The sequence below is a fragment of the Pigmentiphaga sp. NML030171 genome, assembly GCF_002188635.1.
Taxonomy (GTDB): domain Bacteria; phylum Pseudomonadota; class Gammaproteobacteria; order Burkholderiales; family Burkholderiaceae_B; genus Pigmentiphaga; species Pigmentiphaga daeguensis.
On the sequence record NZ_NINX01000024.1, the window covers coordinates 168,769 to 355,164 of the forward strand.

Consider the following 186,396-nt stretch of genomic DNA (forward strand, 5'->3'; position numbering starts at 1 on the left):
CGCCGCGTCGGAGCCGGCCTGGGGCTCGGAGATCGAGATCGAGAAACGCAGGTCTCCCCGCATGAACGCGGGAAGATAGCGCTCTTTCTGCTCCGGGGTGCCGAACTTGACGATGTTCATGCCGGTGAACGTCGCGACCATGAAAGCCGTCGCGAAGTCGAAGCCATAGCGCGCCAGTCCCTCGCACATCAATGCGTAGTCGAAGATCGTGCCGCCGTCGCCGCCCTGCTCCTCGGGTATCAGCAGGCGCAGCCAGCCCAGCTTGGCCACCTTTTCATAGGCTTCGTAGGGATAGGCGCGGTCGATGTCGCACTTGCGCACATACTCGCGGCCGATCTCCTGCTCCATCACGCGCGCGACGGTGTCGCGCCACAAGACCTGCTCTTCGTTCAGGAAATCCATGTCGTTCTCTCGATGGAAAGATGGCAATGATCATTGGGCCGGCAGGCGCTGGCGCCGCACGAGCAGGCTGAACTCGCAACTCAGCACGGTTTCGTCGCGCTGGTTGACCGCGACGAGCTTCGTCGTCGCGATGCCGTGCCTCTCGCCTTTGTCGCGCAGGTTGATGATTTCGCTCTCGGCATGCAGGGTGTCGCCGATGAACGTAGGCTTGAGGAAACGCAGCTTGTCCACGCCGTAGAAGGCTTCGACGACGCTCGAATCGAAACCGAGCAACGCATTCACGACCACGAACACCAGGCCGCCCTGTACGACGCGCTGGCCGTAAAGAGATCGCTTGGAAAACTCCGCGTCCGCATGGATGGCCAGCCAGTTGCCGGTCAGGCCGCAGAAATTGACGACGTCCGTCTCGGTCATGGTGCGGCCACCGGAGCGGCGGCGCTGGCCCAGGGACAGTTCGTCGAAAGGCTGGGTAATCATCGAATCCGGGCCTCCATTCGAGCGGATGGCCGAATTCTAGATTCTTATTTCGTTTTTAAAAGTCTAATTTCATTTTAATTATTTGATCGGCAGGTGAAAAAGCGTCCGGAGCAAGCCAATTCCGGCCAGACATGAGGCGTGTCATCGATACCAAACCATTGATATTTCTGGGAAATTCTCCGGAGCATCTCGCTTCCGCCGCGTCGAATCCCGCTTCGCGAGCGACACGCTAGGACTTTCCCTAGGTCATGGGCATGACGATGTCCCTGTCCGTGAACCCGCGCCGTTGGACGCCCCCTTGTATCGCCGCCCCGGACGCGCCCGGGCACTTCTTCATGAGTTTTTCGCGCTTGACCCTGGTCTAAGCAGACAATTAATATTTTAGAACGGTCGGTCCAATATTTGGAATTTACGCGATGCCGGGCCGGCGGGCGCACTCGGTACACATGACAAGGACCACCCCACCATGACTCAACCCCTGCTTGGCAAGCTCCGCCACATCTCCCTTTCGGTGAAGGACATCGAAGAAACCGCACGCTTCTACGAACAGGCATTCGGCATGTTCCGCGTGCGCCAGTCCAACGTCGCCGTCATGATGTCCGACGGCGTGGTCAGCCTGGCCATCATCAGCTCGACCAAGAATCCCAACGCGGAAGAACGCGAGGGCCTTCATCACATGGGCTTCCTGATCGACGAGATGGAAAACGCCGCGGACCGGGTACTGGGCGCCGGCGCCCAGTACCACGGCCAGATCAACGGCGTGGGCAAGGGCCCGGCCACCGAGCGCAAGTACCGCGACCCGAACGGCATCGTGTTCGACATTGTCACGCGCGAGCACGCCGAGCGCGTCTGGTGCCTGCCGCAGATCGTGTAAGGAGAACCCATGCCGAATCATCCCTACACGCTCGAACAGTTCTGCGAGAACACCCGCGCGACCCTGCGCCAGGATCCCGGCCGCGCCGGCCAGGAGCGCGTCTGCGCCGATTTCGAACGGCTGCTGCAATCGCCGGCCTTCGTCGACAAGTACTGCGCGCCGGAGCTCGAACGCAAGCTGTACCGCGTCCATACCGACCCCGAACTCGGTTTCGAGGTCCTGGTCCACCTGAACAAGGCGGCGCGTAAGTCCCCGCCCCACGACCATGGCGAATCCTGGGCGATCTATGGCCAGGTCACCCGGTGGGTGGATATCACCAACTACCGGCGCGTCGACGACGGCCGGCAGCCCGGCCGCGCCGACCTGACGCCGACCGAGTCCTTCCGGCTGGAACCCGGGCAGGCCCGGCTGTTCCCGCAAGGCGCCATCCACGCGATCGACTACCCCGACCAGGCCGTGTTCGCGCGCGTCACCGGACGCGACCTGGACGCCTTCCATCGCGACATGTTCGATCTCGAGACGGGAACGGTCACCCGCATGACTCCGCAGCGGGCGAGCTGACGTGGCGCCCCGCACCATGGAACAACCGACATGAACATGCCAGGACAGGAACGGATCGTGACCCCCGCCGAATTGCGGGCGCGCCTGCGGCGCGACGGGGAACTCGCCCTGGTCGACGTTCGCGAAGAACTTCCCTTCTCCCGCGGACACCTGCTGCAAGCGCGCTGCATCGCGCTGTCCCGGCTGGAGGTGCTGATGCCGCAGCGCATACCCCGCCGATCGACGCCCATCGTGCTGTGCGCCGACGCGGCGCTGAACCAACGGGCGCGCGGGCGGCTGGCCAGCCTCGGCTATACGGACGTCTCCGCCCTGGAAGGCGGGATCGAGGGCTGGGCCCGGGCCAGCCTGCCGGTCTTCAGCGGCGTCAACGTACCCAGCAAGGCCTTCGGCGAATTCGTCGAGCATGCCTATCGCACGCCCTCGATAGACGCGAAGGAACTGCAGCGCCTGCTCGACGCCCGTGCCGACGTGAAGGTATTCGACTCGCGTCCCTATGACGACTACACCGCCGAGACCATCCCCACATCCACCAGCGCGCCGGGCGCGGAACTGGCATTCCGCGTTCCCGCAGCCATCGTGAACGACGACACGCTGGTGGTAGTCAACTGCGCCGGCCGCACCCGCAGCATCCTGGGGGCGCAATCCATCATCAACGCCGGCCTGCCGCAACGCGTCGTTGCCTTGCGCAACGGCACCATGGGGTGGCGCCTGGCGGGGCTGGCGGTGGAAACCGGCGCGGAACGCCGCCTGGCCGCGCCCTCGCCTCAAGCCGCGCAGGCCTCGCGCATGGCCGCGCAGCGCTTTGCCGACGCCGCCGGCGTACGCGAGGCCGACCTGCCCATGCTCCACCAATGGCTGGACGAGCGCGAGGCGCGCACGCTCTATGCGCTGGACGTACGCACGCCCGATGAAGCCGCGCGGGATCCGCTGCCCGGCACGCTGTCCGCCCCCGGCGGTCAACTGGTACAGGCAACCGATCTCTATGTCGGCACCCTGCAATCGCGCATTGTCCTGCTCGATCCGGAGCACACGCGGGCGCTGATGACGGGAGCCTGGCTGCGGTGCATGGGATGGCGCGACGTCTACGTGGCACCGCCGCACCGGGTCCGCGACATGGCCGCCCTGCTCGCGACGCGGCCGGCTCCGCTGCCGACGCCGGCCAGCCCGGGATTGGACGCCGCCGAGGCCCAGGCCTACATGCAGGCCATGGACGTGACGGTGCTGGACCTGTCCTGGAGCCGCCACTACAAGCGGCGCCACGTGCCGGGCGCCGTGTTCGCCTCGCGCAGCCACCTGGATGCGGCCCTGAATGCCCATGCCGGCAGCGCGGGCTACCTGCTGACCTGCGAGGACGGCCGCGTCTCGGGTTTCGCCCTGGCCGAGGCACAGGCCCTTACCAGAAAGCCTGTCCACTACCTGGCGGGCGGGATCGCGGCCTGGTCCGCGGCCGGCCTGCCGTTGACCAGCGACGAACAACACTGGTCGGTGGAACCCGAAGACGTCTGGCTGCGCCCCTTCGAAAGGTCGACCCAGACCCGCCAAGCCATGGACGAATACCTGTCGTGGGAAGTCGACCTGCTGGAACAGGCCCGCCTGGACGGCAGCCTGAACTTCCAGGCCTATGCGCCGCAGCGGCCCACCTGAGGCCGCGCGCCGTTCGCAAACGATAAGAAAACCGGAGACATCTCATGACACAGCAAAGACTCGGCAAGCCCGTCCTTGGCCTCGCGGCGCTCGCACTGTCCTGCGCCGGCGGCCTGCCCACCACCCTGGCCGCGGACGCCACGTGGAAACCGGCCAAGCCCATCAAACTCATCGTCGCCTACCCCGCGGGCGGTCCGGTCGACCAGATGGCGCGCGCCTTCTCGAACGAAATGGCGAACGAACTCGGCCAGCCCGTCATCGTCGACAACCGCGGCGGCGCCAGCGGCTCGCTGGGCGCCAACTTCGTCCGCCGGGCGGAGCCCGACGGCTACACCATCAGCCTGATCATGGACGCCCACACCATCGTGCCAAGTCTGATGAAGGATGCCGGCTATCGCCCGCTGGAAGACTTCACCCCCATCGGCCTGGTCACGCGCGCGCCCATGGCCATCGGCGTCAACGCGCAGCGGCCCTACCAGACCTTCCGCGACGTCGCCGAAGCCGCCAGGGCCAAGCCCCGAAGCGCCAGCTATGGCGTCTCGCAGGGTACGCTGGGCAGCCTGGTCATGCTCCAGCTCCAGCGCCTGGGCAATTTCGAACTGCTCAACGTGCCCTACAAAGGCGCCGCGCCCGCGCTGCAGGATGCGCTGGGCGGACAGATAGACATGGTGGTCGGCTTTCCCAGCAAGGTCATGCCCTACATCCAGAGCAAACAGATGCGCGTACTGGCCGTCACCTCGAAAGAACGCTCGAAAGACCTTCCCGACATTCCCACACTGGGCGAGCAAGGCTTCGGCGAGATCGACTGGTCGGGCTGGATGGGACTGGCGGGGCCCGCCGGCATGCCGCCGGCCATCGTCCAGCGCTACAGCAGCGTCTTGAAGAAGGTACTGTCGGAACCCGCCGTGATCGAACGCTTCAATGCCGCGGGCATGCCGGTGGACTTCAGCGATCCGCCCACCTTCGCGAAATTCATGGCGTCCGAAACCGCCTACTGGAACAAGGTCATCGTGGATGGCAAGCTCGCCGCGTCCAACTGACCCGGAAAGAAAAGGCTTTCCCGTTCAGCCGGAAAAGCCCAGCGTCGCCGATATCGCCCGCGCGTGCTCCTGCAGCAACGCGATGATCCGCTTGGGCGGCGCCTTGGCCAACCGCACGGCCAGGCCCGTCACCCCTATCGCCGCCACGCACTCGCCCCCGGCATCGCGAATCGGCACGGAAATACCCATCACCCCCTCGGCCCACTCTTCGTTGTTGACCGCGTAGCCGTCGCGCCGGACCTTCGCCATGATCTTCTCCAGCTCGGCCCGCGTGGTCGGCGTGTTGGGACCGAAGCGGGGATACGGCTCGGCCAGCGAATCCAGCACGGATCCGGACGAAAACGCCAGCAACACCTTGCCCGAAGCCGTCGCATGCATGGGCGCCTGCCCACCCGTCTTCGCATTCACCCGGATGCGATGCGTACCCTCGACCACGTCCAGATACACGATGCTGTCCCGGTCCAGGGCGGCCAGATACGAGGTCTCGCCCAACTCGTCGCGCAGGGCCACCAGGGCCGGCCGGGCCAGCGATGCCACGTTGTAGCGTTCCCGCACGCTGTTACCCAGAGTCCAGGTCTTGAGCGTGGGCATGTAGCTCGCATCCGGTGCCTGGCAGACATAGCCCAGGTGCATCAGCGTGTTGAGCAGGCGGTGGACGTTGCTTTTCTGAAGCCCGGTCTCGCGGGTCAGCTCGGACAGGCTCACCGGCCCGTCGTGCTGGCACAGGCGCTCGAACACCTGGAAGGCTTTGATGACTGTCTTATCCATTCGCGGTCTAGATTTTCGTGGGTACCGGCCTTGCGCGGCTGATCATAGCAAAGACACTCCGCTCGACCGCCGGCAGTGCGACAGGAAGTTGGCCACGGCGGCCGATGCTCCGCTACGCGGATGGACGACGTCGATACGCGTTTCCAGCAGCCGGCTGTTCCCCGCGATCGGCACCCGGACCACGCCGCGATGCCCGCTCGCCGCCGCCGACCCCGGAATCAGCGCGACGCCCAGGCGTCCGGCGACCAGCGCCATGATCGTGTAGATGTGCGCCGCCTCCTGGACGATGTTGGGCTGGAAGCCCGCTTCGATGCAGGCCCCGACGATCCGTTGATGGAAAGCGGGGACCCGGTCGGCGGAATAGGAGACGAACCGCTCGCGCGCCAGCGCCGATAACGGAATCGAACGCCGCGACGCGAGGGGATGGTCATCGGGCAGCACGGCGCACAGCCGGTCGACCAGGACGGTTTCGCCGTCCACCCCCGCGGCCAGCTCCACCGGCGGACTCAGCAGGCCGACGTCGGCGCGGCCGCTCGATACCAGGCCGGCCACGTCCACCGACACCCCCTCGACCAGGCGCAACCGGACGTCCGGATACTCCTCGGAAAAGCGGCCCAGCACCTCGGGCAGGAAACTCACCATCGCCGAGGTGATGAAGGCGACCCGTACCTCGCCCAGTTCGCCGCGGGCCGTCGCCTGGGTCAACTCGACGGACCGCCGCGCCTGGGCCAGCAGCAACGTTGCCTCCTTGAGCAGGACCGCTCCCGCCTCCGTCAAGCTGATCCCGACGGGAGAACGCTCGAACAACCGCACGTCCAGCTGGGCCTCCAGCTTGTGCATCGCCACGCTCAGAGGCGGCTGCGACATGTGGAGCATGTCGGCGGCACGCCGGAAGCTTCCGGACTCCGCCACCGCCACGAACTGGCGTAGCACCCGCAGATCGGGCAAGCCCGAGGGTATATCCATCGTGTATCACCATGCAGCTCAAAGATATTGGACGCATTACCCCCGGCATCTTACAGTCAACCCCACGTCACCGCCGTGCAACGAACCCGCCTGGAGAATTCATGGGCTCCCGATCTCTGCCCCCGGCATGGGGCCTGCTCTTGCTGAGCGCCCTTCCCTGCGCCGCCTCCGCGCAGACCTATCCCGACCGGCCCATCCGCCTGGTCGTCGCCACGCCTCCCGGCTCGACGCCGGACATCGGCGCGCGCCTGCTGGGACATTTCCTGGCGGAAGACCTCAAGCAGCCCGTGGTGGTCGAGAACAAACCCGGCGTGAACGGCATCCTGGCCGCGCGGGAAGTACTCAAGGCGCAGGCCGACGGCTACACCTTCCTGATCGCCCCGCAAAGCACCATGTCGGTCAGCCCGCACGTCTATCCCAGGCAGGCCGGCGCGTTTCCGACGTCGTTCGTCGCGGTGGGCCAGATCTATAGAACCGACTTCAGCCTGATCGTCAGCAACGCCTCGGGCCTGCGTTCGGTCAGCGACGTCATCGCCGCGGCCAGAAAGGCGCCCGGCAAGCTGACGGCGGCCTACGCCGCTCCCGGCAGCGCCTCCCATGTGTCGGCCGAACGCTTCAAGCAAGCCGCCGGCGTCGACATCTATACGGTCTCCTTCAACGGCAGCCCCGCCGCCGCACTGGCGGTAGCCTCCGGCGACGCGGACATGCTGTTCGAAACCATTCCATCCACCGAGTCGGTGGTTGCCACGGGCAGGGCGCGCCGAATCGCCATGACGGGACCCGCCAGGTTCGAACTCGCGCCGAACGTCCCCACGGTGGCCGAGTCCGGCCTTCCTGGATTCGTGGTGACGACCTGGGCCGGCCTCTTCGCCGCCAGGGACCTGCCCGCGGACAGGCTGGACCGGATCGCCGCGGCGGTGGCCAAGGCGCTGAAGAACCCCGAACTGGTGCGGAAGATCGCCGCCGCCGGCTTTTTGCCCGGCGAGGCATTGCCCGTGGAGTTCCAGAAATTGTGGATGGCCGAATCGGCCATGTGGAAAAAGACGGTGGATCACGCACCGGCATTGCAATTGGAGCGTTGAGCATGGATCTTGGAATCGCGGACAAAGTCGCTTTGGTCCTGGGTGGCGGAGGCGGCCTGGGAGGCGCCATCGCGCAGGCCTTGAGCCGCGAAGGCTGCCGCGTGGCGGTGGCCGATCTCAATCTGGAGGCGGCGCAGGCGGTGGCATCCGGCATCGCCGAACGAGGTGGAGAAGCCGTCGCGCTGCAATGGGATCTCGGCCGGCTCGACCAGCACGACGAGAAGCTCGCAAGGCTGGAATCGGCCCTCGGTCCCGTCGACATCCTGGTCAACAACTCCGGAGGGCCGAAGCCCTCCTCGACCCTGGAGGTTCCCGACGACGACTGGCGCCGCCATTTCGACGCCATGGTGCTGGCGCTGATGTCGCTGTCCCGGCGCATCGTGCCGGGCATGCGCGAACGCGGATGGGGCCGGGTCATTACCTCCACGTCGTCGGGCGTGGTCGCTCCCATCGCCAATCTGGCCGTCTCGAACGCGCTGCGCCTGAGCCTGGTCGGCTGGTCCAAGTCGCTGGCCAACGAAGTCGCTCGCGACGGCGTGACGGTCAACGTAACCGTCCCCGGACGCATCGCCACTTCTCGCGTGGCCGCTCTCGACCAGGCCCGGGCCGCCGCCTCGGGCCTCTCGACGGACCAGGTGTCGGCGGCCAGCCTCGCCAGCATCCCCGCCGGCCGCTATGGCGACCCTGGCGAATACGCGGACGCGGTCGCCTTCCTGGCCAGCGCGCGGGCCAGCTACATCACCGGCAGCGTCCTGCGCGTGGACGGCGGCCTGATTCCCAGCATCTAGACCAAGGAGCAGATTCATGACCATGACGAAAGAGCAACGCCGCACCCTGCGCGAGCGCTATGCCAAGGTCGACACGGCCAACGTGGCGGACGTGCTCGACGAACTGGGCCTGTTCGATCAGGGCCTGGCGCCGGAATTCCGCCAACTGAGCGGCACCGGCAAGCTGGCCGGCTGGGCCTTCACCATCCGCGGCCAGATGGTGCCCGGCCCCCAGGGGGGCGACGCGCAGAAAATGCGGGCGTGCCAGGAAATCTCGGACGACGAGGTCAGCGTCTGGAGCGGAGACGGCCGCGGCATCTGCTATTTCGGCGAACTCATCGCCATAGGCATGAAGGAACGCGGCTGCGTCGGCGCCCTGATCGACGGCGGCATCCGGGACCTGCACTGGCTCAACGCCATGCAATTCCCCATCTTCGCCACCTACCGCACGCCGGTCCAGTCCATCGGCCGCTGGCGCGTCACAGGCTGGCAGGAGAAGGTCTACCTGGCCGGGGCCACGGGCAACCTGGTCGCCGTGTCCCCCGGCGACTTCATCCTGGCCGATGCCGACGGCGCCATCGTCATCCCCGCGGCCCACGCCGAGAAGGTGCTGGTCGAGGCCGAGCGCCTGACCGAACAGGAGGCCCGCATCCGGCAGGAACTCGCCAACGGCCTGTCGCTGTCCGCCGCCCTGGAGAAGTATGGACACGTCTAGCGCGGACGAGGGCCGCATCCTGCCGGCGGACCGGCAAGCGCCCTTCGCGTTCCGGGTAAAGAAGATCTCCGCCTACGCCTGCCTCGCCCCCACGCCCGCCGTCGTCTCGTCTTTCGGCGCTCGCCGGGAGCGAGGCGCCCTGCTGGTCGCGCTCGAAGACGAGACCGGCCACGTCGGGTGGGGAGAAATCTGGTGCGGGATGCCGGCGGCCGGCGCCCTGCACCGCCTCGCGCTGCTGCGCGAATTCGTCGCCCCCTTTCTGGCGGGGCAGCTCGTGCGCGACATTCCGGCCTGCGTGCGGACACTGGCGACGCGGCTGGCACCCGTGGAGATCCTGGCGGGCGAACGCGGTCCCGTCTCGCAGGTCCTGGCCGGACTGGACAGCGCGCTCTGGGACTTGCGCGCAAGGGTGGCGGGCCTTCCGCTCCATGCGCTGCTGGGGACCGGCAGCCCCACCCTGCGCTGCTACGCCAGCGGCATCGCGCCCGACGCCTCCGAGGCGGTCCTGGACCGCCTGAGGTCCCAGGGGCACCGCGCCTTCAAATTCAAGGCGGGTTTCGACGATGCCCGTACCCTGCCCCTGCTGGCGGACCAGCGTTGCCGGCTCATGCCGTCCGAGCGCATGATGATCGACGCGAACTGCGGCTGGACCCCGCGGTCCGCCCTTGCCGCCGTGCGCGAACTCCGGGAGGTCGAACTGGAATGGATAGAAGAGCCAATCCGGCCAGACTGCGCCGACGACGACTGGATGCGGCTGCGCGAGGTTGCCGCGACAGCGCTGGCGGGCGGCGAGAACCTGTTCAGCGCAGCGGAGTTCTCGCGCGCGTCCGCCTGGCTCGGCGTGGTCCAGCCCGACGTGGCGAAGTGGGGCGGCGTCTCGCAGGCATTACGCCTCGGGCGGGAGGTGGAACGCCGCGGCGGCCTGTTCTGCCCCCATTCGTTCGGGACCCACATCGCCGCGATGACATCCGCCCACGTATTGGCCGCCGTGGGCGGACGGGGCTACCTGGAACTCGATGTGAACGACAACCCCTTGCGAGCCAGCGCCAGCTACGCGGGCTGGATCGCCCGGGGATCGATCACGCTGCCGGACGCGCCCGGCATAGGCGTCGGCCTGGACGTCGCCGGCATTTCCGCCCATGTCCGGGACAGCTTCAGCATCGCGGCAGCGGGTGTAGCGTTCACCTGAAGCGGTATCGGCCGATCAGGCCGCCTGCACCCGTTGCAGGAACCCCCGTATCAGCGCGACCACTTCGTCCAGATGCGTTTCCAGCAACCAATGGCCGCCGTCCAGCAGGTGGAGTTCGGCATCCGGCAAGTCGCGCAGATAGGCACGGGCGGAGGCTTCAGGCATGTAGTGGTCCTGCGGCCCCAAGACAATCAATGTGGGCGGCTGGTGGTCCGCCAGGTATTGCCGGGCGCCGAACCGATCCCAAATTGGCTGCATTGACGGAGTTGGACTATCTATTGGCGGTCGATGACTTCAGTCGCATCGGCGCGCTGCGCCTGCACGGCCCGGACGGGGCCTGGCATCGAACAGTGCCCGAAGGCCGACGCACTACCCCACCGTTGATCGAGCTCGAACACATCTATCAAGCCAGCCGCGCTGTCGAGCGCGGGCAGGAGACGGCCGAAGACTTGCGATCGTGACGGCGCCGATGGCCGTATTCCATACCAGTCAGCCGCATCGTTGTTGCAGGCTTCGCGTGAGGAAGATCGCAGCTACACGGAAATCGCGGATGCCATCCGTTCCCACGGTCATGAACCTGCCCGGGATTTGCGCCAGCTATGGCGTCGCCTTGTATTCAACTTGTTGATTACGAACGTAGACGACCACTTGCAGAACCATGGTTTCCTTCATGTAGCGCATGGACTGTGGCGTCTTGCGCCCGCCTTCGACGTCAACCCTTTTCCGGACAAGGAACGGGAATCCAAGACCTGGCTGTCTGAAACAGATGGATGCTACGGCTGCGCTGCTGGGGCATTGAAAAGGGAGATTCCTATGTCCTCGGTGCCGCATTGCAATTGCAGGACGATCCGATCCGCATCGACGTGCCCCGTGATCGGAAGGGCAGTGACGGCCTGAAAGACTGGAGCGGGTGAAGGGAACATCACGCCGCACTCAAATCATTGATTGATAACGGGTTTATTCCGTTGGCGCTACGGAACTAGGCCAGATTATGTACCGGACGTACCGCGTCGGCAACCAGATCCTATCCGCATTTGTCTGCTGACATTCACGGTCAGTCATCAACGCGCGCTCCAGGCAGACGTGTTTCATTCTATCGTTTGATGTATAAGATCAACGAAATCAAGGAACATCTTTGGGGCAATGGAAAGATCCTCACATGCCCAGCGCGCTCTTGCCCTGCTCCACAAGCAGGGCTTTCTGCGCACCAGCGACTTGGACACCATCGGCGCGCCGCGGGTGGTGCTGACACGTCTGTCCACTTCCGGGCAGTTGGAGCGTGTCGGGCGCGGCCTCTACCGTTTGCCAGGCAACCCCATGTCCGAGCAGGAGGACCTCGCCACGATTGCAGTCAAGGTTCCCAAAGCCGTGTTCTGCTTGCTGACGGCACTCCAGTTCCACGAACTGACCACGCAACTGCCTCGCCAAGTTTGGATTGCCATGCCTCGTGGCAGCCACACCCCACGTATCGAGCACCCGCCGATCAAGATGGTGCAGATGGCGGGTGATGCCTATGCCTTGGGCATTGATGAGCACGAACGCGATGGCGCCAGACTGCGGATCTACAGTGCCGCCAAAACCGTGGCGGACTGCTTCAAGCACCGCAACCAGATCGGCCTGGACGTGGCCATTGAGGCGCTGAAGGCTGCCTGGAAGACACGCAAGGCTTCAGCCGATGACCTATGGCGCCATGCCAAGGTCTGCCGGGTCGCAAATGTCATGCGTCCTTACCTGGAGGCGGTTTCGCATGAGTGACCACGCCGCCTTGATTCGCGCTTTCCGGGCAAGCCGATCCGTGCATTCGGATCGAGACGTCGTTGTCAACGAACGGCTCGGATAAGGCAGCCCATCATGGCACTCGACCACCTCACACTCACCACATACCGCGATCGGCATCCTGCATGGCGATTGCTGGCCTCGCCACATGCGCCATTGGTAGCAAGCTTCCTATACCGGGTGTTCGTTGCACCGAACGTGCGGCTGACGAGCGAAGCGGATCTGGCCGAAATGCTGGAAGATGAGCTGTTTGCCCTGCGCGAACAGCTCGGTGCAGAGGTGTATCCGAAAGCCGCAACTGAATACCTGAATGACTGGTGCGCGCCGGACAAGGGCTGGCTGCGCAAGTTCTACAAGCCCGGCACCGACGAAGCCCAGTTCGATCTCACCCCCGCCACCGAAAAAGCCATCGCCTGGCTGGTATCGCTGACCGAACGGCCTTTCGTCGGCACTGAATCTCGCCTGCTGACCTTGTTCGCGCTGCTGGAGCAGATCAGCACCGGAAGCGAGGCCGATCCAGCCAGGCGCCTGGAGGAACTGCGCCGCAAGCGCGACGAGATCGACGCCGAGATCGGCCGCGTCCTGTCCGGCGACGTGCCGCTCATGGATGACACGGCCATCAAGGATCGCTTCCTGCAATTCCAGCAGTTGGCGCGCGAACTGCTGAGCGACTTCCGCCAGGTGGAACACAACTTCCGCCAACTCGACCGCAGCGTCCGCGAGAAGATCGCGTTGTGGGACGGCAGCAAGGGGGCACTGCTCGACGAGGTCATGGGCGAGCGCGACGCCATCGGGGATTCCGACCAGGGCCGCAGCTTCCGTGCATTCTGGGATTTCCTGATGTCCAGCCGTCGCCAGGAAGAACTGTCCGCACGGCTCGACCAGATCCTCGGCTTGCCCGCCGTGGCTGCGCTCAAGCCGGAGCCGCGCACCCGCCGGGTGCACCACGATTGGCTGGAAGCGGGCGAACATACCCAGCGCACGGTAGCGCAGTTGTCGCAACAACTGCGCCGCTTCCTGGATGACCGGGCCTTCCAGGAAAACCGCCGCATCCTCGAACTCTTGCACGGCATCGAGACCCAGGCGCTGGCCTTGCGCGACATGCCGCCGGCCGGCGACGTGATGCGCCTCGACGAGATGGGCGCGGACATCGCCTTGCCGCAGGAACGCCCCCTGTTTGCGCTCCATGCCAAACCACGCCTGGCGGAACTGGTCCTTGAGGACGGTGACGACGACATCGACACCGCACGCCTGTTCGACCAGCACGTCGTGGACAAGACCCGCCTGCGTGAGGCCCTGCGGCAGGCATTGCGGCAGCAGTCGCAGATCAGCTTGCGCGCGTTGCTGGAGACCCAGCCGCTGCAACAGGGATTGGCCGAACTGGTCACCTGGCTGGAACTGGCCCACGCGGGCAGCCGCTGGCTGGATGGCCTCAGGGCCACGGTGGATGACGATGTGCAGGAGATCATCGAATGGGCCATGCAGGACAGCGATGGCTCCACGGTACGACGGCGGGCGCGAATGCCACGCGTGATTTTTGCGCGTTGATGCAAACTGCGACGGATAAAGCGAAGACCCATGAACGATATGCATCAGGATGATCCAGAAGGCAGTACCGAGTCGCTCCCGCCCGTTGTAGCGGAACTCTCGCAACTGATGGTGCATTTGCTCAAAGGCGTGTTGTACCGCCAGGACGACGAGCGCCTATGGGCCAGTCTGCTGAGCCTGCAGGCGCGTGTACGGGAGCAGGCGGCGGTGTTGTTGCTGGATCTGGTGCTGGACGAAGCCGAGGGCTACGCCTTCCTCAAAAGCCAGCCGGAGCCGGAGGATGTGGACGCCACACCCCGTCCGCCGCGCCTGATCGCGCGACGGCCGCTGTCCTACCCGGTCAGCCTGATGTTGGCCTTGCTGCGCAAGCGCCTGGCCGAATCCGACGCCAGCGGCGGCGATACCCGGCTGGTGCTGTCGCGCGAGGATATCGCCGAATTGATGCGCGTGTTCCTGCCGGACGGCACCAACGAGGCGCGCCTCGTCGACCAAGTGGATTCGACCATCACCAAGGTGGTGGAACTGGGGTATCTGCGCAAGCTCAAGCCCGTTGCCGGCGCAGCTCAGCAGGCACCTCGCTACGAGGTGCGGCGCATCCTCAAGGCGTTCGTCGATGCACAGTGGCTGGCCGACTTCGATGCGCGCCTGGAGGGCTATCGCACCGCATTATCAGGTGCCGATCGCGACAAGGAAGCTGGCCGATGAACGATTTTTCGCCACAGGAGCTCGATTTCGTGGCCGACGACAGCCGCGTCGGCTTTCGCCTGCAGCGGCTGGAAGTTCTGAACTGGGGCACATTCGACCGGCGCGTCTGGCGCTATGAACTCGATGGGCGTAACGGCCTGCTCACTGGCGACATCGGTTCGGGCAAATCCACCCTGGTCGATGCCGTCACCACGCTGCTGGTGCCAGCGCAACGCATCGCCTACAACAAGGCCGCAGGCGCCGAGACGCGTGAGCGATCACTGCGGTCCTACGTGCTGGGCCATTACAAGAGCGAGCGCAACGAAACCACCGGCAGCGCCCGCCCGGTGGCGTTACGCGACACCACTAGCTACAGCGTGATCCTGGGTGTCTTCCGTAACGAAGGCTACGGCCAGGCGGTCACGTTGGCGCAAGTCTTCTGGTTTCGCGAACCACAGGGCCAGCCCGCGCGCTTGTTCGTGACTGTAGAGCGGGAACTGTCCATCACCGAGCACTTTTCCGGATTCGGCAGCGACATTAACGGCCTGCGCAAGAAGCTGCGCGCGATGGGCTGCGAACTGAATGACAGCTTCCCGCCCTACGGCGCCTGGTTCCGCCGCCGCTTCGGCATCGAGCACGAGCAGGCGCTGGAGCTGTTCCATCAGACGGTTTCCATGAAATCGGTTGGCAATCTGACCGATTTCGTGCGCAGCCATATGCTCGAACCGTTCGACGTGGGGGGGCGCATCGAGGCACTGCTCGGCCATTTCGATGACCTCGACCGCGCCCACCAGTCGGTACTCAAGGCCAAGCGGCAGATCGAGTTGTTGACGCCGCTGGTGGAGGATGGCCTTCGCCACGGGCAAATCGCCGCCGAGATCCAGGCGCTGCGCGAAGGACGCGATGCATTACGCCCGTACTTCGCCGGCTTGAAGGCAGCACTGCTGGAGAGGCGCCTGGAATTGTTGACTCAGGATGCGACGCGCTGGGACGCCCGCATCAAGCAACTGGGAGAGCAACGAGACAACGCCCGAATCGAGCAGGGGAAGCTCGAAGGCGCACTGCGCGAGAACGGCGGCGACCGGCTGCAACAACTCGCTGCCGCCATTCAGCAGCAGGAGGCAGAGAAACAGCAACGGCAGGAGAAAGCGGACGCCTACACCACGCTATTGACGCGCATTGGAGAAGCAGCGCCGGGAGACGAAGCTGCTTTCATGACACAAAGATCCACCATCGGAGAACACGCCGAAGCGCTGCGCACAAGCATTGCGGACCACGATACGCAGATCAATGAAGACGGATATGCGCTGCGGCGGGGTCAGGAAGAACACAAAGCGCTCAGCGACGAGATCGACAGCCTTGCGCGTCGAAAAAGCAATATCGATGCGGCCCAGGTACGCATCCGCGACGCATTGTGCGCCGCCTTGTCCATCGCCGAGGAAGACCTGCCCTTTGCCGGTGAACTGATCCAGGTGCGCGAGGACGAACGCGACTGGGAGGGCGCGGCCGAACGCCTGCTGCATGGCTTCGGCCTGTCCCTGCTGGTGCCGGATGCGCACTACAAGGACGTGGCCGATTGGGTGGAACGCCAGCACCTGGGCACGCGGCTGGTGTACTTCCACGTGCGTGCGCGCAAGCCTACTCAGGCCATTAGCCTGCACCCCCAATCGCTGGTGCGCAAGCTGCTCATCAAGCCCGACACGCCGTACTACGACTGGCTTGAACGCGAACTGCACCACCGCTTCGACCTGGCCTGCTGCGACAACACCGAGCAGTTCCGCCGCGAGACCCGAGCCATCACCCGCGCCGGACAGATCAAGGACCCGAGCGGACGCCACGAAAAGGACGACCGCCGCCGCATCGACGACCGCAGTCGCTACGTGCTGGGCTGGAGCAACGCCGACAAGCTGCGGACCTTGCGTGACGAACGTGAAGGCCTGGAACAGCGACTGGGCGACATCGGTCTGCGCATTGCCAACACACAGCGATTGCGCGGGCAATGCCAGGCGCAACTGGAGGCCTTGGCCAAGCTCGAAGTCTTCACCCGCTACAGCGAGATCGACTGGCAGGCACCGGCACGCGAGATTGCCCGGCTGACCGAGGAACGCGACCGCCTCAAGGCGGCCTCCGATACCCTGCGGGAACTGGAAAGCCAACTGGCGCAGGTCGTTGATCGCCTGAAGGAGATCGAAGGCGATCTTGGCGAGGCACAAGGCAAACGCGGAGAAATTCGCAGCAAACACGAAACTGCCCAGGCACAGCATGCGCAGGCTCTCGAAATCCAGACGCAAGCCGCACTCGACGACATGTTGCTGCAATCTCTTGAGGGCTGGCGCGCCGAAGTCCTGGGCGACCACCAGCTCACGGTGGAATCCTGCGACAACCGCGAACAGGACGTGCGCAATGGCTTGCAGGCGCGCATCGATGCCGAAGACAAGCGTCTCTCACGCCTGACCGAACGCATCATCAACGCCATGCGCGGTTTTAAGGAGGCCTTCAAGGCAGAGACCGCCGAGATCGACATCAGCCTGGCCGCGCTGCCCGAGTTCGAGCGCTTGATGAAGGATTTGCAGCACGACGACCTGCCGCGCTTCGAAGCGCGTTTCAAGGAACTGCTCAACGTCAATACCATCAACGAGATCGCCAATTTCAACGCCCAGCTCGCGCGCGAGCGTGAAACGATCAAGGAGCGGGTCGATGTCATCAACCAATCCTTGCAGGTGATCGACTACAACCCCGGACGCTACATCCGGTTGCTGGCGCAACCCAGCCCCGATGCGGAGATCCGCGACTTCCTGCAGGATCTGCGTGCCTGCACCGAAGGAGCGCTGAGCGGCTCGGAAGACGAACAGTATTCCGAGACCAAATTTCTGCAGGTCAAAGCCATCATCGACCGCTTCCGGGGGCGCGAGGGACTGGCCGAGATCGACCGGCGCTGGATGCAGAAGGTGACCGACGTGCGCAACGGCTTCCTGTTTTCCGCCAGCGAGCGCTGGCGCGAGGACGATGCCGAGCACGAACACTACTCCGACTCCGGCGGCAAATCCGGCGGGCAGAAGGAGAAGCTGGCCTATACCGTGCTGGCCGCCAGCCTGGCCTACCAGTTCGGCCTGGAATGGGGGGCGGTGCGCTCGCGCTCGTTCCGTTTTGTCGTGATCGACGAAGCCTTCGGGCGCGGCTCGGATGAATCGGCCCAGTATGGGCTGGAACTGTTCCGCCAGCTCAACCTGCAACTGCTGATCATTACGCCGCTGCAAAAGATCCACATCATCGAGCCCTACGTGTCCAGCGTCGGCTTCGTGCACAACGAAGGCGGCCGCGAGTCGCGGCTGCGCAACCTGAGCATTGAAGAGTATCGTGCGCAGAAGGCTGCTGCCACGGGAGCCGCCCCATGACCTGGAGCCAGCCCACCGATCTGCGCACGCAGGTCGAACGGCTGTGGCAGCGCGGCGAACTGCTGCGTACCGTGGTCGGCGGTGACACACTGAATTGGCCATTGCGGCTGTCGCTGAAGTCGCCGTCCGCCGCCGATCTCAGCAACCGTTTCGATGCCGTGCGCGGCTGGGTGCGGGAGATCAGCGCCATGCCGCGCGTGCGCATCGAATGGCGCGAGTGGATGCACCGGGTGCAGGGCCGGCAGCGCCTGCCGGACACGCTGTGGATCGATACGTTGGACGATGCACTGGCGATGATCGGCAAGACCGGCGATGCCCGCCGGTTCCAGGCGCTCTGGCAGCAAACTGCCGAAGCGCAACCCACACTGCTGGCATGGCTGCAAAGATCGCCGTTGCAGACTTTGGCGCTGGCCGAACACTGGCCACGCCTGCTGGCCGTGGTGGCCTGGGTGCAAGCCCATCCGCGCCCAGGCGTCTATCTTCGGCAGGTTGACGCGCCGGGCGTGGACAGCAAATTCATCGAAGCCCATCGCGGTACGCTGGCTCAGTGGCTGGATCTGGCTTTGCCGACGGAAGCCATCGACCACGCTGCTACCGGGATGGCCGGGTTTGCCCGTCGCTACGGTTTTCTGGAGAAGCCCGTTCGCATCCGCCTGCGCTTGCTCGATCCGCAACTGCCCCAGCTTCCCGGCTGCACCGGACTGACCGACATCACCCTGGATGAGGATAGCTTCGCCACGCTCACCTTGCCTGCGCAGCGTGTGTTCATCACCGAAAACGAGGTGAACTTCCTAGCGTTCCCACCGGTCTCCAGTGCCATCGTCGTGTTCGGTGCCGGCTATGGCTGGGGAGCGCTCGCCCGAGCCAACTGGCTGCATCGCGCCTCTCTGCACTACTGGGGAGACATCGATACCCATGGCTTTGCCATTCTGGACAGCCTGCGCAAGTATTTCCCGCTAGCCGCTTCGTTCCTCATGGACCGCTCCACCCTGATGGCCCACGCACTTCAATGGGGTGACGAGCCCCTCGACAAACGCCATACGTTGCCCTTGTCCCGACTGGTCGATGAGGAGGCCGCTCTCTACGACGACTTGCGTCATGACCGAATCCGGCCACAGCTGCGGCTGGAACAGGAACGCATCAGCTATCGCTGGCTATGCGCGGCGTTGGCGACAACAGTCCAGGACGATTCTCGGCCGTAGCGGTATGTCCTGCCGATGTCGTCAGGGCGTGGTCGATTCGACGAACGCCGGCTCGAAATCCAGCAGGTCGGTACCGCGCATGCCCAATCCCCGGGCCACTGCACGCCAGCCCGCCACGGCCTGGGCCACTTCGTTCCAGATCGCCTGCGCTTGCGCAGCATCCAGCCTGAAATACGACGCGGCGGCCATCAGCATGTCACGGCTGTCGATGACGCCGGTGTCCTCGGTCAGCCAGGTCTTGCTCTCGCGACGGTCGCCCGGCATCGGGTTCAGGTCGAAGGCCGGCGACAGGCGCCAGCCGCGCCGGCGCGCGTCGTAGAGGAAGCCGGTGTTGCGCAGGTGGTCGTCGGTATTGCAGATCAGGAAATTGAGGACCAGCCGCCGCCACAGCTCATGGATGTCGGCGATCGGATCGGCGCCCGACTGAAGCAGCACATCCACCAGTTCGGTGTAGGCATGCGTCGCATCGCGGCCATCGGACTGGAGCATCGTCGCGGCCGACACGTAGGGGATGCGAGCGCCGTCGTCGGTGCGGTCGAAACGCCGGATGACGGCGACCGCCGTGCCGCCGATCATTTCCACGCGGGCCGGCGCCGCGCGGATGCCGGCCCTGGCCGCCAGTTGCATGGCCAGCACTTCGCCCCGGATCACGTCGCGCCGGTCCGCCTGGCTGGGAAACTTGCCGACCGCCAGGCGTCCGTCAGCGTCCCGCACCGTGGACTTCGGCCGGGCACCACCCAGCGACGTGCCTTGCCCCAGCAGGTAGCGCAGGTCCTGCGCACTTTCCGTTCCGTCTTCCAGGGCGCGGGCCGCGTGGAGCACCTTCTCCAGTTCCACCAGTGGCGGTACGTGCCGGTTCGCTCCTCCGGCGCGCAGGTAGGCGCCAGAGTGCGGATCGAACAGGCGCAGCGCGCCGATGCGCGCCTCGTCGTCCACCCACATCACGAAGTCCACCGGGTCCAATGCAGGCGTGTCGCGGTCCTCCTGCCGCAGCTTCGCATGGGCGCGCCGGATCACGCGCTCGCCCCAGGCGTCGGGCGCGGTGTCCTCCAGCGCGAGGAAGAACACCTGCCGGGGATGTTGCACGCCGGCCACCGGCTGGAGGTCGGGCGACAGCGTGAAGAACCGGGCATCCCGCAGCCAGCCTTCGTCATAGCTGAACGCGCTGCGCCGGCCGCTGCCAAGATGCAGGCGCCCCACGACCAAGCCGCTCGCCCCCAGGTGGACTTCGAGGTCCGGACGTCGTGCGGGCCGAGGCGTTGCCATCAGAAGCCCTCCAGGTCATCGGCAGGCGCGGGCGCATCGCCCTTGTCGACGACGGGCGCTGCCTGCCGCTTCCTGCCGGCAGAGGTGCGTACCCGCTGCGGCAACTGCGCCCGCACCAGTTCCATGCCGAGCGCATCGTTCTCCAGGGTCATCGCCTGGGCCAGGTCATCGAGCCGGCCCAGCACGTGCAGCGCGCGCAGGAAGGTGTGCAGCGCGGTGCCGGGATAGCCATCTTCCATGCGCCGGACGGTGCTCAGGGACGTGCCGATGCGCTGAGCAAGGTCTTCCTGGCTGAGGCGGCGCATGCGCCGCGCCGCCGAGATGTCCTGCCCCAGGCGGCGCAGCGCGCGCGCGACAGGCTGCGGCATCGCCACCTGCGCACCGGAGCGCTTTTGCTCGGAAGAAGACATCTTTTAGGGCCTCAAATATGAAGTTATTTTCGAAATAAGCATTCATATTTGAATGCAAAAATGGGGGTCAGTCAACCCAGTCCATGTCTGCCCTTGCAGTTCTGGTGACCGCGCTGCGCCATTGCCAGCCGTCCTGTTCGTGAGAGGTATCACCGGGCTGCCAACTCCCGATGAAATCCGGCAGGTGATCTCACCTCGTCACCGCTCGATTGTTCGCAGGAGCCACCAAACGGCTCCTACGCACGTGAGAGAAACGGGGCGTCATGCTTTGTCGATCTGGGGGAAGACCCCTCGCGTCTTGCCCCAAATCTCGCCGCACCCCGTCGAGGCGGCATCGCCACACCTGTTTCCGCCTGCACTGCGTCTGCTGATAGACCGTCGCTGTCTTGCACGCCGGTATCGCCCTGGCTCGAACGCGAGAAGACCGAATCCGTCTTTCGCCGCGATGGCGTCTGTAGCAAAACCTCGTTATCGAGCCATCCTGCCATGTGCAGTCAACCGCTTGAAGCATACCGCCACGCAGAGGCTCGGTGCTGGTGGACAAGCGCCATATCGACAGGCGGCTGCTCTGGTGAACATCCGTCATCCTGGCCTTTCCCACAAGCCAAGCCGCCACCGTCTCGCGCCGTGAAGGCGCGTCCCGGCAGCGATTCCAATCAACGAGAGGAAACAGATGTCCTGAATCCTGTTACCAGGGAGCAGCCATGCGAAAGCCTTCATCCGGCCCCCAAGCCAAGGTCTTCTACCGTCCGATCGAGGCAGCCATCCAGTGGGCGGGGCTGTCGCGTTTCGAACGCCGCATCCTCGATGTCGCCAAGGGGATGAACCGCTTGCCCGAGCACCCCGAACTGGCGCGCTGGCCACAGCTTCGCCTGAACGCGGAACGGATCTACGACGCACTGGTGCATCTCGACCTTCCCTACGGCAAGGATGGCCTCACGAGCAACGATCCCGCCTTGCTCGATGACCCTGGCCTCACGATCCGCCACGTCGATCTGAAGGCATGGATGATCCGTTTCTATCCCGACCAGCGACCGGCCTTCCTGTTCGATGCCTTCGAGCGTCACCTGCACCCGGCCGTCAGTGTCGATGCGGTGCAGGCACTGGTCATGGATCGCGAGGCGTTGAAGCTCCAGCTTGCCGACAGGGTGCAAGCCTGGGATGCGCTCTATGCCCAGTTCCAGGCGCTCAGCCAGGAGCACCAGGCGCGCACGGAGCGCGAGAAGCGTTCCGGGGTGCCGGGCGCCCGCAGTGAGTCCACCTACCTGAACATCGTTGGCGGTCTTCTGACCCTGCTGCTGGGCAAGTCGCCCAATGGCGTTCCCTATTCGTCCTTCGAGACGCTGGAATCGGTCATCAGTGCGCTGGTTGCCCATTACGGCGACAAGTCCGGGATCAGCGAGCGAACGCTGTGGGCGAAGTTTTCGGCAGCCAGGCGTCATCTCGCCACCCAGGACCGCTGACTGCAAGTGCAGACGCCGAGCCTGCACTTGCGGTGACTGCGCGGGAACCGCGCTATCGAATACGGGGCACGTCCATCACCGCCGCTACACAGCGCCAAGGAGTGCCCCTCGTGACTGCCCAGACCATCGCCACCGCGACGCCGAACGAACACCGCATCCTGCGCCGCGCGGAAGTCGAGGCCAAGACCGGCTTCAAGCGCGCCCACATTTACAACCTGATCAAGGAGGGCAAGTTTCCCAAGCCCCTGCGCCTCGGGGTACGCGCCATCGGCTGGGATTCGGTGGAGATCGATCAGTGGATCACCGATCGACTCAGGGAACGGGCGTGAGCCCGCGCTCCGTCGGAATCCCTTCCACGAGGAGTCGCGCCATGCAGGTGGTATCCATCATTTCGACCAAGGGTGGCGTCGGCAAGACGACCACCGCGGCGAACCTGGGCGGCTTCATCGCCGATGCAGGGCTGCGCGTGCTGCTGCTGGACCTGGACGTACAGCCCACCTTGTCGAGCTACTTCACGCTCGGCACGCATGCGCCTGCCGGTATCTACGAGATGCTGGCCTTCAACGAGCAGCGTATCGAGCAATTGGCTTCGCAGACCGCTGTGGCAGGTCTCGACCTGGTGGTGTCGAACGACCACCGCGGCGAACTGAACACACTGCTGCTGCATGCACCCGACGGGCGCCTGCGCCTGCGTCACCTGCTTCCCTCGCTGGCGTCGCACTACGACCTGCTGCTGATCGATACCCAGGGAGCGCGCAGTGTGCTGCTGGAGATGGCGGTACTGGCCTCCAGCCTGGCGCTGTCGCCGGTGACACCGGAAATCCTGGCGGCGCGTGAGCTGAGGCGCGGCACGCTGCAACTGATCGAGGACATCGCTCCGTATCGGCACCTCGGCATCGAGCCACCGCCGCTGCGCTTGCTCATCAACCGCGTGCATCCGGTTTCGTCGAACGCCCGACTGATCCAGCAGGCCCTGCGACAAGTGTTCCAGGCGCACGCTGGCATACAGGTCCTGAACACCGACATCCCGGCCATCGAAGCCTACCCACGTGCCGCAACACGAGGACTGCCGGTGCATCGCGTCGAGTACCGGCAACCAGTGGGCCGTACTGCGCCTGCGGCGTTGGAGACGATGCGTGCGCTGGCTGGCGAGTTGTTCCCGGCATGGCGGGAGCGCTTCGCGTGCGTTACCGGCAGAGGCCGCGCAGGGGGAACCAGTCATGCCGAACGCGCATGAACTGGCCCGCGGCCATGCGCGGCTGCGCGCGCTGATCGAGTTCGCGCTGGGCGAAGGCTGGCACGTGAAACGCACGCGCGGCGGGCACCTGATGTTCACCAAGCCCGGCTGCGCCGCGATCTACACCAGTTCGACTGCGAGCGATCACCGTGCCAGCCGCAACGCACGCGCGCAGCTTCGCCGCGCCGATCGACAGGCACCGGCGGCATCTCGGGAGAGCAGCGATGGCTGAGCCGACGCCGCAGGACATGGCCGTCAAGCTGCTGGCCAAGGGCTTCGAACGCAGCGGTCCTTCGGCCGCAGTCTTGACCGACCCCATTGCCGACACACCGATGGTGGTGACGCTGGACGAGTTGCGCCCCTATGAACATGACCCACGCGTGACGCGCAACCCGGCCTACGAGGAAATCAAGACCTCGATCCGCGAGCGCGGGCTGGATGCACCGCCCGCAATCACGCGCCGGCCGGGCGAGGCGCACTACATCATCAGGAACGGTGGCAATACGCGGCTGGCGATCCTGCGCGAACTGTGGAGCGAAACCAGGGAAGACCGCTTCTTCCGGATCGCGTGCCTGTTCCGCCCGTGGCCGGCGCGCGGCGAAATCGTGGCGCTGACCGGGCATCTGGCCGAGAACGAGCTGCGTGGCGGGCTGACCTTCATCGAGCGGGCGTTGGCCATCGAGAAGGCGCGCGAGTTCTACGAGCAGGAAAGCGGCCAGGCGCTGTCACAGAGCGAACTCGCGCGGCGGCTGACGGCCGACGGCTATCCGGTGCCGCAGTCACACATCAGCCGCATGAACGATGCGGTGCGCTACCTGCTGCCGGCGATACCGAACCTGCTCTACGGCGGCCTGGGACGACATCAGGTGGAACGGATCGCGGTACTGCGCAAGGCGTGCGAGCGCACCTGGGAGCGGCGTGCGCTGGGCCGCACGGTGGCCGTGGACTTCGCCACGCTGTTTCAGGATGTGCTGACGGGGTTCGACACGCAGCCGGATGACTTCTCGCCGCAGCGGGTGCAGGACGAACTGGCGGGCCAGATGGCCGAACTGCTGGAGGCGGACTACGACACGCTAGCGCTGGAGATCGACGACAGCGAAAGCCGCCAGCGTGCGCTGACCAGCGATCCGGCGGCGCTGACGCCTCCGGCAGCGCCTGTCGTGCCTGCTGCTACTTCCGCACCGGTCTCCGAGCCTCAGCAGCCACCCGGGTCGTCCGTACCGCGCGACACCACGCCAGTCGCGCCTTCAGCGCCAGCAGCGACACCGCCTGCATCGTCCGAAGCGCTGGAGGACCAGCACGGACCACGCGACGATCGCCTGCAAGGGCACATCGTGACACCGGCGCCGACCACCGAGCGCCTGCAATCCATCCAACGGATGGTCGCGGATCAGCTCGGAGACAATTTGCCCGACTTCGAGACCGACGCGCTGCGTGCGATCCCCGTGCAGGCCGGGGGGCTCTTTCCCATCTCGGACGTCTGGTACATCGAGCCGGGGCTGGACGTGCCGGATCGCCTGCGCGTGCACATTGCGCAGTTCGCGCGCGAGATCGCCGAGGAAGCGGCCGTCGCCGACCACATCGAGGCCAGCATCGGTGGCATCGGCTTCGTCTGCGCGGCGCCGGCCGTGGGCCACGCGAAGGCGCTGCCAGCATTCGCAAGGGCGGTGCTGACCCTGCTGGATGCGCTGAGTTCGGCGCCACCCACCGCGAACGGCTTGGACCGTGCACTGCTGGCCGACGAGTTGGCGGCGCTGCTGCATGGCCACGGCGGCTCGGCCACACGCCTGAGCGATGCTGCGCTGGTGAAGCTGTTCCGCCTGCTGCGCCTGGCGCGCCGGCTGCTGGATCTGGAAGCCGGCGTAGCGAGCCAGGATTCCTGAGCGCAGGAGGCTCCCGCATGTCGGCACCGCACCCACTCAACCAGGCCGTGATCGCCCAGGCCCTGCATGACCTGCGCAACGGCCAGTTGCGCCGCTGCAAGGCCATGGGCTTCGGCGAGGAGGAACTGGACGCGCTGAAGCACCCCGAACTCGTGAGCATGCTGGTGAATGCCACGGTGTCGTGGTGTTCGGTGTCGGTGAACCGGGAAGTGTTGAAGCGGCTGCTGAGCCAGGTGCACGACGTGGAGCGGGAGATCGCTACGGTGGACCGCATGCTGCGCCTGGGGGCGAGCACGGAGATGGTCAGCAAGTTCTACGGCCTCACGCATCAGGAAGTGGCGCTGCGCCGCGACATCCTCGGGCTGCCCAAGCGCAAGGGCCGGCATCCGGTGCTCGACGAGGCGCAGGACGTAGCTTTGTGGGAACGCTGGAAGGCCGGCATCACGGAGCGACACATCGCACTGAACGACGACATGGCGATGCTGGCGCTGACCATGGACTTGGCCGAGGCCATGAGCCTGCCGATGTCGGTGATCTGGTCGGCGATACGGAACTGGGTCGACCAGGGGCTGGTGTAGCCATGACCACGGGCGGCGCACCACGGCGCGAAGGCCCCGTTGCGCTGTCGGCGGTGTTCGACGAGGCGCTGCGGCACCTTGGGCCGCAGGAACCGGCACAGGGCACCGCGCCGGCCGCCGACGGATTCCTCTATAGCGGCAACCGCCATGAGAGCGTGCCGCGCAGGCTGCTTTTCGACCGGCGCCTGACACCGCTGGAGCGCAACGCCTGGCAGGTGTTCCGCCTGCAGATCAACGACGACGGCGTGACCGCCTTTCCCACCTACGACCAATTGCGCCCTTACTTGGCCTCGATGCCCTGCGTGGCACAAGCCTCGCACGAGACTGTGGCGCGCGCCCTGACGCTGCTGCGGCTGACGCGCTGGCTGAGCCTGGTGCGACGACGGCGCGACCCGAAGACCGGCCGCATCCAAGGCAACCTCTACGTGCTGCACGACGAACCGCTGTCGCCCTTCGAGGCGATGCAACTCGATGCCGACTACCTCGGACTGGTCAGCCAGGCGCTGACCCATGCCGCCAAGGCGGTACAGATCGTGGGCATGAACACACTCAAGGAGATTGCCGAAGACCCACTGCTCAGCGGCCGCACGCTGCCGACCCGATTGCAGGTGCTGGCGCAGCGCATGGCGCAGCATGGCTGGACGACGCCAGGTTATCCACAGGAGGGTGCGGACCACGAATCCGAAGAAGGCCAGGAAGCCCTTCTTCGGAATGCTGCGCGCCCGTCTTCGGAATCCGAAGCAGGGCCGAAACCCGCGCCGGATAGCTCTCTTCGGATTCCGAAGGAGGACCGTACAGTACGTAATGATCGTATAAATGAAGTACGTACAGTACCGCGCGCGAGGGCCTTGCAGAACCTGCGGCTGCCAGACCGCTTCCAGCGTTTGAAGCACGAGCAGCAGTCCGGCGCGCTGGTGGCCTTGCGGCAGGTGGACGAAGCCCAGCGGCAGGCGGTGCTGGACGAATGGGAGGCGCGCTGCTGCAACAGCTCGGTGCGCAACCCGGCTGGCTACCTGTTCGGCATCATCCAGAAGGCGATCCGTGGGGAGTTCAAGGCCTGGGCGGGCGACAGCGCCACGGTGCCGCCTGCTTCCCGTCCACCCGCGCCGGCACCGGCGCCATCGGCACCGCCGGTATCCCCCGAAGTGGCGCGCGCCCACCTGGCGCGGCTGCGGGCGGCCCTGCGCGACCCGTGACCGGCCGAGCTATCCCCAGGGGATAGCTGGGACAGGGAGCCTTCTGGCGGGTCAATCCGGCTACACCCTTGCCAAGGTCTCAATTGAGATACAAAATAGGGGCTAATGCATAACAGGAGAAGTAACGATGGCCGCACAGACTTCGATGCTGCACATCCGTGTGGACGATAAGCTCAAGGCCGATGCCGCCGAGAAGCTCGCCGGGGTCGGCCTCACCGTTTCGGACGCCGTGCGCATCCTGCTGACCCGTGTGGTCAAGGAAGGCGCGCTGCCGGCTGGCCTCACGGCCGACCCGGAGGCCTACGATGCCTGGTTCCGGGCGAAGGTTCAGGAGGCGCTGGCCGACACACGGCCGCCGGTGCCGCACCAGCAGGTCATGGACGAGGCGCAGGCCCTGATCGACAGGAAGCGGCGTGCGCGTACTTGAGTGGCGGCAAGCTGCCCGCGCCGACCTGCTGGCGATTGTTGACTACATCTCGGACGACAACCCCGATGCCGCGCAGCGGTTGAAGGACGACATCGAGGCCAAGGCCGCGAAGCTGCCGGAGCGCCCGAAGCTCTACCGGCCTGGCCGCGTGGCCGGCACGCGGGAGATGGTCGTGCGTGCGAACTACGTCGTGGTCTACATGGAGGACACCCGCGCGGTGTCCATCCTGCGCGTGTTGCACGCCGCGCAGCAGTGGCCGCCGGCACGGGAGTGAAGGCGGTTTTCCTCACTGGAGATTCACCATGAATGCCAAGGAGCCTGAAGCAGCCAAACTCAAGGCGCTGCAGGAAGCAGCTTGCATGGGCTGGGCCGACATCGCCGCCGGCCGCCATGCCGGTGTCGCCGACGGCCAACTCGAAGGTTTCATTGCACAGTTGGGACAGCAGACGGCGCTTGCCGTCGCTACCCGCCGCGAGGCTATCCCCAGGGGATAGCTGGGACAGCCAGCCTTCCCGGCACGGACAAACCAGGCGCACGCCGATTGCGGTTTGTTGACTGACGGCCTTCCGGTCGGTGCCGATGCTGGCGACTCGTTCCGTTAATGCGAGTCGTCACCCATGGCCAATGAACCCCTGCAATTGAATCTCGGGTCGCTGCGTAGCGCGATGTCGCTGACGCTGCACACTCATCACGCTTCGCGCATCTGGCACGGCCGTGCGCCGACCGAGGGACGCGCCGGCATCATCGGTCTCAACGGCTTCATCAGCGCCATGAACAAGATGAAGCGCGGCGCCGAGCAGGACGATCCGTACTCCGATTTCTGGATGCTGCGTATCGAAGACAAGCTGGAGCAGACCAAGAGCACGCTGCAGGCGCTGCGCGAGCAGGTGGACCAGGCGCTGGCTGATGTACCCCCGGCGCTGTCGTTGGGCGATAACATGAACGTGCAGCCGGTGAAGCTGCCGCTGTTCGTGAATGCCCAACTCGGCTTCATGGCGGTGTACCTGCTGGCCGACTACGACGACCTGGCGCGCAAACTCATCCTGGCGCACCACACGGCGCTGATCGACCGCAGCACCTTGGAGCGCTGGCTCAATGATGGTGCGCACGCGCTGCGCAGCCTGTTCTCGCTGGCCCAGCAGTACCGCTACTCGGGTACGACGCGCGACGACTTCGCGGCGAAGAACGCGGCGGCGCGAGCTGCGTTGGAGAAGTTCGGCGAGCTGCCGCAGGACGTGCTGGAAGGCACGCGGCGCTCGCGCTTTGCGCCACCCATCGCACGGCGGGCGAACCGGCCCGGTGCGCCGGCTGCGGCGCCTGCCGCCGATGCGGTGAAGCTGGCACCGAAAGATGGCGCAGCCGATGGGGCACCAGACGAGGATGCCGCGGCATGACGGCATTGCCCCCTTCCGCGCGCTTCGTTCCGCTGGAACAGACGGACTTCCGGCGGCTGGAACATGCGGCCTACCTAAAAGGCCTTTTACAGCCTTTTAAGGGTAAGGGGCGTCTGGAGACCTGGGCCAGCCAGTGCGCAGCGCTGCGCGACGACCTGATTGGCCTGGCGCAGCGGCGTGTGCTGCCCCAGGCACGCGCCTACCCCTTCAGCCTGCTCGACGTGCAACTGGCCCAGCAGGCCACTGGCGCAGGGACGACCTTCCTGCGTTGGCGCAACCTCGACCGTTCCTCCATGGGCGTGGCGTTGTGGGAGGCCCTGCTGGCCAACCCCGCAACGCCGGGCTCGCTGATCGACGAGCTGTACGCGATCGAACTGCAGCGCATCGTACTGAACATGCAGATCAGCCTGACCCACAGCATCGCTCGCCAAGCCCTGGAATGCGCCAACAAGGCCGCGCAGGCCGAAGCGGTTTACCTGCGGCGCGTCCACGGGCGTATCGCGTCCGTTCCACCCACCACCAAGGAGTCACCATGAGCACGCACTTCGTCGGCGAGGGCAACATCGGTTCTGCGCCGGACTACCGCGAATTCCCGAACGGCAACGACGAGCCGCGCCGGCTGCTTCGCCTGAACGTCTATTTCGACAACCCGATCCCGAAGAAGGACGGCGAGTACGAAGATCGCGGCGGCTTCTGGGCGCCGGTGGAGCTGTGGCACCGCGACGCCGATCATTGGAAGACGCTGTATCAGAAGGGTATGCGGGTGCTGGTCGAGGGCCGCACCGTGCGCGACGAATGGGAGGACGCCGACGAGAACGAACGGGTGACCTTCAAGGTTGAGGCCCGGCGCGTGGGCATCCTGCCGTACCGCATCGAGTCGGTGGCGCTCAGCGCCAAGCCGGCCGGCGGACAGTAGTTCGCCCATCGCCGTTCCCCCGAGGGCGGTTGTAGCAACCGTCATACGCCCGCGATGCACCAGCAGCTATCCCCAGGGGATAGCTCCAAGGTCGTCCACGGAGTTCCAGCCGCCCTCCCGAAACGACGCTCTTGCTGTGCCAGCACCTGCGGCTGCGCCAACGGACCGCCTGCCGATCACAAAGCGGTGTCTGCATCAATCGGCTTCCTTGCTGCCGGCATCTCCCGGTCCCGCCAAGCTGACGCCCATCCGATGACCCGCACATTTCCAAGGAGGCTTCATGCGCGTGTTCCTGTGCGAGAAGCCGTCCCAGGGCAAGGACATCGCCCGTGTGCTGGGTGCCGGTCAACGCGGCAACGGCTGCTACAGCGGCGCCGGTGTCGTCGTGACCTGGTGCATCGGTCATCTGGTGGAGGCGGTTCCGCCCGAAGGTTACGGCGAGCACTACAAGCGCTGGGCCATCGAGCAACTGCCCATTCTTCCTGAGCGTTGGCGTGTCGAGCCCAAGGCGGCGACCGCAGCGCAATTCAAGGTCGTGCAGCAGTTCGTCGCCAAGGCGAGCGAGTTGGTGATTGCGACCGACGCCGACCGCGAGGGCGAGATGATCGCCCGCGAGATCATCGACCTATGCGGCTACCGCGGGCCGATTCAGCGCCTGTGGCTGTCGGCGCTCAACGATGCGTCGATCCGCAAGGCGCTGGGCGCGCTCAAGCCGTCCGCCGAGACGCTGCCGCTGTATTTCTCCGCACTCGCCCGATCGCGCGCCGACTGGCTGATCGGGATGAACCTGAGCCGCCTGTTCACGCTGCTGGGCCGCCAGGCCGGCTACAACGGCGTGCTATCGGTCGGGCGCGTGCAGACGCCGACGCTCAAGCTGGTCGTGGACCGTGATCGCGAGATCGCGCGCTTCGTCTCGGTGCCGTTCTGGGCCATCGAGGTCGCACTGTCGCATGCTGGCCAGACCTTTGTCGCAAGCTGGACACCGCCGCAGGGTAGCACCGACGAAGCCGGCCGTTGCCTGCAGCAGCCGGTGGCGCAGCAGTCCGCCGAACGCCTGCGCGCGGCCGGCACCGCCCAGGTGCTGTCGGTGGAGACCGAGCGCGTGCGCGAAGGCCCGCCGCTGCCGTTCGACCTGGGCACCTTGCAGGAAGTGTGTTCCAAGCAGTTGGGCCTCGACGTGCAGGAGACGCTGGACATTGCACAGGCGCTGTACGAGACGCACAAGGCGACGACGTATCCGCGCTCGGATTCGGGCTACCTGCCCGAGAGCATGCTGGCCGGGGTGCCGGCCGTGCTCGACAGCCTGGTCAAGACCGATCCCAGCCTGCGGCCGTTGATCGACCGCCTGGACCGCCAGCAGCGTTCGCGAGCGTGGAACGACGGCAAGGTCACGGCGCATCACGGCATCATCCCCACGCTGGAGCCGGCCAATCTCTCGGCGATGAGCGACAAGGAGTTGGCCGTCTACCGGCTGATCCGCGCCCACTACCTCGCGCAGTTCCTGCCGCATCACGAGTTTGACCGGACGGTGGCGCAGCTCACGTGCGGCGGGCAGTCGCTGGTGGCGGTGGGCAAGCAGATCGCGACGGCCGGATGGCGCCAGGTGCTGGCGGCGCCGGCCCTTGACGACACGGACGGAGAGGATGCACGGTGCGGCCAAGTATTGCCAGCGTTGAAGGCTGGCGATGCCTGTCAAGTCGGTCAGGTCGAGCTGAAGGCATTGAAGACGCTGCCGCCCAAGCCCTACACGCAGGGCGAGCTGGTCAAGGCCATGAAGGGCGTCGCCAAGCTCGTGACCGACCCGCGCCTGAAGCAGAAGCTGAAGGACACCACGGGCATCGGCACCGAGGCGACGCGCGCCAACATCATCAGCGGGCTGCTGGCCCGCGGCTATCTCTTGAAGAAAGGCCGTGCCATCCGCGCGTCGGATGCGGCCTTCACGTTGATCGACGCCGTGCCGGCGGCCATCGCCGACCCGGGGACCACAGCGGCGTGGGAGCAGGCACTGGACATGATCGAGGCCGGCCAGATGACGCTGGACACCTTCATCGCCAAGCAATCGAGCTGGGTCGCCCAACTCGTGCAGCAGTACCGCGGCGCCACGCTAGACCTCAAGCTGCCGCCCGCGCCGGACTGCCCGCAGTGCGGCGCCCCGATGCGCCAGCGTAGCGGCAAGAGCGGCGCGTTCTGGTCGTGCAGCCGCTACCCGGACTGCAAGGGTACGCAGCCGGTCGAAGATGCCGCGGCAGGCAAGCACGGCGCACCCAGCCCGCGGCGTCGGCGCCCCAAGGCGAACTGACGCCCACGTCTCCCTCTGCCACGCCGGCTCTTGCGGACGGCGGGGCAAACCTCCCGCGCCCCGCGGGACTCCCCAGCGCGCGTTCCCTTCTGCAACGGTGTGCGCGTCCTGCACAGACCAATCACGGCTTGCAGGGCGAGAAGGTCATTGCTTCGTCGAATCGCGCTCGCCGCGATTCCGCTGATTGACGTGCTTCCGTCCATCCGCGAGCGGTCTCCTGACGCCTTGGCCCGCAAGGCTGCGAGGTGCCAGGAGACCGCTTGCGGTCGACGGTATTCGGTGCCGGTGCCCGCCGGCGGAACAACGGGTTCCCTTTGTGTGTGGATGCACGCCAGAGGATGCCGGCCCCAGCCACGAAACGGGCCGGGTGAGATTGCTGACGCAGCGAATGGCTTTGACGACGGCCTGGCCTGCTTGCAGCCCACAGGTGGATTGATTCTTCTCCAGCCGAAGCCCTACGGGGCTTCGGCGCCTTTGTCGTGGGCGGACAGATCGTGCACTGCTGCTGCCGGCAGTGCTCGGGCCAAACCGGACGGCGGGCGGTTCCGTTTGATCGGCGACGGTGCGCCGCCGCGCTTCCATCCTTCCCGCATGTGTCGCTGACGGTCGTCAGCACCATGCCCTGGCAGCTCCGGTCTTCAAGGCTGCAACGCGCCTCGCCGCGTTGACCGATCCAGTCCGCCTCGCACCGACCACCGCGGACGCGCGTCGCCACGACGCGGGTGTTTTCGATGTTCAACCTTTCGGGAGGTCTCCGCTCCCGACAGGGCGTGGTGCTCCCGGTCTTCAACCACCAGGAGAAACCATATGTCCCTCGCGTTCGCATCGGCACCTTTGAGTGCTGAACAGGCCCGCGCCGAATCCATCGGCTACCAGGCCCTGGCCTACGTTGGCAAGCGCCTGCCCCTGCAGGTGCTCTGCAGCGCAGCCGGCCACTACATCGGCACCGCCGATGCGGATGGTCCCGTCTCGCGCGAGTCGGTCAGCTTCTTCCGCTCGCACCACGCTGCCGAGCACGCCCTGCAAACGGGCCGCTGGCAGCAGCGCCTCCACCCGTGAATCCCATCATCAGGAGCCCCCGTCATGAACCGTGCTCTGCCTCAAGAGGTACTTGATCAGATCAAGCTGGAAAACCAGCACTTCGCCGCCGCGCCCCAAGCCTTCTTCGAGGCGTGGAAACGCGGCGTCAACATCGCCGGTGCCGAATGGTTCGGCGACGGCACACGCGAAGGTCTGCAGCGTGCCACCACCAAGTGGGACCTGCGGCCCAACATGCTGATGCTCAACGACGCCCTGGGCGTGCTGAGCAGCGGTCAACGCATGTTCCTCTCCGCGATGGTGAGCTTCTACAACGCCCGCGAGGGCGGCGCGATGCTCAAGCGTTGCGGCTTCGAGGGGCTGTCCGACTTCGGCGGCCTCGATCTGGAACGGCGCCAGGTCATCGCTGACCTCACGCTGCACTACAACGGCTGGTGAGCCGCGCCTGGCAACCCACCGTCTTTTCATCCCACCCCACGAGGGACATGCGTCCCCGTTCGGGGCCATGTCCCTCCTTCTTTTCGCAGGAGCGGCCATGTCCCGAGTCAGCATCTTCCACTGACCTGCACCGCCCGCCACCAAGGCGGCCCGACGCCGCGGCCGGCTGACCGGTTGCCACTTCATCCACTCGCTGGGGTTCAATCCCCGGCAGGGGATTGCCGCGGCCATCCTCTGCTGGAGGAATCCCATGTCCCATTCCAACAATCCCTTCGTCCGCGGCTACGATGGCCTGTCCGTGCAACGGCTGCTGGCGATTTCCTACGACGACGACTGCCCGCTGAGCTATCTGCCGCTGCACGTCTCGCAGTCGCACCTGCCGGACAGCCAGGTTGAGCGCCATGCCTGCGTCTTCTGCGACGACTTCGCGCTGATCACCGAGGGCCAGAACGTGCCGCCCGAGCTGGACGCGCAGTGCCCCAGCCACGGCATCGCCCGAAACCTCGTCTACGCCGTCATGGCCGAAGAAGCCGGCCAGCCGCTGCACGTCGGCGATACCTACTCCGAGGAAGCCGCGCGCGGGGTGTTACGCCGCCTGCGCTTCGAGACCGGGTTCTACAGCCGTGCCTGGGAAATCAGTTCGGCGCACATCACCGAGGAGGCCAGCCGCTATCTGGCCAACCTGGCCGACATCGCCACGCCGAGCGGCTTTCTGTTCGTCGCCTTCCGCATCCCGTACAGACCCGCGATCGGCGTGAAGTTGATTGCCACCCCCTGGACGGATGCGAACCTGCAGCATGTCGAGGGCATCACAGCCGAAGAACTGCGGCAGGAGCACCGGGCCAAGGGCATGCCGGAGTCCCTCGTGGAAGTGTTGCACCTGGCTGCGCTCGCCGACGTTCGCATGTTGGTGTTCGATGCCGACGCGCCCGTGCTGGACGGACTGACGCTCTACGACGACGAGTAACCCGCAACCCATTCGACCCCCATGTCGGGGCTCTTTCTTCTTCATCGAACTCGGTGGCGGCTGCCGTTTTCAGAAGACGATTTCCGGAGACATCCGACGCTCATGGCGCTTCCCTGATGCCCAGGCCAAACCATGACCTCTAGAGGGTGCTTCGACCCTTGAATGACGCCCCTTCTCATCGCAACAGTCTATTGCTGGATCAAACGCCGGGCTGCAGCTCCACACGCACCTCGCGCGACTTGCCATCCCGCTCCACCAATAAAACCACCACATCGCCAACCTGCTTGTCATCGAGCCGGGCCAACAACTCGGCCACATCGTCTATGGGCGCGCCATCGATGTTGACGATACGATCACCCGGGACAATGCCTTGCGGTGAGACCTCGATCCCGACAAGCCCCGCCTTCTGTGCGGCCGAGCCTGGGGTGACCCGCAACACGAACACGCCTCGGCTACCCGTCATGCCCTGCAGGCGCGCGTTGAGCTGTTCGTCCACCTCGATGCCCAGCGCCGGGCGGATGTACTTGCCGTTTTTGATGAGCTGCGGCACCACCCGCATGACGGTATCGACCGGCACGGAAAAACCGATGCCGGCCGATGCGCCGGATGGGCTGTAGATGGCGGTGTTGATGCCGATGAGTCGTCCGGCGGAATCGAGCAGCGGACCACCGGAGTTGCCCGGGTTGATGGCGGCGTCAGTCTGGATCAGGTGCTCGATGGCTGGGCCTCCCGCTTCGCCCGGCAGGCTTCGGTCGAGCGCGGACACGATGCCGGTGGTCAGCGTCCAGTCGAGCCCGAACGGATTGCCGATGGCGAACACCTTCTGCCCCACCTTGAGGTCAGCACTGGTACCCACTGGCACCGCCGGCGGGCGTTTGAAGCCGACACCGATCTTGAGCACCGCAATGTCGTGCGCCGGGCTGGCGCCGACGAGTGCGGCCTGGTAGTCGCGTCCGTCGGCCAGTTTGACCGTAGCAGAGGATGCCCCTTGGATGACATGGAAATTGGTCACGACATGACCCGCTTCGTCCCAGATGAAGCCTGACCCCGTTCCGCGTGGAACCGAAAAAACATTGCGCGACCAGACATCACGCACCAACTGCGCCGTGGAGATGAAGACGACCGATGCACGCGACTTCTCGAACAGCTCGATCGTGGCTTTTTCGTCCTGCGCCAGGTCACCGCGCGGCGTGACAGTGCGTTCGGCCGCCTGCTCAGGCGTGAACCACGCTTCGATGGCGGGGAGAAACTGCCACAACAGCATGAGCGCCGCGATGCAGGCAGTGATGACCAGCCAGCGTCGGACAAAATGGTCTGGTGCTGCGCGGTTATAGGGGTCGATGTAGGCCATAAATATCTCCGGTTGAAAATCAGCGCCACAGACCACCCGGCCGCCAACGCGGAGAGCGCGGCGAAACAGTGGAGTTTGGCAAGAAGTGAGGCGAATGAAGTGGCGTCGGATGAACCGGCGCCGACAGCTCCCGCAAACGTTCGATTCGCGCAGCGGTTGCAGGGTGTGTTCGCAGCCAAGAAGGCTCAGGATTGCCCCAGCCCGGCAGCAGCCAGGCACGCCAGGATCGGCTGACCCGCTCGATTCTCGCCAACGCAAGGGCGAGCCCCTGCGGATCGCCCGTCAGCTCGGCCGCCAGCCGATCGGCGTCGAACTCGCGCACCCACGATAAGCCGAGCTGGGCCAGCAGCGCCAGTTGCGGCGCGATCGCCAGCAACAGTAACGCGGGCCAATTGACATCCACCGCACCCAACAGCAACGCCGGCAAACTGAACAGGATGGCAACTTGTCCGAGCACAGCCATGAAATATGTCAGCCGGCTGATGGAGTCCGCCAGCCCCATCACGCGCAGGTCCTCGTTGGCGATGTGGGCCACCTCATGGGCAACGACGCCGGTGAGCTCGCGCGGCGTGAGGCTACGCAGTAGTCCATCGGTGAGCACGATGGCGGAGCGATGGGCCGAACCGGTGGCGAACGCATTGACCATGGCACTGGGGGCGTAGTGCGGCACCGGCACGGCAGGCAAACCGGCCCGTGCCGCCAGCTCGCGCACCAAGGCCCACAGATCGGGCGCTTCGCTCGGGTGCAAGGCACGCGCACGATAGAGTCGCAGGGTCAGACTCGACCCAGCGGTAGGCTCGACGAGCAGCGCAAGGCCCCCTGCTGCCAGTGCCAGCCATAGCCCCATATCGCCGAAAAGCAGGCTGCCGGCCATGGCGGCGATGCCGAGAAGGGTCACCACGAGTAGCGCTGTTTGCAAGCGGTTGAGCCAGTGATGCCGCGACCAGGCCTCTCCGGTGTCGCCAAATTCATGACGGTTCACGCGGGGCTTCCTCGGTCACTCTGTCATCGCGCTCGCGCAGCAGCCAGTAAGTAGCCCCCAGGGCCAGGGTCGCCCCCGCCAAGGCGGCCACTTTGCCCGGGCTGACATCAGGGTCGAGAATCACGAATTTGCGCGCCAGCGCGATCAGCGCGATCAGGATCACCGTCTTGACCTGGATGATGCTGTCATGGCGCAATGCCACGCGCACGATCGAGTGCTTGAACTCCATCGCGATCAACAGCGTCATGATCATGCCGAACACGCTCTGGAACACCTTGTGATCGAGCGGATTGAAGGCATTGATGATGAGCAGGGTGAAGACGATGGAGATCAGCTGAATCAGCGACACGACGACGATCACGGCAATCACCGCCGACAGGAGCAGCGCCACGACCTGCTCGAAGCGTTCATAGAAGCTCATGACGGCCCACTGGTCGCGAAAAAGCCGAAATGGGTTGAGACGTTCTGATTTCATAAGAAACTTGCACCCGTGTAGTTCATAAAGTAGTGGCATTGCGCATTGAGGACAGTGCGCCATTGGCAGCGGTGACTGGAATACCGCCGAGCTGCATCACTTGTTCTGCCAGCCCCAGCGCCGGGGCAATGGCTGCCTTGTACACGTGAACGTTCGGCAGTTCCTTCAAAACAAGGGCTTCGCTCTCACGCCAGCACACAACCACGACGGGCAAAGCCGGGTGGTGCTGACGCACCGCCCGCACAATGCGGGACGCCGATTGCGGATGGGGGAGCAGTGGCACGCTGGCCAGATCCTGAAACACCAGCACAGCAATGGCGCTGCGGCCATGTCGTGTCGTCAACTCGCCTTGATCGGCCAGTTTCCTGCTGACGAGTGCCGTGGACGACATCGCCGCAGCCGCGCCCAGCAGCGTAGCTGCGTTGGGCTCAAGCGGGAGGTGATCGAGCTGAAGACTGGCCACGATCCCATGGTCAGCATGCCGGACGAGCTGGCGCGGGCGCTGATGGCATAAAGGCCATCGAGCGGCAAGCGAGCGGGCACGAAGGCCGCAATCACGCATACCCGTTACACTCGTCCTTTGCCAATCTCACCAGCTCGTCACCATGATCGTCTCACGCTCCGTCTACGACGCAGTACTCCACATCCAGCAGGAGCCGGCCGACTTCGACCCGGCCAACCCCTTGCACCAGACTGCGCTCGACGCCGGCGTCGCCGAAGTGCATGGCGACCGCATCGAACTGACGCACAAAGGCGAGCTGGTGCTGGGCCTGTAGCAGGACACGACCGGACCGCACGAACACCCGGCCCCGCGCTACGCGTTCGAACGCGCTAAGCTTTCGCCCTCCCATTTCTCCCCCGGTGCGCCGAGAGCGCGGCCTTGCTGGAGGCGGCACGTTTGCCAGGATCGTGAAATATCACCAAAGATGATGATTTAGATGATAAAAAATTATTTGTTCTGATATTTGTCTCTTCATATACTCGACCTGTCATTCCGACGGCGGCCCCTTTTCAGCGCTGCCAGGCTTCCTGCGCTCGTGAAAGCCTCAGGCCTTGTGACGGGTGCCCCAACCACGTTACCAGAACAAGGAGACATGATGAAAACCGGCCTGCCAAAGACCACCCAGACTACCCGCCGTGCGCTGAGCAAGGGCATCGCAAGCATTGCCGTCGCAGCAAGCGTCGGCCTCCTGGGCGCTGCCGCGCCCCTCACCGCTTCCGCACAGGCGGTGAATTGGACCATCGGCTCATTCTCGGAAGGGTCGAGCTGGTATGTGTACTCGGTGAACCTGGGCGAAGTGCTGCGCGAGGCATTGCCGCCGGGCTCGACCGTCGACACCCCGCCCATCGCCGGCGGCATGGCCAACCCGCTGCTGGTAGCTGCCAACAAGGCCCAGATGGGTTTCGGTATGGCCGTGGTCAACAAGTGAGCCTACGAAGGCACCGCAGGCTTCAAGAAGCCGCAGAAGGAATTGCGCGCACTGGTCGGCGGCTGGGATGACTACTTCCTGGTTCCGCTGGCACGGGGCACCGGTTTCGCCAACGATCTGTCCGGCTTCTTCACGCAGGTACGTCCGAAGTCGCGCGTGACCCTGCTGCAGCGCGGCAGCGCCGGCGCCTTCGGCGGCCAGCAACTGCTGGATATCGCAGGCGCAGGCGAAAGCACGCTGGCCAAGCAGGGCGGCGCCTATGAATACGGCTCCTTCGACATGGTCAAGACGCGCTTTTCCGGCGGTACCGGCGACGTGTTCGTCCAGGTCGCCACGGCCGGCCATCCGGGCATCAGCGAAATCGCCCAGACCAACAAGGTCACCTTCCTGCAGCCCTCGAAGGCGGTCCTGGACGGCATGACCCAGCGCTATGGCTGGGGCACCAACGTCCTGCCGAAGGGCACCTTCCCCGGACAGGACCAGGACATCACGCTGCCGTCCACGACCACCGCGCTGTTTGCCAGCACCGCCATGTCGGACGATCACGCCTACCTGGTGGTAAAGACGATCTGCGAAAAGACCGACCGCCTGCGCTCCGCGCACAAGGCGCTGTCCCAGTTCGACTGCGCCAACGGCGTCTGGAAGGATGAGGTGAACGGATTGCCGCTGCATCCGGGCGCCGTGCGGTACTACAAAGAACGTGGCTGGATGAAGTGATCATGCAGGCGACCGCACAAACCCAAACCAACGACAGCGAAGCAACCGAATCGAGCGATCTGACGCTGCAACGCTGGTCCCAGTTGCTCGAACCGGCGCTGCTGATCGCGCTGGCATGGACGCTGGCCCAGATCGCCTTCGTGATCTGGCCCTCCATCGATACGCTCCAGCAGCGCTCGCTGCATGTGGGCTTCGCGGTCGCGCTCGCGTTCGCGATGTTCGGCCGCAAGGAACAAGGACTCGGCAAGCGGGTGGCCTATTACCTCGCCGCCGCGATCTCGTTCCTGCCGCCGCTCTACATCGCATTGAACGCAGATTTCCTGACGGCCGAGCGGATCCAGGGCCTGGACCCGGTCACGACCGTCGATTACGTGCTCGGCATCCTGCTGATCGTCGCGCTGCTGATCACCGGGCTCCGTCTGCTCGGCTGGGGTCTGACCCTGTTCGTGCTGATGTTCCTTGCGTACTTCTTCGTCGGCCCTTACCTGCCCGGCGAGCTGGCGCACCGCTACAGCGGCCTCGAACGTTTCATCGATACCGAGTTCCTGTCCATGCACGGCCTGTTCGGCGTGCCGGTCGCCGTCTCGGTCACCACCGTCTTCTACTTCGTCTTCTTCGCCGCCATCTACGACATCTATGGCGGCGGGCGCATGATCATCGATCTCGCGTTCGCGATGGCCGGCCGTTCCGTCGGCGGTCCGGCCAAGGCGGCGGTGGTCTCGTCCGGCATGCTGGGAAGCGTGTCGGGCAGCGCGGTGGCTAACGTGATGAGTACCGGCATTTTCACGATTCCGTTGATGCGCCGGGTCGGCTACTCGCCGGCCTTCGCCGGCGGCATCGAGGCGGCCGCCTCCACCGGCGGTCAGCTCGTGCCTCCGGTGATGGGCGCGGCCGCCTTCATCATGGCCGACTACCTGCAGGTGCCCTACCAGACGATCGCGCTGGCCGCCATCGTCCCGGCGATCCTGTACTACGTAGCCCTGATCTGGATGGTCGACCTGAAGGCACGTGCGTCCGGCTTCACGCGTCAGGAAGGCATGATCGGCAAATCGCTCGGCGAAGTCATGCGCACGCGCGGCCACATGATGCTCCCGCTGGGCTGGCTGGTGTATCGCATTGTCACCGGCTACCCGGTGCAGAACGCGGCACTGGAAGCTATCGTCGCCACCGTCGTGGTCGGCAGCCTGTTCCCGGGCACGCGCCGCACGCTGAAAACGGTGGTGGAATCGATGATCGTCTCGGCCGAACGCACGGTCACCGTGGCGCTGCCCTGTGCTCTCGCGGGTCTGGTGGTGGGCATCATTTCCTTCACCGGTCTCGGCACCAAGTTCTCGTCGCTGATGATCATGATCGCGGGCGGCTATGTTCCGCTGCTGCTGCTGACGATGTTCGCCAGCCTGGTGCTCGGCGCCGGCATGCCGACCACCTCGGCCTACATCATGGCTGCGGTGCTGCTCGGCCCGGCGCTGATCAGTGCAGGCGTGGAACCGCTGGTCGTGCACTTCTTCATCTTCTACTTCGCGATCCTGTCGATGGTCACCCCGCCGGTGGCGCTGGCAGCCTACGCGGCGGCATCGATCAGCGGCGGCTCGCCGAACCAGACGAGCATCTCGGCATTCATGCTGTCCGTGCCCGGCTTCCTGATCCCGTTCGCCGCCGTGCTGCATCCGGGACTGCTGCTGATCGGCGACTTCGGCGGCACCGCCTGGGGCATCGCGAACGTGCTGCTCGGCTTCCTCTCGCTCGGCGTGGCACTGGTCGGCTGGCTGTTCCGCCCACTGCCGGCGGGATGGCGGCTGTTCTTCGCCATCAGCGGGATGATGACCTTGCTGCCCGATCCGATGCTGACGGCAGTAAACGTGACGGTGCTGGCTGCGGCCATCGCCTGGCTCTGGCGCGGCGCACGGCTGCAGTGCGAGCGCGCCGCGGCACGCACGCCTGGATAGCGCACAATAGCGGCGACGCGGGTCCCGGAAGTCATGCCTGTGCGCAGGCATGACTTCCCGCAGTCTGCCCCCCGGTGTGAACAGGCGCTAAGATGACGTCTGCGATCCTCGCCGACACATCACGCCACCGGGTAGCCATGGAATTCCGCCAGATCCAGTACTTCATCTGCCTGTTCGAAGAAGGCACGGTCACGCGCGCTGCGCGCCGGCTGAATATCGTGCAGCCGGCGCTGAGCATGCAGATCGCCAAGCTGGAAGACGATCTGGGCCAGCAATTGTTCGAACGCACGAAACAGGGCATGGTGCCGACGGCTGCCGCGCGCAACATGTACCGGCTGTTCCTGCCGATCATGCGTGAGTTCCTGAATGCGCGCACGCAGTTACTCAGCAGTGACGGCGAGATCAGCGGCCACGTCAACATCGGCATGATCGCCTCGGTGACCGAAGGCGTACTGGCAGAGACGCTCAGCGTTTTTTCGGCGCGCTATCCCAAGGTCCAGGTGCGCGTCGCCGACGGCTATACCGCGACTCTGAGCGACTGGGTGGCCGGCGGCCAGATCGACGCGGCCATCATCAACAAGCCGCGGCGCCAGCTGGCACTCAACGTCGAGCACATCGCCGACGAGGAACTGCTGCTGGTGACGGGCACCATGGGACCGGTGCCGCTGCCGGCGCGCCTGACTTTGCACCAGATCGTCAACTCCAGCCTGAACCTGGTCCTGCCTACGCGCGAACATGGCCTGCGCGGCATTCTCGACAGCTTTGCGCAGCATGAAGACGTCGATCTGGCGCCGACCTTCGAGATCGATTCGCTGGCGACTTCGGTCAAACTGGTCGAACAGACGCCGAACCTGGGCACCATCTTGCCGCACATCGCCGTCTACGGCGGCCTGCTCGCTGGGCGACTACGCGCTCACGCGATCGTGTCGCCGCGCCTGATCCGGCAGGTGGTCGCGGTGTCGCACCCGCGCCGCCCCCTGAATTCGGCGACCAATGCGTTCATCGCGCTGCTCAAGGAGCAGATGCGCATACGGACGCACCAGCACGACGGCACCGGACCGGACGACGTGCTGGCCAACGTGTGAGGCGGTAACGGGGCGCCAGGCTGCGGCTGCTTCCAGCCGGAAGCAGCCTGGATCAGGCAGGAGAAGACAGGGGATGGGAACAAGTCTGGCAACTGCAGCTGGCGGCCCTCCTCACACGCAGGCCCGGGGACCACGGCGATCTGCTGCGGCACCTTCTCGAACACGATGACCCAGCCGAACACGCCGGCTGCGGCCACCAGGATCAGCACCACGCCGGTATTGATCGCCACGCGCATGAGCATGCCGCCGAAACGGTCTTGATTTCACCGTGCGCGAACCTTCCGACCACGATGGACATCAATGCGCCCACGGCGGCCGCCTCGGTCGGCGTCGTCAAACCGCCCAGAATGCCGCCGATCATCACGGCCGGCACCAGCAGCGAGGGAATCGCGGCAAGAATGTTGCGGATCTTCTGCTTGCCGCTCAAGCGCTCGCCCGGCGGGTAGTTGTAGCGCATGCCGAGCAGCGCGATCACCACGATGAAGGCGAAACCCATCAGAAGCCCGGGAATGATCCCGGCAATGAACATGTCGCCGATCGATACCTGCGCCAGCACGCCGAAGATCACGAACAGCATCGAGGGCGGGATGATCGGCGCCATCAGCGCCCCGGCGCAGGTGGTGGCCGTGGCGAATCCGCGCGAGAAGCCCTTCTTCTCCATCTCGGGCACCATCACCTGCGCCATCACCGCGGTCTGCGCATTGGCCGAACCGATGATGGATGCCAGGAACATGTTGGCCATGATGTTGATGTAGGCCAACCCTCCGCGCACATGGCCGACGAACACCGAGGCCAGCGCGATCAGGCGGCGCGTGATGCCGCCTTCGTTCATCAGCTCGCCCACCAGCATGAACAGCGGAATGGCGATCAGGCCGTAGTTTTCGAGACTGCCGTACAACTGCTGCGGAAACGACAGATACAGCACCGTATTGCCGCTCAGGTAGATATAGGCCAGGGCGGTCACTGCCAGCACCAGCGCGATCGGCAGGCCGACGGCGAGCAGGACGGCGAAAATGGCTGCGATGGACATCAGTCAAGCCCCCTCGCGCCCGAGGACGCGCTCAATTCTTTTAGTGTGCCGGCCGGTGTGGCGACGGTTTTCATCAGGTTCGATATGCCATGCACGCAAGTGGTGAGCGCAACGGTCGGCACGATCAGCCAGAACCAGAATTTCTTCATGCCCAGCGTGGCCGTGATGTCCTCGTACATGAAATTGAAGGTCTGGCCGGAAAACTCGTGCAGATCGAATCCGACCTGCACCAGCGTGACCGGATCGAACCAGCGGATGCACAGATAGAGCAGCGTGCCGGCGAAGCCGAGAATCATCAGATCGACGAGCACTTTCATGCCCTTCATCAGACCCGGCGGAACCGCGTCGACCAGCATCGTGACGGACACCGCGGCACGGGTTTTCAAGGTCAGCGACATGCCGATCATGGCAAGCCACACCATGCAATGAATGGCAAGTTCGTCCATCCAGTAGATGGGAGAACGGAATGCCCTGCCGACGGTGTTGGCGATGATCATCACGGGCAATGCGAACGCAAGCGCACGGAGGGCGGCGCGCTCGACACGCTCGATGCCATCGCTCAAGCAATGAATGACTTGAACCACGAAATCTCCAGGAGCGAGGAAATCGAATGTGAGCGTTCCGCTCGGGAACGCTCAACACACAAGGGAGTGGGCAGCCTTACTTCTTGATGGCGGCGGCTTCTTTGCGCAGATCGGCCAGGATCGGGGTGCGCTTGATCCAGATTTCTTCCCACTTCTGGGGCACATCGCCGAAGAATTCCGGTCCGGCCTTGACGACCTTGACCTTCTTCGTGTCTTCGATGTTCTTGAGCATCTCGCCTTCGACCGTGGCGTAGGTGGTGAACAGGCTGTTCAGGTGCTTGCGCGCGGTGGTGGCGATCAGCTCGCGGTCGGCCGGCGGCAGTTGCTGCCACACGCGACCCGACATCAGGCCCACGACCGGGAACATCATGTGGTTCGAGTGCACCAGCGTATTGCCGCGCTCGTAGAACTTCATCCGCCACACCAGCTCGAGGTCCGCATCCACGCCGTCGACCTGGCCGTTGGCCAGCGAGTCGTAGACGTCGGTCGGCATCGGGGTCGAAGCCGCGCCCAGCAACTGATAGAAGTCGCGCACCGGCGGGAACGGCGTGATGCGCATCTTGCGGCCCTTCAGGTCGGCGCCGCTGTTGGTCGGGAAGGCATTGAGCATCAGGCGCATCGCCGCCACGCCATAGCCGAGGCCGACGGCGCCGATTTCACGGGGCAGGCGTTGCAGCATCTTTTGCGCGGTCGGACCGTTGAGCAGGACTTCGGCCTGTTGCGGGCTGTTGACCAGGAACGGAGCGAACAGCGCGCTCATGTCCGGCACGCGGTTGGTCACTTCGGCGGCGGTCATGAAAGCCATGTCGAGTGCGCCGGTCTGCAGTTGCTGCATCATCTGCGCTTCGTTGCCCAACTGGCCGGCCGGGAAGGTGCTGACCGAATACTTGCCGTTGGATTTCTGCTTGAGCTCCTCGCCCATCGCGTTGGCGGCCTTGGTCCACTCGTGGGTGGCCGGCACGATCAGGCCCAGGCGCAGTTCCTTCGCCCCGGCAGCGGCGCTCAGGGTCGCGCCGGCGGCCACGGCAAGAATGGTTAACAGTTTTTTGAATTGCATCGTCTTCTCCTAGGAATTGACGAGCGCTCGGGCGCTCTTTTTGTTTCGCTTCTTGTGTCGGCCGGATGCTGCGAAGCGCACCTCGTCCATTTATGTGCAATGCACTTTACAGGTGCATCCGTTTGAGGGCATTGCCCCAGGCTCTGCATTTTTGCCATAGAGTCTGGATCGATGTGCGACTGCAGCATCGGCATTGCCTCGGCTGCAACGCCGAAAAGCCGCGCACTCGACTGAGCTCAAGCTCATCAAGCCGCAGGAGCTCAGTCGAGTCATCGTGGACAGCACGGTGCAGGAGAAGGCCATCGCCCACCCGACGGACAGCCGGCTGCTGGAGATCGCACGGATCAAGCTGGTGGGAGCAGCCAAGGATGCCGGCATTGCGCTCAAGCAGACCTTTGCCAAGGAAGGCGAGCAACTGAGCCGCCAGGCCGGGCGCTTCGCCCATGCACGGCAGTTCAAGCGGATGCGCCGGGCAATCAAACGTCAGCGAACCATCGTCGGGCGGCTGGCCCGCGAGATCGACCGCAAAGCCAGTGTGATCGGTCAGGCGGTGCGCGAGGCACTGGACGAGGTGTTGGGCAAGGCCCAACGTATTGGGGCTCAGAGCGCCCAGCGCAAGGCCGTCAACAGCCAGCCCAAGCTGTACGCCTGGCACGCTCCGGAGGTGGACTGCATCAGCAAGGGCAAGGCGCGCCGGCCTTACGAGTTTGGCGTGAAGGTGGGCATTGCCAGCACCTTCAACGGCAACCTGATTGTGGGGGCTCGGGCGTTTCATCGCAATCCGTATGATGGCCACACGCTGAGTTCCCAACTGGAGCAGGCGACCATTCTCATGCAGGACTGTGCCGCAGCGCCTGAAACGGTCTTTGTTGATCTGGGCTACCGGGGCGTCGATGCCGACAATCCTGGCGTACGTGTGGTGCACCGGGGCAAGCCCAAGCGCTTGACGGCACAGGAAAGACGGCAGCTCAAGCGACGCCAGGCCATCGAACCGATCATCGGACACCTGAAGGCAGATCACAGGATGGACCGCTGTCACTTGAAGGGCGAATACGGCGACCGGCTGCACGCGGTGCTTTGCGCGGCGGGCTACAACATCAAGTGGCTGCTGCGCATGATCGCCAAGAAGGGCGTGCCCTTCCTGAGGGCGCTTTTTTTGCGCCTCGTGAAAGGCACGATGCCACGCTGGTTCTGGCTAGCCTTCGCCGCGAGTCGGCCTGTCGAGCGCTTGAATGACAGTCTCGGCGTTCGAAAGAAGTGGCTATTGGCGGCGTGAAAAGGGGCGCTGAGCGCTCAAATGAATATTTCAGGGACGACTATTTATCGTAGCTCTGGGCAACCATCGCGAGCCGTGTTGCGCGGGTTAGTCCAGCGAAATGTTGAGACGTTTTAGCGTTGCCCCGATGCGATCGGTGTCGGTCTTGAGCAGTTGATGGAACTGCGCTGAGTTCAGAGCATAAGGCTCGTAGAACATTGTGGCGTAGCGCTCGCGGACCTCGGGGTCTTGCATGATGTCAGCAACGTCTTTCTGGATTTTCTCGACGACTGCCTTTGGCGTTCCTTTCGGTGCCACCAGGCTGACCCAGGACGACAATTCGAAACCGGCGGGGCCGCCCGATTCGGCAACCGTGGGCACGTCTGGGAAAGCTGCGTCGCGCACTGGTGCAGAAACGGCAAGGTATCGAACGCGACCGGCACGGTACATAGGGCCGGCACTGCCCGCGCTGCCAAAAGCCCAGTCGACTTCGTTGTTACCGACCGCGACGTAGAGTCCTCCAATATCCTTGTACGGTATGTGTGTCATTTTGGCGCCGGTAGCGTCTTCAAGCATGGCGGTGCCGTAGTGTGCGGGACTGCCCACCATCCACGAGCCATAATTGATGGAGTCGGGCTTGGCTTTCGCTGCATTGACCAGGTCGCCGACATTTTTGTACGGGCTGGCAGTGGGCACGACGATGAAGAAGTAGTTGCGAAAAATGGGGGTTACCGGTTCGAAGTCGGTGAGCAAGTCGTACGGCAGGTTTTTGAACAGGAACGGTTGGGTCACCATTTGCGCGGCGTCCATCTGGACGAGCTCGTAGCCATCCGGACGCGCTCGCTTGCCGGCCTCAACGGCGATGAAGCCGTTAGCGCCGGGTTTGTTCTCGACGATGACGGGCTGGTTCCACTTCTTTGAAAGCTTGTCGGCCACGAGACGAAGTGCGACATCGGGACCAGCGCCGACGGAAAAGGATGAGGTGATCTTTACGGGTCGGGTCGGGAATTCCTGTGCTTGTGCGCCAATGGTCATGGTGGCGGCCAGGCACGCGCCTGCGAGTGTGTAAATGTTAAAGCGGGACGTCACGATCTGCTCTCCTGATTATTAGAAGTTCGTTGCGGTTCTACAAGAAATTGATCCGCGGTTGATAAAGCTGTTGACCTGCTGCGGGGTTACAGCGGTATGGTTGAAGAAGGCATCTTCTACAAAAGGATGTCGAACCGGCCTCGGTAAGTAACCTGGTCGGCTACGCTTGCATCACGTTCCAGGGCGACGGTCAAGTCATCACTGACCGCTCCTTCGACATAGTCGGTTTTCAGCGACTTTGACGTCGACATGAAAATTTGTGTGGTCAAACGCAACGTGTCTCCGGTTCGTACCTTCAAGTGGATGTGTGCGGCGCGGATATTGGTTCGCCCCATGGCTCTGAACAGTTCGCCGATAGGGTCGTGGTCATGTTCGGAATAGTCGTGGGGCAATATTGTCTGAATACAATAGTCGCCATTTTCGTCAGCCCGTACCACGCCGCGCAGATGAGTGCCTTCCAGGTCGTATATCCCGTTGTGATCAGCGTGCCAGGCATCGATCTCGGCGTTCGATATCGCTTTTCCGGTTACCGCGTCTTTAACGGTTCCGGTAAGAATAAGCAAAGGTGCGTCAGGCGGAATATCCGTTTCGGCCAGCTTGCCGTCCGGCTTCATCGGGTGCTCGCGGTGATAAGGCCCAGTAAGATTGGCGCGTGTTCCGGTCTCTCGCTTCGCATGGACATCAATGCTGGTCATGGCAAGGCCGACGTCCAGGAGGCTTCGACACATGCCGGAGGCGCCGAGACGGTTCAGAAAATCGCCTGCCAAATGAAGCTCGTCCTCGGTAACTTCATACTCTCGAACGACTTCTTTAAGTTTTTCGACGGTGGCGGACCAAATTGCGGATAAACGTTCTCTTTGTTCCATGGTTGCTCTCATTGGTTGGTCGGTTAGTGCAGGCTTTCAGGTGATCAGGGCATCGCGCCGATTCGCTTTCTTCGGGGCCTTATCGTCGGCACGAAGGTATCGCTCGATAACTCGTTCAGCGGTAACGACATTTGCTGTATCAGCATTCGTCTGCGCGCAATCCAGTCATTGATGCGGTTGGCGTCGAAGTGCGTAAAGCTGTAAAGCTCGAGCAGCTCGGTTTGCGGCGGTGCAGCGTCTTCGTTGACGATGCGAAACTGGTTGGGCACCGCTTGGTAAATCTGCGCGGCGCGAGCATCGGGTTGTTCGAGCGAGTCGCGCAGCAAGTCGTCGTACCCGGATTCATAATCTTGCAGGCTGTCAACGCTCGAGCGAATCATCAGGATGGCGGCTTCGCTTTCGATCGGATGCTTTTCAACTTCGCAGAGGCATCGATAATTGGTTCTGCGGCGCATTTGGTAAAGCGTTCTGAGGTAGCGAGACCACGGCGTGGGTGCGTCGACAATGGCTTGGAATTCGGCGCTAAGCTGCACGTTTTCGTCGGCCATTTCGTAAAAAACGAGATAACGCAATTGGTCGGGCGTATACGGTTTAGTCGATTTGAAGCGGCGCGACCCGACGACGCCGGGTACACCCAGCACAATGTCGGTATGTTCGTAGTCGTACCATGCATCGAGGGCTTCTTCGTAAACAGGGTCAAGATGAAGCCATAGCGTCAACAACGCTTTACTGCTTGCGGTCATGAGTGTTCCTTCTTAGCTTATATCAGGCTGCGCGCGTGTTCGTTATTTCCCCGCGCCAGACGCTGCAGCGCGACCTGTACCTGCCTGTCGATGACAATGCCGGTTCGTTGGTTTCGTTCGCGTTCCTGTTGAGAACGTTCGGATGGAAGACGAATGGATTCGACACCGGGTTGTAGCGGGGTGGCCTTGATTCGAGCCAACGTTTCACTGAGTGTTCTGCGGTACTCGTTCAAGGGCACCATCAGGTCGGGTCTTATTGCAATAATGAGATAGCCCGCACGTTCTTCGTTATCGTCTCCTGACCCGGCCAGGATTCCCAAAGCCTGCATGGCCAGCCCCAAAGCAAAGCCTTTGTGACCACCGAACGGTAGAACGGCGCCCATGCTTGCGAGAATCGGGTCTTGGGTGGGTTCACCGTTGGCGTCTATAGCAACACCTTCCGGTAGCGTTTCTCCGCGGCGAGCACGTAGCGCCAAATCGGTGAACATCAGCGCGGAAGTGCCGAGGTCGATGACGAACGGCGCGCCTTCGGTAGGAAACCCGAACGAGATCGGGTTGGTGCCAATAGCGGCTCGAGCTCCGCCCGGCGGCGCTACCTGTGGCCTGGAACTGACTGTGTGAATGCCGATCAGTCCCGCATTTGCCAACATTTCGACGTAATAGCTGCCGCGGCCACTCATCCATGTGTGATTGACCCCGACAACGGCAAAGCCGCCGGCAACAGCTTTCTCGATGGCGATTTCGCTTGCCCGATGCAGGGTAAGCATCCCGTTTTGACCTCCACCATGCAGGCGAGCCGATACTGGTGTTTCATGAATTACGCGCATCGGTGTGGGTGCGGGCCGGCGTTCGAGTTGCTCGGCGACGTTCAGAATCTTGGGTAAGCCCGAGTACTCGTATCCGCAAAAGGCAGCGTCGAGCATGTGTTCGGCCAACACTTGGCTTTCGACCGGCGTGTATCCGAGTCCGGCCAGGCTTTGGCGTGACAGCTCGCGCGCTTCATCTGCAGTTAGCCTGACTCGTGCCGACGACATGTTTTCCATTTGAGATTTCGTCATTTTTCAGTAAAACCGAAGTGGCGTTTGGGCGTTTCCCAGAGCACTTTGCGCCTATCGTTATCGTCAGGGATCCAGCGCTTGAGAAGACCTGAAGTCGGGCCGTAGTCCATGCGCTTCGGTATTCTCACGAAAGGCCAGTCGGAGCCCCAAACGCAGCGGTCGAGCGTGAATGCGTCGATCAGCGCCTCGATATAGGGTTCTGCATCGTGGTAAGGCCAAGCCTGTTGCGAGTATCGGAAGGCGCCCGAGAGCTTTATAAGGGCTTCGCCGCTGCGTCCCAATTCGAGCAAGGCCTGGAATTCCGATTGATCGAGACCGAGTGCTGGGTTGGGGCAGCCACAATGGTCTACCACGATCTTCACGCCCGTTCTGCGCAGGATCGGCAGCAGTTGCTGCAACCCGTCGTGGTGGTAGTAAATTTGGGCGAACCAGCCGTGTTCGCGGATTTGTCGCAGCAAACGCTCACCCGCCTCGCCCTGAAGCGACGTCGAGCCAGTGAATAAGGTGTTGAACCTTGCTCCGATTACGCCGCCGTCGGTGAGTTGCCGCAACGTGGCGTCATCGGTATCGTGACCGACCAAGGCAACGCCTTTAAAGCGGCCGCGTGAGTTCGCGATGGCATCGAGCATGCACCGGTTGTCGGTCGCGTAGCCGGCGAACGGGTTGACGAGGAGTGCGTGCGTCAGCTCGTGTGCATCGAGCGTCGTACGCAGATCGTAAGCTGTGCCGCACTCGTTGGGTTGCGGCACGTAACCTTCAGGGTTCGACAACGGAAAGCGTGCGGGGTCCAGCACATGTACGTGGCTGTCGACCGCGTAGGAAGTGGAGTTTGCCATTATTGCGTGATGACCTGAGTGAACGGCCGTTATCGCGCGGCTGCTGCGCGGTTCGCAAGAAATGCGTCGTATTTGGCTTCGTATGCCGTGTACTTAAGTGCGTTATAGAGCGTGTCGCGGGTTTGCATGATATCCAGCACGCTCTTTTGGCTTTCGTCACGCAAAATGGCTTCGTATACCCGGGTGGCAGCGTGCGCCATTGCGCGCGCCGCCGACAGCGGGTAAAGGGCTGCCGATACCCCGGCTTTGGCCAGCTCGCTCTGAGAGAAGTTCGGTGTCAGCGAAAACTCTGTGACGTTCGCCAATAGGGAGTGCGGCCGGTTAAGAGCCTTTGCAAAGGCTTGGTATTGCGATAATTCCGTGCATGCCTCGGCAAAGACCATGTCGGCACCCGCTTCAACATATGCGCACGCTCGGTCGATGCTGGCTTGTAAGCCCTCGGTCGCCAGCGCATCGGTGCGCGCCACGATGAAGAAAGACGGGTCGCTACGGGCGTCGACGCACGATTTCAGGCGATCGAGCATTTCCTGGGTGCTTACCAAAGCCTTGTTGGGGCGGTGTCCGCAGCGCTTGAATGTGTCCTGGTCTTCGATGTGCAGGGCGGCTGCGCCATCTTTGATCAGTCCTTTTACCAGTCGGGCAATATTGAATATGGCGCCAAAGCCGGTATCTACGTCGACCATGAGCGGCAGGTCGCAGGCATCGGTGATACGACGCACCTCGGTGAGCACCTCCGTCATGGTGGTCAGGGCCAGGTCGGGAAGCCCGTACGAATGGGTCGCCAGACCGCCGCCCGCCAGGTAAATCGCTTGATGGCCGGCGTGCTGCGCCAGGATTGCGCTGTAGGCGTTGATAGTGCCTACAATCGGCAAGATCCGATTCGCAGCGAGTGCAGCGCGCAGCCGGGCTCCCGGCGCTGGTGGGGCAGACGTATTGCTGAGTGAATCAATGAGCATCGTGTTCTCGTGAATGAAACGTAATGAAGAAGGATCAACCGGTCTTTTCCTCCCGGCCGGTTCGTCAATGAATGCATTGTGAACGGACGCGTGGCGCCGTACAATCGCGTTGCGCACTGCGGAACACCACTATGAAAAACTCTCCGAGTTCCCCCAGACATTCTTCTTCCGGCATTCAGGAGCGTTCACGCGATACCGTCCACGCTGTGACCCGCGCTTTGGCCGTTCTTGATACGTTTCAAGTTGATGAGCAGCCCGTCTCGCTGTCCGAGCTGAGCCGCCGATTGGCGATGGGCAAGACAACTGTCTTGCGCACCGCCCGCACTCTTGCACTGGCCGGCTACCTTACCCAAACCGAAGACGGCCGTTGGCGGCTCGGCCCAGCGGCGGGTTGGTTGGGAGTGCGGTATCAAACCTCTTTTGACGTGGACAACGTTATCGACGTCCTTTTGCGACGTCTGCACGGCGTCACGTCGGAAACTGCAGCGTTCTTTGTTCGAGAAGGTAACTGGCGCACATGCGTCGCAAGAGTCGATCGGCACACCATGACGCGCGTTCACTTGCGGGTCGGAGAGAAGCTGCCCTTGGATAAAGGGGCTTCGGGACGTGTTTTGTTGGCATTTTCGGGTCAGCGTGGTGAACTTTACGACCGGATTCGTCGCTCAGGGTTTTATATATCAACAGGTGAACGTGACCCGACGATGTCGAGCATTGCGATTCCGGTGTTTCGAGCAAGCCGCGAGCTCTTCGGCGCGTTATGCGTGTCAGGCCAGACCGATCGCCTGAACCATGAAACACTCACCCGGCATTTGAAGCCGCTGATCAACGCAGGGGCGGAATTATCGCGATCGCTTTCGGCTCACGGCAAGGCGCCTGCCTCGTAGGGGTGTGCGGCTACAACCCGGGGTTCCGTGATACAAACACCGAATCCCGACTCGTATTCCGACGTAATCATGAGCACGATCCCAGCCACGCACGAAGTCATACATATTTCCGCCCCCGGCGATGCCGACGTTTTGAAGCTTGCTACCCGCGATGTCCCACGTTGCGGCGACGACGACTTGTTGGTGGCCGTCGCTGCTGCCGGTATCAACCGTCACGACGTCAATCAGCGGCGTCGCGGTCCAGAGCCGGGTGTGCCCGATGTTCCGGGCCTGGAGCTTGCCGGCACCGTTGTACGCGTGGGCAGAGGTGTAAAGGGGTGGAACGTAGGGGATCAGGTTTGCGGCCTGGTGGATGGCGGGGCGTATGCCCGTTACGCCACGATGCCGGCGTCGCACGCTTTGCCGATTCCCGACGGCATGAGCCTGCTGGAAGCCGGAGCGCTTCCGGAAGCCTTGTTCACGATATGGCATAACTTCTTTAACGTGGCCGGCATGAGAGCCGGGGAGGTGGTGCTGATTCACGGCGGCACCAGCGGCGTCGGTACCATTGCCATTCAATTGCTCACGGCTTTGGGTCACCAGGTTTTCGTCACTTGCGGCACCGATGAAAAATGCACCGTTGCGCGCGAGCTTGGGGCTATCGAAGCCTTCAATTACACGCGCGATGATTGGGTTGCGGGTATACGGGCCGCGAGCACCGATGGCGCCGACGTCATTCTCGACATGGCTGCCGGGCGTTATGCCGAACAAAACCTGCAAGCGTTGGCCAGGCGAGGTCGCGTAGTGCATTTGTCCCCCGGGCAGGGTGCGTCAATTAGGGTCCACCCTGTTATGTAAGCGTCACGTGAAGGCCGCCTAGTCGGAGCAACCGGAAAGAGCCAAAGTGGTGTCCACCAAAAAGTAGTGGGGATCACTATGTCCACGAGTGAAGTGCGGCCCTCTAACCGCAAGGGACGGCTCAATTATCCGAAGGCCTACAAACGTGAGGTAGCTATGGCGGCATGCGAGCTGGATGTCTCGGTCGCTAAGGTGGCCTTGGCCCATGGATTGAACGCCAATATGGTGTTCAAGTGGCGCCGTGAGCTGCGGGCCGGGTTGTTCGGGCCCGAAGAAGGCTGCACGCTGGTGCCGGTGACGGTATCGGATGTCCGGACAAAGGCGACTCACACTGATCGGGCCGGGCCGTCGCCGGTTGAGACGACACTGGGTACGGACAGCCGCATTGAGATCGAATTGAACGGTAAGCGGTCATTCAACACCGCTCGATCAGTCTTTTCAGCGTATCAGCACGGCGCGGTAGCCGACGCAATCTTCCAGGGCAGCAGCGCCTCGTAATCATCAACGGTTCGCGCATGCGGCAGCGCCTTGAACAGGACGAGGAGATACTCGTACGGATCGATCCCATTGGCTTTTGCCGTTTCCACGAGCGAGTATAGATTCGCCGATGCCTTGGCCCCTGCCACCGTGTCGCAGAATAGCCAACTGCGGCGTCCGACGACGAACGGACGGATGGCGTTTTCGCACGGATTGTTCGAGATCGGCCAGGAGCCGTTATCGACGTAGCGAATGAGTTTGGGCCATTGCCCGTGCAGATAATGCAACGCCTTGCCGAACAGGCTTTGGGGCAATACGCTGTGCAGATGTTGCAGCAGCAGCGATTCGAGTTCAGCGAGGATAGGCCGGCTCTTTTCGTGGCGCAGTTTCTGCCGCTGTCCAGGCGTCATCGCTTTGCCCGCCGCTTCGACGGCGAACAACTTGCCAATGCGTTCGACGAATCCTGCAACCGGATGCGTCGCGCGTTGTGCTGCGGGCACCGCCTCTTGGGCCTCGATCAGATACCGCCGGGCGTGGGCCCAACACCCAAGGTGCACCAGCCCATAGCGATCAGCAATCGTGTCATATGGCGCGTAGCCATCGGTCATCAGCACCGCGTGCGGCCGGATACCGGCGTACAAGGCTGCCGCCTGTTCGGTGTTGCGCGTCGGGCTATAGGTGAACAATCGCACGGGTGGGTCCGAGCCGTTCATCTGCGCCCACAAGAAGCTCTTGCTCTGTGCCGCCCGACCAGGCTCTTTGAGCACCTGGACGGTCGTTTCATCACCATACAGCACGTCGGCCTCTAACAGGTGATCACGCATCAAGTTGATCACCGGTTGCACGGCATGGCCGGCACGCACCGTGCTGGCAGCCAGCGTGGCACGCGACAAGTCTCCACCGAAGCGCTTGAGCAAGCCCGCGACCCGGTAAATCGGCAAGCCATCCTGGTATTTTGCGGTAATGCACCACGCCAGTGCCGACTCGGTCAACAATCCCTTCGGGATGATGCGAGCCGCAGCCGGTGTAGTCTTGATGCTCTGATCGCAGCACGGGCAGGCGTACTTGACGCGCTGATGTTGCACAACGCGAACCTGCTGCGGCACGATATCCAACTGCTCGCTGATCTCGACGCCAATCTCGACCAGCGGCTGGCCATCGTGCGCACACACCCGCTCGGACTCGGGCAGTTCGTGGCGGATCTCAATACGTGGCAGTGCGGGGTCCAGCGGCTTGCGTCCGCGCTTGGCTCGGGAGTGACAGGCAACGGCAACGCTCGAGCCGATGTCATCCTCCTGCGCTGCAGCGATGGCTGCGGTCGGCGCCAGACATTCCGCCTCGTTAAAGAACAGGTCCTTTTGTTCCGACCCGCGAGCTTCGCTCTTGGCGGCAAACAGCTTGCGCTGGAAGGCCTTTAGCTGTTCCTTTAACAGATCCCGCTCGACCGTCACCACACGTAGCGCGGCCTGGCTGGCGCGCAGCGCTTCGTACTCCTCGGCAGTGATGGTGACAGTCTTCGGCATAGGGGATTAGACCGCCGCCAGAGCACGGCGTTCACGAGGCTCGATGATACGCGCGTTCGGGATGACGGCGCACCGCCTCCAGATCAATGCCATCGAGCAGCCAATGCAACTGCTCAACGCTGAGTGTGGCAACCGCTTCGCGGCGTGGCCAGGCAAAGCGGTCTTTCTCCAGGCGTTTGTACAGCAGCCAGAATCCGTTGCGTTCCCACAGCAACAGTTTGATGCGGTCTGCCCGCCGGTTGCGAAACACATAAATCGCGGCCGAGAACGGATCCAACCCCAACGCCTGCTCGACCAAGGCCGCCAAGCCGTTGATGGATTGCCGAAAATCGACTGCCTCGCGATGCAAATAGACCTTCAGCCCCGAATCGAAGCGAAGCATCAGCGCTGATTCCACAGCGTTTCGATCAGGGCCTTGAACAGGCCAGTATCGGCCGCCACGGCGCACGATAATTCCAGTACCGCGCCATTGGGCAGCCTGGCACTGAGTGCCGCCACTGACGGCTGGTTCGGCATAGACGTTTGGACCGGCACAAAAGGCGTCAATGCCGAATCTGCGCCCGCTGACGATGGTTGGTACCGGTCAATCCACTTGCGTAGCTGATTGGCATTGACGCCAGCCTTCAACGCCATGCCCGAGACCGATATCGCGGACTCCAGACACATCTGCACCAGCCGGCGCTTGTCCTCGGGGTCAAAGTCTCGCCTGCCGTTACTGCGTACTCGCACAGGCCGTAGCGGTAACAGGTCTAAGGATTCTATCGTCATGCTTGCGTCCGCAAAGTTCGTGGCGGACGCAAGCATCAAGCATTTTGCGCTAACTCGATAGGGCGTGGGTTATTGAGCGCTTACATTGAACGGCACATTTGTGCGGGTGCATGGCAAGGTCGATCCCATCCAGTTGCGTGTGGTTTTGCGCTGCCTGATGCCGGGCAAATCACTCTCCAGGACTGCAGCGTTACTTTATACTGGCGAGCATGCCCGCCAACACTCTGCCTAACGATATCGATACGCTCCAGCGCATGTTAGTCTCGCGCGATGAGACCATTGCGAAATTGTTTGAACCGCCCCGGGTTTGAACTGACCCCCAAGAGTTGGACACAACCTTGGAGGGCATATGAGGAAATTCGACCTCAGGTTCAAACTGAAAGTGGTTCGTGACTACCTCGCGGGCAAAGGGGGATACAAAATCCTCGCAGCCAAATACGGCATCGCTAACAGCCTCGTCAGAAGTTGGGTGGCGGCATACCAACACCATGGCAGTGCCGGTCTCGTGCGTCAGCGCGGCCGATACACACAAGAGTTCAAACTGGAAGTGCTGCACCGTAGGGCAGCTGAAAATCTGTCTTACCGTGAGCTTGGCGCTATTTACAATATCGGTAACCCTCATAGCATCATGTTATGGCAGCAACAACATGAACGCGGCGAGCTTCGTGCGCCGCAGAGCCTTCCATCATTGGACCATTCGATGTCGACAAAGAAAAAGAGGTCGCCTCGGTCGCCAGGATCTGAGCTGTCAGCGGAAGACGGACTACTGCGCGAGAATCAACGGTTACGCGCGGAGGTCGCGTACTTAAAAAAAGTCAGTGCCTTGGTTCTAGCGAAGAAATTGGGGCAGCGGAAAGGGCGCAAATAGTGCTGGAACTGAGGCATGAATTTCCCTTGACAGACTTGCTGCATGTTGCGCAACTGCCCCGTAGCACGTTTTATTATCAGGCCAAGGTTTTGCGGTCGCCTGGTCGACATGACGAGCTCAAAGCGAAAATTCAGGCCGTCTATGCGGAACATCGCGGCCTGTATGGTTATCGTCGCATCACGGCGACTATCCGTCGTGATGGCCATCTGGTCAATCATAAGGCCGTACAGCGACTTATGAGTGAAATGGGCATGAAATCGCGCGTGCGCGCAAAGAAGTTCAGGTCTTATAGGGGCGAACTCGGTGAGGCTGCCCCCAACTCTCTGAACCGCGAATTTGCTGCATCGCAAGCAAACCAGAAATGGGTGACGGACGTGACCGAGTTTGCCGTGGCAGGCAAGAAGCTGTATCTGTCGCCGGTTATGGACCTATACAATGGTGAAATCGTGGCTTACCAGACCAGCAATCGACCCGATTTCTCACTGGTCATTAATATGCTCAAGAAAGCCGCAAGGAAATGCACAGGGACGGACGGTCCCCTACTTCATTCCGACCAAGGCTGGCACTACCGGATGCAGCCGTATAAAGCGGCCCTAGCCCGATACGGCATGAAGCAAAGTATGTCGAGAAAGGGGAATTGCTTTGATAATGCAGCTATGGAGAGCTTTTTCGCTACCTTGAAAGCCGAGTATTTCCATCTCTCCGATTTCGACGATATCGAGCAACTGAATGCGGGCCTGAGGCGCTACATCGACTACTACAACCGGCACCGTATCAAACTCAAGCTTGGCGGAATGAGTCCAATGGAATATCGGCTACGGGCAGTATCCCATTAAAACTTAACCGTCCAACTCTTGGGGGTCAGTTCAGTTTCGCGGAGACTGTTTGGTTAAAGTAAAACAGCCTCGTCGGCGATTCTGCCGAGTTGGTTGTAGTAGTTTGCCTCAGCTTCGGCCGGCGGAATATAGCCGATCGATGAATGCAGGCGTTTATGGTTGAACCAGGCGACCCACTCCAGGGTGGCCAGCTCGACGGATTCCCGGCTTTTCCAGGGCGCACGACGATGGATCAACTCGGCCTTGTACAGACCGTTGATCGTCTCGGCCAAGGCGTTGTCGTAGCTGTCGCCACGGCTGCCGACTGAGGGTTCGATGCCGGCCTCGGCCAGCCGTTCGCTATATCGGATGCTCACGTATTGCGATCCCCTATCGGAGTGATGGGTCAGAGAACCGTCATTGCCGGGCTGGCGGGCGTATAACGCCTGCTCCAACGCATCGAGCACGAAGTCCGTCGTCATCGATTTGCTCACGCGCCAACCGACGATGCGCCGGGCGTAGACGTCGATGACGAAGGCCACGTATAGCCAGCCCTGCCAGGTCGAGACGTAGGTGAAGTCCGAGACCCATAGCTGGTTCGGCCGCTCGGCCCGGAACTGCCGGTTGACCCGATCCAGCGGGCGACTGGCCGCGTCATCAGCGATGGTCGTTCGCAACCGCTTGCCGCGCCGCACGCCTTGCAGGCCCTGGGCGCGCATCAGGCGTTCGACCGTGCAACGCGCCACCGCCACGCCTTCGCGGTTCAGTTGCCGCCAGACCTTGTCAGCGCCGTAGACGCGATGGTTCTCCTGCCAGACCCGCTGGACTTGCGGCATGAGCTGTTCGTCGCGGCGGGCGCGGTCGCTGCGTCGTGACGCATCACGCAGCCGCGCGGCCCAGCCGGGGGCGGTGCGCACCCGCTTGCGCATCAGGTCGATGGTCACCAGCGCGGGATCGGTGCAATCGATCGTTGCCTGCATCTCTTCGGGAGTCTCTGCCAGTCGGGACCTGATCGAGAAGAAGTTCAAGGTGACGCTGGGCCTGACGACAGTAGGGGAACTGCTGGCGAAGCTGGGATTGACACCGCAAAAGCCATTGCAGCGCGCCTACCAGCGCGACCCGGAGGCGATCGAGCAATGGCAGCGTGAACGCTACCCAGCGATTGCGCAAGCGGCCAAGCGGGAGAAGGCGGACGTGTTCTTCTGGGATGAATCCGGATTTCGCGCCGATGCGGTTCATGGCAAGACCTGGGGCGTGCGTGGTCAGACACCCGTGGTTGAGCGTCCCGGCCAGCGGCAATCGATCAGCGCCACCTCTGCGGTCAACGCCAAAGGCGCATTCTGGTTTTGCACGTACGCCGGCGCTTTGAACGCGGAATTGTTTGTCGTACTGCTTCGGAAGATGATGCGCCATCGCAAACGGCCGGTGCATCTCGTGCTCGACAGTCTGCCGGCACACAAGAAGGCTTGTGTGCGCGAATATGTAGCATCGACCAAGGGAAAGTTGACACTGCATTTTTTACCCGGCTATGCGCCCGACCTCAATCCGGACGAACTGGTGTGGAGCCACGTCAAGCGAACGGGCGTCGCACGCCGCCCGCTGCAAAAGGGAGAAAAGCTTGAAGAGAAAATCACCAAACAGCTTTCTGAAATTCAGAATCAGCCGGACCTTGTACGCTCATTCTTCAATACCCCATCTGTCGCCTATATTCGCGACTGCTGAGTAACGCCGTCGACAGAGGGTTGTATGCGCGCCGGACTTCAGCCGCGTTTCAAGCTGACGAAGCCGGAGGCGTCTGCGGGAACTCCCATTGAAGCGCCACCGCCGCAACCTGCCGCAATGGCACTGGAGGTTGAAGACAGGTCTTCGATGATCGTACAGTCTCTGGTCGTCCCGCCGCAGCAGGCGCTGTCGCAACTTTCCACAAAGTCTTCAAGGCTTGCTTCCAGTTGCCGGAACTCGGCGATCTTCGCCCTGACCGCGTTCAGATGTTCCTGCGCTACGTCGCGCACTTCGACGCATGAGCGGTCTCCATTTTCAAACAGGCTAACCAGGTTGCGCACCTGCTCGATGGGAAACCCGAAATCCCGACAGCGCTTGATGAACAACAGGCGCTTGTAGTCGGCGTCGCCATAGTACCGGCGACCGTTGGCAGCACGCGTAGCGTGGGGCAGCAATCCGATCTCTTCGTAGTAGCGAATCGTCGGCACCGTGCACTGCACCTGCTTGGCCAAGGCACCAATCGACAAGTTGTCATTTTTCATCGGCTTTTTGCTCAAAAAGTAATTGATCCTCAAGTTACATGAGGATCTACAGTTAGCGCAAGTACCTATCAATGCGGGTGCGAAAAGGAGAAAACGATGAAGAATGTTCTGAAGAAATACGGGCTGATAGGCGGCACTGCGGCGGCCTGCGCCGCCTGCTGCCCCGCGCCGCTTTTCATGGGCCCGCTGCTGGCCTGGACCGGGGCGACGACCCTTGGTCTGGTCTTTTCGCCGTGGTTCCTGCTTCTGTTGGCCGTCCCCGGGCTGCTGATGCTCGCTAGGAAGATCGGCAAGCATACTCCCCAGCCGAGCCCGGCCGCGCCGGGCGGTTGCGGATCCAGCGCGACTTCCGCTCCTGACGAAGGGAAAAAGCATGGATGCCAGTAAGCCTGCGCCTATTGCCTGCACACTCACGCCGAACGAGTTCAAAAGCCGTGCAGCGTGGATTTCCCAGCTGACCGAGACCTCGCTCGTGGCCCACCGGCTTGAAGGCGACACCGCACACTTCCTCTATCGCCTTGATGCAAAGAAGGAGGTCGAACAGTTGGTCCGGCAAGAGCAAGCGTGCTGCGCTTTCCTCAGTTTTGCGATGGCCGATACCGCACTTGGTATTTCGGTGACCATTACCGCCCCGGCCGAAGCTCGCAGCGGCGCCCATGCCTTGTTCGCGCACCTGCTCCCGTCTCATAGCGTGGCTACAGAGCCTCGAGCGTGTGGCTGCGGAAGCTGACATTGGACTGTTGGATGCACCGGACGGAGTTACCACCTCCCGTCACGAATGGCGACCGTATTTCGTCAACCCTCACTTTTCGAGGAAGCGATGGCGAGACGAATCGGGTTGGACTTCGATGCTGATTTCCTCTCGCCCTTAACGCTGAAGAATGACAGGCTGATGCCGTGTTCCGCTGACCGCCGTCAGCAACATGCCCAGGTAGCCATGATCCTCAAGGCTACGACGCGGTTCCGACCGCGTTGATCACACCAGTTCGCACCGGCATCCATGCGCGAACGGCCATCGGTTCTCGATGGCGATGCCACCAAGCTGTTCCATCAACCCACGCGGGGGTTCCACACCTTCCCCGCCTTGGGTCGGGTGTGTCTCCGCCTCATTGTTCCCAGGAGATTCACCATGACCACTTCCACCGAAAAGTCCTACTTCGATCTGCACATCACCGGCCTCGGGTACCTCAATCGCATCCGCGAAGTGAAGCCCAAGAAAGGCGATGCGTTCCTAGCCTGCGACATCGCAGCCCTGAACGGTCCCAGCGATGACGTCTCGTATGTGCGTTTCGACACGCGCGTATCGGGATCGGAAGCGCAGCACCTGGTGCGCCGCTGCATTCAGGCGGTCGACGCCGAGAAGAAGGTGATGATCGGCTTCCGCCTGGGCGACCTGTGGACCGACACCTTCACCTACTCCAAGGGCAAGCGTGCCGGCGAGCAGGGGGTGAGCCTCAAGGCCCGCCTGCTGTTCGTCAGTTGGATCAAGGTCGACGGCAAGCTCGTCTACAAGGCCGAACCCAAGCCGACCGAGACCGACGAGCGCGACCCGGAAGTCCCTGTGACGTCCGACGCGCCCGCTGCGCAGCAAGCCTCGGCACCGGAGCCTTCCGAGTCCGTCGCCGATGCTGCCGACGACGCAGCCGATGCCCCCGCATCGGCCGCTGCCGAGTCGTTCTGATCCGCAAGGCCCCATCCCCGGGGCCTTGTCTTCTCTTCGTCAGCAGGAGACCTCATGATCACCATCCCCGGCCAACTGGCCATCAAGACCATCCACGGCAGGAACGGCGACTTCAACGTCGGCCGCCTGGCGACCTCGATCGGCGAGTTCGTCGTGAAGAACGCCGAACTCGATCAGTACTGCGAGGGCAAGTACGACGGTGATTTCGTCATCGTCGAGATTCGCCCCGCCACGTACAACGCCAACGGCCGCATGGTCATCGAGATCCGCGCCCATCTGGGCGGGATGACGCTGTCCAACATCGACGCCCTAACCTGATCTGCGGCGACATGAGCATCACCACGACGCTGCAGAACCAGCTCAACGGCATCACCAACGGCTTCCAGACGATCATGAGCAACGTGATCCAGAACGCCACCAGCGCCGTGGCCTCGCTGCCGGCGCTGATCATCCAGCGCGCCGACCCGGGCCTGTACAACCTGCTCACCAACGGCATCCTGCAGGCGCGCCTGGATTTCGACCGCTCGAAGATGACCTGCCGGGCCATCGCCAATCGCATGGCGGACATGGCCGGCGGCCAGGCCGGCTGGGACCAGCTCGCCGAGGGGATGGCGCTGCGGGATGCGGTCAGCAGCACCGATGCCGTCTCCGCCATCGAGCAGGCCGAGTCCAACAAGGGGAACAACGGCGTGCCCTGGGTCGGCGGCGGCAACGCGGGCGGCTCCGGCCAGAGTTCGATCAAGGTGGTCGGCGACGTGACGCGCGCGGGCTACAACCTGCTCAACGGGCGCAGCGCCACCGATACCTCGTCGATCGCGCGCAGCGCCTGCGGCAACCGCCTGACCTGCCAGACCTGGTCGTCGCCTGGCGCGGCCGCGGCCTTTGCGAACCGCGTGCTGGGCGAACGCGAGCAACGCACCTGCGAAAACTGCACGAAGACCCAGACCACGCCTGGCGTCGGGCTGACGCCAATGATCCAGGAAGAGTACGAGACCAAGCTGCAGGCGCTGCAGGAACTGGTGACGGGCGCCCGGCCGACGACGCTGGCCAATCTCGACGCAGCCGGCAGCAGCTCGCTGCCAATCACCCGCGGCGTGATCGAGGCCCTGCGTGACGAACCCGACCAGGACGTGCTGGGCCGGCGCCTCGCGTCCGAGGCTGCGCTGTCCAGCGTGCTGGAGAAGGCCCTGCTGCTGCAACGCACGTTGCTGACCGGCAAGAAGGAGCCGAACGTCGCCGCCAACGAGCTGGCCGTGCGAGCGGTCGAGCAGGAGAACAGCGCGCTGGAGCAGGAGATCAACAACCTCAAGACCGAGCTGGAACTGCGCCGCACGCTGGCCGGTAACTCGGCGATGGCGATCATCCAGCGCCACAGCACCCGCGCGGCCGGTTCGCGTGGCGTCTTCGAGGGCGACACTACACGCGACCGTCTGCGGGAGGTTCAGAAGCCGCGGAGCGGTACGCCATGAGCCGGCTCGCCTGGCTGCGGCTGCCATGGCTGTTCAACCGCCGCGTCGGCGTGGCGCTGCTGTGGACCTTGCTGGTGGCCGCCGCCGCGGTGGCGGTGAACATCGCCGGCATCCACGTGGTCGGCGGCGTCGAGGGCTGGCACCACTGGCTGCAGGCGCACGCCGGCCACTTCTTCGTGTGGCGGCTGTGCCTCTACGGAGCGACGGCTTACGGCTGGTGGTGGATGCGTCGGCGCCTGTTGCGGCGGGAGCCGTCCCGCGAGACGCATCAGCGCCTGCTGCGCACGGAGATCGCGGCCGTGATCGCCGTGGTCGCGCTGGAAGTCAGCCAACTGTTGCGGCACGGCTGAGACCCGGAGGCAGGCATGACGCTCTACACCACGGACTACCTGGAGTATTACCTGACCCTGGTGGCTTGGGTGGTCAACAACGGCATCTGGAGCATTCTCGTGGCCAGCGGCGTGTTCGCGCTGCCGTTCGTGGCCATCGTGATCCAGGAGTGGCTCAATGCCCGCAGCGAAGGTGCGGACGAAGGCAACAAGGGCGTGCTGTCGTCGATGCGCATCGAGAACCGGGTGTGGGTGGCGATCGTGGTCATCATGTTCGCCGGCATCCCGTTCATCCCGGTGGATCTCGCCACGATCAAGTTCGACACCACGCGCTCCGCGCAATGCCAGGTCAGTGTCCCGCTGCCCAACGACACGGGCTGGTCCAACGTCTACACGGCGCTCAACGACCAGAGCGCGCTGGTGCCGGTGTGGTGGTTCTTCATGCACGCGCTGTCGAAAGCCGTGACGGCCTCCGCGGTGGCGGCGATTCCCTGCGGCACGGACCTGCGTCAGATTCGCATGGATGTGGATGCCACGCGCATCGACGATCCGGTGCTGGCACAGGAGGTCGCCGACTTCACGCACGACTGCTACGGGCCGTCGCGCGCCAAGCTGTTCATGAACCGGCCGACGCTCTCCGACGAGCAGATGAACGACGTCACCTGGATCGGGTCGAGTTACTTCCTCGACATGCCCGGCTTCTATGACACCTATCGCGCCAAGGCCCCACGCACGGCCTGGCCCTACGACGCGACCCGCGATGCGGGGCTGGCACAGGTGGACAGCGGCGGCGGCTATCCGTCCTGCCGGCAGTGGTGGGCCGATGGCGGCCAGGGACTGCGCAGCCGGCTGCTGGCACAGGTCGACCCGGACCTGCTGACCCGCATCGGGCGCTGGGTGGGCTTCCTGTCGCAGAGCGAGGTCAATGACTCGGTGATCCGCGCCGTGGTCTCGCCGAGGCAGCAGAAGATGAACCAGGGCACCGTCTACACCGACTACGGCGGCCAGATCGACAAGACGCTGCCGAACATCGTCACGCGCGGCGCGAGCGACCTGGGGCTGACCGTCGGCTCGCTGGGCTTTTTTCCGGCGATGGACGTGGTGCGCCAGGCGCTGCCGATGGTGCTGACCATGCTCAAGATGGCGCTGGTCATCTGCATCCCGCTGGTGCTGCTGATCGGCACCTACGACCTGAAGACGGTGGTGACGGTGAGCTGCGTCCAGTTCGCGCTGTTCTTCGTGGACTTCTGGTTCCAGCTCGCGCGCTGGATCGACAGCACGATCCTGGACGCGCTCTACGGCTGGGGGTTTGGCGCGGACAGGCCGCATACGAACTTCGATCCGTTGATCGGTTTGAACAACGCCTTTGGCGACATGCTGCTCAACTTCGTCATGGCGATGATGTTCATCGTGCTGCCGACGTTCTGGGTCATGGCACTCGGATGGGCAGGAGTTCGCGCTGGAAACTTCCTGGGCGGTCTCATCACTGGCACGTCCGATGCGAAGTCGGCTGGAGGTAGTGGCTCTCGCCTTGCGATGACGGCCGTATCGAAAGGTGCGGCGAAGTAAGGAGCACGTTCTCGCGTTGATGCGACAGCTACGGCTCGTCGGGATCGCCCATGTCGATCCGCCAGTCATCTTTGTCGTACAGGCCGACGCCCGAGTGTCCGTCTCTAAGTTCCGGCTGCTTCTCGTCGTCCTCATCGGCATTCCGCGCGAGCCATGCGGCGACCACCGCAAAGGCCAGCAGCAGGGCGAGCCAGGATACGGTGTAGAGCAGCACACCAAGCACGGCCAGCTTGACGATCCAGAGCACCGCCGTCGCCGCGCCTGCGGGCATCCCGCGCGTCACCAGCCAGCCGGTGACACGCTGCTCGCGGCGCAGGTATCCACGCCAGACACGGCCAGCCCCCCGGCCCAGCCGGTGGCTCCAGCGCCCGTTGTGCGTGTTGGTGGTCATGCTCATATGCCTCGGCTTCAGTGGTGCCTCACCTCGCGGAGCGGCCGGTCGTGGCCTGCCCTCCAGCATAGACCGCGATCAGGAGGGCGGGTTGCGGCCGGCAGAGCCGGGTTGGCTCGGGTCGCAGGTCGATTAGATTCTGCACGATAAATCAAACCTTATACTACTTTCCATGCACGTTCTTGCAATGGCTCTAGGGGTCGATTTGATTCTGTGTTATTTTTATAACATGGATGGAAATTCTAGGCACCAGGTAATCAAGCGGCTGCAGGCGGGACTCCCCCGCGGGGCGCCGTTCGACCTTGCCACCCTGAGCCAGTTCGGGGTGTCGCCCCAGCTCGCCGCCCACTATGCCGACGGCGGGTGGCTCGTGCGCCTGGCCCACGGCGTCTATGCCTTCCCGAACGATGAATTCGGGGTCTACGGTGCGCTGAAGTTCCTGCAACAGCGCGTGCCCGGCCTGCACGTTGGCGGCAAGAGCGCCCTGGCCCTGCAGGGCGTGCGGCACAACCTGGGCAGCCGGGAGACGCTGGTGCTGTGGGGCGACGGTCGTTTCGCGTTGCCGGCCTGGTTCACCTCGCGCTTTCCGGCCCGCTACGTCCACGCCCGCCTGTTCGACTGGCCGGACACGGCGCTGGCCAGCAAGACCCTGACCACGCCGCCTGGCCTGCCCGAGGATCTGCGGGTGGCTGCCTCCGAGCGAGCCGTTCTGGAGCTGCTGTACGAAGCCGGCGTCAAGCAGAGCCTCGAAGAGGCCCGCAACATCTTTGATGGACTGCGTTCCCCCCGCAAGGACTTGCTCGGGCAACTGCTGTCCTGCTGCGCCAGCGTGAAGGCCGTGCGCCTGTTCCTCACCTGGGCGCGCGAGACCAGCCTCGTGGATGTCGATGCCCTGCTGGAGCAGTACCCGGTTCGCACCGGCAGCAACACGCGCTGGATGAGCCGGCTCGATGACGGCACCTTGCTGAGCCTGAGACCTCATGGATAAGACCTACGCGGACACCGTTCGCCTGCTGCTGGCCGTCGCGCCCGATGTGTTCGCCAACGACATCTTCGCCATGAAGGGCGGCACGGCCATCAACCTCTTCGTGCGGGACATGCCGCGCCTGTCGGTGGACATCGACGTGGTGTACCTCCCGTGGCAGACGCCGCGCGACGAAGCGCTGCAAGCCATCAACCAGGAGCTGGCCGCCATCGCCACGCGCGTTGCGCCACTGGGCGTGCAGACACGCCTGGTTCGCGCCAAGGACCTGGGAGACACCAAGCTGATCGTCGAGAACGACGCCAGCCAGGTGAAGATCGAGGTCAATGTCGTGTTCCGCGGCAGCGTGCTGCCCGTCGAGCGGCGGCCGCTGAGCGCCAAGACCAGCGATCTGTTCGGCGTCGAGTTCGAGCTGCCGGTTCTGGCACCGGACGAGCTGTACGCCAGCAAGCTGGTGGCCGCGCTGGATCGACAGCACCCCCGCGACCTGTTCGACGTGTGGCAGCTCTACGAATCGGGCGACATCAGCGACGGCATGGTCGAGTGCTTCGTGGTCTATTTGGCGGGTCACAACCGGCCACCCCACGAAGTGCTGTTCGGCAACGACAAGGACATCGCCGGCGAGTACGAGCGGGCCTTTGTCGGCATGACCGAAGTGGACTGCTCCCTGGAGACACTGCTCGACGCTCGCGCCACGCTGCGGCGCGAGCTGCCACGGCGACTGAGCACCGCGCACAAGCAGTTTCTGAGCGGGCTGGCGCGCGCAGAACCGGACTGGTCGCTGGTGCAGTGCCAGCACGCCGCGCAACTGCCGGCACTGCGCTGGAAGCTCGCCAATCTCGAAACCTTCCGCAAGCGCCGTCCCGACGACTTCGCAGCGCAATCCGCCGCCCTCGACACCGGCTTGGGCCAGAGCTGACGAACATCCCGCAGCGCCCCACTTGCCGGGATTGCCCCATGCCGCATTCATCGTGGCACCCGCGAAGCAGCGGCCCTATACCCAAAGGCTTCCGACAAAGGCCAAAGGGCTGGGAAGGGGCAAAGGAAGGGTGCCAAGGGGAAAGGCCCTATCCTGAAAAGGCCAAAAGGCGCCCCGAGCAGCCCGTCATCCGGGGTTCGCCATGCTCTCGCTGTTCCAGCGCAAACGGGTGCCACCCACCACCGGCACACCGCCCACCTCCGCCATCGAAACTCCGAAAGGGTTGATGCGGCCGGAGTCGGCCGCATCGCTGCTGGCCACGCCGCGTCGGCAGAAACTGCTGGAGCACATCTGGCAGCGCACATCGCTCTCGCGCCGACAGTTCGCCACGCTCTACCTCGCCCCACTGGAACGCTACGCCGAGCTGGTCCAGCAGTTCCCGGCCTCCGAGAGCCACCACCACGCCTATCCGGGCGGCATGCTGGACCACGGCCTGGAGATCGTCGCCTATGCGCTGAAATTGCGGCAGTCATACCTGCTGCCTGCGGGCGTCACGCCGGAGGCACAGGCGGCCCAGGCCGAGGCCTGGACCGCAGGCACGGCCTACGCGGCCCTGCTGCACGACATCGGCAAGATTGCGGTCGATCTGCACGTCGAGCATGCCGACGGCAGCGTTTGGCATCCCTGGCACGGCCCGCTGCGAAAGCCCTACCGCTTCCGTTACCGAAAGGAGCGTGAGTACCGCCTGCACAGCGCCGCCACCGGGCTGCTCTACGCGCGCCTTCTCGATCGGGACATCTTCGACTGGCTCAGCGGCTATCCCGACCTCTGGGCCGCGCTGCTGTACGTGCTGGCCGGCCAGTACGAGCATGCCGGCACGCTCGGCGAACTGGTCGTGCAGGCCGACCAGGCATCGGTCGCCCAGGAACTCGGCGGCGATCCCAGCAAGGCGCTGGCGGCGCCCAAACATGCGCTGCAACGCAAATTGCTCGACGGCTTGCGCTACCTGCTCAAGGAAGCGTTCAAGTTGAACCAGGCCGGACCGGCGGACGGTTGGCTGACACAAGACGCCTTGTGGCTGGTGAGCAAGACCGTCTCCGACAAGCTGCGCGCCCATCTGCTGTCGCAGGGCATCGACGGCATCCCGGCGAGCAACACGGCGGTGTTCAACGTGCTGCAGGATCACGGCATCGTGCAACCGACGCCGGATGGCAAGGCGATCTGGCGGGCGACCATTACGAGCGAAACCGGCTGGTCGCACGCCTTCACCTTCCTGAAACTCTCGCCGGCGATGATCTGGGATGCCGCCGACCGGCCGGCGCCGTTCGCAGGCCGTGTGCAGGTCGAAGAGGAACAGGCGGAGCCGCCGCCGCTAGCGCCGGCGGTGGCCGATGGGCCGCGCGTGGAAGGTACCGAAGCTGCACCCGCGAGCACGGCGCCGATCGCATCCATAGCCACGGACACCGGCGTGGCCGCGCTGCTCGATCTGCTCGGCGACACCGCTCCGCCCACAACACCGGAGACCCCGAGTTGTCCTGTCGCCGAGCCCGAGCCGGCCCCTTCGACCGTGCCCCACGCCACAGATGAGCCTCGCGCCTTCCCAGGATCGCACGGAGCCCTCCGGGGCGCACTTCATGGCCTGGCTGCGCCAGAGCATCCAGACGCGCAAGCTCATCATCAACGACGCCAAGGCCCTGGTGCATACCGTCGCCGGCACGACCTATCTCGTCAGCCCCGGCGTGTTCCAGCGCTACGCGCAGGAGTACCTTCAAGTCGCCGCGCTGGCCAAGCAGGAGAAGCTGGAGGGGTGGCAGTGGGTACAGAAGCGCTTCGAGAAGCTGGGACAGCACCGCAAGCAGCCGAGCGGGCTGAACATCTGGACCTGCGAAGTCACGGGGCCGCGCAAGTCGCGCCGGCTGCACGGCTACCTGCTCGTCAGCCCGGATACGCTGTTCCAGGAGACGCCGCCAGACAACCCATACCTGCGGCTCCTCAACGAGGCCGCAAAGCGCGAAGATTCAGCCCTTGGGGGCAAGGACGACGATCAGGCGTAGGCATGCGACCGCTGTGCGGGCCGGCTTCAATCTGCGGATGGGGCCGACTCCGCCAGCTTGGCTTCGGTCAGAGTCATCAAGTGGGCGGAACTGCATTTCAGCGCACGGGCAATCTTGAGGATGAGAGGGAGCGTGGGGACATGCTCGCCGCGCTCGATCTTGCCCATGTGCGACCGTTCGATGCCGGCCATGTGGGCCAGCGTTTCCTGAGCTATACCCTGGTTGGTTCTTTCTTCCCGCACGGCAGCCCCAAACGCGATGGCTGGTTCCGCTTCGTAGGTAGTGGTGCCGGTGGGGCGGCCCCTTTGGATCGAACGCTTTGGCATTGCCAAGAGCGTCGAACACGGTCACGATTTAAACCACGTTAAACTTAACTCATTCAACGGCTTCGAGATCAGTTGCCACGAGTTCACCGCCTTGGGGGAGCTGGACGTGGAATCGAGTGACATCACCGCCGAAATTCGCATGGCCGTCCTCGGCGAATGGGTGCCTCCCCAGCTCGCCGACGTGCTCGCCCTGCAGCGTGCCGAAGAGCCGGAGACCCATGCCGTCCTGGCCGGATGGACAGATCCCGTTCGAGGCGCGGAGCTGCCGGGCGACGGCTTCGACTTCGCCTTGTCTGCGGTTGCCCGGCAGTGGCCTGGCTGGGTATGCGAGCCGCTGTGGCATGACACGCTGGCGGTCGCCGTGGCCAAGCGCTCCCACCTGCTGGCCTACCGTGAAGTGCCGTGCGAGGAAGTGCTCAAGCAGCCCTTGATCTGCTCGCAGTCCACGGCCGATGAACCATGGCGCATGACCGTGCAGCGCGTGTTCGAGAACGCGCTGCAGGAGCGGGAGCAAACGGTGGAGACATTCGATGTGGCGATGACGCTGGTTGCCGCCGGGTACGGGATCGCCATTGCGCCTGCCGCGAGACTGGCGAGCTACCTACGCCGAGGCATCGCCGTGCGGCCGCTGGCCGGCGCACCAACGATCGTGATGGCTTACCTGCTGCGCCGCAACGCTTCCTTGTCGGACACCCAGGCAAGATTCGCCCGCCGCGCGCGCTTGGTGTCCTGACAGACGCGCGGGAATCGCGGTTTCGCCACGATCCCGCATTCCTGCTGCTATGCGACCCCGACTCGCGGCGGGGTCCATTCGCTTTCCTTCACGGCTGTGCTCACTGCCATGACGAGCTTGTCGAGATTGCTGGCCGTCACGCCCTCCAGTGCCGAATGCCCCCGCAGCATCGAGCGCGGTTGCAGCAGTGCATGGTAGATCTGCCAAGGGTCCGCACCCCTGGTCAACTTCAGGACGGACTGGATCAGCTCGTGCTTGAGTGGGTCGAGGTGCCAGTCCGGCACGCGCTGGCCGCGGTTGCCTACGTTCAACGCCAGCAAGTTGCCCGCCTTGATCTCGTAGCTGATCCACCTGCGGGATTTGCCCGCCATCTTGGCAAACGCCGCGACGGGAAGGTTGTGCGGCGCCTCGAAGACATCGAACAGCTCCATCCTCTCGCGCTGAATGTCCGAAGGCACCAGCGGCGCGGCCGATCGAGGGGGCGGAACCGCCGGCAGCCGATGTGCGGCGGCAGAAACCAACGGCATGGCGTCGCCCGGCTTCGTCACGAGCAGGATTGGCGAAGCGGCAACCGGCGTAGAGGGGGCGCTTGCGGTTTGCTCACTCGGGAATGCGGGCACGCCTTCCAGATGCACGGTGAGCGGCATGCTGGCCGCCTCGACCTGGTTCTGCTCGAAGAGGTCGAGCCGATCGGCCCAGTCCTGCATCATGCGGCGACGCTGCTCCACGTACTCGGCATGGTTGTAGGTCGCGCTGACCTTGTTGGGATCGACATGCGAGAGCTGTGCATCCACCCAGACCTTCGGGTAGCCGATCTCGTTGAGCGCAGTGGACATCGTGCCGCGAATACCGTGTCCCGTCAGGCGTTCCTGATAGCCCATGCGCTTGAGCGCACCATTGAGCGTGTTCTCGCTGATGCGCTTCTTCAAGTCGCTGTCGTGCCGGAACAGGTGGCGCTGGGCCGGCTTGAACTCATCCAGCAGGTGCCGGACGATCTCCATGGCCTGAATCGACAGCGGCACGATGTAGGGCGGGATGTCCTTTGGCTGTTGCCGCTTCTTGCGCATATCCAACTGGAGTTGCTTCACGACGTCGGGCGGGATGATCCACAGCCCACGGTCCAGATCGAATTGATCCGGCGTCGCCTGTCGCAGCTCTCCGGTTCGCACGCCGGTCAGCAGCAATAGCCGCAGCCCGAGCTGGGTCTGCCGCCTGCCGCGATAGCTGCGTAGCCGCTGCAACAGCTTCGGCAGCTCGGCCATGCGCAGGAACGGGTTGTGATTGACGGGTGGCAGTGGCAGCGCCACCACATCGAGATCGGAGGCGGGGTTCTGTTCCAGGCCCGGCACGATCACCAGCGCGTAGCGGAACAGTTGGTTGAACCACGTCCTGACTTTCTCGGCGACGGAGAGCGCCTTGCGCTTCTCGATCTTGGCGATCACCTCCAAGAGGTCGGGACGCTTGATCTCATAGACCGACCGCTTGCCCAAGGCGGGCAGCACATCCTTGTCGAAGATGCGCGGAAGTATCGAGAGGGTCGTCTGCCGGCCTTCCTTGAGGCTGAGCCCGCGATGCTTGAGCCACTTGCGATACACCGCCTCGAAGGTGTTTTCGTCGGCGAGCCGGACAGCAGTGCGCTTCTGCTTGCGGTGAACGCGAGGATTGGTGCCTTTGGCTAGCAGGGCGCGCGCTTCGTCGCGTAGGCTGCGGGCCTCGCGAAGCGTCACCTCCGGGTAGGTGCCGAGCGACATCCGCTTCTGCTTGCCCGCCCAGTAGTAGCGGAAGTGCCAAGTCCTGCCCCCTGCAGCCGTGACGGCCAGGGAGAGGCCATCCAAGTCAGGGAGGGTGTATGCCTTGCCTGTTGCCTTGGCCTGTCGAACGGCCAGGTCTGAGAGTGCCATGCTCTTGCTCCTGAACATGAGTCAGGAACCAGATGCTGGTCACGTCGACCTCGCCCCTCCATCAACAATCCGGAACCAGCTGCGCCCGCAAAAATGGACTTGTTTGTGGACTTAAAAGTCCCGACTGTAGGCGGATCGCAGTGGACCACGGCAGAACGTCAAAGAGAGGAAAAGTCCTTGTGCGGCAACGACTTGCAGACTCTCTTGGACTTCTGCGGAAGTCCGCAGAATGATGCAGTGGAGCGGGTGAAGGGAATCGAACCCTCGTATGAAGCTTGGGAAGCTGCCGTTCTACCATTGAACTACACCCGCCTTGGATGCCCGGGCTGACCGCCTGGACGGAAGGCACTACCGCCAGACGCGGCAGGACTGCAATTCTAAGCCCGAATTCGAAGGCCGGCAAATAAGGGGCAAGCCCTCATATTGTAGATTGTAGTTATTCTCACTTGCCTGGACGCCCCACCACGCGGCATCCCCTGCCTGCGCCCTATCCATCCCGATGACCGCCCCGCCCTCCCCCGTCAACACCTCCACCGGCGTCCTGCTCAACGTCGCCTCCTCGGCGCTGTTCGCGCTGATGTCCGCGTACACCACCTTGCTGCGCCCCCTGGACGGTGCGGCCATCTACGGCTGGCGCATGTTGCTGACCGTTCCGGCGCTGACGCTGCTCGTCCTGGCCATGGGGCGCTGGCATGAGATCCGCCAGCTTGCCGCGCGCGTGCGCCGCGAGCGGTTCTTCTGGGCGCAGCGCGTGCTGTCGGCGACCCTGCTCGGCGCGCAGCTCTGGCTGTTCATGTGGGCGCCGGTCAACGGCCACGGGCTCGACGTGTCGCTGGGGTATTTCCTGCTGCCGATCGCGATGGTCGCGCTGGGACGGCTTGTCTTCAAGGAGCGCATCAGCCGGATGCAACTGCTGGCCGGGGGACTGGCGCTCGCGGGCATCGTCTATCAGTTGGCGATCGTCGGTACCGTTTCCTGGCCCGCGCTGCTGGTGTGCCTGGGCTACCCGGGCTATTTCTGGCTGCGCCGCGCCACCCATACCAATACCCTGGGGTCGCTGTGGCTGGACATGACGCTGGGCCTTCCCGTCAGCGTGTTCTTCGTCCTGCAGGGCGGCTATGCGCTGCCGGCGGACGCGCCGCCCGGCCTGCCATGGCTCATCCTGGGCCTGGGCATCATCAGTGCCTCGGCGCTGGGATTGCAGGCGCTGTCGGCGCCCAAGCTGAACGTGACGCTGTTCGGCCTGTTGATCTATGTGGAGCCGGTCCTGCTGGTCGTCGTCGCCGCGGGAGTGCTGGGCGAATCCATTGCTCCCGCGCAGTGGCCGACCTATCTGGCTATCTGGATGGCGGTGCTGGTCCTGGTGGCCGAGGGAGGGATCGCCTTGGCACGTCATCATCCGTCGTCTCGACTGTCCTGAACAATCGATCAATTCATGTAAATTTTCGGATTCCCAAATGAAATCTCCTGGCATAGAGTGCGGCGGACAAGAAGGCTCCGCACCATTTCGCCGCACGCACAAGATCGACAACGAGCGCGGCGCCACACCAAAGGAGAAGTCATGGGATACCCCCTTCCCGCACGCGCCGCATTGCCTCTCGCGCTTGCCCTGGCCGCCTCGCTCGCGGCCTGCGGTGGCGGCGACGGTGACAGCGGCGGCGGCGGAACGCCGCCCGCCCCGCCGGGGCCCGCTGCCCGCGCCTGCCAGCTGGAAAGCTTCGCCGATGTCAGGATCCCCGCGGCGCGCATCACGGCGGTATCGTCCGTTCCCGCCGGCACCTATCGCCCCTCCGACAGTCGCCAGGACCTGAATGATGTTCCCGCGTTCTGCCGCATCGACGCCGTGGCCACGCCCACGGCCAGTTCGCGGATCAATTTCCAGCTCTGGGTGCCCGAAGGCGCATCCTGGAACGGCAAGCTGGTCGCGACCGGCAATGGCGGCTACAGCCCGGCGCTGAGCTACGGCGACATGGCCTACGCCATGCGGCAAGGCTATGCCGTCCTGGGCGGCGATACCGGCCATCAGACCGAAGACATGCTGTGGGGTGTGAGCAATCCCGAGAAAATCATCGATTGGGGCTCACGGTCGATCAACGCGATCACGGTCGCCGGCAAGCAGTTGCTGACCGAGCTGCGCGGCACGGCGGCCCGTCGGGCCTATTACCTGGGATGCTCCACGGGCGGCCACCAGGGATTCGCCGAGGCGCAGCGCTACCCCGAGGATTTCGACGGCATCATCGCCGGCGCGCCGGGCAATAACCGCACGGCCCTGAACATCGAGTTCATGTGGCGCTTCCGCTCCAACCGTCCGGCCAACGACAACCTCACGCAGTTCCTGACGCCGGCCAAACTGCGGCTCATCACGGATCGCGCCGTCGCGGCGTGCGACACGCTGGATGGCGTGGCGGACGGCGTCATCGACGATCCTCGCGCGTGCACCGCGGACAAGTTCGACGTCGCCAGCCTGCTGTGCACCGCCGGCGATGCCGCGGACTGCCTGACGTCCGACCAGCTTGGCGCCGCTCGGAATATCTACCAGGGTCCGCGCAACCCCCGTACGAAGGCCCAGCTCTATCCCGGCTGGCCGGTAGGCAGCGAGTCGGGCTGGTCGGGCTACATGGGATCGACCGAACCGGTGCGGGCCGATTTCTGGCGCTACTGGGTTTTCGACGATCCGCAGTGGAACTGGTGGACATTCGATTTCGACCGCGACGTTTCGTACGCGTATGCGAAGATCGCGCCACTGGTCGACCAGACCAGCGCCGACCTGTCGGCATTCAAGTCCAGGGGCGGCAAGCTGATGGTCTACCACGGCTGGAGCGACCCGGTGGTCAGTGCCTACGACAGCATCGGCTACTACGATCGCGTACTCGCCGCGCAAGGAACCCAGGCCGCGCTCGATGAGTTCTACCGGCTCTTCCTGGTTCCCGGCATGGGCCACTGCAGCGGCGGCCCCGGCGCCACCACCTTGCGCGCGGATGGAGATGCGGCTCCGGATCCGAGCCGCGACATTCTGGCTCTCATGGACCGGTGGGTGGAACAAGGCAAGCCGCCGGACGACTTCGTCGCCTCGCGCATGGCGGAAGGATCGGTACGAAGAACCCGTCCGCTGTGCGCCTATCCCAAACAGGCGGCCTATCGGGGAACGGGCGACCCGGATGATGCGGCGAGCTACATCTGCCGCTAAGGGCCGCGCGGGGCCGCGGCCCCGGCCCCGGCCTTCGGAGCCCGCTAGGCGGGAACGGGTTCCGCCCGCTCCCGCCGGCGCATGAACAACACGGCCAATCCGAAGCTCAGCGCCAGCGTGGGAAGGGCCGACCCCAGCGCGGTGCTGGCGAGCGGCAGCAGATGATAGAACGCAATGCCGCCGATCCAGATCAGCACGGCCTTGACCCTTACCGCGGGCGCCTGCCGCAGCAGCCGGTTGGCGTCGGCGCCCAGGCCCAGGGTGCCCAGCATGACGCCGAACAAGGGCACGAAGCAGGAACTTAGCAGGAGCAGGAACGGCTCCAGGCTGTGCATGGGCAGCACCATCGCCAACAGGCAGCAGGCTGAAGCGATCAGCAGCCCCCAGCGGCGGATGCTCCAGCGAGGCGCGATGCCGTGCGCCGACACGGAAGCCGAATAAGTGTCGCCATAGGCGTTGTCGACTTCGTCGATCAGCACCAGGGACAGCGCGATCAGGCCGCCCTGGGCCTGCAGCAGGGCCATGATCAGGTCCTGGCTGGGCAGCGTCAGCGCGACCAGCACGCCCAGGCCGTAGCACCAGATGTTGGCCACGGCATAGCCGGTCCAGGCGCCCGTCAGCGCCGAACGGCCGCTCTTGCCGTGGCGCGCGTAGTCGGCCACCAGGGGCAGCCAGCTGATGGGCATGGCGATCACGAGATCCAGGGCGGACAGCGCGCTCATGCCGCCCGAACCGCTTCGGTTCCAGAAGGCAGCCAGGCCCTGGCCGTGCGCCATGGACAGGAACTGCCAGCTCAGCCACAGCAGCGAAAGCACCACCAGCGGCAGGGCCACCCGCGAGACGATGCGGCGCACCAGGCGCACCATGGAGCCGCCGATGAGCAGCAGGATCACCGCGCCCCAGAGCAGCGTGGCCAGGTAGGGCCAGTAACCGGCGGTCATGGCGCCGCCATGGCGGCCCACGGCGACCGTGGCATCGCGCATCACCACCAGCTCGAACGCACCCCAGCCCAGCAGTTGCACGATATTCAGAAGGATGGGCAGGCGCGCGAAGCTGCGCCCGTACACAGCCACCATCAGCCCGGCGCTGGACAGGCCGCTGCGGCAGCCGATCTGCGCAACCCAGCCAAGCAGTCCCGCGCCCAGCACGGAACCCAGCACGATGGCCAGCAAGGCTTGCGAAGGGCTCAGGGCCGGCAGCAGGTACGAGCCCATCTGCATGACCAGCAGCCCCACGCCCAGGCTGAACCAGAGGGAGGCATGGTCATGCCATTGGAAGACACGCAGTTCGCCGGGCACGGCGGCAAGCGCTTCGTTGCCGTTGCCGGCGGAGGAGGGTGACGCGTCAGTCATGAATGTTCGCTCGAATCCAGGCCACTCCGGCCATGATAGCGAACAAGCCGCTTTCCCCCTACCTGCGCCTGCGCACAGTGCTCGGGGCAGGCAACTCCTCCTTCCGGCAGGCGCTATAGTCGCGCCACCAGCATCGACGGCGGCGCGGCTGGCGCCGGCCGCCGCGCCCAAGACGCCGGGGCGTGCGGCTGGCCGTCTCCCGCCACCACCTTCCCCGGATTCATGATCCCCAGCGGATCCAGCGCGGCCTTGATCGTGCGCATCAGCGCGATTTCGGTGGCGGAGCGGGAATAATGCAGGAACGGCCGCTTGTGCAGCCCGACCCCGTGCTCGGCAGCGATGGAACCGCCTCTTGCCTGCACGCAACCGTAGACCGTTTCCTCGATCTCATGCACCGGCAGCGGCCGGTCGTCCACCTGCACGATGAAGTGGACGTTGCCGTCGCCGGCATGGCCGAAGGCGATGTTGCGCAGAGATGGCCAGCGCGCGCGCAGCCGCTCGCGACAGGTCTGGACGAAGTCGCCGATCTGCCCGGTGGGCACGCTGATGTCGAACCCCACGCGCGGCCCGAGCGCGGGCAGGAAGTCGCTGCCGGATTCACGCAGCTCCCAGAAGGCCTGGGTGTCGCGCAGCGACCGGGCCAGCGCGGCATCCTCGACCAGTCCTTCCTCGACGGCCGCCTCGATCAGGGCGGTGAACTGGTCGACGTCCTTGTCCGGCTCGAAGCCCGAGGACTCGACCAGCAGGTACAGCCCATGGCCCGGGGACAAGGGCACGGCCCCGCGCCCCTGGCGCGCGGCATGCGCCAGCGCCAGTTCGTAGAACTCCGGCCACATGACCTCGAACGCCGACAGCGCCGGACCAAGCCGCTCGCGGGCCAGGCGCAGCAGGCGGCTGGCCGCGGCGTAATCGGCCAGCGCGCACAGCGCGGTGTTCTGGCTGGCGGGCCGGGGCGCCAGGCGCAGCACCAGGCGGGTAATGACGCCCAGGGCGCCCTCGCTGCCGATGAACAGCTGCTTCAGGTCGAAGCCGGCATTGTTCTTCTGCATCTTGTTGAGCGAGGACACGACGCTACCGTCGGGCAGCACCGCCTCCAGCCCCAGGACCAGGTCGCGCATCATGCCGTAGCGCAGCACGCGGTTGCCGCCCGCGTTGGTGGCGGCGTTGCCGCCTATGCTGCACGAACCCCGCGCGCCGATGTCCAGCGGGAACAGCCAGCCGGCCGCATCGGCCGCTTCCTGCACGCGCTGCAATGGGGTGCCGGCCAGCACGGTCAGCGTGCCGGCCTGCGCATCGGTTTCCTCGATGCCCTGCATGCGCTGCAACGACAACAGCACGCAGCCGCGCACCGGCGTGGCGCCGCCGGACAGCCCGGTCAGGCCGCCCTGCGGCACGACGGGCACGCGCAGGCGGGAGCAGCAGGCCAGCAGGCGCGAGACCTCGTCGGTCGTACGCGGCAGGGCCAGCGCCAGCGGCTCGTCGCCGGCTCCCGCCGCCACGACCCAGTCGCGCAGATGGCGTTCGGGAATGTCGGCCGCGGCGCGGACGACTTCGTCGCCCAGCGCCGCCCGCAGTTCGTCCAGGGCCCGCATCAGTGGCGATGTCCGGACATCAGATGGCGACCTTGTTGGCGGACTCGTGCCAGGGGATCATCATCTTGCGCAGCGAACCGACGGCAAAATACAGCGAGAAGCCGATGGCCGCCAGCAGCAGCACCACCGCGAACAGCGTATCGACCTCCAGTTCCTGCAGCTTGATGGTGGCCAGGTAGCCCAGACCGCGCGTGCCGGCCACGAACTCGCCCACCACCGCGCCGATGATGGCCAGCACGATGGCCATTTCCATCCCGGTCAGGATATAGGGCAGCGAACTGGGAATGACCAGCAGGCGAAAGCGCCGCGATTGCCTAGCGCGGCCCACGGTGAACACCTCGGACAGCCCGCGGTCCACCGATTTCGCGCCCAGGTAGCTGTTGGCGAACACGGGGAAGAAGGCCAGCACCGCCGAGACGATGATCTTGGACTCCAGCCCGAAGCCGAACCACAGGATGAACAGCGGGATCAGCGCGACCTTGGGCGTGACCTGCAAGGCGATCACGAAGGGCTTGAACACGGTGTCGAGAATGGCGACGCGGCCCAGGAGCTGTCCGACGATGGTGCCGAACACGATGGCGAACAGGAAGCCCCCCAGGCACTCGGTCAGCGTGATGCCCAGGTGGTAATAGGTGTCGGTGGAACCGAGCAGGCGGAACAGGGCCACCACCACCAGCTCGGGCGCCGGCAGCACCAGCGGCGAGACGTCGAAGAAATGCACGTATCCCTTCCAGATCAGGAAGAAGGCCACGACGGCGGATACTTGTAGCGCGAGTCGTTTCATGTCGGGTCAGAGCTCCAGCTTTTTCCGGATGTCGCTGCACAGCTTGCCGAACTCGGGCGAGCCCAGGGCTTCGGTGCGGGGACGCGGCAGGTCGATCTTGAATTCGGCCACCACGCGGCCGGGGCGGGCCGACATCACGATCACCCGGTCGGCCAGGTGCACCGCTTCGCTGATCGAATGGGTGATCAGCAGCGCGGCGAATCCCTGCTCGGTCCAGATGCGTTCGGTATCGGCGGTGATCTGCTCGCGCGTGAGCGCATCCAGCGCACCGAACGGCTCGTCCAGCAACAGCAGTTCGGGATCGGTGAACAGCGCGCGCGCCACCGAGGCACGCTGCTTCATGCCGCCCGACAGCTCGGACGGACGGCGCTTCTCGAAACCGGTCAGGCCGACCAGCTTGCACAGCGCCAGCGCGCGATCGACGTCGGCGGCCGAGGCCCGGCCCTGCATGAGCCGCGGCAGCATGATGTTCTGCTCGATGCTGAGCCAGGGCAGCAGGCGATGGTCCTGGAACGCCACGCCCATGCGCGGCGCCTGGCCGTCCCGGCCCCAGTCGATCCGGCCCTCGGTGGGCTCTTCCAGGCCGCACAGGATGCGCAGCAGGGTCGACTTGCCGCAGCCCGAAGGCCCGACGATGGCGACGAACTCGCCCGCGCCGATGGATTGGCGGATGCCCTCCAGGGCCTGGACGGTACCCGACTTGGTGTCGAAGCGCTTGGACACGCCGTCCACGCGGACCACCGGTCCGCGGCCGGCGTTCAGCGCGTGCACGTTACCGGCCGGCGGTACCGCGCGCACGATGTTGTCAGCCATTGGCGGCCTCCCAGATGTCGTTGGTGTACAGCGGCTTGGTGGTCGGCTGCTTGAGCAGGCCGGCCTGGCGCAGCAGCGACTCGCCCTCGGTCCACTGCGCCTCGTTGCAGCGCAGGACCTGCTTGGGGTTCGCGGTCGCCCACAGCTCGCGGTTGGCGCGCATGTCGGCCAGCGCGATCGGCGTGTTGTCCGATCCGGGAATGTCGTACTTGCCGCGCATCAGGGCGACGGCCTTCTGCAGCGCCGCGTCGTCCATCGCGATCAGTTCCCGGGCCGAGCGATAGGCGGCGCGCAGGAAGGCGACGTAGGCGTCCTTGTTGGCGGCCAGTTCGGCTTCCTCGGCCACGTAGACTTGCCCCGGCACGCCGTCGTCCATCTGCATGGTCGAGACCGGGAAGTTCTGGGCGGTCAGCCGGATGGCGGAACTGGCGTTGCCCAGGAAGCCCTGCACGCGCTTGGACTGAATCATGCCGAAGGACGCGGCCGAATCGGCAACGCGCTCGCGGCGCACCGACTTGGGATCGATCTTGGCACGCATCAGCATCAGGTCGAGCGTGGCCTCCATCGAGCCGCCCGCCGATTGCACGCCGATGACCTTGCCCGCCAGGTCCTGGGGCGTGCGGATCGGGGCGTCCTTGGACGAGATCACCGCGAACGGCGAACGCTGCGCGATGGTGGCGATGGCAATGACCGGGGCATTGCTGTTGACGCGCGCCATCATGTAGTTGGCGCCGCCGGTGCGGCCGGTCTGCACCTGCTTGGCCGCGGTCAGCTGGACGACCTGGGCCGCGCCGCGCCCGGCCTCGATCTTCAGGTCCAGGCCTTCCTTGGCGAAATAGCCGGCCACCGATGCATACAGCACCGGCGAGAAGGCCAGCGAGAACGACGACGGCGTCAGGAAGGTCAGCTTGCCCTTGCCCTGGGCGTGCACCACGGACACGAGGCCCGGCAGCGGCAACAGCGTGGCGGCAGCGGCAGCCGCGCTGCCGAGGAATTCACGACGTTTCATGAAAGGACTCCAGTTGCGGCCGCCGGCATCGCGGCGGCCAGGCCTGGCGCGGGAGGCATCCCGCCGGCAAGTGGGAGGAAAACCGGGGAGACCGGTTTGTACCATATATAAAACGATGGTTTATATATGGCATAAATACATAGTAGGTCACACTTGGACACGGGTCTATGGGGCAAACCCGAATTCAATCAGTCGCATGACTGATCATCCATGACCATCAATCCGTTACCGACCTGACTCGGAGCTTGCCGCACCGCCGTCCCAGACCGACTAAAATCGCGCCATGAATATCGTATTGAACGGGGAATCGCGCACCATCGAGGCCTCCTCGGTGGCCGATCTGATCCAGGCGCTGGGCTACGCGGGCAAGCGCGTCGCCATCGAGCGCAACGGCGAGATCGTCCCGCGCAGCGCGCACCAGCACACCCTTATCGCCGATGGCGACCGGCTCGAAATCGTCGTCGCCGTGGGCGGAGGCTAGGATCACGATGAACATGACCACTCCCTCTCCCGCCCTGCCGCTGCCGGCCGATCCGGCCCTGGCCGCCGGGGAACTGCCCAAGGCCGCCCGGCCGGGCACGCACATCCGCAGCTTCGTCCACCGCCGCGGCCACATCACGCTCAGCCAGAAGGAAGCGCTCGAGACACTGATGGATACCTGGTCCCTGCCCTATACGGACCGGCACATCTCGTTCGCCCAGGTCTTCGGCCGCGAGGCGCCCACGGTGCTGGAAATCGGCTTCGGGATGGGCGAAACCACGGAAAAGATCGCCTTGGCCCAGCCCGAGCGCAACTTCCTGGGCGTGGAGGTGTTCAACGCCGGCGTCGGCGCCATGCTCCGCCGCATCGAGGACTCGGCCCTGCGCAACGTGCGCATCATCCAGCACGACGCGGTCGAAGTCATGCGCGACATGATCCCGCCGGCTTCGCTGGCGGGCGTGCATATCTATTTCCCCGATCCCTGGCCCAAGAAGCGGCACCACAAGCGGCGCCTGATCCAGCCCGCCTTCGTCGAGCTGCTGGCCAGCCGTCTCGCGCCCGGCGCCTATCTGCATTGCGCGACCGACTGGCAGCCCTATGCCGAACAGATGCTGGAAGTGCTGAGCGGCGAGCCGCAGCTGTGCAATACCTGCGAAGGCTATGCCGAGCGCCCGGCCTGGCGGCCCCAGACCAAGTTCGAGACCCGCGGCCTGCGGCTGGGCCACGGCGTGTGGGACCTGATCTTCGAACGGCCGCCCGTCTCCCGCTATTCTCCCCGGGCCGATGCCTGACCGCCACGCCCGGACCTGACGGGGAACGGCGCCATGATACGGTCCATAGCCCGGGGGCTGGCGGTATTGCGCGCGATGAACGGGCGCATGCACTCCACGCTGGCGGACCTGCACCGGGACACGGGCCTGCCCAAGCCCACCGTCTTCCGCATCCTGGAAACCCTGCGCGACGAAGGCTACGTGCGCGAGGTCGACGCGCGGGGCAGCTACCAGTTGACCGGCAAGGTCCGCGACCTGAGCGACGGCTGCTCGGAGCGCCTGCTCATCGTGGACGCGGCCATTCCCTGCATGATCCGGGCCACGCGCCGGATCAAGTGGCCGCTGGGCCTGTCGACCCTGGACGGCGACCGCATGGCCGTGCGCTACAGCACCATGCCCTACAGTCCCCTGGCCTACCTGCCCACCACCTACGGCCGCCGCCATCCGATGACGCAATCCTCGGTCGGCCTGGCCTACCTGGCCTTCTGTTCGGAGCCGGAACGGCGCTTCCTGCTGCCCCAGGGAGCTCCCGCCGGACTCCTGGCCGTCCTGGACGCCACGCGGACCCGCGGATACGCGGTCCGGCAGGCGACCGTGGAATGGGACAGCGCGACCTGCGCCGTGCCGGTAGCCGAGGACGGCGAACTGCTGGCCGTGCTGAGCATGACCACCTTCGGCTCCACCATGACGCAGGGCTTCCTGGACCGCCACATCCCCATCCTGCAGCAGACCGTCCTGGAGATCCTGGCCGCGCAGGCGCCCCTGCGGCACGTGGATCAGGCCGACGAAGGCCCCAGCGCGCCGCTGCCGGCCAAGGCCTCGATCTCCTCCGCCGAATAACCGGCCTCGGCCAGGATCTCGGCGCCGTGCTCGCCCAGCTTGGGCGCCGGCCTGGATGGCACGTCGTCCCGGCCGCTCATGCGCGTGGGATCGGCCAGGTCCCACATCTTTCCTTCGGTGGGATGCTCGACCTCGCGCAACAGCCCCGAGGCCACGATGTGCGGATCCGTGCGCAGGCTGTCCAGCGTGTTGTAGGGCATGGCGGGGATGTCCGCTTCCTTGAGCAGCGCCAGCCATTCGGCGGTGGTGCGCCGGGCGATCGCCTCGGCCCGGATGCTGAAGTACTCCCGGCTATGGGCGGCGCGGGCCTGCTTGGTATTGAAGCGGGGATCGGTCTGCATCTCGGGATGCCCCATGACGCGCATCAGCGCGAAAGCCTGGGCATCGGTGTTGGTCGTCAGGCAGACGTAGCCGTCCGCCGTCTTGACGGGACTGGCCTGCGGGTCGATCAGGCGCAGGTCGCCGGGCGGCGAGAGCGGAGGCTCGAAAGTCGCGCCGTACAGATGCTCGCTAAGCATCAGGGCCGCCATGTTCTCGAACATGGGCACTTCCACGCACTGGCCCGCGCCGGTGCGTTCGCGCTGGAACAGCGCCATCATGACGGCGTTGAGCGCCATCAGGCCCACGGTGCGGTCGGCCACGACATAGGGCACGTAGCGCGGCTGGCCGGTCGCCATCTCGGATAGCGCGGCCACCCCCGCCCCGCCCTGGATGATGGAATCGTAGGCGGGCGTGTCGCGGTACGGGCCGGGGCCGAAGCCCACCATCGCGCAGTACACCAGCCGGGGATTCGCGCGCGCCGCGCTGTCGTAGTCCAGTCCCAGGCGCTCGACCGCTTGCGGCCGCATGTTGATCAGCAGCACGTCGGCGCGCGCGACCAGCCGCATCACGGCCTCGCGGCCCCGCGGCTGCTTCAGGTCCAGCACGATGCTGCGCTTGCCGCGGTTCAGGTGCAGGAACTTGCCCGACATGCCGGGCGTGGGGGAAGGCCCGGCGATCCAGCGGATGACGTCGCCATCGGCGGCCTCGACCTTGATCACGTCGGCCCCGTGGTCGGCCATGATCTTGGCGGCGTAGGGCCCGACCACCGCCGAGGTGAGATCGAGGACGCGAATGCCGGACAGGGCGCGCCGGGCGCCGGAAGCGGAATGATCGGACATGACGGAAGGCCGCGCTGCGCGGCCGGAAACGACGGACCTGCGCAGCATAGCCCCGCCGGACCGCGCCGTGCCGGGCTTTCTTGGGCTATTTCGGCAGACGAAACGGCGGCATCGCCGTTCCGGTCGGTTTCCCTAGTGGGCCGCCCACTGGATGGTGCTCAGGTCCACGCCGTCCTGGTACATCTCCCAGAGCGGGCTGAGTTCGCGCAGCTTGGCGACCTTGCCCTTGATCAGGTCGACGACGAAATCGACTTCCTGCTCGGTGGTGAAGCGGCCCAGCGTGAAACGGATGGAGCTGTGCGCCAGTTCGTCGCTGCGGCCCAGGGCGCGCAGCACGAAGGACGGCTCCAGCGACGCCGAGGTGCAGGCGGATCCCGACGACACGGCGACGTCCTTGATCGCCATGATGAGCGATTCGCCCTCGACGAAGTTGAAGCTCATGTTGAGGTTGTGCGGCACGCGGTGTTCGAGGCTGCCGTTCACGTAGACCTCCTGCATCTCGGACAGGCCGGCCAGCAGCCGGTCGCGCAGCTTGCCCACGCGCGCCGATTCCAGCGGCATTTCCAGCTTGGCCAGGCGGAAGGCCTCGCCCATGCCGACGATCTGGTGCGTGGCCAGCGTGCCCGAGCGCATGCCGCGCTCATGGCCGCCGCCATGCATCTGCGCCTCGATGCGCACGCGCGGCTTGCGCCGCACGTACAGGGCGCCTATGCCCTTGGGCCCGTAGAGCTTGTGCGCGGTCACCGTCAGCAGATCGACCGGGAAGGACTGGACGTCGATGGGCACCTTGCCCGCGCCCTGGACGGCATCGCAGTGGTACAGCACGCCGCGCTCGCGACAGAGCTTGCCGATGGCCTCCACGTCCTGGATCACGCCGATCTCGTTGTTGACCAGCATGACCGAGACCAGGATGGTATCGGGGCGGATGGCGGCCTCCAGGCGCGCGAGCGGCAGCAGGCCGTCCTCGTCCACGTCCAGGTAGGTGGCCTCGAAACCCTGGCGCTCGAGCTCGCGGAAGGTGTCCAGGACCGCCTTGTGCTCGGTCTTGACGGTAATGATGTGCTTGCCGCGCTCGGCGTAGAAATGCGCCGCCCCCTTGATGGCCAGGTTGTTGCCTTCGGTGGCGCCCGAGGTCCAGACGATCTCGCGGGGGTCGGCGTTCAGCAGCGCCGCGACGTGGCCACGCGCGGTCTCGACCGCTTCCTCGGCCTCCCAGCCGTAGGCATGGCTGCGCGAGGCGGGATTGCCGAACTTCTCGTACAGATAGGGCACCATGGCGTCGACGACGCGCGGATCGACCGGCGTCGTGGCGCTGTAGTCCATGTAGACGGGAAGGCGCATGGGGGCTTGGGGCATGTTTCGCTCCTGGAACGTGCGGTATTGCGGATGGCCGCCATAGTAGCCTGCCCCTCCTTCCCATAAGGTAATACCCCGGCTGCCAGCATTGACACCCGGGCCGGCGCGCTAGCCCAGCGACGCGACGAAGCGCCGTTCCCATTCCTCGCGCGGCATGAAGGTCGGGTCCTGGCGGCACAGGCGTTCGGTCTGCTCCAGCAGCACGGCATCGGACAGGTCGAGGTCGAGCGGATCGCCGTGCGGCTGGGCCACGTGATAGGGGGTGTCCATGTACACCTCGACGGTATTGCCCTCGATGTCCGAGAAATAGATGGACAGCGCGTTGCCGTGATTCAGGCCGCGCATGCCGGTCGCCCCTTGGGCCAGCGCGTCGCGCCGGATGCGGCGCAGGTCGTCGATGGCCTGGACCTTGAACGACATCTGCATCACGGTGCTGAAGGTGGCGTCGGCCGGCCGGCCCGAAGCCAGCACGAGCTGGTGGTGCTGTTCCGGCCGCGCGCTCAGGAAGACCAGGGTGTTGCGAAAGGTCGATCCCATGCCGCGGTCGGTCTCCTTCAGGCCGAATACCCGCGTATAGAAGGCCACCATGCGCTCCACGTCATGCACGTAGATGCCGAAATGGGACAAGCTGGGCAATGCCGTTACCGCCATGGGTTTCTCCCTTATCCGTCTATCGTCAGCGCAGGCCGTCCCGGCCCTGTACGTCCCGGGCCGCCAGCCCGCCCAGCCGCGCATGGACGCGCCCTCCCGTGGCCATCGCCAGGCCGAACAGGATCTCGTCGCGCCGCGGCGCATCCCACAGGGTCATCTCGGCCACGCCGAAATGACTGCGAACGAAAGCGGCCTGGGTGTGACCCAGGGGGATCATCAGCCGCGTCCCCGCGTGGCCTATCGTCTTGGCGGCAGGCACGATGGCCTTGCGCTCGCCCAGCACTTCGCGCATGGCCCAGCCTCCCGCCTCGTGCCAGACGGCGCCATGCTCCAACTCGCCATCCTCGCCCACGATCGCGCCTTTGCCATAGGCCTCCACGCTCGCCGCCCCGCCCAGCGCATCGGCCAACCGGATCGACAGGCTGCGCCCCAGCTCGCGCAGCGCCTGCATGAAAGGCAGCAGGTCGGGTTCGTAGCGGCCGGCGTAGGGATTGGCCACCACGGCCAGCGCCGTGCCCACGCGCAGCGGCGTCGCCGCCGCGGGGCCGCGCTCGTGCAGGATGGTTTCGATGGACAACTGGGTCTTGCGGACGGCGACGAGCGACATGAGGATTCCTAGGATGTCAGGGAGTCAGGATGATCTTGCCCATGGTTTCGCCGGCATCCAGGATGCGATGGGCGTCGCGCACGGCATCCAGCGGCATGCGGGTGGCCGCGGGGGGTGCGATGCGTCCGGCGGCCATCAGACCGATCAGGCGTTCCGTGGCCTCGCGCCGCGTCGCGCGATCATGGTCGAAGCTATGGATGGAGAAACAGCGCAGGGCCAGGCTGCGACCCACGAGCTTGCGCAGTTCCCCGAAGATTTCCGGCTGCGGCGGCCCGCCCACGATGTTGTAGGACACGGCCATGCCGAAGGGAGCCAGCGCGTGCAGGCAGTCCACCAGGATGCCCGCGCCGATGTGATCCAGTGCCAGGTCCACGCCTTCGCCGCCGGTCAGCGCCATGACACGCTCGGGAATGGCGTCCCGCAGGCGGTCGATCACGTGCGTGGCTCCCATGGCGGTGGCGAAGGCCGCCTTCTGGGCGGAACTGACCACGCCGATGACCTCGCTGCCTTGCAGCCGGGCGAGCTGGATCACCGCCGAGGCAACGCCGCCGGCGGCACCGGTGAGCAGGACGCGACGCGCCCGCACACCGGGATTGCAGCGATTCAGCAGTGCGTCGGCCATCAGGAAGTTGGGCAGGCTGAGCGCGGCCTCGAAGGAAATCGAAGCAGGAAGTTCGAACGGCGCATCGGCCGGCACGCAGATCGCCTCGGCATAGCAGCCGCCGCGCTGGACCAGCTCCCGCGCGCTGACCAGCACGCGGCGGCCCACCAGCCCCGGCGCGACGCCCTCGCCCACCGCGTCGATCACGCCGGCCATCTCTCCTCCCGGCGTCGCCGGCAGCGGCGGCATCCATTTGTAGGTGCCATTGCGCATCAGCACGTCTGGGCGACCCACGCCTATGGCACGCGCCGCGACCCGGACCTGCCCCGGCCCGGGCGTGGGCTCCGGAACGTTGGAGATGACGAGCGCCTCGGGTCCGCCGGGCTGGAAGATCTGCACGATTTTCACGGTTACTGTGCCTTGAAGTCGAAGGGTCGGCGCAGTTTGGAGCCGGGGTATGTTCTTGTCCCTGGCCACGGCCAGGTAGCGATCGATCTCGCCCGCGATGCGGCGCTTCATCGCGTCCGGGGAACCCGGGGCGACCTCTCCGCCCATCTGCTCCAGCCGCGCCCGCACCTCGGGCGCCGCCAGCGCCTTGCGCAACTCGGCGTTCAAGCGCTCCACCACGGCGGCCGGCGTCCCCGCCGGCGCGGCCAGGCCGGCCCATGAACTGACGTCGAAGCCCGCGAAACCCGACTCGTCCAGCGTGGGCACGTCCTTGAGCCCGCTCCACCGCTCGCGGCTGGTGACGGCCAGCACGCGTATGGTCCCGGCCTTGAGCTGCGGCACCGCCACGGTGGCCGTATCGATGACGAAGTCCACCTCGCCGCCCAGCATGCCGGTCAGCGCCGCGGCGCCGCCGCGATAGGGCACGTGCAGCAGCGGCACTCCCGCCTGGGAGGCAAGCAGTTCGCCCGTCAGGTGCTGGGTCGTGCCCACCCCGGCGGACCCGTACGTGACGCCGCCGGCGCGCTGCTTCATCGCCCGCAGCAGGTCGCCCATGTTCCGATAAGGCGCATCGCGCCTGACCATGAGGAAAAAGGGAAAATTCATCACGGTCGAGATCATCGAAAAATCGTTGACCGGATCGAAACCCAGTTTGTCGCTGAGCGCCCCGGCCACGCTGTGCCCGCCCATGAGCATGACCAGCGTATGGCCATCGGGAGCCGACTTCGCCACCGCCTGCGAGGCGATGTTGCCGCCCGCGCCGGTACGCGGTTCTATCACGACGGGCACGCCCAGGTTCCTGGCCATTTCCTGGCCGACCACCCTGGAAATGATGTCGGCATTGCCGCCCGCCGCATAGCCATGCACGATGCGCACGGCCTGCCCCGGCTGCGGAAAATCGCCGGCGTGCGCGTGTCCCGCGGCGGCCAGGCAAACGCCCGCCGCCAGTGTCCAGATGCGCATGATGTCTCCTCCTGGTTCTTGTAGGAATGGATCAGGCGCCGGCTGCGCGGGCGGCGCCCCCGGGGCGCGCTACTCGTCCATGACGGGGTTCACCAGCTCTCCGATCCCGGTCACTTCGACGCGCACGCTGTCTCCCTGCTTGAGCAGCAGCGGCGGCGTGCGCTTGAAGCCGATTCCGCTGGGCGTGCCGGTGGCCAGGATGTCGCCCGGATTCCAGGGCAGCGCCTGCGACACATAGGCGATCAGGTGGGGAATGTCGAAAGCGAGCTCGTCCAGCCGGCCTTCCTGGACCTGCTCGCCGTTCACGTAGGTGCGCAGTTCCAGCCTGCGGTAGTCGGGGATCTCGTCCGCCGTCACCATCCAGGGGCCGAGCGGTCCGCTGGCGGCGAAGTTCTTGCCCATGCCGTATTGATGGGTGTGGAACTGCCAGTCGCGCACCGACGCGTCATTGAAGATGGTGTAGCCCGCGACGTGGGACATGGCGTCGCCGGGCGCGATATGCCGCCCGCCCTTGCCGATCACCACGGCCAGTTCGCCCTCGTAGTCGAACTGGTCCGACACGCGGGGCCGCAGCAGCGGCTGCCCGGCGCCGACCAGGGTGTCGGCGAACCGATGGAAGATGACCGGATGCTTGCCCACCGTACGTCCTGCCTCGGCGGCATGGGCCACGTAGTTGATGCCCACGCAGATGATCTTGCTGGGCTCGGGGATGACGGGCATCAGCCGGACCTCGGTCAGCGGAAAATCCGCCGCCAGCCGGGCCGACAGCGCCCGGGCCTCGTCCTGCATGCCGCGCGCCAGCAGCGTGCGCAGGTCGGGGGCATCCAGCCGGCCCCCCAGCTCCACGATGCCGCCATCCTTGGCGACGCCGTAGCCGGCACGGCCATTCCTGAGAAAAGAAACGAGTCGCATGCGCCCTCCTTTTTATGCACATTTTTATTTATTGTGCATAAAACTTGGTTTGTGCGCAACATCCGTTTCTGGCATAGTCGCCGCATGATCCAGGAGACCCTCGCCCCCGAGGCGCTGCCGCTGACCGAACAGGCCTGTCTCGCCCTGCGCCGGGCGATCGTGCGCGGCGATTTCGAGCCGGGACAGCGCCTGCGCGTGGAAGAGCTGCAACGCCGCTTCGGCCTGAGCAGCAGCCCGCTGCGAGAGGCCCTGAGCCGGCTGGTGCAGCAGGGACTGGTGCGGACGCTGGAGAACCGCGGCTTCCGCGTCGCGCCCATCCACGCCGACGCGATGCGCGACCTGACCCGCCTGCGGCTGATGATCGAAACCGAGACCCTGCGCGACGCCATCGAGCACGGCGACGATCTCTGGGAAGGCCGCGTCGTGGCGGCCCACCACAACCTGGCCCTGGTCGAAAAGCGCCTGGCGTCCGGCCCCGTGGTGCTGGACGACGACTGGTCCGATCGCCATCGGTCCCTGCACCTGGGTATCTATTCGGCCTGTAGCTCGCCGCTGCTGTTGGGGCTGGTCGAGAACCTGTTCGACCAGGCGGAGCGGTTCCGCCGCTTCTCCGCCCGCCACCGGCAGACCGACCGCAGCAAGAACGACGAACACCGGCGCATCGTCGACGCGGTGCTGGCCCGCGACACCGGCCAAGCGGTCGAACTCCTGCGCCGTCACATCAGCGGCACCGAGCGCAACGTGCTCGACGCGCTCCATGCCATGGAGACCGCGCCCGCCTCCTGACGGCCGCACGCTAAACAAGCCCAAACACCGCGCCATGCGTTGCGCAAACGCCTCATAGAATCACGGCGCGATTGCGCATGAACCGCAGTGGGCGCATGCTCCGCGTGCTACTCGACCACTGCACGATATGGGGGATATATGAGCAAAAAGCTTTGCGCGGAATTCCTGGGTACGTTCTGGCTGGTATTGGGTGGCTGCGGCAGCGCGGTCCTGGCCGCGGCGTTTCCGGAGCTGGGCATAGGATTCGCCGGCGTCGCGCTGGCCTTCGGCCTGACGGTGGTGACCATGGCCTACGCGGTCGGACACATCTCCGGGGGGCACTTCAACCCGGCGGTCACCGTGGGCCTGGTCGCCGGCGGCCGTCTTCCGGCCAAGGACGCCATACCGTACATCATCGCCCAGGTCGTGGGCGGCATCGCCGCCGGCGGGGTCCTGTACCTGATCGCCAGCGGCAAGGCGGGCTTCGATGCCAGCGCCGGCTTCGCGTCCAACGGCTACGGCGAACACTCGCCCGGCGGCTATACGCTGGCCGCGGCGGTCGTCTGCGAACTGGTGTTGACGGCCTTCTTCCTGATCGTGATCCACGGCGCGACCGACAAGCGCGCGCCCGCGGGCATGGCGCCGCTGGCCATCGGCCTGACGCTCACTCTCATCCATCTGATCAGCATCCCGGTCACCAACACCTCGGTCAACCCCGCCCGCAGCACCGGCGTGGCCGTGTACCAGGGCAGCTGGGCGCTGGAACAACTCTGGGTGTTCTGGCTCGTGCCGCTGATCGGCGGCGCGATCGGCGGACTGATCTACCGGCACCTGCTGGAAAAAGAAACGAACTGACACCGGGCGTTCTCGAAGCACGGCGATAATGGCGGGCGGGGGACCTCCCCGCCCTTCGCCTGACTTCGGACACCGATGAATCTACGCCTGACCGCCTTCGGCGGATGGAAGCCGCTGTTCTGGGCGGCCCTGCTGGGGATACTCGCGCTATCCCTCCTGCCCTCCGCCACTCCCCTGCCCACCACCGGTTGGGACAAGACCAATCACCTGCTGGGCTTCGGCGTGCTGGCCGCGCTGGCCCGCTTCGCCTATCCTGGCCCCGCGTGGCCACGCCTGCTGGGCCTCCTGGCCTATGGCGCGCTGATCGAGATCCTGCAATCCATGACACCCGACCGGTCGGCGGAATGGGCGGACCTGTTCGCGGACAGCCTGGGCATCGCGATCGGCTGGTGCGGGGCCTGGATGGCCACGATCGGGTTGCGGCGACGGGCCTGACGCCTGGGGGTTTCCCGTATAGGAGCACCGGATTCCCTCATGGCTGGACTGGCCATTGAGGGATGAAAACGCATTCCTATAATGAGACACACCTTGTCCGGTATGGCCGGACTCAGCAGGGAGCGATCATGGCGATCCAGGCAGAAGGTGTGGAGCATTACCCGTCGTTCGAACGCATCGTCGACATCTGGCTGTCGTTCGTCACCCCCGGCGCCGTCCATTCCGCGCAGGCCATCGCGCGGGAATTCGGGACCTCGCGCAGTTCCACCTACCGCTACCTGCAGATCCTGCGCGAACGCGGGCTGATCGAGGACGTGGACGGAGCGGGTAACTATCGCCTGGGGTCCGCCTTCGTCAACCTCGTCCGCAGTTGCGAGGACCCCAGCACCTCGGCCTCCATCGCCGAGCCCTTCGTGCACGAGCTGGCCCTGGCCAGCGGCGAAACGGTGCTCTTCACGACACGCATCGGCGATCGCGTCATCTGCACGGTGGCGCTGGAGAGCCGGCAGGCCGTCCGGGTCTCGGTCGATCCCGTCCGCAACGTGCCGCTGCACCTGGGCTCGTCGGCCAAGGTCCACCTGGCCTATCTGGAAGAACAGGAACGCACGCGCGTGCTGCCGCGCCTGCGCGCGGCGAAGCCCGGCGGCAAGCCCTTCGACCCGCAGGCGCTGGAGCGGTCCCTGGCGGCCATACGCGAGCAGGGCTATGCCATCAGCGATGGCGAGATCGAGGCCGGCGTGCGCAGCGTGTCCGCTCCCGCCTTCTTTCCATCCGGCTCGCTGATCGGCGCCATCACCCTTGCCGCGCCGGCCTTCCGCCTTCAGGACAAGGTGCTGAAGCAGGCCGTGCTGCGCGTGGTGGCCGCCGCGCGCCATATCAGCGACGCGGCCTCGGCCACGCAGTCGCGCCGCGCATCCGCCGCCTGACCCATCGGAGTTTCCATGACACGGACACTGATAGAGAACGGGGTGGTCCTGACCATGAACCCGGCCGGCGACATCCACGAGCGCGGCTGCGTACTGGTCGAGGACTCCCGCCTGGCGTATGTCGGCCCCAGGGAAGGCTTGCCCCGCGACCTCGAAGCGCGGCGCCACGATGCCGCCGGCCGCGCGGTCATGCCCGGCCTGGTCAATTGCCACACGCACTTGTGCATGATCTTCGGCCGTACGCTGGCGACGAACACCGACCTGCTGTCCTGGCTGGACCTGCAAATGCCGCTGATGCGCGCGCTGGACGCCGAAGCCATGCTGGCGGCGCAGACCCTGGGCTGCATCGAGAATCTGAAGAATGGCAGCACGACACTGGTGGAAAACCTGTTCGCCCCCCGGTCGGACTCGGTATCGCCCGAAGACAGCGCCTTCGCCGCCATGGAAAGCACGGGCATGCGCGGCATCGTGGCCCGCGCCTTCGAAGCCGTCCGTTTCGACCCCGCATTCGTCGAAACGCCCGCGCAGCAGGCGCAGCGGGTACGCAGCCTGCACGCGCGCTGGCACGGCCGCGCCCAGGGGCGCCTGGGACTGTCCTTCGGCCCGCTGCTGCCCTGGACCCTGGACGAGTCCATGCTGCGCGCCAGCCGCGCGCTCGCCACCGAACTGGGCATCTGCCTGCACATGCACGTGGCCGAGTCGCGCGAGTTCAACCGCATCATCGAGCGCTACTACGGCCGGCCGGTCCGCAACGTCGAGCTGCTCCACGAAACCGGCTGTCTGGGCCCCGATGTGCAGGCGGTAGGCGTATCGGACCTTTTCTCCGACGAAATCGCCCTGCTGGCCGAGACCGGCACCTCGGTCGTTCTCGATCCGCAGACCCGGCTCTTCTGGGGCACGGGCTTTCCCGCGCTGACGCCCTTCCTCGAAGCCGGCATCAACTGCGGACTCGCCACCAACGGACCCGCGGCCAACTGCGGCCAGGACCTGTTCGAGAGCATGAAGTACGCGTGCGCGACCGCCAAGACCGCGGCGGGCGATCCCCACGCGCTGGACGCGCGGCGGGCACTGCGCATGGCGACCATCGAAGGGGCGCGTGCGCTCGGCCTGGACCGCCGGACGGGTTCACTGGAAACCGGCAAGCAGGCGGACCTCATCATGGTCGACCTGCGCCAGCCCCACCTGGTGCCGGCCTTCGACCTCGAGGCGGCGCTGGTCTTCAGCGCGCGGGGCACGGACGTGCGCGACGCCATGGTGGACGGTGAATGGCTGATGCGGGACCGCCGCCTGACCCGCGTCGACGAAACCGCCCTGCTGGATCGCGCCGAGGACCTGGCCGGGCGAGCCCTGGCCAAGGCAGGGGTCCGCCGGCCGCAGCATCGCACCCTGACCTCCCAAGGAACCCCATGATGATTAGGCTCGTTTCCATCGCCGCGGCGATCGCGCTGTGGTGGCTGCTGTCCCTGGCCTTCACGGCCTCGGTGCTGCCCGGTCCCTTGCTCACGCTCCAGACGCTGGTGGAGAACATCGCCGCCGGCAACGTCCTCGTCCATCTGTGGATGACGCTGGCCCGGGTGACGGCGGGCCTGGCGCTGGCGTTGCTGATAGGCGTGCCCATCGGCGTGCTGATGGGCCTGTACCGGCAGGTCGAGCGGGCCCTGGACCTGTGGGTGATGGTGGGCCTGACCGTCCCCAGCCTGTGCTACGCGCTGGTGTGCTTCATCTGGCTGGGACTGAACGAGGCGGCCACCATCGTCGCCATCGGCATTACCGCCGCCCCCTCGATCGCCATCAACCTGTGGGAAGGAGTCAAGAACATCGACACCCGGCTCGTGGCCATGGCCCGCGTATTCGAGGCCGACCGCTGGACCGTGTTCCGGCGCGTGGTCCTGCCCCAGGTACTGCCCTACGTGATGGCCTCGGTGCGTTTCGGCCTGGGGATCATCTGGAAGATCGCCGTGCTGGTGGAGCTCATCGGCCGCCCCAACGGCGTCGGCTTCCAGCTCTTCTACTGGTACCAGCTGGCGGACATGCCCCAGGTGCTGGCATGGACGCTGCTGTTCACCATCGTGATGCTGATCATCGAACTGGCGATTCTCAAGCCGATCGAGCATCGACTCTTCTCCTGGCGCCCGAGGGTGGAACTATGAACGACGTCGTCTTCTCCGTCCGCAACCTGGTCAAGGAATTCCCCGGCCGCGACGGCGCTGCGCCGCTGCGCGTCCTCAAGGGTCTCGACCTGGTCGTGCGCAGGAACGAATTCATCTGCATCCTGGGCCCCTCGGGATGCGGGAAGTCCACCTTCCTGAACATCCTGTCCGGCCTCGATCCCCGCTACAGCGGCGAGATCGACGTGGGCGGCCGCAGGTTCAAGGCCGGCAAGCCGCCGCTGCGCATCGGCTATCTGTTCCAGGAACCCCGCCTGCTGCCATGGCTGACCGCCGAGCAGAACGTGGACTTCGCCATGCGCAGTTGCCGGGTCCCCTCCTCGCGCTGGGCCGGGCTGAAAAACCGCCACTTCCATCTGACGCGGCTGGATGCGTTCCGCGGCCATTACCCCCACCAGATGTCGGGCGGCATGTGCCAGCGCCTGGCGCTGGTGCGCGCGCTGTGCGTCGAACCCGACGTGCTGCTGATGGACGAGCCCTTCAGCGGGCTGGACGAGCTGACCGCGCGGCGGCTGCGCGTGGACCTGCTGGACATCTGGCGCGACACCGGCAAGACCATCATCTTCGTGACCCACAACTCGTACGAGGCCTCGTTCCTGTCGGATCGCATCCTGATGATGTCCCAGGGCGAGGTGCAGCAGGAAATACCCATAGACGTAGCCCGGCCGCGGGACTACGACGACCCCGAGATCTTCGAGATCAATCGCCGGGTGGTGAAGCTGTTTCTCGAAGTCGCACAAGCCGCGGCGCCCGCCACGCCCTGACCGGGCGTGTCCGCCGGCTCGGCCGGCACATCATCTTCGTCAAGGAACTGGCATGTGGAAATCGCTGGCAATTCGTCTTTGCCGCCTGGCTTTGCTCGCCGCGGCAACCTGGTATCCGGCCGCGCAGGCCGCCGAACCGGTCACCATCCGGCTGGGCGACCTGGCGCAGTCGGTCAACGGCATCGCCTCGGGCGTCATGGTGTCCCAGGGCATCGACAAGAAGTACGGACTCAAGGTGGAGTACTCGGTCTACCCCACCCTGGACGGCCTGTTCACCGCGATACGCGGCAAGCAGGTCGACATCGGCTTCGGCGGCTGGACGGCTTTCGCCCAGTTCCGCAGCAAGGGCGTGCCGGTGACGATGCTGTATCCGGTGGGCCGCGGCGCTTCGCTGGACGTGCTCGTCACCAAGGACTCGCCCATCCGTTCGCTGGCCGACCTCAAGGGCAAGCGCATCGGCTCGTACGCGGGCGCGGCGGGCACCGCGACCGTGCTGCTGCGGGTGCTGACCAGCAAGTATTTCGGCTATGACCCGGGCACCGGCGGCCAATTGCAATACGCCGGCCCCGGCCTCCTGCCCTCGCTGCTGGAGAAGGGCGAGATCGCGGCCGCCCTGCTGTTCGACCCGCTGGCGGCCAAGGCGATCGCCTCCGGCAAGTTCCGCTCCATCGGCAACCTGGCCGACGTCTACAAGGACAAGGTTGGCGAGGACTTTCTCTGGACCGGCTATGCGACCAACGACGACTTCATGAAGGCCCGGCCCGAGGCGCTCGCCAACTTCGTCCGCGCGTGGATCGAGGCGGTGAACTACGTGAAGACGCATCCCGAGGTATTCGTCGCCTACGGCAAGCAGTTCGGCTTCGACGCCGACAACGTGCGCATCCTGCAGGAACGGGTGAACGCCGATTACGTACTGACCTGGAACGACGAATACATCCGCTACCTGGGGAATTTCGCGCGCCTGTCCAACGAGGTCATGGGCGCCGGGTTCCTGGACAGCGTCCCCCCCGCCGCATTCACCACGCGCTTCGTTCCCAAGTGACCCATTCTGGACGACCCCATGGCTTTTGACGACCTGCCCGCCCAATCCCCCATCTATCCCGAGGAAGCCGAGGCCTACGCCCGGCAGGCCCTGGCACTATCGCGGGAAGCAGCCGGACGCACCCGCTGCGTGCTGGACCTGCCCTACGGCAGCGACTACTGGCAGAAGGTGGACGTCTACCTGCCCGAACAGCGGCTGGAGGGCCTGCCCGTGCTGGTGTTCGCGCACGGCGGCGCCTGGAGCCATGGCTACAAGGAATGGATGGGCTTGATGGCGCCCGCCATCGTCGCCACGCCGGCCGTCTTCGTCTCGGTATCGTACCGGCTCGCGCCCGACGTCCGATTTCCCGCGCCGCTGGACGACTGCGTGGCGGCCCTGCGCTGGGTGCGCGACCATATTTCGGACTACGGCGGCAGCCCGGATCGCATCTACGTGGGCGGGCACTCGGCAGGCGGACACCTGTACGCGCTCGCGACGCTCAGGCACGACCTGCTCGGGCAGGCGGGCCTGGCGCCCGACACCATCAAGGCCTGCTTTCCCGTCAGCTCGCAGTTGAACCTGGTCTTCGATGCGCCCGAGCCGGGCAGCGGCGAAGCGCGCATCTACGAGATCTTCCTGGCGCGGGCGGAAGACGCGCCGGCGGCCAGCCCCCTGCACCAGATGGAAGGCAACCGCACGCCCTTCTTCCTGAGCCATGGCGAACGCGACTTTCCGCGCATCATCGCCAGCAACCTGCTCGCCGCCCAGACCCTGGCGCGCCAGCCCTCCGGCGTGGTGAGCGAGGTCTATCCGGAGCACGGCCATTTCGACACGGCGCTGGGCCTGGCGGACCCTGCCCACCCGTGGGTGCGCAAGGTCTCGGCCTGGCTGCGCGATGGAACCGCGCCCTGACCGCCTCAGGCCTGCGGCGCGTAGGCCACGGCCTTGATCTCGATCAGCAGGTGGGGATGGGGCAGTTGGCGCACGGCCACCGTCGTGCGCGCGGGGCCGTCGTAGCCGAAGAACTCGTTGTAGACCTCGTTGTAGCCGGCGAAGTCATCCATGTCGACCAGGAACGTGGACACCTCGACCAGATCGGACAGGCTCGCGCCCGCCTCCTGCAGAATGGCGGCAATGTTCTGGATGACCGCGCGGGTCTGCTCGCGGATGTCCAGGCGTACGCCATCCGGCAGGATCTCGACGCCGGCATGGGTGTTGTCGGACCGGCGCGAGCTGGTCCCTGACACGAACAGGAAAGGACCGGCCCGCCGGAAATGCGGATAGCGGCCGAGCGGAGCCGCGCGGCCGGACACGACCGCGGATGGGGAAGATGCCATGAAAGGTCTCGTTGCATGAAGACCCCTCGCGGCGTGCCGCGAGGGGAAGGACATGGGCCCTAGTGCTGGAACTCTACGACCGCCGCACCGCTGCCGAAGGCAGGGCCGTAGGCATGGGTGCGGGCCTTCCTGTACTGCCCGCCCAGGGCGCCCAGCACCCAATACAAATGCTTGAATCCCATGTCGACCCGGGCCGACTGCGCGTAGTCGGGCGCCTTCTGGCGCACCTCGGCCACGTCGCCGCGCTCCAGCAGCGCCAGCATCTCCCGGTTGGCGCGGTCCTCGTCGCCGTTGACGATATGGTCGGTCGCGATGTCGATGTCCTGGCGGAAGCTCGAACCCGACAGCCCCCCGACGCCTATCACCGCGATGCGCTTGCCCTGCGCATCCGCCGCCTGCGCGGCCAGGCGGCCCAGGCTCTCGGTGGTCTGCCCGTCGTGGTAGAGGTTATTGGACGTCAGCACCACCGGGATATCCAGTCCTTGCAACAGGAAATGCGTGGCGACTATGGTGCCCGTGTCGATGGGGAAGGCATCGTAGTCCACCTCGCGCGACCGCACGCCGATCTGCGCCGTGGACGCGATACACGCCTTCGCCAGGTCGGTATCGACGCGGATGTCGAACGGCAGTTCGCCATACTCGTGCCAGTTCTCGTCCACGTGCGAACCCTGGATGCGGCCGCGCGTCTGCCACAACTGGTCCAGCACGGCGATCCATTGCGTGGAATAGATCAGCGCCACGTCGGGCTTGCTTGCGGCCAGCGCCTGCCCCGCGGCTTCATAGCCGCGGGCGATGGCCTCCCAGGGAGGATTGTCCCGCCGCAGCAGCGGCAGCGGCGTACCCGGCACCAGAAATGCGCTTGCTATGGGCATGTCTTTTCTCTCTTCAGGGTTGCCGGCATCAGGCCGCGGCCTTCGCGGGCGCATCGGCCAGTCCGGCCTCGACCAGGTTCCACTCCATCACGGCATTGCCGGTGCCGATCACCGTGCCATAGCCATGCAGTTCGCCGGGAATGTTGGGATATCCCATGGCCGCGAACATCCAGGTGAAAGCGCCGGACTTCACTTCGGCGAAGGCCTCCTCGATGAACTGCGGCTGCAGCTTGAAATACTCGTCCACCTCGCCCCGGCGCAGCATGTCGATGACGCGCACATCCCACTTGTAGCCGTCGAAGCGCTCGGGGTGTTCCCGCGTCATGTCCTCGGGCAGCTCCGGCTCTTCGTGGAAGTGCCAGTGCGACAGCGTGTTGGAGGCCAGCAGCACGGCACGGCGGCCGGTCCGCTCGATGGCGCGGCGCGTGGCCTTGCCCAGGAGATCCATCTCCTGCAGCCCTTCCTTGGTGTTCAGGTAGTACGGCGAATTGTTGGCGGACACGCCCACGATGGGGATGTCCCACTGCGGCCGTATCATGTGCAGCGTGGTGATGGTGCCGTAGTCGACCCGGAAGTTGGGGTTGCGCATCATCTTCGCCACCAGCCCGGCATCGCGCGCCTCCTCGCAGCAGGCCTCGGCCAGTTCGACGTCGACGTCCAGCTCGAAGCTGTAGCGAAACAGGTTGGGGAAAATGGGATCGACCGATTTTCCGCTCAGGTGCGGCACGCCCAGGAAGTGATGTCCGACCTGGGTCATCCAGTGGGGCGAATGGACCAGCAGGACATCGGGCTTGAGCGCTTCGAGCGAGGCCCGGGCCTTTTCGTACGCCCATCGCAGCGGCTCCCAGCCGCCCTGGGAACGCGGTTCGTTCTGTGGGGGATTCTCGCCGTAGACCAGATGGGGGGGATGCGGGGCAAGGTAGCCGCCGACGATGGAGCCTTTCATACGACCTCCTTCTTGGAACCGGCGCGCGACGCGCGTCCGGGTAGCCCATTCTTTCCCGGGTGCGGGGAAAGGACAATGCCGAGTCTGTCATGGCGGGACTGGCGTCCCGGTTTCGATGCTGCGACGCAGCGCAGGCAGCCGTGGATCTGATCTTTTTCCATACCGTCTCCTTTGATTACCCGATGAAACTCCGGCCTGGGGCCGGCCTACCAGACACCGATCCGGATACCGTGAGCCGGCTCGATGGTGTCCCGCGAGACGACGATACGCGTGGACGGAACGGTCAGGCTGGTCTTGCGTTGCCGCAGCCAGTCGAACAGGTACTCCTTGTGCAGTGCGAGAACGCTGGCATGCCCGGGGTTCGACGCCACGTCCCGCAACTCCATCGGGTCTTCCTGCATGTCGAACAGCTGAGGCGCGAACCCTTCCCAGTAGATGTACTTCCAGCGGTCGCTCCTGACCATGTAGCCCCGGCAGCGGCGGGCGTCCCGGCCCAGCAGCACCCGGGCCTCGCGAAAGGCATAGTCCAGCTCGCTCACGGCGGCGAATCGCCACGGCGCGCCGGCGCCCCCGCGCGAAAAAGGCAGCAGCGACATGCCTTCGATCACGTGGTCGGTATGGGGCACGTCGAACGCATCGGCCACCGTCGCCAGGAAGTCGATGGACTCGACGGGCCGATCCACGGTCGAGCCCCGGGTGTCGGGCCTGGCCCGGGGATCGACCATGATGAAGGGAATACGGGCGGAGGGGTCATGAAAAAGATCCTTGTCGCCCAGCCAGTGATCGCCCAGATAGTCCCCATGGTCGGACGTGAAGACGATCAGCGTGTCCTCGTACTGGCCGGTGGCGCGCAGCGCTTCGAGCAACCGGCCGAGATGATCGTCGATTTGCGTGACCAGGCCCATGTAGGTGGGCTTGACGTGCGAAGCCACCTTTTCCCGCGAGAACGCCGACGACTCGCCATGCCGCAGATAGGCGCCATAGACGGGGTGGGGATCGTCGCGCTCCGCGTCGTCGCGGCATGTCGGCAGGCAGTCTTCCGGACCGTACATGGCGTGATAGGGACTGGGAGCGATGTACGGCCAGTGGGGCTTGATGTAGCTGACGTGCAGCAGCCACGGACGTCCCTGCTGGCGGCGGATGAAGTCGATCGCGACATCCGTGGTGTAGGCCGTTTCGGAATGCCGCTCATCGACACGGGCGGCGTAGTGCGCATTGCGCATCTCCCAGCCGCTGGCCGGACGGCCCGCTTCGTCCTCGCCGGCGATCACGAAATCCGACCAGGGATCGGCCACGTCATATCCCGCGGCCCTGAGGTACTTCGTATAGGGATGCTCGGGCCCCGGATTGGCATGCCCCTCGTAGCGGTCGACCACCAGGAAGCCGCCTTCGAGCACCGGCGCCTCCGGCGGCACGTGTGCCCCCACGCGTTGCAGGCCGTCCAGGTCTGGCGCGAAATGCGTCTTGCCGGCCAACGCCACTTCCACGCCACGGGGCCGCAGCCAATCGCCGATCGTCGGCTGGCCGATCGACAGCGGCATGAAATTCCAGATGGCGCCATGCGAAGTCATGGAGCGCCCGGTATAGAACGACATGCGCGACGGGCCGCACGTCGGCGCCGAACAATAGGCCCGGGTGAATCGCACCCCTTGCGACGCCAGGGCGTCGATGTTGGGGGTCCGGATCGACGGATGGCCATAGCAGCCCAGATAGTCGGCGCGCAACTGGTCGCACATGATGAACAGCACGTTGCGGACCGGCCTCGACGGCGCGGAGCTCTCGGGCCGGGTCATGGCGTTTCATCCTCGTCGGGCCGGGGGTCGAACTCCATGACGTTGCGCTTGATCGTCCGGATGACCTTCATCAGGACCGTCATTTCCGGTGGGGAAATATCGGCCAGGAATATCTGGTAATAGCCCAGCACCGCCGGCAGCGACCGCTCGAACAGGCTGCGCCCCTTCGCCGTCACATAGACCATGGTCTGGCGCTTGTCTTCGACCCCGTGGGACCGCGTGACAAGGCCGTCTTCCTCCATGGCATCGAGCAGGCGGCTCAGGTTGGAGCGCTCGATGACGGTAGTCTCGGCCAGCTCGGCCACGCTGCGCCCGTCCTGGTCGGAAAGCACGCTGACCACCCGCCACATCAATGGCGAGCAATCGAACGGCTTGAGTATCTTCGCCATGTTGTGGACGTGCTGGCGGTCGATGGCCAGCATGTAGTGCATGGGCCAATCGGCGACATGGAACAGCTCCGCTTCCGGCGTTCCCCTTCGTTCCTGCTTGTCTGGAGCGGGTATCAAGATCTTTTCCTCCGACGTGGCGGCGCGCCACTCGCTTGTTGAATCCCGGGCCCTACCTCGCCATCAGCCAACGCGGCAGCCTGGTGGCGATGTCCGGCACGAGCATGACCATGAACAGCATCAGCAGGCCGAACAGCACGTAGGGCACGGCCGCGGCGAAGATCTCCGTGGTGCGGATGTGGGCCGGGGCCACGCTGCGCATGGTGAAGAGCAGCATGCCGAACGGCGGGGTCAGCAGGCCCAGCTGCATGCATATCAGGTACATGACGCCGAACCACAGCGGATCCCATCCGAAGTGCGCCACCAGCGGCATGAAGAACGGCAGGGTCATCAGCATCATGCTTATCTGGTCGACGAAGCACCCCAGCACCAGGAGTATGCCCATCATGACGGCCAACACGAGCCAGCTCGACAGCCCCGAGCCCTGGACCAGGCCGACCAGGCCGTTGGTCGCGCCGGAGAACGCCAGGATCTGCGAGAAAGTCGTGGCGCCGATGATGATGAAGAGGATCATGCCGCTGATGGCGGCCGTTCCGGTCAGCGCCTTGACCAGCATGCGCCACGACAGGCTGCGGTACAGCGCGCACACGAGCACGGTGCACAACGCCCCCAGCGCGGCGGACTCCGTTGGCGTTGCCCACCCGGCGGTCATCGAGGCGACGACCACCGCGAAGATGGAAACCAGCGGCGTCACGTGCACGACCAGGGGACGCCACCGCTCCCAACCCGCTACCTCTTCCCGGACGAAGCTGGGCGCGAGCTCGGGATTCATCTTTGCACGCACGACGATGTACAGCACGAAGATCGCCGACAGCAGCAGGCCCGGCAGGACACCCGCCAGCAACAGTCCCGAGATCGAGATATTGGCCAGGCTACCCAACAGCACGGTCAGCGCCGATGGCGGTATCAGCATGTCCACCGCGCCGATGGCCATGATGGGCCCCATGGCCATGCGCGGATGGTAGCCGCGCCGAAGCATCTCCGGCAACAGCAGGCTGCCGAGCAGCGCGGTCGTGGCCACCGTCGCCCCGGATATGGCGGAGAACACCGTACCGGCCACGACCGCCACGATCGACAGCCGCGCCGGAACGCGGCGCACCGCCCGGTCGAACGCGTCGATGGCCTTCATGGCCAGGCCGGTATGGAACAGCACCTCGCCCATCAGCAGGAAAAAGGGAATGGGCGTGAGCGAAAAGCTGGTGACCGACGCCACGCCGTTGCGCACCACCATCATCAGCCCAGGCGTGCCGCCGAGGTAGACCAGCGCGCCGACCAGATTGATCGCAAGGAAGGCAAACCCGGCCGGCACCCCGACCAGCAGCAGCACGGACAGCAGCCCGAACAGCAGCGTAAGACTTTCCCACCAGCTCATAGCAGGTTCTCCGGCTTGAGCAGCGAATCGCGATTCTCGGCGTCCGCCCGCTCTCCGACCACGGCCTGCCTGCCGCACTCGATGGCCAGCAGCGCGAAACAGGCGGGGAAGGGAATGTAGATGAACCATTCGGGAAAGACGATGCTCTTCATGACGACCGCTTCGGCCTCGTAGGCATCGAGCATCACCGCGACCGAGTAGCAGGCGATCACGACGCTGACGACGCAGCCGATCGCCGCCGCGATCCGGAAGATCGTGAATCTGATCCCCTCGGACAGCGTATTGAGCACATCCAGACGGATGTGCTGGCGGTTGTACATGAGCCATGGCGCGGCAATGCACGTGGCCACCGGCAGCAGATGCTCGGTAACGTCCATGGCCCCCGCGAACGACGGCAGCCCCAGATTGCGGGCGACGACGTCGTAGCTGACCAGGATGACCATGGCACCCACCAGCAATCCGGCGAGCAGGCCGAACGCATTCAAGATCCACACATAGATTTTCACGACAGCCCCTTGCCTCAGGGCGCCATCATCTGGCGCAGCTTGGCTCCGTGCTTGGGACTGGCGCTCAAGACCGTCGCCCAGCCCGCTTCCTGCGACTTGGCCAGGAAAGCCGCCGAGTCCGCGTCGGACAGCCTGATGGGCTGTATGCCGGCCTCGGACTGCCTCTTGATATCGGCGGCCGCGTCGCGCAGCGATGCGTCCAGGGACATATTCTCCAGCCAAGCCACCTGCTTTTGCAGGAAATCACGCTGCTCCGGGGTCAGGCTGTCCCACCGCCGGGCGCTGAACTGGATGCCCAGCTCGAGCGTGTAGAAACCCGGTTCCAATCGATACTTCGTCCGCTCCTGCCAGCCCAGGTCGAAGATGCCGATCGCGGGCCAGCCGTAGCCGTCCACCACCCCGCGCTCCAGGCCGGTGTAGACCTCGCCCGGCGCCATCTGGACGACCCCTGCTCCCAGCTTGACGAAGAAGTCCCGGAAGATGGGGGTGATGCGGATCTTCAGGCCGGATAGATCGGGCTTGTCTATCTTCTTGTTCAGATAGATGTGATAGGGAATGCGATCGCCGGTGCGCGCGAAGTAGTACAGCCCTTTCTGCCGCATGATCGAGTTGAGATAGTCGAGGCTGCCGTTCTTGCGGATTTCCGAGAAAGGCAGGGTCGCGTAGTTCAGCGCCAATCCCTCCGGAACGATGCTTGCCGTGAACGTGGCCGTGGTGTTGGCCAGATCGATCACCCCGTTGCGCAGCGCGGCCCCCTGCTCCATGGTCGGAATCGCCTTGGGGCCGCCTATGTACTCGATCCGGACGATGCCCTTGCCTTCCTCGTTGACCTTCTTCACGAAGCTCTCGAAGTTCCTGGAGAAGTACGTGCCCTCCTGGAAGGCGCTTACCGCCTTCAGCACGACCTCCGCCGCATGGGCGAGCTTGGGTACGGTTGCAACGATCAGGCAGACGGCAAAGGGCAGTGCTCGCATCGCTTTCATGATTGCTCCAGGTCGAAACAAAAGGTGCGACTTAGAAGCCGGCAAGCACCGGCTCATTTATATTTCGGTGAATTTTCACGATCTTTTTATTTATCAATGGCCAGCCAAGTCAATAAATCTAGCCATTATTCTGGTGAAAACACCTAGAAGCTTGTGAACAATCAATCAAAATTACGTGATTATTCACGTAATTATTGAAATCACGGAGCAACGCCGGACGCGCGAACGCGAGCGCATTCCCTGGATGGGAAAGACGGTATGGGGGGGAGGGATTGGTGGGCGGTACTGGGTTCGAACCAGTGACCCCTGCCGTGTGAAGGCAGTGCTCTACCACTGAGCTAACCGCCCGAAGAGAACCTTCGGTTTGACTGCCGCATCCGCGACAGCCCATAACTATAGCATATCTTTTTTATGCAGTGGGAAGCGGTTCCCACTTCCTCCACAGGGTCTGCCCCTTGGATTCCTTGTCCAGGCCCGCCAGATAGGCCTGGTGGGCGGCCAGGTCGGCTTCGTCCACCGGCACCACCTGCAGGACCGAGGTATCGAAGGCGCCGAAGCTGGTCGTGGCCTGCCCGCCGGTATCGCCCAGGTCGATCACCAGGCTGTCCTGGCCGCGCGTCATGGCCAGCCAGACCTCGGCCAGCAGTTCCGAGTCCAGCAAGGCGCCGTGCAGCACCCGGTGGGCGTTGGAAATGCCGTAGCGGTCGCACAGCGAATCGAGCGAGTTGCGCTTGCCGGGATGCAGTTCGCGCGCATGCATCAGGGAGTCGACGACGCCCAGGCATTTGTCGCGGAAGCTGCCGCGCTGCAGCCGCGCCAGTTCGGCGTTCAGGAAGCGGATGTCGAATTCGGCGTTATGGATGATGACGTGGCCGTCCTGGATGAAGTCCAGGAATTCGTCGACCTTGTCCTCGAACCGGGGTTTGTCGGACAGGAACTCGGTGGTCAGCCCGTGCACTTCCAGGGCGCCCGGGTCGCTGTCGCGGTCGGGATTCAGGTAGGTGTGGAAGTGGCGCTGCGTGACCCGGCGGTTGACGATCTCCACGCAGCCGATTTCGATGACGCGGTGCCCTTGGAGCGGATCGAGGCCGGTGGTTTCAGTATCCAGGACGACATAACGCATGCGGGGGCACCAGAGAGAAAATTGCGGAGGCCCCCAAGTTTAGGATATTTGGCCGAGCGAGTCGTCGGTAACCGCTTGCGGCCGGCGGGGCCCCACCCCCTCAGGGGCTGACGTAGCCGGTTTCGGCTGCGCCGAAACTTCCCGCGCCAGGCAGGCAAAACGGGGCGGGCGTGAACTCGCGCGGGGACAGTCCCCCGGACTGTCCCTACTGCCGCGCTCACACATGCACGCCCTTGCTTCCCCGTTTTGCCTGCCTGGCGCGGCGGCTCCGAACAGCCCCTGAGGGGGTGGGGCCCCGCCGGCCGCAAGCGGTTACCGACGACTCTTGCTTCCCTAACCCACCGATTCCGGGGCCGGCGCAACCGGGGCGCCGTGGGGATCGGGTTCCAGCGGGTGTTCGCCCACCGGCAGCGGGCGCTTGCGCTTGCCGGCCACCAGCGCGTACACGCAGGGCACGACGAACAGGGTCAGGAGCGTGCCCAGGCTCATGCCGCCCACGATCACCCAGCCGATCTGCACGCGGGACTCGGCGCCCGCGCCCGTGGCCACCGCCAGCGGGACGGCGCCCAGCACCATCGCGCCGGTCGTCATCAGGATGGGGCGCAGCCGCAGCACGCTGGCCTCGGACACCGCCTCGATCAGCTCCTTGCCCTGGTCGCGCAGCTGGTTGGCGAATTCGACGATCAGGATCCCGTGCTTGGTGATCAGGCCCACCAGCGTGATCAGGCCGATCTGGCTGTAGATGGACAGGGTTCCGCCCGAGAACCACAGTGCCAGCAGCGCGCCCGTCATCGACAGCGGCACCGACAGCATGATGATGAACGGATTGCGCCAGCTCTCGAACTGCGCCGCCAGCACCAGGTAGATGAACGCCACCGCCATCGCGAACACGAGGTAGATGCTGCCCGACGAATCGCGGAACTCGCGCGACTGGCCGTTCAGGTCGGTCTGCGCGGTGGCGGGCAGCACGCGCGCGGCGATGCCGTTCATCACGTCCAGCGCCTCGCCCAGCGCGTAGCCGGGCGCGAGCGACGCCGAGATCGTGACGGCGCGCATGCGGTTGAAGTGGTTCAGGGTCTGTGGCGACACGCCCTCGCGGACCGACAGCAGGTTGGCAAGCTGCACCATCTCGCCACTACGGGGCCGCACGTAGATGTCGGAGATGTCGGCCGGATTGGAGCGGTCGCGCGGGATCACCTGCACCAGCACGTCGTATTGTTCGCCGTTGTCCTTGAAGCGCGTCACCTGCCGGCCGCCCAGCATGGATTCGAGCGTGCGGCCGACGCGGTCCACGTCGACGCCGATGTCGGCCAGCTTGTCGCGATTGACCTGCACCCGCAGCTCGGGCGTGTTCAGGCGCAGGTCGGTCTGCACGTTCTGCACGCCGGGGTACTTCGACAGCTCGGCCAGGAAAGCGTCGGTCATCGTGGCCAGTTCGGGATAGGACACCTGGCTCATGATGACGAATTCGATGGGCGAGGAACGCGGCGACTGGCCCAGCGACGGGGGATTGGTGGGGAAGGCCTGCACGCCGGGCAGCGCGGCGAACTTCGGCTGGAGCGAGCGGGCGACCTCCTGCTGGCTGCGGGTGCGCTCCTCCCAGGGCTTGAGCCGCAGCACGGCGTTGCCCTCGGTCACCACCGGGAAGCCGGCCACCGCCTGGTAGGCGGCCATCTCCGGGATGTCCTTGTAGATTTCTTCCATGCGCTCGAGGTAGCTGGTGGTGTAGCCGACCGTGGCGCCCTGCGGCGCGACGATCCGGCCATAGATGACCCCGCGATCCTCGACCGGAGACAGCTCGCTCTTGATGATCTTGAACAGGGGCACGCTGCAGGCGCCCACGGCCAGGCCCAGCGCGACCACCCACCCGCGATGGGACAGCGCGAAGGACAGCGCGCGGCGATAGCCGCGCGTGAGCGCGTTCAAGCCGCTCTCGATGAAGTTGTACAGCCAGCCGTGCGACTCCTGGTGGCGCAGCATGAGCGAGCACATCATGGGCGTGAGCGTCAGCGCGACGAAGCCGGACACCAGCACGGCGCCCGCCAGGGCCAGCGCGAACTCGATGAACAGGCGGCCCGTGCGCCCGGTGGCGAAGGCCAGCGGCGCGTACACGGTGACCAGCGTCAGCGTCATGGCGATGACGGCGAAGCCGATTTCGCGCGAGCCCAGCAGCGCGGCCTGCATGCGCGACTTGCCTTCCTCGATGTGGCGGAAGATGTTCTCGAGCACGACGATGGCGTCGTCCACCACCAGGCCGATGGCCAGCACCATGGCCAGCAGCGTGAGCGTGTTGATGGAGAAGCCGAACGCATACATGAGCGTGCAGGCGCCGATCAGGGACACGGGAATGGTGACGATGGGGATCAGGCTGGCGCGCAGGTTGCGCAGGAACAGGAAGATCACCAGCACCACCAGCACGATGGCCTCGCCGATGGTGTGGAACACCGACTCGATGGACTTCTCGATGAAGACCGAGGTGTCGTACGCCATGTTCAGCTTCATGCCGCTGGGCAGCGTGGCGTTCATTTCCTCGATCTCGGCCCGCACCGCCTTGGACAGGTCCAGCGGGTTGGCCGTGGACTGCTTGACCACGCCGATGTTCAGCGCCGGCTTGCCGTTGAAGCGCGAGGTGACGCGCTCGTCCACCGGCCCCAGGCCGACCGAGGCGACGTCGCCGACCCGCACGCTGTAGCCGCCGACGTTGGCGATGATGACGTTCTCGAACTGTTCCCTGGTGCGCAGGTTGGTGGCGGCGACGATGGAGAACTCGCGCGCCATGGACTCGATCCGTCCCGAGGGGATCTCGACGTTCTGCTTGCGCAGCGCGTCCTCGACGTCCTGGACGGTCAGGCGGTAGGCGGCCAGTTTCCCGCGATCGACGTTGACGCGCATGGCCGGCAGACGCTCGCCGAACACCCGCACCTCGGCCGCGCCCGGCAGCACGGACAGCCGGGGCTTGATGAAGCGGTTGATGTAGTCCGAGGTTTCCATCGCCGACAGCGCCCCGGACTCCACGGCCAGGTACATGACTGGCTGGGAGTCGGCCTCGACCTTGGCGATGATGGGCTCGTCGATCTCGTCGGGCAGGCGGCCGCGCACGCGCGCGACCTTGTCCCGCACGTCGGCCGCCGCCGCGTCGGGAGATATCGACAGGCGGAAGCGGACGTTGATGTTGCTGCGCTCGGACCGGCTGGTGGAGGTCATGACCTCCACGCCCTCGATGCCCGACAGGGAATCCTCCAGCGGCTTGGTGATCTGGGACTCGATCACCTCGGCCGACGCGCCCTTGTAGACGGTGCTGACGGACACGACCGGCTCGTCGATCTGCGGATATTCGCGCACGGTCAGGCGGGAATACGAGATCAGGCCCACCAGCAGGACCAGCAGCGACAGCACCGTCGCGAACACGGGCCGCTTGATGCAGACTTCGGACAGGACCATGTGCCGGGCCTCAGAGCGCGGACGCCGTTGCGCCGGCGAGCTTCACCGGCACGCCGTCGCGCAGCTTCTGCGCGCCGGCCACCACGATCACGTCGTCCTCGGCCAGGCCGGAGACGATCTCGACCATGGCTTCGCGCCGCTGGCCGACCTCGACCTGCACCCGCTCGGCACGCCCGTTCTGCACGCGGTAGACGAACTGGTCGTCGCCCACCGGAACCAGCGCCGCCTCGGGTACCGCCAGCGCCTGGGCAGGCGTATCCAGCAGCAGCTTCACGCGCGCGAACATGCCGGGACGCAACTGGCCGCCGGGGTTCTTGACCTGGGCGCGCATGACGATGGAACGGCCGCCCGTGTCGATGAGCGGGCTGATGGCGTAGACGGTGCCGCCGAAGGACTTGTCCGGCATGGCGTCGAGCGATATCTGCAGGGTCTGGCCGGTACGGATCTGCGACAGGTAGATTTCCGGGATGCGGAAATCCACCTTGAGCGGATCGATGGCCTCGAGCGCCACCAGGTCCTGGCCGGCGCCGATGTAGTCGCCCACCGAGACGTTGCGCAGCCCGATCACGCCGCCGAACGGGGCGCGGATGTCGTTCTTGTCGAGCCGGACCTGGGCCAGCACCATGGCGGCCTGCTGCACCTTCATGGCGTTGTCGGCCTCGTCCTTGGCCTGCTTGCTGATGAAGCCCTTCTGCTGCAGCTCGATGGAGCGGTCGTAGTTGCTCTTGGCCAGCGTGAAGTTGGCGCGGGCCTGCTCGAACTCGGCGCGCGGCACGGAATCGTCCAGCCGTATCAGCACCTGGCCCTTGCCGACCCGCTGGCCCTCGGTGAAGCGGATGTCGCTGATGCGCCCCGCCACTTCCGGACGCAAGGTCACCGATTCATCGGACCGCAGGCTGCCGACGGCGGTGATGCCCCGCTCGAACGGCTTGCGCGCAACCTTCTGGACTTCGACCAGGATGGCCTGGGGCCCCTTGGCCTTGGCCTCGGCGGGCGCCGGGGCGTCGGCGGGAGCGCCCGCATGGAACAGGCGCGGGGAAAAATAGCCGACCCCCGCCCCGACGGCGAGAGCGACCACCACGGCGGGGACCAACGAATTCTTCTGCATACAGGCGAGCGGAAAGCGCAACAAGGTGTATCGCTCACTGTAGCATCGGACCATGACGATTGCGCGGGATCCCGTGCTTTTCCGGCCCCGCGAAAACCCTCGCTTTCCTCCCTTACTCCACCTTGCCTATCCGGCGGACGGCCTCGGCCAGGACCTTGGCGTCGGCCTGCCAGTAGACGGCGAACTCCGGCGCGTCCAGGTACATGACCGGGCTGCCCGCTCCCTGGATCGTCTTCAATACCTTGGGATCCGTGGCCGCGGCCTTGGCGGCGGCGCGCAGGCGGCCGACCACGGACGCCGGCGTGCCGGCCGGAGCGAACACGCCGGACCACTGCGCGAACTGCACCGGGTGCCCCAGTTCGGTCAGGCTGGGGACGTCGGGCAGGGATTCCAGGCGCCCGGTGCCCCAGTGCGCCAGGGCCCGGACCTTGCCGCCCTTGATGTGCTGGAGCACCGAGGCGGGCCCTGTCGACAGCGCCTGGACCTGGTCGGCCAGCAGCGCCACGATGGCCGGCCCGGCGCCGGTGTAGGGCACGTGCAGCAGGCTCAGGTTGGCCTCGTTGCGCAGCATTTCCATGGGAACGTGCATGGTGCCGTAGTTGCCCGAGGACCCGTAGGCGACGTCGCGGTCGCCCTTCTTCTGCGCCGCGATGAACTCCTGCGCCGTCTTCCACGGACTGTCGGACCGCACCACCAGCACGGTCGGGTCGGCGGTGAAGCGCGCGATGGGGGTGAACTGGGACAACTGGTACATCGGCTCCCTGCCGAGCAGCTTGTCGGCCTCGGGCAGGATGGAGATGGACGACAGCGCCATCATGATGGTGTAGCCATCGGCCGCCGATTTGGCGACATGCCCCATGCCGACGCCGCCGCCGGCCCCTCCCCGGTTCTCGACCACCACGGCCTGGCCCAGGAAGCGGCTCATGGACTCGGCCACCGGCCGGGCAACGGTATCGGCCACGCCCCCCGGCGGGAAAGGCACGATCATGGTGATGGGCCGGGTCGGCCAGGATTCCTGCGCGGCGGCCGGCGCGCCGCCCAGGGCGGCGCAGCAGGCCGCCCAGACCAGCAAGGTGCGTTTCATGTCGTCTCCTCGTTTCCCTTCGGGTTGCGCCCGCCCCCGTGTATCCGGGGATGCCGGGCGGCGCGCGGCCTGCGCCCCGCGCCTTCAATCGACGGCGTTCTCCAGCACGCCTATGCCTTGCACTTCGATGCGGATCACGTCGCCGCGCTTGACGAAGCGGGGCGGATTGAAGCCTATGCCCACGCCCGCCGGCGTCCCGGTGGCGATCACGTCCCCGGGTTCCAGCGTGATGCCGGCCGAGATGGTCGCGATCAACGTCGGGATGTCGAAGATCAACTGCCGGGTATTGGCATTCTGGCGCAGCTCGCCGTTGACCCAGCAGCGGATGTCGAGATTGGCGGCATCCAGTTCGTCGGCGGTGACCAGCGCCGGCCCCATGGGGCAGAAACCGTCCAGCGACTTGCCCAGGAACCACTGGCGATGCAGCTTCTGCAGGTCGCGCGCTGTGAAGTCGTTGACGATGGTGTAGCCGAATACATGCTCGAGCGCGCGCTCGCGCGGGATGTTCCGGCCCGGCTTGCCGATGACCACGGCCAGTTCGGCCTCGTAGTCGAGCTGGGAAGTGACGCCCTCGTGCGAGGGAATGGCCGCGCCCGGCCCGATCACGGTGTTGTACGCCTTGGTGAACACCACGGGGGCTTCGGGCGCGTGCTCGCCCTCTTTCGCGCTGGAGTCGAAGCCCGATTTGCTGAATTCCGCGGCGTGTTCGAAATAATTCTTGCCCACGCAGAAGATGTTGCGCCGGGGGCGATCGATGGGCGCCAGCAATCGCGCGCCGGCCAACGGCCGGCCGGTGCCGCGCGGGGCGAGGCTGGAACGGAACTTCCCAAAATCCTGCACCAGTTGGATCATGTCGCCGGAGAACCCGGGGACCAGGTCGGCCAACGGCCAATAGTGCCGCATGTCGGCATCGACGAGAACGATGGCGGGTTTGCCGTCGGCAATCAGGTGAGCGAATTTCATGGTGCTTGCACAGGTCCAATTGGTAAATTCATATACCAATATAAAACCAAAATGGATCTCCATCAAGCATATGGCGCTTCGATATTTGACCAATTGGTACCATTGGATTAAGGTAGCGGCAGAACGAGGGACAGCCACCATGGACGAATCCGCAGCGCACAGCCCCATTTCGCGCGCCCCTGGAGCCAAGGAGCTCATGCATCACCTACTGGGGGAAATATCGAGCGGCCGACTGCACGTCGGCGTCAAGCTGCCGCCAGAGCGGGAACTGAGCCAGCGCTTCGCGATTTCGCGCGGATCGGTACGCCGGGTGCTGGCCGACCTGCGCGCCCGCGGCCTGATCGTCCAGTCGGTGGGCAGCGGCACCTTCGTCGCCGAGGGCGCGCAGGCGCTGGCCGGCGGCCCGGCGCCCGCGCCCGAGGTCAGCACCAGTCCGGCGGAACTCATGGAAGCACGGCTGCTGATCGAACCCCTGATGCCGGCCCTGATCGCGCGCAACGCCAATGCCGCCGACTTCGCCCGCATGCAGCAATGCGTGGAGGAATCCGAGCTCGCCGCCAGCATCGAGGCTTTCGAGCACTGGGACGGCGAACTCCACAAGTCATTCGCCGAAGCCACCCACAACTCGTTCTTCCTCCAGATCCTGGAGCTGACCAACCGCGTCCGCGAGCAAGGCGAGTGGGGCCGCCTCAAGCGCCGCTCGCTCACGCCGGAGCGGCGGGCGCAGTACCAGCGGCAGCACCGCGCCATCGTCGAGGCATTGAAGGACCGCGACGCCGCCCAGGCGCGGGATCTCCTGCTGGGCCACCTGCAGCAGATCCGGCAGAACCTGTTCGACGCCTGACGCCCGCGGGCGGCTTATCGCGAAGGTTCGCGCCCGGTCCGCAGCGGATGGACCTCCCGGGCCGTGGCCACCGCGGCCCGGCGCGGCGCCTTCTGCTTTTTCCAGGCGGGGCCGATCAGCCGCATGCCCACCGTGCGCTTGACCGCGGACACCACGTACAGCCCGCCGCATACCGGCCACCAGCGCTCGCCAGCGCTTTCCATGAAGGCGTAGCGGCGCAGCCATTTCTCGGTGCGGCAGGCCGGCGCATAGATGCCGAAGCGGCCGCCCTCGACCTCGAACGACAGCAGCTTGAGCCAGTCCTTGAGCCGCGCGGGGGACAGGGGCTGGATGCCCGGCGGCAGGAAGGACCGGCGGCGGCCCAGCAGGCGGCCGGCGCCCCACAGGCTCCAGGGATTGAAGCCGGTGATCACCAGCCGCCCTTCGGGAATCAGCACCCGCTCGGCCTCGCGCAGGACCTGGTGGGGATCGTCCGAGCATTCCAGGGTGTGGGGCAGGACCAGCAGGTCCAGGCTCTGCGAATCGAACGGCAGCGCCTCCAGGTCGGCCACCACGAACACGTTCCAGCGCGCCCGCTGCGGCTCGGACGGCATCGCGCCGGCGACATAGCCCTTGAAGGGCATGCGGTTGGCGCGCAGCGCGTCCAGTTCGGCCAGGCCGGCCTGCATGGCGTGGAAGCCGAATACGTCGGAGACCGCCTCGTCCAGCCGCGCCTGCTCCCAGGCGAGCGCGTGGCGGCCGGGATCGGACGCCAGCCACGCGGCAAGCTCTACAATCGGAGAATCCTGGACGTCAGACGGCAGCATCGGAATGAAAGACTCGAAAGGAAGCAAGCGATCGGCCGGCCCGCAAGATACCGGTCCGACGGCCGGCATAACCGGCATTCCCGCCTTCAATGACAACTACCTGTGGTTGATCCGGCAGGGCACGCTGGCAGCCGTGGTGGACCCCGGCGACGCCGCGCCGGTCCTGGCCTCGCTGCAGCAGCAGCGTCTCCAGCTTCGTGCCATTCTACTGACTCACCACCACAAGGACCATGTCGGCGGCGTCCTGGAGCTGGTCGAACGCACCGGCGCCACGGTGTTCGGCCCCGCGGGCGAGAAACTGCCCCATTGCGACCGCCGCCTCGCCCAGGGCGACCGGGTCACCCTGCCCGAGCTGGACCTGGACCTGGAAGTGCTGGACGTGCCGGGGCATACCGCCGGCCACATCGCGTACGCCGGCCGCGCGGCGGGCGTCGAACCGCTGGTGTTCTGCGGCGACACGCTGTTCGCCTCGGGCTGCGGCCGCCTGTTCGAGGGCACGCCGCAGCAGATGAAGGCCTCGCTGGACAAGCTGGCCGCCCTGCCGGCCAAGACGCGCGTGTATTGCGCGCACGAATACACCTTGTCCAACCTGGCCTGGGCCGCCGCGGTCGAACCCGACAACGCCGCGCTCCAGGTGTGGCACCAGCAGGCGCGCCACCTGCGCGAACAATCCCAGCCCACCGTGCCGACCACGCTGGACCTGGAGCGCCAGGTCAACCCGTTCCTGCGCACCGCCGTTCCCGAGGTGGCGGCCGCCGCGTCGGCCCACGCCGGCAGGCCACTGGCCGACGCCGTCGAGGTGTTTGCCGCGCTGCGCGAATGGAAGAACGATTTCCGGTAGAGCACGCCGCATCTTGCCTCGATTTCCGTTCAATGCCCGCCAAAAGCTTCGAATTTGTAAAAGCGGGTTGACGGAAACCATTCTCGATTCGTACTATGCCGCGCTAAATGCACCGTGAGCCGCGCCGGTCCCCCGAGCCGGGGCCCCGCCCCTTCCCGGGATCCCCCGCGGCTCCAAATTGAAACTGCCTCGCTGGGCCCCGTCCTCCGGGACGAGGCCCAGCGAGGCATGCGGTCAAGGACACGAAACATGCTATTGCGCCCCCGCGGCGTCTGGAATCTGCGGGCGGGCGTCCGCGATGGTCGTCCAGCCTCCCTGTACAAAATCCTGATCGCCGGGTGCGTGATGGTCCTGGCGGGCTGCGCTTCGATGGAACGCCCCGCGGCAACCGGCCAGGACATGCAAGGTGTGGCGTCCGCCGCCTCCACCGGCACCGACAACCCCGCCGGCTTCTCTTCCTCCCCGCGAATCGCCCAGTCCCCCCGTACCGCCGGCCGACGCATCGACGCCCCGCTGAGCCTGCAAACGCCCGATGATGGCCTGGAGCCGCGCATGGTCGACCTGACCGTGCAGCCGGCGGATATCTGGACCCGCATCCGGCGCGGCTACGCGGTGCCCAACATTGACACGCCGCTGGTCAAGGAGTGGGAGAACTTCTACGCCTCGCGCCCGGACTATATCCAGCGCACGGCCGAACGCGCCGGCAAGTATCTGTACTACATCGTCGAGGAAATCGACCAGCGCGGCATGCCGACCGAACTGGCGCTCCTGCCCTTCGTGGAAAGCTCGTACGACCCGTGGGCGCTGTCGCGCTCGCAGGCGTCGGGCCTGTGGCAGTTCATTCCCGCCACCGGCCGCGGCTTCAACCTGAAGCAGGACTGGTGGCGCGACGAACGGCGCGACCCCATCGCCTCGACCCGCGCCGCGCTGGACTACCTGCAATACCTGTTCGACTTCCACGGCGACTGGCACCTGGCGCTGGCCTCCTACAACTGGGGCGAAGGCTCGGTCAAGCGCGCCATCGACAAGAACACGGCCCGCAGCCTGCCGACCGACTACCTGTCGCTCGACATGCCGGACGAGACGCGCAACTACATCCCCAAGCTGCAAGCGATCAAGAACATCATCTCCAACCCGGCCGCCTACAACATCGCGCTGCCGTCGATCGACAACCAGCCCTATTTCGTCACCATCACCAAGAGCCGCAACATCGACGTGAAGCTGGCCGCCCAGCTGGCCGAGATGCCGCTCGAGGAATTCAAGGCGCTCAACCCGTCGTTCAACCGCGGCGTGATCCTGGGCAGCCACGAACCCACATTGTTGCTGCCGGCCGACCGCATCAGCATTTTCGAGGCCAACCTGCGCGCCTACAGCGGCTCGCTGTCGTCGTGGCACACGCATGAGCTGGCCCATGGCGAGACCCTGACCACCGTCGCCCGCAAGTACGGCACCTCGGTGGCGACGCTGCGCAAGGCGAACGGCCTGGGCACCCGCTCGCGCATCGGCTCCGGCGACATCCTCATGGTGCCCACCAGCCGCCAGGCCGAACCCACCCTGGTCGCCAGCGCCGGCATCACCCCCGTGCGCGCCACCGTCCAGAGCAACGGCCGCGCGAAAAAGACCGTCCAGGTCCGCACGTACAAGGTGCGCAAGGGCGACACCCTGAGCTCCATCGCCCGCCAGTACGATGTCTCGGTCGATCACCTGCGCGCCCTGAACCGCATCAAAGGCTCCGCCATCCCTGTCGGCCGCACGCTGAAGATCCAGTAAACTCGCACCTCCCACGCCCCCATCAGCCCCAGGCAGTTGCCCGGGCACCGTGGATCCGGCTCCGCCGGTCCACCAGTGCCGCCCCTTGGGGGGCGCGCGCAGCGCGTAGGGGGGTACATTCTTTTTACAGGGACCCTCGACATGGGCTTTCTCGCCGGTAAACGCATCCTGGTCACCGGGGTGCTGTCCAATCGCTCCATCGCCTATGGCATCGCCAAGGCCTGCCGCCGCGAAGGCGCGGAGCTTGCCTTCACCTATGTGGGCGACCGCTTCAAGGATCGCATCACCGAATTCGCCGCCGAATTCGACAGCCAGCTCGTGTTCCCGTGCGACGTGGCCGACGACGCGCAGATCGAGGCCGTGTTCGCCGACCTGGGCAAGACCTGGACCAAGCTCGACGGCCTGGTGCACGCGATCGGCTTCGCGCCGCGCGAAGCCATCGCCGGCGACTTCCTGGACGGCCTGTCGCGCGAAGGCTTCCGCATCGCGCACGACATCTCTGCCTACAGCTTCCCCGCCATGGCCAAGGCCGCCCTGCCTCTGCTGCAGGGGCCGGAAGGCAACGGCACGGGCGCGGTGCTGACGCTCAGCTACCTGGGCGCCGAGCGAGTGGTCGACAACTACAACACCATGGGCGTGGCCAAGGCCGCGCTGGAAGCCGCCACCCGCTACCTGGCGACCTCGCTGGGCCCCAAGGGCATCCGCGCCAACGCCATCTCGGCCGGCCCCATCAAGACACTGGCCGCCGCCGGCATCAAGGATTTCTCGAAGATCCTGAACTTCGTCGAAACCTTCGCGCCGCTGCGCCGCAACGTCACCATCGACGACGTCGGCAACGTCGCCGCCTTCCTGCTGTCTGACCTGGCCGCCGGCGTAACCGGCGAAGTCACCCACGTGGACGCCGGCTTCTCCACGGTCGTCCCCGGTATAGGATAACCCCCCCTACGCGCTGAGGGGAAGCCCACCCCCTACGCCCTTCGGGCGCCCCCTCAAGGGGGCGGCGCTGGCGGACCGGCAAAGCCGGATCCGCGGCGCCCAGGATCAAAGCAAGAACGTGGTGCTCCGCACCGAGAACGACGATACAGACCACGACACGGTGGATCCGGCTCCGCCGGTCCACCGCCGTCGGCCCCCTGGGGGGCGCGCGTTAGCGCGTAGGGGGGGGCACATACCCCCCCCTGTCTATGCCGTGGCGTTGCAGCTTGTCGTAGAAAGTCTTGCGCGGGATGCCCAGGGTTTGCAGGGTGGCCTTGATGTCGCCCTGGTGGCGCGCCAGCGCTTCCCGGATCAGGTCGGCCTCGTAGCGCTCCACGCGCTGCGGCAGGGTCGCTTCGGTCTCGGGCGCCTCGGGCGCTGTCTCCTCCACCCCCAGCACCACGCGTTCGGCGTAGTGCATCAATTCCCTGACATTGCCGGGCCAGGCGTGGGACCGCAGGTGCTGGCGCACCGCCGGCGTGATCGCGGGCGGGTCGAGCTTGAAGCGGGCCGCCGCGCGGGAAACGAAGTACGAAAACAGCAGCGGAATGTCGTCGCGGCGTTCGCGCAGGGGCGGGATGCGGACGGTCACCACGTTCAGCCGGTGGAACAGGTCTGCGCGGAACTGGCCGCGCTGCGCCGGGTCGCTCAGGTCGGTCTTGGTGGCCGCCACGACGCGCAGGTCCACCGGACGGACCTCGTTGGTGCCCAGGGGCGAGACCTCGCGCGTCTCCAGCACCCGCAGCAGCTTGATCTGCGCCGCCAGCGGCATGCTTTCGATCTCGTCCAGGAACAGCGTCCCGCCGCTGGAATGTTCGATGCGCCCGACGCGGCGGCGCTGTGCGCCGGTGAACGCGCCGGCCTCGTGGCCGAACAGCTCGCTCTCGATGACCGTATCCGGCAAGGCGCCGCAATTGAGTCCGACGAACGGCTGTCCATGCCGCGCCCCCCAGGCATGCAGGGCCTGGGCCACGACCTCCTTGCCCGCCCCGGTTTCGCCCAGCACCAGGACGTCGACGTCGGCGCTGGCCAGATGGCCCAGCGTCTTGCGCAGGCGCTGCATGACCGGCGTCTCGCCGATCAGCGGCAGGCTTTCGCCGGCGTCGCGGGCCAGCCGCTTCAGCCGCCGGTTGTCCAGCACCAGGCGCCGCTTGTCCAGGGCGTTGCGGGCAGCGGTGGCCAACCGCTCTGCCGGATACGGCTTGGCAAGGAAGTCATAGGCGCCCTCGTGCATGGCGGCCACCGCCATCTCGACATCGCCGTGGCCCGTGATCAGGATGACGGGCAGGTCCGGATCCCGTTCGCGCAGCCGCCGGAACAGTTCCAGCCCGTCGACCACCGGCATGCGCACGTCGGTGACGACCACGCCTTCGAAATCGGCCGGAACCCGCTCCAGCGCCTCGGCGGCCGAGGCGGCGGTCTCGACGCGGAAGCCGGCCAGTTCCAGGGTCTGCTGATTGGACTCCCGCATGGCGGGATCGTCGTCGACGAACAGCACGCGGTCGACGGCGGTGTCGGTGCCGGCGGTCGCGCGGGCGATGGGGAAGGAAGCGTTCACGAAACAGCCTCGGGAAGACGGATGGTGAAGCACGCCCCGCGCCCCGGCCCGGTCTGCACGGACAACGTGCCGCCGAAGTCGGCGACGATGTCACGGCTGATGACCAGCCCCAGGCCGAGGCCGCGCGGCTTGGTGGTGACGAAGGGCGTGTAGAGGGCCGCCATGACGCTGTCGGGCAGGCCGGGGCCGTTGTCGCCGACCTCGATGGCGACCTGGTCCGCGTCGCGCACGGCGCGTATCCATATCCGGGGGCCGGGCGTCTGCTCGAGCGCCTCGATGGCGTTCTGCAGCAGGTTGACCAGCACCTGCTCCAGGCGCACGCGCTCGGCGCGCACCGCCAGGCCGTCGCCGATGCCGGCGCGTTCCAGCGCGATGCCGTGCCGGCGCATCTGCGCACCGACCAGCGTCAGCGCGCCGTCGACCACGGCGGCCACCGGCACGGGACCGGAGGAAGCGCCGGAGGATTTGCGCGAGAAGGTTCGCAACTCGTCGGTGATGACGCCTATGCGCTGGGTCAGCGCGGCGATCGACGCCATGTTGCCGCGCGCCCGTTCGACGTTGCCGCGGTCCAGGTAGGCCGCCGAGTTGTCGGCATAGCTGCGGATGGCCGCGACCGGCTGGTTGATCTCATGCGCCACGCCGGCGGTGATCTGGCCCAGGAAGGCCAGCTTGTTGGCTTGCACCAGTTCTTCCTGCAATTTGTGCAGCTCGGCTTCGGCACGGCGCCGGTCTTCCATCTCGGCCCGCAGTTGATCGTTGGCGGCGCGCAGCTCGCCCGTGCGCGCCGCCACGCGCGACTCCAGTTCCTGGCGCGCGGCCGCCTGGGCAAGCACGAGATCGTGGGCACGGTGCCGGCGATGCAGCCAGATCCCCGCCACGAACAGGGCGCACAGCACTAGCAGCGCGGCGGCCACGCGGGCCGATGCGGCCGCCCGCGCCATGGCCTCGCGGGTCGCGCCCAACAGGTGGAACTGCCACGGCGTGCCCGGAACGGGCTCCTGGACGTGCACGAACTCCTGGACGGCCTGTCCGGGCAGGCTCGCCACCACCTGCCCCGGGCGGTCCGAGGCCGCCTGCACCGGCAGGGATGCAAGCGGCGCATCGCCGAACTGCAGGCTGGTCCGCAGCGCGTCCCGCTGCGCCGCCGACAGCGTGCCGTAGACCTGGAAGCGCCAGTCGTCCCTGGACGACAGCAGCACGACGCCGTGCTCGTCGGTCACGAACACCGGATCTGGGAAGCGCCGCCAACCGGCCTCGACGCCGTCGAACTCCACTTTCACAACCACCACCCCCAGTGTCCGGCCGTCCTGCTCTAGTTGCCGGCTCAGGTACAGGCCAGGGTGATTGCTGACATTGCCGAGCGCGAAATATTCCGCCTGGCCGGCATGCGCCGCCCCCTGGAAATAGGGCCTGAAGGCATAGTCCGAGCCCACGAAACTGGTGGGCTGGTTCCAGTTGCTGGCCGCCATGCTCACGCCGCGAGGATCGAGCAGGTAGATGACGGCGGCGCCGGTATCCCGGCTCAGCGCCTCGAACTTGAGATTCAGGGCGCCATAGCGCGCCGGGTCGCCGGTGGCGAGCGCTGCCCGGACCTCGGAATCCTGCGCCAGCACGAATGGCAGCGAACGCTGCTTGTCGAGTTCGGCAGTCAGCAGCGCGACCTTCAGCGCCGCCGCGTTGCGGGCCGCCGCCGCGACCTCCGCGTAGGCCTGCTCGCGGCCTATGCCTCCGGCCGCCCACAGCGCGGCCGCCAGCAGCGCGGCGCCGATCAGGACGAAACAGGCCCATGCGCGGCCATGACCGGGAACCCGGAAGGAAGGCGACGCGGAGGGCGCGTCCGGGCGCGGCGCGAAAGACGAGGACATGGCGACGGACGGGAAGGCAATGTGCGGATTTTCACACACCAAAACCATGAATGGGCGAAAAACCGCACAACCATCCCGGCAATAGGTGTTCAGCGGGAAAAAATATTCTATTGAATCAATGAGTTACGGATGCAAGACCGGCACCATGGGCCAGGCATGCCGATTGCATAACGAGCGTCAACGAAGCTCCAACGAGCTCGGCATCCGTTGAAAACGAGGCTGCGCGCGCCACGACACCCGGCGGGCAGGCAGCCACTGGAAGGGGACATCCCGATGATCGACATACCCGGCACGGAGCAGGCGCCCGTGCGCAAGAAGAAGTTCTACCAGATCCTGTACGTGCAGGTGCTGTTCGCCATCACGGTGGGCATCCTGCTCGGCCACTTCTACCCACAGATCGGGGAATCGATGAAACCCCTGGGCGATGCCTTCATCAAGCTGGTGAAGATGATCATCGCGCCGGTCATCTTCCTGACGGTCACGACCGGCATCGCCGGCATGCGGGACCTGCAGAAAGTGGGCCGCGTCGTGGGCAAGGCCATGATCTATTTCCTGACCTTTTCCACGCTGGCCCTCATCATCGGCATGGTCGTGGCCAACGTCATCCACCCTGGCACCGGCCTGCACATCGATCCCGCCACGCTGGACTCGAAGGCGGTGGCCTCGTACTCGGCCAAGGCCCATGACCAGACCCTGGTCGGGTTCCTGATGAACATCATCCCGGACACGGTGGTCAGTGCCTTCGCCAGCGGCGACATCCTGCAGGTGCTGTTCTTCTCCGTGCTGTTCGGCATCTCGCTGGGCGCCGTGGGCGACAAGGGCGCGCCGGTCCTGAATTTCCTGCAATCCATCTCGTCCGCCTTCTTCAGGCTGGTCGCCATCCTGATGAAGGCCGCCCCCATAGGCGCCTTCGGGGCCATGGCGTTCACCATCGGCAAGTACGGCATAGGCTCCATCGCCAACCTGGCGCTGCTGGTCGGAACCTTCTACCTGACCTCGCTGCTGTTCGTGCTTGTGGTGCTAGGCGCGGTGGCCCGGTACAACGGCTTCTCCATCCTGAAGCTGATCCGCTACATCCGCGAGGAACTGCTGCTCGTGCTGGGTACCAGCTCGTCCGAGGCGGCCCTGCCCACGCTGATGGAGAAGATGGAACGCGCCGGCTGCTCCAAGCCCGTGGTCGGCCTGGTCATCCCCACCGGCTATTCCTTCAACCTGGACGGCACCAACATCTACATGACCCTGGCGGCGCTGTTCATCGCCCAGGCGACGGACATCCACCTGTCGCTGGTGGACCAGGTCCTGCTGCTGCTCGTGGCGATGCTCAGTTCCAAGGGCGCGGCGGGCATCACCGGCGCGGGCTTCATCACCCTGGCGGCGACGCTGTCGGTCGTGCCTGCGGTCCCGGTGGCCGGCATGGCGCTGATCCTGGGCATCGACCGCTTCATGTCCGAGTGCCGCGCGCTGACCAACCTGGTGGGCAACGCGGTGGCCAGCATCGTCGTGGCCCGCTGGGAAGGCGAGCTGGACAAGGAGCGCCTGGACCGGGCCCTGAGCGCCTCAGGCGCCCGCCAGATCGAAACCGACCTGGAAGGCGGCGACGCCCTGGTGGCCACGCACCGCTGATCGTATCGCCCCGCGGCCAGCCCGGCCGCGCCACGCAAAAGGCATGCGCGAGCATGCCTTTTTCTTTGTCCGTGACCGCCACCCGAATAATTAACGAATGAAACAATAAATACTCACCACCCCTGAATAATTCTAGGGTTTACACCTGATTCTGATTCATTTTTATTTAACTATATTAAATAAATGGCGATGAATTCCGCCATCCGCCGCGCCCCGAAGAAGCCCATCGACATTCCGCGCGGCCGCCCACGAGGAGGAGACAAGCATGAAGAAACGCTATCTGGCCGGCGGTATGCTCGCCGCCCTGGGAACGCTGCACGGCTGTGGCGGTTCCGACGATCCGGGGCCATCCGTTCAGGAACCCTCCGATCCGCCCCGCCTGGCCTGCGCCGAGATCACGGCGGCCGCGCTGGGGATCCCCCGCCTGGAACTGGACGCCCCCGAAACCGTCGCCGCGGCCGCCGCCGACAATCCCGCGCAGTCCGTTCCCGCCCACTGCCGCCTGAAAGGCCGGCTGAACCTGCGCAACAGCGACGTCGACGGCAAGACCTACGCCATCGGTTTCGAACTGCGCATGCCGGACACCTGGAACGGCCGCTTCTTCTTCCAGGGCGGAGGCGGCACGGATGGTGCCGTCAATCCGGCCCTGGGCGCGCTGACGGGGGCGGGCGCTTCCACCAACGCGCTGTCCATGGGATTCGCCGTCGCCAGCACCGACGGCGGCCATACCAGCGAAAGCGAACCCATCGTCGGCGGCTCGCTGTTCGGCCTCGACCCGCAGGCCCGCGTGGACTACGGCTATAACGCGGTCGGCACCGTCACCCCGACCGCGAAGGCCATCCTCAAGCGCTTCTACGGACGCGGCGCCGAGCACTCCTATTTCGTCGGCTGCTCGAACGGCGGCAGGCAGGCCATGGTGGCCGCCTCGCGCTTCGCCGACCAGTTCGACGGCATCGTCGCCGGCAACCCGGGCTTCAACCTGCCCCAGGCCGCCGTGCAGCACGCCTGGGACAACCAGGCCTTCGCCGCGGCCGCGCCGCGCACCGGCGAAGGCCGCCCCATCATCAGCCAGGCATTCTCGTTCCAGGACATGCAATTGGTGGCGGACCGGACGGTAGCCGCCTGCGACGCGCTGGACGGCGCGGCCGACGGCATGATCGACGATCCGGTGGCCTGCAAGGCCGTCTTCAAGCCCGAGACCCTGACCTGCGCCGGCGCCAAGACCGACGCCTGCCTCAGCGCGCCGCAGGTGGATGCGTTGAAGAAGGTATTCGGCGGCCCGAAGAACAGCAAGGGCGAGGCCTTGTACGCCGACTGGCCGTACGACGCCGGCGTGGCCACGATGGGCTGGCGTTTCTGGAAACTGGGCACGTCGACCACCGAAGTTCCCAATTCACTGATCGCGACCCTGGGCGGCGGCTCCCTGCCCTATGTGTTCACCACCCCGCCCACCCAGGTGCGCGGCACCGGCACGCAGGTCATCGACTACCTGTTGGGCTTCGACTTCGATACCGACGCGCCGAAGATCTTCGCGACCACCCCGGTCTACACCGAATCGCCGATGAGCTTCATGACGCCGCCCGATCCGACAAACCTGGGCACCCTGAAAGCCCGGGGCGGCAAGATGATCGTCTACCACGGCAACAGCGATCCGGTGTTCTCGGTGAACGACACCATCGCCTGGTACCAGGGCCTGCGCCGCGCGCACGCCGACGCCGCGGACTTCGCCCGCCTGTTCACGATACCGGGCATGAACCACTGCAGCGGCGGCCCGGCCACCGACAAATTCGACATGGTGGCGGCCATCGTGGACTGGGTCGAAAAGGGCGTCGCCCCCACCTCGATCCCGGCCGCCGCCCGCCCCGGCTCCGACGCCCCCTGGCCCGACCGCACCCGCCCGCTATGCCCCTACCCCCAGCAGGCTCGCTACACCGGCAGCGGTTCGCTGGAAGACGCCAAGAACTTCCGCTGCGTCACGCCGGCCTCTTGAGCCATACCCGCCCCCCAGGGAGCGCGGCAAAAAAAAGCCCCCACGAAGTGGAGGCTTTCAGACCATGGGCACAGTGGATCCGGCTCCGCCGGTCCACCAGTGCCGCCCCCTGGGGGGCGCGCGTCAGCGCGTAGGGGGGAGGGTTTTACCCCATCAAGCCCGCTTAACTTTCTCGAGCATCTTGAAAATACCCTTCGGCGCCCCAACAAAAAGACGTTTGAAGGGCTTGCCCAGGCAACGGCGCTCAAGGGTGTTGCGGCGCGTGCGTTTCTTTTCCGCCATGTCGATCTCCAGTCATTGAATCCGGCTAACCCGCTATTCTAGCGGATTTTCTTGCATTTCCGTCAAGCCGTTCAATGCTGGACCGCGCCGCCGGCGACACCGCCGACGACTTCCGTCGTTTTCTGCTCGGCCTTGCCCAGAACCCGCCCCAGGGCCTTTTCGGTCTGGTGCGAAACGACCCGCCAGGTATGGCCGACTTCGGGAATGGTATGGACGGCGATGGTGCCGACCGTCAGGGCAAGCGCGATGGCGACCAGCACCGCCACGCGCAGGCTGCGCGGCGGAGGCGGGACGTCGCCGAGCGTGGGCGGCGGGATGTACATCCCGGCCTCGGCTCCCAACAGGTCCAGAGGTGAGGATTTGCGCTTGCTCATAAGCAATATCGTAACCCGGCCGCCCTTTTGCCGCCGTACCTTCCTGTTACCCAATCTTGTCAAACGTTGCGATTTTCGCAGCATCCGCTAAACGGCTACGATTGAAGAATCGCCGGCCTTCTTCCGGCACGTGAAACGAACGATGTCCTCCGCCCCCAACTCCCCCGATGCCCCCCAGGAAACCGCCGCCGAACCCGAGATCCGGGTGGTTGGCGCGCGCCAGAACAACCTGAAGAACCTGAGCCTGACCATCCCCACCAACGAACTCGTGGTGGTGACCGGTGTTTCCGGCTCGGGCAAGAGTTCGCTGGTCTTCGACACGCTGTACGCCGAAGGCCAGCGCCGCTACGTCGAGACCTTCTCGCCGTACGCGCGCCAGTTCCTGGATCGCATGGACAAGCCGCAGGTCGACCGCATCGAGGGCATCCCGCCGGCCATCGCGATCGACCAGACCAATCCGGTGCGCACGTCGCGCAGCACGGTCGGCACCATGACCGAGCTGAACGACCACCTGAAGCTGCTGTACGCGCGGGCCGGCCGGCTGTTCTGCCGCCAGTGCGCACGGCCGGTGCAAAAGGACACGCCCGATTCCATCCACGCGTCGCTGGCCCGCCGCTCGGCCGAAGCCGGCGACCCGCGTCTGGTCGTGACCTTCCCGGTCCAGGTGCCGGCCAACTACAGCGAGGACGAGATCCGCGGCTTCCTGGAACGCCAGGGCTACACGCGGGTGCACGCCAAGCGCAAGGTCGGCACCGGCAAGAACGCGGTGCAACTGCTGGACGTGGTCCAGGACCGGTTCCGTTTCGGCAATGCCGAGCGGGCGCGGGTGATGGAGGCGCTGGACGCCGGCCTGCGGCTGGGAGCCGGCCGGGTGGACGTGCGCGTGGTGGACGAGGAAGGCCAGGAAACCGCGCTGTGGAAGTTCAGCGACGAAATCCATTGCGCCGACTGCGACATCGCCTATTCCACCCCGACCCCCAGCTCGTTCTCGTTCAATTCGCCGCTGGGTGCCTGCGAGGCCTGCCGCGGCTTCGGCCGGGTGATAGGCGTGGACTACGGCCTGATCATCCCCGACGAGAGCAAGACCCTGCGCGGGGGCGCCATCCGCCCCTGGCAGACCGCCAGCTACAAGGAATGCCAGGACGACCTGGTGAAATACGCCGCCCGCGCAGGCATCCCCCTGGACGTACCCTGGCGCAAGCTGACCGAGGCCCAGCGCGAGTGGGTGCTGCAGGGCACGCCCGACTGGAAGGGCGGCAACGACGCCTGGAAACACCAGTGGTACGGCGTGAAGCGCTTCTTCGACTGGCTGGAGACCAAGGCCTACAAGATGCACATCCGCGTGCTGCTGTCGAAGTATCGCGCGTACACGCCGTGCACGGCCTGCAACGGCGCCCGCCTCAAGCCCGACTCGCTGCTGTGGCGGGTGGGCACCAAGGCCGAGGCCGACCAGGTGCTGCCCGAGTCCGACGGGCGCTATACCCGCTTCCGGCCGGTGAACGTGTCCTGGAGCAACGCCACCCTGGCGGCCCTGCCGGGACTGTCCATCCATGACCTGATGCTGCTGCCCATCGAGCGGGTGCGCGCCTTCTGCGACGCCCTGCACTTCGAGGGCGTGATGGATGCGGCCACCGAACTGCTGCTGCAGGAAGTGCGCGCGCGGCTGAAGTTCCTGTGCGACGTGGGCCTGGGCTACCTGACGCTGGACCGCCAGAGCCGCACCCTGTCGGGCGGCGAAGTGCAGCGGATCAACCTGACCACCGCGCTGGGAACGTCCCTGGTCAACACCCTGTTCGTGCTGGACGAGCCGTCCATCGGCCTGCATCCGCGCGACATGAACCGCATCGTCGAGGTCATGCACCGGCTGCGCGACGCGGGCAACTCGCTGGTGGTGGTGGAACACGATCCGCAGGTCATGCTGGCGGCCGACCGCGTCATCGACATCGGCCCGGGGCCGGGCGAGCGCGGCGGCAACATCGTCTTCAACGGTTCGCCGGCGCAATTGCGCAAGGCGCAGACGCTGACCGGCGACTACCTGTCGGGCCGCCGCCACGTGGCGGCCCCGCGTCCCATGCCGGTCAACGCCAACACGCCCCGGTTGATCGTCGAGGGCGCGCGCGAACACAACCTGAAGAACGTGACGGTGGAGTTCCCGCTGGGGCGCCTGGTGTGCGTGACGGGCGTGTCGGGATCGGGCAAGTCGACGCTGATCCAGGACGTGCTCTACCCCGCCCTGCTCAAGCTCAAGGGCAAGCCCACCGAGGCCGCCGGCGCGCACGACCGCATCCTGGGCGACGACTGGATCACCGAGGTGGTCATGGTCGACCAGTCCCCCATCGGCAAGACGGCCCGCTCCAACCCGGCCAGCTACGTGGGCGCGTTCGACGGCGTGCGCAAGCTGTTCGCGCAGGCGCGGCTGTCCAAGGAGCGCGACTACACGGCCGGCATGTTCAGCTTCAACGCCGGCGACGGCCGCTGCCCGACCTGCGGCGGCACCGGCTTCGAGCACGTCGAGATGCAGTTCCTGTCCGACGTGTACCTGCGCTGCCCCGACTGCGACGGCACCCGTTTCCGGCCCGAGATCCGCGAGGTCACCATCGAGCGCAAGGGCCGGGCGGCCTCGATCTCCGACGTGCTGGAAATGACCGTGACCGAGGCCCTGGACTTCTTCGAGGGCGAGCGCGACATCCAGTACGGCCTGGCGCCGCTGGCCGACGTGGGCCTGGAATACGTGCGCCTGGGCCAGCCGGTGCCGACCCTGTCGGGCGGCGAGGCCCAGCGCCTGAAGCTGGCCGGCCACCTGGCCGAGGCGGCGCGCTCGGGCATTTCCACCATCGGCGCCAAGCTGTCGAAGAAAGGCAGCCTGTTCCTGTTCGACGAGCCCACGACCGGCCTGCACTTCGACGACATCTCGCGCCTGATGGGCGCCTTCCGCAAGCTGCTGGCGGCCGGCCACACGCTGGTCGTGATCGAACACAACCTGGACGTGATCCGGGCCTCGGACTGGCTGATCGACCTGGGTCCGGAAGGCGGCGACGCCGGCGGGGAAATCCTGGCCACCGGCACGCCGCAGGCCATCATGGACCACCCGGCCTCCCACACCGGCCGCGCGCTGCGGGAATACGAAGCCGAGATCGGCAGCCTGGCCGACGCCCAGGCCGCGGCCGCCGCGCCGGCAACCGCCGTGGCCGAGCGCTTCGAACCCTATGTGGTGGCGCGCAACGACGAGCCCGCGGGCGTGCCGCTGCAGAACCTGCTGTCCCGCCGCCGCCACGCCGCGCGCGCGATCGAGATCAAGAATGCCCGCGAGCACAACCTGAAAAACGTCGACGTCGAGATCCCGCGCAACACCTTCACGGTCATCACCGGCGTGTCGGGCTCGGGCAAGTCGACGCTGGCCTTCGACATCCTGTTCAACGAGGGGCAGCGCCGCTACCTGGAATCGCTGAACGCGTACGCGCGCTCCATCGTCCAGCCGGCGGGCAAGCCGGACGTGGACGCCATCTTCGGCATCCCGCCCACCGTGGCGATCGAGCAGCGCACCAGCCGCGGCGGCCGCAAGTCGACCGTGGCCACGATGACCGAGACCCATCACTTCATGCGCCTGCTGTACATGAAGCTGGGCACCCAGTACTGCCCCAATTGCGACATCCCGGTCGAGCCCCAGACCTTCGACCTGATCGTCAGCCGCATCATGCGCGAGCTCAAGGGCCAGCACATAGGCGTGCTGGCGCCGCTGGTCAGCGCGCGCAAGGGCTATTACACCGACCTGGCCAAGTGGGCGTCGAACAAGGGCTACACCCACCTGCGCGTGGACGGCGCCTTCATCCCGACCGCGAAGTGGCCCCGGCTGGACCGCTTCAAGGAACACGACATCGACCTGCCGGTGGCCGACCTGGTGGTCGATCCGGCCAACGAGGCCGCGCTGCGGGCCGCCGTGCACGAGGCGCTGGAACACGGCCATGGCGTGATGAGCGTGGCCTGGCCACTGCAGAAGCTGCGCGTGGAGATGGCCAGCGGCGTCGAGGCGCCGGCGCCCGATCTGGAACAACGCGTGTTCTCGGTCAAGCGCGCCTGCCCCTCGTGCGGCCTGAGCTTCCCCGAGCCCGATCCGCGCATGTTCTCGTACAACTCCAAGCACGGCTGGTGCCCGTCCTGCTTCGGCACCGGCGTCAAGCTGCAGGGCTTCGACGCCGAGCAGACCGGCGAGGAAACCGCCTGGAACGCCTGGTACGAAGGCGAGGCCCAGCCCTGCGGCGATTGCCACGGGCAGCGCCTGAACCGCAACGCGCTGGCGGTGCGCTGGCGCGATCGCTCCATCGCGCAATTGTCGTCGCTGGCCGTGCGCGATGCCGGCGCCTTCTTCCGCGACCTGGAAACCTCGGGCCGCGAGGCCGACATCGCGCGGGACATCCTGGCCGAGCTGCGCAGCCGGCTGGAGTTCCTGGAAGAAGTCGGCCTGGGCTACCTGGCGCTGGACCGCGCCGCGCCCACGCTGTCCGGCGGCGAGGCCCAGCGCATCCGCCTGGCCGCGCAGCTGGGCTCCAACCTGCAGGGCGTGTGCTACGTGCTGGACGAACCGACCATCGGCCTGCACCCGCGCGACAACCGCATCCTGCTGAACGCGCTGTCGCGGCTGGAAGGCAAGGGCAACACGCTGGTGGTGGTCGAGCACGACGAGGACACCATCCGGCGCGCCGCCCACGTGATCGACATCGGCCCGGGCGCCGGGGTGCGGGGCGGCACCGTGGTCGCCCAGGGCCGGGTGCAGGACATCATCGCCAATCCCGCGTCCCTGACGGGCAAGTACCTGGCCCATCCCCTGCAGCATCCGCTCCAGCCCCGGCGCCCGGTGGGCGACGACACGCCGCGCATCGCGGTGCGCAAGGCGCGCCTGCACAACCTGCGCGACGTCGACGCCAGCTTCCCCGTCGGCCGGCTGACCGTCGTGACCGGCGTGTCGGGCTCGGGCAAGTCGACGCTGGCGCGCGACGTGCTGCTGGACAACCTGCAACGCCGCGTGGGCAAGGACGCCGCCGGGCAGAACGGCTGGACCGGCTGCGCCGGCATCGATGGCTGGAAAGGCATCGACCGCGTGCTGGAGGTCGACCAGACCCCCATCGGCAAGACGCCGCGCTCCTGCCCCGCCACCTACGTGGGCTTCTGGGACACCATCCGCAAGCAGTTCGCCGACACGATGGAGGCGCGCATGCGCGGCTGGACCGCCGGGCGCTTCAGCTTCAACACCGGCGAGGGACGTTGCCCGGTCTGCGAAGGCCAGGGCATGCGCACCATCGAGATGAACTTCCTGCCGGACGTGAAGGTGCCCTGCGACGCCTGCAACGGCGCGCGCTTCAACCGCGAGACCCTGGCCGTGCACCTGCGCGGCAAGAGCGTGGGCGAGGTGCTGGCGATGGAAATCGACGATGCCGTCGAATACTTCGCCGCCCATCCGTCCATCCTGAACCCGCTGCAACTGCTGCAGAGCGTGGGGCTGGGCTACCTGACGCTGGGCCAGCCCTCGCCCACGCTGTCGGGCGGCGAGGCGCAGCGCATCAAGCTGGTGACCGAGCTGGCCAAGGCCAGGCTGGACGAAGGCACGATGCGCACCGGCCGCGCCTACAAGGCGCCGCACACGCTGTACGTGCTGGACGAACCCACCGTGGGCCTGTCCATGGCGGACGTGGAAAAGCTGATACGCGTGCTGCACCGGCTGGTGGACGCCGGCAACACGGTGGTGGTGATCGAGCACAATCTCGACGTCATCGCCGAGGCCGACTGGCTGCTGGACATGGGTCCCGAGGGCGGCAACGAGGGCGGCCAGGTGGTCGTACAGGGCACACCCGAACACGTCATGGCGCAGCGCGCGCGCTCGCATACCGGCCGGGTGCTGGCCGAGTTCATGGTGCCGCAGGAAGCGGCCGCCAAGGCGTCCTGAGCATGCGGCCGCAGTTGATCGAAACCATCCGGGTCGAGGACGACGGCCGCATGCCGCTGCTGCCCTGGCACCTGGAGCGGCTCGGCGCCTCGTGCTCCGAACTGGCCTACCACTGGTCGGTGGACGCGGTGCAGCGGGCCATCGCCCGGGCCGCCGCCGGGCTGCCCGAAGGCGTCGGGCATCGCATGCGCGTGCTGGTCGCGGACAACGGCAGCGTCGAGGTCGAGACCTCGGCGCTGCCGCCGCTGCCGCCCCGCCCCCGCGTGGCGCTTGCCCCCGAACGCCTGGACTCGGGCACGGCGCTCCTGCGCCACAAGACCACGTGGCGGCCCTGGTACGAAAGCGCGGCGGCCTGGCTGGCCGGCCACCCCGACCACTTCGACCTGCTGTACCTGAATGAACGCGACGAGCTGTGCGAAGGCAGCCGCACCAACGTCCATCTGCTGCTGGACGGCCGCTGGGTCACGCCGCCGGTATCCTGCGGCCTCTTGCCCGGCGTGCAGCGCGCCGCGCTGCTGGACGAGGAAAAGGTGGAAGAAGCCGTGGTGACGCGCGCCGACCTGGGCCGGGCGCAGGGGCTGCGGCTGTCCAACGCCCTGCGCGGCTGGTTCGACGTGATCCTGGATTAGCGCGCCGCCGGAAACACCACCCGCAGCACCTCATGCGCCGCCGCCAGCCCCATGGCGGCGGTCACGGTGACCGCCGAGCCGTAGCCCGCGCAGGACAGGCCCTGCGGCGCCCCGGCCGGCGCGTCCACGTCCTGGGACCAGGCCGCCGGAAGCCGCGCGGGCTGGTCCACCCACAGGGAACGCACCTTCATCTTCGGCACCCGGCGCGCCGGTTTGCCCGCGGCGGTCGATGCCTTGGGATAGCCGTGCTGGCGCCGGAGCTGGTTGCGGATCTTGGCCAGCAGCGCGTCGTTGACCGCTTCCGACAGGTCGCCCGCGCGCAGCGCCAGGGGATCCGTCTTGCCGCCCGCCCCGCCGCACACCACCAGCGGCGCGCCGCTGCGCCGGACATGCAGGATCATGGCGATCTTGGCCGACACCTGGTCGGTGCAATCCAGCACCACGCTGGCCTCGTCCGCCAGCAGCCGCGCGACATTGCCGGGATCGAGGAAATCGTCGACCAGGTTCAGCACGCACTGCGGGGAGATGTCGCGGATGCGGTCGGCCATGGCCTCGACCTTGGACTGCCCCAGCGTGCGGCCCAGGGCATGGACCTGGCGGTTGATGTTGGATTCGGCGATGTGGTCCAGGTCGATCAGCGTCAGCGTGCCGATACCGCTGCGGGCCAGCGCCTCGGCCGCCCACGATCCCACCCCGCCCAGCCCCACCACGGTGGCGCGCGCGGCGCGCAGCGCGTCCAGGGCGCCCGCCCCGTACAGGCGGTCCAGCCCGCCGAAGCGGCGCTCGCTGTCGATGTCGCAGCTCATGACGGAAACTCCGGAAGGGGAAGGCGAGAAGGCATGGGAACGGCGCGCGCGGCCGGAACGAAGACGGCTCCGATGTTAGCAGCCCGCCGGACCGCCCTCTTCGCGGGCCCCGGGGGTTAGAATGGACCCACCACAAGAAACCGCCGCGAGACCACGGCGACATTTTTCCCGCCCCCTCCCATCTTGCCTGCACCCACGCCGCGCCAGGACGCCCCCGCCCCCGAGCCGCACGCCGCGCCGCTCGACGACCGCGGTGTCGCCGTCTTCTGCACGCTGGCGATCCTGAGCCACATGGCGCTGACCGGCGGCCGGGTGACGGTCTCGCTGGGCGCGCTGGCGCAGGGCGCCTCCAGTTTCACCGTGGGCGTGCTGATGGCGCTGTTCGCGCTGGTCCCCATGCTGTTGTCGGTCCACACCGGCCGCTGGGTCGACCACATCGGCGCGCGGCGCCCGCTGCGCATGGGCGTGGGCCTGCTGATCGCGGGCAGTCTGCTGCCCTTTCTCCTGCCCCGCACGCAGGTGCTGTTCCTGTCCAGCTGCCTGACCGGCATAGGCTGCATGGTGTGCCAGATCGCGGTGCAGAACGTCATGGGCATCCATGCCACGCCCGACCGGCGCATCCTGAATTTCTCGCGGCTGTCCCTGTCGCTGTCGATCTCCGGCTTCGGCGGCCCGCTGGTGGCCGGCCTGTCCATCGACCACCTGGGCGTGCGCTGGGCCTTCGGCGTGCTGCTGCTGTGCCAGCTGGGCGCGCTGGGATTGCTGCTGCGGCAGCAGCACCGGCTGCCACGCGCCGCCGGCAACACCCGGCCGGCCTCGCGCGAACAGGTCAGCGACCTGCTGGCCAGTCCCACGCTGCGCCGCGTGTTGATCGCCACGGCCCTGTTGTCGGGCGCCTGGGACCTGAATTCCTTCATGGTGCCGATCTTCGGCGCCTCGATCGGCCTGTCGGCCACGACCATAGGCGTCATCCTGTCCGCCTTCGCCGTGGCCACCTTCGTCATCCGCATGCTGCTGCCGTGGATACAGCGGCGCATGGCGCCCTGGACCCTGCTGCGCACCGCCATGTTCACCGCCAGCGCGGTCTACGTGCTGTACCCGTTCTTCCGCGACGTTCCCATCCTGATCATGCTGGCCTTCCTGCTGGGCCTGGCGCTGGGCAGCGGCCAGCCCAGCCTGCTGGCGCTGCTGCACACGCATGCGCCGCCCGGCCGCGCCGCCGAGGCGCTGGGGCTGCGCATGGCGACCATCAACGGCGGCCAGTTCGTGCTGCCGCTGGCCTTCGGCAGCCTGAGCGCGCTGGCCGGCCTGGGACTGCCCTTCTGGACCGTCGCCGCCTGCCTGCTGGCGGGCGGCATCTTCAACCGCTCGCCCAAGCGCCCCGTGGCCACGCGGCGCGGCCCGGCCAACTGAGGCGCCAGGCCCGCGCCTAGGCCTGCTGGGACCGTTGCACCATGCGCAGGGCACGCTGCCGCAGTTCGCGCGCCGCCGGCTCGATCCTGGGATCGACCATGCGGCCGCCGGTCTTCACCACGCGGCCGTCGACGATGACCGTATCGATATCGGCGGGCGTCGCCTGCAGCACCAGGGTGCCGACCGGATCCAGCATGGGGGCGGTCGCGACGCTGTCGCTGCGGATCAGCAGCAGGTCGGCCCGCTTGCCCGGGGTGATGGAGCCCGTCACGTCGCCCAGCCCCAGCGCCTTTGCGCCATCGGCCGTCGCCAGGCCCAGCATGTCGCGCGCCGACACCGCCTTGGCGGCCGGCGCCTTGCCCGTCTCGGCGAAGGACTGCGCGTTCAGGCGCGCGATCTCGGCGGCCAGGGCGGTGCGCATCTGCGTCATCATGCCGCCGCCGAAGGCCGACGGGATGTCCGTTCCCAGGCTGACGGGCATGCGGCCACGCGCGGCCTTCCAGATTGCCGGATGCCCGTGGCCGCAGTGCAGTTCTGCCTCGGGGGTGCTGACCAGGCAGGCGCCCTGGTCCGCCGCCAGCCTGAACTCGCCGGCATCCAGGTCGTTGGCGTGCACCAGTTGCAGCCTGCCGTCCAGGAGGCCTTGCTGCGCCAGCGTGGCGATCAGCCCCTTCTTGCGCTGCGCGTAGATGGGCGCCGCGCAATGGAAGGACGTCAGTACCTGCAGGTCGCGCAGCATGCGCATGTCGGCGAAGGCGGGCTCCAGCGGCATGAAGTCGGGCCCGGGCAGGCAGGCTCCCAGCATCACGCGCCCCTGGTCGGACGACAGCCGCCCCACGCGCAGCGAACGGGCGTGCTCCAGCATGCGGCGCAGCGGCGCGTCCGAGCCCTGCGGCGTACGGGCGGCGATGGTGTAGGCGAAGATGGCCCGCACGCCGGAATCCAGCAGGCCGTCCACCGCCGCTTCCGCATGCTCGGGCGTCATGGCCTCGCGGTTCCAGTCCATCAACGTGGTGGTGCCCAGCGACATCTGCTCCAGCGCGCCCACGTACTCCGCCAGCCGCACGTCGTCCGGGCTCATGCGGTTGGAATACTTGAGCACCAGCGTGCTGTAGTAGTCCGCGAAGGTATGTTCCGTGGATACGCCGCGCTGCATGGTCTGGGCAAGGTGGATATGGCCGTTCACGAATCCGGGCGACACGATCATGCCGGTGCCGTCGATGACCGCGGCGCCCGACGGCGCGGACAGGTTGCGGCCGACCTCGGCGATGCGGCCATCCACGACCAGGACGTCGGCCATCGGCATGTCGCCCAGGCGGGCGTCCATGGAAACCACATACCCGCCGCGCACCAGGAAATCGCGCCGGGCGGGGCGATCCGCCGCAGGGGCGGCTGCCGCCCAGGCCGGCCAGACGGTGGCCGCGCCGGCGGCGGCCTTCATGAAGCTCCTGCGTTCCATCTCCTCTCCTTTTTTTGTCTATAAGAATGATTTGCAATCGATAGCATTTATAATGCTATCGATTGCAAATGGACATCCTATCGTTTCCACCAGCCCGCCGCCGGGCCGGCGCGGGCGGCCCTAAAATGAAGGCGTCTGCCGCCTTTTCGAACACCGCGTGTCCCCCGAGACGTTTCCCCCCGAATACCACCCGTTGCTGCTTACCGAAGCCCAGCGCCAGGCTTCCATGGACGCGGCCCTGAGCGCCTGGCGCCCGGGCGACGACGTCTGGCTGTACGCCTATGGCTCGCTCATCTGGAACGCCGGCTTCCCCCTGCAGGAACGGCGCCAGGCGGTCGTGCGCGGCTACCACCGTTCGCTGTGCCTGTGGTCGCGCATCAACCGGGGAACGGTGTCCGCGCCGGGCCTGGTATTCGGCCTGAACCGGGGCGGCAGTTGCCGGGGCTTCGTGCTGCGCATCGCCGCCGCCGACGTCCGGCCCGTCTTCGCGGTCTTGTGGGAACGCGAGATGATGATGGGTTCCTACCTGCCCCGCTGGCTGCGTTGCGAGACCGCCCAGGGGCCCGTCGACGCGCTGGCCTTCGTGATCGACCGGCGCGGCACGGGCTATGCCGGCGGCCTGCAGGAAACGGAGCTGCTGGCTGCCATCCGCCGGGGCCACGGGCGCTACGGCGCCTGCGTGGACTACGTGCTGGACACCGCGCGGGCGCTGCGCACCCACGGGATACGCGATCGCGCGCTGGAACGCCTGGCGCGCCGCCTGGCCGCCACGGGCGAGGACGGCGGCGGCGACCCGGTATAGTGAGGGCTGTAGTCTTTTCTTTCCGCCGACCATGTCCATCGCCGACATCCGCCAGAACTACCAGCAGGGCGCCTTGCTGGAAGCCGACGCTCCCGCCTCGCCGTTCGAATTGTTCGGAGCCTGGTTCGGCCGCGCCGTCACCGACCAGTTGCCCGACCCCAATGCCATGACGCTGGCCACCGTGGACGAACGCGGCCGCCCGGCCGCGCGCACCGTGCTGCTCAAGGGCTACGACGAACGCGGCTTCGTGTTCTATACCAACTACCAGTCGCGCAAGGGCCGGGACCTGGCCCACCTGCCCTATGCCAGCCTGCTGTTCTTCTGGCCCGTCCACGAACGGCAGATCCGTATCGAGGGCCGGGTGGAACGGACCTCGGACCAGGAGTCGGACACCTATTTCCACAGCCGGCCGCTGGCCTCGCGCATCGGCGCCTGGGCCTCGGACCAGAGCACCGAAATCCCCGACCGCGACGTGCTGCGCGCGCGGGAGACGCAATTGCGGGCCGAGCTGGGCGAGCATCCTCCGCGCCCCGCCCATTGGGGCGGATACCGCGTGGTGCCGGACTCCATCGAGTTCTGGCAGGGCCGGCCGTCGCGCCTGCACGACCGGCTGGTCTATCGTCCCCTGGCCGCAGGGGGCTGGCGCATCGTGCGCCTGGCGCCTTGATCGCCGCATGACCCCGCAGGACCAGTCTCCCGGTCCGGACGAGGCGGCGGACGACGAGAACGGCGCACAGCGCTCGTTCTTCGACGACGCGCCCGCCAGGCCGCCCGCCAAGGCCAGGGGCCGGGCCAGGACGATTCCCGCCGCCGAGCATCCCGACGCGCTGCGCCAGCTCGGCGCCGCGATGCCCGCACAGTTGCACCTGGGAACCTCGTCCTGGGCCTTCGCCGGCTGGAATGGCATCGTCTACGGCGCCAAGGCCAGCGAATCGCTGCTGTCGCGCGAAGGCCTGCCGGCCTACTCGTCCCATCCGCTGCTCAATAGCGTCAGCCTGGACCGCACCTTCTACGCGCCGCTGACCGCCGAACAGTACGCCCACTACGCGAACCAGGTGCCCACGGGTTTTCGCTTCGTCGTCAAGGCGCCCAACCTGGTGACCGACGTCGTCCTGCGCGACGATCGCGGCGCGCCGGCCGGCCCCAATCCCAGCTTCCTGGACCCGGTGCTGGCCACCGACCATTTCGTGACGCCCTGCCTGGAGGGCCTGGGCACGAAGGCGGGTCCGCTGGTGTTCCAGTTCTCGCCGCTGCCCCCCGAGATCCTGGGCGATCCCGCCGGCTGGGTCGCCCGCCTGTCGGCGTTCCTGGCCGCGCTGCCTGCGCTGCCCGCCTCGCAGGGCCACGAACGCCCGTTCTACGCGGTGGAGTTCCGCGACCCGCAGGCGGTCACGCCGCGCATGATGAAGATGCTGGCGGAGCGCGGCGTGCGCTACTGCGTCGCCATCCATGCGCGGATGCCGTCGGCGGCGCGCCAGATGCAGGCCGTGGCGGCGACCGGCCCCGGCCCGCTGGTGGTGCGCTGGAGCCTGCTGGCGGGCCAGCGCTACGAAGCGGCCAAGGCGCGCTTCTCGCCCTTCGACAAGATCCAGGTCCAGGATCCCGAAACGCGGCGGGTCCTGGCCGAAGCCGCGCTGGCCGCCCACGCCGCGGGCCAGCCGGCCTGGATCGTGGCCAACAACAAGGCCGAGGGCAGCGCGCCCCTGACGCTCGAGCTGCTGGCAAGGGAAATCGCGACACGCTCCGCGCCGCCCGGATAGAATGAGGGATTACAGCAACATCAGCCACGCAACCCGCGACCTGGGTGCGTCAGCCCTCCCCCCTGGATGCCCGCAGCTCTTCCGGACTTCGACTCCACCGCCTTCCGCTCCGCCCTGGGCCGCTTCGCCACCGGTGTGACGGTCGTCACCGCCATGGGCCCCGACGGCCATCCTGTCGGCCTGACGGTCAGTTCATTCAATTCGGTGTCGCTATCGCCGCCGCTGGTGCTGTGGAGCCTGTCGCTCACCTCCGGATCCCTGCAGGCGCTCGAAGCGGCCAGCCATTACGCGGTGAACGTGCTGGCGGCCGACCAGATCGACGTCGCCCGGCGCTTCGCCACGCGCGGCCATGCCGCCGACCGCTACGCGCACGTCACCTGGCGGCCCGGCAGGCATGGCGCCCCGCTGATAGACGGTTGCACGGCGTGGTTCGAATGCTATAACCGCAGCAGGTACCGCGAAGGCGATCACTGCATCTTCGTCGGCGAAGTCGAGCATTGCGGTCACACCGATGCCATGCCGCTGGTGTTCCATGCCGGAGGCTTCGACCTGACGCCGCAGCGCACGCGCAAGACTCCTTGACCCCATGACCGCCAGGCTTTCCATGCATCGTCGCACCGTCCTCGCCCTGCTCTGCGCCCTGTCCCTGACCGCCTGCAACGGCTATTTCGGCTCGTCCGACGATGACAGCGGCGGCGGCGGTGGAGGCGGCGGGGGCAACAGCGACGCCCAGGGCATCTGGACCGGCAACCTCACCAGCGACACCTTGTCGCTGAGCATGCTGGTCACGCCCAGCAACGAACTGTGGGCCATGTCCTGGAGCGAGGGCTTCAGCCAGGTGCGGCGCATGACCCGCGGCACCGGGTCCCTGAACGGCAAGGCCTTCACCGGCACGGGCAAGACCTTCGGCACCGGCGACACCACGGTCGAGACGGCCAACCTGACCGGGACGGTCACCAGCGCGTCCAGCTTCGACGGCAACCTGGGCCAGAACGTGACCTTCACGTCCAGCTTCAACAGCCAGTACAACGATGCCTTCGACCTGGCCAACTACGCCGGAACGTGGACGGGCCGCGACAGCACCAGTTCCGCCGTCACGATCACCGTGCAGTCCAATGGCGATTTCTCGGCCCGCTCGTCCATCAGCGGCCGGCCGGACACCTGCAACATCAACGGCGCGCTGGCCAGGGCTTCCTCGGGCAAGAACTACGCGACCACGACCTTCTCGTTCGGCAGCGCCACGAACTGCCTGAGCCAGCACGCGGGCGCCAGCATGCAGGGCGTGGCGATACGGTTGACGGAAAAGGACAAGCAGCCGCTGCTGCTGATCATGGCGACCAACAGCGGCCAGTCGGCGGGCTGGTTCGCCTACGCGCGCAAGCAGTAGATCAGGCCTCGCCCGACCCCACGGCCGCCCGTCCCAGGCGGTCGCGCACCGCCGTCCAGGCGGGCGCCGCGGGCGGCTGCTCGAACAGCAGGACATCCACTCCCTTGCCGTCCAGTTCGCGCAGGGTCGCGTACAGCGCCTGCGCATAGCGTTCGGGATCGGCGGGCGCCTCTAGCCAGCAGGCCGCGCCGCCCGGATCCTGGCGGGACCAGACCCCCGCCGAGCGGCCACGCGCCGCCTCGGCGGCGATCTCGTCCGCGAGCCGGCCGGCGTCGACCAGCCTGAGCGGCGTGCGCGGCGCATAGTGCGCCGACAGCGATCCCGATACGCGCGGCACCGGGCGTTGCGCGTCCATCTGGGCGCGGGTCAGCACGGGGCTGCCCAGCACCTCGGACAGGGCCAGGGCCGAGACATGGCCCGGACGCAGCAGGATGGGGATCTGGGTGGAGACGTCGACGATGGTCGACTCGATGCCGACTTCGCAGGGCCCGCCGTCCAGCACCAGCGGCACCGCGTCGCCGAACTCGTCGGCCACGTGAGCCGCCGTGGTCGGGCTGACCCGGCCGAAGCGGTTGGCCGACGGCGCGGCCAGGCCGCCGCCGAACGCGGCCAGGAGGGCCTGCGCGGCCGAATGCGAGGGACAGCGCAGCCCGACCGTGTCCTGCCCGCCCGTGACGGCATCCAGCACCCCGGCGGCGCGCGGCAGGATCAGCGTCAGCGGCCCGGGCCAGAATGCGTCCATCAGCCGGCGGGCGGCCTCCGGAATGCTGGCGGCCCAGCGCGACAGGTCGGCGCCGGCCGCGACGTGCACGATGACGGGATGGTCGTTGGGCCGGCCCTTGGCGGCGAAGATGCGCGCCACCGCCTCGGCGTCCGAGGCATCGGCGGCCAGGCCGTAGACCGTCTCGGTGGGCATGCCCACCAGTTGTCCGGCCTGGAGCAGCGCCACCGCTTGCGCGATGGCTTCCGGCGTGGGCGGCAGGATGCGCGCGCTCATGCGGCTACGGATAGGCGATGCCCAGCGCCGCCGCCACCTGCGCGGCACTGCGCTCGGCCTGCGCGCGGTCCGCGCCCAGGCAGGTCACGTGGCCCATCTTGCGGCCGCGCCGTGCCTCGGTCTTGCCGTACAGGTGCAGCTTGGCGGTGGGTGCCTGCAGGGCCCGGCCCCAGGCCGGTTCGGCGGCCTGTTCGCCCGCCTGGAACCAGATGTCGCCCAGGATGTTGAGCATGACCGACGCGGCCAGCGCATCGGACGACCCCAGCGGCTGGCCCGCCAGCACCCGTACCTGCTGCTCGAACTGGCTGGTGACGCAGGCATCGATGCTGTAGTGGCCGCTGTTGTGGGGCCGTGGCGCGATCTCGTTGACGATCAGGCGATCGCCCGGCAGCACGAAGAACTCCACGCACAGCACGCCGCAATACTCCAGCCCGGCCGCGACCTGCAGCGCCGCGGCGCGGGCGCGGCGCACGATGTCCTCGGAAGCGCGCGGCGACGGCACGGTCGAGATCGCCAGGATGCCGTCGCGATGCACGTTCTCGGAGACCGGATAGGTCACCACTTCGCCGTCGAAGCCGCGCGCGACCACGACGGAGATTTCGAACTCCAGCGGCAGCCTGGCCTCGAGCACGCAGGGCACGTTGCCGAACGAGGCGAACGCGGCGCGCGCCTGCTCGGCCGACTCGACCCGGGCCTGGCCCTTGCCGTCGTAGCCCAGGCGCGTGGCCTTCAGGATGCCCGGATACAGCGAGGCGGGCGCCGCGGCGATGTCGGCCTCGGCGCGGATCTCGGCATAGGGCGCCACGGGCACGCCTATCGAGGCGATGTAGCCCTTCTCGGCGATGCGGTCCTGGGCGATGGCCACCGCGCCGGCAGCCGGACTGACCTGGCAGCGCAGGGCCAACTTCTCGAGGCTGGCGGCCGGGACGTTCTCGAATTCGGTGGTAACGGCGGCGCAGCGCTCGGCCAGTTGCGCCAGGCCGGCCTCGTCGTCGTAGCCGGCACGGATGTGCAGGTCGGCCACCGCGCCGGCGGGACAATCGGCGATCGGATCCAGCACCGCCACGCGGTACCCCATGCTTTGCGCGGCATGGCAGAACATCCGGCCCAGTTGGCCGCCGCCCAGCAGCCCCAGCCAGCCGCCCGGCTGCACCACGCGCGCCTTCGCCTTGCCTTCGCTCATGCCTGTCCCCCCGGAGGCAGCGCCATCGCGCGCGCGGCCTCGGTCTGGCGGGCACGGAAGGCCTCGAGCTTCTTGCGCAGCGCCGGATCGGTACAGGCCAGGTTGGCCACCGCATGCAGCGCCGCGTTGGCGGCCCCGGCTTCGCCGATGGCGAAGGTGGCCACCGGCACGCCCTTGGGCATCTGCACGATGGAAAGCAGGGAGTCCTCGCCGCGCAGGTACTTGGACGGCACCGGCACGCCGAACACCGGCACCGGCGTCAGCGCCGCCAGCATGCCCGGCAGGTGGGCCGCGCCGCCGGCGCCCGCGATGATGGCGCGCAGGCCCCGGCGGGTGGCCTCGGCGCCGTACTCGACCATGTCGAGCGGCATGCGGTGGGCCGACACCACGCGGGCTTCATGCGCCACGCCGAACTCGTCGAGCACGGCGACGGCATGCTTCATGATCTCCCAGTCGCTGGAAGACCCCATGACGATGCCGATCTGCACCGCCTCGGGGGAAGAAGAGGAAGAAGGGGAACTGGACATGTGGGACCTTGCGGGCACCCGGCGTGCCGGGGCAGCGGGCGAGCGTCGAAAAGCGCGATTTTAACCCGCCACGGCATCGCCGCAGCGGGATGCCCGCCCCCTTGGGCGATCCCGCAACAGGACCTAGCCGATCAACGCATTGACCAGCGCGCCGCCGCCCACCAGCCAGACGAACAGCAGCCCGGCCAGCAGCAGCGGGCGCAAGCCGGCGCGGCGGATGGCGCCGACGTGGGTGGTCAGCCCCAGCGCGGCCATGGCGATGGCCAGCAGCAGGGTATCGAAGTCGATCGCGGCCGACATCAGCCAGTCGGGAATCGACACCAGCGAATTGAATACCACCATGGCGATGAAGCCCACGGCGAACCAGGGAATGCACAGGCCGCTGCCCTCGCCCTTGCCGTCGGCCTTGCCGCGCGCGCACTCCCAGGCCAGCCAGGCGGACAGCCCCAGCAGGAACGGAGCCAGCATCATGACGCGCACCATCTTGGCGATCACGGCGGTGTCGGCCGCTTCGGTTCCCACCGCGCGGGCCGCGGCGATGACCTGGGCCACCTCGTGCACCGTGGAGCCGACGTAGACGCCGAAGCCGTGCGTGCCGCCCGGGATCAGGCCCCACTGCTGGTTCAGTTCGTACAGGAAAGGATAGAGGAACATCGACACCGTGCCGAACACCACCACGGTCGCGACCGCCACCGCGACCTGGTCGGCCTTGGCGCGCAGGACCGGCGCGGTCGCCATGACCGCGGCCGCGCCGCAGATGGAGCCGCCGGCGCCGATCAGCCAGGCCGACGTCCGGTCGAGCTTGAACACCCGCGTGCCCACCAGCCATGCCAGGCCGAAGGTCGACAGCAGCATGACCGCGTCGATGGCCACGCCCGCGGCGCCGACGCCGCCTATGTCCTGCCACGTCAGGCGCAGGCCATACAGGATGACGCCCGCACGCAACAGGGTCTGCTTGGCCACCCCCACCCCGGCCGCGCTGGGCGCGGCGATGCGCGGATAGACGGTGTTGCCCACCAGCATGCCCAGCACGATGGCCAGCGTCAGCGCGCTGAACCCTCGGCTGGCGAAGAATTCCCAGCCCGCCAGCCCCATCGCGGCCACCCCGATGGCCGTGGCCAGGAGGAGGCCGGGGCCCGCCTGCCGGAAGAATCCGGCCTTGCCCTGAGACGGGCGGCCGGCGGCGGCGATGGAGGTAGCAGACGAATTCGACATAAGCTAATAACTTCTGGAATGAACGCCCTCCACTCTAAGCACGCTCTTCGATCCGTCAAAACGGTTTATTTTTGTATATTCAAGCTGGAAAACCGGTAATTCGAGTTATATGGAAGCCCTGCGCCTGACCCTGCGCCAATTGCAGATATTCGCCGCCGTCGCCAACACCGGCAGCACCAGCGCCGCCGCCGCGGCCGTGGCGCTGTCCCAGTCCGCCACCAGCGCGGCGCTGAACGACCTGGAGCGGGCCCTGGACATGGCGTTGTTCGACCGGGTGGGCAAGCGCCTGGTGCTCAACGACAACGGCCGGGAACTGCTGCCCCAGGCGCGCGAGCTGCTGGACCGCGCCACCGCGATCGAACGCTGGGCCCGCGACGGCCAGGGCCACGTGGGCGTGCTGCGCATCGGCGCCAGCACCACCATCGGCAACTACGTGCTGCCCACCCTGCTGGCGGGCTTCCAACGCGACCTGGCGGACAGCGGCCAGCCGCAATGGACGGCTCATGTCGCCATCGCCAACACGCTGGCCATCGCCACCCAGGTGGTGAATTTCGAGCTGGACCTGGCCCTGGTCGAGGGGCCGTGCGAACAGCCCGAACTGACCGTCGAGCCCTGGCTGACCGACGAACTCGTGATCGTGGCCGGCGCGCGCGACCCCATCGTGCCGCCGGCGGGCGGCCGGGTCTCGACCGCCCAGCTGCGCGCCGCCACGTGGCTGCTGCGCGAGGAAGGCTCCGGTACCCGCGAGACCATACGCGAGGCGCTGACCCCGCACCTGCACCACATGAAGTCGGGCATCGAGTTCGGCAACTCGGAAGCGATCAAGCGCGCCGCCGCGGGCGGGCTGGGCATTACCTGCCTGTCGCGCTGGGTGGTCAGCGACATGCTGGCGACCGGGGAACTGGTCGAGCTGCCCACGGGGCTGCCGCGCCTCGACCGCTCGTTCTACCTGATCTCCCACGCGCGCAAGCTGGCCACGCCCGGCGTGCGGCGCCTGACGGCCTACCTGCGGGCCTTCGCGCAGGATACGGCGGCGTAGGCGCGTCGCCCCGGACAGCGCGGCCCCCCGAAGCGAAAAATCAAGCACAATCTCTTTTTGCTTACCGCTTCATAGCCATAGGATTCCCGGTATGGATGTCACGCTAGCCAATTTCGAAAGCGAGGTCTTGCAGGCCTCGCGCGACAAACCGGTCCTGGTCGATTTCTGGGCCCCGTGGTGCGGCCCCTGCCGGTCCCTGACCCCGACCCTGGAAAAGCTGGAGCGCGACTATGGCGGCGCCTTCAAGCTGGTCAAGGTCAACGTCGACGAGAACCAGCAGTTGGCCGCCCACTTCCAGGCGCGCAGCATTCCGCTGGTCGTCGCCATCCTGGGCGGCCGGCCGGTGGACCAGTTCACCGGCGCACTGCCCGAAGGCCAGATCCGCGCCTTCATCGACCGCCTGCTGCCGCTGCCGCACGAACAGGAACACCAGCAGGCCATGGCGGCCATGCAGGCCGGGGACGTCCCCACCGCCGAGAAGCACCTGCGCGCGGCGCTGGTCCTGGACGCGGCCTACGATCCGGCGCGCATGGACTATGTCGAGCTCTTGCTGACCACGGGCCGCCCCGAGGACGCCAAGGCCCAGTTCGCGCTGCTGACGCCGCAGGCCAAGGCCGACCCCCACTACGCCAACCTGGAGACCGCGCTGAACGCGGTCGAGCAGGCGCAGGATTCGCCCGAGGAAACCGAGCTGCTGGCCCGTATCCAGCAGAACCCCGGCGACCTGCAGGCGCGCCTGGACCTGGCCAACAAGCGCATCGCGCGCCGCGCCTGGGCCGGCGCGATGGACGAACTGCTGGAAATCGTCCGGCGCGACCGCAGCTTCCAGGACGAGATCGGCCGCAAGACCATGATCGCCGTCTTCGACATGGCCTCGGCCCAACCCGAGCTGGTCTCGCAGTACCGCCGGAAATTGTCGACGGTATTGTTCTGACCCCCAGGGGAAGCCCACCCCCTACCCGCTGACGCGGGCCCCCTCAAGGGGGCGGCGCTGGCGGACCGGCAAAGCCGGATCCGCGGCGCCCAGGGTCTAGTGCCTGTTTCTTGGTACGCCACACCGTTGCTACCGCGGGCAGCCAGCGATAGCAACCGTGCTTCAGTCCAAGATACTTTCTCTAGACCCAGGAAACCGCGGATCCGGCTTTGCCGGTCCGCCGGTTTCGCCCCCTGGGGGGCGCGCGTCAGCGCGTAGGGGGGGTCCTCTTCTTCTATTCGAGTTTTATGCCGGTTTCGGCCACGACCTTGCCCCAGCGCTGCGTTTCGTCGGCGACCAGCTTGGCCAGTTCGGCGGGTGACGAGGGGGCCGGGTCGGCGTAGACGCCGGACAGTTTCTCCGTCACGGCGGGCTCGCGCAGCGCGGTCGCCACCATTTTCGACAATGCATCCACGGCGGACTGGGGCGTGCCCTTGGGGGCGAACAGCGCGAACCAGCCGCCCGACTCCAGGCCCGACACGCCGGATTCGGCGAAGGTGGGAATGTCCGGCGCGAAGCGCGAACGCTGGGTGCCCGTCACGGCGATGGCCTTGATGCGGCCGTCCTTGAGCAGCGGCATGGCCGGCGGCAGGCCGGCCACCACCAGGTCCAGTTCGCCGCGCGCCAGCGCCGGCAGGGCCTCGGCGAAGCTGCGGCTGTACGGGATGTGCAGCAGCTTGAGCCCATAGTTGCTTTGCAGGTAGGCGGCGGCCAGGTGCAGGTTGGTGCCGACGCCGGGCGTGCCATAGCGCAGTTCCTTCTGCCTGGCCAGGGCCAGGAACTCTTGCGGGTTCGAGGCCGGCAGCTTGGGGCTGGCCAGCAGCACGTTCTGGATGCGGGCCAGCAGCGCGACGGGCGCGAAGTCCTTCTCGGGCTTGATGCGCCAGTCGGGATAGAGATGGGTCAGGATGCCGTGCGTGTCCTTGCCGCCCAGCAGCAGCGTATAGCCGTCGGCCTTGGCGTCGGCCACGGCCTCGGTGCCTATCTTGCCGCCGGCGCCCAGTTTGTTCTCGACCACGAAGGATTGGCCGGTCTGGCGCGACAACTGTTCGCTCACGACGCGCGCGATCAGGTCCGGCGCCGTGCCCGGCCCATAGGGCACGACCACGCGCACGGGCCGGTCGGGATAGGAAGGTTTCTGGGCCGCCGCGGACGCGCAGACGAACAGGGCGGCGAGCGCGCAACGCGCGATGGATCGGTGCATGGAAGTCTCCTCGTATACGCACGCCCGTGTCTTTCGAATGGAGGGTCCGGCATGCGCAGACTCGATGCTAAACCTCTAAAACTCAAAAATCTATACTTTTGATTTTTTGAGGTCTAGAATGGGCGCCGATGATCGAACCGCAGGAGCATCATGGCCCGCTTACCCATCACCATCGCCACCTGGGACTATGACCGGGTCCGTCCGCTGCTGGACGGCCGCGTCACCGTCGAAGGCTGCGAGGTCAACTACCTTCCCATGCCGGTGGAAGAGTGTTTCCATCGCGCCTATTTCCACGGAGAATTCGACGTCGCCGAGATCGGCTTCAGTCCGTTCCTGATCGCGCTGTCGCGCGGCATCGCGCCCTACGTCGCCCTGCCCGTCTTCCTGTCGCGCACCTTCCGCCACTCCGCCATCTACATCCGCAATGACCGCGCCATCGCCAGCGCGGCCGACCTGCGCGGCAAGCGCATCGGCCTGCCCGAGTACCAGATGTCCGCCGTGCTGTGGGTGCGGGGTTTCCTGAAGGACGAGTACGGCATCGAGGCCGCCGACATCGAATGGGTCCAGGGTGGCCTGGAACAGTACGGCCGCAAGGACAAGTTCCCGCTCAATCTTCCGCCGGGCTTCCCGCTGTCGAGCGCGCCCCAGGGCCGCTCGCTGTCCAGCCTCCTGGCCAACGGCGAACTCGATGCCGTCATCTCCGCCCGAGCGCCTTCCTGCCTGCTCGACGGCCACCCCCGGGTGCAGCGCCTGTACCCCGACTATCGCGCGGTCGAGCAGGCGTACTACGCCCGCACCGGCCTGTTCCCCATCATGCACGCGCTGGGCGTGCGCCAGGACCTCGCCCAGGCGCATCCGTGGCTGCCCTCCAGCCTGTACAAGGCGTTCGCCCAGGCCAAGGAAATCGCCGAGCGCGACCTGCGCGAAGTCACCGCGCTGAAGATCGGGCTGCCGTGGGTGACCGCCGAGCTGGAAGCGACCGAGGCGGTCATGGGCCGGGACTTCTGGCCCTATGGCGTGGAAGCCAACCGCAAGACGCTGGAAGCGATGACGCGCTATTCGTACGAACAGGGGCTGGCCGTCCGCCAACTGGGCGTGGACGAACTGTTCGCGGCCAGCACGCTCGACCCCGTCCACATCTAGGAGCCGTCCATGCCCGCGCAACTGATCTGCTGTTCGCACAGTCCGCTCATGCTGGCGGATATCGAGGCGTCCGACCCCGAGGGCCAGCGCGCCTTCTTCGACCAGATGGAAACGGTCTCGCGCGAGGTCCATGCCTTCGCGCCGGACCTGGTGGTGAGCTTCGGCCCCGACCATTTCAACGGCTTCTTCTACGACCTGATGCCGGCGTTCTGCCTGGGCCTGGCGGCACACGGCACGCGCGACTGGGGACTGCCCGGCGGCCCGCTGCGCGTGCCCACCGAGCTGGCGCTGGAGTGCGCCCGGGCGCTGCATCGGCAGGACCTGGATACCGCCATTTCCTACGACATGTGCGTGGACCACGGCAACGCCATCTCGCTGACGCAACTGACGGGCGCGCTGGCGCGCTACGACGTGCTGCCCATCTTCCTGAATTGCGCCGCCGATCCGCGGCCGTCCATGCGCCGATCGCGCCTGTTCGGCGAGGCCGTGGGCCGCTTCCTGGCCACGCGCGGCCTGCGCGTGACCATCATCGGCTCGGGCGGCCTGTCGCACGATCCTCCCACGCCGCGCCTGCGCCAGGTGCCGCACGACATCGCGCAACGGCTGGTCAAGCGGCATACCCCCACGGCCGAGGAACTGGCCGCGCGCGAGGCCCGCGTGATCCAGGCCGGCCGCGACCTGGTCGCCGGCAAGGGGCCGTGCATGCCGCCCGACCGCGACTGGGACGAGGCCTTCATGGCCAAGCTGTGCGCGTACGACGTCGATGCCCTGGATGCCATCGACGATGCCGAGATCGACCGCAAGGCCGGCTTCGGCGGGCACGAGATCCGGGCCTGGGTCGCGGCCGCGGCCGCCGCGCGCGCGATCGAGACCCATCCCATGCAGGTGCGCTACTACCGGATCATTCCCGAGTGGCTGACGGGCATGGGCATCGTCACCGCCGGCTGACCCACCGACCACGAACCGACCAGGACACACCATGGCCCCCATTGCCCATCGCACCGGCACCGCCCGCAGCGGCGACGTCGAGATCTTCTATCGCCGCTTCGGCGCCCCCGGTGCCACGCCCGTCCTCATCGCGCACGGCCTGTCCTACTTCTCGTACGACTGGACCGGCATCGCCGAGGCCCTGGCCACCGATCGCGAAGTGGTCGCCGTCGACCTGCGCGGCTTCGGCGACTCCACCCGCAGCCTCGAGCGGCACTACGACCTGCGCGACTTCGCCGGCGACCTCATCGCCGTGCTCGACCATCTGCAGTGGCCGCGCGCGGTGCTGGCCGGCCACTCCATGGGCGGGCGGATCTGCCTGTGCACCGCGCACTGGTATCCCGACCGCGTGGCGGCGCTGGCCTGCCTGGACTTCGCGCCCGACGTGGCCGCCGCGGGCCGCCGCAATGTCGCCCTGCGCATCGGCAACCAGCCAGACGTCTTCGTATCCGTGGACGAGGCACTGGCCTACCACGGCCTGCCCGCCGGCCTGCCCGCGGACGCTCCCGCCAGGAAACGCTACGAAGCTTTCCTGCGGCCCGTTCCCGGCGGCTACGAGCTCAAGCGCGACCTGCACTTCCGCGACAGTTTCCGCCAGACCCTGCAGGGCAAGCCCGCCGCGCCGGGACCGGACCTGTGGGCCATGGTCAGGGAACTGCGGATACCGGCACTGTTCGTGCGCGGCAGCCGGTCCGACATGTTCGAGGCGCCCACGCTGGACAAGCTGCGGCTGGCCAACCCGCGTTGCCGCGCGGAAGAAATAGACGGCAGCCACGACCTGGCCGGCGACAACCCCGGGGACCTGGCGCGCGTGCTGCGCGCCTTCCTGCCCGCCGGCTGAACCGGCCGCCGGCCCGATACGACACGACGACACCGAACCAGGAGGAAGACCATGTCCATCGAAAAACTGCTGCCCCGGCACCGCGACCTGTATTACGGCGGCGCCTGGCATCGCCCGGAAGGCGGCTATGCCGACTCCTTCAGCCCGTCCACCGGCGAGAACCTGGGCCCCTGCGCGGTGGCCAGCCGCGCCGACGTCGACGCCGCCGTGCGCGCCGCCCACGAGGCCTATCGCTCGTGGCGTCGCACCTCGCCCGGCGAACGCGCCACGGTGCTGCGCCGCATCGCCCAGGTCATGCGCGAGCATCGCGAGGAACTGGCCATGATCGACGCCATCGACTGCGGCAATCCCGTGTCCGCGCTGATGAACGACGTCGACATCGCCACCCAGCTCATCGACTATTTCGCGGGACTGGTCTATGAGCTGCGCGGCTCCACGATCCCCATGGGCGAAGGCGTCATCGACATGACGGTGCGCGAGCCCTACGGCGTCTGCGCCCGCATCGTCGCCTACAACCACCCCATGATGTTCACGGCCAGCCGGCTGGCGGCGGCAGTCGCGGCCGGCAATACCGTCATCATGAAACCGCCGGTGCAGGCGCCGCTGTCGGCCTACCGGCTGATGGAACTGATAGACGGCATCGCGCCGCCCGGGGTCATCAACGTGCTGTCGGGCGGGACCGAGTGCGGCCAGGCGCTGGTGGACCACCCGCTGGTGCCCAAGGTCACGCTGATCGGCAGCATCGCCACCGGCAAGGCCATCGCGCGCGGCGCGGCCGAGCACCTCAAGCACGTCAGCCTGGAACTGGGCGGCAAGAACGCGCTAGTGGTCTATCCCGACGCGGACCTGGAACGGGCGATCAAGGGCGCCGTGGCCGGCATGTGCTTCACCTGGTGCGGCCAGGCGTGCAGCTCGACCACGCGCCTGTTCGTGCACGAGTCGGTGTACGAACAGGTGGTCCAGGGCGTGCTGGAAGGCGTGCGCGCCTACCGCCCCGGCCTGCCCACCGACAAGGCCACGACCATGGGCGCCATCGTCTCGCGCGAGCAGTACGACAAGATCATGCACTACATCGAGCTGGGCAGGCAGGAAGGCGCCCGGCTGGCCGCGGGCGGCAGGCATCCCGACGGCGCCGAGCTGGCCAACGGGCACTTCATCGAACCCACCGTGTTCACCGACGTGACCATGGACATGCGCATCGCGCGCGAAGAGATCTTCGGCCCGGTGCTGTCCATTCTCAAGTGGTCGGACGAGGACGAGATGTTCGAACAGGTCAACTCGCTGGAGTACGGACTGGCCGCCGGCGTCTACACCACGCGCCTGGACACGGCCCACCGCGCCGCCGGCCGCTTCGAGGCGGGCTACGTCTGGGTCAACAACGCCGCCAAGCATTTCTTCCCCGCACCCTTCGGCGGCTACAAGCAGTCGGGCAACAACCGCGAGGAATCCTTCGAGGAACTGGTGTCCTACACGCAATTGAAGAACGTCTACATCACGCTTTGAACCAGGAAGAGACAAGCATGCAATTCGATCAGTTGAAGAACGTCAAAGTCGAGATCGCCAACGGCATAGGCTGGGTCACGCTGAACCGCCCCGACAAGCGCAACGCGATGAGCCCGGACCTGCACTTCGAGATGGTGGACGTGCTCAAGGAGCTGGCCGAGGAGCCGTCGGTGCGCGTGCTGGTGCTGACCGGCGCGGGCGACAGCTGGTGCGCCGGCCAGGACATAGGCCTGTTCTTCCGCGCGCTGGACGACAAGCCCAAGCAGCGCCACCTGGCCCGTCTGGCCAACCACGAATGGCGCTGGACCCTGCTCAGCAGCTTTCCCAAGCCCACCATCGCCATGGTGAACGGGCACTGCTACGGCGGCGCCTTCGTGCAGTTGTTCGCCTGCGATTTCGCCATCGCGGCGGACGAAGCGCAGTTCGGCCTGTCCGAGGTGAACTGGGGCATCCTGCCCGGCGGCCTGGTCGGCAAGGTCATCGTCGACGGCCTGGCCTACCGCGACGCGGTCTACTATGCGATGACGGGCGATCCCTTCAATGGCAAGGTGGCCGCGCAGATGCGGCTGGTGACCGAGTCCGTGCCGCTCGAGCGGCTGCGCGCGCGCACCGAGGAACTGGCCGCCACGCTGGCGCGCAAGAATCCGCAGACGCTGCGCACCATCAAGGAAAGCCTGCGCCTGGTGCGCGGCATGAGCGTGGACCAGGCCGCCGACTACTTGCTGGCCAAGGAACGCGAGATGCGCTTCATGGATACCGAGGGCGGGCGCGAACAGGCGATGACCCAGTTCCTGGACGAGAAGACCTATCGCCCCGGCTACGGCGAATACCGGCGGGACGCGCAATGAGCGCCGCATCCGCGCCCGCCTCCGGCGACGTGCTGCAAGGCATCCGGGTGCTGGAGCTGGGCAACTTCATCACCGGCCCCTACGCCGGCCTGATGCTGGCCGACCTGGGCGCCGACGTGATCAAGGTCGAGCGGCCGGAAGGCGACCCCTTCCGCGCCTTCCGCGACGGCCAGTACAGTCCGAACTTCGTCGCCTTCAACCGCAACAAGCGCAGCGTCAGGCTGGACCTGGGCAGCGCGGCCGGGCGCGACGCCCTGCTGCGGCTGGTGGACACGGCGGACGTGCTGATCGAGAACTTCCGCCCCGGCGTCATGGACCGGATGGGACTGGGATGGGAAACGCTGCGCGCCCGGCGGCCGCAGCTGGTCTATTGCGCCATCGGCGGCTTCCTGCCCGGCAGCCGGCACGAGGGCCAGCCGGCCTTCGACACCATCGGGCAGGCCCTGAGCGGCATGCTGGACACCTTCCTGGATCCGTCCGATCCGCAGGTGCGCGGCCCCACCATCTCGGACCAGCTGGCGGGCATGTACGCGTGCCAGGGCATCCTGGGCGCGCTGTTCGCCCGCCAGGCCAGCGGGCGGGGCCGGCTGGTGGAGGTCAACATGATCGAAGCCTCCATGTCCTTCATGCCCGACTTCTTCGCCAGCTATACCCGCGACGGCACGCGCATGCAGTCGACCACGCGCGCGTCCTATTCGCACAGCCTGGCATTCGAGTGCGCCGATGGCGCGCGTATCGGCCTGCAGCTCTCGTCGCCGCCGAAATTCTGGGAAGGCCTGGTGCGGGCGGTGGACATGCCCGAACTGCGGGACGATCCGCGCTTCGCCACCCGCGGCGCGCGCATCGCCAACTTCGAGGCGCTGTCGGGCCTGCTGCGCGAGCGCTTCCGCACGCGGCCGCGGGAGCACTGGCTGGCCGCGCTGCGCGCCGCCGACGTCCCGCACGCGCCGGTCCTGACCGTGCCGGACATCCTGGACGACCCCGAGTTCGCGGCCGCCGGCAGTTTCCACCAGTTGCATCATCCGGAGATGGGCCCGGTGCGTGCGCTGAGCCGGCCCATCCGCTACGACGGCCAGCGTCCGCCCAGCCGCCATCCTCCTCCCACGCTGGGCGAACAGACCGCCGCGATCCTGGCCGAGGCCGGCCTGTCGGAACAGGAAATCGCCGCCGCCCGGGGACCGACCGCCTAGAGCCGTCCGTTTGCAAAAGAAAAGGAGACACCCCATGCCAGACCATCGCGACACTTCCATCACCCGCCGCGGCTTCATCTCCGCCGGCGCCGGCCTGGCCCTGGCCGCGGCCGGCGCCGCGCGCGGCCAGGGCGACACCTACCCGAGCCGCGCCATCCGCGTCATCGTGCCCTTCCCCGCCGGCGCCGGGGCCGACTCCAACGCCCGGCTGGTGGCCCAGCAATTGGCGGAAAGACTGGGCCAGCCGGTGGTGGTCGACAACCGGCCCGGCGCCAACGGCCTGATCGGCACCGAGGCCGTGGCCAAGGCCGCGCCCGACGGCTATACCCTGCTGTTCGTCGACCGCGGCGCGCTGGGCATCAACCCCAGCCTGTACAAGAAGCTGCCCTACGATCCGTTGAAGGATTTTTCCTACGTAGGCATCGCGGTCTGGGGCCCCTATGTGCTGGTGGCCGGCTCCAAGCAACCCGCCAAGACCATCCAGGAGTTCGTCGCCGCCGCCCGCAAGCAGCCCGGCCGCCTGACCTATGCCAGCTTCGGCAACGGCAGCATGACCCAGCTGGGCACCGAGTCGCTGTGCTCGCTGCTGGGCATACAGCTGACCCACGTGCCCTACAAGGGCGGCGCCCCGGCGCTGACCGCGGCCATGGCCGGCGAGGTGGACATGGCCCTGGTCACGATCGGACCCGCCCTGGGCGCGATCCGCGAAGGCCGCGTGCGGCCGCTGCTGGTGGGCGGCGGCCGCCGCTTCCCGCTGCTGCCGGACGTGCCCGCCGTGAGCGAGATCGGCGGCGACGAGAACACCATCCCCAACACCTATTTCGGCTTCGCCCTGCCGGCCGGCACGCCCGCCGCGATCCGCGACCGCCTCTCGGGCACCATCCGCCAGGTGCTGGCCGATACGGCCATCCGGGCAAAACTGGCCGACAGCGGCTTCCAGCCTGCCCAGGGCACCCCGGAGGAGATGCGGTCCACGGTGGAACGCGACATCGCGGCCTTCGGCCGGCTCGCGCGCGAACTGAACATCCGGCCCGAATGATGGACGGTCCGCAGGATAATGGCGGGGATGGAATAATCGCGGTCTGCGCCCCGGCGCCGACCGCAGCTCCCGAACCAGGCTTCCGACCCATGTCCTCATTCACCGACACCACGCTCGACCGGATGGCGCGCTATCTGCAACTGGCATCGCTGTTCCGCAACAAGATCATTACCGGCGACTGGCCGGTGGGCGGCCGCATCCCGAACGTGGCGGACCTGGCCGTGGACTTCGAAGTGGCGCGCGGCACCATACGCGAGGCGCTGGGCGTGCTGGAGGACGAAGGGCTGATCGAGCGCTTCCGCGCGAAGGGCAGCTTCGTTCGCCGGACGCCCAAGGAGCGCAGCGCGCACCGGCTGGCCATCGACTGGGCCTCGCTGATCTCGGCCCACGAGGGTGCGGACATCGAGGTCCTGGAACAGCGCGAGCTGGACGAACTGCCCGCCTTCGCGGCGGGCGAAGGCGAACCGGCCGAGCATTACACGATGATGCGCCGGCTGCACGCGCGCGACGGCCACCCCTACCTGGCGGCCCGCTTCATTCTGGACAGCGAGTTGTTCAGGCAAGGACCGCCTGAGCGCTTCCGGCACGAGGCCACCCTGCCCATCCTGCACGAGATCGCCGGCAAGCGCATCGCGCGGGCCAACCAGGTCATGACCCTGGGCAGCGCCGACCGCGAGATGGCCGCGCTGCTGGAACTGCCGCTGAACGCGCCGGTGGCGCACGTCGTGCGGCGCGCCATCGACACGTCGGGCAAGCTGATCTACGTGGGGGAAGGGATATACCGGGGGGATGCGGTCAGGCTGGAGATCGCGCTGATCTGATTCAGAGCAGCTTGTCGAGCACCGCCATGACGCCCACGGCCACGACCAGCATGGAACCGAGCTTGATGGTCATGCGCTGTTCCAGCAGGCGCAATTCCGAGCGAAATTCCGATCTCAGCTGACCCTCGGTGCTGATCAACCGGTTTTCCAGCGCGTGGATATCTCCTTTGAGGCTGGTTTCCACCCGCTCGAGATCGGTACGCGCTGCCAGAGAGACCCGTTCGAGATCGGCTCGCGTAGCGAGAGTGACCTTTTCAAGATCGGCCCGCGTAGCCAGCGTAACCTTTTCAAGATCGGCTCGCGTAGCCAAGGCATCCATGCCGGTTGTCAGCACCTGCGCCAGGGCCTCGGCCTGCGCATCGGCCACAGGCGCAGCCACGCCTGCCTGCTGCAGGCGTTTGGAATATTGCAAGGTGTCGAAGGCAAGAGCGGCGGTCATGGAAATATTCTATGCCATACGGTCGCGCTGAAAAACAACGGGCAGGATGTTTCCATCCTGCCCGCCGTCATCCTGCCTGGCACAAGCGCGCGATCAAACCCCGACCAGCCGGACCCGCGCCTCGCGGTACTTGTCCGACGTGCGCTCCAGCACGTTCTGCGGCAGCCTCGGCGCGGGAGCGGTCTTGTCCCAGGGCTGGGTTTCCAGCCAGTCGCGCACGAACTGCTTGTCGAACGACGGCGGGCTGCTGCCCGGCACGTAGGAATCGGCCGGCCAGAAGCGCGACGAATCGGGCGTCAGCACCTCGTCCATCAAATGCAGCACGCCGTTCTCGTCCAGGCCGTATTCGAACTTGGTATCGGCGATGATGATGCCGCGCTGGGCGGCATATTCGGACGCCAACTGGTAGATGCGCAGCGAGACTTCGCGGATCTGCTCGGCCAGTTGCGGGCCGACTTCCCTGACCACGTGCTCGAAGCTGACGTTCTCGTCGTGCGAGCCCAGTTCCGCCTTGGCCGCCGGCGTGAAGATGGGCGCGGGCAGCTTCTGCGCCTGCACCAGGCCTTCCGGCAGCTTGATGCCGCACACGCCGCCGGTGTCCTGGTAGTCCTTCCAGCCCGAGCCGATCAGGTAGCCGCGCACCACCGCTTCCACCAGCACCGGCTTGAGCCGCTTGACCACCACCGCCCGGCCCGCGACCTGGTCGCGTTCGTCGGCGGCGACGACGCTCTCGGGCTCGACGCCGGTTAGGTGGTTGGGGATGATGTTGCCGAGCCGGCCCAGCCAGAAGTTGGTGAGCGAGTTCAGCACCTCGCCCTTGCCCGGGATCGGATCGTCCAGGATGACGTCGAAGGCGGACAGGCGGTCGGTGGTGACGATCAGGAGCTTGTCGTCGCCGACGGCATACATGTCGCGCACTTTGCCTCGCGCCAGCAGCGGCAGGGAACGGATGGTGGACTGGTAGAGCGGTGCGGACATGATGCGGCCTGCTTCGACGGTTGAGGGCTTACTTGACGATCTGGGCCAGCTTGCCGGAGGCGTAGTCGGCGGCGATCTGCGACAGCGGAATCGCCTTGATCTTGCTGGCGTTGCCGGCGGTACCGAACTGGGTGTAGCGCTCGACGCAGATCTTCTTGGCGGCGGCGCGCGCGGGCTTGAGGTACTCGCGCGGGTCGAACTTCGAGGGGTTTTCGGCCAGGAAGCGGCGGATCGCGCCGGTCATCGCCAGGCGGATGTCGGTGTCGATGTTGATCTTGCGCACGCCGTGCTTGATGGCTTCCTGGATTTCCTCGACCGGCACGCCGTAGGTTTCCTTCATGTCGCCGCCGAATTCGCGGATCTCGGCCAGCAGGTCCTGCGGCACGCTGGAGCTGCCGTGCATCACCAGGTGGGTGGTCGGCAGGCGGCGGTGGATTTCCTTGATGCGTTCGATGGCGAGGATATCGCCGCTGGGCTTGCGCGAGAACTTGTAGGCGCCATGGCTGGTGCCGATGGCGATGGCCAGCGCGTCGATCTGGGTGCGCTTGGCGAAGTCGGCGGCCTGCTCGGGGTCGGTCAGCAGTTGTTCGCGGGTCATCGTGCCTTCGGCGCCATGACCGTCTTCCTTGTCGCCCTTCATGGTTTCGAGCGAGCCCAGGCAGCCCAGTTCGCCTTCGACCGAGATGCCCTGCACGTGGGCCATCTTCACGACCTGGGTGGTGACGTCGACGTTGTAGTCGTAATCGGCGATGGTCTTGCCGTCGGCCATCAGCGAGCCGTCCATCATCACGCTGGAGAAGCCCATCGCGATGGCGCCCTTGCAGACGTCGGGCGACTGGCCGTGGTCCTGGTGCATGACGACGGGAATGTGGGGATAGGACTCGACCGCCGCGGCGATCAGGGCCTTCAGGAAGCCTTCGCCGGCATACTTGCGGGCGCCGGCCGAGGCCTGCATGATGACCGGGCTGTTGGTCTCGTCGGCGGCTTCCATGATGGCCTGGACCTGCTCCAGGTTGTTGACGTTGAACGCCGGGATGCCGTAGCCGTTTTCTGCCGCATGGTCGAGCAGTTGACGCATGGAAACGAGTGCCATTGTGAACTCCTGATTGAAAGTTGTAATGCCGCGCTCAACCGTGTTGGCCGACGCGCACGATTTTTAGAGTATTGGTTCCGCCCGGCGAACCCATCGGTTCGCCCACAGTGAAGACGACCAGGTCTCCCGGCCCCGCCACGCCCTTTTCCACCAGCAGTTTCTCGGCCGCCAGCAGCGATGCGTCGCGATCGCCGGATTCTTCCAGCTGCAACGTCCGCACGTTGCGGTACAGCGCTACTTTACGCTGCGTCGCCACGCGCGGGGTCAATGCGTAAATGGGTGTTGCACTATCGTGCCGGCTCATCCACAAGGTGGTCGCACCCGAATGCGTCAACGCGCAGATCGCCTTGCAGCGCATGTGATGCGCGGTGAACAGCGCGGCGTAGGCGATGGACTGGTCCACGCGATGGAAGGTCTGGTCCAGGAAATCCTTGTCCAGCTCGAAATGCTGGGACTTCTCGGCTTCCAGGCAGATGGAGGCCATGGCTTCGATGGTCTCGACCGGGTAGCGCCCGACCGCGGTCTCGGCGGACAGCATCACCGCATCGGTACCGTCGAGCACCGCGTTGGCCACGTCCGACACTTCGGCGCGCGTGGGCATGGCGTTGACGATCATGGATTCCATCATCTGCGTGGCCGTGATGACGGTACGGTTGCGCGAACGCGCCATCCGGATCATGCGTTTCTGCAGCGCGGGCACGGCGGCCGCGCCGACCTCCACCGCCAGGTCGCCGCGCGCCACCATGATGCCGTCCGAGGCGTCGATGATTTCCTCGAGCACGGCGATGGCCTCGGCCCGCTCGATCTTGGCGATGAGCTGGGGCCGCGCGCCGGTGGGGGCGCCGGCGATGGCCACCAGCTGGCGTGCCATCTCCATGTCGGTGCGGTTCTTGGGGAAGCTGATGGCGATGTAGTCCACGCCCATCTGCACCGCGGACCGGAGGTCTTCCATGTCCTTGCCGGTCAGCGCAGGCGCGGTCAGGCCCCCGCCCTGGCGGTTGATGCCCTTGTTGTTCGAGAGCTCGCCCCCGACCAGCACCTCGGTGTGGATCTCGGTGCCTGCGACGCGGATCACCAGCAGGCGGATCAGGCCGTCGTTCAGGAGCAGGATGTCGCCCGACCGCACGTCGCGCGGCAGGTCGGGATAGTCCAGGCCCACCTTGCCCTGGTCGCCCAGTTCGCAGGCGGCATCGAGGATGAAGGGCTGGCCCGGCTCGAGCTGGACCTTGCCGTCGGCGAATTTGCCGACGCGTATCTTGGGCCCCTGCAGGTCGGCCATGATCGCGACCTCGCGATCACAGGTCAGCGCGGCGGCGCGCACCAGGCCGGCGCGCGCCGCGTGGTCTTCCGCGGTGCCATGCGAGAAATTGAGCCGTACTACATCGACGCCGGCACGGATCATCCGCGCCAGCGTGTCGGCCGAGCTGGAAGCCGGCCCGAGTGTAGCCACGATCTTCGTGGCACGAGCGGAAGGTGCGTCCACAGGGTCAGGCGCCTTGAGCGGCGCGCTCCTCCAAGATGGCGACCGCGGGCAGCGACTTGCCTTCCAGGAACTCGAGGAAGGCACCGCCACCGGTCGAGATGTAGCCAACCTGGTCCGCGATGCCGTACTTGGCGATCGCGGCCAGCGTGTCGCCCCCGCCGGCGATCGAGAACGCCGGCGAGGCCGCGATGGCGCGGGCCAGCGTTTCGGTGCCATGCGAGAAGGCGTCGAACTCGAACACCCCCACCGGGCCGTTCCAGACGATGGTGCCGGCGACCTTGAGCAGCTGCGCCAGGCGTTCGGACGTGACGGGACCGATGTCCAGGATCAGGTCGTCGGCCGCGACGGCATCGGCGGACTTGGTCTGGGCCGGCGCATCGGCGGCGAAGGTCTTGGCGCACACCACGTCGGTCGGGATGGGCACGGCGGCGCCGCGCTTCTCCATGATCTCGATGATGGCCCTGGCCTCGTTCACCAGATCCGGCTCGGCCAGCGACTTGCCGATGGGCAGGCCCTTGGCCAGCATGAAGGTGTTGGCGATGCCGCCCCCCACGATGAGCTGGTCGACCTTGTCGGCCAGGCTCTTGAGGATGGTCAGCTTGGTCGAGACCTTGGAACCGGCCACGATGGCCACCAGCGGCCGCTTGGGCGCGCTCAGCGCGCGGCCCAGGGCGTCCAGCTCGGCCGCCAGCAGCGGGCCGGCGCAGGCCACGGGGGCGTAGCGCGCGATGCCGTGCGTGGTGGCTTCCGCGCGGTGCGCGGTGCCGAAGGCGTCGTTGGCGTAGACGTCGCACAGCGCGGCCATCTTGCGCGCCAGCGCCTCGTCGTCTTTTTTCTCGCCCTTGTTGACGCGGCAGTTCTCGAGCAGCACGACTTCACCGGGCGCGACGGACACGCCGTCGACCCAGTCGGCCACGAGCCGCACGGGCTTGCCCAGCAGCTCGGACAGGCGCTTGGCCACCACCGCCAGCGAATCGGCGGGGGTCAGGGTGCCTTCGGTGGGACGGCCCAGGTGCGACGTCACCATGACCGCCGCGCCGGCGTCCAGCGCCAGGCGGATGCCCGGCACCGACGCGCGGATGCGCGTGTCCTCGGTGATGTTGCCCTGGTCGTCCTGGGGCACGTTCAGATCGGCGCGGATGAACACCCGCTTGCCGTCCAGTTTTCCCTTGGCCGCCAGATCGGCCAGCGTGATGACCTTGCTCATGGACTTACTTCGCCGACATCAGCGCCACGGTGGTGTCCAGCATGCGGTTGCTGAAGCCCCACTCGTTGTCGTACCACGACGAGACCTTCACCAGGTTGCCGTTGACCTTGGTCAGCGTGGCGTCGAAGGTGCTGGAGGCCGGGTCGTGGTTGAAGTCGGACGACACCAGCGGCTCGGTCGAGTAGTTCAGGATGCCCTTGAGCGAGCCTTCCGAGGCTTCCTTCAGGATGGCGTTGACTTCCTCGACGGTGGTGTCGCGCTTGGCGATGAAAGTCAGATCGACCACCGACACGTTGATGGTCGGGACGCGGATGGCGTAGCCGTCCAGCTTGCCGTTGAGCTCGGGCATCACCAGGCCGACCGCGGCGGCGGCGCCGGTCTTGGTCGGGATCATGTTCTGGGTGGCCGAGCGGGCGCGGCGCAGGTCCTCGTGGTAGACGTCGGTCAGCACCTGGTCGTTGGTGTAGGCGTGGACGGTGGTCATCAGGCCCGAGACGATGCCCAGCTTGTCGTGCAGCGGCTTGACCAGCGGGGCCAGGCAGTTGGTGGTGCACGAGGCGTTCGAGATGACGGTGTGCTCGGCCTTCAGCACGTCCTGGTTCACGCCGTAGACGATGGTGGCGTCGACGTCCTTGCCGCCGGGGGCGGAGATGACGACCTTCTTGGCGCCGCCCTTCAGGTGGGCGCCGGCCTTTTCCTTGCTGGTGAAGAAGCCGGTGCATTCCAGCACCACGTCCACGCCCAGTTCGCCCCAGGGCAGCTCGGCCGGGTTGCGGTTGGCCAGCACGCGGATCTTGTCGCCGTTGACGACCATGTACTCGCCCTCGACCGTGACGGTGCCGGGGAACTTGCCGTGGGCAGTGTCGTAACGGGTCAGGTGCGCGTTGGTCTTGGGATCGCCCAGGTCGTTGATGGCGACGATTTCGATGTCGTGCTTCTTGCCACCTTCATAGTGGGCACGCAGGACGTTGCGGCCGATGCGGCCATAGCCATTGATCGCGACACGGATAGTCATGGTGTTTCCTTTGCTTTGATGAGAAGAATCTATGACGCTGGTGGACGGCGGCCCCGCTCAGCCCACCAGTTTCCGGACGGCTTCGACGACCCGTTCGGTGGTAAATCCGAAATGCTTGAACAATACGCCGGCCGGCGCGGATTCGCCGTAGGTGTCGATCCCCACGACCTCGCCGTCCAGTCCCACATACTTGCGCCAGTAGTCGGTGACTCCGGCCTCGACCGCCACGCGCGGCAGGCTGCGCGGCAGCACGTGCTGGCGCCAGGCCTCGTCCTGCCTGTCGAAGACCTGCGTGCACGGCATGGACACCACGCGCACGAAGATCTCGTCCTTGGCCAGCGCCTCTTGCGCGGCCAGCGCCAGCGCGACTTCCGAGCCGGTGGCGATGATCACGGCGCGCGGGTTGAGCGCGTCGCGCAGCACGTAGCCGCCGCGCGAGATGTTGGCGATGGTGGCCTGGTCGCGCTCGACGAAAGGCAGGTTCTGGCGGGACAGCAGCAGCGCCGTCGGACCACCCGCATGCACGTCCATGCCGATGCTGGCCGGCCGCTCGACCGCCGCGCCCCAGGCCACCGCGGTCTCGGTGGTGTCGCAGGGACGCCAGACCGCCAGGTTGGGAATCAGGCGCAGGCTGGCCGCATGCTCGATGGACTGGTGGGTGGGGCCGTCCTCGCCCAGGCCGATGGAGTCGTGCGTGAACACGTGCACCACGCGCTGTTTCATCAGCGCCGCCATGCGCAGGGCATTGCGGGAATAGTCGGAGAAGGTCAGGAAGGTGCCGCCGAACGGCAGGTAGCCGCCGTGCAGCGCGATGCCGTTCATGATGGCGGCCATGCCGAACTCGCGCACGCCGTAGTTGATGTGGCGGCCGAACTCGATGCCGTCCTTGCCGGCGCGCACCGGCGCCACGCCCTTCCAGTCGGTGTAGTTGGAACCGGTCAGGTCGGCCGAGCCGCCCAGCAGCTCGGGCAGCATGCCGGCCAGCGCCGTGATGGCGAACTGCGATGCCTTGCGGGTGGCGACGGTTTCCTGCTTCTGGTTGGTCTCGGCCAGGAACCGGGCGAATTGCTCGGCGAACTCGGCCGGCAGGTCGCCGCGCATGCGGCGCTCGAACTCGGCGGCCTGCCCGGGGAACTGGGCGGCGTATTTGGCGAACAGCTCGTTCCAGGCACCTTCGGCCTGCGCGCCCTTGGCCTTGCCGTCCCAGAACGCATAGACCTCGGCCGGGATCTCGAAGGGCGCGTAGGGCCAGCCGATGGCTTCGCGGGTGGCGGCGATTTCCTTGTCGCCCAGCGGCGCGCCGTGGACCTTGTCGGTACCGGCCATGGTGGGCGCGCCCTTGCCGATGACGGTGCGGCACTCGATCAGCGTCGGGCCGCCGTGCTTGCCGGCCTGGGCCTTGGCCTGGGCGATGGCGGCCTCGACGGCCTTGGCATCGTGGCCGTCGACGTTGCGGATCACGTTCCAGCCATAGGCCTCGAAACGCTTGGCGGTATCGTCGGCGAACCAGTACTTGATCTCGCCATCGATGGAGATGCCGTTCGAGTCGTACAGCACGACCAGCTTGGACAGCTTGAGCGTGCCGGCCAGCGAGGCGACTTCGTGCGAGATGCCTTCCATCAGGCAGCCGTCACCGACGAAGGCATAGGTGAAGTGGTCGACGATGGGCAGGCCCGGACGGTTGAACTCGGCCGCCAGCAGCGCTTCGGCCAGCGCCATGCCCACGGCGTTGGAGATGCCCTGCCCCAGCGGACCGGTGGTGGTCTCGACTCCCGGGGTGATGCCGACCTCGGGGTGGCCCGGGGTCTTCGAATGCATCTGGCGGAAATTGCGCAGTTCCTCGATGGGCAGGTCGTAGCCCGTGAGGTGCAGCAGCGAATAGATCAGCATCGAGCCGTGGCCGTTGGACAGCACGAAGCGATCGCGGTCCGCCCAGGCGGGATTGGCCGGATTGTGGCGCAGGTGTCCATGCCAGAGCGCGAGGGCGATTTCCGCCATGCCCATCGGCGCCCCGGGGTGGCCGGAGTTGGCCTTCTGGACGGCATCCATGGACAGCGCACGGATGGCATCCGCCATATTGAGTTGAGAGGCGGCTTGATTGCTCATGAAGACACTCGTTCCGGCGGGAAAACCCGCTGCTACAAAGCTTTCGAGTTTAACATTCGTACAAGTCCCCCGCCCTTTCGGGGGCCAGGATGCTTGTCAAAAGTTACATCGCTCTTCCATCCATGCCCTTGCCCCGCTTCCACGTCGATCTTCCCCTGCAAGCCGGCGCCCGGCTCGCCCTGCCCGTGCCCATCGCCCACCATGCCCTGCGCGTGCTACGCCTGCGCGACGGCGACGAGATCGTCCTGTTCGACGGCCGGGGCGGCCAGTACCCCGCCCGGCTGGAAGTGGACGGCCGGACGGCGATGGCCCAATTGGGCCAGCACGATCCGCGCGAGGCCGAGCTGCCGGGCCGCATCGTGCTGGCGCAGGCCATCCCGTCGGGCGACAAGATGGACTGGGTGGTGGAAAAGGCGGTGGAAGTCGGCGCGCATGCCATCCAGCCCCTGGCGGCCGCCCGCAGCATCCTCAAGCTGTCCGGCGAACGCCTGGAGAAGCGGGTGCAGCACTGGCAGCGGGTGGCGATTGCCGCCTGCGAGCAGTGCGGCCGCAACCGCGTCCCCACCGTGGCCGCGCCGCTGACGCCCGAGCAATGGCTCTCGCGCCCCGCGCCCGACGGCACCCGGCGGGTGTTCTGCGACCCCGACGCAGAAGTCCGGCTCACCGAATGGCTGGGCGGCCTGCCCTCCCCCCCGGCCGACCTGGAACTGCTGGTCGGCCCGGAAGGCGGCTGGTCGCCCGAGGAATACGCGCTGGCCACCCGCCACGGCGTGCGCGCCGTCCGCTTCGGCGACCGCATCCTGCGCACCGAGACAGCCGGCACCGCGCTGATCTCGGCCCTGTCCGCCAAGCTGGACTGGATCTGACGGGGGCGAGCCCCGTCAGATCACGCCGCAAGCCATGCGGGCACCGCCGCCGCCCAGCGGCATGGGGTGGTCCGCATGGTTGTCGCCGCCCTGGTGCACCATCAACGCGTGGCCCTGCACCTCCGACAGCTTCTTCAGCTTGGGTGCCAGCACCGGATAGTCCGCCTTGCCGTTGGCATCCACGTACAGCGCCGGCAGGTCGCCCAGGTGGCCGCCATCGTCCCAGGGTTCGCCGTGCTTGCCGGTTTTCTTCGGATCGTAGTGGCCGCCCGCCGCCAGCGCGGCCACCGGCTTGCCGTCCTGCTGGCCGGGGTCGCAACTGGGATTCTGGTGGACGTGGAAGCCGTGCAGGCCCGGCGCGAGACCGGTCAGCGCCGGCGTGAACACCAGGCCGTAGGGCGTTTCCTTGACCGTGACCTTGCCGATGTCCTGCCCCTTGCCCTGGGCGTCCACGGTGGTCATCGGAATGGAAAGGTCGGCCAGGGCCGGCGCGCAGAGCGTGGACGTTCCCAGGAACAGCATTGCCGCAATGTGGCGTTTCATGGATCCTCCTTACCTCGTCATGGACAAACGAATGGCGCCACCCCGCATGGGCAAGTCCGGCGGACAGCCGCGCCGCCCAGCCTAGGCCGGCGCAACCGCCCCGTCGGCCTTGTCCAGGACGAAGGTGAAGGCCTTGCCGTTCTCGCGCGCGAACTCGACCACGTCCTCGCCTACCTGGGCGATGGCCGCCGCGTGCTCGGACAGGCCGGGATCGTCCTGGTGCAGCTGGCGCAGCGCCAGCACCATGCCGGCCGGCTGATCGAGCACCGTGTCGCACAGGCAGTCGTACAAGGCATCGAGATTGCCGCCGAAATGCTCGGGGAAATCGACCGCGTTGGCGATTGCCCGCAGCACGGCGGACTTGCTCTTGGCCCGCGAACAATCGACCTCGTAGACGGCCAGCTTCAAGTGCCGCGCGGCCTGGAGCAAGGCCTTCACGTCGAGGTCCGGACCGGCCAGCGCACCGCCGGACTTGAGGCATTCGTTCAGGTTTCTCGCATTCGAGGACATGGATCACTCCTGGATGCGCCGAAACGACGCGTAGTGATCGGCGGTATACCAGTACTCTCCGCTGGTGGCGGGATCGCCCGTGTCGCCCTTGCCGGCGACGATGCGCCGCGCGCCGCGGTTGCGCGCACCGGGCGTGGGGACGGTGTACTCGGTATAGTACCCACGCGCCCGCACGGGCAAAAGGCGTTCGCGGTTATAAAACGTCACGCCGTCGCGGGCGTGGCGGAACGGCCCGCCCTGCCGGATCTGCGCCAGCACCTGGCGCGCCTCCGGCGGCAGGTCGCGCGCGTCGATCGTGCCGGGCACGGGGCCTCGGGCCCATGCGCCAGCCCCCAGCGCCAGCCACAACAGCACGATCGTGAATCCGCGCAGGAAACGGCCTAGTGTCCAAGACATCGCTATTCCTCGTCGGTACGGAAGAATGCCAGCACCTCGTCGCTGCGGATGAGCGTATCGCCAAACCCCAGGGCGATCAACTCACGCGTGTAGCCGGGCTCGAACAGCAGGTAGGACGCCAGGGAAGCGCCCGTCAGGGTATCGGGGCCGGACGAGACGCCCATGCCGCGCAGCAGCGTGCGCATCGCCGCAGGCAGGCTGTCCAGGTGGCGGCCGGCGATCTCGTCCAGGCGCTGGCTGGGAGATATCGATAGCACGCGTATGGGACGCAGCGCGCCGCTCCAGCGCTCCCCGGCCGGCAGCCGCAACAGGGTCTGGTTGATGCGCTGGATGCGTTCGATGTCGGCGTCCAGGCTGTCCAGGAAGATGTTGGACAAAGCGTGGCCGCCGATCTGCGCCAGCGTCGGGTAGGTGGCCGCCCCCGCCCTGCGCCGGGGATCCGCCTCGGAATGGCCGCCGCTGATGATCAGCACGCGGCCGGCGCCCAGGTGGATCGCGGGGCTGATGGGAGCAAGCTGCCGCATGGAACCATCGCCGCACCACTCGGGCTCTCCATGCACCAGCAGCCGGCGGGCAGGAAACACGAACGGGATCGCGCTGGACGCCAGCAGATGCTCGACGCCGATTTCGGCCCGCACCGCCACGCGCAGGGAACGGCGCCACGGCTCGATCTCGTAGGCAGACTGGTAGAAGGTGATGTGCTGGCCCGAGGTATAGCCGGTAGCGGCGATGGCCAGCGCCTGGACCACGCCGTCGGCCAGGTTGGCGTCCAGCCGCCCGAAGTCCAGCACGCCGCGCAGCAGTTCGCCCAGCGGCTGGTTGTCCAACAGCGCGGGCTGCTGGCTGCGGCCCACGCGGGCCATCATCAGCGCGAACGAAAGCATGGACAGCCAGCTTCCCCCGCCGCGCACGGTGCGCAGCGCATCGGTCCGGTAGACCTGGTCGGCGTGGAAATTCTCCCAGACGTCCAGCATGTGCTCGATCGTCTGCTGCAGGTGATGGGCGCCGCAGGCCAGCACGGCGGCGTTGATGGCACCGGCCGACGTGCCGCACAGGACATGGAAGGGATTGGCGTGCAGGCCGCCGGGACGCTCGCCCAGGATGCGGACGATGGCCTTGAGCACACCTACCTGGTAGGCCGCCCGGGCGCCGCCGCCGGCAAGCACGAGGCCGGTGCATGCGGGCCGCAGCACCGGCACGGTGGGAGCCGCACGCGCGGCCCCCGCTGCGGGATCAACGTCCGCCGCTGCCATCCAGGCGCGAGGCGTTGGCATCCATGACCGTCAGCGCGGTCATGTTGATGATGCGGCGCACCGTCGAACTGGCGGTCAGGATGTTGACCGGGGCCTTGCAGCCGAGCAGGATGGGACCGATGGCCACGTTGTTGCCGGCCGCCGTCTTCAGCAGGTTGTAGGCAATGTTGGCCGACTCGATGGTGGGGCACACCAGCAGGTTGGCTTCGCCCTTGAGCGCGCTGTCCGGCATGATGCGGTTGCGGATCGCCTCGTCGATGGCGCAGTCGCCGTGCATCTCGCCGTCCACTTCCAGCCACGGCGCGCGCTCCTGGATCAGCGCCAGCGCCTGGCGCATCTTGACCGCCGACGGCGAATCGCTGGAGCCGAAGTTCGAGTGCGACAGCAGCGCGGCCTTGGGCTCGACGCCCAGGCGCTTCATTTCCTCGGCCGCCATGATGGTGATCTCGGCCAGCTGGTCGGCATCGGGATTCTCGTTCACGTGCGTATCGACCAGCACCACCGTGCGCTGCGGCAGCACGAGGAAGTTCATCGCGGCGTAGACCTTGGCGCTGGGGTTGCGGCCGATGACCTCGTCGACGAACTGCAGGTGATTGCCGTAGGGACCGACCGTGCCGCAGATCATGCCGTCGGCGTCGCCCTGGTGGACCATCATCGCGCCGATCAGCGTCAGGCGCCGGCGCATCTCGATCTTCGCGTATTCCTTGGTGATGCCCTTGCGCTTGGTCATTTCCCAGTAGGTCTGGGAATAGTTGCGGTGGCGCTCGTCGAACTCGGTGTTGGTGACCTCGACGTCCTGGCCCAGGCGCATCCGCAGGCCCAGCTTCTCGATGCGCTTGGCCAGCACCGCCGGACGGCCGACCAGTATGGGACGGGCCAGGCCGTCGTCCACCACCGCCTGCACCGCGCGCAGCACGCGCTCGTCCTCGCCCTCGGTGTAGACGATGCGGGCCTTGCCGCCCTCGCGCACCGTGCGGCGCGCCGCGCCGTACAGCGGACGCATGAAGGCGCCGGAGTGATAGACGAACTGCTGCAGTTGCTCGACGTAGGCATCCATGTCGGCGATCGGCCGCGTGGCGACGCCGGAGTCCATGGCGGCGCGCGCCACGGCGGGCGCAATGCGCACGATCAGGCGCGGATCGAAAGGCTTGGGAATCAGGTATTCCGGGCCGAACGCGAGATCGGACACGTCATAGGCCGCGGCGACGATCTCGCTCTGTTCCTGGCGCGCCAGTTCGGCGATCGCATGCACGGTGGCGATTTCCATCTCGCGCGTAATGGTGGTCGCGCCCACGTCCAGGGCGCCCCGGAAGATGTAGGGGAAACACAGCACGTTGTTGACCTGGTTCGGATAGTCCGAACGGCCGGTGGCGATGACGGCGTCGTCGCGCACCGACTTCACGACCTCGGGCAGGATCTCCGGCGTGGGGTTGGCCAGCGCCAGGATCAGCGGCCGCTTGGCCATGGCCGCCACCATCTCGGGCTTGAGCACGCCGCCGGCGGACAGGCCCAGGAACACGTCGGCGCCCTCGATCACCTCGCCCAGCGTGCGCTTGTCGGTATCCTGCGAGAAACGCTCCTTGTCGGGGTCCATCAGCGTGGTGCGTCCCTTCCAGACCACGCCCTCGATGTCGGTCACCCAGACATTGGCCAGCGGCAGGCCGAGGTCCACCAGCAGGTTCAGGCAGGCCAGCGCCGCGGCGCCCGCGCCCGACGCAACCAGCTTGACCTCGTCGATCTTCTTGCCGACCACGGCCAGGCCGTTCAGCACGGCGGCCGCCACGGTGATGGCCGTGCCGTGCTGGTCGTCGTGGAACACGGGGATGTTCATGCGCTGACGGGCCTTGCGTTCGACCGCGAAGCACTCCGGCGCCTTGATGTCTTCCAGGTTGATGCCGCCGAACGTCGGCTCGAGCGCCGCGATGATGTCGACCAGCTTGTCGGGGTCGGTCTCGTTGACCTCGATGTCGAACACGTCGATGCCGGCGAATTTCTTGAACAGGACCGCCTTGCCTTCCATGACCGGCTTGGACGCCAGCGCCCCGATCGCTCCCAGGCCCAGCACCGCCGTGCCGTTGGAGATCACCCCCACCAGGTTGCCGCGCGCGGTGTAGCGGAACGCGGCCGCGGGGTCGTCGACGATGGCTTCGCACGCCGCCGCTACCCCCGGAGAATAGGCCAGCGCCAGGTCGCGCTGGTTGACGAGTTGCTTGGTCGGGGCAATGGAAATCTTGCCCGGACGGCCGTACTCGTGATATTCGAGAGCGGCCTTGCGCAGGTTGGGGTCGAGGGGTTGAGCCATGAAAAATAACGCCCGCAGGGCGGTCACACGAAGTTATGCGAGGTGCGGATTATCCGCTCCCGGCACGGGTTAGACAACCGACGACGGGAAAACACCGCCCGCGTCGAACGTGGCCTTGACCATGGCATCGAGCCGGTCGGCCGGGGTTTCCCGGCCCGAAGCGCGGTCTTCGCGCTCCTGGACGGACAGCACCGGGGGCGCTTCCCCGGCATCGCGCAGACGCAGCCGGAACCGCCCCGCCCAGGCCAGGGTGCCTTCGCTGCCCAGCAGGAAGTGCGCGGGGTTGGGCACCGGCTCGCCGCCCGTGGCGGCACGCGGCACGAGGGCATCGATTCGGTAGCCGGCCGGCCAGACCGGCAGCTCCAGCATCGCCGCCACGGCGGAGTCGGAAGCCAGCTGGAACAGGTCGGACACGAGACGGCTGGCCGACGTGGAGCGAAGCGGCTGGGTCGATTCGGCCCCGAAAGGGCCCAATTGTTCGAATGCTCCATCGGCCAGCAATACCTGGGCGGCCTCCAGGCCGGAATCCCGGCAGCGGCCCGGCAGCCAGCCGCGGGTACGCAGCAGCCAGGCCCCGACCGGTTCGAGATCGGCGCCCGCGTGCCAGCGCCATGGCGTTCCCGCCAGCCGCTCGCGCAGCGCGCCCATGGGACAGCCGGCCTGCACCACGATGGTACCCGAGCGCTCGTCGAAGGCTTCGATCGCCGCCAGTTGCGAAGTATCCAGCCGCAGCCAGCCGCGCTCCGCGGGCAAGGCGGCCTCCCGCGCGCCGGGCTGCACCAGCAGCACGCCGAATTCGCGGCACAGCGCGGCGGCGTGATAGACGTCCTCTTCCCGGGCCACCACCAGGCGCGCCCGCCCGGGGGCACCGGCCTGCGGCGTCTCGTCGCTGACCTGGCCGCGGGCCATGCGCGCCAGGCGCTGGCAGAAGGCCGGCCAGGGCGAATCGGAAAGCATGCGGGGCAGGAAGAACGCGCGGCGGCCGGGTTTCATGGCAAGGGCTCCGTGCCAGGAAGAAGGCCGTACCGGCCTTCGGGCCCGGGAGGCGGAAAGGTCCGGCCAGGGAGGTGACGTAACGGGACGAGCGGTGCCATGCCGGTCATTGTAACGGCGCGGGCGGCCGAGCGGCCATCCGCGCCGGCCGCGGCGCGGCGTATCATGAATGGTTTGGAGCTTCCATCGCGCCGCGCCCGCGGCGGCGTCCTTTCGATCGTTTCCCGTCCGACCACCATGCTTCGCCTCTCTCCCCGCATCGCCCGCATCGCCCCCTTCTACGCCATGGAGGTCGTCAAGCAGGCGGCGGCCCTGCAGGCCGAGGGCCGCGACATCGTGCAGATGAGCATAGGCGAGCCCGACTTCACCGCCATCCCGGCCGTGGTCGAGGCGCTGGAACGCACGGCGCGCGAAGGCCGGACCCAATATACCGAGGCGGTCGGCATCGCTCCCCTGCGCGAGGCGATCGCCGGCTTCTACCGGACGCGCTTCGGCGTGGCCGTGGATCCGGCCCGGATCATCGTGACCGCAGGCGCCTCGGGCGCGCTGCTGTTGGCCTGCACCGCCCTGGTCGACGCCGGCGCCCAGGTGCTGATGCCCGACCCGACCTATCCGGCCAACCGCCACATCGTGACCGCGGCCGGCGGCGAGCCCGTGCTGATCCCCGCCGGCCCCGCCGACCGCTTCCAGCTTTCCGCCGAGCACATCAGGCGCCACTGGACGCCCCGCACCGCGGGCGTGATCGTGGCCTCGCCCGGCAACCCCACCGGCACGTCCATCGCGCCGGACGCGCTGGCCGGCCTGGTCCGCGAGGTGCGCGGCCGCCAGGGCTTCACCATCGTCGACGAGATCTACCTGGGCCTGAGCTACGACGGCGACCGCCGGTCGGCCCTGGCGCTGGGCGACGACCTCATCATCGTCAACAGCTTCTCGAAGTATTTCCACATGACCGGATGGCGGCTGGGCTGGCTGGTGGTGCCGCCGCAACTGGTCTCGGTATTCGAGAAACTCGCGCAGAACCTGGTCATCTGCCCGTCCACGCTGGCCCAGCACGCGGCGATCGCGTGCTTCCACCCCGAATCGCTCGAGATCTTCGAGGCGCGCCGGGAAGCCTTCCGGCAGCGGCGCGACTACCTCCTGCCCGAATTCGAACGGCTGGGGCTGACGGTGCCGGTCCAGCCGGACGGCGCCTTCTATATATATAGCGACATACGCGCCCATGCGGCCGACAGCGCGGCCTTCGCCACCCGCCTGCTGCACGAGGCCGGGGTATGCGCGGTGCCGGGACGCGATTTCGGCACCGCCGAGACCGCGTCCTACCTGCGCTTCTCCTATGCCACCGACATGGCGCGGCTGCAGGAAGGCGTGGCGCGCATGGCGCGGCTGCTGGGGTAGCGGGGCCAACACGGCCACGCTACGGGACCGGATTCAGCGCGGCGTCGACCCTGCCGATGAAATCCAATCGATCATTGCGCGGACCGTTCACGATTTCCGTCGCCGCGTCGAAGACGTATACCGGTTCGGAGCGCGTGTCGTACCGGGGCCAGTTCGTGACCTCGCCACCGTTCGGGTCTCCGGTCGAGACGAAGCGAAACCAGGCATCGTTCATCATGCGGGACAGTTTCACGTCGTCCGCGGTGTACGGCGCGGCATCGAGCCTCGCGTCGGCCCGGACATAGGGCAACTCGGCGCCATGCACGGCGTCCGCGCCGGTTCCGCCGTTACCCTTCCTGCGGAACCAATAGCGATATACCGGCTGCCCCTGCGCGGCCATCGCCCTGGCAATGCCCCGGGTGCCGAACACGAACTGGTTGTCGCCAAAGCTGTCGGAAATCGCCCGTTGCACCTCGCTATCGCTGGAGACCGGGTAATAGGAGAAGGCCTCGTCGCCGAACTCCGCGAATATCTTCGGATCCTTGAGATACGCCCGATAGGCATCCACGGTACGGATCTGGTATCCCCCGGTGAACGACGCCCCTTCATCGGTGTTGTACCCAACCAGGACCGGCACCGCCCGCGCCTGCCCCCGCTCGAATGCGGGCCGCTCCTCAAGCGGAAGCACCACCCCGTCCAGCACGGGACCGATCACCCGGGGCTCGGCCAGCGCCCGAACCGCCGTGCCGCCGCCGGTATTCTGGATGACGGGAACCTGGTCCGCGGGCAGCTTGCGCAACTGGCCGATATCGGACCCGATCGCGATACCGTCCTGCTCCGCCTCGGCCAGCGTCTTCCAATGCCGCATCGCGCCCGGACTGTCGAGGATGACCTGGTCGAACAAGCCATCCGATCGGGGGGAAACCATCAACGCGGTGATGGCGCTGGCGCCTGACGACTGCCCCCACACCGTGACCCGCCCCGCATCGCCGCCGAAGTTCGCGATGTTCTTGCGTACCCATTTGAGGGACTGCGCGATGTCGAGCAGACCGTAATTGCCCGAGGTGCCTTCCGGCGATTCGGCCGACAACCCCGGGTGGGCCATGAAGCCCATCGTACTGACGCGGTAGTTCATCGACACCACCACCGCCCCCTTGCGAGCCAGCCCCTCGGCCTCGAAGTCTCCGGAGCCGCCGACAAAGCTTCCACCGTACACCCAGACCAGCACCGGCAGTTTCTCGCCCCGGTCCAGGGACTCGCGCGGTACCCAGACGTTCAGCGTCAGGCAGTCTTCGCTCTGGACCCTCGAGCCGGCCTGGATGCATGCCGGGCCGAACGCCAAGGCATCCCGCACGCCCTCCCACGGTTCGGCATCGGCCGGCGGGCGCCACCGCAAGTCGCCGACGGGCGGCCTGGCATACGGGATTCCCTTGAAAGACACGATCTCTCCCACATCGCCCCTGACCAGGCCGGCAGAGGTACGCGCAATGCCAGGCGGAAGGGGTTCGCCCGGCGGATTGCCTCCGGGACTTCCAGCCTCGGGGGCCTTGGCGCCATCGCTGCCGCATCCCGCCATGGCAGCGCCCAGCAATGCGGCGCAGAGGACTTGGCCGCCGATACGCAGGCGGCGACGCACGGTTATGGACTGGCGTTCAGACATGGCCGACCAATGCTCCATCGACGAGTTTAAGGAATGCATTCGCGTTGACCCCCGCCTTGTTCACGTCGGTATTCCCGAGGTTCCGGGCCACCGCGAACTCATCCGTCACGGACCTGCGATGCACGATCACCGTATCGATGTTCGGCAGCACGAGGATGAACTGGCCGTAGTTGCCGTTGGCCAGGAACGATCCCTGCCATTCGACGGCAGAACGGGACTCGGAGGGCAGCCACCACAGGTAGCCGTATCCACAGTCCCGCTCGCCGGCAATCTGGCTCATCGGGACATGCAGCGACGTGCTGTCGGCGACCCAGGACGCTGGAACGATCTGGCGGCCATTCCAGTTGCCCTTGTTGGCCATGAGCACGCCCAGGCGGGCCATGTCGCGCGCGGACAGGAAGAAGTGATAGGCGAGGTACCGGGATGCGTTGGTCTTGTAGCCGAGCATGCGCTGTCGCGACGGGTCGAAGTCCTCCATGCCCAGCGGCTCGGCCAGTTCCTTGGCGAAGGCGTCGAAAATGGTCCTGCCCGTGAGTTTCTCGAAAATCGCGCCGGCGACGTTGAAGTCCCAGTTGTTGTAGAGGAACTGCGTACCGGGCGTGACGGACCCGCGCTCCGGCGTATTGGCCGAGCCCCCGGGACTGCCCGCCGGATGGTAGACGCCCGAGGTCGCCGTCAGGACGTGCCTGATCTTGGCTGTCTTCTCGATCGGCAGCAATCCGGCGTTGTCGTCGATGCCGAGGTCCCCCATGGTTTTGTCGAGATCGATGGTGCCGTCCTCGACGTACTTGCCGTACAGCATGGAAAGAATGCTCTTGCGCGCCGATGCCAGGTACGCGACGTCATCGATGTTCCCATACCGGTACGCAATCTTGCCGTGGCGCACGATCATGAGGGATGTCGTCTCGAGCGGATAGAGCGCCGCTTCGAGCGAGTCGATCGATGCCTTGGAGAAACCCGCTTCCTCCACGGTGGCGAACGACTGCCAAGGCTGGGCGGCCTGGCCGCCGGGCTCCGGCCCCGGATCAGCCGTGGCCGCCCGGGCATCGTTGCCGTCCAGGCACCCCGTAAGAGAAACCGCAGCGCCTGCGGGTACCGCTACCGCCAGCGCCCGCAAAAGGGCTCGCCGACCGGTTTCGTGAGTGGCCATGACTACTCTCCTCAAGACAACGTCGTGGATCAGGATGGGATGGATGGACGCAGCGATGCCGTACGGAGCCACGCGCTACCGAGGGATCCGCTGCGCAGAAGAATGGGAAGCTATTCGCTGCAGGAGAAGCTCGCGGCGAGATTCACGTCGCCGGTGCCGTCGAACTTGGGCCACATCGGATAGACGCATAGCGGCCGGGAGCGATTTTTCGTGGCGGTGTTGTTGTCGAACGCGATGGGCGCGGCCGGAGGCGGCTCTCCCTTCTCCACCCATGCATCGAGGATCGCCAGGTTCTCCCAGGCCGGCACGAACTTGCCGTTGCCATGGGCCAATCCCGGGACGAGATAGAAGCGCACGAAATCATCGGTCGCGCCCTTCCCGTATTTGGCGACGACCGACTCATACAACGCGGCATTCGCATAGGGACTGACACTTGGGTCGTCCAGCCCCTGCACCCACAGGATCTTCCCGCCCCTGGCCTTGAATGCGCTGTAGTCGGGGCTGGTGGCGCCAATCGTGCCGGACAGCGATACGATCCGGTCCTGGTAGGCTCCGGGATTCTGGATATCGAACGAAAGCAGACTGAACGCGGGATCGCGCGCCACGAAATACTTGACGAACTGGTCCGCGCGGCTGGCGTGGTGGGCATTGGGTCCGCTCTGCGGCGGCTCGATATAGGCAGCCTGCGAACCCAGCTGCATGGTGACGCCTTCGAGGCTGTTATACCCGGCATACGCACGGATTCCGTTGGCGAACGAATACGGGATGGTGTATCCGTCGTGGTAGACCGCAATGGTTTTCTCGATCTGGACATCGGTCAGGCAGTTGTCCGGATGGCCTGTTTCGCCCGACTTGCAGCGCAAGGCATCGAGCAATGCGGGAGCACGCTGCCGGCAAGCGGCCATGTTGCTTACGAGGCCGTCGGCCACTCCGTCGAGCGCATCGCACGCGGCCAACGCGGTCGAGGCGATGGCATTGACCATTGCCGGCGGGATCCAGCCTTCGGACTCATCGTCATACACGGCGCGTGCCAGCGCCGCGCCCCACAGGCGAAGCCCCAGGAAGTTCGCCGTGGGATAGTTGCTGATCACCCCGTCGTAAGCGTCGGGAAAGCGTTGTGCCGCGGTCAGCGCTTCGCGCCCGCCCGTGGATCCCCCCGCGAAATACATCCGCCGGGGCGAGCTGCCGTAGCGCATTTCGGCCACGACCGAAGCAACATCCCGCGTTTTCTTGATGTGCATGTAGCCGTAATTGAGCAGCGCCTCATCGTTCAATGCGAACGATGCATCGTCGGCGTCGGGCGCCTGGTGGCCCGAGTCGCTGGCAAACGTCATGTATCCCAGGGCCAGGGGAACCGGCGCGGTATTGGAGCCGAGCGGTGCCTTGGCCAACGTGTTGGGGATGCTGCCGTTGTAGCCGCCGCCACCGAACTGCAAGCCTTTGCCGTTCCAGTCGGAGGGAAGATTGACCTGGAAATGGATGTTGGGCGCCGCGGCATCGACGGATTTGATGGCGCCCAGTACCTCGCAGTATTCCCCGGTCTTGCTCTCTTCGGAGCCGGCCACGAGCCGGGCGGAGACGATGTACGCGCCTTGAGTCGGCAACGAACTGCGGCTGGCGGCGATCACTTTGTCTTGCAATCCGGTGCATGCTTGCAGCGCAGTCGGCGGTGGGCTCCCTGTCTTGGCACCATCGCCTCCCCCGCATGCGGAAAGGCCCGCCATGACCATCGCCAACTGAAGCGCCCGGTACTTCCTCATGTTTGTCTCCGTCTTCTATTTATGCGCACTTGTCTTTCGAGGCCAGCGCTCCAGAGATTAAGAACAACCGGGGCTGTTGTTAATTGCATAATAGACAATGATTAATGCGTGAGACACATCAACCACCACGGCAGCAAGAAAAGGCATCAGCCGTCGCTGCATTCGCGGCGTCACATTTTTCATCGCTGCGTTGTCATGTCTGTCCCAACGGCAATGTCCCAAGGAGACGATCATGGCAAACAGGAACATCGCAACCATCGACCCCCAGGCCGCGTGCCTGACACTGATCAACGTCTACGACGTCGAACCGGAGAACCAGGAGGAACTGACCCGGGCCCTGTCCGAGGCGACCGAGCACCTCATCCGGCACCAGCCCGGGTTCGTTTCGGTCTGCTTACACCGCAGCCTGGACGGCCGCAGGGTGGTCAACTACGCTCAATGGGCATCGAAGGAGCACTTCGAGGATTTCATGAAACGACCCGGCACCCAGGAACAGCTCAAGCGTTTCGCAAGCCTTGCCAGGAGCGTGGCTCCCGCGCTCTACCAGGTGAGCGCCGTGCACGCCCGGCCGCGTACCGCGGGCGGTGCAACGCGATGAGCGAACCGCGGGCCGATCCGGACCTGAACCATCTGCGCCCGCGGCTCATCCGGCTGGCATACCGGATGCTGGGTTCGGTGGCGGAGGCCGAAGACGTGGTGCAGGACGCCTACGTGCGCTGGCTGGCGACCGACAGCGACAAGGTCCGCCAGCCGGCAGCCCTGCTGCACACCATCGTCACGCGCCTGTGCCTGAACGAGCTGAAATCGGCGCGCCGCAGGCGGGAGACCTACGTCGGCCCCTGGCTGCCCGAGCCCATCGTGGAAACCCGCGAAGCCTATGCCGATGACCTCACCTTGCCCCTGATGCTGGCCCTGGAGCGCCTGTCCCCGCTGGAGCGGGCAGCCTTCCTGCTGCACGATGTCTTCGGCATGGACTTCGCGGAAGTGGGCGCCGCCATCGGCCGGGAGGCGGCCGCCTGCCGCAAGCTGGCCAGCCGCGCTCGCGAGCACGTCCACGCCGCTCGCCCGCGCTTTCCCGTCTCCAAGGAACAGGGAAGCCGGCTCGCGGCGGCATTCTTCGCCGCCTCCCGGAACGGCGACATGGAAGGCCTGCGCGCGCTGTTGGCCGAGGACGTGACGGCCTACGCAGACGGCGGCGGCAAGGTGCCCGCCACGCCCTACCCCGTTGTCGGCGTGGAAGCGGTCCTGGCCCGGCATGCTCGCCTGGCCGGCGACTTCGCGCGGGCGCCGTCGATCCTGGCGGGCTACGTCGAGATCGACGGCCTGCCGGGTTTCGTCACGATGGAAGATGGGGGAGTCCTGCAGGCAACGGCCCTGCAGGTCGAGGAGGGAAAGGTGACCGCGATCTATGTCATCCGCAACCCGGACAAGCTGCGGCACCTGCGTGCCGGTTCCGGCACGTGGCGGGAACCTTAGCTTAGGTTCGCCGCCCGGAACCGGCCTACATGACCGCGGGAGAACCCGGCTCGGCGTTCTTGACCGACACCGCTTCCGAGGACGGATCGGTGGGGATGGGCATGGGCTTGGCGGACGCCGAGCGTGCCGGCGTGGCCGGCGCGGCGCCCGGCAGGTCGGCGTTGACGCCCGCGGCCGAAGCCAGGCGGCGGCGTTCGGCCAGGACCCTGTCGCCGTACGGGCTGGTGCCGTCGGGACCCACGCCCACATACATGCGCAGGCCGGCCGTCAGCGAACCGCCACGCTCGATGTATTCCTTCAGGATCGATGCGCCGACACGGATGTTGGCCACCGGGTTCCAGGCAGCCTGGCTGCCGCCGAACGGTTCGAACCGTTCGGTGTGGACCCGGGTCAGGACCTGCATCAGGCCCTGCGCGCCGACATGGCTTTCGGCGAAGGGATTGAAGCTGGACTCGATGGCGATGATCGCCAGGAGCAGCAGCGGATCCAGGCCCATTTCCTGTCCCACGCCATAGGCGGTGGAAATCAGCATGCGGGTGGCCTCATTCGAGACCCGGTACTTGCGCGCGATATAGCGGCCCAGGGACTCGGCCTGCACGGCCGACACCTTGGTCGCATGCGGCTTCGGCGCCGGCTTGACGGCATTGCTGGTCACCGAGCCCAGGAAAGAGGTCGCCTGGGCGTGCGGCTGTACGTTGTCGGCCACGGCCGCAACGGCGGCCGCCGCGGCGACGGCGGAGGCGACATCGACCTGGGCCGGCTCGGCCACGGGCGCATCGACACCGTTGAACGCGGTGAATTGCGAAGCCTGGTCACGCAGACCAGGAACGGACCATACTACGGCGGCCATGGCGAGCACGGCCAGGCCTACATAACTATTGATGGAGCGGCACCAATCCGTGACTCCCGGTCGAGGCCGGGGGTCGGGCTGCTCCGTCGACGAGCTCGACTGCGCGTCGGGCATACTTACCTCCTTGCAACGGCGGGCCACAAAAACACAGCATCCGGAAGCGATCGAGATACGACTCCGGACATCGAGGCCACAACCTGCTTGGCTGCACATCGCGCCGCTGTCAGGACGACTGGCGGCACACCTGCATGGTCGCTACCGCAGAGATAGCTCGGGACCATGCCTGTTTCGGGCAGAGGGCGCGTTCGCGCCGCTAAGAGAACTCCAGTATGGTGGGCGCCCGATGGCCCGTTAAGCAGCCCGGTGGTCTTGTCCGGCCCCACTAGGGGCGGCGATCAGGACGACGGCACCGGGCACACGCTGAAAGTTGGCGGATTGTAGAAATGCGATTTGATGTGGTCAACCGTAAAAATTCACCATTTCGGTGCATCCGGCGGACAATCGTGATCATTGGGATTTTCTATCGGTTCCCATCCGACCGTATATGGAAAGATAGATAAAAGTGAGCATACACTATCGCCGTGACCGAATCAGATTCAGAAACATATGTAAAATTTGTCTCGACCGCCCTGTTTCACGCCGCCGTGGCCCCGATCACGGGATCCGCGCCCCGAACGCCTCGATCGGCACGGCGGGTTAAAGTGACCCCTCCCCCAGCCTTCCCCATCAAGGTGCTCCGCCCGTGAAATACCGCGACCTCCGAGACTTCCTGCGCCAACTCGAAGCGCGGGGCGAGCTCAAGCGCATCCCGGCCGCCGTGTCGACCCATCTCGAGATCACCGAGATCTGCGACCGCGTGTTGCGCGCCGGCGGACCGGCCCTGCTGTTCGAGAACGCCCGGCAGCCCGGCCGCGGCAAGGCCGACATGCCGGTACTGGCCAACCTGTTCGGCACCGCCCGCCGGGTCGCGCTGGGCATGGGCGCCGAGGACGTGGGCGCCCTGCGCGACGTGGGCGAACTGCTGGCCTCGCTGCGCGAGCCCGAGCCGCCGCGCGGCCTGCGCGACGCGCTAGGCAAGGTCGCGATGCTGAAATCCGCCCTGTGGGACATGGCGCCGCGCGAAGTCCGGGGCGCCCCCTGCCAGGAAATCGTGCTCGCAGGGGACGACGTCGACCTCGGACGCCTGCCCATCCAGCATTGCTGGCCCGGCGACGTCGCCCCGCTGCTGTCCTGGGGGCTGGTCGTCACCCGCGGGCCGAACCGCAAGCGCCAGAACCTGGGCATCTATCGCCAGCAGCCCATCGGACGCAACAAGCTCATCATGCGGTGGCTGTCGCACCGGGGAGGCGCGCTGGACTTCCGCGAGCACATGCTGGCCCACCCCGGACAGCCGTTCCCGGTCGCCGTCGCCCTGGGCGCCGACCCCGCCACCATCCTGGGCGCGGTGACGCCGGTGCCCGATGCCTTGTCCGAATACCAGTTCGCCGGCCTGCTGCGCGGCGGCCGCACCGAGGTGGTCCGCTGCGTGGGCAGCGCGCTGTCCGTTCCTGCCTCGGCCGAAATCGTGCTGGAAGGCCATCTGCTTCCCTCCTCCGACCCGCGGGCGATCGCCCCCGTCCCGGCGCCCGGCGTCGCGGCTCCGCCCGACAACGGCTACGAGATGGCGCTGGAGGGCCCCTACGGCGACCACACCGGCTATTACAACGAACAGGACTGGTTCCCGGTGTTCACCGTCGATCGCATCACCATGCGGCGCGATGCCATCTACCACTCCACCTACACGGGCAAGCCGCCCGACGAACCCGCCGTGCTGGGCGTCGCCCTGAACGAGGTCTTCACCCCCCTGCTGCGCCGGCAACTGCCGGAAATCGTCGATTTCTACCTGCCGCCCGAGGGATGCAGCTACCGGCTGGCCATCGTCTCGATGCGCAAGCAATACCCCGGCCACGCCAAGCGCGTGATGTTCGGCATCTGGAGCGTGCTGCGCCAGTTCATGTATACCAAGTTCATCGTGGTGGTGGACGAGGACATCGACGTGCGCAACTGGCAGGAGGTGGTCTGGGCGATCACGACGCGGATGGATCCGGTGCGCGATACCCTGCTGGCCGACCGCACGCCCATCGATTACCTGGACTTCGCCTCGCCGGTCTCGGGCCTGGGCGGCAAGATGGGCCTGGACGCCACCAACAAGTGGCCGGGCGAGACCGACCGCGAATGGGGGCGCCCCATCGTGATGGATGCGGATGTGAAGAAACGGGTGGACGGCCTGTGGCAGGAACTGGGGCTGCCGGGGTGAACCCGGCGGCCCCTTCCGGCCCTAGCGCGGATCGGGCCGGCTGCGGTCTTCCTTGATGGCCCGCCAGAGCTTGTAGGCCTGGTAGGCGGCCAGCGCACCGCCGCCCAGCTTCAGCAGCCGGAAGACGCCGCCAAGCCGCACGCGGGCCAGCACCATCGAGGCGGCCGACGACACGATCGGGTAGCGCCGCAGAAAGCGCCAGGCCTGCATGGCGGCGGCCATGCCGCCGCTGCCGCCCAGGCTGGGCAGGACCGACTTGAGCACCTGCCCCGGCGTCACGGCTTCCTTGATCTGGTGCAGATGAGCCGCCAGCTCCATGCGTTCGATGGACGAACGAGCCAGCAGCAGTTCCCTGCGGGCTTCGATGTCGCCCGCCTCGCGTGCCTTGCGCCGGCTGCTCATCGCGGCCCCCGGCGGCTGTCGGAATCGGACTCGGCGACCGCGGCGAGCATGTCGCGGTCACGCTGGAGCTCGGCCAGGGTGTCCTCGAACACCAGGGGCGCATGGACGGCCTGCCGGCGCACCATGATCAGCATGATGAGGCCGACCAGCAGATAGGCCGCCCCGACCAGCGCGATGGCCAGGTGCCGGTATTCGGTATCCCAGAACACCACGACGATCAGGAACGAGAACATCATCAAGCCGAGAGTCAGGCACAGCAAGGCCGCCAGGGCGACCAGCACCATGCCCAGCAGGCGCGATTTTTCCTCGGCCAGCTCGATGGCGACGAGCTCGAGCCGGGTGCGCAGGATGCCGATGGACGTGGCAGCCAGCGCCCGGAGCGAACTCAGCAGATGCGGCGACGCGGACACGCTGCGCGGATCAGCGGCGGCTGTTGACCAGCAGGCCGGCCAGGAAGCCGACCGCCGCGGCCACGCCGATGGCGCGCCAGGGATTGTCGTGCACGAAATCGTCGGTGGCGCGGGCGGCCGCCTTGCTGCGCTCCAGCATGGAGTCCTGGACGTCCAGGAGCTTCTCGCGCGCCCGCTTGAGGGAAGTCAGGGCACGCTCGCGAAGTTCGACCGCGCGGTCGCCGGTGCTGGAAGCCGCCTGCTTGAGCAGGTCTTCCGCGTCATTGAGCACGACCTTGACGTCCGAGATGAGTTTTTCTTTGCCTGCGGTGCTGGTAGTCATCGTGTTGCGCTCCCTGCGTTGTTTTTACGATTGGACGCTCCGATGATAGCAGCCGCCCCCGCATACCGGAACCCTTGCATCCGAAGGGCAGCATCGGGTAACACCTGCAACCGGGCGCTTGCATCCTGCATCACTGGTTGACCAGCCAGGCGATGAGCCTGTCGTTGAAGCCGTTGGCCTGCTGCGCGCGTTCGTCGTTGACGACGCTGACCACCAGATAGCGGCGCCCGCTCGCCGACAGCACATAGCCCGCCAGCGCCCGCACGTCGCGCAGCGACCCGCTCTTCAAGTGGGCCAGCCCGGCGGCGTCGGAATCGCGCATGCGGCGCCTGACGGTTCCATCCGTGCCGGAGATGGCCAGCGACGAAACGAACTCCGGCATGACGGGCGACCGCCACGCGGCGGCCAGCAGGCGCGCCAGGCTGTCCGCCGAGATCCGGCCGTCGCGGGACAGTCCCGAGCCGTTGTCCAGCACCAGCTCGGGCAGCCTCAGGCCGCGCGCCGCAAGGATCCCGTCGACCGCGCGATCGCCGCTGGCCACGGTGGCCGGGCCCGGCTCGTAGGCGGCGCCCAGCGTCAGCAGCAACAGGCGCGCCATGACGTTGTTGCTCTGCTTGTTGATATGGCGCACCACCTCGGCCAGCGGAGGCGAATCATGCGTGGCGAACAGCACGGCGTCGCCCGGCACGTTGCCCTCGCGTATCCGGCCCGCCAGGCTGCCGCCCATTTCCTGCCACAACACGCGAAAGACGGCCTCGGCATGCCGCGGCTGGGACAGCGCCAGCCGGTACAGGCTGAACTCGCCGCAGCCCCCCGACACGGTTCCGGCCACCCGCAGCGACACGCCCGAGGAGGTCAGGAACGGCTCGGTCTGCACCACCGGCGAACCGGGGCACGGGTTGTCCGACCATTTCAGTCCGCCCTCGACCTTGACCCCGGGCAGGGGGGGATCCACGGTCACCCGCCAGTGCCGGCTGCGCAGGTCCGGCGTGAACAGCAGGCGCACCGCGCCGAACCCCACCATCCAGGCGTCGGGGCTGGCGTTGTAGGGCCGCGAGGGATCGCCGTCGAAGGCACCGGGGTCGATGGCCACCGGCCCGAATACCGAGCGGTCCACGACCAGCTCCGGTATCTTGCGCACGCCGCGCACGCGCAGCTCGCGCAGCAACTGCCAGAGGTCTTCCAGCTTGAAGAAGGGATCGCCGCTGGCGCGCAGGTACAGGGGACCGGACAAGGCGCCGTCGGACGAGATGGTGGTGCCCGGCTCCACCAGCAACTGGGTGCGCCAGACGTAGGCGGGACCCAGGCTGTCCAGGGCGGCGAAGGTAGTCACCAGCTTCATGACCGAAGCGGGGTTGCGCGGCTGTCCCGCGTTGACCGAGACCATGCGCGGACCGTCCACCGGTTCGACCACCACCGACAGCGCGCTCTCGGGCAACCCGGTGGCGGCCCAGGCCTCCGACAGTTCCGCGGGCAGGGCCTGCGCCCGCGCCGTGGCCACTGCCAGGCAGGCGAGCAGCGCCGCCGCGGCCCGGATCCACCCGCCGGGCGCTCCCCCGGCACATCCCCTTCCGCGCCGGCTCTCGGCCACGCCGGCTTGCACGCCATTCTGCAACAACGCCCGCTCCCTGATTCCCGTACCGTGATTCGAACAGGCTAGAGCATAGCGGTTCCCGGCTGGGCCGCCGGCAAGCGGCTCACTGATGGAGCGAGGCCTCGTAGCGCACCAGCAACTGGCGCATGTCGCCCACCGTGCCCTTGAGCGCCTCGGTGGCCTGGGCCAGGGAGGCCACCGAGGCGGAAGTGCGCTCGACTTCGCCCGAGATGCCTTCCATGCTGTCGGCCACTTCCTGCGACGCCGCCGACTGCTGCTGCAGCATGCCGGAGATGTCGCGCGCCCGCTCCACCACCAGCGACGACGAGCGGCGCACGCGTTCGAAGAAACCGGCGCTCTCGCGGATCTGCTCGCCGCTGTACTGCACCGATGTCACGGCCTCCTGCATGGAGGTCGAGGTTTCGGTGGCGAAACGGGTGATGGCCTGCAGCGCGTGGCCGATGTCGCCCGTGCTGCCGGCGGTGCGGTCGGACAGGGTGCGCACTTCCTCGGCCACGACGCCGAAGCCCCGGCCGTTCTCGCCCGCGCGGGCGGCTTCGATGGCCGCGTTCAGCGACAGCAGGCGGGTCTGGTTGGCGATCTCGCTGATGGCCTGCGTCACGCCGGAGATGGTCGAGACCAGGTCGTGCAGCGAGCCTATCTGTTCGTTGGTGCGGCCCACGGCCTCGGCCACCGAATCCGTGCCGCGCACCGAGTCGCCGATCTTGGCCTCGGCCGTGTCGACTTCGCTCAAGGCCGATTCCGACAGGGACAAGGCCGTGCCGGTGTGCTGCGAGGCCTCGCGGATGGCCACGCTCATCTGCTCGACCGCGGCGGCGATGCGGGTCAGGCGGTCGCGCTGCTCGTCGATGACCTGGCGGATCGCGGCGATCTCGCCGTTGACGCGGTCGGCGTTGCCGTCCACGGCCTGCGCGACCTGCAGCACGTCGCACAGCGTGGAGCGCAGGTGGATGCGGGTCGATTCGATGCGCATGGGCAGGCCGCCCAGGTCGAACTGGTGGCGGCCCTCCACGGCGACCGACAGCATGCCCTCGCCCATCGCGGCCAGCGTGCGGTCGACGCGGCGCAGCGGCGCCCAGACCCGGTACCGCCATGCCGCCGCGGCTGCGCCCACGACCGCGGCCTGGCCCAGCATCCAGCCCCAGTGCGGCAGCAGCCAGGCTCCCAGCGCCATGCCCAGCGACAGCACCGCCACGCCCGCGCCCCAGGGGGTGGGGGCATGCCACCAGCGCGGACGCGGGGTGGCGGGAAACTTCGCCTTGCCCGCCGACACGTCGGCATGCAGGGCCTGGGCGGCAGCCACCTCGGCGCGGTCGGGCGCGTTGCGCACCGACATGTAGCCGACGTGCCTGCCGTTCTCGTACAGCGGCGTGACATAGGCCTCGACCCAGTAGAAGCCGCCGTCTTTGCAGCGGTTCTTGACCAGCGCCCGCCACGGCTGGCCGCGCTTGATCGTCTGCCAGAGATCGGCGAAGGCCTCGGGCGGCATGTCGGGATGCCGGACGATGTTGTGGGGCTGGCCGATGAGCTCTTCGCGCGAGAAGCCGCTGACTTCGATGAACGCGGGGTTCGCATAGGTGATGCGCCCCTTCAGGTCGGTGGTGGTCACCACGGGGCGGCTTTTCTCGACGAAGCGCTCGAGCGACGTGACGGGCAGATTCTTGCGCATGACTCTTGGTGTGGACAACGACTCATGACGGTTGACGGCAGCAAGGCGGCCGGACTTTAGGACAATTTGCCCGCGGGCCCCTCGTCGGTCCCACTACAATCGCGGGTGCATCCCCTCGATAGCCTAGGAGCAGCCCATGAAGACCAAAGCCGCGATCGCCTGGAAGGCAGGCGCGCCCCTGACCATCGAAGAAGTGGACCTGGAAGGTCCGCGCGCCGGCGAGGTGCTGATCGAAGTCAAGGCCACCGGCAT

At 66.4% G+C, this 186,396-nt stretch carries 174 protein-coding genes, 2 tRNA genes and 10 pseudogenes (1 of these 186 only partly in view); 98 read left to right on the forward strand and 88 right to left on the reverse strand.

Annotated features, from left to right (window positions below; translation table 11 throughout):
* Together CDO46_RS06955 and CDO46_RS06960 are read right to left on the reverse strand one after the other, a co-directional pair.
* Positions 1-402, reverse strand: the 5' end (the start) of a protein-coding gene (locus tag CDO46_RS06955; RefSeq protein WP_087837827.1) for an acyl-CoA dehydrogenase family protein. 738 nt of this gene lie to the left of the window's left edge; the window shows 402 of its 1,140 coding nt (coding positions 1-402); the start codon lies at positions 400-402; its stop codon lies beyond the left edge, outside the window.
* A gap of 30 nt (positions 403-432) precedes the next feature.
* Positions 433-879, reverse strand: coding sequence for a MaoC/PaaZ C-terminal domain-containing protein (locus tag CDO46_RS06960; protein ID WP_087837828.1), 447 nt, complete (start codon positions 877-879; stop codon positions 433-435).
* Positions 880-1,345: 466 nt separating this feature from the next.
* On the opposite strand from CDO46_RS06960, the gene CDO46_RS06965 reads away from it, so the two are divergent.
* The 4 genes from CDO46_RS06965 to CDO46_RS06980 are packed head-to-tail and all read left to right on the forward strand — an operon-like array spanning position 1,346 to position 4,998.
* Positions 1,346-1,753 (forward strand): VOC family protein, encoded by a 408-nt coding sequence (locus tag CDO46_RS06965; RefSeq protein WP_087837829.1) that lies wholly within the window; start codon positions 1,346-1,348, stop codon positions 1,751-1,753.
* A 9-nt stretch (positions 1,754-1,762) separates the two neighbouring features.
* Entirely contained in the window at positions 1,763-2,314 is a 552-nt protein-coding gene (locus CDO46_RS06970) for a hypothetical protein (protein ID WP_087837830.1), read from the forward strand.
* A gap of 30 nt (positions 2,315-2,344) precedes the next feature.
* The gene (locus CDO46_RS06975) at positions 2,345-3,958 is read left to right on the forward strand and encodes a rhodanese-like domain-containing protein (RefSeq protein ID WP_087837831.1); all 1,614 of its coding nucleotides are present in this window, start codon (positions 2,345-2,347) and stop codon (positions 3,956-3,958) included.
* A 44-nt stretch (positions 3,959-4,002) separates the two neighbouring features.
* Complete coding sequence (locus tag CDO46_RS06980) at positions 4,003-4,998, forward strand: tripartite tricarboxylate transporter substrate binding protein (RefSeq protein WP_087837832.1); 996 nt, start codon at positions 4,003-4,005, stop codon at positions 4,996-4,998.
* A gap of 24 nt (positions 4,999-5,022) precedes the next feature.
* Here CDO46_RS06980 and CDO46_RS06985 read toward each other — a convergent pair whose 3' ends face one another.
* Together CDO46_RS06985 and CDO46_RS06990 are read right to left on the reverse strand one after the other, a co-directional pair.
* Complete coding sequence (locus CDO46_RS06985; RefSeq protein ID WP_087837833.1) at positions 5,023-5,766, reverse strand: IclR family transcriptional regulator; 744 nt, start codon at positions 5,764-5,766, stop codon at positions 5,023-5,025.
* Positions 5,767-5,808: 42 nt separating this feature from the next.
* Positions 5,809-6,732, reverse strand: coding sequence for a LysR family transcriptional regulator (locus tag CDO46_RS06990; protein ID WP_087837834.1), 924 nt, complete (start codon positions 6,730-6,732; stop codon positions 5,809-5,811).
* A 101-nt stretch (positions 6,733-6,833) separates the two neighbouring features.
* Between CDO46_RS06990 and CDO46_RS06995 the strand changes: the two genes are divergently transcribed.
* Genes CDO46_RS06995 through CDO46_RS07010 form a run of 4 tightly spaced genes read left to right on the forward strand, consistent with a single transcriptional unit; the run spans position 6,834 to position 10,485 of the window.
* The gene (locus CDO46_RS06995; protein ID WP_176400673.1) at positions 6,834-7,814 is read left to right on the forward strand and encodes a tripartite tricarboxylate transporter substrate binding protein; all 981 of its coding nucleotides are present in this window, start codon (positions 6,834-6,836) and stop codon (positions 7,812-7,814) included.
* 2 nt (positions 7,815-7,816) lie between these two features.
* Positions 7,817-8,602, forward strand: a complete 786-nt coding sequence (locus tag CDO46_RS07000) for an SDR family oxidoreductase (RefSeq protein ID WP_087837836.1) — start codon at positions 7,817-7,819, stop codon at positions 8,600-8,602.
* 16 nt (positions 8,603-8,618) lie between these two features.
* Positions 8,619-9,296 carry an RraA family protein gene (locus CDO46_RS07005; protein WP_176400674.1) on the forward strand — a complete coding sequence of 226 codons (678 nt, stop codon included), beginning with the start codon at positions 8,619-8,621 and terminating at the stop codon, positions 9,294-9,296.
* Complete coding sequence (locus CDO46_RS07010; RefSeq protein ID WP_087837837.1) at positions 9,283-10,485, forward strand: mandelate racemase/muconate lactonizing enzyme family protein; 1,203 nt, start codon at positions 9,283-9,285, stop codon at positions 10,483-10,485. Before CDO46_RS07005 ends, CDO46_RS07010 begins: the two co-directional genes overlap by 14 nt.
* A gap of 15 nt (positions 10,486-10,500) precedes the next feature.
* Here CDO46_RS07010 and CDO46_RS07015 read toward each other — a convergent pair.
* Positions 10,501-10,710, reverse strand: a pseudogene (locus CDO46_RS07015) (alpha/beta fold hydrolase); the annotation flags it as partial.
* Positions 10,711-10,715: 5 nt separating this feature from the next.
* Here CDO46_RS07015 and CDO46_RS07020 point away from each other — a divergent pair.
* From CDO46_RS07020 to CDO46_RS07045, 7 genes and pseudogenes are all read left to right on the forward strand, one after another.
* Positions 10,716-11,256, forward strand: a pseudogene (locus tag CDO46_RS07020) (HipA domain-containing protein); the annotation flags it as partial.
* Entirely contained in the window at positions 11,256-11,399 is a 144-nt protein-coding gene (locus CDO46_RS28610) for a hypothetical protein (protein WP_243724544.1), read from the forward strand. The pseudogene CDO46_RS07020 and the gene CDO46_RS28610, both read left to right, overlap by 1 nt.
* Positions 11,400-11,628: 229 nt before the next feature.
* A complete protein-coding gene (locus CDO46_RS07025) occupies positions 11,629-12,240 on the forward strand; it encodes a type IV toxin-antitoxin system AbiEi family antitoxin domain-containing protein (protein WP_027350488.1) in 612 nt (203 codons plus the stop codon).
* 96 nt (positions 12,241-12,336) lie between these two features.
* Positions 12,337-13,809 carry a DUF3375 domain-containing protein gene (locus CDO46_RS07030; RefSeq protein ID WP_043223284.1) on the forward strand — a complete coding sequence of 491 codons (1,473 nt, stop codon included), beginning with the start codon at positions 12,337-12,339 and terminating at the stop codon, positions 13,807-13,809.
* A 30-nt stretch (positions 13,810-13,839) separates the two neighbouring features.
* On the forward strand, positions 13,840-14,514 hold the full coding sequence (locus CDO46_RS07035; protein ID WP_043223286.1) for a DUF4194 domain-containing protein: 675 nt from the start codon (positions 13,840-13,842) through the stop codon (positions 14,512-14,514).
* A complete protein-coding gene (locus CDO46_RS07040) occupies positions 14,511-17,888 on the forward strand; it encodes an ATP-binding protein (protein ID WP_087837838.1) in 3,378 nt (1,125 codons plus the stop codon). Before CDO46_RS07035 ends, CDO46_RS07040 begins: the two co-directional genes overlap by 4 nt.
* The gene (locus CDO46_RS07045) at positions 17,885-19,090 is read left to right on the forward strand and encodes a DUF3322 domain-containing protein (protein WP_043223293.1); all 1,206 of its coding nucleotides are present in this window, start codon (positions 17,885-17,887) and stop codon (positions 19,088-19,090) included. Before CDO46_RS07040 ends, CDO46_RS07045 begins: the two co-directional genes overlap by 4 nt.
* A 21-nt stretch (positions 19,091-19,111) precedes the next feature.
* Here CDO46_RS07045 and CDO46_RS07050 read toward each other — a convergent pair whose 3' ends face one another.
* The gene (locus CDO46_RS07050; RefSeq protein WP_087837839.1) at positions 19,112-20,356 is read right to left on the reverse strand and encodes a type II toxin-antitoxin system HipA family toxin; all 1,245 of its coding nucleotides are present in this window, start codon (positions 20,354-20,356) and stop codon (positions 19,112-19,114) included.
* On the reverse strand, positions 20,356-20,766 hold the full coding sequence (locus tag CDO46_RS07055) for a helix-turn-helix domain-containing protein (RefSeq protein WP_027350494.1): 411 nt from the start codon (positions 20,764-20,766) through the stop codon (positions 20,356-20,358). The genes CDO46_RS07050 and CDO46_RS07055 overlap by 1 nt, the downstream gene beginning before the upstream one ends.
* Positions 20,767-21,470: 704 nt before the next feature.
* Between CDO46_RS07055 and CDO46_RS07060 the strand changes: the two genes are divergently transcribed.
* The 17 genes from CDO46_RS07060 to CDO46_RS07140 all read left to right on the forward strand — a co-directional run bounded on the left by CDO46_RS07060 (position 21,471) and on the right by CDO46_RS07140 (position 34,602).
* Entirely contained in the window at positions 21,471-22,229 is a 759-nt protein-coding gene (locus tag CDO46_RS07060; RefSeq protein WP_087837840.1) for a hypothetical protein, read from the forward strand.
* A 110-nt stretch (positions 22,230-22,339) separates the two neighbouring features.
* A complete protein-coding gene (locus CDO46_RS07065; protein ID WP_009461157.1) occupies positions 22,340-22,558 on the forward strand; it encodes an AlpA family transcriptional regulator in 219 nt (72 codons plus the stop codon).
* A 41-nt stretch (positions 22,559-22,599) separates the two neighbouring features.
* Positions 22,600-23,466, forward strand: coding sequence for a ParA family protein (locus tag CDO46_RS07070; protein ID WP_087837841.1), 867 nt, complete (start codon positions 22,600-22,602; stop codon positions 23,464-23,466).
* Positions 23,450-23,698, forward strand: a complete 249-nt coding sequence (locus tag CDO46_RS07075) for a hypothetical protein (protein WP_087837842.1) — start codon at positions 23,450-23,452, stop codon at positions 23,696-23,698. The genes CDO46_RS07070 and CDO46_RS07075 overlap by 17 nt, the downstream gene beginning before the upstream one ends.
* Positions 23,691-25,349, forward strand: a complete 1,659-nt coding sequence (locus CDO46_RS07080) for a ParB family protein (RefSeq protein ID WP_087837843.1) — start codon at positions 23,691-23,693, stop codon at positions 25,347-25,349. Before CDO46_RS07075 ends, CDO46_RS07080 begins: the two co-directional genes overlap by 8 nt.
* A 17-nt stretch (positions 25,350-25,366) precedes the next feature.
* Positions 25,367-25,927 (forward strand): DUF2857 domain-containing protein, encoded by a 561-nt coding sequence (locus tag CDO46_RS07085; protein WP_087837844.1) that lies wholly within the window; start codon positions 25,367-25,369, stop codon positions 25,925-25,927.
* A 2-nt stretch (positions 25,928-25,929) separates the two neighbouring features.
* On the forward strand, positions 25,930-27,123 hold the full coding sequence (locus CDO46_RS07090) for an STY4528 family pathogenicity island replication protein (protein ID WP_087837845.1): 1,194 nt from the start codon (positions 25,930-25,932) through the stop codon (positions 27,121-27,123).
* Positions 27,124-27,250: 127 nt separating this feature from the next.
* Positions 27,251-27,550 (forward strand): type II toxin-antitoxin system RelB/DinJ family antitoxin, encoded by a 300-nt coding sequence (locus CDO46_RS07095; protein ID WP_009618210.1) that lies wholly within the window; start codon positions 27,251-27,253, stop codon positions 27,548-27,550.
* Positions 27,537-27,824, forward strand: a complete 288-nt coding sequence (locus CDO46_RS07100; protein WP_020651212.1) for a type II toxin-antitoxin system RelE/ParE family toxin — start codon at positions 27,537-27,539, stop codon at positions 27,822-27,824. Before CDO46_RS07095 ends, CDO46_RS07100 begins: the two co-directional genes overlap by 14 nt.
* A gap of 28 nt (positions 27,825-27,852) precedes the next feature.
* Positions 27,853-28,044: a hypothetical protein gene (locus CDO46_RS07105; RefSeq protein WP_087837846.1), complete on the forward strand. Its 192-nt coding sequence runs from the start codon at positions 27,853-27,855 to the stop codon at positions 28,042-28,044.
* 123 nt (positions 28,045-28,167) lie between these two features.
* A complete protein-coding gene (locus CDO46_RS07110; protein WP_087837847.1) occupies positions 28,168-28,944 on the forward strand; it encodes a PFL_4669 family integrating conjugative element protein in 777 nt (258 codons plus the stop codon).
* Positions 28,941-29,480, forward strand: coding sequence for a DUF3158 family protein (locus CDO46_RS07115; protein ID WP_087837848.1), 540 nt, complete (start codon positions 28,941-28,943; stop codon positions 29,478-29,480). Before CDO46_RS07110 ends, CDO46_RS07115 begins: the two co-directional genes overlap by 4 nt.
* On the forward strand, positions 29,477-29,860 hold the full coding sequence (locus tag CDO46_RS07120) for a single-stranded DNA-binding protein (protein WP_013721963.1): 384 nt from the start codon (positions 29,477-29,479) through the stop codon (positions 29,858-29,860). The genes CDO46_RS07115 and CDO46_RS07120 overlap by 4 nt, the downstream gene beginning before the upstream one ends.
* A gap of 280 nt (positions 29,861-30,140) precedes the next feature.
* Positions 30,141-32,159: a DNA topoisomerase III gene (locus CDO46_RS07125; RefSeq protein ID WP_087837849.1), complete on the forward strand. Its 2,019-nt coding sequence runs from the start codon at positions 30,141-30,143 to the stop codon at positions 32,157-32,159.
* An 807-nt stretch (positions 32,160-32,966) separates the two neighbouring features.
* Complete coding sequence (locus CDO46_RS07130; RefSeq protein WP_026353305.1) at positions 32,967-33,218, forward strand: hypothetical protein; 252 nt, start codon at positions 32,967-32,969, stop codon at positions 33,216-33,218.
* A gap of 24 nt (positions 33,219-33,242) precedes the next feature.
* The gene (locus CDO46_RS07135; RefSeq protein ID WP_087837850.1) at positions 33,243-33,635 is read left to right on the forward strand and encodes a hypothetical protein; all 393 of its coding nucleotides are present in this window, start codon (positions 33,243-33,245) and stop codon (positions 33,633-33,635) included.
* Between the two features lie 250 nt (positions 33,636-33,885).
* Entirely contained in the window at positions 33,886-34,602 is a 717-nt protein-coding gene (locus CDO46_RS07140) for an ABC transporter substrate-binding protein (RefSeq protein WP_087837851.1), read from the forward strand.
* Positions 34,603-34,801: 199 nt separating this feature from the next.
* Here CDO46_RS07140 and CDO46_RS07145 read toward each other — a convergent pair whose 3' ends face one another.
* The 4 genes and pseudogenes from CDO46_RS07145 to CDO46_RS28615 form a co-directional block, all read right to left on the reverse strand.
* A complete protein-coding gene (locus CDO46_RS07145; protein ID WP_087837852.1) occupies positions 34,802-35,953 on the reverse strand; it encodes a S1C family serine protease in 1,152 nt (383 codons plus the stop codon).
* Between the two features lie 19 nt (positions 35,954-35,972).
* The gene (locus CDO46_RS07150; protein ID WP_087837853.1) at positions 35,973-36,935 is read right to left on the reverse strand and encodes a zinc metalloprotease HtpX; all 963 of its coding nucleotides are present in this window, start codon (positions 36,933-36,935) and stop codon (positions 35,973-35,975) included.
* On the reverse strand, positions 36,922-37,410 hold the full coding sequence (locus tag CDO46_RS07155) for a phosphate-starvation-inducible PsiE family protein (protein ID WP_087837854.1): 489 nt from the start codon (positions 37,408-37,410) through the stop codon (positions 36,922-36,924). Before CDO46_RS07155 ends, CDO46_RS07150 begins: the two co-directional genes overlap by 14 nt.
* A gap of 271 nt (positions 37,411-37,681) precedes the next feature.
* Positions 37,682-37,972: pseudogene (locus tag CDO46_RS28615) on the reverse strand (cation:proton antiporter); the annotation flags it as partial.
* A 43-nt stretch (positions 37,973-38,015) separates the two neighbouring features.
* On the opposite strand from CDO46_RS28615, the gene CDO46_RS28320 reads away from it, so the two are divergent.
* The 5 genes from CDO46_RS28320 to CDO46_RS07180 all read left to right on the forward strand — a co-directional run bounded on the left by CDO46_RS28320 (position 38,016) and on the right by CDO46_RS07180 (position 42,588).
* On the forward strand, positions 38,016-38,186 hold the full coding sequence (locus tag CDO46_RS28320; protein ID WP_165963171.1) for a hypothetical protein: 171 nt from the start codon (positions 38,016-38,018) through the stop codon (positions 38,184-38,186).
* Between the two features lie 318 nt (positions 38,187-38,504).
* Positions 38,505-38,840: a hypothetical protein gene (locus CDO46_RS07165; RefSeq protein ID WP_087837856.1), complete on the forward strand. Its 336-nt coding sequence runs from the start codon at positions 38,505-38,507 to the stop codon at positions 38,838-38,840.
* A gap of 42 nt (positions 38,841-38,882) precedes the next feature.
* Positions 38,883-39,557, forward strand: coding sequence for a TAXI family TRAP transporter solute-binding subunit (locus CDO46_RS07170; RefSeq protein WP_087837857.1), 675 nt, complete (start codon positions 38,883-38,885; stop codon positions 39,555-39,557).
* Positions 39,558-39,559: 2 nt separating this feature from the next.
* Positions 39,560-41,503 carry a TRAP transporter fused permease subunit gene (locus tag CDO46_RS07175; RefSeq protein WP_087837858.1) on the forward strand — a complete coding sequence of 648 codons (1,944 nt, stop codon included), beginning with the start codon at positions 39,560-39,562 and terminating at the stop codon, positions 41,501-41,503.
* Between the two features lie 137 nt (positions 41,504-41,640).
* The gene (locus CDO46_RS07180) at positions 41,641-42,588 is read left to right on the forward strand and encodes a LysR family transcriptional regulator (RefSeq protein WP_087837859.1); all 948 of its coding nucleotides are present in this window, start codon (positions 41,641-41,643) and stop codon (positions 42,586-42,588) included.
* A gap of 202 nt (positions 42,589-42,790) precedes the next feature.
* Here the strand turns inward: CDO46_RS07180 and CDO46_RS07185 are convergent, their stop codons facing one another.
* From CDO46_RS07185 to CDO46_RS07195, 3 genes are all read right to left on the reverse strand, one after another.
* Positions 42,791-43,618: a TRAP transporter large permease gene (locus tag CDO46_RS07185; protein WP_243724529.1), complete on the reverse strand. Its 828-nt coding sequence runs from the start codon at positions 43,616-43,618 to the stop codon at positions 42,791-42,793.
* Positions 43,618-44,202 carry a TRAP transporter small permease gene (locus CDO46_RS07190; RefSeq protein ID WP_087837860.1) on the reverse strand — a complete coding sequence of 195 codons (585 nt, stop codon included), beginning with the start codon at positions 44,200-44,202 and terminating at the stop codon, positions 43,618-43,620. The genes CDO46_RS07185 and CDO46_RS07190 overlap by 1 nt, the downstream gene beginning before the upstream one ends.
* Before the next feature lie 76 nt (positions 44,203-44,278).
* Positions 44,279-45,259: a TRAP transporter substrate-binding protein gene (locus CDO46_RS07195; protein ID WP_087837861.1), complete on the reverse strand. Its 981-nt coding sequence runs from the start codon at positions 45,257-45,259 to the stop codon at positions 44,279-44,281.
* 193 nt (positions 45,260-45,452) lie between these two features.
* Here CDO46_RS07195 and CDO46_RS07200 point away from each other — a divergent pair, with 193 nt between their 5' ends.
* A complete protein-coding gene (locus tag CDO46_RS07200) occupies positions 45,453-46,535 on the forward strand; it encodes an IS5 family transposase (protein WP_254914566.1) in 1,083 nt (360 codons plus the stop codon).
* Positions 46,536-46,622: 87 nt separating this feature from the next.
* Here CDO46_RS07200 and CDO46_RS07205 read toward each other — a convergent pair whose 3' ends face one another.
* The 6 genes from CDO46_RS07205 to prpB all read right to left on the reverse strand — a co-directional run bounded on the left by CDO46_RS07205 (position 46,623) and on the right by prpB (position 52,062).
* Complete coding sequence (locus CDO46_RS07205) at positions 46,623-47,603, reverse strand: tripartite tricarboxylate transporter substrate binding protein (RefSeq protein ID WP_243724528.1); 981 nt, start codon at positions 47,601-47,603, stop codon at positions 46,623-46,625.
* Between the two features lie 116 nt (positions 47,604-47,719).
* Positions 47,720-48,469, reverse strand: a complete 750-nt coding sequence (locus CDO46_RS07210) for a dioxygenase (RefSeq protein ID WP_165963170.1) — start codon at positions 48,467-48,469, stop codon at positions 47,720-47,722.
* Between the two features lie 44 nt (positions 48,470-48,513).
* Positions 48,514-49,212 carry a hypothetical protein gene (locus CDO46_RS07215; RefSeq protein ID WP_087837863.1) on the reverse strand — a complete coding sequence of 233 codons (699 nt, stop codon included), beginning with the start codon at positions 49,210-49,212 and terminating at the stop codon, positions 48,514-48,516.
* A gap of 17 nt (positions 49,213-49,229) precedes the next feature.
* Entirely contained in the window at positions 49,230-50,255 is a 1,026-nt protein-coding gene (locus tag CDO46_RS07220) for an Ldh family oxidoreductase (protein ID WP_165963169.1), read from the reverse strand.
* A gap of 11 nt (positions 50,256-50,266) precedes the next feature.
* Positions 50,267-51,106 carry an amidohydrolase gene (locus tag CDO46_RS07225; RefSeq protein WP_087837865.1) on the reverse strand — a complete coding sequence of 280 codons (840 nt, stop codon included), beginning with the start codon at positions 51,104-51,106 and terminating at the stop codon, positions 50,267-50,269.
* A 29-nt stretch (positions 51,107-51,135) separates the two neighbouring features.
* Complete coding sequence (gene prpB, locus CDO46_RS07230; RefSeq protein ID WP_087837866.1) at positions 51,136-52,062, reverse strand: methylisocitrate lyase; 927 nt, start codon at positions 52,060-52,062, stop codon at positions 51,136-51,138.
* Positions 52,063-52,193: 131 nt separating this feature from the next.
* On the opposite strand from prpB, the gene CDO46_RS07235 reads away from it, so the two are divergent.
* The 3 genes from CDO46_RS07235 to CDO46_RS07245 all read left to right on the forward strand — a co-directional run bounded on the left by CDO46_RS07235 (position 52,194) and on the right by CDO46_RS07245 (position 54,281).
* The gene (locus CDO46_RS07235; RefSeq protein WP_087837867.1) at positions 52,194-52,946 is read left to right on the forward strand and encodes an IclR family transcriptional regulator; all 753 of its coding nucleotides are present in this window, start codon (positions 52,194-52,196) and stop codon (positions 52,944-52,946) included.
* Positions 52,947-53,015: 69 nt separating this feature from the next.
* Positions 53,016-53,783, forward strand: coding sequence for a zinc-binding dehydrogenase (locus tag CDO46_RS07240; RefSeq protein ID WP_087837868.1), 768 nt, complete (start codon positions 53,016-53,018; stop codon positions 53,781-53,783).
* Between the two features lie 78 nt (positions 53,784-53,861).
* On the forward strand, positions 53,862-54,281 hold the full coding sequence (locus tag CDO46_RS07245; RefSeq protein WP_132979858.1) for a transposase: 420 nt from the start codon (positions 53,862-53,864) through the stop codon (positions 54,279-54,281).
* Here CDO46_RS07245 and CDO46_RS07250 read toward each other — a convergent pair.
* Genes CDO46_RS07250 through CDO46_RS07260 form a run of 3 tightly spaced genes read right to left on the reverse strand, consistent with a single transcriptional unit; the run spans position 54,230 to position 56,551 of the window.
* Positions 54,230-55,783 carry an IS66 family transposase gene (locus CDO46_RS07250; RefSeq protein WP_087780652.1) on the reverse strand — a complete coding sequence of 518 codons (1,554 nt, stop codon included), beginning with the start codon at positions 55,781-55,783 and terminating at the stop codon, positions 54,230-54,232. The two genes, CDO46_RS07245 and CDO46_RS07250, sit on opposite strands and share 52 nt — an antisense overlap.
* A gap of 31 nt (positions 55,784-55,814) precedes the next feature.
* Positions 55,815-56,165: an IS66 family insertion sequence element accessory protein TnpB gene (tnpB, locus tag CDO46_RS07255; RefSeq protein ID WP_087780653.1), complete on the reverse strand. Its 351-nt coding sequence runs from the start codon at positions 56,163-56,165 to the stop codon at positions 55,815-55,817.
* The gene (locus tag CDO46_RS07260) at positions 56,165-56,551 is read right to left on the reverse strand and encodes a transposase (protein WP_087780731.1); all 387 of its coding nucleotides are present in this window, start codon (positions 56,549-56,551) and stop codon (positions 56,165-56,167) included. Before CDO46_RS07260 ends, tnpB begins: the two co-directional genes overlap by 1 nt.
* Positions 56,552-56,900: 349 nt before the next feature.
* On the opposite strand from CDO46_RS07260, the gene CDO46_RS07265 reads away from it, so the two are divergent.
* A protein-coding gene (locus CDO46_RS07265; protein WP_087837870.1) for an IS3 family transposase occupies positions 56,901-58,255 on the forward strand; the annotation gives its coding sequence in 2 pieces (ribosomal slippage) (positions 56,901-57,366 and positions 57,366-58,255; 1,356 coding nt in all).
* 53 nt (positions 58,256-58,308) lie between these two features.
* Here CDO46_RS07265 and CDO46_RS07270 read toward each other — a convergent pair.
* Positions 58,309-59,130 (reverse strand): annotated as a pseudogene (locus tag CDO46_RS07270) (IS3 family transposase); the annotation flags it as partial.
* Positions 59,131-59,236: 106 nt separating this feature from the next.
* Here CDO46_RS07270 and CDO46_RS07275 point away from each other — a divergent pair.
* Positions 59,237-59,956: pseudogene (locus CDO46_RS07275) on the forward strand (IS630 family transposase); the annotation flags it as partial.
* Between the two features lie 38 nt (positions 59,957-59,994).
* Here CDO46_RS07275 and CDO46_RS07280 read toward each other — a convergent pair.
* On the reverse strand, positions 59,995-60,498 hold the full coding sequence (locus CDO46_RS07280; RefSeq protein WP_087837871.1) for a helix-turn-helix domain-containing protein: 504 nt from the start codon (positions 60,496-60,498) through the stop codon (positions 59,995-59,997).
* A 96-nt stretch (positions 60,499-60,594) separates the two neighbouring features.
* On the opposite strand from CDO46_RS07280, the gene CDO46_RS07285 reads away from it, so the two are divergent.
* The 7 genes and pseudogenes from CDO46_RS07285 (at position 60,595) to CDO46_RS07310 (ending at position 65,546) form a co-directional block, all read left to right on the forward strand.
* The gene (locus CDO46_RS07285) at positions 60,595-60,885 is read left to right on the forward strand and encodes a hypothetical protein (protein WP_087837872.1); all 291 of its coding nucleotides are present in this window, start codon (positions 60,595-60,597) and stop codon (positions 60,883-60,885) included.
* Positions 60,872-61,228, forward strand: a complete 357-nt coding sequence (locus CDO46_RS27930; RefSeq protein WP_132979857.1) for a hypothetical protein — start codon at positions 60,872-60,874, stop codon at positions 61,226-61,228. Before CDO46_RS07285 ends, CDO46_RS27930 begins: the two co-directional genes overlap by 14 nt.
* A 399-nt stretch (positions 61,229-61,627) precedes the next feature.
* Positions 61,628-62,179 carry an STY4534 family ICE replication protein gene (locus tag CDO46_RS07290; protein WP_087837873.1) on the forward strand — a complete coding sequence of 184 codons (552 nt, stop codon included), beginning with the start codon at positions 61,628-61,630 and terminating at the stop codon, positions 62,177-62,179.
* Between the two features lie 54 nt (positions 62,180-62,233).
* A pseudogene (locus CDO46_RS07295) lies at positions 62,234-62,494 on the forward strand (DUF3275 family protein); the annotation flags it as partial.
* Positions 62,491-63,648: pseudogene (locus CDO46_RS07300) on the forward strand (integrating conjugative element protein); the annotation flags it as partial. The pseudogenes CDO46_RS07295 and CDO46_RS07300, both read left to right, overlap by 4 nt.
* Positions 63,645-63,998, forward strand: a complete 354-nt coding sequence (locus CDO46_RS07305) for a hypothetical protein (protein ID WP_087837874.1) — start codon at positions 63,645-63,647, stop codon at positions 63,996-63,998. The pseudogene CDO46_RS07300 and the gene CDO46_RS07305, both read left to right, overlap by 4 nt.
* Before the next feature lie 15 nt (positions 63,999-64,013).
* A complete protein-coding gene (locus CDO46_RS07310; RefSeq protein ID WP_087837875.1) occupies positions 64,014-65,546 on the forward strand; it encodes a conjugal transfer protein TraG N-terminal domain-containing protein in 1,533 nt (510 codons plus the stop codon).
* A 28-nt stretch (positions 65,547-65,574) separates the two neighbouring features.
* On the opposite strand, the gene CDO46_RS07315 is transcribed toward CDO46_RS07310, so the two are convergent.
* Positions 65,575-65,943 carry a DUF3742 family protein gene (locus tag CDO46_RS07315; RefSeq protein WP_165963168.1) on the reverse strand — a complete coding sequence of 123 codons (369 nt, stop codon included), beginning with the start codon at positions 65,941-65,943 and terminating at the stop codon, positions 65,575-65,577.
* Positions 65,944-66,166: 223 nt separating this feature from the next.
* Here CDO46_RS07315 and CDO46_RS07320 point away from each other — a divergent pair, with 223 nt between their 5' ends.
* The 3 genes and pseudogenes from CDO46_RS07320 to mobH all read left to right on the forward strand — a co-directional run bounded on the left by CDO46_RS07320 (position 66,167) and on the right by mobH (position 69,892).
* Positions 66,167-66,925, forward strand: coding sequence for a type IV toxin-antitoxin system AbiEi family antitoxin domain-containing protein (locus CDO46_RS07320; protein ID WP_164926676.1), 759 nt, complete (start codon positions 66,167-66,169; stop codon positions 66,923-66,925).
* The gene (locus CDO46_RS07325; protein WP_087837878.1) at positions 66,918-67,838 is read left to right on the forward strand and encodes a nucleotidyl transferase AbiEii/AbiGii toxin family protein; all 921 of its coding nucleotides are present in this window, start codon (positions 66,918-66,920) and stop codon (positions 67,836-67,838) included. The genes CDO46_RS07320 and CDO46_RS07325 overlap by 8 nt, the downstream gene beginning before the upstream one ends.
* A 202-nt stretch (positions 67,839-68,040) precedes the next feature.
* Positions 68,041-69,892: pseudogene (gene mobH, locus CDO46_RS07330) on the forward strand (MobH family relaxase).
* Positions 69,893-69,918: 26 nt separating this feature from the next.
* Here the strand turns inward: mobH and CDO46_RS07335 are convergent.
* The gene (locus CDO46_RS07335) at positions 69,919-70,218 is read right to left on the reverse strand and encodes a helix-turn-helix domain-containing protein (protein WP_003282197.1); all 300 of its coding nucleotides are present in this window, start codon (positions 70,216-70,218) and stop codon (positions 69,919-69,921) included.
* 106 nt (positions 70,219-70,324) lie between these two features.
* Between CDO46_RS07335 and CDO46_RS07340 the strand changes: the two genes are divergently transcribed.
* On the forward strand, positions 70,325-70,951 hold the full coding sequence (locus tag CDO46_RS07340; RefSeq protein WP_031754972.1) for a substrate-binding domain-containing protein: 627 nt from the start codon (positions 70,325-70,327) through the stop codon (positions 70,949-70,951).
* A 47-nt stretch (positions 70,952-70,998) separates the two neighbouring features.
* Here CDO46_RS07340 and CDO46_RS07345 read toward each other — a convergent pair whose 3' ends face one another.
* Positions 70,999-72,852, reverse strand: coding sequence for an integrase arm-type DNA-binding domain-containing protein (locus tag CDO46_RS07345; RefSeq protein ID WP_087837879.1), 1,854 nt, complete (start codon positions 72,850-72,852; stop codon positions 70,999-71,001).
* A 238-nt stretch (positions 72,853-73,090) separates the two neighbouring features.
* Positions 73,091-73,164 (reverse strand) — tRNA-Gly (locus CDO46_RS07350).
* A 187-nt stretch (positions 73,165-73,351) separates the two neighbouring features.
* Between CDO46_RS07350 and rarD the strand changes: the two genes are divergently transcribed.
* Both rarD and CDO46_RS07360 read left to right on the forward strand, forming a co-directional pair.
* Positions 73,352-74,272, forward strand: coding sequence for an EamA family transporter RarD (gene rarD / locus CDO46_RS07355; RefSeq protein ID WP_087837880.1), 921 nt, complete (start codon positions 73,352-73,354; stop codon positions 74,270-74,272).
* Between the two features lie 141 nt (positions 74,273-74,413).
* The gene (locus CDO46_RS07360) at positions 74,414-76,039 is read left to right on the forward strand and encodes a tannase/feruloyl esterase family alpha/beta hydrolase (RefSeq protein WP_087837881.1); all 1,626 of its coding nucleotides are present in this window, start codon (positions 74,414-74,416) and stop codon (positions 76,037-76,039) included.
* 44 nt (positions 76,040-76,083) lie between these two features.
* Here the strand turns inward: CDO46_RS07360 and CDO46_RS07365 are convergent, their stop codons facing one another.
* The 5 genes from CDO46_RS07365 to CDO46_RS07385 form a co-directional block, all read right to left on the reverse strand.
* Positions 76,084-77,391, reverse strand: a complete 1,308-nt coding sequence (locus tag CDO46_RS07365) for a cytosine permease (protein WP_087837882.1) — start codon at positions 77,389-77,391, stop codon at positions 76,084-76,086.
* A 113-nt stretch (positions 77,392-77,504) separates the two neighbouring features.
* Complete coding sequence (locus tag CDO46_RS07370; protein WP_087837883.1) at positions 77,505-78,983, reverse strand: FAD-binding oxidoreductase; 1,479 nt, start codon at positions 78,981-78,983, stop codon at positions 77,505-77,507.
* 19 nt (positions 78,984-79,002) lie between these two features.
* Complete coding sequence (locus CDO46_RS07375) at positions 79,003-79,767, reverse strand: ABC transporter permease (protein WP_087837884.1); 765 nt, start codon at positions 79,765-79,767, stop codon at positions 79,003-79,005.
* A 6-nt stretch (positions 79,768-79,773) separates the two neighbouring features.
* Positions 79,774-80,580 carry an ABC transporter ATP-binding protein gene (locus CDO46_RS07380; protein WP_087837885.1) on the reverse strand — a complete coding sequence of 269 codons (807 nt, stop codon included), beginning with the start codon at positions 80,578-80,580 and terminating at the stop codon, positions 79,774-79,776.
* On the reverse strand, positions 80,573-81,589 hold the full coding sequence (locus CDO46_RS07385) for an ABC transporter substrate-binding protein (RefSeq protein ID WP_176400675.1): 1,017 nt from the start codon (positions 81,587-81,589) through the stop codon (positions 80,573-80,575). Before CDO46_RS07385 ends, CDO46_RS07380 begins: the two co-directional genes overlap by 8 nt.
* Positions 81,590-81,872: 283 nt before the next feature.
* Here CDO46_RS07385 and thiS point away from each other — a divergent pair, with 283 nt between their 5' ends.
* The 3 genes from thiS to CDO46_RS07400 are packed head-to-tail and all read left to right on the forward strand — an operon-like array spanning position 81,873 to position 83,679.
* Complete coding sequence (gene thiS, locus CDO46_RS07390) at positions 81,873-82,070, forward strand: sulfur carrier protein ThiS (RefSeq protein ID WP_087837887.1); 198 nt, start codon at positions 81,873-81,875, stop codon at positions 82,068-82,070.
* Positions 82,071-82,077: 7 nt separating this feature from the next.
* Positions 82,078-82,860, forward strand: a complete 783-nt coding sequence (gene trmB, locus CDO46_RS07395) for a tRNA (guanosine(46)-N7)-methyltransferase TrmB (protein WP_176400676.1) — start codon at positions 82,078-82,080, stop codon at positions 82,858-82,860.
* A gap of 33 nt (positions 82,861-82,893) precedes the next feature.
* Entirely contained in the window at positions 82,894-83,679 is a 786-nt protein-coding gene (locus tag CDO46_RS07400) for a helix-turn-helix domain-containing protein (protein ID WP_087837889.1), read from the forward strand.
* Here the strand turns inward: CDO46_RS07400 and CDO46_RS07405 are convergent.
* From CDO46_RS07405 to CDO46_RS07430, 6 genes are all read right to left on the reverse strand, one after another.
* The gene (locus CDO46_RS07405; RefSeq protein ID WP_087837979.1) at positions 83,616-84,839 is read right to left on the reverse strand and encodes a CaiB/BaiF CoA-transferase family protein; all 1,224 of its coding nucleotides are present in this window, start codon (positions 84,837-84,839) and stop codon (positions 83,616-83,618) included. The genes CDO46_RS07400 and CDO46_RS07405 overlap by 64 nt on opposite strands.
* 132 nt (positions 84,840-84,971) lie before the next feature.
* Positions 84,972-86,195, reverse strand: coding sequence for an IscS subfamily cysteine desulfurase (locus CDO46_RS07410; protein WP_279818588.1), 1,224 nt, complete (start codon positions 86,193-86,195; stop codon positions 84,972-84,974).
* A gap of 108 nt (positions 86,196-86,303) precedes the next feature.
* Positions 86,304-86,846 carry a VOC family protein gene (locus tag CDO46_RS07415; RefSeq protein ID WP_087837890.1) on the reverse strand — a complete coding sequence of 181 codons (543 nt, stop codon included), beginning with the start codon at positions 86,844-86,846 and terminating at the stop codon, positions 86,304-86,306.
* 25 nt (positions 86,847-86,871) lie between these two features.
* Positions 86,872-87,453: an amino acid synthesis family protein gene (locus CDO46_RS07420; protein WP_087837891.1), complete on the reverse strand. Its 582-nt coding sequence runs from the start codon at positions 87,451-87,453 to the stop codon at positions 86,872-86,874.
* A 16-nt stretch (positions 87,454-87,469) separates the two neighbouring features.
* On the reverse strand, positions 87,470-89,464 hold the full coding sequence (locus CDO46_RS28620; RefSeq protein ID WP_254914567.1) for a tripartite tricarboxylate transporter substrate-binding protein: 1,995 nt from the start codon (positions 89,462-89,464) through the stop codon (positions 87,470-87,472).
* A gap of 69 nt (positions 89,465-89,533) precedes the next feature.
* Positions 89,534-90,376: a fumarylacetoacetate hydrolase family protein gene (locus tag CDO46_RS07430; protein ID WP_087837892.1), complete on the reverse strand. Its 843-nt coding sequence runs from the start codon at positions 90,374-90,376 to the stop codon at positions 89,534-89,536.
* A gap of 84 nt (positions 90,377-90,460) precedes the next feature.
* Between CDO46_RS07430 and CDO46_RS07435 the strand changes: the two genes are divergently transcribed.
* The 9 genes from CDO46_RS07435 (at position 90,461) to CDO46_RS07475 (ending at position 98,222) form a co-directional block, all read left to right on the forward strand.
* Entirely contained in the window at positions 90,461-91,162 is a 702-nt protein-coding gene (locus tag CDO46_RS07435) for a GntR family transcriptional regulator (protein ID WP_087837893.1), read from the forward strand.
* 138 nt (positions 91,163-91,300) lie between these two features.
* Positions 91,301-91,996 (forward strand): aquaporin Z, encoded by a 696-nt coding sequence (gene aqpZ / locus CDO46_RS07440; protein WP_087837894.1) that lies wholly within the window; start codon positions 91,301-91,303, stop codon positions 91,994-91,996.
* A gap of 75 nt (positions 91,997-92,071) precedes the next feature.
* A complete protein-coding gene (locus tag CDO46_RS07445; protein ID WP_087837895.1) occupies positions 92,072-92,431 on the forward strand; it encodes a VanZ family protein in 360 nt (119 codons plus the stop codon).
* Between the two features lie 128 nt (positions 92,432-92,559).
* Complete coding sequence (locus CDO46_RS07450; RefSeq protein WP_176400677.1) at positions 92,560-93,357, forward strand: IclR family transcriptional regulator; 798 nt, start codon at positions 92,560-92,562, stop codon at positions 93,355-93,357.
* Between the two features lie 15 nt (positions 93,358-93,372).
* A complete protein-coding gene (locus CDO46_RS07455) occupies positions 93,373-94,767 on the forward strand; it encodes an amidohydrolase family protein (protein WP_087837897.1) in 1,395 nt (464 codons plus the stop codon).
* The gene (locus CDO46_RS07460) at positions 94,764-95,507 is read left to right on the forward strand and encodes an ABC transporter permease (protein ID WP_176400678.1); all 744 of its coding nucleotides are present in this window, start codon (positions 94,764-94,766) and stop codon (positions 95,505-95,507) included. The genes CDO46_RS07455 and CDO46_RS07460 overlap by 4 nt, the downstream gene beginning before the upstream one ends.
* On the forward strand, positions 95,504-96,289 hold the full coding sequence (locus CDO46_RS07465; RefSeq protein ID WP_176400679.1) for an ABC transporter ATP-binding protein: 786 nt from the start codon (positions 95,504-95,506) through the stop codon (positions 96,287-96,289). The genes CDO46_RS07460 and CDO46_RS07465 overlap by 4 nt, the downstream gene beginning before the upstream one ends.
* Positions 96,290-96,341: 52 nt before the next feature.
* On the forward strand, positions 96,342-97,331 hold the full coding sequence (locus CDO46_RS07470) for an ABC transporter substrate-binding protein (protein WP_087837899.1): 990 nt from the start codon (positions 96,342-96,344) through the stop codon (positions 97,329-97,331).
* 18 nt (positions 97,332-97,349) lie between these two features.
* Complete coding sequence (locus tag CDO46_RS07475) at positions 97,350-98,222, forward strand: alpha/beta hydrolase (protein ID WP_087837900.1); 873 nt, start codon at positions 97,350-97,352, stop codon at positions 98,220-98,222.
* Positions 98,223-98,227: 5 nt separating this feature from the next.
* Here CDO46_RS07475 and CDO46_RS07480 read toward each other — a convergent pair whose 3' ends face one another.
* From CDO46_RS07480 to CDO46_RS07545, 14 genes are all read right to left on the reverse strand, one after another.
* On the reverse strand, positions 98,228-98,647 hold the full coding sequence (locus tag CDO46_RS07480) for a RidA family protein (protein ID WP_087837901.1): 420 nt from the start codon (positions 98,645-98,647) through the stop codon (positions 98,228-98,230).
* 59 nt (positions 98,648-98,706) lie between these two features.
* Positions 98,707-99,519 (reverse strand): tRNA U-34 5-methylaminomethyl-2-thiouridine biosynthesis protein, encoded by an 813-nt coding sequence (locus tag CDO46_RS07485; RefSeq protein ID WP_087837902.1) that lies wholly within the window; start codon positions 99,517-99,519, stop codon positions 98,707-98,709.
* A 28-nt stretch (positions 99,520-99,547) separates the two neighbouring features.
* Positions 99,548-100,465, reverse strand: a complete 918-nt coding sequence (locus tag CDO46_RS07490; protein ID WP_087837903.1) for a tRNA U-34 5-methylaminomethyl-2-thiouridine biosynthesis protein — start codon at positions 100,463-100,465, stop codon at positions 99,548-99,550.
* 206 nt (positions 100,466-100,671) lie between these two features.
* On the reverse strand, positions 100,672-102,258 hold the full coding sequence (locus CDO46_RS07495; RefSeq protein WP_087837904.1) for a sulfatase-like hydrolase/transferase: 1,587 nt from the start codon (positions 102,256-102,258) through the stop codon (positions 100,672-100,674).
* Positions 102,255-102,764: a MarR family winged helix-turn-helix transcriptional regulator gene (locus CDO46_RS07500; RefSeq protein ID WP_087837905.1), complete on the reverse strand. Its 510-nt coding sequence runs from the start codon at positions 102,762-102,764 to the stop codon at positions 102,255-102,257. Before CDO46_RS07500 ends, CDO46_RS07495 begins: the two co-directional genes overlap by 4 nt.
* A gap of 52 nt (positions 102,765-102,816) precedes the next feature.
* Complete coding sequence (locus tag CDO46_RS07505) at positions 102,817-104,136, reverse strand: TRAP transporter large permease (protein WP_087837906.1); 1,320 nt, start codon at positions 104,134-104,136, stop codon at positions 102,817-102,819.
* Complete coding sequence (locus CDO46_RS07510; protein ID WP_087837907.1) at positions 104,133-104,642, reverse strand: TRAP transporter small permease; 510 nt, start codon at positions 104,640-104,642, stop codon at positions 104,133-104,135. Before CDO46_RS07510 ends, CDO46_RS07505 begins: the two co-directional genes overlap by 4 nt.
* Positions 104,643-104,656: 14 nt before the next feature.
* A complete protein-coding gene (gene dctP, locus CDO46_RS07515) occupies positions 104,657-105,625 on the reverse strand; it encodes a TRAP transporter substrate-binding protein DctP (RefSeq protein ID WP_176400680.1) in 969 nt (322 codons plus the stop codon).
* 273 nt (positions 105,626-105,898) lie between these two features.
* Positions 105,899-105,973: transfer RNA gene (locus tag CDO46_RS07520), tRNA-Val, on the reverse strand.
* Between the two features lie 61 nt (positions 105,974-106,034).
* Positions 106,035-106,748 carry a DNA polymerase III subunit epsilon gene (dnaQ, locus tag CDO46_RS07525; RefSeq protein ID WP_087837909.1) on the reverse strand — a complete coding sequence of 238 codons (714 nt, stop codon included), beginning with the start codon at positions 106,746-106,748 and terminating at the stop codon, positions 106,035-106,037.
* 333 nt (positions 106,749-107,081) lie between these two features.
* Entirely contained in the window at positions 107,082-110,189 is a 3,108-nt protein-coding gene (locus tag CDO46_RS07530; protein WP_087837910.1) for an efflux RND transporter permease subunit, read from the reverse strand.
* A 10-nt stretch (positions 110,190-110,199) separates the two neighbouring features.
* Positions 110,200-111,297 (reverse strand): efflux RND transporter periplasmic adaptor subunit, encoded by a 1,098-nt coding sequence (locus CDO46_RS07535; protein ID WP_087837911.1) that lies wholly within the window; start codon positions 111,295-111,297, stop codon positions 110,200-110,202.
* Between the two features lie 112 nt (positions 111,298-111,409).
* Complete coding sequence (locus tag CDO46_RS07540; RefSeq protein ID WP_087837912.1) at positions 111,410-112,381, reverse strand: tripartite tricarboxylate transporter substrate binding protein; 972 nt, start codon at positions 112,379-112,381, stop codon at positions 111,410-111,412.
* Positions 112,382-112,465: 84 nt separating this feature from the next.
* Entirely contained in the window at positions 112,466-113,344 is an 879-nt protein-coding gene (locus tag CDO46_RS07545; RefSeq protein WP_087837913.1) for a fumarylacetoacetate hydrolase family protein, read from the reverse strand.
* Between the two features lie 196 nt (positions 113,345-113,540).
* Here CDO46_RS07545 and CDO46_RS07550 point away from each other — a divergent pair, with 196 nt between their 5' ends.
* On the forward strand, positions 113,541-114,188 hold the full coding sequence (locus CDO46_RS07550; protein WP_243724526.1) for a FadR/GntR family transcriptional regulator: 648 nt from the start codon (positions 113,541-113,543) through the stop codon (positions 114,186-114,188).
* 14 nt (positions 114,189-114,202) lie between these two features.
* Here CDO46_RS07550 and CDO46_RS07555 read toward each other — a convergent pair whose 3' ends face one another.
* Positions 114,203-114,994, reverse strand: coding sequence for a class I SAM-dependent methyltransferase (locus CDO46_RS07555; RefSeq protein ID WP_087837915.1), 792 nt, complete (start codon positions 114,992-114,994; stop codon positions 114,203-114,205).
* Positions 114,995-114,998: 4 nt separating this feature from the next.
* Between CDO46_RS07555 and gloB the strand changes: the two genes are divergently transcribed.
* From gloB to fabI, 3 genes are all read left to right on the forward strand, one after another.
* Positions 114,999-115,835, forward strand: a complete 837-nt coding sequence (gene gloB / locus CDO46_RS07560; RefSeq protein ID WP_087837916.1) for a hydroxyacylglutathione hydrolase — start codon at positions 114,999-115,001, stop codon at positions 115,833-115,835.
* Positions 115,836-116,084: 249 nt separating this feature from the next.
* On the forward strand, positions 116,085-117,605 hold the full coding sequence (locus CDO46_RS07565; protein WP_243724525.1) for a LysM peptidoglycan-binding domain-containing protein: 1,521 nt from the start codon (positions 116,085-116,087) through the stop codon (positions 117,603-117,605).
* Between the two features lie 141 nt (positions 117,606-117,746).
* On the forward strand, positions 117,747-118,541 hold the full coding sequence (gene fabI, locus CDO46_RS07570; protein ID WP_087837917.1) for an enoyl-ACP reductase FabI: 795 nt from the start codon (positions 117,747-117,749) through the stop codon (positions 118,539-118,541).
* Positions 118,542-118,752: 211 nt separating this feature from the next.
* On the opposite strand, the gene CDO46_RS07575 is transcribed toward fabI, so the two are convergent.
* Positions 118,753-120,051, reverse strand: coding sequence for a sigma-54 dependent transcriptional regulator (locus tag CDO46_RS07575; protein WP_087837984.1), 1,299 nt, complete (start codon positions 120,049-120,051; stop codon positions 118,753-118,755).
* Between the two features lie 83 nt (positions 120,052-120,134).
* Positions 120,135-122,003 (reverse strand): ATP-binding protein, encoded by a 1,869-nt coding sequence (locus CDO46_RS07580; RefSeq protein ID WP_087837918.1) that lies wholly within the window; start codon positions 122,001-122,003, stop codon positions 120,135-120,137.
* A gap of 273 nt (positions 122,004-122,276) precedes the next feature.
* On the opposite strand from CDO46_RS07580, the gene CDO46_RS07585 reads away from it, so the two are divergent.
* Positions 122,277-123,626, forward strand: a complete 1,350-nt coding sequence (locus CDO46_RS07585; protein WP_087837919.1) for a dicarboxylate/amino acid:cation symporter — start codon at positions 122,277-122,279, stop codon at positions 123,624-123,626.
* A gap of 265 nt (positions 123,627-123,891) precedes the next feature.
* A complete protein-coding gene (locus tag CDO46_RS07590) occupies positions 123,892-125,616 on the forward strand; it encodes a tannase/feruloyl esterase family alpha/beta hydrolase (RefSeq protein WP_087837920.1) in 1,725 nt (574 codons plus the stop codon).
* Positions 125,617-125,769: 153 nt separating this feature from the next.
* On the opposite strand, the gene CDO46_RS28625 is transcribed toward CDO46_RS07590, so the two are convergent.
* A complete protein-coding gene (locus CDO46_RS28625) occupies positions 125,770-125,898 on the reverse strand; it encodes a hypothetical protein (protein WP_254914568.1) in 129 nt (42 codons plus the stop codon).
* A 71-nt stretch (positions 125,899-125,969) separates the two neighbouring features.
* Positions 125,970-126,272 carry a hypothetical protein gene (locus CDO46_RS07595; RefSeq protein WP_087837921.1) on the reverse strand — a complete coding sequence of 101 codons (303 nt, stop codon included), beginning with the start codon at positions 126,270-126,272 and terminating at the stop codon, positions 125,970-125,972.
* A 142-nt stretch (positions 126,273-126,414) separates the two neighbouring features.
* On the opposite strand from CDO46_RS07595, the gene uvrA reads away from it, so the two are divergent.
* The gene (gene uvrA, locus CDO46_RS07600; protein WP_087837922.1) at positions 126,415-132,210 is read left to right on the forward strand and encodes an excinuclease ABC subunit UvrA; all 5,796 of its coding nucleotides are present in this window, start codon (positions 126,415-126,417) and stop codon (positions 132,208-132,210) included.
* Between the two features lie 2 nt (positions 132,211-132,212).
* Positions 132,213-132,839, forward strand: coding sequence for an aminotransferase class IV (locus tag CDO46_RS07605; protein WP_087837923.1), 627 nt, complete (start codon positions 132,213-132,215; stop codon positions 132,837-132,839).
* Here CDO46_RS07605 and CDO46_RS07610 read toward each other — a convergent pair.
* Positions 132,836-133,645 (reverse strand): ThiF family adenylyltransferase, encoded by an 810-nt coding sequence (locus tag CDO46_RS07610; protein WP_087837924.1) that lies wholly within the window; start codon positions 133,643-133,645, stop codon positions 132,836-132,838. The two genes, CDO46_RS07605 and CDO46_RS07610, sit on opposite strands and share 4 nt — an antisense overlap.
* Before the next feature lie 183 nt (positions 133,646-133,828).
* Here CDO46_RS07610 and CDO46_RS07615 point away from each other — a divergent pair, with 183 nt between their 5' ends.
* Positions 133,829-135,058 carry an MFS transporter gene (locus tag CDO46_RS07615; protein ID WP_243724524.1) on the forward strand — a complete coding sequence of 410 codons (1,230 nt, stop codon included), beginning with the start codon at positions 133,829-133,831 and terminating at the stop codon, positions 135,056-135,058.
* 16 nt (positions 135,059-135,074) lie between these two features.
* Here CDO46_RS07615 and CDO46_RS07620 read toward each other — a convergent pair whose 3' ends face one another.
* Complete coding sequence (locus tag CDO46_RS07620; RefSeq protein ID WP_087837925.1) at positions 135,075-136,517, reverse strand: amidohydrolase family protein; 1,443 nt, start codon at positions 136,515-136,517, stop codon at positions 135,075-135,077.
* A 157-nt stretch (positions 136,518-136,674) separates the two neighbouring features.
* Here CDO46_RS07620 and CDO46_RS07625 point away from each other — a divergent pair, with 157 nt between their 5' ends.
* From CDO46_RS07625 to CDO46_RS07645, 5 genes and pseudogenes are all read left to right on the forward strand, one after another.
* On the forward strand, positions 136,675-137,319 hold the full coding sequence (locus tag CDO46_RS07625) for a gamma-glutamylcyclotransferase (protein ID WP_243724523.1): 645 nt from the start codon (positions 136,675-136,677) through the stop codon (positions 137,317-137,319).
* 31 nt (positions 137,320-137,350) lie between these two features.
* On the forward strand, positions 137,351-137,986 hold the full coding sequence (pdxH, locus tag CDO46_RS07630) for a pyridoxamine 5'-phosphate oxidase (protein WP_087837926.1): 636 nt from the start codon (positions 137,351-137,353) through the stop codon (positions 137,984-137,986).
* A 181-nt stretch (positions 137,987-138,167) separates the two neighbouring features.
* Positions 138,168-139,079 (forward strand): annotated as a pseudogene (locus tag CDO46_RS07635) (DUF72 domain-containing protein); the annotation flags it as partial.
* 66 nt (positions 139,080-139,145) lie between these two features.
* Positions 139,146-139,661 (forward strand): flavin reductase family protein, encoded by a 516-nt coding sequence (locus CDO46_RS07640; RefSeq protein WP_087837928.1) that lies wholly within the window; start codon positions 139,146-139,148, stop codon positions 139,659-139,661.
* A gap of 22 nt (positions 139,662-139,683) precedes the next feature.
* Positions 139,684-140,466, forward strand: a complete 783-nt coding sequence (locus CDO46_RS07645; protein ID WP_087837929.1) for a hypothetical protein — start codon at positions 139,684-139,686, stop codon at positions 140,464-140,466.
* A 1-nt stretch (position 140,467) separates the two neighbouring features.
* On the opposite strand, the gene CDO46_RS07650 is transcribed toward CDO46_RS07645, so the two are convergent.
* The 4 genes from CDO46_RS07650 to CDO46_RS07665 all read right to left on the reverse strand — a co-directional run bounded on the left by CDO46_RS07650 (position 140,468) and on the right by CDO46_RS07665 (position 144,388).
* The gene (locus CDO46_RS07650; protein ID WP_087837930.1) at positions 140,468-141,463 is read right to left on the reverse strand and encodes an L-threonylcarbamoyladenylate synthase; all 996 of its coding nucleotides are present in this window, start codon (positions 141,461-141,463) and stop codon (positions 140,468-140,470) included.
* A gap of 4 nt (positions 141,464-141,467) precedes the next feature.
* Complete coding sequence (locus tag CDO46_RS07655) at positions 141,468-142,646, reverse strand: 5-(carboxyamino)imidazole ribonucleotide synthase (RefSeq protein WP_087837931.1); 1,179 nt, start codon at positions 142,644-142,646, stop codon at positions 141,468-141,470.
* Positions 142,643-143,173, reverse strand: coding sequence for a 5-(carboxyamino)imidazole ribonucleotide mutase (gene purE / locus CDO46_RS07660; protein ID WP_165963163.1), 531 nt, complete (start codon positions 143,171-143,173; stop codon positions 142,643-142,645). The genes CDO46_RS07655 and purE overlap by 4 nt, the downstream gene beginning before the upstream one ends.
* Before the next feature lie 123 nt (positions 143,174-143,296).
* Entirely contained in the window at positions 143,297-144,388 is a 1,092-nt protein-coding gene (locus tag CDO46_RS07665; protein ID WP_087837932.1) for a YeiH family protein, read from the reverse strand.
* 109 nt (positions 144,389-144,497) lie between these two features.
* Between CDO46_RS07665 and CDO46_RS07670 the strand changes: the two genes are divergently transcribed.
* Together CDO46_RS07670 and trxA are read left to right on the forward strand one after the other, a co-directional pair.
* Positions 144,498-145,427 carry a LysR family transcriptional regulator gene (locus CDO46_RS07670; protein WP_207958644.1) on the forward strand — a complete coding sequence of 310 codons (930 nt, stop codon included), beginning with the start codon at positions 144,498-144,500 and terminating at the stop codon, positions 145,425-145,427.
* A 91-nt stretch (positions 145,428-145,518) separates the two neighbouring features.
* The gene (gene trxA, locus CDO46_RS07675; RefSeq protein ID WP_087837933.1) at positions 145,519-146,361 is read left to right on the forward strand and encodes a thioredoxin; all 843 of its coding nucleotides are present in this window, start codon (positions 145,519-145,521) and stop codon (positions 146,359-146,361) included.
* A gap of 274 nt (positions 146,362-146,635) precedes the next feature.
* Here the strand turns inward: trxA and CDO46_RS07680 are convergent, their stop codons facing one another.
* Positions 146,636-147,604 (reverse strand): tripartite tricarboxylate transporter substrate binding protein, encoded by a 969-nt coding sequence (locus CDO46_RS07680; RefSeq protein WP_087837934.1) that lies wholly within the window; start codon positions 147,602-147,604, stop codon positions 146,636-146,638.
* A gap of 150 nt (positions 147,605-147,754) precedes the next feature.
* On the opposite strand from CDO46_RS07680, the gene CDO46_RS07685 reads away from it, so the two are divergent.
* From CDO46_RS07685 to CDO46_RS07720, 8 genes are all read left to right on the forward strand, one after another.
* On the forward strand, positions 147,755-148,747 hold the full coding sequence (locus CDO46_RS07685) for a 4,5-dihydroxyphthalate decarboxylase (protein ID WP_087837935.1): 993 nt from the start codon (positions 147,755-147,757) through the stop codon (positions 148,745-148,747).
* Between the two features lie 9 nt (positions 148,748-148,756).
* Complete coding sequence (locus CDO46_RS07690; protein WP_087837936.1) at positions 148,757-149,695, forward strand: 3-carboxyethylcatechol 2,3-dioxygenase; 939 nt, start codon at positions 148,757-148,759, stop codon at positions 149,693-149,695.
* A 31-nt stretch (positions 149,696-149,726) separates the two neighbouring features.
* Complete coding sequence (locus tag CDO46_RS07695; RefSeq protein WP_087837937.1) at positions 149,727-150,575, forward strand: alpha/beta fold hydrolase; 849 nt, start codon at positions 149,727-149,729, stop codon at positions 150,573-150,575.
* Positions 150,576-150,626: 51 nt separating this feature from the next.
* Entirely contained in the window at positions 150,627-152,078 is a 1,452-nt protein-coding gene (locus CDO46_RS07700) for an aldehyde dehydrogenase family protein (RefSeq protein ID WP_087837938.1), read from the forward strand.
* 17 nt (positions 152,079-152,095) lie between these two features.
* Complete coding sequence (locus CDO46_RS07705; RefSeq protein WP_087837939.1) at positions 152,096-152,926, forward strand: p-hydroxycinnamoyl CoA hydratase/lyase; 831 nt, start codon at positions 152,096-152,098, stop codon at positions 152,924-152,926.
* Complete coding sequence (locus tag CDO46_RS07710; protein ID WP_087837940.1) at positions 152,923-154,116, forward strand: CaiB/BaiF CoA-transferase family protein; 1,194 nt, start codon at positions 152,923-152,925, stop codon at positions 154,114-154,116. The genes CDO46_RS07705 and CDO46_RS07710 overlap by 4 nt, the downstream gene beginning before the upstream one ends.
* Positions 154,117-154,150: 34 nt before the next feature.
* A complete protein-coding gene (locus CDO46_RS07715; RefSeq protein WP_087837941.1) occupies positions 154,151-155,155 on the forward strand; it encodes a tripartite tricarboxylate transporter substrate binding protein in 1,005 nt (334 codons plus the stop codon).
* A gap of 89 nt (positions 155,156-155,244) precedes the next feature.
* Positions 155,245-155,976, forward strand: a complete 732-nt coding sequence (locus CDO46_RS07720; RefSeq protein ID WP_165963162.1) for a GntR family transcriptional regulator — start codon at positions 155,245-155,247, stop codon at positions 155,974-155,976.
* A 1-nt stretch (position 155,977) separates the two neighbouring features.
* On the opposite strand, the gene CDO46_RS07725 is transcribed toward CDO46_RS07720, so the two are convergent.
* From CDO46_RS07725 to tkt, 7 genes are all read right to left on the reverse strand, one after another.
* Positions 155,978-156,415 carry a coiled-coil domain-containing protein gene (locus tag CDO46_RS07725; RefSeq protein ID WP_087837943.1) on the reverse strand — a complete coding sequence of 146 codons (438 nt, stop codon included), beginning with the start codon at positions 156,413-156,415 and terminating at the stop codon, positions 155,978-155,980.
* A 93-nt stretch (positions 156,416-156,508) separates the two neighbouring features.
* On the reverse strand, positions 156,509-157,393 hold the full coding sequence (locus CDO46_RS07730; protein ID WP_087837944.1) for a phosphoribosylaminoimidazolesuccinocarboxamide synthase: 885 nt from the start codon (positions 157,391-157,393) through the stop codon (positions 156,509-156,511).
* A 28-nt stretch (positions 157,394-157,421) separates the two neighbouring features.
* A complete protein-coding gene (gene fba / locus CDO46_RS07735) occupies positions 157,422-158,486 on the reverse strand; it encodes a class II fructose-bisphosphate aldolase (protein WP_087837945.1) in 1,065 nt (354 codons plus the stop codon).
* Between the two features lie 34 nt (positions 158,487-158,520).
* Positions 158,521-160,059, reverse strand: coding sequence for a pyruvate kinase (gene pyk / locus CDO46_RS07740; RefSeq protein ID WP_254914569.1), 1,539 nt, complete (start codon positions 160,057-160,059; stop codon positions 158,521-158,523).
* A complete protein-coding gene (locus CDO46_RS28630; protein WP_087837947.1) occupies positions 159,974-161,176 on the reverse strand; it encodes a phosphoglycerate kinase in 1,203 nt (400 codons plus the stop codon). Before CDO46_RS28630 ends, pyk begins: the two co-directional genes overlap by 86 nt.
* Positions 161,177-161,180: 4 nt before the next feature.
* Positions 161,181-162,191, reverse strand: coding sequence for a type I glyceraldehyde-3-phosphate dehydrogenase (gene gap, locus CDO46_RS07750; RefSeq protein WP_087837948.1), 1,011 nt, complete (start codon positions 162,189-162,191; stop codon positions 161,181-161,183).
* A 57-nt stretch (positions 162,192-162,248) separates the two neighbouring features.
* Complete coding sequence (gene tkt, locus CDO46_RS07755; protein WP_087837949.1) at positions 162,249-164,297, reverse strand: transketolase; 2,049 nt, start codon at positions 164,295-164,297, stop codon at positions 162,249-162,251.
* A gap of 122 nt (positions 164,298-164,419) precedes the next feature.
* Here tkt and CDO46_RS07760 point away from each other — a divergent pair, with 122 nt between their 5' ends.
* On the forward strand, positions 164,420-165,163 hold the full coding sequence (locus CDO46_RS07760) for a 16S rRNA (uracil(1498)-N(3))-methyltransferase (protein WP_087837950.1): 744 nt from the start codon (positions 164,420-164,422) through the stop codon (positions 165,161-165,163).
* A 15-nt stretch (positions 165,164-165,178) separates the two neighbouring features.
* Here CDO46_RS07760 and sodC read toward each other — a convergent pair whose 3' ends face one another.
* From sodC to CDO46_RS07790, 6 genes are all read right to left on the reverse strand, one after another.
* On the reverse strand, positions 165,179-165,706 hold the full coding sequence (gene sodC / locus CDO46_RS07765) for a superoxide dismutase family protein (protein ID WP_087837951.1): 528 nt from the start codon (positions 165,704-165,706) through the stop codon (positions 165,179-165,181).
* An 81-nt stretch (positions 165,707-165,787) separates the two neighbouring features.
* Entirely contained in the window at positions 165,788-166,216 is a 429-nt protein-coding gene (locus CDO46_RS07770) for a barstar family protein (RefSeq protein WP_087837952.1), read from the reverse strand.
* 3 nt (positions 166,217-166,219) lie between these two features.
* The gene (locus CDO46_RS07775; RefSeq protein ID WP_087837953.1) at positions 166,220-166,612 is read right to left on the reverse strand and encodes a ribonuclease domain-containing protein; all 393 of its coding nucleotides are present in this window, start codon (positions 166,610-166,612) and stop codon (positions 166,220-166,222) included.
* A gap of 2 nt (positions 166,613-166,614) precedes the next feature.
* Positions 166,615-167,886: a patatin-like phospholipase family protein gene (locus tag CDO46_RS07780; protein ID WP_243724522.1), complete on the reverse strand. Its 1,272-nt coding sequence runs from the start codon at positions 167,884-167,886 to the stop codon at positions 166,615-166,617.
* Positions 167,846-170,167, reverse strand: a complete 2,322-nt coding sequence (locus CDO46_RS07785; protein ID WP_087837989.1) for an NADP-dependent malic enzyme — start codon at positions 170,165-170,167, stop codon at positions 167,846-167,848. Before CDO46_RS07785 ends, CDO46_RS07780 begins: the two co-directional genes overlap by 41 nt.
* Before the next feature lie 69 nt (positions 170,168-170,236).
* Complete coding sequence (locus CDO46_RS07790; RefSeq protein WP_087837955.1) at positions 170,237-171,160, reverse strand: FAD-binding protein; 924 nt, start codon at positions 171,158-171,160, stop codon at positions 170,237-170,239.
* 237 nt (positions 171,161-171,397) lie between these two features.
* On the opposite strand from CDO46_RS07790, the gene CDO46_RS07795 reads away from it, so the two are divergent.
* Complete coding sequence (locus tag CDO46_RS07795; RefSeq protein ID WP_087837990.1) at positions 171,398-172,555, forward strand: pyridoxal phosphate-dependent aminotransferase; 1,158 nt, start codon at positions 171,398-171,400, stop codon at positions 172,553-172,555.
* A 19-nt stretch (positions 172,556-172,574) separates the two neighbouring features.
* On the opposite strand, the gene CDO46_RS07800 is transcribed toward CDO46_RS07795, so the two are convergent.
* The 3 genes from CDO46_RS07800 to CDO46_RS07810 all read right to left on the reverse strand — a co-directional run bounded on the left by CDO46_RS07800 (position 172,575) and on the right by CDO46_RS07810 (position 177,104).
* Positions 172,575-174,194 (reverse strand): carboxylesterase/lipase family protein, encoded by a 1,620-nt coding sequence (locus CDO46_RS07800; protein WP_165963161.1) that lies wholly within the window; start codon positions 174,192-174,194, stop codon positions 172,575-172,577.
* Positions 174,187-175,344, reverse strand: a complete 1,158-nt coding sequence (locus CDO46_RS07805) for a serine hydrolase (protein WP_087837957.1) — start codon at positions 175,342-175,344, stop codon at positions 174,187-174,189. The genes CDO46_RS07800 and CDO46_RS07805 overlap by 8 nt, the downstream gene beginning before the upstream one ends.
* Positions 175,345-175,454: 110 nt before the next feature.
* Complete coding sequence (locus CDO46_RS07810) at positions 175,455-177,104, reverse strand: tannase/feruloyl esterase family alpha/beta hydrolase (protein ID WP_217896296.1); 1,650 nt, start codon at positions 177,102-177,104, stop codon at positions 175,455-175,457.
* Between the two features lie 232 nt (positions 177,105-177,336).
* Between CDO46_RS07810 and CDO46_RS07815 the strand changes: the two genes are divergently transcribed.
* Both CDO46_RS07815 and CDO46_RS07820 read left to right on the forward strand, forming a co-directional pair.
* A complete protein-coding gene (locus CDO46_RS07815) occupies positions 177,337-177,702 on the forward strand; it encodes an antibiotic biosynthesis monooxygenase (RefSeq protein ID WP_087837959.1) in 366 nt (121 codons plus the stop codon).
* Positions 177,699-178,580 carry a sigma-70 family RNA polymerase sigma factor gene (locus CDO46_RS07820; RefSeq protein ID WP_087837960.1) on the forward strand — a complete coding sequence of 294 codons (882 nt, stop codon included), beginning with the start codon at positions 177,699-177,701 and terminating at the stop codon, positions 178,578-178,580. Before CDO46_RS07815 ends, CDO46_RS07820 begins: the two co-directional genes overlap by 4 nt.
* Positions 178,581-178,605: 25 nt before the next feature.
* On the opposite strand, the gene CDO46_RS07825 is transcribed toward CDO46_RS07820, so the two are convergent.
* Entirely contained in the window at positions 178,606-179,430 is an 825-nt protein-coding gene (locus CDO46_RS07825; RefSeq protein WP_087837991.1) for a transglycosylase SLT domain-containing protein, read from the reverse strand.
* A 742-nt stretch (positions 179,431-180,172) separates the two neighbouring features.
* Between CDO46_RS07825 and ubiD the strand changes: the two genes are divergently transcribed.
* Entirely contained in the window at positions 180,173-181,726 is a 1,554-nt protein-coding gene (gene ubiD, locus CDO46_RS07830) for a 4-hydroxy-3-polyprenylbenzoate decarboxylase (RefSeq protein WP_087837961.1), read from the forward strand.
* A gap of 21 nt (positions 181,727-181,747) precedes the next feature.
* Here ubiD and CDO46_RS07835 read toward each other — a convergent pair whose 3' ends face one another.
* The 5 genes from CDO46_RS07835 to CDO46_RS07855 form a co-directional block, all read right to left on the reverse strand.
* Positions 181,748-182,128, reverse strand: coding sequence for a hypothetical protein (locus CDO46_RS07835; RefSeq protein WP_087837962.1), 381 nt, complete (start codon positions 182,126-182,128; stop codon positions 181,748-181,750).
* Positions 182,125-182,538, reverse strand: coding sequence for a phage holin family protein (locus tag CDO46_RS07840; RefSeq protein ID WP_165963159.1), 414 nt, complete (start codon positions 182,536-182,538; stop codon positions 182,125-182,127). The genes CDO46_RS07835 and CDO46_RS07840 overlap by 4 nt, the downstream gene beginning before the upstream one ends.
* Before the next feature lie 10 nt (positions 182,539-182,548).
* On the reverse strand, positions 182,549-182,860 hold the full coding sequence (locus CDO46_RS07845) for a YqjD family protein (protein WP_087837964.1): 312 nt from the start codon (positions 182,858-182,860) through the stop codon (positions 182,549-182,551).
* 130 nt (positions 182,861-182,990) lie between these two features.
* The gene (dacB, locus tag CDO46_RS07850) at positions 182,991-184,397 is read right to left on the reverse strand and encodes a D-alanyl-D-alanine carboxypeptidase/D-alanyl-D-alanine-endopeptidase (RefSeq protein ID WP_087837992.1); all 1,407 of its coding nucleotides are present in this window, start codon (positions 184,395-184,397) and stop codon (positions 182,991-182,993) included.
* 160 nt (positions 184,398-184,557) lie between these two features.
* A complete protein-coding gene (locus CDO46_RS07855) occupies positions 184,558-186,144 on the reverse strand; it encodes a methyl-accepting chemotaxis protein (protein ID WP_087837965.1) in 1,587 nt (528 codons plus the stop codon).
* Positions 186,145-186,280: 136 nt separating this feature from the next.
* On the opposite strand from CDO46_RS07855, the pseudogene CDO46_RS07860 reads away from it, so the two are divergent.
* Positions 186,281-186,396 (forward strand): annotated as a pseudogene (locus tag CDO46_RS07860) (S-(hydroxymethyl)glutathione dehydrogenase); the annotation flags it as partial.

Excerpts from the sequence above, each read along its gene's own strand:
- CDO46_RS06960 (WP_087837828.1), bottom strand. The coding sequence starts at position 879 with ATGATTACCCAGCCTTTCGACGAACTGTCCCTGGGCCAGCGCCGCCGC.
- CDO46_RS06965 (WP_087837829.1), top strand. The coding sequence starts at position 1,346 with ATGACTCAACCCCTGCTTGGCAAGCTCCGCCACATCTCCCTTTCGGTG.
- CDO46_RS06970 (WP_087837830.1), top strand. The coding sequence starts at position 1,763 with ATGCCGAATCATCCCTACACGCTCGAACAGTTCTGCGAGAACACCCGC.
- CDO46_RS06975 (WP_087837831.1), top strand. The coding sequence starts at position 2,345 with ATGAACATGCCAGGACAGGAACGGATCGTGACCCCCGCCGAATTGCGG.
- CDO46_RS06980 (WP_087837832.1), top strand. The coding sequence starts at position 4,003 with ATGACACAGCAAAGACTCGGCAAGCCCGTCCTTGGCCTCGCGGCGCTC.
- CDO46_RS06985 (WP_087837833.1), bottom strand. The coding sequence starts at position 5,766 with ATGGATAAGACAGTCATCAAAGCCTTCCAGGTGTTCGAGCGCCTGTGC.
- CDO46_RS06990 (WP_087837834.1), bottom strand. The coding sequence starts at position 6,732 with ATGGATATACCCTCGGGCTTGCCCGATCTGCGGGTGCTACGCCAGTTC.
- CDO46_RS06995 (WP_176400673.1), top strand. The coding sequence starts at position 6,834 with ATGGGCTCCCGATCTCTGCCCCCGGCATGGGGCCTGCTCTTGCTGAGC.
- CDO46_RS07000 (WP_087837836.1), top strand. The coding sequence starts at position 7,817 with ATGGATCTTGGAATCGCGGACAAAGTCGCTTTGGTCCTGGGTGGCGGA.
- CDO46_RS07005 (WP_176400674.1), top strand. The coding sequence starts at position 8,619 with ATGACCATGACGAAAGAGCAACGCCGCACCCTGCGCGAGCGCTATGCC.
- CDO46_RS07010 (WP_087837837.1), top strand. The coding sequence starts at position 9,283 with ATGGACACGTCTAGCGCGGACGAGGGCCGCATCCTGCCGGCGGACCGG.
- CDO46_RS28610 (WP_243724544.1), top strand. The coding sequence starts at position 11,256 with ATGCTACGGCTGCGCTGCTGGGGCATTGAAAAGGGAGATTCCTATGTC.
- CDO46_RS07025 (WP_027350488.1), top strand. The coding sequence starts at position 11,629 with ATGGAAAGATCCTCACATGCCCAGCGCGCTCTTGCCCTGCTCCACAAG.
- CDO46_RS07030 (WP_043223284.1), top strand. The coding sequence starts at position 12,337 with ATGGCACTCGACCACCTCACACTCACCACATACCGCGATCGGCATCCT.
- CDO46_RS07035 (WP_043223286.1), top strand. The coding sequence starts at position 13,840 with ATGAACGATATGCATCAGGATGATCCAGAAGGCAGTACCGAGTCGCTC.
- CDO46_RS07040 (WP_087837838.1), top strand. The coding sequence starts at position 14,511 with ATGAACGATTTTTCGCCACAGGAGCTCGATTTCGTGGCCGACGACAGC.
- CDO46_RS07045 (WP_043223293.1), top strand. The coding sequence starts at position 17,885 with ATGACCTGGAGCCAGCCCACCGATCTGCGCACGCAGGTCGAACGGCTG.
- CDO46_RS07050 (WP_087837839.1), bottom strand. The coding sequence starts at position 20,356 with ATGGCAACGCCTCGGCCCGCACGACGTCCGGACCTCGAAGTCCACCTG.
- CDO46_RS07055 (WP_027350494.1), bottom strand. The coding sequence starts at position 20,766 with ATGTCTTCTTCCGAGCAAAAGCGCTCCGGTGCGCAGGTGGCGATGCCG.
- CDO46_RS07060 (WP_087837840.1), top strand. The coding sequence starts at position 21,471 with ATGCGAAAGCCTTCATCCGGCCCCCAAGCCAAGGTCTTCTACCGTCCG.
- CDO46_RS07070 (WP_087837841.1), top strand. The coding sequence starts at position 22,600 with ATGCAGGTGGTATCCATCATTTCGACCAAGGGTGGCGTCGGCAAGACG.
- CDO46_RS07075 (WP_087837842.1), top strand. The coding sequence starts at position 23,450 with ATGCCGAACGCGCATGAACTGGCCCGCGGCCATGCGCGGCTGCGCGCG.
- CDO46_RS07080 (WP_087837843.1), top strand. The coding sequence starts at position 23,691 with ATGGCTGAGCCGACGCCGCAGGACATGGCCGTCAAGCTGCTGGCCAAG.
- CDO46_RS07085 (WP_087837844.1), top strand. The coding sequence starts at position 25,367 with ATGTCGGCACCGCACCCACTCAACCAGGCCGTGATCGCCCAGGCCCTG.
- CDO46_RS07090 (WP_087837845.1), top strand. The coding sequence starts at position 25,930 with ATGACCACGGGCGGCGCACCACGGCGCGAAGGCCCCGTTGCGCTGTCG.
- CDO46_RS07095 (WP_009618210.1), top strand. The coding sequence starts at position 27,251 with ATGGCCGCACAGACTTCGATGCTGCACATCCGTGTGGACGATAAGCTC.
- CDO46_RS07105 (WP_087837846.1), top strand. The coding sequence starts at position 27,853 with ATGAATGCCAAGGAGCCTGAAGCAGCCAAACTCAAGGCGCTGCAGGAA.
- CDO46_RS07110 (WP_087837847.1), top strand. The coding sequence starts at position 28,168 with ATGGCCAATGAACCCCTGCAATTGAATCTCGGGTCGCTGCGTAGCGCG.
- CDO46_RS07115 (WP_087837848.1), top strand. The coding sequence starts at position 28,941 with ATGACGGCATTGCCCCCTTCCGCGCGCTTCGTTCCGCTGGAACAGACG.
- CDO46_RS07120 (WP_013721963.1), top strand. The coding sequence starts at position 29,477 with ATGAGCACGCACTTCGTCGGCGAGGGCAACATCGGTTCTGCGCCGGAC.
- CDO46_RS07125 (WP_087837849.1), top strand. The coding sequence starts at position 30,141 with ATGCGCGTGTTCCTGTGCGAGAAGCCGTCCCAGGGCAAGGACATCGCC.
- CDO46_RS07130 (WP_026353305.1), top strand. The coding sequence starts at position 32,967 with ATGTCCCTCGCGTTCGCATCGGCACCTTTGAGTGCTGAACAGGCCCGC.
- CDO46_RS07135 (WP_087837850.1), top strand. The coding sequence starts at position 33,243 with ATGAACCGTGCTCTGCCTCAAGAGGTACTTGATCAGATCAAGCTGGAA.
- CDO46_RS07140 (WP_087837851.1), top strand. The coding sequence starts at position 33,886 with ATGTCCCATTCCAACAATCCCTTCGTCCGCGGCTACGATGGCCTGTCC.
- CDO46_RS07145 (WP_087837852.1), bottom strand. The coding sequence starts at position 35,953 with ATGGCCTACATCGACCCCTATAACCGCGCAGCACCAGACCATTTTGTC.
- CDO46_RS07155 (WP_087837854.1), bottom strand. The coding sequence starts at position 37,410 with ATGAAATCAGAACGTCTCAACCCATTTCGGCTTTTTCGCGACCAGTGG.
- CDO46_RS28320 (WP_165963171.1), top strand. The coding sequence starts at position 38,016 with ATGATCGTCTCACGCTCCGTCTACGACGCAGTACTCCACATCCAGCAG.
- CDO46_RS07165 (WP_087837856.1), top strand. The coding sequence starts at position 38,505 with ATGATGAAAACCGGCCTGCCAAAGACCACCCAGACTACCCGCCGTGCG.
- CDO46_RS07175 (WP_087837858.1), top strand. The coding sequence starts at position 39,560 with ATGCAGGCGACCGCACAAACCCAAACCAACGACAGCGAAGCAACCGAA.
- CDO46_RS07180 (WP_087837859.1), top strand. The coding sequence starts at position 41,641 with ATGGAATTCCGCCAGATCCAGTACTTCATCTGCCTGTTCGAAGAAGGC.
- CDO46_RS07185 (WP_243724529.1), bottom strand. The coding sequence starts at position 43,618 with ATGTCCATCGCAGCCATTTTCGCCGTCCTGCTCGCCGTCGGCCTGCCG.
- CDO46_RS07195 (WP_087837861.1), bottom strand. The coding sequence starts at position 45,259 with ATGCAATTCAAAAAACTGTTAACCATTCTTGCCGTGGCCGCCGGCGCG.
- CDO46_RS07210 (WP_165963170.1), bottom strand. The coding sequence starts at position 48,469 with ATGGAACAAAGAGAACGTTTATCCGCAATTTGGTCCGCCACCGTCGAA.
- CDO46_RS07215 (WP_087837863.1), bottom strand. The coding sequence starts at position 49,212 with ATGACCGCAAGCAGTAAAGCGTTGTTGACGCTATGGCTTCATCTTGAC.
- CDO46_RS07220 (WP_165963169.1), bottom strand. The coding sequence starts at position 50,255 with ATGGAAAACATGTCGTCGGCACGAGTCAGGCTAACTGCAGATGAAGCG.
- CDO46_RS07225 (WP_087837865.1), bottom strand. The coding sequence starts at position 51,106 with ATGGCAAACTCCACTTCCTACGCGGTCGACAGCCACGTACATGTGCTG.
- prpB (WP_087837866.1), bottom strand. The coding sequence starts at position 52,062 with ATGCTCATTGATTCACTCAGCAATACGTCTGCCCCACCAGCGCCGGGA.
- CDO46_RS07235 (WP_087837867.1), top strand. The coding sequence starts at position 52,194 with ATGAAAAACTCTCCGAGTTCCCCCAGACATTCTTCTTCCGGCATTCAG.
- CDO46_RS07240 (WP_087837868.1), top strand. The coding sequence starts at position 53,016 with ATGAGCACGATCCCAGCCACGCACGAAGTCATACATATTTCCGCCCCC.
- CDO46_RS07245 (WP_132979858.1), top strand. The coding sequence starts at position 53,862 with ATGTCCACGAGTGAAGTGCGGCCCTCTAACCGCAAGGGACGGCTCAAT.
- CDO46_RS07250 (WP_087780652.1), bottom strand. The coding sequence starts at position 55,783 with ATGCCGAAGACTGTCACCATCACTGCCGAGGAGTACGAAGCGCTGCGC.
- tnpB (WP_087780653.1), bottom strand. The coding sequence starts at position 56,165 with ATGCTTCGCTTCGATTCGGGGCTGAAGGTCTATTTGCATCGCGAGGCA.
- CDO46_RS07260 (WP_087780731.1), bottom strand. The coding sequence starts at position 56,551 with ATGACGATAGAATCCTTAGACCTGTTACCGCTACGGCCTGTGCGAGTA.
- CDO46_RS07280 (WP_087837871.1), bottom strand. The coding sequence starts at position 60,498 with ATGAAAAATGACAACTTGTCGATTGGTGCCTTGGCCAAGCAGGTGCAG.
- CDO46_RS07285 (WP_087837872.1), top strand. The coding sequence starts at position 60,595 with ATGAAGAATGTTCTGAAGAAATACGGGCTGATAGGCGGCACTGCGGCG.
- CDO46_RS27930 (WP_132979857.1), top strand. The coding sequence starts at position 60,872 with ATGGATGCCAGTAAGCCTGCGCCTATTGCCTGCACACTCACGCCGAAC.
- CDO46_RS07290 (WP_087837873.1), top strand. The coding sequence starts at position 61,628 with ATGACCACTTCCACCGAAAAGTCCTACTTCGATCTGCACATCACCGGC.
- CDO46_RS07305 (WP_087837874.1), top strand. The coding sequence starts at position 63,645 with ATGAGCCGGCTCGCCTGGCTGCGGCTGCCATGGCTGTTCAACCGCCGC.
- CDO46_RS07310 (WP_087837875.1), top strand. The coding sequence starts at position 64,014 with ATGACGCTCTACACCACGGACTACCTGGAGTATTACCTGACCCTGGTG.
- CDO46_RS07315 (WP_165963168.1), bottom strand. The coding sequence starts at position 65,943 with ATGAGCATGACCACCAACACGCACAACGGGCGCTGGAGCCACCGGCTG.
- CDO46_RS07320 (WP_164926676.1), top strand. The coding sequence starts at position 66,167 with ATGGATGGAAATTCTAGGCACCAGGTAATCAAGCGGCTGCAGGCGGGA.
- CDO46_RS07325 (WP_087837878.1), top strand. The coding sequence starts at position 66,918 with ATGGATAAGACCTACGCGGACACCGTTCGCCTGCTGCTGGCCGTCGCG.
- CDO46_RS07335 (WP_003282197.1), bottom strand. The coding sequence starts at position 70,218 with ATGCCAAAGCGTTCGATCCAAAGGGGCCGCCCCACCGGCACCACTACC.
- CDO46_RS07345 (WP_087837879.1), bottom strand. The coding sequence starts at position 72,852 with ATGGCACTCTCAGACCTGGCCGTTCGACAGGCCAAGGCAACAGGCAAG.
- rarD (WP_087837880.1), top strand. The coding sequence starts at position 73,352 with ATGACCGCCCCGCCCTCCCCCGTCAACACCTCCACCGGCGTCCTGCTC.
- CDO46_RS07360 (WP_087837881.1), top strand. The coding sequence starts at position 74,414 with ATGGGATACCCCCTTCCCGCACGCGCCGCATTGCCTCTCGCGCTTGCC.
- CDO46_RS07365 (WP_087837882.1), bottom strand. The coding sequence starts at position 77,391 with ATGACTGACGCGTCACCCTCCTCCGCCGGCAACGGCAACGAAGCGCTT.
- CDO46_RS07370 (WP_087837883.1), bottom strand. The coding sequence starts at position 78,983 with ATGCGGGCCCTGGACGAACTGCGGGCGGCGCTGGGCGACGAAGTCGTC.
- CDO46_RS07375 (WP_087837884.1), bottom strand. The coding sequence starts at position 79,767 with ATGAAACGACTCGCGCTACAAGTATCCGCCGTCGTGGCCTTCTTCCTG.
- CDO46_RS07380 (WP_087837885.1), bottom strand. The coding sequence starts at position 80,580 with ATGGCTGACAACATCGTGCGCGCGGTACCGCCGGCCGGTAACGTGCAC.
- CDO46_RS07385 (WP_176400675.1), bottom strand. The coding sequence starts at position 81,589 with ATGAAACGTCGTGAATTCCTCGGCAGCGCGGCTGCCGCTGCCGCCACG.
- thiS (WP_087837887.1), top strand. The coding sequence starts at position 81,873 with ATGAATATCGTATTGAACGGGGAATCGCGCACCATCGAGGCCTCCTCG.
- trmB (WP_176400676.1), top strand. The coding sequence starts at position 82,078 with ATGAACATGACCACTCCCTCTCCCGCCCTGCCGCTGCCGGCCGATCCG.
- CDO46_RS07400 (WP_087837889.1), top strand. The coding sequence starts at position 82,894 with ATGATACGGTCCATAGCCCGGGGGCTGGCGGTATTGCGCGCGATGAAC.
- CDO46_RS07405 (WP_087837979.1), bottom strand. The coding sequence starts at position 84,839 with ATGTCCGATCATTCCGCTTCCGGCGCCCGGCGCGCCCTGTCCGGCATT.
- CDO46_RS07410 (WP_279818588.1), bottom strand. The coding sequence starts at position 86,195 with ATGCCCCAAGCCCCCATGCGCCTTCCCGTCTACATGGACTACAGCGCC.
- CDO46_RS07415 (WP_087837890.1), bottom strand. The coding sequence starts at position 86,846 with ATGGCGGTAACGGCATTGCCCAGCTTGTCCCATTTCGGCATCTACGTG.
- CDO46_RS07420 (WP_087837891.1), bottom strand. The coding sequence starts at position 87,453 with ATGTCGCTCGTCGCCGTCCGCAAGACCCAGTTGTCCATCGAAACCATC.
- CDO46_RS28620 (WP_254914567.1), bottom strand. The coding sequence starts at position 89,464 with ATGCGCATCTGGACACTGGCGGCGGGCGTTTGCCTGGCCGCCGCGGGA.
- CDO46_RS07430 (WP_087837892.1), bottom strand. The coding sequence starts at position 90,376 with ATGCGACTCGTTTCTTTTCTCAGGAATGGCCGTGCCGGCTACGGCGTC.
- CDO46_RS07435 (WP_087837893.1), top strand. The coding sequence starts at position 90,461 with ATGATCCAGGAGACCCTCGCCCCCGAGGCGCTGCCGCTGACCGAACAG.
- aqpZ (WP_087837894.1), top strand. The coding sequence starts at position 91,301 with ATGAGCAAAAAGCTTTGCGCGGAATTCCTGGGTACGTTCTGGCTGGTA.
- CDO46_RS07445 (WP_087837895.1), top strand. The coding sequence starts at position 92,072 with ATGAATCTACGCCTGACCGCCTTCGGCGGATGGAAGCCGCTGTTCTGG.
- CDO46_RS07450 (WP_176400677.1), top strand. The coding sequence starts at position 92,560 with ATGGCGATCCAGGCAGAAGGTGTGGAGCATTACCCGTCGTTCGAACGC.
- CDO46_RS07455 (WP_087837897.1), top strand. The coding sequence starts at position 93,373 with ATGACACGGACACTGATAGAGAACGGGGTGGTCCTGACCATGAACCCG.
- CDO46_RS07460 (WP_176400678.1), top strand. The coding sequence starts at position 94,764 with ATGATGATTAGGCTCGTTTCCATCGCCGCGGCGATCGCGCTGTGGTGG.
- CDO46_RS07465 (WP_176400679.1), top strand. The coding sequence starts at position 95,504 with ATGAACGACGTCGTCTTCTCCGTCCGCAACCTGGTCAAGGAATTCCCC.
- CDO46_RS07470 (WP_087837899.1), top strand. The coding sequence starts at position 96,342 with ATGTGGAAATCGCTGGCAATTCGTCTTTGCCGCCTGGCTTTGCTCGCC.
- CDO46_RS07475 (WP_087837900.1), top strand. The coding sequence starts at position 97,350 with ATGGCTTTTGACGACCTGCCCGCCCAATCCCCCATCTATCCCGAGGAA.
- CDO46_RS07480 (WP_087837901.1), bottom strand. The coding sequence starts at position 98,647 with ATGGCATCTTCCCCATCCGCGGTCGTGTCCGGCCGCGCGGCTCCGCTC.
- CDO46_RS07485 (WP_087837902.1), bottom strand. The coding sequence starts at position 99,519 with ATGCCCATAGCAAGCGCATTTCTGGTGCCGGGTACGCCGCTGCCGCTG.
- CDO46_RS07490 (WP_087837903.1), bottom strand. The coding sequence starts at position 100,465 with ATGAAAGGCTCCATCGTCGGCGGCTACCTTGCCCCGCATCCCCCCCAT.
- CDO46_RS07495 (WP_087837904.1), bottom strand. The coding sequence starts at position 102,258 with ATGACCCGGCCCGAGAGCTCCGCGCCGTCGAGGCCGGTCCGCAACGTG.
- CDO46_RS07505 (WP_087837906.1), bottom strand. The coding sequence starts at position 104,136 with ATGAGCTGGTGGGAAAGTCTTACGCTGCTGTTCGGGCTGCTGTCCGTG.
- dctP (WP_176400680.1), bottom strand. The coding sequence starts at position 105,625 with ATGAAAGCGATGCGAGCACTGCCCTTTGCCGTCTGCCTGATCGTTGCA.
- dnaQ (WP_087837909.1), bottom strand. The coding sequence starts at position 106,748 with ATGCGTTATGTCGTCCTGGATACTGAAACCACCGGCCTCGATCCGCTC.
- CDO46_RS07530 (WP_087837910.1), bottom strand. The coding sequence starts at position 110,189 with ATGGTCCTGTCCGAAGTCTGCATCAAGCGGCCCGTGTTCGCGACGGTG.
- CDO46_RS07535 (WP_087837911.1), bottom strand. The coding sequence starts at position 111,297 with ATGCAGAAGAATTCGTTGGTCCCCGCCGTGGTGGTCGCTCTCGCCGTC.
- CDO46_RS07540 (WP_087837912.1), bottom strand. The coding sequence starts at position 112,381 with ATGAAACGCACCTTGCTGGTCTGGGCGGCCTGCTGCGCCGCCCTGGGC.
- CDO46_RS07545 (WP_087837913.1), bottom strand. The coding sequence starts at position 113,344 with ATGAAATTCGCTCACCTGATTGCCGACGGCAAACCCGCCATCGTTCTC.
- CDO46_RS07550 (WP_243724526.1), top strand. The coding sequence starts at position 113,541 with ATGCATCACCTACTGGGGGAAATATCGAGCGGCCGACTGCACGTCGGC.
- CDO46_RS07555 (WP_087837915.1), bottom strand. The coding sequence starts at position 114,994 with ATGCTGCCGTCTGACGTCCAGGATTCTCCGATTGTAGAGCTTGCCGCG.
- gloB (WP_087837916.1), top strand. The coding sequence starts at position 114,999 with ATGAAAGACTCGAAAGGAAGCAAGCGATCGGCCGGCCCGCAAGATACC.
- CDO46_RS07565 (WP_243724525.1), top strand. The coding sequence starts at position 116,085 with ATGCTATTGCGCCCCCGCGGCGTCTGGAATCTGCGGGCGGGCGTCCGC.
- fabI (WP_087837917.1), top strand. The coding sequence starts at position 117,747 with ATGGGCTTTCTCGCCGGTAAACGCATCCTGGTCACCGGGGTGCTGTCC.
- CDO46_RS07575 (WP_087837984.1), bottom strand. The coding sequence starts at position 120,051 with ATGCGGGAGTCCAATCAGCAGACCCTGGAACTGGCCGGCTTCCGCGTC.
- CDO46_RS07580 (WP_087837918.1), bottom strand. The coding sequence starts at position 122,003 with ATGTCCTCGTCTTTCGCGCCGCGCCCGGACGCGCCCTCCGCGTCGCCT.
- CDO46_RS07585 (WP_087837919.1), top strand. The coding sequence starts at position 122,277 with ATGATCGACATACCCGGCACGGAGCAGGCGCCCGTGCGCAAGAAGAAG.
- CDO46_RS07590 (WP_087837920.1), top strand. The coding sequence starts at position 123,892 with ATGAAGAAACGCTATCTGGCCGGCGGTATGCTCGCCGCCCTGGGAACG.
- CDO46_RS28625 (WP_254914568.1), bottom strand. The coding sequence starts at position 125,898 with ATGGCGGAAAAGAAACGCACGCGCCGCAACACCCTTGAGCGCCGTTGC.
- CDO46_RS07595 (WP_087837921.1), bottom strand. The coding sequence starts at position 126,272 with ATGAGCAAGCGCAAATCCTCACCTCTGGACCTGTTGGGAGCCGAGGCC.
- uvrA (WP_087837922.1), top strand. The coding sequence starts at position 126,415 with ATGTCCTCCGCCCCCAACTCCCCCGATGCCCCCCAGGAAACCGCCGCC.
- CDO46_RS07605 (WP_087837923.1), top strand. The coding sequence starts at position 132,213 with ATGCGGCCGCAGTTGATCGAAACCATCCGGGTCGAGGACGACGGCCGC.
- CDO46_RS07610 (WP_087837924.1), bottom strand. The coding sequence starts at position 133,645 with ATGAGCTGCGACATCGACAGCGAGCGCCGCTTCGGCGGGCTGGACCGC.
- CDO46_RS07620 (WP_087837925.1), bottom strand. The coding sequence starts at position 136,517 with ATGGAACGCAGGAGCTTCATGAAGGCCGCCGCCGGCGCGGCCACCGTC.
- pdxH (WP_087837926.1), top strand. The coding sequence starts at position 137,351 with ATGTCCATCGCCGACATCCGCCAGAACTACCAGCAGGGCGCCTTGCTG.
- CDO46_RS07640 (WP_087837928.1), top strand. The coding sequence starts at position 139,146 with ATGCCCGCAGCTCTTCCGGACTTCGACTCCACCGCCTTCCGCTCCGCC.
- CDO46_RS07645 (WP_087837929.1), top strand. The coding sequence starts at position 139,684 with ATGCATCGTCGCACCGTCCTCGCCCTGCTCTGCGCCCTGTCCCTGACC.
- CDO46_RS07650 (WP_087837930.1), bottom strand. The coding sequence starts at position 141,463 with ATGAGCGCGCGCATCCTGCCGCCCACGCCGGAAGCCATCGCGCAAGCG.
- CDO46_RS07655 (WP_087837931.1), bottom strand. The coding sequence starts at position 142,646 with ATGAGCGAAGGCAAGGCGAAGGCGCGCGTGGTGCAGCCGGGCGGCTGG.
- purE (WP_165963163.1), bottom strand. The coding sequence starts at position 143,173 with ATGTCCAGTTCCCCTTCTTCCTCTTCTTCCCCCGAGGCGGTGCAGATC.
- CDO46_RS07665 (WP_087837932.1), bottom strand. The coding sequence starts at position 144,388 with ATGTCGAATTCGTCTGCTACCTCCATCGCCGCCGCCGGCCGCCCGTCT.
- CDO46_RS07670 (WP_207958644.1), top strand. The coding sequence starts at position 144,498 with ATGGAAGCCCTGCGCCTGACCCTGCGCCAATTGCAGATATTCGCCGCC.
- trxA (WP_087837933.1), top strand. The coding sequence starts at position 145,519 with ATGGATGTCACGCTAGCCAATTTCGAAAGCGAGGTCTTGCAGGCCTCG.
- CDO46_RS07680 (WP_087837934.1), bottom strand. The coding sequence starts at position 147,604 with ATGCACCGATCCATCGCGCGTTGCGCGCTCGCCGCCCTGTTCGTCTGC.
- CDO46_RS07685 (WP_087837935.1), top strand. The coding sequence starts at position 147,755 with ATGGCCCGCTTACCCATCACCATCGCCACCTGGGACTATGACCGGGTC.
- CDO46_RS07690 (WP_087837936.1), top strand. The coding sequence starts at position 148,757 with ATGCCCGCGCAACTGATCTGCTGTTCGCACAGTCCGCTCATGCTGGCG.
- CDO46_RS07695 (WP_087837937.1), top strand. The coding sequence starts at position 149,727 with ATGGCCCCCATTGCCCATCGCACCGGCACCGCCCGCAGCGGCGACGTC.
- CDO46_RS07700 (WP_087837938.1), top strand. The coding sequence starts at position 150,627 with ATGTCCATCGAAAAACTGCTGCCCCGGCACCGCGACCTGTATTACGGC.
- CDO46_RS07705 (WP_087837939.1), top strand. The coding sequence starts at position 152,096 with ATGCAATTCGATCAGTTGAAGAACGTCAAAGTCGAGATCGCCAACGGC.
- CDO46_RS07710 (WP_087837940.1), top strand. The coding sequence starts at position 152,923 with ATGAGCGCCGCATCCGCGCCCGCCTCCGGCGACGTGCTGCAAGGCATC.
- CDO46_RS07715 (WP_087837941.1), top strand. The coding sequence starts at position 154,151 with ATGCCAGACCATCGCGACACTTCCATCACCCGCCGCGGCTTCATCTCC.
- CDO46_RS07720 (WP_165963162.1), top strand. The coding sequence starts at position 155,245 with ATGTCCTCATTCACCGACACCACGCTCGACCGGATGGCGCGCTATCTG.
- CDO46_RS07725 (WP_087837943.1), bottom strand. The coding sequence starts at position 156,415 with ATGACCGCCGCTCTTGCCTTCGACACCTTGCAATATTCCAAACGCCTG.
- CDO46_RS07730 (WP_087837944.1), bottom strand. The coding sequence starts at position 157,393 with ATGTCCGCACCGCTCTACCAGTCCACCATCCGTTCCCTGCCGCTGCTG.
- fba (WP_087837945.1), bottom strand. The coding sequence starts at position 158,486 with ATGGCACTCGTTTCCATGCGTCAACTGCTCGACCATGCGGCAGAAAAC.
- CDO46_RS28630 (WP_087837947.1), bottom strand. The coding sequence starts at position 161,176 with ATGAGCAAGGTCATCACGCTGGCCGATCTGGCGGCCAAGGGAAAACTG.
- gap (WP_087837948.1), bottom strand. The coding sequence starts at position 162,191 with ATGACTATCCGTGTCGCGATCAATGGCTATGGCCGCATCGGCCGCAAC.
- tkt (WP_087837949.1), bottom strand. The coding sequence starts at position 164,297 with ATGAGCAATCAAGCCGCCTCTCAACTCAATATGGCGGATGCCATCCGT.
- CDO46_RS07760 (WP_087837950.1), top strand. The coding sequence starts at position 164,420 with ATGCCCTTGCCCCGCTTCCACGTCGATCTTCCCCTGCAAGCCGGCGCC.
- sodC (WP_087837951.1), bottom strand. The coding sequence starts at position 165,706 with ATGAAACGCCACATTGCGGCAATGCTGTTCCTGGGAACGTCCACGCTC.
- CDO46_RS07770 (WP_087837952.1), bottom strand. The coding sequence starts at position 166,216 with ATGTCCTCGAATGCGAGAAACCTGAACGAATGCCTCAAGTCCGGCGGT.
- CDO46_RS07775 (WP_087837953.1), bottom strand. The coding sequence starts at position 166,612 with ATGTCTTGGACACTAGGCCGTTTCCTGCGCGGATTCACGATCGTGCTG.
- CDO46_RS07780 (WP_243724522.1), bottom strand. The coding sequence starts at position 167,886 with ATGCCAACGCCTCGCGCCTGGATGGCAGCGGCGGACGTTGATCCCGCA.
- CDO46_RS07785 (WP_087837989.1), bottom strand. The coding sequence starts at position 170,167 with ATGGCTCAACCCCTCGACCCCAACCTGCGCAAGGCCGCTCTCGAATAT.
- CDO46_RS07790 (WP_087837955.1), bottom strand. The coding sequence starts at position 171,160 with ATGAAACCCGGCCGCCGCGCGTTCTTCCTGCCCCGCATGCTTTCCGAT.
- CDO46_RS07795 (WP_087837990.1), top strand. The coding sequence starts at position 171,398 with ATGCTTCGCCTCTCTCCCCGCATCGCCCGCATCGCCCCCTTCTACGCC.
- CDO46_RS07800 (WP_165963161.1), bottom strand. The coding sequence starts at position 174,194 with ATGTCTGAACGCCAGTCCATAACCGTGCGTCGCCGCCTGCGTATCGGC.
- CDO46_RS07805 (WP_087837957.1), bottom strand. The coding sequence starts at position 175,344 with ATGGCCACTCACGAAACCGGTCGGCGAGCCCTTTTGCGGGCGCTGGCG.
- CDO46_RS07810 (WP_217896296.1), bottom strand. The coding sequence starts at position 177,104 with ATGAGGAAGTACCGGGCGCTTCAGTTGGCGATGGTCATGGCGGGCCTT.
- CDO46_RS07815 (WP_087837959.1), top strand. The coding sequence starts at position 177,337 with ATGGCAAACAGGAACATCGCAACCATCGACCCCCAGGCCGCGTGCCTG.
- CDO46_RS07820 (WP_087837960.1), top strand. The coding sequence starts at position 177,699 with ATGAGCGAACCGCGGGCCGATCCGGACCTGAACCATCTGCGCCCGCGG.
- CDO46_RS07825 (WP_087837991.1), bottom strand. The coding sequence starts at position 179,430 with ATGGCCGCCGTAGTATGGTCCGTTCCTGGTCTGCGTGACCAGGCTTCG.
- CDO46_RS07835 (WP_087837962.1), bottom strand. The coding sequence starts at position 182,128 with ATGAGCAGCCGGCGCAAGGCACGCGAGGCGGGCGACATCGAAGCCCGC.
- CDO46_RS07845 (WP_087837964.1), bottom strand. The coding sequence starts at position 182,860 with ATGACTACCAGCACCGCAGGCAAAGAAAAACTCATCTCGGACGTCAAG.
- CDO46_RS07855 (WP_087837965.1), bottom strand. The coding sequence starts at position 186,144 with ATGCGCAAGAATCTGCCCGTCACGTCGCTCGAGCGCTTCGTCGAGAAA.